This is a genomic window from Bradyrhizobium manausense (genome assembly GCF_018131105.1).
GTDB lineage: Bacteria > Pseudomonadota > Alphaproteobacteria > Rhizobiales > Xanthobacteraceae > Bradyrhizobium > Bradyrhizobium manausense_B.
In genome coordinates this window covers 57,672-220,276 of the sequence record NZ_JAFCJI010000004.1, presented here as the reverse complement: position 1 = coordinate 220,276, position 162,605 = coordinate 57,672, and the positions used below count along the sequence as shown (strand labels likewise).

The 162,605-nt window shown below is 63.9% G+C and carries 145 protein-coding genes, 1 tRNA gene and 1 pseudogene (1 of these 147 only partly in view); 74 read left to right on the top strand and 73 right to left on the bottom strand.

Going from position 1 to position 162,605, the window contains the following annotated elements; genetic code table 11:
• Nucleotides 1–818 precede the first annotated feature (818 nt).
• The 3 genes from JQ631_RS29100 to JQ631_RS29090 all read right to left on the bottom strand — a co-directional run bounded on the left by JQ631_RS29100 (nucleotide 819) and on the right by JQ631_RS29090 (nucleotide 4,504).
• On the bottom strand, nucleotides 819–1,019 hold the full coding sequence (locus tag JQ631_RS29100; RefSeq protein ID WP_212332783.1) for a hypothetical protein: 201 nt from the start codon (nucleotides 1,017–1,019) through the stop codon (nucleotides 819–821).
• Between the two features lie 294 nt (nucleotides 1,020–1,313).
• Nucleotides 1,314–3,455, bottom strand: coding sequence for a flagellar biosynthesis protein FlhA (flhA, locus tag JQ631_RS29095; protein WP_212332781.1), 2,142 nt, complete (start codon nucleotides 3,453–3,455; stop codon nucleotides 1,314–1,316).
• 296 nt (nucleotides 3,456–3,751) lie between these two features.
• On the bottom strand, nucleotides 3,752–4,504 hold the full coding sequence (locus tag JQ631_RS29090; RefSeq protein WP_212332773.1) for a hypothetical protein: 753 nt from the start codon (nucleotides 4,502–4,504) through the stop codon (nucleotides 3,752–3,754).
• 242 nt (nucleotides 4,505–4,746) lie between these two features.
• Between JQ631_RS29090 and JQ631_RS29085 the strand changes: the two genes are divergently transcribed.
• Nucleotides 4,747–6,012 (top strand): MFS transporter, encoded by a 1,266-nt coding sequence (locus JQ631_RS29085; RefSeq protein ID WP_212332771.1) that lies wholly within the window; start codon nucleotides 4,747–4,749, stop codon nucleotides 6,010–6,012.
• Here the strand turns inward: JQ631_RS29085 and JQ631_RS29080 are convergent.
• Together JQ631_RS29080 and JQ631_RS29075 are read right to left on the bottom strand one after the other, a co-directional pair.
• On the bottom strand, nucleotides 6,009–6,416 hold the full coding sequence (locus JQ631_RS29080) for a DUF4864 domain-containing protein (protein WP_212332769.1): 408 nt from the start codon (nucleotides 6,414–6,416) through the stop codon (nucleotides 6,009–6,011). The genes JQ631_RS29085 and JQ631_RS29080 overlap by 4 nt on opposite strands.
• 68 nt (nucleotides 6,417–6,484) lie before the next feature.
• Entirely contained in the window at nucleotides 6,485–7,123 is a 639-nt protein-coding gene (locus tag JQ631_RS29075; protein ID WP_212332767.1) for a TetR/AcrR family transcriptional regulator, read from the bottom strand.
• Nucleotides 7,124–7,375: 252 nt separating this feature from the next.
• Between JQ631_RS29075 and JQ631_RS29070 the strand changes: the two genes are divergently transcribed.
• The 3 genes from JQ631_RS29070 to JQ631_RS29060 are packed head-to-tail and all read left to right on the top strand — an operon-like array spanning nucleotide 7,376 to nucleotide 11,179.
• Nucleotides 7,376–7,873 (top strand): (2Fe-2S)-binding protein, encoded by a 498-nt coding sequence (locus tag JQ631_RS29070; RefSeq protein WP_212332766.1) that lies wholly within the window; start codon nucleotides 7,376–7,378, stop codon nucleotides 7,871–7,873.
• A complete protein-coding gene (locus tag JQ631_RS29065) occupies nucleotides 7,870–8,925 on the top strand; it encodes an FAD binding domain-containing protein (RefSeq protein ID WP_212332765.1) in 1,056 nt (351 codons plus the stop codon). The genes JQ631_RS29070 and JQ631_RS29065 overlap by 4 nt, the downstream gene beginning before the upstream one ends.
• Complete coding sequence (locus tag JQ631_RS29060) at nucleotides 8,918–11,179, top strand: xanthine dehydrogenase family protein molybdopterin-binding subunit (protein ID WP_212332764.1); 2,262 nt, start codon at nucleotides 8,918–8,920, stop codon at nucleotides 11,177–11,179. The genes JQ631_RS29065 and JQ631_RS29060 overlap by 8 nt, the downstream gene beginning before the upstream one ends.
• 5 nt (nucleotides 11,180–11,184) lie before the next feature.
• Here JQ631_RS29060 and JQ631_RS29055 read toward each other — a convergent pair whose 3' ends face one another.
• The 3 genes from JQ631_RS29055 to JQ631_RS29045 form a co-directional block, all read right to left on the bottom strand.
• Nucleotides 11,185–12,753: a caspase family protein gene (locus JQ631_RS29055; protein WP_212332763.1), complete on the bottom strand. Its 1,569-nt coding sequence runs from the start codon at nucleotides 12,751–12,753 to the stop codon at nucleotides 11,185–11,187.
• A gap of 150 nt (nucleotides 12,754–12,903) precedes the next feature.
• Nucleotides 12,904–13,056 carry a hypothetical protein gene (locus JQ631_RS29050; RefSeq protein WP_212332762.1) on the bottom strand — a complete coding sequence of 51 codons (153 nt, stop codon included), beginning with the start codon at nucleotides 13,054–13,056 and terminating at the stop codon, nucleotides 12,904–12,906.
• Nucleotides 13,057–13,194: 138 nt separating this feature from the next.
• A complete protein-coding gene (locus JQ631_RS29045; RefSeq protein ID WP_018646206.1) occupies nucleotides 13,195–13,743 on the bottom strand; it encodes a cupin domain-containing protein in 549 nt (182 codons plus the stop codon).
• Nucleotides 13,744–13,891: 148 nt separating this feature from the next.
• Between JQ631_RS29045 and aptA the strand changes: the two genes are divergently transcribed.
• Together aptA and JQ631_RS29035 are read left to right on the top strand one after the other, a co-directional pair.
• Nucleotides 13,892–15,220, top strand: a complete 1,329-nt coding sequence (gene aptA / locus JQ631_RS29040; RefSeq protein ID WP_212332761.1) for an omega-aminotransferase AptA — start codon at nucleotides 13,892–13,894, stop codon at nucleotides 15,218–15,220.
• 70 nt (nucleotides 15,221–15,290) lie between these two features.
• Nucleotides 15,291–16,556, top strand: a complete 1,266-nt coding sequence (locus JQ631_RS29035; protein ID WP_212332760.1) for a D-amino acid dehydrogenase — start codon at nucleotides 15,291–15,293, stop codon at nucleotides 16,554–16,556.
• Between the two features lie 112 nt (nucleotides 16,557–16,668).
• Here the strand turns inward: JQ631_RS29035 and JQ631_RS29030 are convergent, their stop codons facing one another.
• The gene (locus JQ631_RS29030) at nucleotides 16,669–17,328 is read right to left on the bottom strand and encodes a helix-turn-helix domain-containing protein (protein ID WP_212332758.1); all 660 of its coding nucleotides are present in this window, start codon (nucleotides 17,326–17,328) and stop codon (nucleotides 16,669–16,671) included.
• A 180-nt stretch (nucleotides 17,329–17,508) separates the two neighbouring features.
• On the opposite strand from JQ631_RS29030, the gene JQ631_RS29025 reads away from it, so the two are divergent.
• The 4 genes from JQ631_RS29025 to JQ631_RS29010 are packed head-to-tail and all read left to right on the top strand — an operon-like array spanning nucleotide 17,509 to nucleotide 20,974.
• On the top strand, nucleotides 17,509–18,267 hold the full coding sequence (locus tag JQ631_RS29025; RefSeq protein WP_212332756.1) for an ABC transporter substrate-binding protein: 759 nt from the start codon (nucleotides 17,509–17,511) through the stop codon (nucleotides 18,265–18,267).
• 28 nt (nucleotides 18,268–18,295) lie between these two features.
• Nucleotides 18,296–18,949 (top strand): amino acid ABC transporter permease, encoded by a 654-nt coding sequence (locus JQ631_RS29020; RefSeq protein WP_212332754.1) that lies wholly within the window; start codon nucleotides 18,296–18,298, stop codon nucleotides 18,947–18,949.
• Nucleotides 18,946–19,677: an amino acid ABC transporter ATP-binding protein gene (locus tag JQ631_RS29015; RefSeq protein WP_212332752.1), complete on the top strand. Its 732-nt coding sequence runs from the start codon at nucleotides 18,946–18,948 to the stop codon at nucleotides 19,675–19,677. Before JQ631_RS29020 ends, JQ631_RS29015 begins: the two co-directional genes overlap by 4 nt.
• Nucleotides 19,678–19,690: 13 nt before the next feature.
• Nucleotides 19,691–20,974 (top strand): NAD(P)/FAD-dependent oxidoreductase, encoded by a 1,284-nt coding sequence (locus tag JQ631_RS29010; protein ID WP_249161197.1) that lies wholly within the window; start codon nucleotides 19,691–19,693, stop codon nucleotides 20,972–20,974.
• A 2-nt stretch (nucleotides 20,975–20,976) separates the two neighbouring features.
• Here the strand turns inward: JQ631_RS29010 and JQ631_RS29005 are convergent, their stop codons facing one another.
• A complete protein-coding gene (locus JQ631_RS29005) occupies nucleotides 20,977–22,566 on the bottom strand; it encodes a gamma-glutamyltransferase family protein (RefSeq protein ID WP_212332750.1) in 1,590 nt (529 codons plus the stop codon).
• Nucleotides 22,567–22,678: 112 nt separating this feature from the next.
• On the opposite strand from JQ631_RS29005, the gene JQ631_RS29000 reads away from it, so the two are divergent.
• Nucleotides 22,679–23,452, top strand: coding sequence for an enoyl-CoA hydratase-related protein (locus tag JQ631_RS29000; protein ID WP_212332749.1), 774 nt, complete (start codon nucleotides 22,679–22,681; stop codon nucleotides 23,450–23,452).
• 147 nt (nucleotides 23,453–23,599) lie between these two features.
• On the opposite strand, the gene JQ631_RS28995 is transcribed toward JQ631_RS29000, so the two are convergent.
• Both JQ631_RS28995 and JQ631_RS28990 read right to left on the bottom strand, forming a co-directional pair.
• Nucleotides 23,600–23,776, bottom strand: coding sequence for a hypothetical protein (locus JQ631_RS28995; protein WP_212332748.1), 177 nt, complete (start codon nucleotides 23,774–23,776; stop codon nucleotides 23,600–23,602).
• A gap of 9 nt (nucleotides 23,777–23,785) precedes the next feature.
• The gene (locus JQ631_RS28990; RefSeq protein ID WP_212332747.1) at nucleotides 23,786–24,019 is read right to left on the bottom strand and encodes a DUF6894 family protein; all 234 of its coding nucleotides are present in this window, start codon (nucleotides 24,017–24,019) and stop codon (nucleotides 23,786–23,788) included.
• A gap of 205 nt (nucleotides 24,020–24,224) precedes the next feature.
• Here JQ631_RS28990 and JQ631_RS28985 point away from each other — a divergent pair, with 205 nt between their 5' ends.
• From JQ631_RS28985 to JQ631_RS28975, 3 genes are all read left to right on the top strand, one after another.
• On the top strand, nucleotides 24,225–26,300 hold the full coding sequence (locus JQ631_RS28985; protein ID WP_433995532.1) for a PQQ-dependent sugar dehydrogenase: 2,076 nt from the start codon (nucleotides 24,225–24,227) through the stop codon (nucleotides 26,298–26,300).
• Nucleotides 26,257–27,198, top strand: a complete 942-nt coding sequence (locus JQ631_RS28980; protein ID WP_212332746.1) for an SMP-30/gluconolactonase/LRE family protein — start codon at nucleotides 26,257–26,259, stop codon at nucleotides 27,196–27,198. Before JQ631_RS28985 ends, JQ631_RS28980 begins: the two co-directional genes overlap by 44 nt.
• 116 nt (nucleotides 27,199–27,314) lie before the next feature.
• On the top strand, nucleotides 27,315–28,340 hold the full coding sequence (locus JQ631_RS28975) for a histone deacetylase family protein (protein WP_212332745.1): 1,026 nt from the start codon (nucleotides 27,315–27,317) through the stop codon (nucleotides 28,338–28,340).
• A gap of 27 nt (nucleotides 28,341–28,367) precedes the next feature.
• Here the strand turns inward: JQ631_RS28975 and JQ631_RS28970 are convergent, their stop codons facing one another.
• The 3 genes from JQ631_RS28970 to JQ631_RS28960 form a co-directional block, all read right to left on the bottom strand.
• Complete coding sequence (locus JQ631_RS28970) at nucleotides 28,368–29,348, bottom strand: LLM class flavin-dependent oxidoreductase (RefSeq protein ID WP_212332744.1); 981 nt, start codon at nucleotides 29,346–29,348, stop codon at nucleotides 28,368–28,370.
• Between the two features lie 339 nt (nucleotides 29,349–29,687).
• Entirely contained in the window at nucleotides 29,688–29,855 is a 168-nt protein-coding gene (locus JQ631_RS28965; RefSeq protein ID WP_212332742.1) for a hypothetical protein, read from the bottom strand.
• A 135-nt stretch (nucleotides 29,856–29,990) separates the two neighbouring features.
• A complete protein-coding gene (locus JQ631_RS28960) occupies nucleotides 29,991–36,419 on the bottom strand; it encodes a non-ribosomal peptide synthetase (protein ID WP_212332740.1) in 6,429 nt (2,142 codons plus the stop codon).
• 137 nt (nucleotides 36,420–36,556) lie between these two features.
• Between JQ631_RS28960 and JQ631_RS28955 the strand changes: the two genes are divergently transcribed.
• Both JQ631_RS28955 and JQ631_RS28950 read left to right on the top strand, forming a co-directional pair.
• Entirely contained in the window at nucleotides 36,557–40,015 is a 3,459-nt protein-coding gene (locus JQ631_RS28955; RefSeq protein WP_212332738.1) for an ATP-binding protein, read from the top strand.
• Nucleotides 40,012–40,806 (top strand): protein-L-isoaspartate O-methyltransferase family protein, encoded by a 795-nt coding sequence (locus JQ631_RS28950; RefSeq protein ID WP_212332736.1) that lies wholly within the window; start codon nucleotides 40,012–40,014, stop codon nucleotides 40,804–40,806. Before JQ631_RS28955 ends, JQ631_RS28950 begins: the two co-directional genes overlap by 4 nt.
• 21 nt (nucleotides 40,807–40,827) lie before the next feature.
• On the opposite strand, the gene JQ631_RS28945 is transcribed toward JQ631_RS28950, so the two are convergent.
• Nucleotides 40,828–41,895 carry an endo-1,4-beta-xylanase gene (locus JQ631_RS28945; protein WP_212332734.1) on the bottom strand — a complete coding sequence of 356 codons (1,068 nt, stop codon included), beginning with the start codon at nucleotides 41,893–41,895 and terminating at the stop codon, nucleotides 40,828–40,830.
• Nucleotides 41,896–41,995: 100 nt separating this feature from the next.
• Nucleotides 41,996–43,084 carry a glycosyltransferase gene (locus JQ631_RS28940; protein WP_212332732.1) on the bottom strand — a complete coding sequence of 363 codons (1,089 nt, stop codon included), beginning with the start codon at nucleotides 43,082–43,084 and terminating at the stop codon, nucleotides 41,996–41,998.
• A 278-nt stretch (nucleotides 43,085–43,362) separates the two neighbouring features.
• Between JQ631_RS28940 and JQ631_RS28935 the strand changes: the two genes are divergently transcribed.
• On the top strand, nucleotides 43,363–44,799 hold the full coding sequence (locus JQ631_RS28935; protein ID WP_212332730.1) for an oligosaccharide flippase family protein: 1,437 nt from the start codon (nucleotides 43,363–43,365) through the stop codon (nucleotides 44,797–44,799).
• A 9-nt stretch (nucleotides 44,800–44,808) separates the two neighbouring features.
• On the opposite strand, the gene JQ631_RS28930 is transcribed toward JQ631_RS28935, so the two are convergent.
• Together JQ631_RS28930 and JQ631_RS28925 are read right to left on the bottom strand one after the other, a co-directional pair.
• A complete protein-coding gene (locus JQ631_RS28930) occupies nucleotides 44,809–45,543 on the bottom strand; it encodes an SDR family NAD(P)-dependent oxidoreductase (protein WP_212332728.1) in 735 nt (244 codons plus the stop codon).
• 11 nt (nucleotides 45,544–45,554) lie between these two features.
• The gene (locus JQ631_RS28925) at nucleotides 45,555–46,595 is read right to left on the bottom strand and encodes a LacI family DNA-binding transcriptional regulator (RefSeq protein WP_212332726.1); all 1,041 of its coding nucleotides are present in this window, start codon (nucleotides 46,593–46,595) and stop codon (nucleotides 45,555–45,557) included.
• A gap of 192 nt (nucleotides 46,596–46,787) precedes the next feature.
• Between JQ631_RS28925 and JQ631_RS28920 the strand changes: the two genes are divergently transcribed.
• From JQ631_RS28920 to JQ631_RS28850, 15 genes are all read left to right on the top strand, one after another.
• A complete protein-coding gene (locus JQ631_RS28920; RefSeq protein WP_212332724.1) occupies nucleotides 46,788–48,089 on the top strand; it encodes an ABC transporter substrate-binding protein in 1,302 nt (433 codons plus the stop codon).
• 59 nt (nucleotides 48,090–48,148) lie between these two features.
• The gene (locus tag JQ631_RS28915) at nucleotides 48,149–49,036 is read left to right on the top strand and encodes a carbohydrate ABC transporter permease (RefSeq protein ID WP_212332722.1); all 888 of its coding nucleotides are present in this window, start codon (nucleotides 48,149–48,151) and stop codon (nucleotides 49,034–49,036) included.
• 4 nt (nucleotides 49,037–49,040) lie between these two features.
• The gene (locus tag JQ631_RS28910) at nucleotides 49,041–49,868 is read left to right on the top strand and encodes a carbohydrate ABC transporter permease (RefSeq protein WP_212332720.1); all 828 of its coding nucleotides are present in this window, start codon (nucleotides 49,041–49,043) and stop codon (nucleotides 49,866–49,868) included.
• Between the two features lie 5 nt (nucleotides 49,869–49,873).
• On the top strand, nucleotides 49,874–50,878 hold the full coding sequence (locus JQ631_RS28905) for a zinc-dependent alcohol dehydrogenase family protein (RefSeq protein WP_212332718.1): 1,005 nt from the start codon (nucleotides 49,874–49,876) through the stop codon (nucleotides 50,876–50,878).
• 6 nt (nucleotides 50,879–50,884) lie between these two features.
• Complete coding sequence (locus tag JQ631_RS28900; RefSeq protein WP_212332716.1) at nucleotides 50,885–51,958, top strand: ABC transporter ATP-binding protein; 1,074 nt, start codon at nucleotides 50,885–50,887, stop codon at nucleotides 51,956–51,958.
• Nucleotides 51,955–52,905, top strand: coding sequence for a sugar kinase (locus tag JQ631_RS28895; RefSeq protein ID WP_212332714.1), 951 nt, complete (start codon nucleotides 51,955–51,957; stop codon nucleotides 52,903–52,905). Before JQ631_RS28900 ends, JQ631_RS28895 begins: the two co-directional genes overlap by 4 nt.
• Complete coding sequence (locus JQ631_RS28890; RefSeq protein WP_212332712.1) at nucleotides 52,902–53,939, top strand: tagatose 1,6-diphosphate aldolase; 1,038 nt, start codon at nucleotides 52,902–52,904, stop codon at nucleotides 53,937–53,939. Before JQ631_RS28895 ends, JQ631_RS28890 begins: the two co-directional genes overlap by 4 nt.
• A 39-nt stretch (nucleotides 53,940–53,978) precedes the next feature.
• Nucleotides 53,979–55,103 carry a mandelate racemase/muconate lactonizing enzyme family protein gene (locus JQ631_RS28885; RefSeq protein WP_212332710.1) on the top strand — a complete coding sequence of 375 codons (1,125 nt, stop codon included), beginning with the start codon at nucleotides 53,979–53,981 and terminating at the stop codon, nucleotides 55,101–55,103.
• A 235-nt stretch (nucleotides 55,104–55,338) separates the two neighbouring features.
• Nucleotides 55,339–56,571, top strand: coding sequence for a branched-chain amino acid ABC transporter substrate-binding protein (locus JQ631_RS28880; protein ID WP_212332708.1), 1,233 nt, complete (start codon nucleotides 55,339–55,341; stop codon nucleotides 56,569–56,571).
• Nucleotides 56,572–56,690: 119 nt separating this feature from the next.
• Entirely contained in the window at nucleotides 56,691–57,638 is a 948-nt protein-coding gene (locus JQ631_RS28875) for a branched-chain amino acid ABC transporter permease (RefSeq protein ID WP_212332706.1), read from the top strand.
• Nucleotides 57,635–58,924, top strand: a complete 1,290-nt coding sequence (locus tag JQ631_RS28870) for a branched-chain amino acid ABC transporter permease (RefSeq protein WP_212332705.1) — start codon at nucleotides 57,635–57,637, stop codon at nucleotides 58,922–58,924. The genes JQ631_RS28875 and JQ631_RS28870 overlap by 4 nt, the downstream gene beginning before the upstream one ends.
• On the top strand, nucleotides 58,921–59,673 hold the full coding sequence (locus JQ631_RS28865) for an ABC transporter ATP-binding protein (RefSeq protein ID WP_212332704.1): 753 nt from the start codon (nucleotides 58,921–58,923) through the stop codon (nucleotides 59,671–59,673). Before JQ631_RS28870 ends, JQ631_RS28865 begins: the two co-directional genes overlap by 4 nt.
• Entirely contained in the window at nucleotides 59,673–60,368 is a 696-nt protein-coding gene (locus JQ631_RS28860; protein WP_092233617.1) for an ABC transporter ATP-binding protein, read from the top strand. Before JQ631_RS28865 ends, JQ631_RS28860 begins: the two co-directional genes overlap by 1 nt.
• A 217-nt stretch (nucleotides 60,369–60,585) precedes the next feature.
• Nucleotides 60,586–61,806: an ABC transporter substrate-binding protein gene (locus JQ631_RS28855; RefSeq protein ID WP_212332703.1), complete on the top strand. Its 1,221-nt coding sequence runs from the start codon at nucleotides 60,586–60,588 to the stop codon at nucleotides 61,804–61,806.
• 90 nt (nucleotides 61,807–61,896) lie between these two features.
• Complete coding sequence (locus JQ631_RS28850; protein WP_212332702.1) at nucleotides 61,897–63,087, top strand: CaiB/BaiF CoA transferase family protein; 1,191 nt, start codon at nucleotides 61,897–61,899, stop codon at nucleotides 63,085–63,087.
• A gap of 53 nt (nucleotides 63,088–63,140) precedes the next feature.
• Here JQ631_RS28850 and JQ631_RS28845 read toward each other — a convergent pair whose 3' ends face one another.
• On the bottom strand, nucleotides 63,141–63,317 hold the full coding sequence (locus JQ631_RS28845) for a hypothetical protein (RefSeq protein WP_212332701.1): 177 nt from the start codon (nucleotides 63,315–63,317) through the stop codon (nucleotides 63,141–63,143).
• 331 nt (nucleotides 63,318–63,648) lie between these two features.
• On the opposite strand from JQ631_RS28845, the gene JQ631_RS28840 reads away from it, so the two are divergent.
• Nucleotides 63,649–65,214 carry a L,D-transpeptidase gene (locus tag JQ631_RS28840; RefSeq protein ID WP_212332700.1) on the top strand — a complete coding sequence of 522 codons (1,566 nt, stop codon included), beginning with the start codon at nucleotides 63,649–63,651 and terminating at the stop codon, nucleotides 65,212–65,214.
• A 30-nt stretch (nucleotides 65,215–65,244) separates the two neighbouring features.
• Here the strand turns inward: JQ631_RS28840 and JQ631_RS28835 are convergent, their stop codons facing one another.
• The gene (locus tag JQ631_RS28835) at nucleotides 65,245–66,057 is read right to left on the bottom strand and encodes a class I SAM-dependent methyltransferase (protein WP_212332699.1); all 813 of its coding nucleotides are present in this window, start codon (nucleotides 66,055–66,057) and stop codon (nucleotides 65,245–65,247) included.
• Between the two features lie 215 nt (nucleotides 66,058–66,272).
• Between JQ631_RS28835 and JQ631_RS28830 the strand changes: the two genes are divergently transcribed.
• From JQ631_RS28830 to JQ631_RS28800, 7 genes are all read left to right on the top strand, one after another.
• On the top strand, nucleotides 66,273–67,115 hold the full coding sequence (locus JQ631_RS28830) for a shikimate dehydrogenase (RefSeq protein ID WP_212332696.1): 843 nt from the start codon (nucleotides 66,273–66,275) through the stop codon (nucleotides 67,113–67,115).
• Nucleotides 67,116–67,137: 22 nt separating this feature from the next.
• The gene (locus JQ631_RS28825) at nucleotides 67,138–67,971 is read left to right on the top strand and encodes an amidohydrolase family protein (RefSeq protein WP_212332694.1); all 834 of its coding nucleotides are present in this window, start codon (nucleotides 67,138–67,140) and stop codon (nucleotides 67,969–67,971) included.
• Nucleotides 67,972–67,998: 27 nt separating this feature from the next.
• Nucleotides 67,999–69,153, top strand: coding sequence for an ABC transporter substrate-binding protein (locus tag JQ631_RS28820; protein WP_212332692.1), 1,155 nt, complete (start codon nucleotides 67,999–68,001; stop codon nucleotides 69,151–69,153).
• Between the two features lie 142 nt (nucleotides 69,154–69,295).
• Entirely contained in the window at nucleotides 69,296–69,817 is a 522-nt protein-coding gene (locus tag JQ631_RS28815) for a hypothetical protein (RefSeq protein WP_212332690.1), read from the top strand.
• A gap of 47 nt (nucleotides 69,818–69,864) precedes the next feature.
• Nucleotides 69,865–70,449 carry a HutD/Ves family protein gene (locus JQ631_RS28810; RefSeq protein ID WP_212332688.1) on the top strand — a complete coding sequence of 195 codons (585 nt, stop codon included), beginning with the start codon at nucleotides 69,865–69,867 and terminating at the stop codon, nucleotides 70,447–70,449.
• A gap of 105 nt (nucleotides 70,450–70,554) precedes the next feature.
• A complete protein-coding gene (locus tag JQ631_RS28805; protein WP_212332799.1) occupies nucleotides 70,555–71,760 on the top strand; it encodes an adenylate/guanylate cyclase domain-containing protein in 1,206 nt (401 codons plus the stop codon).
• A gap of 91 nt (nucleotides 71,761–71,851) precedes the next feature.
• Nucleotides 71,852–72,649, top strand: a complete 798-nt coding sequence (locus JQ631_RS28800; RefSeq protein ID WP_212332686.1) for an adenylate/guanylate cyclase domain-containing protein — start codon at nucleotides 71,852–71,854, stop codon at nucleotides 72,647–72,649.
• A gap of 244 nt (nucleotides 72,650–72,893) precedes the next feature.
• Here JQ631_RS28800 and JQ631_RS28795 read toward each other — a convergent pair whose 3' ends face one another.
• Nucleotides 72,894–73,148 (bottom strand): hypothetical protein, encoded by a 255-nt coding sequence (locus JQ631_RS28795; RefSeq protein ID WP_212332684.1) that lies wholly within the window; start codon nucleotides 73,146–73,148, stop codon nucleotides 72,894–72,896.
• Between the two features lie 187 nt (nucleotides 73,149–73,335).
• Here JQ631_RS28795 and JQ631_RS28790 point away from each other — a divergent pair, with 187 nt between their 5' ends.
• Nucleotides 73,336–73,473: a hypothetical protein gene (locus JQ631_RS28790; protein WP_212332682.1), complete on the top strand. Its 138-nt coding sequence runs from the start codon at nucleotides 73,336–73,338 to the stop codon at nucleotides 73,471–73,473.
• 84 nt (nucleotides 73,474–73,557) lie between these two features.
• Here JQ631_RS28790 and JQ631_RS28785 read toward each other — a convergent pair whose 3' ends face one another.
• Nucleotides 73,558–74,301, bottom strand: a complete 744-nt coding sequence (locus JQ631_RS28785) for an outer membrane protein (protein ID WP_212332680.1) — start codon at nucleotides 74,299–74,301, stop codon at nucleotides 73,558–73,560.
• A 288-nt stretch (nucleotides 74,302–74,589) separates the two neighbouring features.
• Here JQ631_RS28785 and JQ631_RS28780 point away from each other — a divergent pair, with 288 nt between their 5' ends.
• On the top strand, nucleotides 74,590–74,874 hold the full coding sequence (locus JQ631_RS28780) for a hypothetical protein (protein ID WP_212332678.1): 285 nt from the start codon (nucleotides 74,590–74,592) through the stop codon (nucleotides 74,872–74,874).
• Between the two features lie 59 nt (nucleotides 74,875–74,933).
• Here JQ631_RS28780 and JQ631_RS28775 read toward each other — a convergent pair whose 3' ends face one another.
• Both JQ631_RS28775 and JQ631_RS28770 read right to left on the bottom strand, forming a co-directional pair.
• Nucleotides 74,934–75,245, bottom strand: a complete 312-nt coding sequence (locus JQ631_RS28775) for a hypothetical protein (RefSeq protein WP_212332676.1) — start codon at nucleotides 75,243–75,245, stop codon at nucleotides 74,934–74,936.
• Nucleotides 75,246–75,433: 188 nt separating this feature from the next.
• Nucleotides 75,434–76,462 (bottom strand): glycosyltransferase family 2 protein, encoded by a 1,029-nt coding sequence (locus tag JQ631_RS28770; RefSeq protein ID WP_212332674.1) that lies wholly within the window; start codon nucleotides 76,460–76,462, stop codon nucleotides 75,434–75,436.
• 576 nt (nucleotides 76,463–77,038) lie between these two features.
• Here JQ631_RS28770 and JQ631_RS28765 point away from each other — a divergent pair.
• Together JQ631_RS28765 and JQ631_RS28760 are read left to right on the top strand one after the other, a co-directional pair.
• Nucleotides 77,039–78,238: an MFS transporter gene (locus JQ631_RS28765; RefSeq protein WP_212332672.1), complete on the top strand. Its 1,200-nt coding sequence runs from the start codon at nucleotides 77,039–77,041 to the stop codon at nucleotides 78,236–78,238.
• A gap of 7 nt (nucleotides 78,239–78,245) precedes the next feature.
• Complete coding sequence (locus JQ631_RS28760) at nucleotides 78,246–78,584, top strand: hypothetical protein (protein ID WP_212332670.1); 339 nt, start codon at nucleotides 78,246–78,248, stop codon at nucleotides 78,582–78,584.
• A 209-nt stretch (nucleotides 78,585–78,793) separates the two neighbouring features.
• Here the strand turns inward: JQ631_RS28760 and JQ631_RS28755 are convergent, their stop codons facing one another.
• The 6 genes from JQ631_RS28755 to JQ631_RS28730 form a co-directional block, all read right to left on the bottom strand.
• A complete protein-coding gene (locus tag JQ631_RS28755) occupies nucleotides 78,794–79,060 on the bottom strand; it encodes a hypothetical protein (RefSeq protein WP_212332668.1) in 267 nt (88 codons plus the stop codon).
• Between the two features lie 232 nt (nucleotides 79,061–79,292).
• A complete protein-coding gene (locus JQ631_RS28750; protein ID WP_212332666.1) occupies nucleotides 79,293–79,580 on the bottom strand; it encodes a hypothetical protein in 288 nt (95 codons plus the stop codon).
• Between the two features lie 449 nt (nucleotides 79,581–80,029).
• Entirely contained in the window at nucleotides 80,030–80,374 is a 345-nt protein-coding gene (locus tag JQ631_RS28745; protein ID WP_212332664.1) for a hypothetical protein, read from the bottom strand.
• An 87-nt stretch (nucleotides 80,375–80,461) separates the two neighbouring features.
• Nucleotides 80,462–81,727, bottom strand: a complete 1,266-nt coding sequence (locus JQ631_RS28740; protein ID WP_212332662.1) for a hypothetical protein — start codon at nucleotides 81,725–81,727, stop codon at nucleotides 80,462–80,464.
• A gap of 113 nt (nucleotides 81,728–81,840) precedes the next feature.
• Nucleotides 81,841–82,785, bottom strand: coding sequence for a 5'-nucleotidase (locus tag JQ631_RS28735; protein ID WP_212332660.1), 945 nt, complete (start codon nucleotides 82,783–82,785; stop codon nucleotides 81,841–81,843).
• An 87-nt stretch (nucleotides 82,786–82,872) separates the two neighbouring features.
• Nucleotides 82,873–83,466 (bottom strand): hypothetical protein, encoded by a 594-nt coding sequence (locus JQ631_RS28730; protein ID WP_212332658.1) that lies wholly within the window; start codon nucleotides 83,464–83,466, stop codon nucleotides 82,873–82,875.
• A 258-nt stretch (nucleotides 83,467–83,724) separates the two neighbouring features.
• Between JQ631_RS28730 and JQ631_RS28725 the strand changes: the two genes are divergently transcribed.
• Entirely contained in the window at nucleotides 83,725–84,234 is a 510-nt protein-coding gene (locus JQ631_RS28725; RefSeq protein WP_212332655.1) for a hypothetical protein, read from the top strand.
• 23 nt (nucleotides 84,235–84,257) lie between these two features.
• On the opposite strand, the gene JQ631_RS32410 is transcribed toward JQ631_RS28725, so the two are convergent.
• From JQ631_RS32410 to JQ631_RS28710, 4 genes are all read right to left on the bottom strand, one after another.
• On the bottom strand, nucleotides 84,258–84,470 hold the full coding sequence (locus tag JQ631_RS32410) for a hypothetical protein (RefSeq protein WP_349645028.1): 213 nt from the start codon (nucleotides 84,468–84,470) through the stop codon (nucleotides 84,258–84,260).
• A 388-nt stretch (nucleotides 84,471–84,858) separates the two neighbouring features.
• A complete protein-coding gene (locus JQ631_RS28720) occupies nucleotides 84,859–85,314 on the bottom strand; it encodes a Mov34/MPN/PAD-1 family protein (protein ID WP_212332653.1) in 456 nt (151 codons plus the stop codon).
• Nucleotides 85,311–87,002, bottom strand: a complete 1,692-nt coding sequence (locus JQ631_RS28715) for a ThiF family adenylyltransferase (RefSeq protein WP_212332650.1) — start codon at nucleotides 87,000–87,002, stop codon at nucleotides 85,311–85,313. The genes JQ631_RS28720 and JQ631_RS28715 overlap by 4 nt, the downstream gene beginning before the upstream one ends.
• Nucleotides 86,995–88,266 carry a CBASS cGAMP synthase gene (locus tag JQ631_RS28710; RefSeq protein WP_283841827.1) on the bottom strand — a complete coding sequence of 424 codons (1,272 nt, stop codon included), beginning with the start codon at nucleotides 88,264–88,266 and terminating at the stop codon, nucleotides 86,995–86,997. The genes JQ631_RS28715 and JQ631_RS28710 overlap by 8 nt, the downstream gene beginning before the upstream one ends.
• Nucleotides 88,267–88,335: 69 nt before the next feature.
• Between JQ631_RS28710 and JQ631_RS28705 the strand changes: the two genes are divergently transcribed.
• Nucleotides 88,336–89,319: a CBASS cGAMP-activated phospholipase gene (locus JQ631_RS28705; RefSeq protein ID WP_212332646.1), complete on the top strand. Its 984-nt coding sequence runs from the start codon at nucleotides 88,336–88,338 to the stop codon at nucleotides 89,317–89,319.
• Here JQ631_RS28705 and JQ631_RS28700 read toward each other — a convergent pair.
• Genes JQ631_RS28700 through JQ631_RS28690 form a run of 3 tightly spaced genes read right to left on the bottom strand, consistent with a single transcriptional unit; the run spans nucleotide 89,307 to nucleotide 90,941 of the window.
• Nucleotides 89,307–90,059: an SOS response-associated peptidase gene (locus JQ631_RS28700; RefSeq protein ID WP_212332644.1), complete on the bottom strand. Its 753-nt coding sequence runs from the start codon at nucleotides 90,057–90,059 to the stop codon at nucleotides 89,307–89,309. The two genes, JQ631_RS28705 and JQ631_RS28700, sit on opposite strands and share 13 nt — an antisense overlap.
• The gene (locus tag JQ631_RS28695; RefSeq protein ID WP_212332642.1) at nucleotides 90,060–90,509 is read right to left on the bottom strand and encodes a hypothetical protein; all 450 of its coding nucleotides are present in this window, start codon (nucleotides 90,507–90,509) and stop codon (nucleotides 90,060–90,062) included. It abuts the gene before it with no gap.
• A 30-nt stretch (nucleotides 90,510–90,539) separates the two neighbouring features.
• Nucleotides 90,540–90,941, bottom strand: coding sequence for a hypothetical protein (locus JQ631_RS28690; protein WP_212332640.1), 402 nt, complete (start codon nucleotides 90,939–90,941; stop codon nucleotides 90,540–90,542).
• Nucleotides 90,942–91,085: 144 nt separating this feature from the next.
• Here JQ631_RS28690 and ku point away from each other — a divergent pair, with 144 nt between their 5' ends.
• The 7 genes from ku to JQ631_RS28655 all read left to right on the top strand — a co-directional run bounded on the left by ku (nucleotide 91,086) and on the right by JQ631_RS28655 (nucleotide 94,379).
• The gene (gene ku, locus JQ631_RS28685) at nucleotides 91,086–92,018 is read left to right on the top strand and encodes a non-homologous end joining protein Ku (RefSeq protein WP_212332639.1); all 933 of its coding nucleotides are present in this window, start codon (nucleotides 91,086–91,088) and stop codon (nucleotides 92,016–92,018) included.
• 19 nt (nucleotides 92,019–92,037) lie between these two features.
• The gene (locus JQ631_RS28680) at nucleotides 92,038–92,274 is read left to right on the top strand and encodes a hypothetical protein (RefSeq protein ID WP_212332638.1); all 237 of its coding nucleotides are present in this window, start codon (nucleotides 92,038–92,040) and stop codon (nucleotides 92,272–92,274) included.
• A 20-nt stretch (nucleotides 92,275–92,294) separates the two neighbouring features.
• The gene (locus JQ631_RS28675) at nucleotides 92,295–92,906 is read left to right on the top strand and encodes a cell envelope biogenesis protein TolA (RefSeq protein WP_212332637.1); all 612 of its coding nucleotides are present in this window, start codon (nucleotides 92,295–92,297) and stop codon (nucleotides 92,904–92,906) included.
• Nucleotides 92,907–93,103: 197 nt separating this feature from the next.
• A complete protein-coding gene (locus tag JQ631_RS28670; protein WP_212332636.1) occupies nucleotides 93,104–93,559 on the top strand; it encodes an Hsp20 family protein in 456 nt (151 codons plus the stop codon).
• A gap of 87 nt (nucleotides 93,560–93,646) precedes the next feature.
• Nucleotides 93,647–93,967 carry a hypothetical protein gene (locus JQ631_RS28665; RefSeq protein ID WP_212332635.1) on the top strand — a complete coding sequence of 107 codons (321 nt, stop codon included), beginning with the start codon at nucleotides 93,647–93,649 and terminating at the stop codon, nucleotides 93,965–93,967.
• 11 nt (nucleotides 93,968–93,978) lie between these two features.
• Nucleotides 93,979–94,203, top strand: coding sequence for a hypothetical protein (locus tag JQ631_RS28660; protein ID WP_212332634.1), 225 nt, complete (start codon nucleotides 93,979–93,981; stop codon nucleotides 94,201–94,203).
• On the top strand, nucleotides 94,200–94,379 hold the full coding sequence (locus JQ631_RS28655) for a hypothetical protein (protein WP_212332633.1): 180 nt from the start codon (nucleotides 94,200–94,202) through the stop codon (nucleotides 94,377–94,379). Before JQ631_RS28660 ends, JQ631_RS28655 begins: the two co-directional genes overlap by 4 nt.
• Before the next feature lie 31 nt (nucleotides 94,380–94,410).
• On the opposite strand, the gene JQ631_RS28650 is transcribed toward JQ631_RS28655, so the two are convergent.
• From JQ631_RS28650 to JQ631_RS28595, 12 genes are all read right to left on the bottom strand, one after another.
• Nucleotides 94,411–94,677, bottom strand: a complete 267-nt coding sequence (locus JQ631_RS28650; protein WP_212332631.1) for a hypothetical protein — start codon at nucleotides 94,675–94,677, stop codon at nucleotides 94,411–94,413.
• Between the two features lie 198 nt (nucleotides 94,678–94,875).
• On the bottom strand, nucleotides 94,876–95,328 hold the full coding sequence (locus JQ631_RS28645; protein WP_212332629.1) for a hypothetical protein: 453 nt from the start codon (nucleotides 95,326–95,328) through the stop codon (nucleotides 94,876–94,878).
• A 28-nt stretch (nucleotides 95,329–95,356) separates the two neighbouring features.
• Nucleotides 95,357–97,696: a hypothetical protein gene (locus JQ631_RS28640; RefSeq protein ID WP_212332626.1), complete on the bottom strand. Its 2,340-nt coding sequence runs from the start codon at nucleotides 97,694–97,696 to the stop codon at nucleotides 95,357–95,359.
• Nucleotides 97,693–98,754, bottom strand: coding sequence for an ATP-binding protein (locus JQ631_RS28635; protein ID WP_212332624.1), 1,062 nt, complete (start codon nucleotides 98,752–98,754; stop codon nucleotides 97,693–97,695). The genes JQ631_RS28640 and JQ631_RS28635 overlap by 4 nt, the downstream gene beginning before the upstream one ends.
• Before the next feature lie 11 nt (nucleotides 98,755–98,765).
• A complete protein-coding gene (locus tag JQ631_RS28630; RefSeq protein WP_212332622.1) occupies nucleotides 98,766–99,164 on the bottom strand; it encodes a hypothetical protein in 399 nt (132 codons plus the stop codon).
• Between the two features lie 21 nt (nucleotides 99,165–99,185).
• Nucleotides 99,186–101,588, bottom strand: a complete 2,403-nt coding sequence (locus JQ631_RS28625; RefSeq protein ID WP_212332620.1) for a TnsB C-terminal domain-containing protein — start codon at nucleotides 101,586–101,588, stop codon at nucleotides 99,186–99,188.
• 7 nt (nucleotides 101,589–101,595) lie between these two features.
• Nucleotides 101,596–102,330: a TnsA endonuclease N-terminal domain-containing protein gene (locus JQ631_RS28620; protein WP_212332618.1), complete on the bottom strand. Its 735-nt coding sequence runs from the start codon at nucleotides 102,328–102,330 to the stop codon at nucleotides 101,596–101,598.
• Between the two features lie 752 nt (nucleotides 102,331–103,082).
• Complete coding sequence (locus tag JQ631_RS28615; RefSeq protein WP_212332616.1) at nucleotides 103,083–105,182, bottom strand: AAA family ATPase; 2,100 nt, start codon at nucleotides 105,180–105,182, stop codon at nucleotides 103,083–103,085.
• Nucleotides 105,183–105,187: 5 nt separating this feature from the next.
• On the bottom strand, nucleotides 105,188–105,784 hold the full coding sequence (locus tag JQ631_RS28610) for a hypothetical protein (protein ID WP_212332614.1): 597 nt from the start codon (nucleotides 105,782–105,784) through the stop codon (nucleotides 105,188–105,190).
• 87 nt (nucleotides 105,785–105,871) lie between these two features.
• The gene (locus tag JQ631_RS28605; protein ID WP_212332613.1) at nucleotides 105,872–106,696 is read right to left on the bottom strand and encodes a metallophosphoesterase; all 825 of its coding nucleotides are present in this window, start codon (nucleotides 106,694–106,696) and stop codon (nucleotides 105,872–105,874) included.
• Nucleotides 106,697–106,698: 2 nt separating this feature from the next.
• On the bottom strand, nucleotides 106,699–106,899 hold the full coding sequence (locus tag JQ631_RS28600) for a hypothetical protein (RefSeq protein WP_212332612.1): 201 nt from the start codon (nucleotides 106,897–106,899) through the stop codon (nucleotides 106,699–106,701).
• Nucleotide 106,900: 1 nt separating this feature from the next.
• Nucleotides 106,901–107,446: a hypothetical protein gene (locus tag JQ631_RS28595; protein WP_212332611.1), complete on the bottom strand. Its 546-nt coding sequence runs from the start codon at nucleotides 107,444–107,446 to the stop codon at nucleotides 106,901–106,903.
• Nucleotides 107,447–107,641: 195 nt separating this feature from the next.
• On the opposite strand from JQ631_RS28595, the gene JQ631_RS28590 reads away from it, so the two are divergent.
• Nucleotides 107,642–107,842 carry a hypothetical protein gene (locus tag JQ631_RS28590; protein ID WP_212332610.1) on the top strand — a complete coding sequence of 67 codons (201 nt, stop codon included), beginning with the start codon at nucleotides 107,642–107,644 and terminating at the stop codon, nucleotides 107,840–107,842.
• A gap of 3 nt (nucleotides 107,843–107,845) precedes the next feature.
• Here the strand turns inward: JQ631_RS28590 and JQ631_RS28585 are convergent, their stop codons facing one another.
• From JQ631_RS28585 to JQ631_RS28545, 9 genes and pseudogenes are all read right to left on the bottom strand, one after another.
• Complete coding sequence (locus JQ631_RS28585; RefSeq protein ID WP_212332609.1) at nucleotides 107,846–108,304, bottom strand: very short patch repair endonuclease; 459 nt, start codon at nucleotides 108,302–108,304, stop codon at nucleotides 107,846–107,848.
• Nucleotides 108,285–109,448, bottom strand: a complete 1,164-nt coding sequence (locus JQ631_RS28580) for a PD-(D/E)XK nuclease family protein (RefSeq protein ID WP_212332608.1) — start codon at nucleotides 109,446–109,448, stop codon at nucleotides 108,285–108,287. The genes JQ631_RS28585 and JQ631_RS28580 overlap by 20 nt, the downstream gene beginning before the upstream one ends.
• A gap of 2 nt (nucleotides 109,449–109,450) precedes the next feature.
• A complete protein-coding gene (locus JQ631_RS28575) occupies nucleotides 109,451–115,105 on the bottom strand; it encodes a DEAD/DEAH box helicase (RefSeq protein WP_212332606.1) in 5,655 nt (1,884 codons plus the stop codon).
• A complete protein-coding gene (locus JQ631_RS28570) occupies nucleotides 115,102–115,971 on the bottom strand; it encodes a hypothetical protein (RefSeq protein ID WP_212332597.1) in 870 nt (289 codons plus the stop codon). Before JQ631_RS28570 ends, JQ631_RS28575 begins: the two co-directional genes overlap by 4 nt.
• Nucleotides 115,968–119,909 (bottom strand): hypothetical protein, encoded by a 3,942-nt coding sequence (locus tag JQ631_RS28565; protein ID WP_212332595.1) that lies wholly within the window; start codon nucleotides 119,907–119,909, stop codon nucleotides 115,968–115,970. Before JQ631_RS28565 ends, JQ631_RS28570 begins: the two co-directional genes overlap by 4 nt.
• A 200-nt stretch (nucleotides 119,910–120,109) precedes the next feature.
• Nucleotides 120,110–121,270, bottom strand: a complete 1,161-nt coding sequence (locus JQ631_RS28560) for a DNA cytosine methyltransferase (RefSeq protein ID WP_212332587.1) — start codon at nucleotides 121,268–121,270, stop codon at nucleotides 120,110–120,112.
• Nucleotides 121,271–121,449: 179 nt separating this feature from the next.
• Entirely contained in the window at nucleotides 121,450–122,394 is a 945-nt protein-coding gene (locus JQ631_RS28555; RefSeq protein WP_212332585.1) for an HNH endonuclease, read from the bottom strand.
• A 196-nt stretch (nucleotides 122,395–122,590) separates the two neighbouring features.
• Nucleotides 122,591–122,666 (bottom strand) — tRNA-Ile (locus JQ631_RS28550).
• 336 nt (nucleotides 122,667–123,002) lie between these two features.
• A pseudogene (locus tag JQ631_RS28545) lies at nucleotides 123,003–123,979 on the bottom strand (Bug family tripartite tricarboxylate transporter substrate binding protein).
• 107 nt (nucleotides 123,980–124,086) lie between these two features.
• Between JQ631_RS28545 and JQ631_RS28540 the strand changes: the two are divergent.
• Nucleotides 124,087–125,052, top strand: a complete 966-nt coding sequence (locus JQ631_RS28540; protein WP_212332581.1) for a TAXI family TRAP transporter solute-binding subunit — start codon at nucleotides 124,087–124,089, stop codon at nucleotides 125,050–125,052.
• 27 nt (nucleotides 125,053–125,079) lie between these two features.
• Here the strand turns inward: JQ631_RS28540 and JQ631_RS28535 are convergent, their stop codons facing one another.
• Together JQ631_RS28535 and JQ631_RS28530 are read right to left on the bottom strand one after the other, a co-directional pair.
• A complete protein-coding gene (locus JQ631_RS28535) occupies nucleotides 125,080–126,294 on the bottom strand; it encodes an ABC transporter substrate-binding protein (RefSeq protein WP_212332579.1) in 1,215 nt (404 codons plus the stop codon).
• Between the two features lie 103 nt (nucleotides 126,295–126,397).
• On the bottom strand, nucleotides 126,398–127,291 hold the full coding sequence (locus tag JQ631_RS28530) for a substrate-binding domain-containing protein (RefSeq protein ID WP_212332577.1): 894 nt from the start codon (nucleotides 127,289–127,291) through the stop codon (nucleotides 126,398–126,400).
• Nucleotides 127,292–127,686: 395 nt separating this feature from the next.
• Here JQ631_RS28530 and JQ631_RS28525 point away from each other — a divergent pair, with 395 nt between their 5' ends.
• The 3 genes from JQ631_RS28525 to JQ631_RS28515 are packed head-to-tail and all read left to right on the top strand — an operon-like array spanning nucleotide 127,687 to nucleotide 131,644.
• On the top strand, nucleotides 127,687–128,520 hold the full coding sequence (locus tag JQ631_RS28525) for an ABC transporter substrate-binding protein (RefSeq protein WP_212332575.1): 834 nt from the start codon (nucleotides 127,687–127,689) through the stop codon (nucleotides 128,518–128,520).
• A 54-nt stretch (nucleotides 128,521–128,574) separates the two neighbouring features.
• Nucleotides 128,575–129,681 carry a molybdopterin-binding protein gene (locus JQ631_RS28520; RefSeq protein WP_212332797.1) on the top strand — a complete coding sequence of 369 codons (1,107 nt, stop codon included), beginning with the start codon at nucleotides 128,575–128,577 and terminating at the stop codon, nucleotides 129,679–129,681.
• A 13-nt stretch (nucleotides 129,682–129,694) separates the two neighbouring features.
• Nucleotides 129,695–131,644, top strand: coding sequence for a molybdopterin biosynthesis protein (locus JQ631_RS28515; protein ID WP_249161189.1), 1,950 nt, complete (start codon nucleotides 129,695–129,697; stop codon nucleotides 131,642–131,644).
• 69 nt (nucleotides 131,645–131,713) lie between these two features.
• On the opposite strand, the gene JQ631_RS28510 is transcribed toward JQ631_RS28515, so the two are convergent.
• The 3 genes from JQ631_RS28510 to fdhD form a co-directional block, all read right to left on the bottom strand.
• The gene (locus JQ631_RS28510; RefSeq protein ID WP_212332570.1) at nucleotides 131,714–131,959 is read right to left on the bottom strand and encodes a hypothetical protein; all 246 of its coding nucleotides are present in this window, start codon (nucleotides 131,957–131,959) and stop codon (nucleotides 131,714–131,716) included.
• 74 nt (nucleotides 131,960–132,033) lie between these two features.
• Nucleotides 132,034–132,711 (bottom strand): molybdenum cofactor guanylyltransferase MobA, encoded by a 678-nt coding sequence (mobA, locus tag JQ631_RS28505; protein ID WP_212332568.1) that lies wholly within the window; start codon nucleotides 132,709–132,711, stop codon nucleotides 132,034–132,036.
• Nucleotides 132,656–133,546: a formate dehydrogenase accessory sulfurtransferase FdhD gene (fdhD, locus tag JQ631_RS28500; protein ID WP_212332565.1), complete on the bottom strand. Its 891-nt coding sequence runs from the start codon at nucleotides 133,544–133,546 to the stop codon at nucleotides 132,656–132,658. Before fdhD ends, mobA begins: the two co-directional genes overlap by 56 nt.
• 207 nt (nucleotides 133,547–133,753) lie before the next feature.
• On the opposite strand from fdhD, the gene mobB reads away from it, so the two are divergent.
• The 9 genes from mobB to JQ631_RS28460 all read left to right on the top strand — a co-directional run bounded on the left by mobB (nucleotide 133,754) and on the right by JQ631_RS28460 (nucleotide 144,111).
• Complete coding sequence (mobB, locus tag JQ631_RS28495) at nucleotides 133,754–134,281, top strand: molybdopterin-guanine dinucleotide biosynthesis protein B (protein WP_212332562.1); 528 nt, start codon at nucleotides 133,754–133,756, stop codon at nucleotides 134,279–134,281.
• A gap of 9 nt (nucleotides 134,282–134,290) precedes the next feature.
• The gene (locus tag JQ631_RS28490) at nucleotides 134,291–135,547 is read left to right on the top strand and encodes a molybdopterin molybdotransferase MoeA (RefSeq protein WP_212332560.1); all 1,257 of its coding nucleotides are present in this window, start codon (nucleotides 134,291–134,293) and stop codon (nucleotides 135,545–135,547) included.
• A gap of 45 nt (nucleotides 135,548–135,592) precedes the next feature.
• Nucleotides 135,593–135,856, top strand: coding sequence for a sulfurtransferase TusA family protein (locus JQ631_RS28485; RefSeq protein WP_212332558.1), 264 nt, complete (start codon nucleotides 135,593–135,595; stop codon nucleotides 135,854–135,856).
• A gap of 383 nt (nucleotides 135,857–136,239) precedes the next feature.
• The gene (locus tag JQ631_RS28480) at nucleotides 136,240–137,589 is read left to right on the top strand and encodes an L-lactate MFS transporter (RefSeq protein WP_433995531.1); all 1,350 of its coding nucleotides are present in this window, start codon (nucleotides 136,240–136,242) and stop codon (nucleotides 137,587–137,589) included.
• An 11-nt stretch (nucleotides 137,590–137,600) separates the two neighbouring features.
• Entirely contained in the window at nucleotides 137,601–137,723 is a 123-nt protein-coding gene (locus tag JQ631_RS32540; protein ID WP_283841826.1) for an MFS transporter small subunit, read from the top strand.
• Nucleotides 137,724–138,061: 338 nt separating this feature from the next.
• Nucleotides 138,062–139,771, top strand: coding sequence for an NADH-ubiquinone oxidoreductase-F iron-sulfur binding region domain-containing protein (locus JQ631_RS28475; RefSeq protein ID WP_212332556.1), 1,710 nt, complete (start codon nucleotides 138,062–138,064; stop codon nucleotides 139,769–139,771).
• Nucleotides 139,768–142,536: a formate dehydrogenase subunit alpha gene (gene fdhF / locus JQ631_RS28470; protein ID WP_212332554.1), complete on the top strand. Its 2,769-nt coding sequence runs from the start codon at nucleotides 139,768–139,770 to the stop codon at nucleotides 142,534–142,536. The genes JQ631_RS28475 and fdhF overlap by 4 nt, the downstream gene beginning before the upstream one ends.
• Before the next feature lie 110 nt (nucleotides 142,537–142,646).
• Entirely contained in the window at nucleotides 142,647–143,120 is a 474-nt protein-coding gene (gene ybaK / locus JQ631_RS28465) for a Cys-tRNA(Pro) deacylase (RefSeq protein ID WP_212332552.1), read from the top strand.
• A gap of 115 nt (nucleotides 143,121–143,235) precedes the next feature.
• Entirely contained in the window at nucleotides 143,236–144,111 is an 876-nt protein-coding gene (locus JQ631_RS28460) for an NAD(P)-dependent oxidoreductase (RefSeq protein ID WP_212332550.1), read from the top strand.
• A gap of 6 nt (nucleotides 144,112–144,117) precedes the next feature.
• Here the strand turns inward: JQ631_RS28460 and JQ631_RS28455 are convergent, their stop codons facing one another.
• Nucleotides 144,118–144,813 (bottom strand): GntR family transcriptional regulator, encoded by a 696-nt coding sequence (locus tag JQ631_RS28455; RefSeq protein WP_212332548.1) that lies wholly within the window; start codon nucleotides 144,811–144,813, stop codon nucleotides 144,118–144,120.
• Between the two features lie 149 nt (nucleotides 144,814–144,962).
• Between JQ631_RS28455 and tcuA the strand changes: the two genes are divergently transcribed.
• Nucleotides 144,963–146,354 (top strand): FAD-dependent tricarballylate dehydrogenase TcuA, encoded by a 1,392-nt coding sequence (tcuA, locus tag JQ631_RS28450; RefSeq protein ID WP_212332546.1) that lies wholly within the window; start codon nucleotides 144,963–144,965, stop codon nucleotides 146,352–146,354.
• Nucleotides 146,341–147,441, top strand: a complete 1,101-nt coding sequence (tcuB, locus tag JQ631_RS28445; protein WP_212332544.1) for a tricarballylate utilization 4Fe-4S protein TcuB — start codon at nucleotides 146,341–146,343, stop codon at nucleotides 147,439–147,441. The genes tcuA and tcuB overlap by 14 nt, the downstream gene beginning before the upstream one ends.
• Nucleotides 147,442–147,444: 3 nt before the next feature.
• Here tcuB and JQ631_RS28440 read toward each other — a convergent pair whose 3' ends face one another.
• A complete protein-coding gene (locus tag JQ631_RS28440; protein WP_212332542.1) occupies nucleotides 147,445–148,113 on the bottom strand; it encodes an esterase/lipase family protein in 669 nt (222 codons plus the stop codon).
• Between the two features lie 5 nt (nucleotides 148,114–148,118).
• Entirely contained in the window at nucleotides 148,119–151,523 is a 3,405-nt protein-coding gene (locus JQ631_RS28435; protein WP_212332541.1) for an acyl-[ACP]--phospholipid O-acyltransferase, read from the bottom strand.
• 675 nt (nucleotides 151,524–152,198) lie between these two features.
• On the opposite strand from JQ631_RS28435, the gene JQ631_RS28430 reads away from it, so the two are divergent.
• Nucleotides 152,199–152,819 carry a TetR/AcrR family transcriptional regulator gene (locus JQ631_RS28430; protein ID WP_212332793.1) on the top strand — a complete coding sequence of 207 codons (621 nt, stop codon included), beginning with the start codon at nucleotides 152,199–152,201 and terminating at the stop codon, nucleotides 152,817–152,819.
• Nucleotides 152,820–152,834: 15 nt separating this feature from the next.
• Here JQ631_RS28430 and JQ631_RS28425 read toward each other — a convergent pair whose 3' ends face one another.
• The 3 genes from JQ631_RS28425 to JQ631_RS28415 form a co-directional block, all read right to left on the bottom strand.
• Complete coding sequence (locus tag JQ631_RS28425; RefSeq protein WP_212332540.1) at nucleotides 152,835–154,142, bottom strand: GGDEF domain-containing protein; 1,308 nt, start codon at nucleotides 154,140–154,142, stop codon at nucleotides 152,835–152,837.
• 247 nt (nucleotides 154,143–154,389) lie between these two features.
• Nucleotides 154,390–155,694, bottom strand: coding sequence for a nicotinate phosphoribosyltransferase (pncB, locus tag JQ631_RS28420; protein ID WP_212332534.1), 1,305 nt, complete (start codon nucleotides 155,692–155,694; stop codon nucleotides 154,390–154,392).
• A 181-nt stretch (nucleotides 155,695–155,875) separates the two neighbouring features.
• On the bottom strand, nucleotides 155,876–156,802 hold the full coding sequence (locus JQ631_RS28415) for a LysR family transcriptional regulator (RefSeq protein WP_212332532.1): 927 nt from the start codon (nucleotides 156,800–156,802) through the stop codon (nucleotides 155,876–155,878).
• A 97-nt stretch (nucleotides 156,803–156,899) separates the two neighbouring features.
• Here JQ631_RS28415 and pcaH point away from each other — a divergent pair, with 97 nt between their 5' ends.
• Nucleotides 156,900–157,682, top strand: coding sequence for a protocatechuate 3,4-dioxygenase subunit beta (pcaH, locus tag JQ631_RS28410; RefSeq protein WP_212332528.1), 783 nt, complete (start codon nucleotides 156,900–156,902; stop codon nucleotides 157,680–157,682).
• Between the two features lie 4 nt (nucleotides 157,683–157,686).
• The gene (gene pcaG / locus JQ631_RS28405) at nucleotides 157,687–158,313 is read left to right on the top strand and encodes a protocatechuate 3,4-dioxygenase subunit alpha (RefSeq protein WP_212332527.1); all 627 of its coding nucleotides are present in this window, start codon (nucleotides 157,687–157,689) and stop codon (nucleotides 158,311–158,313) included.
• A 69-nt stretch (nucleotides 158,314–158,382) separates the two neighbouring features.
• On the opposite strand, the gene JQ631_RS28400 is transcribed toward pcaG, so the two are convergent.
• Entirely contained in the window at nucleotides 158,383–158,772 is a 390-nt protein-coding gene (locus JQ631_RS28400) for a nuclear transport factor 2 family protein (RefSeq protein ID WP_212332526.1), read from the bottom strand.
• 35 nt (nucleotides 158,773–158,807) lie between these two features.
• Nucleotides 158,808–159,521: a DJ-1/PfpI family protein gene (locus JQ631_RS28395; protein ID WP_212332524.1), complete on the bottom strand. Its 714-nt coding sequence runs from the start codon at nucleotides 159,519–159,521 to the stop codon at nucleotides 158,808–158,810.
• Nucleotides 159,522–159,645: 124 nt separating this feature from the next.
• Here JQ631_RS28395 and JQ631_RS28390 point away from each other — a divergent pair, with 124 nt between their 5' ends.
• Nucleotides 159,646–160,596 (top strand): GlxA family transcriptional regulator, encoded by a 951-nt coding sequence (locus JQ631_RS28390; RefSeq protein WP_433995533.1) that lies wholly within the window; start codon nucleotides 159,646–159,648, stop codon nucleotides 160,594–160,596.
• 94 nt (nucleotides 160,597–160,690) lie between these two features.
• Nucleotides 160,691–161,080: an SPW repeat protein gene (locus JQ631_RS28385; protein WP_212332522.1), complete on the top strand. Its 390-nt coding sequence runs from the start codon at nucleotides 160,691–160,693 to the stop codon at nucleotides 161,078–161,080.
• Nucleotides 161,081–161,183: 103 nt separating this feature from the next.
• On the opposite strand, the gene JQ631_RS28380 is transcribed toward JQ631_RS28385, so the two are convergent.
• Nucleotides 161,184–162,605, bottom strand: the 3' portion of a protein-coding gene (locus JQ631_RS28380; protein WP_212332521.1) for an adenylate/guanylate cyclase domain-containing protein. 729 nt of this gene lie beyond the right edge of the window; 1,422 of the gene's 2,151 nt are visible here — the last part of the coding sequence; its start codon lies beyond the right edge, outside the window; its stop codon occupies nucleotides 161,184–161,186.

The window sequence follows — 162,605 nt, the reverse complement described above, 5'->3', positions numbered from 1 at the left end:
TCGGAAACGACGTATGTGTCGCGCAACCCGGCCCATGGAAGAGGGGCGTATCGCGATCGTCACGACGCGGGCCGGACGGCGGTGGGCGTGGCTCACATCGGTGCGAAGGGTTTTGCAGGGCGGGAAACCGTGAGCGAGGCCGTCGCGCGGACGACCGGTGTGATCTCGCGTACGGCAAAATCGTGTGGTCCTGGCGCCCGGAGCCTGTGCGCCAAGTCTTGTGGTGATGTGCGATGTCCAACCGGACGCTCGCATCAGCCATCTGCAAGGTGACGGGGGCAATAGTGCATCGCTCCCCGGGGAGAGCACGACATAAGCCGTCAAACCACTGCGCAGGGAAGGCCGGATGTTGAGGCTTCACCTGTATGCCGCTGTGCAGATCTTCCGACTACAACCCCGCACAGTGGACCGCGGGTGCCAGCCGGCACCCGGTCTTCCCTGCGCCCTCTTTCAGTTGAGGGTGAGGCGACGGAGCAAAGCTCGGGCGAGATGAGCCGCGAGGATGCGGAGGTGTGTCTGCGATGGAGATGCGTGCCATGGAAGCGACGCCAATGCGTCTTGCTCCGTCAGTGCGAGGAGCGAAGCGGCGAGGCAATCCAGACTGCCGCTGCGGATGGGTTCTGGATGACTCCGCTACGCTCGCAATGGCGAACTGGATGGGTTTATGCGCGCCCCGAATAGGACCCCAGACATGAGAAAGCGCCCGTGGGGGGCGGGCGCTTTCTGTAGTCGACTTGGGGTTGGGGTCGTCTACATATCCACGTGGCGACTTTGGGGGGCTGGTAAAGAGCCGCGTGAATTCCTGAAACTCGTGTCTCCTAGCGAACGAGAAGTGTGTTCGCGCTGGTGATGGCAACCGGCTTGCCGGCCTTCATAACGCGGGCGGTCTGGGTGAGGCTGTCATCGGAACCCGTGCGTGCCGTGATGCCGAAGCCAGCAACCGCGATCCCTGCGACCAGGGCCACGACCACAATCTTCAGATGTGTCGAGCGATCTGCGCTGTAAATCGAGTGGTTCATGGAAGGCTCCTGCCGCCACCTACCCGAAGTAGTCGCCGCCCTGTTGAGGCAGGTTCATGCTCCCGGTGCCCAACAACCTAGTATTGGGAGGATTCGTTCCCAAGGGGTCATCACAAGAGCGTGACAGGACGTGAAAGATCGCGATTGAAATCGGTTCTCGATCGTTCGATTTCGCAATTATTTCAAAGCTGTAATCTGCTTGTCAGGCGCCTTGTCAGCCTTTGGTCGACAAGGCGCCAGGAACTCAAAAACCATTTGCCTGTGGCCGAAAAACACACGGCTTCTTAAGACAAATCAGATGCTTCCGACCGTTTTCAGCCTCGCCCTGGGGTGGATTTCGGCCTGCGACAACACTGTCGTCTGGGCACGGAACCGCTCGACCAGGGAGCGAACGAAGGGACGAATTGCCGCAGATGTCACCAGCACCGGAGCCTCGCCTTCGCGGGCGGCGCGCTCGAAGGCCTCGCGCACGCCGGTCATGAACTCCGACAGTTTCGAGGGCTGCATCGCGAGGCTGCGCTCTTCGCCCTGGCCGATGATGGATTCGGCAAAGGCCTGCTCCCATCGCGCCGACAGCGCGATCAGCGGCAGATAGCCGGCATAGGAGGTGTTCTGCGCACAGATCTGCCGTGCCAGCCGTGCGCGGACATGCTCGACCATGCTCGCGGGATTGCGCGAGAAGGCGAGCGAATCGGCGATGCCCTCGAGGATGGTCGAGAGGTCGCGGATCGAGATGCGCTCGGCGAGCAGCAGCTGCAGCACGCGCTGGATACCGGAGACCGTGACCTGTCCGGGCACGATGTCCTTGACCAGCTCGCTCTGCTCCTTCGGCAGCTCCTTGAGCAGCTTCTGCACCTCGCCATAGGAGAGCAGGTCCGACATGTTGGCCTTGAGCAGCTCGGTGAGGTGGGTCGAGAGCACGGTCGCGGCGTCGACGACGGTGTAGCCCTTGAGCGAGGCTTCCTCCTTGAGGCTGGCATCGACCCAGGTCGCGGGCAGGCCGAAGGTCGGCTCGGTGGTGTGGATGCCGGGCACCTGCACCTGGCTGCCGCCGGGATCCATGACCATGAACTGGTTCGGCCAGATCTTGCCGGTGCCGGCGTCGACCTCCTTGATCTTGATGATGTAGGTGTTGGCCTCGAGCTGGACGTTGTCGAGTATGCGTACCGCCGGCATCACGAAGCCCATTTCGATCGCGAGCGAACGGCGCAGCGCCTTGATCTGCTCGGTGAGGCGGTCGGTGCCGTCGGGGCCGTTGACCAGCGGCAAGAGCGCATAGCCAAGCTCGATCTTGAGGTCGTCGATCTTCAGCGCCGCCGAGATCGGCTCCTCCGCCGCCGCAGCTCCTGGCGCGCCGGGCTGACCGGCAGCGGGCGCGGCCTTGGCGGCTTCCGCGGCCTTGACGGCGGTGCGCTTGTGATTGCGCGCATTCCAGGCGAGCGCGCCGGCGCCGGCGCCGAGCGCGAGGAAGGGGATGGTCGGAATGCCGGGCAAGGCCGCCAGCACCAGCATGACCGCCGAGGACATCGCGAGCGCCTGCGGATAGCCGGAGAACTGCTTCATCAGCGCCTTGTCGGCGGCGCCGGAGACGCCGGCCTTGGAAACCAGCAGGCCCGCCGCCGTCGAGACGATCAGCGCGGGCACCTGGGTGACGAGGCCGTCACCCACGGTCAGCAGCGTGTAGCTGCGCCCTGCGTCGGCGAAGGAAAGGCCCTGTTGCGCGACGCCGATGATCATGCCGCCGACGACGTTGATGAAGACGATCAGCAGGCCGGCGACGGCGTCGCCGCGGACGAATTTCGAGGCACCGTCCATGGCGCCGAAGAAGCCGCTCTCGTCCTCCAGCTCCTTGCGCCGCTGCTTGGCGACCGTCTCGTCGATCAGGCCGGCGCCGAGATCGGCGTCGATCGCCATCTGCTTGCCGGGCATGGCATCCAGGTGGAAGCGCGCGGCGACTTCGGCGATGCGGCCCGAACCCTTGGTGATGACGACGAAGTTGACGATGATCAGGATGGCGAAGACGATGATGCCGATGACGAAATTGCCGCCCATCACGAAGCTGCCGAACGCTTCGATGACGTGACCCGCGGCGGCCGTGCCCTCGTGCCCGTGCGACAGGATCAGGCGCGTCGAGGCCATGTTGAGCGACAGGCGCAGCATGGTCGAGATCAGCAGGACGGTCGGAAAGGCCGAGAATTCCAGCGGCGTCTGGATGAACAGGGACGTCATCAGGATCAGGATCGAAAGCGTGATCGAGATCGCCAGGAACAGGTCCAGCACGATCGCGGGCAGCGGCAGGATCAGCACCACCAGGATGGTGAGGATGCCGAGCGCCAGCGCGATGTCGCCGCGCTTGAGGATGGTGACGATCTCGTTCAGCGAGGGGATGCCGGGCTTCGCTGCGCCTACGCCCTGTCCTGCGGTGACGTCGACCATGGTAGCTGCCTCTCCGCGCGACTGCCGTCCGCGCGCCCCAAACGTCTGTGCGGCGGCCGATGGGCCACCGTTCCGAAAGTGAGGCACCGCACTGGCGTCCACGGGAACTCCCGCTCTACGCGTCTGACGACACTCGACTTCACCCGGCAATTTTTGCCCGGTGTATGGTTAGCAAAGGGTTAACAAAGGAGTGGGAGAAGGTCGGGGCAGGGGTATTTCGGGCCCCCGATCCGGCGAAAAATCCCGGCCGCCAGGCAGCGGCCGATCAATAGGGGGGCGGAGCCGCTCGAATCGCCCTACAGCGCCTTCGCGACGTCGGCTGTGCCCATCGGCATTAGGTCGCCCGACTCTTTCCGGATCGCGTCCGCGACGTAACGAAGCTCGAGGTTCTTGATGAACCAATAGGTCGCGAAGGCCCACAGGCCGGACCATTCGACGTACAGGATGTAGGAATCGTTGGCCCGATCCGTGTGCAGGAAATGCATCAGCACCGAGCCTCCCATCGCGAGCAGCATGTAGGTGCCGATCAGGAAGTAGGCCCTCCTGAACCATTTGCGGGCCGCGCCGTCTTTCTTGAGCTTCGACAGCGTCGAGCCCGAGAACCAGAATATGATGATGCCGATACACACGAACGCCAGCACCGCGCTGATGCCGTGCAGCGTGACATTCGGGTAGCCGAAATAGGCGAGGGTGAATGGACTCGTCTTGCCGGAGACGGCCATCGGAAAGATGGCGACGCACAAGGTGAATGCTCCGGTCAGGCTGAGCCAGCGGTCTTCATTTTTCGAGAAGCCCTTGTAGCGGTACAGGAACACGCCGACCGCGAACAGGAGTCCGCAGAACCAAAGCCGGACAGGATAGAGATCCGCCATGCCCGAAGCAGGGTTCTGGGCAAAATAGTAATCGCTCAACGAGGGCTGGAGCTGAATTCCCCAGGCCAGGCCAACCAGGATCACGACGACCGGGAAAGCCGCGGTGAGCAGGCCCATTCGGTTTCGCAATGTCTGGTAGTTCTCGACGATGGCCTTGTCGATATGATCCTGGTCCATGATGCGCTCCCATGGCTGCAATCGGTGTCATTCTTTCATTATTTCAGGTTGTGCAAAAGAGATCGGCTTCACAAAGGGTGTGTCATAAAACGCGACTGCTAGCCTGTGATCGTGCGACAGTTCGCGATGCGCAAGCAGTTGCAAATGAATGCAAACCCAGGCTTCGCCACGCCCGTTACCGCAGTGCACAGCGCATGCCCATTATCGCGGCGCGATGGTTGACCGCACGGCGATCCGCGAACATGGTCCACGCCGTGCACGCGCCAAATCACCCAGAACAGAAACCGGCCTCATTCACCCCTGACTCGCGTCAGGCCTGGGTGCGGCTTTTGCTCGCGCTGGTGATGGGTTCGATCGGCGGCGTCGGCATGTGGGCTGTGGTCGTGGTGATTCCCGTCGTGCAGGCCGAATTCGCCGCCACGCGGGGGTCGGTGTCGCTGGCCTTCACGCTGATGATGTTCGGGTTCGGGCTTGGCGGCGTCATCGCCGGCAAGATCACCGACAAGTTCGGCATTGTGCCGGCCATGGCCATCAGCATCGCCTTCCTCGGCGTCGCCAACATGCTTGCCGGGCTCTCGGCCCATCTCTGGCAATTCGTGGCCGCCTATTTCCTGATCGGGCTCGGCACATCGGCAACCTTCGCGCCGCTGATGGCGGAGGCCTCGCACTGGTTCGAGCGCTATCGCGGGCTCGGCGTGACCATCGTCGCGAGCGGCAATTACGTCGCCGGCACGATCTGGCCGCCGCTCATCAATGCGGGCATGGAGAAGATCGGCTGGCGCTACACTCATTTCGGGATTGCCCTCGTCTGCGTGACCCTGATGACCATGCTGGTGCTGGTCCTGCGCGCGCAGATGGGCGACGACAAGGTCCGCAATCACGCCAATGCGGCGCCTCCGCGCGTCAATCTGAGGCTCTCGACCAACACGCTGACGGTGCTGCTCTCGATCGCCAGCATTTCCTGTTGTGTCGCCATGGCAATGCCTCAGGTGCATATCGTCGCCTATTGCGGCGATCTCGGCTACGGCGTGGCGCGGGGCGCCGAGATGTTGTCGCTGATGATGGCCTGCGGCATCGTCAGCCGTATCGGCTCCGGCTATCTCGCGGACAAGATCGGCGGGATTCCGACGTTACTGATCGGGGCATTGGCGCAGGGCTTCGCGCTGGTGTTCTACCTGTTCTTCGACAGCCTCTCCTCGCTCTACCTGATCTCGGCCATGTTCGGCCTGTTCCAGGGCGGCATCGTGCCGAGCTACGCGATCATCGTGCGCGAGGCGATGCCGGCCAGCGAAGCCGCAACCCGCGTCGGCATCGTGATCTTCGCCTCCGTGTTCGGCATGTCCTTCGGCGGCTGGGTGTCCGGCATCATCTTCGATGCCACCGGCTCCTACGCGGCGGCCTTCGCCAACGGCGTAGCGTGGAATGCCCTCAATGTCGGCATCGTCTTGACGCTGCTGATCCGCTCGCGCATGTCGTCGGTCAAGACAGGACCGAATTTCGCGACCTAGACCGCTTGTCCCGCCTTCAGCAGTGAACAGCCGGTGATCTTGTAGCTTCCGTCGGCCTGCTGTTCGAGCGTGTAGAGCGCTTCCCAGGCCTCGCCATTGGCATCGATGATATGAACGCGCTGGGCAATCGAGCTGCCCTCGCTCTTGCTGTCGCCGAACTCAAAGCTCTTGTGGCGGTAGACCGGCGCGTAGCCGTTCTGCACCATCGACATGAAGATGTCGGGTGCGGGGAAGATCTGCTTGATCGCCGGTGCGGCATAGGAATAGGCCGCTGCCGCATCGTCGTGAACAAAGGCTTGCTCCTGGGCGCGGATCACCCCTTGCGCCGTCGTGACGTCGTCAGCGCGGGCGGCGAGGGGACTGAAGGCCATGATGAGGGCAACGACCAAGGCTGCGATGCGCATGATAGGCTTCCCGCGTTGATATGCCGGCGATGCTGATCCTAGCACGACCTCGGACAAATACGGGCCTGCTACCGCTTCCGTTTCACCGCCGCCTTCGTCGATTTGGCCGCGCGCGCCTTGGCTTTTGCGGCGGGCTGCACGCGCAGACCGTCGACAAACACGTCGAGCATCCGCAGCACCGAGGATTGCCAGCCGGGCTGGTCGTTGATGTAGCACATGCCGACGAGGGTCCTGAGCAGATCCTCCGGGCTGACATCGCCGCGCATCTCGCCGGCCGCGACGGCGCGGTCGAGCAGCGAGCCAATCGCCTTGGTCAGGCGATCCATCGAGAACGCAGCCAGGTCCGACGTGCTCTGGAACGTCAGCGCCAATGCGGCCGACATGCCCTTTTTGGTGGCGACGAATTCGACGTTGGAACGAAGCCAGCGCCTGAGCGCATCGACGGGATCCTTGGCATTCTTCAACTGCTCGGCGAGCTCGCTGAGCTGCTCGACCTCGCGCCGGTAAACCGCCTCGAACAGATCTTCGCGGGTCGGGAAATGCCGATAGAGTGTGCCGATGCCGACGCCCGCGCGTTTGGCCACGGCTTCCAGGCTGGCCTCCGGGCCGCCCGCGTTGAACACAAGCTTGGCCGCCTCGAGCACGCGCTCGCGATTGCGCACGGCGTCGGCGCGGGGCTTACGGGTCTGGTCGGTTTGGTCGTCCATATCAGGCAATGTAGATCACGAATTGGTTAGATTGAACCCTTGCTGAACCCTTGCAGGGCTGCATCGCGTTGTCGGTGCACGGGCTTTTGACGAATTCCAAATATTTTCGGGCGGCCCTTGTTAAACGGAGGCTGCCTCCGTATCTTCGTTGTGCTTGTCCGGACTCAGCTTCCGGGCGGCGCGATATCGACGGCGGCCACGGCGGTGGTGCGCTGCGCGATGAGCCATGTCCAAATCTGATCGGAGCCCTGTATGAACCACTCCATCAGCCTCACCGTGAACGGTGCACGGCGCGACTTCGTCCTCGACGATCCCCGCGTCACGCTGCTCGATCTCCTGCGTGAGCGCCTCCATCTCACCGGAACCAAGAAGGGATGCGACCGCGGCCAATGCGGTGCCTGCACCATTCTCGTCGACGGCAAGCGCATCAATTCCTGCCTCGCGCTCGCCGTCAGCCATGACGGCGCCGACATCCTCACTATCGAGGGAGTTGCCCGTGGCGACCAGCTTCATCCTGTCCAGGCCGCCTTCATCGCCCATGACGGATTCCAGTGCGGCTTCTGCACGCCCGGCCAGATCATGAGCGCCATCGGCATGATGCAGGAAGCCCAGGCCGGGAACGATCCCGAACGCATTCGCGAATGCATGAGTGGCAATCTCTGCCGTTGCGGCGCCTATGCCGGCATCGTCGATGCCGTGCTCGAGGCGCAGGCCGGTGCCGACGAAGCCAACGAGAGGCGCTCCGCATGAAACAGTTTGACTATGTCAAGGCCGCCACGGTCGCTGAAGCCGTTGCCGCCGCCGCACAGCCGGGCGCGACTTATCTTGCCGCCGGCACCAATCTGCTCGATCTGATGAAGGGCAACGTCAGCCGTCCGGATCGCCTGGTCGATGTCACGCATCTCGCTGGGCTCGATCAGGTTGAGCGTCTTGCCGATGGGTCGTTGCGTATCGGTGCGCTCGTGAGCAACGCCGACCTGGCGCATGATGCAGAGTTCGCGAAGTCTTATCCGGCAATTGCCGAGGCGCTGCTTTCCGGCGCATCGGCACAGTTGCGCAATGCCGCGACGGTCGGCGGCAACCTGTTGCAGCGGACCCGTTGCGCGTATTTTTACGACACCGCCAGCCGCTGCAACAAGCGCGAGCCCGGTAGCGGCTGCGACGCCCGCGACGGCGAGAACCGGTCGCATGCGGTGCTCGGCTGGAGCGAGAGCTGTATCGCGACGCACCCCTCAGACTTCTGTGTGCCGTTGGTCGCGCTCGACGCCATCGTCGAGATCGAAGGCAAAAATGGTCGTCGCGAGATCGCGCTCGACGAGTTGCATCGCCTGCCCGGCAATACGCCCGAGCGCGAATCCGCGCTCGAACCCGGCGATCTCATCGTCGCGGTTCGCCTCCCGCCTGCAGCGCGCGGCTTTGCCGCGCATGCGCGCTATCTCAAGGTCCGCGAACGCACGTCCTACGCATTCGCCATCGTCTCGGCTGCGGCGGCGCTGCGGATCGAGAACGGCAAGATCGCGGAAGCGCGGCTTGCGCTTGGCGGTGTCGCCGCAAAGCCGTGGCGTGCCCGTGCAGCGGAAGACGTGCTGAAGGACGTCGCACCGACGGCAGATGCCTTCCAGGAAGCCGCCTGGCGCGCGCTTACCGACGCAAAGCCGTCCGGCGACAACGCCTACAAGATCGAGCTCGCACGCCGCATCGTCGTGCGCGCGCTGACCCTTGCCGCTGCCGGTACGCCCGCGCGTATCCCCGCACTACCGGCTTCCCCCTTTGCCTCGACGTCTGGAGCCATCCATGCCTGAGCTCAATCTCACCAGCGCTCCTGCCCATCTTCGCCACGGCTCGAGCATCGGCCAGCCGCTGACCCGCCGCGACGGCGTGCTCAAGGTCAAGGGACAGGCGACCTATGCCGCCGACAATCATCCGCCCGGCATGTTGTTCGCGGTGATGGCTGTGTCCAGCATCGCGCATGGCCGGGTTACTTCACTCGATATCGCCGCTGCCAAAAATCATCCCGGCGTCGTCGATGTCATGACGTCCGACCACAAGCCGCAGCTTGCGATTGATCCTGAAATCAAGACCAATCCGTTCGTGTTCCGGATGGAGGTGCTGCAGAGCAACGAGGTCCGCTACGCCAACCAGCCGATCGCTGTCGTGATCGCCGAGACGCTCGAAGCAGCGACGGAGGGTGCGGTCCTGTTGTCGCCCCGCTATGAGACGCTGCCAGCGCTCGTTGGGCTCGATGCCGGTAAAAGCTACGTACCGCCCGTCGTCGGTGTCGGCAATCCGTCTGAAAGCCATCGCGGCGACGTCGAGTCGGGCCTTGCCTCGGCTGACAAGCAGATCGATGCGATCTACGAGACGCCGCCGCAATATCACAACGCGATGGAGCCGCACGCGATCGTGGCTCATTGGGACGGCGATAATCTGCAGATCGACATGCCGACCCAGGGCCTCATGCTGTCGCTCGGGCGCGTCGCCGAGCTGTTCGGCATTGCGCCCGAGAAGATTCATATCCGCAGCCCATTCCTCGGCGGAGGATTTGGCTCGAAGGGACTGATGGCCGGTCCGCCGGTCCTCGGCATCATGGCGGCAAAGCTGGTCGGCAAGCCGGTCAAGCTCGTGCTGCGCCGTGAGCAGATGTATGGCCCGGTCGGCCATCGTGCGCCGACGCGTCAGCGCTTGCGCATCGGTGCCGATGCCGAGGGGCGCCTGACCGCGCTCGATCACCATGCGCGGACCGTGTCGAGTACGTTCGACGATTTCTACGAGCCGGCCGCCGATGCCTCGCACACGCTTTACGCGGCGCCCGCGATCCGCACCTCGCATGACGCAGTGCGCGTCAACACCGGCACGCCATTGTTCATGCGCGCGCCCGGTGAGGCGACCGGATCGATTGCGCTGGAAAGCGCGATCGACGAGATGGCCTGGGCCTGCGGTATGGATCCGCTCGCCTTCCGCCTGAAGAATTACGCCGAGGTCGAGCCGATCACGGGAAAACCGTTTTCCTCGAAAGCGCTGCGTGCCTGTTACGATCAGGGCGCGGCGCGTTTCGGCTGGGCGAAGCGCACGCTCCAGCCGCGACAGATGCGCGACGATGCCGGACTGCTGGTCGGCTGGGGAATGGGCACCGCGACGTTCCCCGCGCTCATGTTCCAGGCTGAAGCACGCGCTGCGATCCGCCGTGATGGCAGTGGCGCGATGGAGATCGGCGCGCACGACATGGGGCAGGGTGCCTGGACGGCGCTGGCCCAGATCGCGGCCGATGCCGTCGGCCTCGATATCGACCGCGTCACGTTCAAGGCGGGCACCTCCGATCTGCCTGATGCGGGCATTGCCGGCGGCTCGGCGCATACGGCGACCGCAGGAGCCGCGATCCACAGCGCCGGCGCGGCCGTGATCGCAAAGCTTGCCGATCTCGCCACCAGCGACGAGCGCTCGCCGCTGTTCGGTGCCGGCAATGCCGGCGTGATCGCGCGCGATGGCCGGTTGATCCGTCGCGATGACGAGAGCCGCAGCGAGAGCTACGCCGAGATCCTGGCGCGCGCCGGCGTCGCCGAAATCGAGGCACGCGGCACGGGTGCACCGAATCCGGCAGCGATGGAAGAATATGCCATGCATGCCCATGGCGCGGTGTTCGCCGAGGTGAAGGTCGATCCCGAGCTTGGTCAAGTCCGTGTCACCCGCATGGTCGGCGCCTTCGCCGCGGGACGCATCGTCAACCCGCATTTGGTGAAGAGCCAGCTGTTCGGCGGCATGATCTGGGGCATGTCCTTTGCGCTGCACGAGGAGGCCATCACCGATCGCCGCAGCGGGAGGATCATGAACGCCAATCTCGGCGAGTATCATATCCCCGTGAATGCCGACGTGCCGCCGCTCGACGTCATCACGGTCGAGGAACACGACCCGCACGTCAATGCGCTCGGCATCAAGGGCGTCGGCGAGATCGGCATCACCGGCAGCGCCGGCGCGGTCGCCAATGCCGTCTGGCATGCGACCGGCGTTCGCGTACGCCGCTTCCCGATCAGGATCGAGGAGTTGCTGACATCGCGCTGAAGGGGCTAGCGACGCATGTCGTGCAGGTTCTGCCTGGCAAGGGCATAGCCTTGCGCGGCTGACCGCTCGAACAATTCCCTGGCGAGCCGCGTGTTGCGCGGCACGCCCTGGGCCTCGTTGTACATGGAGCCCAGGCTGTTCAAGGCAGCGTCGTCGTTCAGCGCCGCGCCCTGCTCGAACAGCCGGCGCGCCTCTGCATAGTCGCGCTCGACGCAGCGGCCCCGCACATAGAGCAGGCCGAGATTGTTCATTGCGGCCCCGACGCCGGCCTTGACCGCAGCTTCATTGAGCCTGATCGCTTCAGGGCAATTTCGAGCGGCTCCATCGCTGAAGGCATAGATCCAACCGAGTTCCAGCATCCCGAGCGGATCGCCTGCGTCTGATGCCTTCTTGTACCAGCGTGCGGCTTCGGTCTTGTCTGTCTTGACGCCTTCGCCGGTTGCGTAGAGCACGCCGATATTATGCATCGCCGGCGGGTATCCGGCGGCTGCGGCTTTCTCGAACAGATGAAGCGCATCCGCATAGTCCTTGCGCGCAGTGGCGGCGCGGCCGGCCTCATAGGCGAACCTTGCCACGTCAGGATAACGCTGCATCGCGTCGTTGCAGGCGGCGGTCGCCTCGGCCGGCTTCATCTTCTCGAATGGGGTTGCCGCCACGCCGACTGCGCCGAGCGTGTCATAGGGCATCATTGCCAGGCGGTCGCAATCGGTGATGAGATCGCGGCGCAAGGCCTGTTCGGAAAGCTGCGCGGGCGTCGCGTTGGTCTGCGGCGCAAGTGCGACTTGCGTCGCGCTTGGCGGCACGGTCTTGCCGGCGAAATAGAAGCTGGTGGAAATCGGCGAGGTGGCGACCCACGGCAATTGCTCACCATGCGTGGCCTTCTCGACCGCCAGGCCCATCTCGTTGAACGTCCGGAACAGGCCGTAGCCGGGATGACGCATCGTCTCGGTGAGGGCGCGGGTATAGGGACTATGGCCGCCATCGCCGTCCAGCGCGACGCTGTGCGGCTGGGTCGCAAACGAAATCAGCGTCCCGGGCGGCGCCTGCATCTGCGCGAGCCCATCGGCCGTTGCGGACATCGCGTGACCGCCGAACGGATTGTTGCGGCAGGCATCGAGCAGCATCAGATTGATCCTGGCGCCCGACTTCTCCATCCGATCGAGTATGCCGGCAAGCCCGATCGCCTGCACGAACACGTCGCCTTCATCCGCCGGATGAGCGTCGACAGGCACGATGTAATTCAGGCCATGCGTTTCGACGCCGTGTCCGGCGAAATAGAACAGCGCCACATCAGCGCCGATCAGCTCCTTGTCGAAGGTTTGCAGCGCGCGGTCGAAGCCCGCCTTGTCGAGATCGATCTGCGCGCCGCCGCCGACCACGAAGAAGCCAAGCGAGAGCAGCGTGTCCGCCATGAGCCTTGCGTCATCAGCCGGGTTGGGCAGTTTTGCCACCGTCTGATAGGCCGAGTTGCCGATCACCAGCGCGACGCGCTTTTCGGCCTGCGCCGCGGTGGCGGCGCATGCCAGCAACACCGTGCTGATCAGGCGTGCGATAATGCCGATGCGACTCGCCATGGTGACTCCGCGAGGCGGGACGAGGTTGATCTCGTCCTTGGTCTCGCCCGGGCGACGTCAGGTTCGAACGTGAGCCACCTGGCGGGGTCAAGCCGGTCGGATTGTCGATATCGTCCGAGGATTTAGGTCGCGTTCACGCCGGCAGCCGGATCAGTTCATCATCCGGCGGAGCACCTTGATCTGCGCTCGCTGCTCTTCGATATATTTCTCGATAGTCTCGCGCAGCTCCCGTGAATGGAGCTTTCGCGTGTCGCGCTGAACTTCGTCGAGCACGGCTTCTGCATTGGCGAGGGTGGTTTTCATCGCGAGCTCTGTTACGAAGCAGCTCGGCTGCTTGGCTACGGCTCGCAACATATAGAAGACCGACGCGCGAAAATTGAGGTGCCGCAAGCTCCGTAAGATACCGGTGGCTCCGTAGGATCCCGGATAAACCTGATGCGTTCAGAACGTCGGCGGCGTGCACGCCGAGATCACTTCGCACGGCTTGCCGCCGACGCAGCGAAATCGATGCGGCCGGCGGCTCTCGAAGTAATAGGCATCGCCGGGATTGAGAATGCGTCGCTCGTCCTCGACGGTGACCTCTAACTTGCCCGAGATCACGATGCCGCCTTCCTCGCCGTCATGGACGAGATGCACGCGTCCGGTGTCGCTGCCGGGCTCGTAACGCTCTTTCAAGATCTGCAGGCTGCGGCCGAACAGATTGTCGCCGACCTGCCGATAGGAGATCGGCTTCTTGCCGACCTCGGTCAGCTCCTCCGCACGGTAGAAGATCTTGCGCCGGCTCTCCGGCTCCAGCGCGAAGAACTCGGCGAGCCCCATCGGGATGCCGTCGAGGATGCGCTTGAGCGCGCCGACCGAGGGGTTCATCTGGTTGGATTCGATCAGCGAGATCGTCGAATTGGTGACGCCGGCACGCTTGGCGAGCTCGCGCTGCGATAGCTTGTGGCGCGCCCGGATGAATCGCAGCCGTCCACCGATGTCGACGCTCATGCCCCTGGTCCTGTTTCAGGTGTTGCGGATCGCGCAAATATGGACTGGGAGCCTCAGTTAAATCAATGGCTTGCAGATCGCCAGAAAAGGACTTGTTGCGCTATCGAAGCCGTGGCTCTGCTATGACGTCAGCAAAGGAGCGTGGCCCGTGACCCTTCATCAGATTCCGAACACTATCAAGACCGACTCGTTCTGGATGCCGTTCACGGCCAACCGTCAGTTCAAGAAGGCGCCGCGCCTGTTCTCCTCGGCCGAGGGCATGCACTACACCACCGTCGACGGCCGCAAGGTGATCGACGGCTCCGCCGGTCTCTGGTGCGTCAATGCGGGCCACGGCCGCAAGCAGATCGCCGCTGCGGTCGAGCGGCAGTTGATGACGCTGGATTTCGCGCCGTCCTTCCAGATGGGCCATCCACTGGCATTCGACTTCGCCGAGCGTCTCGCCGAGATCGCGCCGAAGGGCCTCGACCGCGTCTTCTTCACCAATTCCGGCTCAGAGTCGGTCGATACCGCACTGAAGATCGCGCTCGCCTATCACCGCGCCAACGGCCAGGCGAGCCGCACCCGCCTGATTGGCCGTGAGCGCGGCTATCACGGCGTCGGCTTCGGTGGCACCTCGGTCGGCGGCATGGTCGCCAACCGTCGCGCCTTCGCCACCTTGCTGCCGGGCGTCGATCACATCCGCCACACCCATGATCTCTCACGCAATGCCTTCGCCAAGGATCAGCCCGAGCATGGTGCAGAGCTCGCTGACGACCTCGAGCGTCTGGTGGCCTTGCATGGCGCCGAGACGATCGCAGCCGTCATCGTCGAGCCCGTGCCGGGTTCGACCGCCGTGCTGCCGCCGCCGAAGGGTTATCTGCAGCGCCTGCGCGCGATCTGCGACAAGCACGGCATTCTCCTGATCTTCGACGAGGTCATCACCGGCTTCGGCCGCCTCGGCACGCCGTTCGCCGCCGACTTCTTCGGCGTCACGCCGGACCTGATGACGACGGCCAAGGGCATCACCAACGGCACCATCCCCTGCGGCGCCGTATTCGCGAGCCGCAAGGTGCATGACGGCATGATGGTCGGCCCCGAGAACCAGATGGAGCTGTTCCACGGCTACACCTATTCCGCGCATCCGACCGCCTGCGCCGCTGGCATCGCCACGCTCGACATCTACAAGGATGAAGGCCTGCTCACCCGCGGAGCGTCGATTGCCGAGTACTGGCGCGATGCGCTGCATCAGCTGAAGGGTTTGCCGAACGTCGTCGATATCCGCAATTGCGGCCTGATGGGCGCGGTCGAGCTGTCGTCGCGTGACGGCGCGGTCGGCGCGCGCGGTTACGACGTGATGGTCGACTGCTTCAATCGCGGGCTCTACTTCCGCATGAGCGGCGACTCCTTCGCGCTGTCGCCCCCGCTCATCGTCGAGAAGAGCCACATTGACGACATCGTGTCGATCCTGGGCGACGCCATCAAGCGGGTGGCCTGATCATTGCTCTCGCCGCTGGTGAGTTTTATCTTGCAGCGGCGAGCGTGATGCCGCGGGAGTTTGATTAAGCGTGAAAGTTCTGATCTTCGGCAGCGGTGTCATCGGTGTCACCTCTGCCTATTACCTCGCCCGTGCCGGCCACGAGGTGACGGTCGTCGACCGTCAGCCCGAGCCGGCGCTGGAGACGTCTTTTGCCAATGCCGGCGAAGTGTCGCCCGGCTACTCCTCGCCATGGGCTGGTCCCGGTGTGCCGGTGAAGGCGGTCAAGTGGCTGCTGATGAAGCATGGCCCGCTGGTGGTCCGGCCGAAGCTCGACCCCGTCATGTGGATCTGGCTGCTCAAGATGCTGCGCAACTGCACCAGCGCGCGCTACGCGGTCAACAAGAGCCGGATGATCCCGATCGCGGAATACAGCCGCGATTGCCTGCGCGATCTGCGCCGCGACATCGGCATTCAATATGACGAGCGCTCGCAGGGCACGCTGCAACTGTTCCGCTATCAGGCCCAGCTCGATGGCACCGGCGAGGACGTCGCCGTGCTCAAGCAGTACGGCGTGCCTTACGAAACGCTGAACCGCGAGGGCTGCATCGCGGTCGAGCCGGCGCTGGCTGGTGTAAAGGAAAAATTCGTCGGCGGGCTTCGCTTGCCGCAGGACGAGACCGGCGACTGCCACATGTTTACGCAGGCGCTGGCCAGGCATGCGGAAGCGCTCGGCGTGCGCTTCATGTTCAATACCGGCATCGACCGCATCGTCACCGATGGTGCGCGTGTCAGCGGCGTCGCGACCAGCGCCGGCCTATTGCAGGCAGACTCATACGTACTCGCGCTCGGAAGCTATTCGTCGCGGATGGCCGCGCCGCTCGGCATCTCGCTGCCGGTCTATCCGGTGAAGGGCTACTCGATCACGGTGCCGATCAAAGACGCCTCCGGCGCGCCGGAATCGACCGTGATGGACGAGAGCTACAAGGTCGCGATCACGCGCCTGGGGGATCGCATCCGCGTCGGCGGCACGGCCGAGATCTCAGGCTTCTCGACCAAGCTCTACAATGCGCGCCGTGCCACGCTCGACCACTCCCTGACGGATCTGTTCCCGCGTGGCGGCGATCTCTCCAGGGCGACGTTCTGGAGCGGCCTGCGCCCGATGACGCCGGATGGCCCGCCGGTGATCGGCCCGACGCAATACGCCAACCTCCACCTCAACACTGGCCACGGCACGCTCGGCTGGACCATGTCCTGCGGCTCCGGCCGCGTGCTCGCGGACATGCTGTCGGGCAAGAAGCCGGATGTTGATGTGAGTGCGCTGACGGTGGAGCGGTATAGTCACCGGTTCGGGTAGACTCTCTCGCTCGTCATTGCGAGGAGCTCTTGCGACGAAGCCATCCAGACTGCCTCCGCTGTGAGAGCCTGGATTGCTTCGCTTCCGCTCGCAATGACGACGGAGGGAGCAACTACGCCCCTGTCACGCAATTCACCCACAGCACCACGGCCTTTGCGTCCTGCGCCGGATTGGAAAACCGGTGCGGCCTTCGGCTCGCGAACCGAAAGCTGTCGCCGGTCTTCAGCGACCACGTCTCGCTGTCGACCGTCAGCATCATCTCGCCTTCGAGCACGAGGCCGGCTTCCTCGCCGTCATGGGTGTAGAGTTCGTCGCCCGTAGAGCCGCCGGGCTCGAGATGCACCAGAAACAGGTTCAGTCTGTTGTCGGTACTGGCCGGGCTGAGCAATTGCTTCGATACGCCGGTACGCCAGAGCTTCAGCTCGGGCCGCTGCAGCCCGCGCGTCACAACCTGATCGGACGCGCCATCGGCGCTCGGGCTCGCTCCAAACAGCGCGGCGATGCCGACGCCCAGCACGTCGGCGAGCATGGCGAGCACGCGCAATGACGGCGACGAAAGGCCGCGCTCGATCTGGCTGAGGAAGCCGATCGACAAATCCGTGTGCGTAGCGACCATTTCGAGCGAGAACTGTCTGACGCGCCTGAGATCGCGGATGCGGCGGCCGACCGCGACGTCCATTGCCGGCTCCGGCGGCTTCGCGGTGGCCTTCCCGCCGCTCTTGTTGCGGCTTGTGGCCAATTTGGCCGGCTTTGCGGCGGCCGGCTTGCGCATTCTTTTGCCACCGCTCACGTCAAACCGCTTCCTTCATGTGCATGAAAACCGCTTGCATCGCCTGCGAAAGTGTGACCAAATTTTCATATTGGTGAAAATAGGCCGAAACGGCTTGGTCCGCAATGTCTGATCGCGACATGCGCGAGCGCCGTCATCGGCCAAGCCCAAAAGGGGGATGCGATGAAGCGTTATGGTCTGGCCGCAATGGCGGCACTCGCACTGGCAGCGATGGCGCCGGCCTCGGCGCAGCAGGTGTTGAAGGTGGGTTCGACGCCAACGGGCATTCCCTTCACCTTCCTCGACACCAAGACCAACTCCATCCAGGGCATCATGGTCGATCTTGTCACGGAAGTGGGCAAGGATGCCGGCTTCAACGTGCAGATCGAGCCGATGCAGTTCTCGACGCTGATTCCGTCGCTGACCTCGAGCAAGATTGACATCATCGCAGCCGCGATGTTCATCACCGCGCCGCGGAAAGAGGTCGTCGACTTCTCCGACCCGATCTACACCTATGGCGAAGGCCTGGTCGTGCCGAAGAGCGACACCAAGGCCTACGCCACGCAGGACGATCTGAAGGGCGAGACGGTCGGTGCCCAGGTCGGCACCGCCTTCGTCGACGCGTTGAAGAAGACCGGCCTGTTCGCCGAGGTGAAGGCCTACGACACCATTCCCGACATCCTGCGCGACGTGAACACCGGCCGCCTCAAGGCCGGCTACGCCGACTATCCGATCCTCGCCTATAATCTGAAGCAGGGCGGCTTCCCCGAGGTGCGTCTCGTCGACGGCTACAAGCCCGTGACGGTCGGCTCGGTCGGCATCGGCGTGCGCAAGGGAGAGAGCGCGCTGCTCGGCAAGATCAACGCGTCACTCGCCAAGCTCAAGGCCAACGGCACCATCGACAAGATTCTCGGAAAATGGGGCCTGAAGTCTCAGGGCTGATAGGGGTCTGACTGATGAAGGCTTTCCGATGAAAGGCTTCTGGCACGACGCCGCCGAGTTCTTCCCGATCCTGATGAACGGCGTCGCGCTGACGATCATCGTCACGATCGGCTCGCTGCTGCTCTCGACGGTGCTCGGGCTGATCTGGGCGATGATGCGGGTCTCCGGCATCAAGGCGCTGTCGATGCTCAGCGCCAGCCTGATCAACGTGATCCGCGGCATCCCGATCATCGTGCTGCTGTTCTATCTCTACTTCGTGATGCCGGATCTCGGCGTCACGCTGTCGGCTTTGCAGGCCGCGATTCTCGGTCTCGGCATTGCCTATTCGGCCTACCAGGCGGAAAACTTTCGCGCCGGGATCGAGGCGATCGACAAGGGCCAGATCGAGGCGGCGCAATCGATCGGCATGGGCTGGTGGCTCACCATGCGCCGCGTGGTATTGCCGCAGGCGGTGCGCATCGTGCTGCCGCCCTACGGCAATGTCATGATCATGATGTTGAAGGACTCCTCGCAAGCCTCGACCATCACGGTTGCCGAGCTTGCCCTCCAGGGCAAGCTGATCGCGTCCTCGACCTTCAAGAACACCAACGTGTTCACGCTGGTGGCGCTGATGTATCTCACCATGAGCATTCCGCTGATCCTGCTGGTCCGTCACTTCGAGAAGCGGGCCGGCAAGAAATGATCGAGCTCAACGACGTCCACAAGAGCTTTGGCAAGGTCGAGGTGCTCAAGGGCATTACGGCCTCGGTGCAGAAGGGCGAGGTGGTCTGCATCATTGGGCCATCAGGCTCGGGCAAGTCCACTATCCTGCGCTGTATCAACGGGCTCGAAAGCTACGACCGCGGCGAGATCAGCGTCGAGGGCCTGAAGGTCGATCGCGACGCGCCGTCGATCGTCAACATCCGCACCCAGGTGTCGATGGTGTTCCAGCGCTTCAACCTGTTCCCGCATCGCACCGCGCTCGAGAACGTCATCGAGGGACCGCTGTTCGTGAAGAAGGAGCCGCGCGCCCAGGCGTTCGAGCGCGGCCGGGCGCTGCTGACCCGCGTCGGACTGGCCGAGAAGGCCGACGTGCATCCGCCGCAGCTCTCGGGCGGCCAGCAGCAGCGCGTCGCGATCGCGCGGGCCCTCGCCATGCAGCCCAAGGCGATCCTGTTCGACGAGCCGACCTCGGCGCTCGACCCTGAACTCGTCGGCGACGTCCTCGGCGTGATGCGCAAGCTCGCGGACGAGGGCATGACCATGGTCGTCGTCACCCACGAGATGGGTTTTGCCCGCGACGTCGCCGACCGCGTGCTGTTCATCGACGGCGGCGTTATCGTCGAGCAGGGGCCGGCCAAGGCGCTGCTCAACCAGCCCCAGCATCCGCGCACGCAGGATTTTCTGCGCCGCGTGCTGCATCCGCTCTGACCGGATTCTAATAATGACGCGTCTGCCTCTGCCGCCTTCGCTTTATGCCGACACTGCCGTCGCGCCAGTGGTCGCGCCGCCGCTCGATACCGACAAAAGCGCTTCCGTAGCGATCGTTGGCGGCGGCTATACCGGTCTTTCTACGGCGCTGCATCTGGCGGAGCAGGGTGTCGAGGCGCTGGTGCTGGAAGCGCAGGAGCCGGGCTGGGGTGCGTCAGGCAACAATGGCGGCCACACCAATCCCGGCCTGAAGCACGATCCCGATCAGATCGAGGCCGATTTCGGCGCCGAGCTAGGCCGCCGCATGATCGAGTTCTCCTACGGCACCACGAATTTCACTCACGATCTGATCCGCCGCTACCAGATCCCGTGCGAGGCGCGGCAGAACGGCACGCTGCGCGCGGCCTACAACGAAGCCAGCGCCGCCGCGATCGAGAAGACCGCGCAGCAATGCATCCGCCGCGGCATGCCGGTGACGTATCTCAACCGCGAGCAGCTGCGCGAGATGACTGGCACGGACCGCTACATCGGCGCGATGCTGGATGCGCGCGGCGGCGATCTGCATCCGCTCAGCTACGCCCGCGGCCTCGCACGCGCCGCGATCTCGGCGGGCGCGAAGGTGCACGGCGAAACGCCGGCGCTATCGCTGCGCCGCGACGGCGGCCGCTGGCGGATCGAGACGCCGCGTGCGGTCGTGCACGCCGACAAGGTGCTGCTTGCGACCAACGGCTTCACCGACGATCTCTGGCCCGCGCTCCGCCGTACCATCGTGCCGGTGTTTTCGTCGATCGCGGCCACCGCGCCGCTGTCCGACACCGTCGCCCGCTCGATCATGCCGACGCGCCCTGTTCTCTATGAGAGCGGCCATATCACCGTCTACTACCGCATCGACCAGCAGAACCGCCTGCTGATGGGCGGGCGCGGCCCGATGCGCTGGATCAATTCGCCTGATGACGTTGCCTATCTCATCCGCTACGCCGAGCGGCTCTGGCCGCAGCTCAAGGGCGTGGCCTGGACTCATGGCTGGAACAGCCGGCTCGCCATCACCAAGGACCATTATCCGCATGTGCACGAGCCGGCGGAGAACATCCTGATCTCGCTCGGCTGCAATGGCCGCGGCGTCGCGCTCTCGACCGCAATGGGCGCACAGCTCGCGCGCCGGCTGATCGGCGGCGCCAAGGCGGAGATCGACATGCCCGTCACCGGAATCAATCCGATCCCGATGCACGCGTTCTGGCCCGTGGGGGTGACGACGGCGGTGATCGCCGGCCGCGTTCGCGACCGGCTGGGGATCTAGCCTCAGCCCTCCGCTACCGCATCGGCCCAGGGCTGGAAGATATCGACCGCGCCCGAATTGACGTCGCCGTCGCGCATCACGACGCTCGGGCAGGCGAATTTCTGCGGCAGAGCCTGCACCCGGCTTTCCTCAAAGTCGAAGCGCGCCGCGAGCGTCTTGCGTATCTCCGCAGGCAGTCTGCTGTCGCCGATCACAATCGCGCCCTCGCTGGCGTCGATGCGGGGCTGGTGAATGGCGGCGTCGAGGTCCATGCCATAGTCCATCGCGAAAGAGATGAGCTGCATCACCGACGGCAGGATGCGGCGGCCCCCGGAGGCGCCGGCCGCGAGGCGCTTGCCGTCGTTGATCTCTGCGATGACGGGCGTGTAGTTGCAGAGGCAGCGCTTGCCGGGCGCGAGCGAGTTGGTGGTGCCCGGCGTCGGGTCGAACCACATGATGCCGTTGTTCATGGTGATGCCCGTGTGCGGCGTCACGTATTTCGAGCCGAACGACGAGAGCAGCGTCTGCGTCACCGCGGCGATGTTGCCGTGGCGGTCGACCACGGAGAAATGCGTGGTGCAGGCGGGCGCGAGGTATTCGGCGCCGAGCGAGCGCTTGCCGTCCGCATCGCCCATGTCCTTGAGCCGCTCGCGGAAGGCCGCCTGCACGGCGAGCGCATATTCCACATAGGCAGCCGCATCGGGCGTGCTCGCAGGCTTCAGGCTCTGCTGCAACAGGCGCAGCGCATGCGCCATGGTCGGTCCGGCCGTGAGCTCCGGCGTCGCATACACCTTGCCGTCGCGATAGGGGGTCGCCAGCGGCTCGCGCAGGTGCGCGCGGAATGCGGCGAGGTCCTCGACCGCCAGCGAGCCGCCGTCAGTCCTGATGTCGGATGCGATGCTCCTGGCGAGATCGCCCTGGTAGAAATCGCGCGGGCCGGCTTCGGCGAGGTGCGACAGCGTCGCCTTGAGTGCGTCCTGTGGCAGCCGCACTTCGGATTTGATTCCCCATGGCGGGCTCGGCGCCAGCCCGTCCTTCAGGAATGCCGCTGCGCTTGCGGGGTAGCGCCGGAGATCGGCCGCCGAGGCCGTGATTGTCAGCGCGGTCCACCAATCGACCAGCAGGCCTTCGCCGGCGAGCCCGGCTGATGGCGCGACCAGATCCTTCCACGGCATTTTGGCGTAGCGGCGATGCGCCTCCTCCATGCCGGCGACGACGCCGGGCACGGCGATCGCGCCGGGGCCGTGGATGTTGCGGTCGTCCGTCACCCGCGACCAGGGAAACAAATCGGAAGCTGCCCCTTCGCCGCTGAGCGGATAGTCCGATACGCGCAGGCTCCGCGGCGCGCACATGCCGTAGTCGATCACCTCATAGCGATTTTCCTTGGCGCGGTAGAGCACCATCGCGCCGCCGCCGCCGATGCCGCTGTTCCAGGGCTCGAGCACATTCAGCGCAAACGTGGTGGCGACGATCGCGTCGACGCAGTCGCCACCGGCCGCGAGCACCTGCGCTCCCACCTCGGCCGCGCGCCGCGATTGCGAAGCGATGATGCCGCCCTTGGATGTGACGGCGGGTTTGCGGACAGTTTGGTTGAGGCTGAACTGATGAGGCATGATGTCGCTTGTGCTTGTTTTGGCTTCGTTGCGCGGACCCGCCCCGCAATTGGCGGAGTGCGCGAAGAATGGCACATTGCCGTCAACGAGAACATCGAAAGGGAGGCGCGACATGGCAGGTGTGAAACAGGCGCGGGATGGCGCGGTCGGCATTTTGACGCTCGACGAGCCGGAAAGCCTGAATGCGATGACGCCGGACCTGCTCGGCGCGCTCGCAACCGCGGTCGCCGAGATGACGGGAGATGCGGAGGTTCGCGCTCTCATCCTCACCGGCGCCGGACGTGGATTTTGCTCAGGACAGAATTTGAAGGCAGCAGGAGCGCTCGGCGAGGACATCGCGACCGGCGTCATGCGCTTCTATTGGCCCGCCTTCAGGGCGTTGCGTGAATGTCGCGTGCCTGTCGTCGTCGCCGTCAACGGCGTCGCGGCCGGTGGCGGCTTCAGCCTGGCAATGGCCGGCGACATTATTGTTGCGGCGCGGTCGGCGAGTTTCATCCAGGTGTTCAGCCGCATCGCGCTGGTGCCGGATCTCGGCTCGACCTGGCTGTTGCCGAGGCTGATCGGCCGGCAGCGGGCACTTGAACTGATGCTGTTGAACGAGCCGCTGACGGCCGAACGCGCCCGGGAGATCGGCCTGGTGCGGCAGGTCGTCGACGATGCGAAGCTGATGGAGGAGGCCCTTGTGCTGGCACGTCGCCTCGCCGATGGCCCAACCCGCGCTTTGGTCGCGACCCGCGCACTCGTCGAGGAGAGTGAGCATACCAGCTACGAGGCCCAGTTCCGCCGCGAGATCGAGCTTCAGGCCACCATCCGCACGAGCGTTGACGCCGTCGAGGGCCGGAATGCCTTCGTCGAGAAGCGCAAGGCGAAGTTTACGGGTAAGTGAGGTAGGGCACGCTTCCTCGAACTCGTCATGCCCGGGCTTGACCCGGGCATCCACGTCTTGCCGCCCCAAAACTCGAATGGCCGGGGCGAGCCCGGCCATGACGACGAAGAGACGAAGCTCAGCAGGAGAGCGGCGAAGCCGCGGGACTCAGAGCCCGCGGTTCAGCCGGCTGGCCTGATATTTGGCGTGCCATTTCGGGCCGGGGCCGCGCATGTAATGCAGCTCGGGGCGGTAGGGGTTGCCGGCGATTTGCACCAGCTTCTGCCATTTGGTGGCAACGAAGGTGAGGGGCTGGCGGAGCAGGCTCAATGAAGAGAACAGCATGGCATCACCTCAATGGGGCTTGCCGAGCATGGCGGTGAAGGGGAGATCGAAAAGGTCCTCGCCGTCGGAGCCGCTGACATGGATCACCCAGTCGCGCCAGTCTTCAGCGCCGGGCGTCTGAATCATGGAATTCATGATCTGGGCAGCGCGGTCGCGCGCCTCGGTCAGGCTGGCGACTGCGGCCCCATTGCGATCGATCAGCGTTCCGTCGGTGTTCGAACAGTGAAAAAAGACCTGGACCATATGCGCCTCCTGTGGGGCGGTCGGGACGGCAAATAGATACCACCCGAACTATTCGCGAAATATTCGGGACGAGCCCGGTAAGGGAATCTACGGGGATTGGTCGGCACGAAGAGCCCTGCGGGTTTGATCACAGGGGGGTGATGTTCAACTGGACGGCGCCTGCACAGCATGGAACAACCCTCGCCCGAAAGCCGGGGAGGCCGCTGTGAATCATCTCACACTGCAGGATGGACGCCGAAGCCTGTGCGCAGGTTTCGCTGCCTTCGCCGCAGCTCTGCTCGGTATCGTCTCGCTGGCCGCGTCCGAACCGGTGAAGAAAAGCGGCTACACGATAGGGTCCGAAAGCTGCGGCAGCGGCGATCTCGCCTTTCCAAAAGTCCAGATCGACATGAAGGCGGGCTTCTGCGCCGGCCTTGTCGCCAGCGAGGAAGATCATCTGAAATTCCCGCGGTCGATCGTCCAGGTGCCCGGTCGCGATCTGTTCGTCGTGGCCGACATGGGCGGCTGGGGTCACGCCGATGGCCGCCTGCTGCTGCTCGATCCCCACGCCGCCAGTGGCCAGCGCTTGAGAGAACTCCTGACCGGGGTCGAATATCCGTTCGGCCTCGTGATCGGCCCGGACAAGAAGCTCTACGCCTCGACGGCGGAGAGCATCTTCCGCTTCGATCCGCTCGCGGACAATCCGCGCAGCACGGTCGAGACCATCGTCCGTCACATGCCGGGCCGGCGCATCACGCTGCCGGACGGAACGAAGCTCGACGAGGCCGCACATCCGCTGAAGCAGTTTGTGTTCGACAAGAGCGGGCGGCTGTTCGTCAATATCGGCGCCCACAGCGACGACTGCATCTCGCCGGCGCCGATCACAAAACCCTGCGCGCCGGCCGAAGGCGCCTCCGCAATGGCCGCGATCTGGCTGTTCACGCCGCCGTCAGGCGGGGTTTTCCCGGCGCTGACCCCGAAGGATCCCGACCCGCCGCACATCGTCTATGCGCGCGGCCTGCGCAACTCGATGGCGCTGGCGCTGCATCCGAATTTTCCCGATGCCGGCTATGCCTTCCTGCAAGGCGAGAACGGCCGCGATCTGCCCGACATCTTCAAGCCGAACGAGGAGATCAACGCGATCGAGCAGGGCAGGCACTATGGCTGGCCCTATTGTTACGATCTGTCGACGCCGAGCCCCGAGTTCAGGCTCGTGCTGCAATCGGGCGCCTACAAATCGCTTTGCGCGAGCAACGCGCTCTACAAGCCGCCGTTCTCGCTGCTGCCGCCGCACGGTGCGCCGCTCGCGATGCTCTATTATCACGGCGCAAAGTTTCCGGAGCTGGAGGGCAAGCTCCTGGTCGGCTTGCACGGCTATCGCCCGACCGGCAGCCGTGTGCTGATCTACGATGTCGACGATCACGGCTTCCCGAAGCCGGCTCCGCCGCCCGTGCGTTACCACGTCAGTTGCGCGGCCGACCCGAGTCACAATTTTCAGGCTGATGCCGGCGATGTCGCTGCTGCGCCGTTTGATGAGCTGATCGCGGGCTGGCATCGCGTCAATGGTGCGCGGCCGCAAGGCGCGCCGGTCGGCATGACGGTCGCGGAGGACGGTGCGATCTGGCTGGTCGAGGACAAGAACCAGACGATCATCCGAATCGATCGCGCCGCCGGCGATCCACCGCCGCCGCTGCCCTGCGATACGCGCAGTCAGGCGCTGATCGATCAACTGGCCTCCTTCGTCGCCAGGGACGCGCTGAACAAGATCCGGCTCACCACGCTGCGCAAAAATCTCGTCGAAAAGCACTGCGCCGGCTGCCACTCCGATTTTGGCCTGAAGGCAGGACAATCGGACGCCGACAAGGACGCGACCGTGCTGAGGTTCATGCTGTCGCAGGACGGCTGGATTTATCCGGGCGATCCCACCTCCGGCAGGCTGCGCACACGGCTGCGCGGCATTGGTGCCGAAAAGCTGATGCCGCCGGGCGGCGAGGGCCTGCCGAAGGCCGAGCCGGGCTACGCGGCGCTGCTCAATACGGTTGATCTGTTCGTTGCGAAGATGGTTCCGGGCACGCCGATGCGGATCAAGCTTGGTCTGCCGCAGCGCAAGTTCTTCAGCAAGACGAACAAGGAATGCGGCGAAATACCGGCTGCCAAGGTCGTTGTCGTGACACAAAGGAACGCTGTAGACAGGCCGGGCTTCAGCCGATTCTTCCGGCCGGCCGATCCTTATTTGAATGGCGACTGCAGCGACGACGATGGCTATTACATCCGGCAGGAATTTCTGGTGCCTGTGCAGTAGCCTTCTGCTGATCGCCGCGACGCCGCTCCTTGCAGCCGAGACGAAGCTGTTCGAAAGCGTGCAGGTCACGCCCGCCGACGAATATACGCACGGCATCGAAGGGCCGGCCGCCGATCTCGACGGTAATCTCTTCGTCGTCAATTTCGGCAAGCCCGGCACGATCGGCAGGCTGCCCGCGGGAGGGGACGCGTCCGAAGCCTTCACAGCGCTTCCCGAGGGCAGTGTGGGAAATGCCATCCGGTTCGATCGCGGCGGCACGATGTACATCGCCGACTACAAGAAGCATAACATCTTCGCGATTCCGAAAGGCGCAACAGAGCCCAGCGTCTGGTTTCACTCCGACGAGATGAACCAGCCCAACGACATCACCATCGCCCGCGACGGCACGATCTATGCGAGCGATCCGAACTGGAAGGGCCGCGAAGGTCACATCTGGCGGATAGCGAAAGCTGCGGACGGATCGGTGCAGGGACAAATCATGCCGGCACCGCGCGCGATGGGCACCACCAACGGCATCGATCTCAGCCCCGACGGCAAGACGCTCTATGTCGGTGAATCCAGCAACGGCCAGATCTGGTCCTACGCGATCCGCGGCAACGATCTCGCTGACGCAAGGCTAGTCAAGGCGTTCCAGCCCGACACCATCGACGGCCTGCGCACCGACATCGCCGGCCGCCTCTACATCGCACGCATTCTCAAGGGCACGATCGCGCTGATGAAGCCCAATGGCGCAGTCGAGCGCGAGATCGCGTTGAAGGCGAAGGAGCCGACCAACCTCGCCTTCGGCGGCAGCGACGGCAAGACCGTCTTCGTGACCCAGCGCCAGGGCGGCTTCATCGAATCCTTCCGGACCGATCAGCAAGGGCGTGAGCACTGTCTTCAGCGTGGGCGTTGCTGAGCAGGTCAAAGGCGATCTGCCCTCGGCGCAGACAGGCCAGCATTCTTCTTGCTTGCATCCGGACGCGGCAGGGATCAAGAACTCTGTAGCGCTGTTGAAGAGCACGGAGTTTTCGAGTGAAGGCCGTCCATACCGAACTGCACCGCAGCCACGATCCGCAATTCTTTCTGGTTCGCGGCGTCGTCAAGCGTACCACCGAGCAGCCCGAGCGCGCCGATCGCCTGCTCAAGGGGTTGAAGGATGGCAAGCATCATTTGGTCGAGCCGGCCACATTCGGCCAGGGCCCGCGCGCGCGCATTCACAGTCCGGAGTATTTGTCGTTCCTGAGCGAAGCCTGGGATGCCTGGACGGCGCTTGGCGATTCCGGTCCTGAGATGATCGGCAACATCCATCCGGTGCGCCATGCCGCGACCTATCCGACCCACATTGTCGGCAAGCTCGGCTGGCACACTGCCGATACCGCAGCGCCGATTGGTCCCGGCACCTGGGCCGCCGCATGTGCCGCGACCGACGTTGCGGTCACTGCGGCGCAGATGGTGATGGACGGCGAGGACGCGACCTACGCACTCTGCCGCCCGCCCGGCCATCACGCCTACCGCGACATGGCCGGCGGCTTCTGCTTCCTCAACAACAGCGCGATCGCGGCGGCGCATCTGCGGCTCAGGCACGAGCGCGTCGTCATCCTCGACGTCGATGTTCACCACGGCAATGGTACGCAAGGCATCTTCTACGCACGGCCCGATGTCTACACGGTCTCGATCCATGCCGATCCGATGGCCTATTATCCCTACGTGTGGGGCTACGCGCATGAGCGCGGCGAGGGCCCCGGCCTCGGCGCCAATCTCAACATTCCGCTGCCGATCGGAACCGGCGATGACGGCTACATCCAGGCGATGGACGTCGCGCGCAGGGCGATCGAATCCTTTGCGCCCGGTGCGCTCGTGATCGCGCTCGGCCTCGATGCCTCCGAGCACGATCCGCTCAAGGGTCTCGCCGTCACCACGCCCGGCTTCCGCCGCATCGGCCAGGCCATCGCGAAGATGGGCCTGCCGACCGTGTTCGTGCAGGAGGGTGGTTATCTCTCGGATATTCTCGGCGCCAACCTCACTTCTGTGTTGGCAGGATTCGAAGAGGCGCGGTGAAGTAGCTTCACACTTCGTCATTGCGGATCAAAACATCCCGCTTGTTTTCAGCGCCTTGCAGACGTGCTGCATCTCGGTCTCATCCGCGACCATGTCGAGCATGATGGTGGTCAGGCCGTTCGCCGCAAATTCCTTCAGCTTCGTACCGATCTCGGCATAGCTGCCGACGAGATAGGGGCAATCGGCCTGGAAGGTGAGATAGGGCAGCAGCCAATAGCCGTTGGCGGCGAGCTCACCGCTCTGGCCGTCATACAGCCGCCGTTTCCAGACGGAATCCGAGTTCTGCACCGTGAGTGCAAGCAGCTCGCGATCGTCAGGATTATCGCGGAAGCGCGCCTTCGCGGCCCGTCGCGCCTCGTCGCCGCTCTCGCGCGCGAAGATGCCAAAATTCATTCCTGATGCGTTGAGACCGCGATCGAGGTCGGGCGGCAGCATCTGCATCTTGATGCAGCCGGTGTCCTCTGCAACGCGTTGCGCTGCCTCCGACTGGCCCGCAATCAAGAATTCCGGCATCAGCTCGGTCGGCAGCCGCGGCCGGAGTTGCAGATTGCTGGCGCGATAAAACCGGCCCTCGGCATTGACCGGCCGCGGGCTGGCGAGCAATTGGCGCATCAGCGCAACGAATTCGCCGAGCCTGACATAGCGGTCGGCATGCGACTGCTCGTCACCCAAGCCCTGCAAATCGCTGATGGCGGTCCCCGTGATCATGTTGAGATAGATCTTGCGGCCGTAGAGCTGTGCAAAGGACGAGACGAACTTCGCCGCCGTGAACGGATGCATGTAGACCGGATTGACCGCGATCAGCGGCGAGCTTCGCTCGGTCGCCGCCATGATGTGCTGGGCCATGGCCCACGGCTCGACGAAGACGTCGTTGCCTTCAAACAGCAAAATACCTTCGAAGCCCTCGCGGTCGGCGAACTCCGCGACCCGCATCAGTTCGGCGACATATGTCTTTGGATCGCGGTTACGCGAGATCGCAGGAAAGACGCGCAGCCGCGCCGGACTCATTCCGCCGCTTCCTGGAGTGGCCAGGCGTTGCGGGTGGCGCGAAGGGCGCCGGCCGCCGTGTCGATGCTCTCGATCAGTCCGATAAACACTTCAATGCGGTCGTCTGGCATCAAATCGGCCCATTGCGTCAAGGCGGAGACCAAATCCGACCCTGACCGAAAAATCAATCGAGCACAAAGCAACCGAGCGAACCGCTCTTGGCGGTCCACCCGGGCAAATTCTTGTCGAGTGCCGGCCGGTTTGCAGCGACAAGCTTGTGCGAGACCCCAACTCGACAAGCGAGCGGCCCAAATTTCGAAATGAAATGGAAGATTCGCGCGGCGTGTCGGCCGACAAATCTTACTTTTTCTTCTTCTTGGCCTTTTTGCCGCCCAGCATCGAAAGGCTGGTGTCGACGTCCTTGAGTGCCGACTGAAGCTTCTTCTTCTCGTCGGTCAGCAGCTTCTGCAAGGACTTGCGGTCCTTGTCGCTCAGCGAGGTACCCTTGGTAAATTTGATGAAACTCATAACACTCCCCCGGTTGAAATCAGTCCAAATCAAAACGCGAGAATAATCTTGCGCGCTGGCGCCAAATAATCAAGATGCAACTTGTTCATTCACAGCTTTGGCGTGAAATCTTGTTCACCTGGAGTGGACGGCCTTTCATGCCGCCTTGCGCACGAGCAATCGCTCGAGCGTGGTATCGGGTCGGGCAACGGCGACCACCAGCAGTGCGACGAGATCGTCCATCCACGCGCCGACCATGCCGCCGTCGAGCAGGTCGCGTTTGAAATTGCATGAACCGGTGATTCCGGTCGGGCGCTCCTTGAGCATCAGCGACAGCCAGGTCTGGTCGATGGGAAGCACAGGCTGACCCTCGCGCGCGACGTTTCCGATCGATTGCACCGTGACATCAGGCAGGTCGAGCGGCTGGCGCAGCGGATTCTGCAGCGTGAAATAGACCTGGAGCAGCGACGCAGGGTCGATGCCCTCCTGCTCCAGATGGTCGGCCAGGATGTTGAACGGCAGCTCTTGCCGCGCATGGGCGTCGAGCACGCTTTGGCGCACCCGGGCCAAGGCCTCCGTGAACGACAGATCCGGCGTGATTTGGCTGCGGACGATCACGGTGTTCTCGAACGAACCGACGATTCGCTCGGTGTCCGGCTGGGCGCGGTTGGCCATGGCGGTGGCGACCGAAATGTCGGTGCGCCCGGTCCGCGCCAGCAGCAGCGCCTTCAGGCCGGTGAGCAGACACATGAACAGCGTGGCGTTGTGCTGGCGCGCATACGCCGTGAGCCGGGTGACGAGGTCGCGCTCGAGACTGAGCGGATGATGGCCGGTCGACGCGCCCGGCCGTGCTTCACCGTCAAACGAGGGAGTTGCGCCGCGCAAATTCTCGGTCCAGTCGTCAGTCTGACGGCGGGCTGCATCGGTGCCGCACCACCAGCGCTGCCAGCGTGCGACATCCGAGAAAGCGAGCGGCACCTGCAGCAAAGGCGCTGACGGATGGCCCGCCAGCGCCGCGTAGCGGCTCGACAATTCCTCGAACAGCACGCCGATCGACCAGCCATCGGCGATGGCATGATGCAGCGTCAACAGCAGGATGTGATCCTCGGCGTGAAGCCGCAGCAGCCGCGCCCGCAGGAGCGGCGCCCGGGCGGTGTTCACAGGGGTATAGGCCTCCTGCGCGATCAGGAGTTCGATCTTCCTCAGCTCGAGCGCCTTGCGTCGCTTGTTGTCGTGGGGCCGTCCGTCGCCAATGGTCTCGACGGTGAGCACCGGACCGAGCGCGGCGGGCGCGATGACCCGGTTGATCGGCTGGTCACCATCCCAGCCGAACGCCGTCCGCAACGAATCGTGGCGGCGCACGATGTCGTCGATGGCCTGCGCCAGGAGGTGCGGATCAATCCGGCCCTCGAGGTGGAAGGCGAACGGCAGGTTGAACAACGGCAGATCGGGCAGGTTCTGCTCGATCCGCATCATCTGATCCTGTGCGATCGACAGCGTGGGAGGTGCGTTATGGGCAAGGCGGGGTACGCCCGCTGCAGGTTTTTGCGGCTTCGTTGCAACGGCCTCGTCGACCCGGCGGGCGAGTTCCTCGATCGTCGGCGCCTCGAAGATGCTCTTGATCGGCAGCGAGACCCCGAGCGCACGCGCCACGCGCGCCATCGTCTGGCCCGCCAGCAGCGAATGGCCGCCGAGGTCGAAGAAATTGTCGGTGACACCGAGGCTCTCGACCTTCAGCAGGTCGATCCAGATGTCGGACAGAACCTTTTCGGTGAAGCGGCGGGCCGGTACGGTGGCTTCCGTCCCGGCGGCCTCTTGTTGCGCAGGTGCAAGCAGGGCGGAGCGATCGAGCTTGCCATGGGCGTTAAGCGGGATCTGATCCAGGAACAGGAATGCGGAAGGGATCGCATGGCCTGGCAGCCGGTTCTTGAGGAAATCGCGTAGCGCGCTGGCGCTGATCTGGCTGTCTGATTTGGCGACGACATGGGCGATCAGCCTGACATCGCCATTGGCGTCGCGGCGCGGCTCGACGATGCCGGCGCGCACGCTGGCGTGATCGCCAAGTGCTGCCTCGATCTCCTTGAGCTCGATGCGATAACCGCGGACCTTGACCTGAAGGTCGGCGCGGCCGAGGCATTCGATCGTTCCGTCGGCGCGGCGGCGAGCGAGGTCGCCGGTGCGGTACAGCCGGCCACTCTCCTGGCGCGCGAACGGATCGGGGATGAAGCGCTCCCGGCTCTGTGCGGGATCGTTGACATAGCCGCGGCCGACCCCGGCGCCGCCGACGCAGAGCTCGCCGACCACGCCGATCGGCTGCGGCTCCAGATTCGGGTCGAGCACGTAGAGCTGGGTGTTGGGCAGCGGCGCGCCGACCGGAACATTGGTCGTCACCGTGTCGGGTGCCTTGGTCAACCGGTGCAGCGAGACGTCATCCGAACATTCCGAGGCGCCATAGGCGTTGATCAGCGGCACCTTTGGGCAGTGGGCGAACCATGCGCGGCAGAGATCAACCGGCAGCGGCTCACCGGTCGAGATCAGCAGTCGCAGTCTTGAAAAGGCGCGCTGTATCGCGGCCTCGTCCATTCGTTCGAGGATCACCCGCAGCAGCGAAGGAACGATCTCCAGCACAGTGATGCCTTCGCGTTCGATCTCGCGCGCCAGCAGCGCCGGGTCCTGCACGATTGCATGCCCACAGACATGGACCCGCGCGCCCGTCATGGGACCGGCGAGTAACTGCCAGACCGAGATCACAAAACTCTGCGGTGCGGTCTGGGCGATCACGTCTTTGCTTGTGAGGCCCAGCTCGGAGATCAGCGACGCCAGATGGTTCGACAGCCCGCGCTGCTCGATCATGACGCCCTTCGATGCACCGGAAGAGCCTGAAGTATAGATGAGGTAGGCAAGGCTCCTGCTTGTGCGCCGCGCCGGGCGTGCCGGCTTGGTCGAGTTCAGCGCGATCGCGTCCCCGAGCTCCGCCACCCGGATGCGTGCGATCAGAGGTTCGACCAGCGAGTCGACCATGGCGGATTGCGCGCGCCCCGTCAGCAGAACACTTGCGCAGCTTGATCCGAGGATGGTCGCGAGCCGCGCCGGCGGCTGCTCGGGATCGAGGTTCAGGAAGGCCGCGCCCGCGCGCTGCACGCCAATCATCGCGGCGAGCAGGTTGGGCCCACGCGCCGCGAGCAAGGCGACCACGCTCTCGGCGCCGATACCCTCGCGGGTGAGCCAGCGCGCGACAGCCTGGCTGCGGCGGGCCAGCTCGCGATAGCTCAGGGACTGATCTCCATCGGATATCGCTACCGCATTCGGCGTCTTCTTCGCCTGCCGCTCGAAGCGATCGCAGGGATTGCCGCGCGCCGCGAAATTGGCCGTCGTGCCCTTGGTCAGCAACCGGCGGCGTTCCGCGTCCGTCAGCAGTGGCAGGCGCAAGATGCGCTGCTCAGGATTGGCGATCACCGCTTTGAGCAGCGTCTTGAACTGATCCGCCATGCCCTCGATCGTGCCTGCGTCGAACAGATCAGTGGCGTATTCGAAGAAGCCGGTGAAGCGGCCCTCGGCCTCGACCAGTTCGAGTGTGATGTCGAAGCGCGCGACTTCAGGGTCGATTTCCAACCGGCGCGACGACAGGCCCGGGAAGCGCGCGGCCTCGATCGAAGCGTTCTGGAGGATGAACATGATGCGGAACAGCGGATTGCCGTCGCTCCTTCGCGCGATCTGCAACGCACGAAGGACCTCTTCGATCGGAAGGTCCTGGTTGCGATAGGCGTCGAGGGTGACCTGGCGAACCCGCCGCAGCATCTCGCCGAAGGTTGGGTCGCCGCCGAAATCGTTGCGCAGGATCAGTGTGTTGGCAAACAGCCCGATCAGGCGCTCGCTTTCGATCTGGTTGCGATTCGCGATCAGGGAGCCGGTCGCGACATCCTCATGTCCGGTGTGGCGGAACAACAGGCACTGAAACACCGCGAGCAGGGTCATGAAGGGCGTGACGCCCTGGTGCTGGCTCAGCGCGCGAATGTCAGCCGAAAGGCCCTTGGAGAATTCGAAATAATGACGGGCGCCGTGACCGCTCCAGACGTCGGGCCGCGGCCGGTCGGGCCGCAGCGGCAGCGTGGTGATGCCGTCGAGCTGTGTCCGCCAATAATCGAGCTGCTCCTTCGCCGCCGGCGTCTGCGCCCAGTTCTGCTGCCAGCGCGCAAAGTCACGATATTGGAAGCCGGTTGAGGGCAGCGCTGACGTGCCATCCTTGCGCGCGGCGGAATATCCGGCGGCGAGCGCCTCCCAAAACAGCCGCTGCGACCAGCCGTCGGTGACGAGGTGATGGACGTTGACCACCAGCGCATGGCTGGATTTGTCGAACGAGAGCAGTGTGACCTTCAGCGGTGGCTCGCGGGCAAGATCAAACGGATACTGCGCAAGCTTCAGCGCCTCGCGCCTGACGACCGCAGCCCGTCGCTGCGCAGGGCAAGGCTTCAGCTTGATCCGCTCGAACCGCGGTGCCCTTCGAAGCACACGTTGCACGGGCTCGCCTTCGCGTTCGACGAAGACCGAGCGCAGCGCTTCATGGCGCTGGCAAATTGACGCGAGGCTCGTCTGAAGCGCAGCGATGTCGACCCCGCCCTTGAGCAGCGCGACCTCAACGACATTATAATTGTAACGGGTCGGATCGAGCCGCGAGAGGACATACATCCGCTGTTGCTGGAACGACAGCGGCGCGTCTGCTTCGGAAGCCTGCGGGCGCCACGCCGGCATCATCGCATCGCGATGCGCCGTGGTCTCGATCCGGGCCGCAAGGGCGCCGACCGTGGTGCAATCAAAGATGTGCTCAAAGGAGAAGTCGACGTTGAAGCGTTCGCGCAGGCGCGAGCGCATCTGCGTGACCGCGAGCGAATCCGCGCCCAGCGCAAACACGTCCTGATCGATTCCGACCTGTGGCAAATCAAGCAGGCTGGCCCAGATCTCCGCGAGCTGGGTCTCCAGGGCGTTGCGCGGCAGTTGTGTCTCGTCGTCATCATGGGAGGCCGAAATCAGCTCGGCCAGCGCATTGCGCTTGACCTTGCCGCTGGCGCCTTTCGGTAGCGCCGTCACGCTGCGGATCAGGCTCGGCACCTTGTAGGCGGCAAGCCGTTTGCGCACGAACTGGCGCAACTGGTCGGACGTCGCCTCGGAATTGTCCCGCAGCACCACGACGGCGGCGACGTTCTCGCCGAGCTTTGTGTGGGGGACAGCGAAGACGCCTGCCTCCAGCACCGCCGGATGGGCCAGCAACGCCTCCTCCACCTCCAGCGGCGAGACCTTCTGGCCGCCGCGGTTGATGACGTCCTTGATGCGGCCGACGATGAAGAGATAGCCGTCGGCATCGAGATAGCCGAGATCGCCGGTCCTGAACCAGCCGTCGCGGAAGGCGGCCTGTGTCGCCGCTTCGTCATTATAATAGCCGCGACTCATATTCGGTCCGCGCAGCATGATCTCGCCGCGTTTGCCGCTCGCCAGTTTGCGGCCGGTCTCGTCCATGATCGCGATCTCGGGACCGGCGGCGCGGCCGACCGAGCCGATCTTGCGCAATTCGGACGGATTGGCGGCGATCTGCGATGCCGCCTCCGTCATGCCGTAAGTCTCGAGCACTGGCACGCCAAAGGTCGCCTCCAATCCGTTGAGGATGGCGGGCGCGAGCGAGGATGAGGCCGAGCGGATCACACGCAGCGACGACGAGCGGACGAGTTCGGGGCTGGCTTCCGCGGCGGTCAGCAGCGCGCGATGAATGGTCGGCACCGCGGTGTACCAGGTCGGTTGCAGATCCCGCATCCAGCCGAAGAAGGATGGCGCGTCGAAGCCGCCGGTCACAATCACGCTCGAGCCCGCCACGAGCGCTGTCAGCAGACCGGAAATCAGGCCATGGGCGTGAAACAGCGGCAGGGCATTGAGCAGCCGATCCTGCGCAGCGAGCGACAATGCGCGGCCGGCATTTTGCGCGGAGAGACACACATTGCGATGTGTCAGCGGCACCATTTTCGGCCGTGCCGCCGTGCCCGACGTCAGCAGGAGGAACGCATCATCCTCGGCGCGTGCGGCGCCGTTCTTGCAGGCCGGGCCGACCGGCGGGCCGATGAATTCGCAGCCGCCGAGATCCGCTCCCGGTCCGGGCACGAAGTCGATCACCGCGATATCGAGCGCCCTGGCGACGTCACGGCTCGGCGAGTTCATGTCGGCCCGCGTCACGAGTGCGGTCAGCTTCATCTCGCTGAAATAGCGTTGCAGCTCATCCGCCGTCAGATCGGGGTTGAGGGGGACGCAAGCGCAGCTTGACGCCACCGCGATCAGGGCCAGCGCGCTGTCGGCGCCGCGTGGCAGCGCAACAGCAACCCGGTCGGCAGGTGCAATGCCGAGGCCACGCAGCGTGCGGAGCAGGTGCTCGATCGTGGCGCCGAGCGCGCCGTAGGTCAGCGGCGGACGTCCGGGCGCGAGCAGGGCAGGCGCTGCCGGGGTCGTTCGCGCATGAAAGGCGAGCAGGCCGCCGATATCGGCCAAGCCATTGGCGTCTGCGGTAGATATCTCTCCCGCTCCGGATGCAATGCCCGACAATGCCATTCCCTTTTGATCCGATTGGGCTATTCTTCGCTGGAGTTAGGGAACGCGTCCAGTCTGAGGTGAAGTTTAGGTCCCAAAATCTGTGGTTGAGGGACCTTTAAGCCCTTCGGCGGAGGGAGTGTCGGGGTGGAATCACCATGCTGGAGAACGAGCCGGGGACAGACGTCGGGTTGAAGCGCTGGCTCGAAGGCATCGGTCTTGGTCACTACACCGATCTGTTCGCGCAGCACCGGCTCGATCTCGACGTCATGGGTGACCTGACGGAGGCCGACCTTGCCGAGCTCGGGCTGCCGCTCGGCGATCGCAAGCGGCTGCAGCGCGCGACGGCTGCGCTGTTCCCGGCCGAGTCGGCGGAGGCACCGGCTGAGCTCGCGCGACAGCCTGCCCGCACGGAGGTCGGCGCAGAACGGCGTCAGCTCACCACCATGTTCTGTGACATGGTGGATTCCACCGCGCTCTCCGCCCAGTTCGACCCCGAAGACGTGCGCGACATGATCGCGAGCTTCCGCGAGACCTGCGTGCGCGTGGTCAAGCATTACGAAGGCTATGCCGCCCGCTTCGTCGGGGACGGCATTCTGGTCTATTTCGGCTACCCGACCGCGCATGAGGACGATGCCGAGCGCTCGGTGCGCGCCGGTCTCGAGATCGTACGGGTGCTGTCGACCGCGCGCGCGATCGAGCCGCGCGGTGCGCTCAGCCATGCGCCGGCCGTCCGCATCGGCATAGCGACCGGCCTCGTCGTGGTCGGCGACCTCGTCGGCCAGGGCACCGAGGAGCGCGATTCCGCGGTCGGCGAGACTGTCAATCTTGCCGCGCGCCTGCAGGCGCTGGCGCCGCCCAACGGCGTGGTGATCTCCGCCTCGACGCAATCGCTGCTGAAGGGCAAGTTCGATTACCGCAATCTCGGCGCCCAAACGTTGAAGGGCATCTCGGAAAAGACCCAGGCCTGGCACGTCGTGCGCGCGACGCGCGTGGAGACCCGCTTCGCCGCCGCGATGGGCACGCGGCTGACCCCGCTCGTCAACCGCGAGGAGGAGATTGCGCTCCTGATGGGACGCTGGGAGCAGATCAAGGGAGGCGATGGTCAGGTTGTCGTCAAGTTCGGCGAGCCCGGCATCGGCAAGTCGCGCATCATTCAGGAGATTTTTGAGCGGATCTCAGGTGACCGGCACGGACAGGTCTCGTTCCAGTGCTCGCCTTATTACATCTCCACTGCATTCTATCCGTTCGTCGAGCAGCTCAAATTCGCGCTCGGCCTCGACCGCGAGGATGCGTCCGCGCTGTCGTTGACGGACCTGGAGACGGCGATTGCCGCCGCCCACGGTGATGTCGAGCAAGTGGCGCCGCTGTTTGCCGCGCTGTTGTCGATCCCGACCGGAGAGCGCTATCCGCCGCTCGACCTGTCGCCGCAGCAACAGAAGGACGCGACCACCGCGGCGCTGGTCAATCACTTTCTCGGGCTCGCACGCGAGATGCCGCTGGTGATGGTCTTCGAGGATCTGCACTGGATCGATCCGACCTCCCGCGAGGTGGTCGACCTTCTGGTTGACCGGGTGCAAAACCGGCCAATCCTGGCCATCATCACCGCGCGGTCCGAATTCCAGCCGAGCTGGAATGCGCATTCGCACATCACCACGCTGGTGCTGAACCGGTTGAGCCGGCCGCTGCGCACGACGCTGGTCGAGCGCGTCGCGGGGCGCGAGTTGCCGAAGGAGGTCGTCGAGGAGATCATCGTCAAGACCGACGGCGTGCCGCTGTTCCTCGAGGAATTGACCAAGACCGTTCTCGAATCCAACCTCCTGACCGAGCGGCATGGGCGCTACGTGCTGTCGGGCCCGTGGCGGCAGCTCGCGATCCCGGCGACTTTGACGGACTCGCTGATGGCGCGTCTCGATCGGATGGGGCCGTTCAAGCGGATCGCGCAGATCGGCGCCACCATCGGCCGCGAATTCTCCTACGAGACCCTGAACGCGGTCGCAAACACGCCGGCGGAGCAGATCGAGGCGGCGCTGACACATCTGGAAGAGGCCGGTCTGATCATGCGCCGCGGTCATCCGCCCGATGCGCTCTACTCCTTCAAGCACGTGATGATCCAGAACGCGGCGCATGACAGCCTGTTGCATAGCGAGCGGCGCAAGCTGCATGCCAGCATCGCCCAGGTGCTGGCCGAGATGTATCCGGAGAAGACCGAGCGCGAGCCGGAGCTGCTCGCCCATCATCTCACCGAGTCCGGCCAGAGCGAGGGCGCCGCCAGCTTCTGGCTCAAGGCCGGCAAGCAGGCGGCCAAGAGCGGCGCCAATCTCGAGGCGATCGGCCATCTTCGCCGTGGCTTGAGTGTCGTGCAGGCCAACACCCGCATGCAGGGCGCCGACGAAATGGAGCTCGAGCTGCGGATCGCGCTCGGCAACGCGCTGATTGCCGCCAAGGGCTACGCCGTGCAGGAGGTCGAGGAGAACTACATCCGCGCGCTCGAGCTCGGCCAGCAGCTCGATGACGACGAAAAGACCTTTGCCGCCACCCGCGGACTCTGGGTCTGCCATTTCATCCGTGCTGATCTCACCCGCGCGCACGATCTCAGCGTCGAGCTGTTGAAATTCGCCAAGCGCGAGCGGTTGAACGAGGAGGCGGCGCAGCAGACCGGTTATCTGATCGAGGCACACCGCTCGATCGCAATGACCATGCTCTATCGCGGGCGCTTCGCCGCCGCGCAGCATCATCTGCATCGCTGCATCGATCTCTACAGCGCCGATCTGCATTCCGACCTGATGGAGCGCCACGGCACCGATCCCGGCGTCGTCTCGCTGTCCTATCTCGGTTATCTCCTCTGGTTCCTCGGCCAGCCCGACGCGGCGCGCCAGCACAGCGAGCAGGCGATTGCGCTCGCGGAGAAGATCCGCCATCCCTTCTCGCTCGCCTTCGCCCTGGTGTTCGGCGCTTATCTCTGCCAGCATTTGCGTGATATCGAGGGCACGCGGGATCATGCCAACCGCGCCATGATCATCGCCACCGAGCACAATTTCCTGCACTGGAAGCAGCAGGCTGCGATCCTGCGCGGCTGGGCGCTGGCGCAGCTCGGTGAAGCCGATGAAGGCATCAGCCAGATGCGCTTCGGCCTCGACGAGTATGAGGCGATGGATTCCTGGCTCGCCGGTTGCTGGTTCCGATGCCTGCTCGCGGAAGCCTATGCCAAGGTCGGCATGCGCGACGCCGCCTTGCGCGCGCTGGACGGGGCGCTTGCGACCGCAAGACGGACCGGCGATCACTCGTATCTTGCCGAGGTCTATCGCCTGCAGGGCGAGATTACCTTGTCGGACGGCAATCCGGTCTCGGTGCAGGAGGCCGAAGATCTGTTCGGCCTGTCGCTCGAGACGGCACGCAAGCAGGGCGCGTTGTCCTGGGAGCTGAGAACGGCGGTCAGCCTGGCGCGGCTGTCGCACGTATCAGGCAAGCGCGAACATGCGAGCCTTCTGCTCCTGCCGATCGTCGGCAAGTTCAACGAGGGCTTCCTGACGCCGGACCTCAAGCTGGCCATGCAGCTCGTGCACGAGCTCGGGGGCGACACGCCGGCTCGTCCGCAGGCCGATCCGGTGAAATGACCGATCTGTCAGCGGCGCGCGCACGTTACGTTGCGCTGATTGCAAAGCGAGAGCGAATTAGCTCGCCGCGCCTGCTGAAAGCACTCGCGGCGGTGCCGCGCGAAAACTTTCTGGCGAAGGGGCCATGGCGCGTCAAGAGCGAGGCCGCGCGGAGCTACCGCCTGACCCCCGACGCCGATCCCATCCATCTCTACGACAACGTGCTGGTCGCCATCGACGCGCGCCGCAAGCTCGACACGGGTTTGCCGAGCCTGTGGGCGTACTTCATCGATCTGCTTGGCGTCGGTGAAAAGGACCGCGTGGTCCAGATCGGCTGCGGGCTCGGCTATTTCTCGGCGATCCTGTCGGAAATCGTGGGTCCGAAGGGCAGGGTGGAGGCGATCGAATGCGACGCACGTCTTGCATCGCGCGCCGCGACTTATCTCCGCGCCTATTCGAATGTCGAGGTCGTCAACGGCGACGGTTGCCGCGATATCGGCGAGCCGGCCGATGTCATCATCGTGCATGCCGGCTTCCCGCATCCGCATCCGCTCTGGCTCGCTTCGCTCCGCCCGCGCGGCCGCCTGCTGGTGCCGCTGACGCAGCGGGACCGCGAAGGCGCCGCGCTCAAGATCACGCGCAAGGGCAAAGGGTTCGAGGCGGAAGCTGTGCAGCAGATCCGGATCTTTCCCGGTCGTGGTCGTGGCGTAACTGCTCTCGACGATCGCGTTGCCGACTGGTGGCAGCGCGCAGCGTCGCTGGCGCCGCTGCGCTTTCGCGGCATCGCGCAGGGGCTGCCATCGGACGGCTAAATTTCGTAGCCGGTCCGGGCTTCACACGTCCTTCGTGAACTTGCCGATCACGTCCATGAACGGCTTCGGCTTGAACTCGCCGTCGAGTGGCAGCGGACGGTTCGGCTGCTTGTCCGGGCGCTTGACCAGGCCGTTCATCCAGCTGTAGCGGTCGGAAATGCCCCAGGTCAGGATCGAGCGCACCGGTCCGCTGGTCGAAATTGCCGTCAGGAGATCGTCGACGCGCTTGGCGACGATGGCATCGCGCTCCGAAGGACTACCTGTCAGCTTCTCGTCGTTGACGTCGAGCTCGGTGACGAAGACCTCGAGACCCCATGAGCGCACTTCGGTCACGAAGTCGGCGAGCCCGTGGGTATCGATCTCGAGCTCGGCATGCAGATGCGATTGCAGTCCGACCGCATGCAGCGGAACGCCCTGGTCGAGCAGGTCCATGATGAGGTTGCGGTAGGCGGCGCGCTTGGCGATGAACGAATCCTTCGCCGATTCGATGTCGTATTCGTTGATCGCGAGCTTGACGGAGGGATCGGCAGCCGCAGCGGTGCGGTAGGCCAGCGGAATCCAGCGGTCGCCGAGATGCTGGGTCCAGAACGTGTCACGCCGGTCCTTGACGCTCTTGGGATTGTCAGGGATGGGTTCGTTGACGACGTCCCATGAGGTCAGCTTGTCCTTGTAATAGGACACGACGGTGTTGATGTGATCGACATAGGCGCGCTCGACCGCCTTCGAATCCTTGAGCTGTTTGGTCCAGTCGGGAATGTCGTAATACCAGACGAGAGTATGGCCGCGCATGGTCAGGTCGTTCTTCTGAGCGAAATCATGGATGGCATCGGCGTGCTCGAAGGCGAAGGTGTGCGCGTCCGGCCTCAGCATCGGCCATTTCAGCTCCTGCACCGGAACCACCTGGGTGCAATAGGTGCTGATGGCTTCGCCGAGCCGCGGATCGGCCTGCAGGTCCAGGAGCGTGGCGGCGGCACCATAGCCCGGATGGCGCTGGACAAGTTTCGACACCGGCAGTGCTGATGCCGATGTGCCCGCCGCGAGCGTGGCGGCGCTGCCGAGGATAAATTCGCGTCTGTCGAGCTTCATCACGTGGCTGCAGTCCTTCCGGAACCAACGCGCCATCGTACCAAGCGGCACCTTGCCACGCCGTGGTTTCCCGTCGTTGGGTTAACTTTTGCAGACGGTCGCCTCAGCGCGCCTGGCGCTGCATCACCGCTTCAGCGATGCCGTAATAGTGAAGCGCGCCCTTTTCGAGCGTGAGATGCTCCATCACATAATCGCGAGGTGCGAAGTCGCCCGTGCTCACATGCGACCAGAAATCGCTCCAGCCGGAGCTGAAGCCGCCCGCGTCGATGAACGTGCGGCCGCAGCGGTCGTCGAAATAGGGAACCGAGGACACGCCGCCTTCGTATCTCACGCGATCCGGAAAGTACGCCGGATCCTGCCATGGGCCGCCGCGATCCCAGGCGAACACGGGCACGCCGCTGGACAGCGCCTGCTGGCAGGCGATGCCCTGGCTCTCGTGCTCGCACAGGAAGACCATGCTGCGGCAGCGCGCCAGCGCCGCCTTGTAATCATCTTCCCTATAGTGGCCGTAGCGGATCACTTCGACCGAGCGGCCACTTGCTTCGAGATGCCGGCGGATCGGATCGATCAGCTCGCTCTCATAGCGCTCGTGGTCCCAGCGCACCTTGTCGTAGAGCAGCACGTCGACGCTCTTCTGCGCGGCCGGCGCCGGCGTCCACAAATCGGTTTCGATACCGACCGGCCACACCTCGACTCCGGGCCAATATGGCCGGCACATCTCCGCATACCAGTTGCAGGGCACCAGGATGGTTTGGTTGAGTGGATCCTTGTGATGCGCGGGTACGTCCACGGGATGGTTGTACATCACGACGCCGAGCAGGAGCGGGTTCTTCCAAGCGAAGCGATCGAGCACGAACGGGCGCCCGAGGATGCAGGCGAGCTCCTCCGGATGCTTGCGGATGTAGCTGTAGTCGTTGAGGCGATAGGGAATCCCGACCCGTTCGAGCCCGGCACAGAGATTGAGGAACACACGCCGCTGGCCGCTGATCCAGGATTTTCCGAGCAGCATCCGCCGCAGCAGCGGGCGAATGTGGCGGTCGCCGGGAAACCAGCGATCAGCCCGCTCCTCGAAGAATAGATTGAGCGTCATCCGCTCACCCCCATCCGCAGGGGATGCTGGAACCAGGGACGCATCCGTCCCGCCATGGGGCAGCGAGGCGGGATTCTCTCGCAAACGTTCGGCAACGTCCATCTTCGTCACGTCCACGCATTAACCAAAGGTCGGGCGACGACCTGAAATCATGGTTTCTTTTCGGTGATAGCGTCGGCCGGTTCAAGGACAGGGCAAATTTAACGCTAACGCGCGAAACCCGCCGGCCCGCCCCATTCGCGGGCCGATTTGCAGACTTATGTGACACTCTTGGGAGATGCTGCGGCGCAGTCCAATCGCCGAGCTTTTGATCGTCACGCCAAGGTCCAACTGATCAACGGCCACCCGATTTCAATCAAGGCCGCCAGTCCCGTGCACGCATGCTGAACCGCCATTTCTCCATCTATCTCGTCGCCCATATCCTGCCTGCGGCGGTGGGCTTCTTTGCGGTGACCGCCTACACGCGGCTGCTCACGCCGGCGGAGTATGGCGTCTATGTCGTCGGCATGAGCATCGCCGGCATTCTGGGCGCGATCTTCTTCGTCTGGATCAAGTTGTCGGTGTCGCGCTATCAGGCGATGTCGGGTGAGGTGGATTTTCGCGGCACGGCGATGGTCGCTTTTGCGCTCACGGTCGTCGCCATGTGCGCCGCGACCCCGTTGGTGTTCCTGTTCCGCAGCGACGTCAGTGTCGAGCTGGTACTGGCGAGCATGTTCGTCGCCATCATGTCGAATGCGGTTGATGTCGGCCAGGAGTTCGAGCGCGCGAAGCTGCGGCCCTATCGCTTCGCGGCGATTTCGATCGTGCGCAGCGTCTCGAGCGTGGGTTTCGGCCTGCTCGGGATCTGGCTTGGCTGGGGCGGCATGGGCTTGCTCGCGGCGTTCGGCCTCGGCTCGCTCACCGGCATCGTTCTCAATCTCGTCGGCGATCGCACCAGGATCGCGGGCTTTTCGCGCAGCCAGTTCATGCAGCTCGCGCGCTATGGTCTGCCGCTGACGTTGGCGGGGCTCTCGGTTGCGGTCTACTCGGCCAGCGACCGGCTCATCGTTGCCTGGCTGCTCGGCAAGGATTCCGCCGGCATTTTCGGCGTCGCCGCCGAACTGCCGCGCCAGTTCATGGTCATGATCGCCGGCAGCGTTGCAGCGGCCACCGTGCCGCTGGTGTTCCGCTCGCTGTCGGAGAACAGCAACGACGCGACGCGGCAACGGCTGACCGAGAGTCTCGAACTGCTGCTCGTCGTCGTCGCGCCCGTCGCGATCTGGCTTGCGCTCGCCGCCGACCAGGTCGCGGGTACGCTCGTCGGTGTCGATTTCCGCGCCGGCGTGTCCGCGCTGCTGCCGACGCTGGTGCTCGCCCGCTTCTTCGGCATCGCCAATCAATTCTACGTCCAGCTCAGCTTTCAGCTCGCCGAGCGGCCTTTCATGCTGGCGGCGCAGTCGTTCCTCACGCTGGTCGTGAGCGTGGCGCTGATGGTCGCGCTGGTCGCGAGCTACGGCATCTATGGCGCCGCGCTGGCGACGCTCGCAACCGAGGTGATCGGCTTTGTCGTCGCCGTCACGCTGATGCACCGTGCCCATCCGGTGCCGTTCGATGTCGTCAGGCTTGCCGGCGTTGCGGCATCGGCCGCGGCCATGGCGGGAGCGATCTTCGCCGCGCGCTCGCAGGTCAGCGGCACCGGCATCGTGGCGCTGATCATCGTGAGCCTTGCCGGCGGTCTCGCTTACGTTACGGCTGCGTGGCTGCTGAACGTCGCGAACGTGCGGACCCTGTCGCTGCGATTCCTGCGGACCCTCAATCGCAAGGCGCTGGGCGTGTAGGCACGCGCGCTACCCCGCAAGAAATCCACCATCGACCGCGACAACCGTGCCGGTCGCATATTGCGACGCTGGCATGCAGAGGAAGGCAACGGCGCCGGCAATGTCTTCCGGCTGTCCCCAACGCTTGAAGGCGGTGCGGTCCGCGATGCGCTGATAATGCGCAAGATCGGTGCGGCCGGCAGCGTTGATCGCGGTTTCGATATAGCCGGGCGCGACCGCGTTGACGCGGATGCCATCTTCGGCCCACTTCAAGGCCAGTGCCTTGGTCAGCATCACGACACCGCCCTTGCTGGCGCAATAGGCCGGAATCCGCGGCAGCGCCAACGTCGCGTTCATCGAAGCGATGTTGACGATCGAGCCCTGGGTCTCCGCAAGCCGCGGCTGGAATGCCATGCAGCTTCGGAAGGTGCCGGTGAGATTGACGTCGATCACCTTCATGAAGGTCTCGATCTCGAACTCCTTGTCGCGCGCGAGCATGCCGGCGCAATTGACCAGCGCGTCGACGCGTTGGTGCTTCCCGGCGAACGACGTCACGGCCACGTCATCGGTCACATCGAGCGTCGCGAGCGTAAGACCCGCGCGAGGCTTGAGCAGCGTCCGCGCAACATCGGCTTCGTTCGCGCCGGTTGCGGTCACCGTCGCGCCGAGATCGCAGAACTGGTTGCTGATCGCAGCGCCGATGTCACCGGCGCCGCCGATCACGACGGCATGAAAGCCGGGCGCGAGAGAGAAATTCGAACTCATGGGGCAGGGTCTCACTTCAGGGATTTCGGAGGCGGAGCTGTCGACTCGCGGACCACCAGCGAGAAATCGATCTCGCGATGCATGATGGTCTGCTCGCCGGCGAGGCTGCGCACCAGATATTCGCCGGCGCGCTGCCAGGTTTCTCCGGTCGGAACGTGGATCGTGGTCAGGCTCGGCCGCAGATGGCGGCTCCAGTCGAGGTCGTCGAATCCGATCACGGACAGATCGCGCGGCACGGAGAAGCCGTCGCGTTCCGCCTCGAGCAGCACGCCATAGGCGATGACGTCGTTGCCGCACACCACGGCGGTCGGGCGGTCCTTGAGGCTCAGGAGATAGCGCGCGGCCTCGCGCGCGTCGTCCAGCGTATAGGGCACTTCGACATGCCATTGCGCCGGAAGCTCGATGCCGTTCTCGGCCAGCGCGCGGCGAAAGCCGGCCACGCGGGCGCTGGCGCGGTCGTTGTTGCGCTGGAGTGCCGAGACGATTCCGACGCGGCGGTGGCCAAGTTCGATGACATGGGCGGCCGCGCGATGGGCTGCGGCTTCGTTGTTGGTGCCGACGCAAGGATAGGGCCTGTCGGGCTGGTAGATGCCGACATTGATGAACGGCACCACGTTGTCGGCGAGCAGTTTTCGCAAGCCGTCGTGATGGCAGTCGCCGCGCAGCACCAGGCCGTCGACACCGCGGCTGATCAGATTGCGCGCCTGCTGCAATTCGACGTCGAGATCGTAGCCGCTGGTGGTGAGGAACAGCATGTATCCGACCGACGACAGATATTGCTGGAGCGATGCGATGCCGCGCGCGAACATCGTGTTGTCGATCGTCGGCACGATCGCGCCGAGGGTGCGCGAGCGACGCGACGACAGGATGCGCGCCGGCGCATGCGGGATGTAACCCAGCGCGTCGATGGCCTGTTCGATGCGCGCACGCAGGGACGGGCTCACCGCATCGGGATTGTTGAGCGCGCGCGAGACCGATGCGGTTGAAACGCCGGCGCGGGCCGCCACGGCGCGGATGCCCTGTTTCACAGACTTGGCGTTGGTCAGTTTCATGAATGTAACGTTACATGCTCGGCCGCGAGCCATTTAGCAGCGCGAATGACGCAAATCTGCCGCAGATTATGCGGCTTGTCCATCGCTTGACACAGCGAATGTGAGGTCTATTTTGTAACCGTTTTCAGTGGTGCCCAAAACGCGTTCAAGATGGTCCGCCAGCTTAAGGCGGCCAGCCCGGAGGAGAGTTCGATGAAGGCCAGGATGCTCGCGACGCATGTCGCGTTACCCGTTCTTGCGATTGCCAGCGTCAGCGTGCAGGCGCACGCGGCCGATTTCGACTGGATGAAGTTCAAGGGCAAGACCGTCACATTTCTCGCCAACAACAATCCGGTCTCGCAGGCGCTGCTGACCTACAAGGCCGATTTCGAGAAGCTGACCGGCATGACCCTGAAGGTCGACGGCTATCAGGAGCAGCAGATGCGCCAGCGTCTGGTCACGGTCATGAATGCCAACAGCGACGAGGTCGACGTGTTCATGACGCTGCCCTCACGCGAGGGCGAGCAGTTCGCGGCTGCCGGCTGGTATGGCGATCTTACCGCAATGGCCAAGAACGACGTCGCCAAGGACTATGACCCGGCCGGGCTGAGCCAGGCGCTGCTCAAGGCTGCGACCTTCGGCGGCAAGCTCACCAGCATGCCGATGAACATCGAAGGCCCGATCTTCTACTACCGTACCGACATCTTCAAGAAGTGCGGGCTCGAGGCGCCGAAGACCATCAAGGATGTCGAGGCTGCCGCCGAAAAAATCAAGACCTGCGACAGCGCCGTGACCCCGTTCGTCTCGCGCGGCCTCAAGCCCGCGGTCGCCTATACCTTCAGCAACATGCTGCACAATATCGGCGGCAGCTACATTGCGAACGGAAAGTCGAATCTCTGCTCGGCCAAGGGCAAGGAGGCGCTCGACACTTATAGCCGGTTGCTGCGCGACTTCGGTCCGCCCGGCGTCGTCAATTACAGCTTCCAGCAGATTTCGGCGCTGTATCGCGGCGGCCGCGCCGCGATGGCGTTCGAATCCTCGAATGAGCTGCGCACGGTGATGGAAGGCGGTGCGCGTCTGAAGGACACCGGCCTGCTGCCGTTCCCGGCAGGCGATGCCGGCCAGGTGCCGACGACGATCGGTTGGGGCATGGCCGTGTCGTCGCACAGCAAGCAGCCGGATGCAGCCTGGTACTTCGTGCAGTGGGCCACCAGCCCCGAGGTGCAGAAGAAGATGGCGCTCCAGGGCATTGCGCCGCCGCGTCCGTCGGTCGCCAACGATCCTGAATATCGCAAATGGATCGACGAGGAGCCGGTCCGCAAGGAATGGCAGGCTGCGCTCGACGTGCTCGCGACCAAGGGCACCTCCGAGGTCGGCTATCCCATCGTCGCCAACCCGGAATCGCGCGAGTTCATCGGCCAGGCCGTGCAGGATCTGATCCTGAAGCAGAAGCCGATCGACCAGGCCTGCGCCGATGCCGACAAGGCGCTCGATGCGCTGATCGCGAAGAAGTAACAGCCTGACGCCGGCAGGCGTGCTGCCTGCCGGCACCTCATCCTCAAGGACACGCACGGATGTCTGATACGGCTGCGACACTCACGCAGGACCGGCAGAAGCTGGAGATGGCGGCGCTCTCGGCGCCAGCCGTGGTCTTCACGGTCGCGATGATCGCGTTTCCGGTCGTCTATACGATCTGGCTCGGCTTCCAGACGTTCTCTTCGACCGGCAAGCAGTCCTTCGCGGGTCTCGCCAATTATTCGAAGCTGATCTCCGATGTCGAGTTCTGGCACGGGCTGTGGATCACCATCGCGCTGTTCGTGCTGTCGCTCGTGCTGCAGCTCGTCTTCGGCGTCTGGTTGGCGCTGGTGCTGTTCCACGCCAAGCGGCTGCCGGGAATCGTGCGCTCGCTGTTCATCTCGCCCTTCATGATGCCGCCTGTCGTGGCCGGCATGATGTGGCTGGTGATCCTCGATCCCTCGTTGGGCGCGGCCAACTATATCCTGCAGTCTTTAGGCCTGCCGCCTTCGGATTGGCTGGCGTCGCCGACCTGGGTAATTCCGACCGTCGCGCTGATCGACAGCTGGCAGTGGACGCCCTACGTCGCCCTGATCGTGCTGGGCGGCCTGCAATCGCTGCCGCCGAGCGTCTACGAGGCCGCGCAGATCGACGGCGCATCTCCGTTCAAGACGTTCCAGCGCATCACGCTGCCGCTGCTGCTGCCGACCATCGTCACCGCTGCCATCCTGCGCAGCGTCGATTTGCTGCGCTTCTTCGACATCATCTACATCACCACCCAGGGCGGTCCGGGCAACGCCTCGAACACGCTCAACATCTACGGCTTCCGGGTCGGCTTCGAATTCTTCAACATCGGCTATGCCAGCGCCCTGATGCTGACGCTGACGGCGATCGTGTTCGGCGCCGTGCTCGCCTTCAACCGCCTCCGCGGCGCAGTGGCGTGGTGATGTCATGAACGATGCCGCCAACACCGACCGCTGGATCCGCTGGCTCAACACGCTGCAACTCGTCGTCGCCGGCTTGCTCATCATGGCCCCGACGGTCTGGATGGTGCTGTCCTCGTTCAAGCCGTCCTTCGAGGTCACGGCCTATCCGCCGACGCTGGTCTTCTCGCCGACGCTGGAGAACTACGTCGAACTGACCAGGACGACGCCGTTCCTGAGCTACGCGCTCAACAGCCTGATCGTCACGGTCGGTTCGACCGCGCTGGGGCTGCTGTTCGGAATTCCTGCCGCCTTCGCCGTGTCCTGGACGCGGATTACCTGGCCGGCAATCCTGACGCTGGCCGCGCGCATGGCGCCGGGGACGCTATTCCTGCTGCCGTGGTACGTCATGTTCCGGCAAATCGGCATGATCGGCTCCTACACCGCGCTGATCCTCAGCCACGCAGTGATCACACTCCCGATCGTGATCTGGGTTTTGCTGCCGTCCTTCGATGCCATTCCGCGCAGCGTCTTCGAAGCCGCGCAGGTCGACGGATGCAGCGTCTCGCGCATCCTCTGGCGCATCGCGCTGCCGCTGGTGGCATCAGGTATCGCGGTCTCGGCGATCCTCGCCTTCGTGTTTTCGTGGAACTACTTCCTGTTTGCGCTGGTGCTCTCCAATGGCGACACCAAGACGCTGATCGCGGCGGCCTTCAACTTCATCGGCGAGGGCTCGACGCAATGGGGTGCGCTCATGGCGGCTGCGACGCTGATCGCATTGCCGCCGCTGGTGCTGGCGGCCCTGGTTCAGCGCTGGCTGGTGTCCGGACTGACGCTCGGCGCGGTGAAAGGCTAGATGAGATGAACGTATCCCCCCGTCCGAACTCGATCATGCAGGCTGCGGTCTTCCACGGCAATGACCGCATCACCATCGAGCGCGTCGCAATGCCCGACGTGGGCGCCGGCGAAGTGCTGGTGCGCGTCTCGCGCACCGCGCTGTGCGGCTCGGACTTCAAGCTCTGGCACAAGGGCGCCGAGTTCACCGCCGGTCACGAGATCTTCGGTGTCGTCGAGCAGCCCGGCCATCGGCTGCACGGACGCCGCTGCGCCGTCTACATCCCCTTGCATTGCGGCCATTGCGCCGCCTGCAAGCGCGGCGATACCCAGATGTGCCTGGAAGTCTCCAGCCTGATCGGCTGGAACAGGCCGGGCGGCTACGCTGAATACGTGCCGGTGCCGGAGAACTGCCTGCTGCCGGTGCCCGATGACATCGAGGACAGCCTGGCGCCGCTGTTGCTCGACACCATCGGCACGTCGGGCCACGCCGTCAGATTCGTCAGTCGCGTCGTGCCGCCGAGCGAAGCCGGACCAGTCCTCGTGATGGGAGCAGGGCCTGTCGGCCTCGGGGTCGTGCTGGCGCTTCGCGCACTCGGCTATGACGATATTTACGTCGCCGATCCCAATGCGGCGCGCTTGAAGATCGCGCAGTCCTTCGGTGCGAAGGCGCATCCGGTCGGCGATACCTCGAAGCGCTTTGCGCTCATCATGGAATGCTCCGGCGCGCATGCGGCGCGCAATCTCGGCATCGAGCTGGTGCTGCCGCGTGGCGCGCTGGTGCTCGTCGGCGAGAACGCCGCCCCCTGGACCATCGAGGAAGGCAAGGTGTTCCGCCGCAAGGATTTCTACATGATCCGGACCTTCTATTTCCCGGTCTCGGATTTCGAGCCGAATGTCGAGCTGCTGCGCAAGTACAAGGACGAATACCGCGTTCTCGTCGATGGCGAGTTCGGCCTGTCTGCTCTGCCCGAGAATTTCGCCCGCTTCGCCAAGGGCGAGTTGATCAAGCCTGTGCTGGCGCTGGACTGAGCGATCATGGCCTCAATCTCGATCCGCAACCTCACCAAGCGCTACGGCAATTTCACCGTGATTCCCGATCTCAATCTGGAGATCGCGGACCACGAATTCGTCGTGTTCGTCGGTCCGTCCGGCTGCGGCAAGTCGACCTTGCTGCGCATCATCGCGGGCCTCGAGCCGATTTCGTCCGGAGATCTCTATATCGGCGACAAGCGCGTCAACGGTGTGCAGGCTGCGCAGCGCGATATCGCCATGGTGTTCCAGGATTACGCGCTCTATCCGCACATGCGCGTTTACGACAACATGTCCTTCGCGCTCGAATTGCGGGGAACGCCCAAAGCGGAGATCGACACGCGGGTGAAGCGCGCCGCCGCATTGCTGCACATCGAGCCCTACCTCGACCGCAAGCCGAAGGAGCTGTCCGGCGGCCAGCGCCAGCGCGTCGCCATGGGTCGCGCCATCGTGCGCAACCCCAAGGCGTTCCTGTTCGACGAGCCGCTGTCCAATCTCGACGCCAAATTGCGCGGTCAGGTCCGTGCCGAGATCAAGGCGCTGTCGCAGGAGCTGAAGACCACCATGGTCTTCGTCACCCACGACCAGATCGAGGCCATGACCATGGCCGACCGCATCGTCGTGCTCCAGAGCGGCACCATCCAGCAATACGATACGCCGGAGACGGTCTACGAGCGGCCGGCCAACCAGTTCGTTGCCGGTTTCATCGGCTCGCCCGCGATGAATTTCTTCCCGGTCGAATGGCGCCAGGAGCGGCCCGTTCTCTCGCAAGGGGGAACGGTCGTGCCGCTGGACGGCGAGACGGCGAGCCGCCTGAGTCTGGCCGGCAATGCCGTGCTCGGAATTCGTCCGGAGCACTTTGCCGTCGCCGCTGACGGAGCCGATGGGATCGCCATCGACGTCAAGCTGGTCGAGCCGCTCGGCTCGGATACGCTGATTCATTTCGATCTCGCCGGCGGCTCCGCCATCGCGCGGGTCGATCCGGCGTTGCGGCCGAAGGTCGGCGATCGCATCACTCTGCGCGCGCAGCCGGGCAAGACGCATCTGTTCGATGCCGCCAACGGACAGGTTCTGCGGTGAGCTCGTCACACAATATCGGAGATCTCGCGGGCGTTGCCTCCGGCGCAAAGCCCGTGCACGTGATCTGCCTCGGCCTGTCCGCGCTCGACCAGGTCTGGCGCGTCGATCGGCCGTTCGCGGGGGGAAGCGAGAAGATCAAGGCCCTCGCGTACGGCACGCTCGGCGGCGGCATGGCCGCCAATGCCAGTGTCGCGGTGGCCAAGCTCGGCGCGTCCGTCGCGTTCTGGGGGCGGGCAGGGAATGATGCCGCCGGCCATGAGATGAAATCGGCCTTCACGGCTGAAGGCGTCGATGTCGAGAATTTTCGGCTGTTTCCCGAGGGACGCTCGTCGGTATCAGGCGTCATCGTCGACAGCTCCGGCGAGCGGCAGATCGTGAACTTCCGCGGGCTCTATCCTGAAGCCGCTGGCTGGCTTCCGCTCGAAGCGGTCGCGCGCGCATCCTCCGTGCTCGCCGATCCGCGTTGGGTCGAGGGCGCCGCGACGCTGTTCGGCGAAGCGCGGGCGCGCGGCATCCCGACGGTCCTCGATGGCGATGTGGCTGATGCGGAAGTGTTCGAGCGGCTGCTGCCGCTGACCGATCACGCGATCTTCTCCGAACCCGCGCTCACCGCCTTTGCCGGCTCGGCCGATGACAAATCCCTCGGAGCGCTCGCGCGCTTCGGCTGCAGCGTCGTCGCCGTGACGCGCGGGGAGGGTGGCGTCAGCTGGTACGGGAGCGGTCAACTGCACCGGCAGGCCGCCTATGCGGTCGAGGTCGTCGATACCACGGGCGCGGGCGACGTCTTTCACGGCGCCTATGCGCTGGCGATCGGCGCCGGCCTCGACGTGCCCGCCGCCATGGCGTTTTCGGCGGCGACAGCCGCCATGAAATGCCGCCACGCCGGCGGCCGCAACGGAATCCCCACCATCAACGAATGTCTTGTATTCATGAGGACGAAGCCATGAGAACGATTGGAAAGAACCGCGGCCTGGCACGGCTTGCTGACGCGGATGGCCACTTTCGCATGGTCGCGCTGGATCAGCGGCCGCCACTGTTCGATGCCATCGCGAAAGCCAAGGGCATCACGCGCGAGCAGGTCGAATACTCCGACGTCACGGCGGCCAAGCGTCTCCTGGTCGAGAACCTCGCGCCGCATTGCAGCTCGATGCTGTTCGATCCGAATTTCGCGGTGCCCGCGGCGATCGACCTGCTGCCGCCGCGCTGCGGCCTGATCATGACGCTGGAAGAGCACCGCGTCGAGGAAACCGCTGCTGGACGCAAGTCGCGTGCGATCACCAATTGGAGCGTGGACAAGATCCGCGCCATGGGCGGCGACGCCGTCAAGGTGCTGGCCTGGTACCGGCCGGACGCCGATGCCGCCGTGAACGAGCATCAGAAGAAGTTCGTGCGCGAGATCGGCGAGGACTGCGCCCGTCACGATATCCCGTACGTGCTCGAGCTGCTGGTCTATCCGTTCCTCGGCAGTGCCAACCACACCGCCGATTACGTGGAAGCGCCCGGCAAGCTGCCGGGCCTCGTCATCGACAGCGTGCGCGAGTTTGCCAAGCCGGAATACAACGTCGATCTCCTCAAGCTGGAGAGCCCGCTGGCGGCCAACGGCCTGCCGGCCCGCGACGGCAGCGCCGAGGCAAAAGCCGCGCAGAGGGAGTTCGACGCGATCGGCGATATCTGCCGCGCGCGCAACATTCCCTGGGTGCTGCTGTCCGGCGGCGCTGCGCCCGAAAAGTTCGAGCGCGTGCTCGATTACTCCTACGCCGCGGGTGCAAGCGGCTTCCTGGCGGGCCGCACCATCTGGCTCGACGCGGTGCTGAAGCATTTCCCGGACCGCGCGGCGGTCGCGGCCAGCCTGCGCAAGGATGGCCTCAACGTGCTCGAACGGCTCAGCGAACTGACCACGGCCAAGGGCACGCCATGGAAGGCGCGTTATCCTGTCTTCACCGACATCAAGCAGGAAGGTGACTTCGCGCGCGCTTACTGAGATGTTAGTGGTTCCGCGTGGTCTCGCAGGATCTGCAACATGACTGACAGCTTCACCGTCCGCTCGATCGAGGCGTTCTGCTATCGCTATCCGCTGGCAACGCCGGTGGTGACGTCGTTCGGCAAGATGCTGAACCGTCCGGCCGTCTTCGTTCGCGTGACCGACGAAGACGGTGTCGCGGGATGGGGTGAAGCCTGGTCCAACTTTCCGGCACCGGGCGCAGAGCATCGCGCCCGGCTCGTCAATGAAGTGCTTGCGCCTGCGCTCGTCGGGCGCAAGTTCGGCCATCCTGCTCAGGCCTTCGAGGCTTTGACCAAGGGTACCGAGGTCCTCGCACTTCAATGCGGCGAGCCCGGTCCGTTTGCTCAGGCGATCTCAGGGATTGATCTCGCGCTGTGGGATCTGTCCGCCCGGCGGCAGCGCTTGCCGCTGTGGCGCCTGCTCGGCGGCCAGTCGCGCACGATCAAGGTTTATGCCAGCGGCATCAATCCCGCCGGCGCCGCGCAGACGGCGGAAGCCGCGCTCAAGCGCGGCCATCGCGCATTGAAGCTGAAGGTCGGCTTCGGCGTGGAGACCGATCTCGCGAACCTCACTGCGCTGCGTACCATCGTCGGCGCGGGCATGCTCGCCACTGATGCCAATCAGGGCTGGTCGGCGGATCAGGCCCTGGAGATGTTGCCGCGGCTCGCCGCATTCGATCTGCGCTGGCTGGAGGAGCCGATCCGGGCCGACCGGCCGCGCGAGGACTGGCGCAGGCTGCGCGCAGCCGCGAAGATGCCGATTGCCGCGGGCGAGAACATTTCCAGTGTCGAAGCTTTCAAGGACGTTCTGGCGGAGGACGTGCTCGGCGTGGTTCAGCCCGACATCGCGAAATGGGGCGGGCTCAGTGTTTGTGCCGGCCTCGCGCGCGACATACTGAATTCCGGCAAGACATTCTGCCCGCACTATCTCGGTGGCGGCATCGGACTGCTCGCCTCTGCGCATCTGCTCGCGGGCATCGGAGGTGACGGCTGGCTCGAGGTCGACGCCAACGACAATCCGTTGCGCGATCTGTTCTGCGGCCCCGTCGCCCATGTGACGGACGGTACGATCATCCTCGGCGAGGAGCCTGGACTTGGGTTCACGCCTGATCTGTCGGGCATGGCCGACTATCGCAGCCTCTAGCGGGCGCTGACGTGGCGCATGATGCGTCCAAGTTCCCCCTTGCGTTCTATTCCTTGTCACGGAATGCTGTGGGTGAGCCGGGCGGCGGCGCGACATTTCATAGCGGCGGCCCGAGCCATGTCCTGTTGCGCTTGAAAAGCAAAGTTCGTTCTGCTCATTAGGGTTTTGAAATTGCGCTGCAACATGCGCAAAAAGCCCGTCGACGAAAGTCGATAGCCAGCGAGGAAACGAAAGAATGCGCAAACTCACTTTGGCCATTGCCGTGATCGCTCCGATGCTCGGTCATGCAGCGTCGGCCGAGGACACCATCAAGATCGGCTACATCGATCCGCTCTCCGGTGGCGGTGCCAGCGTCGGCGAGGGTGGTCTCAAGACGTTTCAGTATCTGGCTGACGAGCTCAACGCCAAGGGCGGCATCCTCGGCCACAAGATCGAGATCCTGCCGCTGGACAACAAGACCAATCCGCAGGAAAGCCTGGTGCAGGCGCAGAAGGCGATCGACGCCGGCGCCCATTTCATCACGCAGGGCAACGGCTCGTCCGTCGGCGCTGCGCTGGAAGACTTCGTCACCAAGCACAACACGCGCAATCCCGGCAAGGAAGTCCTGTACTTCAACTACGCCGCCGTCGATCCGAGCATGACCAACGACAAGTGCAGCTACTGGCACTTCCGCTGGGACGCGAGCTCCGACATCAAGATGGAAGCGCTCACCAACTACATGAAGGGCGTTCCGTCGATCAAGAAGGTCTACCTGATCAACCAGGACTATTCGTTCGGCCAGTCGGTGCGATCAGATGCGCGCAAGATGCTGGCTGCAAAGCGGCCTGACGTCCAGATCGTCGGCGACGAGCTGCATCCGCTGCTCAAGGTCACCGACTTCTCGCCCTACATCGCCAAGATCAAGGCGTCCGGCGCCGACAGCGTCGTCACCGGCAATTGGGGCCAGGATATCGCGCTGCTGCTCAAGGCCGCCGCCGATGCCGGCCTGAAGGTCAACTGGTACACCTATTATGCTGGCGGCGCCGGTGGCCCGACCGCGATCAAGCAGACCGGCCTCGACCATCAGGTCTTCCAGATCACCGAAGGCTTCGCCAACTCCGGCAACCAGACCGCGATGGATTTCGAGAAGGCGTTCCGCGCCAAGGTCGGCCTGTCGCTCTGGTATCCGCGTGCGGTCAACGAGATGCGCATGTTCAAGGCGGCAGCCGAGAAGGCCAATTCGATCGATCCGGTAAAGGTCGCGGCGGCGCTCGAGGACCTGAAGTTCGAGGTTCTCGACGGCGGCCAGGGCCTCATGCGCAAGGACGACCACCAGTTCTTCCAGCCGATCTACATCTCCTCCTTCGGCAAGCTCGCCGCCAACGAGCCGTTCGACGAGGAGAACACCGGCTGGGGCTGGCATCTGGTCTCCAAGGTCGATACGCCTCAGGCCATGGTCTCCACGACCTGCAAGATGACGCGGCCGTAATCACGTCGTCTGTCGTCGTCCCGCGGTCCTCATGGGGCGCGGGACGACGGCGACCGGACTATTTTTGATCGGGCGATGTTCACCGGGACCATCAGGCCCCGGATAACTATGAGTGCGCTGTGCTTGAACTCATTGTCATTTCGACCTTGAACGGTGTGCTGTTCGGCATGCTGCTCTTCCTGCTGTCGAGCGGGCTCACCGTCATCTTCAGCATGATGGGCGTGCTCAATTTCGCCCATGCCAGCTTCTACATGCTCGGCGCGTTCTTCGGCTTCCAGCTCACGAAGTGGATCGGGTTCTGGCCGGCGCTGGTGCTGGCGCCGCTGCTGGTTGGCGCGATCGGCATGGCCGTGGAGCGCTACGGTCTGCGCAACACTCACAAGCACGGCCACGTCGCCGAGCTCTTGCTGACCTTCGGTCTGGCGTTCGCGATCGAAGAGATCGTGTCGATGATCTGGGGCAAGAGTCCGGTCGACTACCGCGTGCCGGCGCTGCTCGACTTCCCGGCCTTCACGATCTTCTCGACCAACTATCCCGCCTTCAAGATCTTCATGCTGGCCGTCTCGGTCGTGATCTTCGTGGCGCTTCTGATCGTGCTCAAGCGCACCAGGGTCGGCCTCATCGTGCAGGCGGCGCTGACGCATCCGCACATGGTCGGCCATCTCGGCCACAATGTCGGACGCGTGTTCATGGCCGTGTTCGGTGTCGGCAGCGCGCTGGCCGCCCTTGCCGGCGTCATTGCAGGTCCCGCGCTGGTGACGCAGTCGGACATGGCTGCTTCGCTCGGACCCATCCTGTTCGTTGTCATCGTGTTCGGTGGTCTCGGCTCCTTGCCGGGTGCCTTCATCGCCTCGCTCGTCATCGGCCTGGTGCAGACGTTCGCCGTTGCGCTCGATGGATCGCTTGCGAGCGCCTTTGGCCCGCTCGACCCGTCAGCGGGACCATCGGTTCTCACCGATATCTGGAACGTCACGATCGCCCAGGTCGCGCCGATCGTTCCTTATCTGCTGCTGGTGATCATTCTGATCGTACGCCCCATGGGCCTGATGGGGACGCGTGAATCATGAGTGAGGCTGCGACTTCGACCTCCAAGATGGCAGAGCCCGCCGGCGGAAGCCTGCGCTTCTACGGCGTCTGGCTGCTCGGCATCATCGTGCTGATCGTGCTGCCGATGATCTTCTCGTCGGGCGGCTCGCTGACCTCGTTCAGCCTGATCGGCATCGCGATCGTGTTCGCGCTGTCCTACAACATCCTGCTCGGCCAGACCGGTCTGCTGTCGTTCGGCCATGCCGTTCATTACGGCCTCGGCGGCTTCGCGGCCTGCCACATGATGAACGCGGTGGTCTCGCACAAATGGCCGATCCCGCTGCCATTCATTCCGCTGTTCGGCGGGATCGGCGGCCTCCTGTTTGCAATGATCATCGGCTGGGTCATGACCAAGCGCGCCGGCACCGTGTTTGCGATGATCTCGCTCGGCATTGGTGAGCTGGTGGCGTCATCGTCGCTGATCCTGCGATCGGTGTTCGGCGGTGAATCCGGCATCACCACGGACCGCACCGCGCTGCCAAAATTGCTCGGCTGGTCGTTCGGGCCGCAGCTTCAGGTCTATTACCTGATCGCGTTCTGGCTGGTGCTGTCGGCGATCGCGATGTACGCGCTGACCCGCACGCCCCTCGGTCGGATCTGCAATGCGGTCCGCGACAATCCGGAGCGCGTCCAGTTCATCGGCTACGATCCGCACGTCGTCCGCTACATCGCCTTCTGCTTTGCCGGGTTCTTCGCTGGCATCGCCGGTGGTCTCGCCGCGATCAATTTCGAGATCGCGAACTCCGCCTATCTCGGCGCGATCCAGTCCGGCCTCGTGCTGTTCTCGACCTTCATCGGCGGCACCGCCTTCTTCTTCGGCCCGATCCTGGGGGCGATCCTCGTCACCTATCTCCAGCTCGGGCTGACCAACCTCACGACGGCCTGGCAGCTCTATTTCGGCATCATCTTCATCGGCATCGTGATGTATTCGCCGGGCGGCATTGCCGGCCTGTTGATGATGCACCGGCCGCTGATCCGCGCCGGAACGCTGTGGACGGTGATCCCGTCCTATCTCGTCGCTGTTATCCCGACAGTGGCGCTCGCCTGCGGCGTGATCCTGACCATCGAAACCGTCGCGCGTTTCTCCGGCGGCGATCCCATCAATCTGTTCGGCATTGCCTTCAACGCGAATTCGCCGGTGACTTGGTTCACCGCAGCCATTCTCGTTGTCGGCGGCTTCTTCGTCGCGCGGCTGACCTGGCGGCGGATTGCGGAGGCATGGGACCGGGCTGCCACGGTTGCGCGTGACCGGGGGTATCTGGCATGACCACCTCAGCCATCGAAGTTCGTGCCGTCGAAAAGCGCTTCGGCAATGTCGGCATCATCCGGGACCTCAACTTCAGCGTCGCCAAGGGTGAGCGCCACGCCATCATCGGCCCGAACGGCGCCGGCAAGTCGACGACGTTCAACCTGATCAGCGGGCACATCGCGCCGACCTCGGGCGAGGTGAAGCTGAATGGCGATCTGATCTCGGGCCTGCGGCCCTTCGAGATCAACCGCCGCGGCCTGTCGCGCTCGTTCCAGGTCACCAACGTATTCGCGCGCATGACGGTGTGGGAGAACGTGCGCTGCGCTGTGCTCTGGGCCACCGGGCATCGCTACGCGTTCTGGAAGAACGTCGACAGTCTGCCCGAGGTGCGCGATCGCACCGCGCAGATCCTCGACGACATCCATCTGACGCACCGGCGCGACGTGCCGGCGGGTCTCCTGACCTATGCCGAGCAGCGCGAGCTCGAAATCGGCATCACCATCGCGAGCGGTGCCACCGTGGTCATGCTCGACGAGCCGACCGCGGGCATGAGCCACGCCGAAACCGACCGCGCGGTGTCGTTGATCCGCCGGTTGACCGAGGGCAAGACGCTCGTGATCGTCGAGCACGACATGAGCGTCGTGTTCGGCCTTGCCGACCGCATCTCGGTCCTGGTCTATGGCCACATCATTGCCTCGGGCACGCCGGAAGAAATCCGCCGCGACCCGAAGGTCAAGGAAGCCTATCTCGGCGAGGAAGCGCACTGATGCTCGAGGTCAGGGATCTCCACGCCTATTACGGCAAGAGCCACATTCTGCAGGGCGTCGACCTCGATGTCGGCGCGGGCGAAGTGGTGAGCCTGCTTGGCCGTAACGGCGTCGGCCGCTCCACCACGGTCAAGGCGATCATGGGCGAGGTCGCGCCGCAGGGCACGATCCGCTTCAAGGGCAAGGACATCGCCGGTCTTCCCAGCTACAAGATCGCGCGGCTCGGGCTCGGCTACGTGCCGGAGCATCGCGACATCTTTCCGAGCCTCACGGTCCGCCAGAATCTCGTGCTCGGCATCAAGGATACGCGCCGTCCCGGCAAATGGCGGCTGCAGGACATGCTCGACATGTTTCCCAATCTCGCCGCGCGTGCCGATACGGCCGCGGGCGTGCTGTCCGGCGGCGAGAAGCAGATGCTCACGACGTGCCGGACGCTGATGGGCGATCCCGATCTGATCATGATCGACGAGCCCACTGAAGGCCTCGCACCGCTGATCGTCCAGCAGGTCGGCGATCTCATCGCGCGGATCGCGCAGGCCGGCGTCGCCATTCTTCTCGTCGAGCAGAAACTGTCGATCGCGATGCGCATCTCCAAGCGCGTGTACATCATGGGCCACGGCCGCGTCGTGTTCGAGGGAACGCCTGACGAGCTCAAGGCGAATGCCGCCGTGCGGCAGGAATGGCTCGAAGTCTGACGCTCACATTGTCGTGTGACGTACGTGTCATCTGCACGGCTGCAAGCTGTGCATACGCATCTGAATTCTAAGCTACATCTCACGCCTGATAATCAAGGTATCGTCTGCCTCGCCGTCATCGCGAACGATGCGGCCGACGATAACCAAGAACAGAAGTGGAGGACGTTGATCGCGGCCTTGCGAGCCCGCGCGTCGATGCACTCTGCCAGGCAAGGAGATGCCGCAAATGGCCGGCCACAAATTCAAGATCATCGGCGGAGCCGTCGCTCTGCTGACTGTGCTGGGCGCTGCATCAGCAGCTAACGCCGGAAACTACGACACCGGCGCGACCGACACGAGTATCAAGCTCGGACAGACCATGCCGTATTCCGGGCCGGCCTCGGCCTATTCCGCGATCGGCCGCGCCGAGATCGCCTATTTCAAGATGCTCAACGAGAAAGGCGGCATCAACGGTCGCAAGATCGATCTCCTCAGCATGGACGATGCTTATTCGCCGGCGAAGACGGTCGAGCAGACGCGCCGGCTCGTCGAGAGCGACGAAGTCCTGGCGATGTTCTCGATGCTCGGCACCGGCCCGAACATCGCCGCGCAAAAATATCTCAACGCCAAGAAGGTCCCGCAGCTGTTCCCGTCGAGCGGCGCCAGCCGCTGGAATGATCCGAAGCATTTCCCCTGGACCACCGGTTCGCAGCCGACCTACCGGACCGAGGGGCGGATCTACGCCAAGTGGATTCTGGCGAACAAGCCCGACGCCAAGATCGCTGTGATTACGCCGAACGAAGACCCCGGCCGCGACTATCTCGCTGGCTTTAAGGAAGGGCTCGGCGAGCACGTCAACCAGATCGTGTCCGAAGCGGTGTACGAGACAACCGACGCAACGGTCGACTCCCAGATCGTCAAGTTCAAGGCTGCAGGCGCCGACGTTCTCTTCGACGAGTGCACGCCGAAATTCGCGGCGCAGGCGATCAAGAAGGTCGCCGAGCTCGGCTGGAAGCCGCAGATCATCGTTCCCGCCGTCTCCAATTCGGTCGGGTCCGTGTTGGCGCCGGCCGGGCTGGAGAATTCCGTCGGCATCGTCACCGGTGCCTTCCTGAAAGATCCCGGCGATCCCCGCTGGGAGAACGACGCCGGCATGAAAGCCTGGCGCGCATGGATGAAGACCTACAATTCCGGCGCCGATCCCGCCGACATCTTCAATGTCACCGGCTACACCATGGCGATGATGATGGAGATGGTGCTGCAGCGCGCCGGCAACGACCTCACGCGCGCGAACCTGATGAAGCAGGCGCAGTCCCTCAAGGACGTCGAGCTGCCGATGCTGCTGCCAGGCATCAAGCTCAACACCTCGGCCGAGCAGGTGACGCCGATCCGCCAATTGCAGATGGCGCGCTTCAACGGAAAATCCTGGGATCTTTTCGGCGACGTTCTCGGCGAGTAGTCTCGACGTATCCTAGCAGGCGGGCAGGGCGCTGGCCTTGTCCGCCTGTACCTGCCCGCGAATACTTGCTCCAACCACAGTGAAGAAGCGATGGCACCATCAGGCCCCCTCAGCGGTATCCGCGTTCTCGATCTGACCAGCGTGCTGTTCGGGCCCTATGCCGCGCAGATGCTCGGCGATTGGGGCGCGGATGTCATCAAGGTCGAGCCGCCCACCGGCGACACCTGGCGCTACACCGGCCTGTTTCGGAACCGCGGCATGAGCGGCCAGTTCATGGCGGTCAATCGCAACAAGCGCAGCCTCGCGCTGGACCTGAAGCATCCGGACGGCAAGGCGGCGCTTGCAAAACTGATTCCGACGGTTGATGCGCTCGTCACCAATGTGCGCCCCGCAGCGATGGCGCGGCTCGGCTTCGGCTACGGCGATTGCGCAAGGCTCAATCCGCGGCTGATCTATGCCGCCGCGACCGGCTTCGGCCAGGATGGTCCGTGGGCGGCGCGGCCGGCCTTCGACGAGATCATCCAGGCGGCCTCTGGTCTGGCATCGTCGATCGGATCGGACGAGAAGCCGGAATTCGTTCCAAGCCTGATCGGCGACAAGATCTGCGCCATGGCAATGGTCGGCGCGGTGTCGGCGGCGCTGTTCCGGCGCGAGCGCACTGGACAGGGCCAGATGGTCGAGGTGCCGATGCTGGAGACCATCGCGGGCTTCAACAGCATCGAGATGCTGGGCGGCCACGCCTTCGATCCGCCGATCGGCCCGACCGGCTACAAGCGTATGAAGAACCGGCGCCCGGTGAAGACCAGCGATGGCTGGCTGACGATGCTGCCCTATTCCGGGGATAATTGGTGCGCCTTCTTCGAAGCCGTCGGCCGTCCCGAACTGATCGAGGAGCTTGGTGTGCGCGACCCCGTGCTGCGCTCGCAGAACATCGACCAAGTCTACGATCGCATGAGTGAGATCGGACCGACCCGCACCACCGCGGAGTGGGAGGAACTCTTGCTGCGGCTCGACGTGCCGCACACCGCATTTGCCAGGTTGACCGAGATCGGCGAGCAGCCGCATCTTGAGGCCGTCGGCTTGTTTGCGGATATCGATCATCCCACGGAAGGCCGCATCCGGCAGGCACGGCCCGCAACAAGGTTTTCCGAAAGCCCGGCCGGCATCCACCGCATGGCGCCGCGCCTTGGCGAACATTCGCGCGAAGTGTTGCGCGAAGCGGGCTTGGGCGATGCCGAGATCGAAACGCTGGTTGCGAACAAGGCCGTTGGCGCGCCGTAAGGTCGTCGCGCCAATCCGGCTCGTCGCCTGCCTCCAGCCGACCGCCGCCCGAATCACGAGCCCAAATTGCGGGCAGCGCTGATCAGGACGGCCGCGAGGATCGCCAGCGAGGCCGAGACGACCAGGCTTCTTGCCGGGTTGCGGGCGTGGCCCTCGGGAATGAGGAAGGTCGTGGTGACGAGCGCGAGCCCGGCAACCATGGCGGCAATCTGCGAGAGAGCTGAGGACACCTGTTCATCCTCCGATGCGCGGCTTGGCGAATGATCGCCAGCGTTGCCGTGGCTTGGCGTCATTTTCTGTGATTCCGGTCACATCCGGTCCCGGCGGCTTCCATGAGTGGACATTCCGTCGCAGCCCGTCACGCCATCGTCGCCAGCTTCGGGCCAGGCTCGGTCGTGAACCGCCCTTCCGCCCGTACCGACCCTCGTATATGAGAGTTTCATCGTCGGAACGGACCGAATATTGCCAAAGACGGAACGGATGGTGGCTGCGAATTCTTAATCCAAAGATCGCAGTCTGATCGATGATGGACGAAGTGCGGACAGGCAACCGGGGAATGGCATGAAAGACCTGATGACGGCGGCGCAATCCAGGAGTGAGATGCGGCGTTGGGGGGCTCCCGGAATTGTGATGTTCGCGGCGGCACTTGCGCTGGCCGCTCCGAGCCAGGTCCTTGCCGCCAAGCAGCCGCGCCAGACCGCCGAGGCGGTGGCGCCGCGCGAGGCGGGCGAGCCGATCATGGCGATCGTGTCGATCAAGAGCCAGCAGGTCACGTTCTACGATTCCCAGGGCTGGATCCTGCGCGCGCCGGTCTCCACCGGAACGACCGGACGCGAGACGCCCGCCGGCGTTTTCGCCGTCGTCGAGAAGGACAAGGACCACCACTCCTCCATGTACGACGATGCCTGGATGCCGAACATGCAGCGCATCACCTGGAACGGCATCGCGCTGCACGGCGGACCGCTGCCCGGCTACGCCGCCTCGCATGGCTGCGTCCGCATGCCCTTCGGTTTCGCCGAGAACCTGTTCGACAAAACCAACATCGGCATGCGGGTGATCATCGCGCCGAACGACGCCGCGCCGGTCGATTTCGCGCATCCCTCGCTGTTCGTTCCGAGCAAGGAGGCCATTGCGGCAGCTCCGGCACGCGCCGACAAGCTCTCCGCCGAGGCGGAGGTGGCGACGAACGCGGCTGACGACGCCAAGAAGGCGGCGAGTGCGGCGGCGAAGGAGGCTCAGTCGCTCCCGGCTACGCTGCGCAAGCTGGAGCAGCAGAAGGCGCGTGCCGATTCCGAGAACACCCACGCCGACAAGCTGGTTGCGAACGCGAAGACTGATCAGGCCAAGACAAAGGCCGACGAGCTGAAGCAGAAGGCGTCGGTCAAGGCCGCGGATGCCGCGACCCAGCTCGACGCCGCCAAGGCCGCCGCGCAGCCCAAGCGCGACGCGGTCGCCGCAACCAAGGAAGCGGCCAAGGTCGCCGCGGCCAGGAAGGCCGAAGCGGTGAAGGCTGCGACTGACGCCAAACTCGCGCTCGGGCCGGTCTCCGTCTACATCAGCCGCGCGACCCAGAAGCTCTACGTGCGGCGCAACACCCACAAGCCGGCGCCGGATGGCGGCGGCGAGGTGTTCGACACCAGCATCGAGGTTCCCGTCACCATCCGCAATCCCGACCAGCCGCTGGGCACGCACATCTTCACGGCGATGGCGAAGAACGACACGGGCCTGCGCTGGAGCGTTGTCTCCATCGACGACGGCGACAGCGCCAAGGATGCGCTCGACCGCATCACCATCCCGCAGGAAGTGTGGGATCGCATCGGGCCGACCGCCATGCCGCGCTCGTCGATCATCATCTCGGACGAGCCCTTGAGCGCCGAGACCAACTACCGAACCGAATTCGTTGCCGTGCTCAGCAACCACCCGCAAGGCGGCTTCATCACCCGCAAGCCGACCACGCCGTCGATGGAGATGGCCAGCGACGATGGTTGGGGCGGCGGCTACGGCGGCAATGGCTTCTTCTTTTTCGGGCAGCGCGATCCCGCCCCGCAACCGGTCAATCCGCGCCGGCGTGGCGGCCAGTACCAGTACTATCAATCGACGCAGCCGATGCAGCGGAGCTTTTGGTAGGCGCGTGGCGGAGCCTACCGGCTCCGGCCACTACGGCCGTGCCGTAATCATCAGCGCCTGAATCTTGGCCTCGACCGGTCCGGAACCATGGCGTTTCCGGATCGCCTCGGCAACGGCGTCGGTCGCAGCCGCGAGCTTGCTTGCATCCCTGGCCTCGATCTCGCCGCGCAACGGCGTGCCCTGGCAATACGCGATCGCGACATACTCCGCGCTCGGCCCGCGGCTCATCGCCGTCACCGTGTCGATCGAGATGTCCTTGAAGCCCGCGCGTTCCAGATCGGACTTGATGACGGCCTTGTCGTGATAGCCGTGCGGGGTCCGCGCCATGAACAGCGGCGGATCGTCGGGAAACATCTTGCCGAGCGTGACGGTCGCATCATCCGCGAACACGTTGTCCTCGATACGGTCCCACACGCCGAGCAGGTAGGTGCCGCCAGGCTTCAACACCCGCTTCGCCTCGGCATAACCCTTGCTGCGATCCGGAAAGAACATGGCGCCGAACTGGCAGCAGACGACGTCGAACTTGGCATCGTCGAAAGGCAGCGCCAGCGCATCGGCCTGACGCCAGGTAATGCGGGGATCGTCACCCTGACGCTGCTTCGCCACCGCGAGCATGGGCTCGTTCAGGTCGGTCGCGACATAGCGGACGCCCGAAGGCAGCAGCGCCGCCGCAGCGCGCGTCACCGCACCGGTGCCGGTTGCGATCTCCAGCAGGTCGGACGGAGACAGCGCAGCGATGCGCCTGGCAAGGTCATCGGCATAGACGGAGAAGATCAGCGGAACCAGATATTCGTCGTAAAGCCTTGGGACCGAGCCGGCGAAAACCTTGTCGGTGCTGGACATGCTTGCCTCGCGGAAGGTTGAGCTATCCCGGACAGGGTAGCACGGATCTTCTGGCGTGGAGCGCAAGGGAGCCCCGTATGGTCTTGTGACGTCATCCCGCCCCCTAGATTCACATTGCGCCCGCTAGCCATTCCCTCTAGATGTCTTGGACATCTGACCAAATAACATGGTCGCACGCCGAAGGGCGCGGGTCGGGTCGGGACGGGAATCGCGGCATGTCGCAGGCGGATGGGTTTGGGCTGGCGGGGGTCATCGGCATGCCGGTCGCGCACTCGCGCTCGCCGGTCATTCATAATTACTGGCTGAGGGCCCACGGCATCCGCGGCTCCTACGTCCCGCTCGCGGTGCAGCCGGAGCGGCTCGAGGATGCGCTTCGCGGCCTCGTCGCGCTCGGATTCCGCGGCTGCAACGTCACCATGCCGCACAAGCAGACGACGATGCCGCTGCTCGATCGCGTCAACGAGACCGCCAAGCGCATCGGCGCCGTCAACACCATTGTCGTCGAGGCCGACGGCACGCTGTCCGGCTTCAACAATGACGGCAACGGCTTTGTGCAAAGCCTGCGCGACGCTCAACCCGACTGGCGCGGCGATGCCGGGCCGATCCTGCTGCTGGGCGCAGGCGGCGCCTCGCGCGCGGTTGTGGTGGCACTGCTCGAAAACGGCGCGCGCGAGATCCGCATCGCCAACCGTACCGCGGAGAAGGCGCGGGCGATCGCGACCGAATTCGGTTCCGCCGTCAGCACCGTTGCGTGGGATGATCGCGCCGCGGCGCTTGGCGATGTCGCGCTGCTGGTCAATTGCACCGATCGCGGCATGGTCGGCAAGAGCGCGCTCGAGATCGACCTGTCACGGCTCAAGCCCACCACGCTCACCGCCGATCTCATCTACACGCCGCTGGAGACGCCGTTCCTGGCCGAGGCCCGCGCGCGCGGCTGCGTCACCGTGAACGGGCTTGGCCTCCTGATCAATCAGGCCCGGCTCGCCTTCAAGGCCTGGTTCGGCGTGATGCCCGACGTGACGCCCGAGTTGATCAAGGCCATCGAGGCCACGTTCTGAACCGTGCGGGGAGCTTTGCGCCATGACATTGCCGGCGGGCCCCAGGATCGACTGCCACATTCACGCCCTCGATCCCGTCCGATTTCCCTACGGCCCCGATACACCGTATCGCCCGAGCGGCCAGGAGATCGCAACGGCCGCGCAGCTCATCCGCCTGTTCGACGCGTTTGATGTCCAACATGCGCTCGTCGTCGCCACCAACACCGGCTATGGCAGCGACAGCCGCATCCTGCTCGACACGTTGAAGCAGGGCGGCGGCCGCTTCCGAGGCGTCGCCGTGGTCGAGAACGACGTCGACATCCGCGAGCTCGAACGGCTGCAAGCCGCCGGCGTCATCGGCGTCGCTTTCAACGTGCCGTTCCACGGCGCCGACTACTATCGCAACACCGCGCCGCTGCTGGAAAAGCTGACCAGCCTCGGCCTGTTCCTCCAGATCCAGGTCGAGCAGGATCAGTTGCTCGACCTGCTGCCGCTGATCGATAAGTCACCGGTCCGCCTGGTGTTCGATCATTGCGGTCGACCCTCGGTCGGGCAGGGCGTGAGAGGCAAGGCGTTTCAGGCGTTGCTCGCAATCGGTCGCGAGCGCGACGCACATATCAAACTCTCCGGTTCCTATAAATTCTCCGAACTGCCGCATCCCTATGAGGACACCTGGCCGTTCATTGCCGCGCTGGTGGAGGCGTTCACGCTCGACCGCTGCGTCTGGGGCTCGGACTACCCGTTCCTGCGCGCCGCTGAGCGGCTCGATTACGGGCCGTTGCTCGCGGTGCTGACATCGCTGTTTCCGGATCCGGGCGACCAGCAGCGCCTGCTGTGGCGAACGCCGGCGAAACTGCTCGGCTTCGACGGATCATAAAAAGGCAAAGCATAAGGGGAGGACATCATGAGGCATCTTGCAGGCACGCTCGCCATCGCCCTGGCGGCATCGCTTTCGACAGTCGCGGCCCGCGCGCAGAGCACCGTCTACATCCCTGATGTCATCGAGCTCTCCGGCCCCGGCGCTGTCTCCGGCACCAACTGGCGCGACGGCGTCGCGCTCGCAGTCGATGAGATCAACGCCGCCGGCGGCATTTTGGGCCGCAAGATCCAGACCGAGCATCTGGACACCCAGAGCAATCCCGGCATCTCGCGTGCGCAAGTGCAGAAGGTGCTGGACAAGGATCCCTATGTGGTGCTCGGGCCGATCTATTCCGGTTCGGTCAAGGTCAACATGGCGCTGACGCAAGCCGCCGAGATCCCGCAGATCGTCGGTGCCGAAGCCGCCGACATCACGACCCAGGGCAATCCCTGGGTATTCCGCACCGCCTTCGGCCAGCAATTCTCGATGCCGAAGATCGCCAACTATCTGCACGACAAGCTCAAGGTGAAGTCGGTCGCGGTGCTCTGGGTCAACAATGATTTCGGCAAGGGCGGCCACGACAATTTCGTCAAGGAGATGAAGGCGCGCAACATCGAGATCGCGACTGACATCTCCACCGAGCAGGGCCAGGTCGATTTCGGCTCCGACGTCATCAAGCTCAAGGGCGCCAAGGCCGATGCCGCCTTCATCTACACCAACGAGGAGGAGAGCGCCCGCTTCCTGATCGAGGCGAAGCGGCAGGGCCTGTCGACGCCGCTGTTCGGCGAGACCACGCTGCTCAGCCAGAAGGTGGTGGAACTCGCCGGCCCCGCCGCCAACGGCGCGCGCGGCCATGTCGGCCTCAGTGCCGATGCACCCGTGCCTGCAATCCAGGAATTCGCGAAGAAGTTCTCCGCGCGTTTCAAATATCTCCCTGACCACAACGGCATCAAGGGCTACACCGCGGTCTACCTCGTCAAATACGTCACCGAGAAGATCGGCAAGTTCGACAGCAAGGCCTTTGGTGCCGCGATGAAGGGCCTGACGCTGACGCCCGACAAGGCGCCCGGCATGCTGATGGAAGCAAGCTGGGACCAGAACGGCGACATCGACCGCGCGAGCTTCCTCGCCGAAATCGTCGACGGCAAGCAGAAGATCGTGGAGACGCTGCCGAAGCTGAACGGAGGGAAGGGGGAGTAACCGAGATCAAATTGCCGGGCAATTTTTGCAGCGTGGCGCAACGCTAAACAGCATCGCGCGAGAAAGCCGATGAAAATCAACAGCGCCTCGCTGGCACAAATATTGCTAAATGTTTCCCTGCAATGCAGATGGGAATGACCACGTGACCAGCGTCAGCTACACCGTCCCGCCGAACTGGACCGCGGGCTCCGACAAGTCGGGTGCGAGCAAGAACAAGAATCCGAACGATCCGAACATGCTGACGACGGGCGCCTATGGCAGCGCGTTCGAGCTGATGCTCGACAGCCACGCCAACAGCGACGGCACCAGCACGGAGACGCTGACCTACAAGAGCTACAACGGCAAGACCAACGGCACGTTCTCGGCGACCGCCGAGACCGGCACGGGCGGCGACCTCGGTAGTGCCTATCAGTCGCTGCTCGCGACGCTCCAGGCCAATGGCGAGATGGACGACAAGACCGCCGCGCAGCTCAACGACGCCATCGGCAAGCTCGGCACCAAATCGGCCGGCGGCAGCACGGATGCGACCGTTTCCGGCGGGGGCCTGCTGGTGCAGGCCGGAGGCCCCGTCACTTTCAACGGCATCTCGGCCTATCAGAACCAGTTCGTGGATTCGCTCGTCAATGAGCTGAGCACGAGGCTGAACCTCGACGCCAAGGCGTGAGGCGGCTAATGATGCGCAGGTGATCCTCTCCTGGACGCCCGCAACCCATGAAAACCACACTGCTGAAATCCGAAGACTACACCCGTTCGCCCTGGAAGAACGGCGGCGGCATCTTTACCGATATCGCGGATGCGCATCGGCCCGGCACGACCGCGAAGAACTGGGACACTCTGCTGTGGCGCTTCGCGTCCACGCCGATCGTGGCGCCGGGGCCGTTTTCCCACATGCCCGGCATCGACCGCTTGCAGATGGTGATCGGCGGGCGCGGGCTGGTGCTGAAGGCCCCGGGACAGGAGTTCGACGAGCGCGAGCCGTTCACCACCGTTCGCTTTACCGGAGAGATGGAGATCGTGACCGAGCTCGAGGCCGGCCCGGTGGAGGTGGTCAATCTGATGGCGCGGCGCGGTGCGGCGGAGATCGAGCTTGCGGCGATCAGGGAGCCCGGTGAACGGTCATTGCAGGCCGGCACGCATCTGCTCTATGCGGTATCAGGCGATTGCGGCATTCGTCTCAATAGCGAGGCATTCGTCATTCCCGGCGGCAGTACGCTGAAGGTCGAGCTCACTGCGGCGTGCAGGCTGATGCTCGCTTCGGGGCTGGCCGTGCTGGGTTCGATCCGGCTCGCCGGCTAGACCACGATGGTGCAACTGCGCGCAATCCGTGCAACTGGCTAGGTTGACGTCGCCGATCCGGAACACATATTTGCGGAAATGAAGATCGCCGCCGAAGGGCAGGACATGAACGCGCCAGACAGGATTTCCACTGCCACGCAGGTCGATGGCGTCGTCGACTGGCTGACCAACGGCACGCGCGACGAACGCTTCATCGACAACATCTTTGCCGAGATGAGCATCCGCCTCCAGCAGGCCGGCATTCCACTCAAGCGATCCACGCTTCACATCCAGATCCAGCATCCGCAATGGCTGGGGGCCCGTATCATGTGGGCCGACGGCATGCGCGAGGCCGAGATCGGGCGAGTCGACTTCGATGTGAGGGAGCGCTCCGAATATATCGGCAGTCCCGCCAACGAGCTGATCGATGGCGCCACGGAAGTTCGCGAGAACCTCGAGCGCGATCCGGCGCTCGGCCGCAAGCATGCGCTCTATGACGAGATGCGGGCCAAGGGCCTCACCGACTATGTCGCCTGGCCGCTCTACCACACCCTCGGCAAGCGCCATCTCATCACGTTCGCGACCGACCGGCCCGGCGGCTTCGACGATTCGCACCTCGCCGCCCTCAAGAGCGTGCTGCCGGTGCTGGCACTCGTCAGCGAAATTCGCGTCAAGAACCGCCTGGCACGAACGCTGCTCGAGACCTATGTCGGCTCCCACGCCGGCGAGTTGATCCTCGCCGGTGCGACCCGGCGCGGCACCGGCACGACGGTGCGAGCCGCGATCATGATCTGCGACCTCAGGGATTTCACGAAGATCTCCGACAACTGGCCGCGCGACGACGTCATCGATCTCCTCAACGATTATTTCGATGCGATGTCGGACCCGATCGCGCGGCATGGCGGCGAGATCCTGAAGTTCATCGGCGACGGGCTGCTCGCCATCTTCCCGCTCAGCCGGCCCGATGCCTGCGCAAACCTGCTGCGGGCCGTCACCGAGGCCCGGCGGGCGATGGCCGCGCTGAACGAGCGCAACAAGGGCACCGGCCGTGCGCCGCTGAACTACGGCATCGGCGTCCATGTCGGTGACGTCATGTACGGCAATATCGGCTCGACCAGCCGGCTCGACTTCACCGTGATCGGTCCCGCCGTCAACATGGCCTCGCGGCTCGAGGCGCTCACCAAGCAGATCGGCAAGCCGGTGCTGCTGTCGCGCGACTTTGCCGAGCTGGTGACGCCGGAGTTCGAGCTCGAGCGGGTCGGCCAGCACGCCGTGCGCGGCTTCAGCGAGCCGATCGAGCTGTTTGCGTTTGAGGCGGGCGCAGGGATGTAAGGCGCGCGACTCGTTCGCGCTGTTGCCAAGGCGCGAGCGTCCAACTACGCTCCGGGTCAGCTAAAATGGTCCAGCGATTGGCCGCAACCTCATGCCCAAATTTCTTCGGATCGGCCTGCACCAGTCAAACGTGTCGGGATACACGTCGAAGGCCTGGTGCGTGCGGCGAGTCGGTCCGGCAGTGTTCCTGAAGTGGGGCGCAGTCGAAGTCCAGGGCGCCGGGAAGAGCCGCAAGGTCTACTGGACGCATCTGCCGCAGGAGAAGACGATCCGTTGCGGTAGCGCGCAACGCGCCCAAGACTACACCAAGTCCGCGATCGCGCGGCGGCGCAGTCATGACTATGAACCGCTGAGCGGTGCGATTGCGACCCGGAGAAAATCCGCCAATGGCGGCGCCGATCTCAAGCAGGCGCTCGCCACCATCCTGATCGTCGACATCGTCGGCTCCACGGCAAAGGCCGCAAAGCTCGGCGATGCGCGCTGGACCAAGGTGATGGGTCTCTATTACGCCGCGGTCCGCAAGGAGCTGAAGTCGTCGCGCGGCAAGGAAGTCGTGACGACCGGCGACGGCGTGCTGGCGACGTTCAAGGCGCCGGCCGCCGGCATCACCTGCGCGACCGCGATCCGGACGGCCGTGCGCACGCTGGGCCTCGATATCAGGGTCGGCCTGCACGCCGGCGAATACACGATCAGCGGCGGCGAGATGGTCGGTCTCGCCTTCCACATCGGCACCCGCGTTGCCGCCAAGGCGCGCGCGGGCGAAGTCCTGGTCTCGAGCGCGGTCAAGGACCTGCTTGCGGCGCAATCGCAGATCCGCCTCAGGGATCACGGCAGTCATCAGCTCAAGGGCGTGCCGGCGCGGTGGCGGCTGTATCGGGTGGAAGGCTAGGCGCGAAGCTGGTGCCGGTTGTGTTCCGGAAGTCGAGGTGCCGGAAGGAAAGTGGCCCCGCCGATGACGACGGGGCCCTAGTCTCACGTGAGGATCGGGGTCAACCGGTCTCCCCGATGATACGACGCTCGCGGGAGGCGACGACGTCGGTGCGAGCGTCGCGTCGGAAAACAGACGTCGCGCGCTCTTGTGTCTTCAAAAAAGAAAGAGCCGTCGATCGACGGCCCTTTCGATGTGATCGCCTTTACCAGGTGACCCACTTGTCGTCGCGCCAGTATCCGCGGCCTTCGTGCTCACGGAAGCTGAACTTTTCCGTCGGTCCCCATTTCCAGTTATCCTCGTGCACGATGACCTTCGCCGCCGGCGGATAGCTGTAGGCCTCGTGGGCGTGCCAGCACACATTGCCGGTACATGCGATGGCGGCGGACGCACTCACCGCGCCGATGGTCAGAAATCCGAGCCCAACGGCAGCGGCTGCAATCTTGCTTGCGAACTTCATGGCTTCTCTCTCCTCCGGGACATATTCCCGCTCGCCAACGGCAGGGCAGAGCACGGGTTCCTATTTCGGGAAAAATACGCAAATCTCCGGACGCGCCGCCGCACGCGGAAATGTTTCGTCGCGTCCGTCGTTGCAGGGAACACGACGTTCCGAATCGCGTTTTCCCGGAAGAAACGGGAGAGGGACGATGCGCAAGGTGCTGGCGGAGCTGGACGACGAGGAACGATATCATCTGCTCTATCTGGCGGATCTCGGCACGGCGCTCTGTATGTCGGGACTAACCGTGAGCATCCTTCATGCCGTCGGGCGCGTGCTCTATTCGTGACCGTGCAGCTTCCATCGCTGGGTGCGCATCAACAAAAAGCCCCGCAGAGCGGGGCTTTAAGCTGTGAGCGGAATAGATGTTCGCTCAGTACCGGGCGACGACCGGGCCGCCGAACCGATAGTTCAGACGACCAAGGATGAGATCGGTGTCACCGCCGGTGCTGAAGCCGGCCAGAGCGACACCGCCCGGGACGTTGAAGGTCGCTGCGTGACGGCTCTCGAAGATGTGGTCGTACTCGACGCCGAGCGACCAGTTGTGTGCGAACGAGAACTCGAGGCCGGCGCCGACCGTTCCGCCGAGCCGCGTGCTGGAGCCGGTTTCGGCGGTCACAACGCCGGCCGTGAGGAACTGGTAATTGCGATCGGTGATCGCAGCACCGCCCTTCACGTAGAGCAGGACGTTGTTCCAGGCGTAACCCACCTGGCCCGTGAACAGGCCGAACGCGTCCATCTTGGAGCGGACGGTGTCGCCCGGCGGCGGCACCACCAGCGCAGCCGTGCTGCCGGAGATGTCGGCCCAGTTGCCTTGAGCTTCAAGGCCGAACACCCAGCCCGCGCTCTGCCAGCGATAGCCGATCTGACCGCCGACGGTGCCGCCGTTTGCATCGTAGCTGCCGACGAGCGTCGCGGTGGGATCGAACACGCGCCGATCGTGGGACTCACCCCAGCCGCCGTTGATGCCGATGTAGAAGCCGCTCCAGTCGTAGACGGTGGCGATCGCGGCCGGTGGCGCTTTGGTGTAGGGACGCGCGGCGAGATCGGCAGCAGAAGCTGACGTTGCCGCCAGGAGCAATGCGCCGAAAGAGGCTGAAGCCAAAAGCTTGTTCATTCAATTTACCCCAAGTGATCTCGAGAAGTCCCTGCCCTGAAAGATACGTAACCAGTTCAGCACGTATTGGCTGTAACTGCCGCGCCACAGTGATGTCCGCCAAAATCGAAATTCGACTTAACCAATGTTTAGTCGGTTCCATCACGGGACATCGTGGCAAATAGTGGGAACTCACGCGAACGAATTTGAAGTCAGGACGATTTCGAAATCGGGAAATACATGTAGGTTCCCGGAACGTCGGGACGTGGATGTTGTTCTGCACTGGGGCGTTGACGCAAAGGACGAGGCATGAAAATCACGACGATCATTCTTTCCGGCGCACTCGCGTTGAGCTTTGGCTGTGCTGCTTCCGCCCAGTCGGTGAATGGAACGGCGAACGCGACGATCGGCTCGAAGGGCGCCGCGACAGGTACCAACGGCACGCTCCATTCCTCGGCCAATGCAGGCCTGAACGGACGCCACAAGAGCCTGAACGGGACCGCGAACTCGACGGTCGGTTCGGCGGGCGCGCATGCCGGTGTGAACGGAAAGCTTCACTCCTCGACAAACAGGACCTTGAACAGCACGAAATAAATCTGGCGCACGGATGATTCAACGAAAGAGGCCGCCTCGATGGCGGCCTCTTCTCTTTTTCAATAGCGACCGGGGCCTACGCCGACCGTGACACCCGGACCGTCATATCTGCGGTCGTAATAGTCACGATCATAATGGGCGCGGGCCGGCGCCCGATAGTAGCCGTAGCTATCGCGCCACCTCGTGTGGCGGTGGCGACAATTTCCAACGCCGGCCATCAACTGACCGCCGCTCATGGCGGGACCTTCGGCGCCGACGGCCATGTTGCCTGAGCTTGTGCAGGGACCCGGGCCTTGAGCGAAGCTCGGGGACGCTATTGCAGTCACCGCGATCGCCGCGGCGATAATGCCGATGCCAGGAATGATCCTCATGTCTATCCTCCAGTTTCGAGGACCAACCAACGGCGCGCAGCTTTCGACGTTCCTGCGATGCCCGGTTCCAGCCGCATCTGGATCTTGCCGGGCGTCAGTTCGGTGCCGGAGTTCCGCGCTTGTCGCGCTCCGCCGCGCAGATGAGGCGAGCGCGCCGGGACCAACTGCCGCGGCACGAACTGCGGTACTCAGCTCGACATCATTGTACGTGCGGCGCGGGCAAGGCGGCGGCCGACGGTCTTTTGCCGAAGCGCCTCGGTCCAGTCGAACATGCTTGAATTGACGTCATAGTCGCCCCGCTGGGCGTCCGGTATCGCACCGGCCACGATGCGCGCGATCAGCTGCGGCAGTTCCCGATAGAAAGCGTCGGTGCGATACGGCGGGTGCAGCGAGTAGAGCCCAGCGCCCGAACCGAGAAAATCGATGCGTGAAAGCCGCTTGCGCATCATGGCCGCGGAAATGATCTCCTCGGCCGGCATCGTTAGCGGCGACTGGTGAAACAATTTTGCGCGGATCCGGCGCCGGAGATTCGGCCGCACCAGCTCCAGCGCCCCGACCGATGCATCGAACCTGACCTGATCGAGCACGAAGATACGCGTGCTCACGGTGCGAAAGCGGTAGGCCGGGTAGGCGGCGGCGAGCCGCTCGGGCGGCTGGACGCCTGATAGCCCCGGGAAGCCTCCATGCAGATCGCCGAGTGCGCCGTCAGCGCGGGGCGGACCGGGAAGTGGTCCGGCGAACAGCGCATCCGGCGTCGTCTTCAGCCAGCCGATCGCCTCCTCCAGCCAGGCCCGGCTGCCGCCGCCGAACAGCATGTCGCTGTCCATATGCACCACGTAGTCCGCGTTGGTCTTCAGGAGACCGTAGAAATAGGCATGGAACGGCCCGCCATCAAAGGCCTTTTCCGGATAGGCGCGGCTGGTCGAGAAATAGCGCTGCCGCACGGCCTCGAGCGCCGCCGGCGAATAATCCACCTCGGAAATCTCCGCCTTCGGCGACGTCCGCGCGATGGCCTCCAGCAGTGCGAACAGGCGCCGCCGGTTCTCCTCGTAAGCGTTGCCGGTGTAGCGGCCGCTCTTGCTCTGCCTTGTGTCGACGGTGAAGACGATACGATCGACCTGATCGCCCCACACGTCGATCTGGTGCGGCAGCGTATGGACCGCATGGCGCACGTCGAGCGGATGCAAATTGATCTGAAGCGCGGATCTCACCTGCATCTCGTCTCTCCTCGCCGGTGAACGGGTTCATGTCCAACCGTGCGACTGAATTCGCTGTCCAGGGGAAGCGTCCTGTCAGGCGCGTGGCCGGCCTGGATTTGCCCCCGTGCTCGTAGCCGGAATTTATCAAAGATGGCCTTCTTCAGAAGCCAATTCGCGCTGCGTCGTTAATGAACCGCGGTGCGTGAACGAGAGACAAATGCGGCCTGCGATGCGCGATCGGGAGATGCTCGATTAGTAGTTCGAATGCCTGCGCAGTCGCGTGCTTCAGCGCGAAGAGACTACGGCGCGGGGAATCCTGGGAACGTCAATGATTGAGTAACCACTTTTGTTAAGGCAAGCGGGCTGGTGCGAAGGTCTGGTCGAAGGGCACTCCGCTGACGTATCCGGATGCCGGCCGCCTGCCGTGAAGCCCGACGGGCGAACAAATTGCCGAGCACGTGCGAAGCGCCGTCCACGTCTTCCGCAGCGCCTGCGCAGAACGCTTGGGGCCCTTCCCGAAAAGAGCTTGTTTAAGGCCGCAGGCTCCCGATAGTGGAGGCAAAGGGCGAAGAACACCCGCGAGGCAGCCATCCCGTGACCAAATTGCCGTTCCGGCGGATCATCGATGCACCGGACTTCTGGCGTTTGTGGTGGATCGGCCTGATCGTCGCCACCGTACGCTGGGTCGAAACCGTCGCGGTCGGGGTTGTCGTCTACCAGCGCACTGAATCTGCGTTTCTCGTCGCGATGATGACCATGCTCCGTCTGCTTCCGATGGGGCTGTTCGGCGTGTTTCTCGGCGCGCTCGCGGAACGCGTCGACCGTGGCCGAATGCTGTTCGTCGTCGTGCTGATGATGGCCGCTACCTCCGCAGTTCTCGCAATTCTGGATATGACCGGACGGCTCGAGGTCTGGCATCTCGCGTTCGCAAGCTTCGTCAACGGCTGCGGCTGGTGCACCGACAATCCGGTGCGGCGCGTGATGATGGGCGACGCTGTTGGCCGCGATAAAATGAGCCTGGCCATGTCGCTCGACGTGGGCGCCAGCAATGCAAGCCGCATGGTTGGCCCGGTGATCGGCGGCATCCTGCTCGCTGGCGCCGGTCTCCAGGGCGTCCTGTGCCTGAGCACACTGATGTACTGCGCGGCGCTGTTGACTGTTCTGACGGTCCGCGCGCATACCGCTCACACCACGCAGCCGGGGCCCGTGCTGGCGCGCATCGCCGAGGGGATCGCCTGGGCGCACGGCAACAAGCGCGTGCGCGGAGTCCTGATCGTGACCGCGATCTACAATGTCTTCGCCTGGCCGTTCACCAGCATGATCCCGGTCATCGGGCGCGATCGCCTGCATCTGGGCCCGGAGGGTGTCGGCCTGCTGGCGACCATGGACGGGATCGGCGCCTTCGTGGCCGCTCTCGTGCTTGCGCTGTGGCTCACCCCGAACTGGTACGGCCGGGCCTATATTGGCGGCGTCCTCTGTTACATGCTCATGGTCGTGATGTTCGCGCTGACGCAAAGCCCGGTGTTGGCCGGCGCGGCTTTGCTCCTCACAGGCGTGGGCGGCGCCGGCTTCGGGACCATGCAGGCGACGCTGGTTTATCTTGCTTCACCGCCGGACATGCGCTCGCGCCTGCTTGGTGTCCTGACCGTCTGCATCGGCATCGGTCCGATCGGCTTCTTCTGGCTGGGTTGGCTTGCCGACCGGATCGGCTCCCACAACGCCACGGCCGTAACCGGCGCGCTCGGCCTGCTGGCCATGGCCTCAACCTGGCGGTGGTGGAAGGAGATCGGGTGAAAGCCAGGTGGTTGACGCCGCATCTTCCTTCATGGCGCGCGCGATGATCCTTGGCGCGCAGTCTGGAAGCGCCCGCATGTCGACGATGTCGCGCGATGCGGCAGTGCGGGTGCTGGAGTTCGGGACAACAGTCCGTATTCGCTTCCGCTGCGCTCCAGAGGTTATCGACCCAACATCACCGCACGCCCGTGCCTTTGCAACGCTGGCACTTCACCACCTTGTCGCCCTTCTTGAGCAAACCTTTGCCCTCGCAATTCTTGCATTTCTGCTTCTTCTTGATGTTCGGGCCTTTTTCACTGGTCATGAAATTCTCCTGCTGTTCAATAGGGCGCAACTGATGGCGTGAGTCCGGCGGTGGCAATTAGCCGGAACTCGCTGCAACAGTCCGTCTTCGCTTCCGCTTTGCTCCAGCTACGCCGGACACCACGCTTCGCCCTCGTTCTCCGCGTGGCTGCGCCACGCGTAGCCCGAAGTGTGGGGGCACTTTTAGAACGACTCGGCTATCTCGTTGAGATTGCACGACCCCGCATTTTTAGAGCGACTCGATTTTGACTTTTAGAACGACTCGATTTGGCGTTTTTCGTTTTTAGAACGACTCGGTCCTGTAAGTCGCTCAATGAATTCAGGAATCCGGCGTGGTTTTTCGCGAGCCGGCCGCAGCGGATGGTCGGCTCGTTTTTTTTTGGTAGCCCAAATCAGGTAGTAATCCTGCCCCAGCACGAAGCCGGAAAGCTGCACCCCGTTGAGGCCGATGTTTGCTGTGTGCGCCGCATCCCAAACAATGTGCATATTCGTATTTGCGTGTGAGTGACCTCGCTTCATCTGTCCGTCCTTCTTCGGGGCGGACTCTAACTCCTTCTGGAGGAAATACTCAGGGGCAGGTCAGATCCTCCAAGGGCGCGAAATCGCTACCTCGGCGACGGCGACGACTAAACTTCCAACATCGAAGAAAATGCGAAGAGCGTCGCTCTTAAGCTCTTTTGTATTGCGGACCGCCAACCGCAAGCCGACCAGTAGACCTGGCTGCTTGCGGCCGTACAGCGTCGCACAGCTATTATGGCGAGGGAGTTGGCGCGTCTTCGAGCAAAAGACCGCGGTTGGCGAGTCCCGTCAGGACGACGGCCGCGTCATGGCTGGGAGCGTTTATGTCGATGCCTTTGATGAAGGCGCACACCGCGCCGATCTTGAGCAGCTCGAACAGGTTCCAGCCGGTCTCGCTCGCGAGCGCTGCACGGAAATTGGGGTCGTGTTCGGCGAGCTTGTCCTCCATGCCGTTCGCGAGCCGGAGGACGGCCCCGCGTACCTGCGCGAGGGCGACGTTATCCATGATGTAGTCAGTCATCTCTTTCTCCAGGCTGAATGCCTACGGTAACTATCGGCGGGATGCCTGCAAGCCGCAATGCAGCGCTTAATTCTTTCGGTAACAGAAAAACGCGATCTGCTATGTCTGAAGCCTGTGTCTGTCACGTGCGATTATTGTGCTCATCAATGAGTGCCTCCGCTCCTCACGGTTGTTGTTCGCGAAAGGGGCTTTGGGCAGTGTCGTCTCTGCCTTGACGCAAGCTCGGAGGCTATCGCCGGACCTCAACGCGTAAATTCTTGAGCTGATCGATTGCGATTGCGACCAGGAAGAGGACCGGGTCCCATCGGACGTTGCCGATTTCCCGTCGGGAGGGCAGCTATGCGCACGACCGGCTCCACAATGTCCTCGAAAGCAATGCAACCCGAACGGCCCGAGGATTGTGCGGTTCCGTCTTTACCAAATGCGATAATTGACGGTAGCCGGTCGTTTCAGTCCGGAGGCTTAAGACCCAGCGAGGTGAGCCAGTCGTTGATCCTGGCAGCCGTCGCCGCCTGGTGGGCCTTTTCCATCAAGCGCTCGGGTACTTCATGGAGGAGAAGATACGCCAGGCCATAGACGACGAAGCCTCGCGCGCCGGCGCCATCGCCGAGGCTGCCGGCGCCGTGCCTCTGCTGAGCGACCGCGTGCGCGAGAACGAGGTTGTCTAGCCGCAGTTCAAGCTGGTCTTCGACGAGCGGCTTTTCGAGCGGTACGCCGCCCCCTGGTGGTCGGAGTTCGCCCGCATGGATCGGGCCGAATTCGAGAAGCTGGCCACCGACATGGTTGAACAGCAAGGGCGGCTCGCCGTGCTCCGCAGGGTAGCTGCGGCCGCTGGCGCCGTTGCGTAGCGGATTTCCGGCTCGGGACCGGCTCGGGAGCGGTTAAGAACTGCGAGATGTCGGGATTTGTGCGCTCGGAACGTCGACGGCTTTCAGCTCACTCCGGTAGAGCTTCACCACCCTTGCCAGCAAAGTCTTGTTGACCGGATAACTGCCTTGGGGCAGCAACCGTTCGCCGCGTGATCTCCAGATTTCGTTGAGTTTTGCGACCAGTTGCTCGGTGGACGTGACGCCTAGTTCGTCTGCCAGGGGCTGCTCGATGGGAAACGTTCTCATTCCAGCATAGGACAACTCGCCGGACGGTGCCGGCCCCTTTGGCGGTTGGACGACGCTCATCTTGAACGGCCGCTGCGATTGAACTTGAGCTCGTTTGATCAGCGGTGCGTAGTCGGAGATGCTGGCCGGCGGTGCGTAGATGTCCAAATCGACCGCTGTCCGCAGCAGGCCAAACGCTCGCTCGATTTGCGCAGGCGTCAGACGGATGCGTCCGGTCCGGTTAAGAGTCCTTGCCGCCTCGTCGAGATGGAAATGATCGCGCTGAGAGCGATGGCTTGCACAGATCTCCCAAACGCGGTCCGGAGGGTGCCCGGTCGTCGTCTCGAAGGCCTCGAAGAGCGCCTTGGTATGTTGGCGGTGAGCGTCGACGGCGTCGATCACGTCCAGAGCTGGTGCACGCGGGGGGCCATCCGCCGCTATGGCTGGGTAACTTTCGACAGCGACATCGAAGTGGAATGCCAAGCGCAAGACGGCCTTCCAGAATCGCAATACGATCACTTGAGCGTGGAGGCGCCGGATCTCGTCAAGGTCATCGTTCCGGCCGCGCAGCCGAAATCCCCCGCTGAGATCTTTGGTGAGAGCAGTACAGCCTCGGAGGAACAGAAGTTCGTCAGCCGGACGTCCTCGGTAACCGTGTGGCTCGCGGCTAAAGGAATTTTGACGCCATTCTCTTGCCCAGCCCCATTTCCCGCGGCCAAAGTAGCGGTGGGGGACTATTCGAACGGACAGGTCACCGGGCGAGGTCATGCGGGCAGTCACGGTGATCCGCTTTTGGTGTCCTCGCGCGCCGACCTCCGATCGGCGTGCTCGCAAGCCCTTTGCATCGGCGAACGATCGGTCAAAAAGCGAGGCGTATATCGCGGTTTCGAATTCAGTTTCGTCGAGGAGAACCTGCAGCAAGGACTTCGCTTGGCTCGCGTGCTCGTCGGCTGACGCGGCGATGACGCCAAGACGTTCGGCGACTCGATAATGCTCAAGGCGGTTAAGGGTGCCGTGTAGTTGTGGCGGGTCGGGAAGCAGCATCAATGGCATTTACGTCACAACAGGTCTGCCGGGCAAGTGAGAGCGAGATGTCGCCAGCGCCGTCAATCGCCGAACAGTTGTCAGCGAAGGCTTGGTACCTCCGGACCCCGGCTCTTGAGCCGCTAGAGGCCCGCCGGAATGATCGGCTCGTCGGGATCATGCGGCCCGGGAACGTGGCCGGACGGCACGACCCCGGATGCGCTGAGGACGTGCTTGATCTGGTCATCGAAAAAGATATGTGCGCCCAGGGCCTTCAGGATCGGTCCCTTGGGACGCACGCCCACGAAATGCGCTTCGTCGGCCGGCGTCCCCCAGTCGCGCAACGTGTGCACCACGCGGGCGTGGGCGGGCGCATTGCGTGCCGTGACGATGGCAATTCGCACTCTGCTGACGCCGCGGTCGTTCATGAATATCTGACGGAGGATCGAGAGTTTTCGTAGGAATTTGCCGAACGGTCCGCCGGACATCGGCGTTTTCGCGTTCTCCCGCTCGTGTTTCAGAAAGGCCTGCAGTCCTTGATTTTTGAAGAGCTCGTCGGATTCGGCGCTGAACACGACGGCGTCCCCGTCGAAAGCAATACGAACTTCGTCGCTGGGATCCTCTTGGCGCGCCTCGGGAGCCGTGCCCAGCTTCGCTGCTGCGGCCCCGGCCTCGATCGCCGCCTGCACGTCTGCGATTTCGTTGGACAGGAAAAGGTCGAGTTCCCAGGCGGAGATGAAGGGGCCGAGCGACCGGCCGCTGGTGAAGCTGCCGGCCTTTATTCCGAGCCCGTAATGGTCGATGGAGTTGAACGCCCGCAGGGAAAGGTCGGGTGAATTGCGCGAGAGAAGGAAGACCTCGACGTAGGGCTTTTGATCCGGCTCGTTAAGCCGCAGGAGCCGATCCACGACTTCGTATCCGGGTCCTTTCCCGATGAGGGTGTCCTCCCGCTCGAGCTGCAGCTTCGAGTAGGCCTCGACCCCTTGGCTCTCGAACACGGCGTGCTCCTCTTCGAGATTGAAGAGGGCTCGGGTCGAAATTCCGATCCGCAGCGGTTGGGCTCTGAGGGTCTCGCGGATGTCGGTCATGAGCTTCGTCTACCCGACCTGATCTTCCTTTGCACCCCGTTCCACGATCCATCGCGTTCCGTTCGGAAGCTGCGGTCTGCAGAGGGGCTACTCGGCGTTCAGGTTCGTCACCCCAGGAACATCGGCGGAATTCGTGCTGAGCAGGCATTTCATCACGCTTGCCGCCGGCACGAATGCCTCTTTGTACGAAAAGGCATGCCAGTCGATGTTTTCCCGCGCTCCCAGACAATCTTGGTGAAGCTTGTCTCTGACGCTCTTCACGGTCCCGACGTTGGCGTCGAGATCGAATTTCGCTTCTGCGTCGAATTTTCTTTGAAGTGATGATCGCCAATCTTTGATGCCGATCTTATCGGCGTCGGATCCGTCTTTGCCGTTTTCTCTCAGCCAATGCGCCGAGCCCAGACCTTCGCATACCGAAAACACACCGACGCAGAATTCGAAGTTGAGCATGTGGAAGTAGGACTCGAACAGCAGTCTGCCTTGCTTTGCATGGGGAAAAATCAGTCCGGCCTTCATTTCCAGTGCGACGAGAACGTGCTTGATATTGGAAATCAGTCGTCGCTGCACTTCGTTATGGAGACCCGCCGGAAGGCAATTACGGATCCAGATCGGCCAGTCGGAGGCGATCGAGAGGTTGACGTAGCCCGCGGCCTCCTCGGGTAGCTTGATGAGATAGAACAAGATCGACCCCCGGGGCATGTCTCGGTGCGGCGTTGGATTTGGATTGTAGTTGGTCCATGACGTCTCACGCAACCTTCGGGAGAGCGGCTTGGGTCGCGGCCGATCAGCGCCGAGATCGGGCAAGGTCCGGCAATTGGGATTTCCAGGTCGACCTCTTTGCGCTTGAGCGAACGTGTCAGTGCGCTGCTGAACCGACTTAAGCGGCTTCGACTCGGCGACCGACTCGGATAGCGTGGCTTTTTCCACGGATTACGGGCGATGGCCGCCGAACCGAAGCCGACCGGGTCAGCGAAGAAGAAGCGTCGGCGCAAGCCGCGTGAGGAGATCGTCGACTACGTCGTGGCGATCGAGGACTGGGATTGGGGATACTCGTTTTCGCTCAACAGCGAGCGGCAGCCGATCGACCCGTACGACGAATTCCGTCACTTGCAGATCAGGGGCCGGCTCCTGCGGCCGACGGGGCAGAAGACCGATAGGGCGGAGATCTCGCTGCTCCCCTCGTCCGACCTGGAACAGGAGCGGCGCAGGGACTTGCACCCCATCGCCTTGGGGTCGCTCCACGTCACGCAGGACGCGATCTTGGGCAACATCGGAATCCCGTGGGACGCGCTGACGCCGATCCTGCAGATGCTGATCGCCGGCAGGTTCAAGTTCGTCCTGATGCGGGGCAGCCGATTCAGCCATCGCAGCGCCAAGGTGAGCAGTCTGCGCCTCGAAACGAAGCTGACGGAAGACGACGTGGCGCTCGAAGAGGAATCGGCGGCGTGACCGGCGACTCCGCCGCTCGCGTGTCAGGCCTCGCCGGGCCCGGAGAAGATCGAGGTTGGGGGCGTCGTGCGCGGTAGGGGAAGGGGGCGCTCTGGCGGAAAGGCTCGCGACGCCTGGCCGCCCTTCGCATCATACCGCTTCGCCAGGTCCATGAGGCGCCGCCGGGTGAACGGGTCGGCCCTTTCGGCAATGGTCCGGACCCTTTGCGCGAGACCCCGGTAGAATTCCTGCTCCACAGCGCACCCCCAACGACATCGCTCGGTGGAGTTGAGTAGTCCGCGATCGGAGAGTCAAGCGGCGCATGCCGTGACGGCGGCGCTGTAGATTTTCCAGCGTGCGCTTCTGCCGGCGCCTGCGGCAGGCCTAAGCTGCCGGCGGCAGGGAAATTCGAGATGGCATTGCTGCACCCGATCCGGAAGGCGTGTCCGGCCTGCGGAAGGCCGATGAAACTCGTCAAGAGCGAGGGGCGCCCCGGCGGGGAGCGCTATGTCTGTACCGTTTGCGACGACGATCCGTTGCACGACCCCGCCGCTCGCAGGTGGGTGGACAGTCCGCTGAAACCGCCTGCGGATTGAGCTCCCGGATATAGAACGGCCGTTTGATGCGGCCGGAGAAGCGGATGTCCTAATGGCTCACCCTGCCCATGGCGGTCAGCTTTCCGTCGACGCCGAATTCGCAGTAAACCGCCGCGCTGCCGACGATGATGAAGACCAAAGGGTCTCGTTCGGGCCTGGCCATCTGCCTGCGCCACGATCGGCGGTCCACCCACGAAGGCGTCGGATGCCGCTCCGGATGCGTATGCCACTCTCCGACGAAATTGATGGCTCCTCCGCTTGCCTGCCACTCTTTGGTCGCGACATCCTGATGTCCCTTGTCTTGTCGCACGAATCCGAAGCGTGTGCGACGGTCGCTTGGCATCGGGGTCGTGCACCTCAGTATCTCTACGTGCGGCCCGCGATAGTGGCCGAGAAGGATGCCGCCCGCCTCGCGGCTCGATTCCGGCGGGATCGCGAACCGGGTCATTTCCTTCACGACGGCATCGGCCAGCGTCGCGAGCCGGCCTTTCACCAGAAAGATCATGCAGCAGCGCTACCGCAGGCGGGACAATGAAGGATCCGCTTCGGATTGCCGTCCTTGATCTCGTTCGCCCGACGGTGATCCAGAGTGACCGATCGCCAGCAGTGACGCTGGTCGCCGTTCGCCCAGTCAAGAACCATGTCGCAGGCGAGGCCGGCGGCACTCGCCGCGCGCGAGACCGGGAACGGAATGAAGTGCGCATCGCCACAGGCCAGATTGCGGCCGGTCTCGACCACGACGCCATCGCGGAGCAGGCGGAATCTCTTCTCGCCGGCGAGCTCGACCTTCAGGCACTTGAAGCAGGCCAATTCCGGATCGTGCGACATGAAGCCGACGGCGGCAGCGCCGTTTCCCTCAAGCCAGATGTGCAGCATGGGCGGGAAGCCCGGTCGCTTCCTGACCGCATGGTCGTTGAGCGCGATCGACACCGCTTCCTCGCCGGTGGCGTCGATGCAGAGATCGTACCGCCCGAGGATGTCGATCTGCTTCATGATCGAGTTTGAACTGCTTCCGATCTCGAGATGAGGAAGCTGCTGCCGGAGAAAGTCGGCGCAGGCTTCGGCCTTGTTCCACCCGAGGTAGGGTGCTCCCAGGAGATGACGACCCAGATTTGCACCCTTTAGCTCGTCGTTGTCCGCCAACATCAGCTTTCCTCCCTCGGCGCCGGCACCGCTCTGGGCAAGGTGCTGGGCGAGAAATCCGCCGACTGTCCCGCATCCGATCAGCAAAATGCGTCGTCCCGCCAGGTTCTTCATGTGAACAAGATTCCTCGAGAAAACGTAACATTCATCGACCGGTATGCCGACGTAGCCCGAAATGACGACCGCCGTCGGGACCAGCCGAAGCGTCCGCGAGATGCTGGCGCGGCGGTTCTTGAGGATCTCGGGGGTCTGGTATGGCTTCGCGATCTCGGCCGAAACGAAGAACCTGCCGTTCGGCGCAGAAAGGCAGACCCATTGCATGTGCAGATCCTTCGTTCTGGCGAACGCCGCTTCGATGGATCCCAGCGCGTTGGGCGCCATCTTTCTCAGCCATTCGTTGAGCTCCGCGAGATCTTTGGGCGGCCATGGCAGCTGCGGGTCGAAAGAGACCGGCGGCACGACGATCACGGGGCAGAGTATGCCGGCGTCGGGGTCGCGGCCGGTGTTGCGCCTATGAAGCGAAGCGAAACGCGACTTTTCGCGCGCGACGAGGATTGTCTTGTGTTCCGGATTGGCGTCCAATCTGAGAACGTAGATCTTCGCGTCGCCTTCGAAAGTCGACGGCAGATCGACCAGCACTTCGCCGTCGGCCCAGTATGCGCCGAACTCTTCGGCCAAGTCGTCGACCAAGCGGCCCCTCACCGCGTCCCGCAGCACCTCGTCGGCCCGATCGAGGCATTGGATGATGGTCTCGGCGGGGCGGTAGCGGTCGAGCACCACGCTCTTCCTGTCGAGGTAGCAAAAGGTGCCATCCGATCTGAGCACGTGCGGCACCTGCCCTTTCGATCCCGCTTCGGGGTCGGTCAGGCGGATGACGGGCGGATGAATGAAATCGAGATCTCCCACGGATACGACCGCCGGGACCCTGAGGTCGGTCTCGTCAAGGAGGCCCTCGTAGTGAAGCCCGCGACGCGAGAAATCGCGACGAAAACCACGCTGGCGGAAAGCGTCGTGAATGCGTTTGATCGCGTAGTCGCGGCGATCAGGCACTGGTCGATTTGCCGACCATGGGCGCGGAAGTGATCCTGGGGTCATGCGACCGGACCTCGGCGCGCGCGGCCTTGCTCACGTCGACCAGATCGACCCGATCGGGAATGCGGTCGCCGAACAAAGCGGTCAGTCTCTCCACCGCATCATCGGGGTCGAAGCATTTTTCGATGATGGAGGTGAGCTCGACATCGAGCTTCTCGGCCATCTCGATGGCGACACGGCGGCTTGCGTCCGTAAGCCTCGCGTCGACGCGTTCCTCGCGATCGCTCGGGTTATAGACCGGGCCGGCCAGCAGGCGAGGAAGGCGCTCCACGATCCGCAAAAGCGCGAGATCGTCTCGTCCGGGAACATTGGCACGACCGATTTCCTCGAAGGCTTCGAACGCGCACACCATGAGCAGGATCGACGACACATCGTCGAGATGCGGGCGATGGTGATCGCGCCACGCCTTCAGATAACGGCAAGCACGCCTCAAGACCTGGTCGTAGATCTTGATGGCCTCACGGAACCAGTCGTGGATCTTGCGCGGGTCCGACGAGATCCAGTCCTTCTCGCGATGGGCGAGCAGCACGCAGTCCGAAGGCAATTCTTCCCACCGGTCGACGCTGTCCGCGCGCGCCGCGTCGCGGGCCATTCCGTCGAACGTCCGCATCTGTTTTTCAAGCTTCTCGAATTCCGCATCCGGAATCGCGTAAAGCGGTACGTCGACGTGGGCGTTGGACGAGATCACGAGCCTCGCGCAGGTCGGCTTCCTGGCGAATTTCCAGCCTTCCTCTTTAGCCAGCTTCTCCAGCGCCGCGTCGACCACCTTGAAGAACGCGCCCGCCGCGACCGACGGCCGCTGCTCGCCCTTCACGAACGTCATCGGAAGGTACGCGCCGTCGTCCAAATCCATCTGCTGAGGCGGCGTCCAGCACGGATCGTTGATCGTGTGGTAGGCGTAACTGCCCTGTGTGAAGAACCGCGGATGGACCGTCACGCCGAGCTCCTGCTTCGTCAGCGTCGCGAAAGTCCGGCGCAAGCAGTTCCTGATCGTCTCCCGCGCTTCCATGAGGCTGGCGCGATCGGCGGCCGAGATGTTCAGATTCTTCAGGAAGGACGCATCGTCGCCGGACGCGTGAAGCAGTTTCGAGACGTTTGCCAAGACGATCTCCTTATCGAAGCGAGGGAGATCTAGACGGGGACAACGCCTCCAGTCGCACAACCACCGCGTTAAGCGCTCTAGCTTGAGTCGCTGGAGTAATATAGAACATACGACGAACATTTTCTAGTAGACCTGCCTTCAACCGGAAGTCCAGATCGGCCAGGCGCGACCTTTAAGTGGGGTATTACGTTGGCATTCCAGATACTTGCACTAAGCGGCGGCGGCTTCAGGGGGCTGTTTACAAGTTCGATCCTGGCGAGGTTGGAAGAGCAGGCCGGGTGCCCGCTGCACCAATGCTTCGACCTCATCGCCGGCACGTCAGCCGGCGGAATCATCGCCTTGGGCTTGGCGATGGGAAAGAAGGCCGAGACCATCCGGGACATGTTCCTCAAGCACGGCGAGGAGATATTCCCCCGGGGCGAAGTCCCGACGTCCTGGGCCGCCCGGAAACTCGCCTGGTTGTTTGAATGGAGCCATCCCAAGTACGACGGAACGGTGCTTAGAACCAAGATCGAGGGCGTGCTGGGCGCCGACGCCAAGCTCGGCGACGCCAAGACGCGCGTGCTTATCCCGACGGTCAATATGACGAAGGGAAGCGTCCAGATGTTCAAGACTGCGCACAATCCCAAGTTCATGACGGACCACAAACTGAACGCCGTGGACATCGCCATGGCTACGTCGGCGGCACCGCTGTACTTTCCGATGGCCGAAATCGGGAACAGTCACTTCGTCGATGGCGGCGTGGTCGCCAACGCCCCCGACCTTTGCGCGCTGCACGAGGCCATCCAGTTTCTCGACCAGAAGATTGAGGACGTCTCGATACTGAGCATCGGTACGACCACCAGCAAGTTCTCGCTGCCGACATCGGCCGGGCGGGAGTTCGGGCAGAGGGATTGGCTGAAGAACAATCGACTGCCGTCGACGATCATCTCTTCGCAGCAGCAGCTGGTAGACTTCATGCTCAAGCACCAACTGGGCGGTCGCTATCTCAGATTCGACGAAGAGCCGTCCGCCGAGCAGACGTCCGACCTCGGGATGGACCTTGCGACTGAAAGCCGCCGCAAGACCCTGCTAGGTATGGCGGACGGCTGTTACCAAAGGCTCTGCAACGACAGCCGCGTCATCGAAATGTTGGCGCATCGGCCCGCACCCCCTACGTTCTATCGAACATGATGCCCGCGTAATTGCGCTGCGTGTTCGTCGTTCGCGTCCTCCTTGACGCCGCGAGCAACGATTTTTAGCGCTCCGTCCGGAAGCGGCCGCTGCAGCTTGAGTGCCTCGTCGGCCGGCGCTGTCATCCAGGTCTCGACCTCTTCGGGCGTCGTCAGGATCACGGGCATCGCCTTCGGATGGACGCCGCCGACCTCGGCGTTGGGCTCTGTCGTCAGGAATGCGTAGAGATCGTTGGTGGTCTCGCCTTCCTTGACCTTCCGGACCGACGTCCAGTTGGCCCAGATGCCGGCGAAGCAGAGGAGGGGGCGGGTCTCGTCGCGCGCGAACCAGATGTCGCCGCCTTCGGCCTTGTTGAACTCGCTGAACGAATTGAACGGGACCACGCAGCGGTTCTCGATGCCGAGCCAGCGGGTCCAATGCTTCGACTTCACGTTCCGGATGTTGGTGGTGCCGCTGTCCGGCTCCATCCGCAGCAGCTCCTTGAAATCGACGGTCTTGCCCTTGGCCTGCAGCTTCTCGGCGCGCTTCTTCGTCGCGTCCATCAGCGCCTTCGACGACGACGGCATGCCCCAGCGGGCAAGCGCGAGCTCGCGGCCTTCGGCGCCGTTCCGGACGATCGGGGCCTTGTAGTCCGGAAACACGCCGGGCATCGGCGGGAGGTTGCCGACGTACCGGTTGACCACGCGGAACAGGGCGCTGATGGCCGCCTGGTTGGTGGTGATCGAGTAGAGGTTGCACATTCAGGTTTCCGGATCGGGATGGCGGGCTCGCTGCGACAGCTGTAGCAGCGTCGCCGGCGGGCGGCGACCGGCCTTGGCGCACTTGCTGCAGCGGAGGCGGCTCGCCAGGTCGTGGACGAACGTCGTCGGTGGGTGGTGCAGCGCCGCCAGATCGACGTCCCGCTTGGACTTGCAGCGGGAGCACTCGATCTCAAGCCATGGATAGCTGCCGTTGAGAGCCTGGTCGACGGTCGGCGACGGGTCGATCGGGCCGCCGTCGGCCCACATGCGTTCGTTCCAGCTTTCGCACAGGAGCCGGTCGGCTTGCTTGATGAGAGCTTCCCCCTTGGTTCGGGTCTCGGCCGACTGAGCGGCGAGGATCGTGGTCATCGCGCGGGCGCGGCCGAGCTCCTTGGCGAGCGCCTTGCGATCGCCTCCGGAAAGCGGGGTCGGGTGGTGCTTCGGCGCCATGGCAGCATCCAGTCTCTGCGGCGCCCGTGGCTATTCGAACGTCGGCCAGCAGCCGTCTTCCTCATGACGGCCCGTCCTTTGCGTGCAGGTGTTGTCCAGCAATCGTTGGCCGACGGTCTTCCAGAGTGCGTCCGGTCCGTAGAGGCGAGCGGCATCGGCCTTCTGGATCTCGACGGTCCTGCCGCAGCGGCGACACCCGACCCGCAGCAGGTGGCTGGGAATTTGGTCCAGCCGCTGCGCCGCTCCGGAAGGGGCTGGCCGGCTTTCGGCTCGCGGGTCATCCAGCAGGGACTGCCAGTATTCGGGCGGCAGCTCGTCTGCCGGTCCTACGGCCGGCGTGGGCGACCGTTTCCTGCCGGTCGCGGATGAGGAGGCGAGTTTCTGCATCTGCTGCCTGGTGGGGAAGCGCCAACTGGCGGGGTGACTGGACATGAAAACAGAACATAACAAGAACGATTGCAGAGTCGAGTCCCGGTCGGGAATGAATCTCGGGGATCGCCGTCGGTCGTGTCGGAACCGGCCTCCTTCGTTCGTCTTGAATCCAAGCCCTGTGTACCGAGGAGTGTTGCGTCCGCCATGGCCCCCCGAGCGAACTGGAAAGGCTTCCTGCGACTGTCCCTGGTGACCTGTCCGGTCGCGCTCTATCCGGCGACGTCGGAGAGCGAGAAGATCTCGTTCAACCAGCTGAACCGGACGACCGGCCATCGGATCAAGTACCTGAAGGTCGACGCCGACACCGGCGACGAGGTGCCGAACGAGGACATCGTCAAGGGGTACGAGCTCGAGAAGGGCCAGTACATCGAGGTCTCCAAGGAGGAGCTCGACGAGATCGCGCTGGAGTCCACGCGCACCATCGAGATCGACGAGTTCGTCGACAGGACCGACATCGACCCGCGCTACCTGATCCGCCCCTATTACCTACGTCCGGACGGCAAGGTCGGGCACGACGCCTTCGCCGTGATCCGCGAGACCATCCGCGAGATGGACAAGGTCGCGATCGGCCGGGTCGTGCTGACCAACCGCGAGCACATCATCGCCCTCGAAGCGCGCGACAAGGGCCTGATCGGCACGCTGTTGCGGTATCCCTACGAAGTGCGAGACCCAGCCGAGTATTTCGACGACATCCAGGACGTCAAAGTCACGAAGGACATGCTGGACTTGGCCAAACACATCGTGAATCAGAAGGCAGGCAACTTCGAGCCGGACAAATTCGAGGATCACTACGAGACCGCACTGGTGGACCTAATCAACCAGAAGCGGGCCGGCAAGGTCATCCGTCCGAAGGAACGGCCGAAGGGCGAGAACGTCGTCGATCTGATGGACGCGTTGCGCAAGAGCGTGGGCGGCGCGGCGGCCCGGACCGCGGCGTCCGACAAACCTGCCAAGAAGAAAGCAAAAAAGGCGGCGGCCGGGCAAAAGGAAATGCTGATGCCGATTACCGGCAAGAAGCCGGCGAAGGAAGCGTCGGGGAAGAAGCCGGCGGCCAAGCCGCAGCGCAGGTCCGCCTGATCGAGATGAGGAGAGCCGCATGGACATGAAGGAAACATCGGCCATGACCGACGCCTCCGGGCTTGTCGACGACCCTGCCGGCGCGAAGCTGGCGCGCGAAGCGAGAGAGGCCGCTGCGGATGCGACGGCGCGTCGGCAGTCGTCTCCATCGGATGCGGCCGCCTGGGCCGACCGGCTACGCGAGATAACCGTAAAGGCTCCGTTGCAGTCGCTGTTCGTCGCCTTCCTGCTAGGTGTCTGGGTGGCTCGCCGATAGACGGCGAGCTTTGACTGGCCATGCCGCGGAAGCTCAAGACGTTCCAGACCTCGTTGGGCTTCTACGACCTCGCGGTCGCTGCGCCCTCGATGAAGGCGGCTCTGGAAGCTTGGGGTGCCGGCAGCAATCTCTTTCACCAGGGCTTCGCTAAACAGACCGAGGATCCCGACGTGGTCTCGGCGACCATGTCGAAACCGGGCGTGGTGCTCAAGCGTCCGGCCGGGTCGAGCGGGCGTTTTGCGGAGCATTCCGACCTGCCCTCCGATCTCGGCTCGGCCGAAAGTGGCGCCAAACGCGAGAAGCCAAGGTCGAAGCCGGCAAAGAAGGACGGACCGAGGATCGGCGAAGGCGACGCTCGAAAGGCCGCTGCCGCATTCGAGAGGGAGCGGAAGCGTCAAGAGATGCAGCGCCGGCGCGAAGAGGCCGCCCGCGAAAAGCAGCGGGAGCGGCGCGAGACGGCGACGGCGAAAGCGCAGGCTGCCCTTGATGCCGCCGAGCGGGAGCACGAGGACAAGGCGGCTTCCATCAGGTCCGGCATCGAGGCGTTCGAAAAGCAGGCGCAGGCCGAAGACGACCGGTGGGAGAGGGAAAGGGAGCGGCTTAGGGCGGCGCTTCGGAAGGCCCGGGAGTAGGCCAACCCGTCCGCGTTAACCATTGCGATTTCTCGTGCAAAAAATTGTCCGCGGGTCTTGAAACTTTTCTCTGGCTTCCAAATTTTTTCGGCGTCGTCGTACGACGATCGGGATGCCGTTCGGGTCCCGCCACTGAGACGGGCACCGGTCGTGTCCGGTGCCGCTCGTAACCATTTTGCTCCCAGGAGGATCTGGCTATGCGCACTGTTGATTTTTCGCCCCTGTTCCGGTCGGCCATCGGCTTCGACCGCCTCTTCGACCTCGCCGAAGCCGCCCAGCGCGCGGGTGAGGAAGGCTATCCCCCCTACAACATCGAACGCCTCGACGAGAACCGCTTCCAGATCTCGGTCGCGCTCGCCGGTTTTACGCCGGAGGAGGTCGCGCTGACGGTCGAGCAGAACGTGCTGACGCTCGAAGGCCACAAGAGCGAGAAGGACGGCAAGACCTTCCTGCACCGCGGCATCTCGGCCCGCAACTTCAAGCGGCAGTTCACGCTCGCCGACCACGTCGAGGTCAAGGGCGCCAGCTTCGAGAACGGCCTGCTGGTTATCGACCTGCAGCGGGAGATTCCCGAGGCGATGAAGCCGCGTCGCATCGCGATCAACGGTACCGCGCCGAGCAACGTCACGCAGATCGAATCCAGGGCGGCCTGAGGCCCGCGTTCTGCGGATCAACTACCAGCCGCGCGGGCAAGCCCGCGCGGCCATTCCCTTGAACTCGTCTTGGAAATGGAGGACGCCATGCGGCCGACGACCGCTCTTCACGACAACGTTGTCGATCTCGACGCCATCATCCACCCCGGTACGGTGTTCGAACATCCCCGGGACGTGGTCTCCCACCCGGCCCTCGGCTTGTCCGAGAAGCGCGCCATTCTGGCTTCGTGGGCCTCGGACGCCTCCGCGATCGCATCCTGCCCCTCGCTGCGGGCGCCCGAGGGACTGAAAGCGCCGGTCTCCATCGACGACATCCTGGAGGCGCTCTGCGCGCTGGACGACGGCCCCCGGCATCCGCCTGGCGGCAAGCCCATGCGGCTGCGGCCGGTCGATCGCGTGGCGGCCTGAGGGAGGGGAAGATGCTCGACGAGAACCTTGCCCGCATCCGCGCCCACCGCAACAACATCCACCGCTACCGCAGCCTTCTAAAGACGCGGCTCTCGGACATCGAGCGCCAGTTCATCGAGCGCCGCCTGTCGGAAGAGAGCGCGGCGCTGGAAACGTTGACGTCCCAGACGTTTCCCATCGCGCTCACCATGCCCCCGAGGCCGGATCTGTCCGCCACGACGGGGGCCGTGCCATGAGCGGTCTGCGGGAGATGCTGATCCGCGGCAGCGAGAAGGTCATCGCTCATTATCGGCTGCTGCTTGCCGGCGCCAAGACCGAGAAGGAGCGAGAACTGTATCTGAGCAGGATCGAGCGCGAGCAGCGGCTGCTGGAACGGCTTCATGATAGCCTGCCGGGACGGCAAGCGGCATGAAGTTGGACGTCGAAGAAAGGCGCTACCGCGGCTAGGCTTCCGGCGGGCAGTCGGGGCAGGTGTCTCCGATCGAATCCAGCACCTGCCGGACTTCCGCGACGGCCTCGTCCGGAGAAACTCCGGGTGGCGGATCCTGCCTGGCGGTTTCGAATGCGCGCTCGCGGGCATGGGGGTCGGCGCGGTCCTGCGCCCAGCCGTGCTCCTCGCATTCGCGGATGGCGCCGGCCTCGTGAAGTACCGAGATGGCCCACCCGCGCAGTGTCCGGATCGCCGGCCGTCGTTCTTTCGTCATCAGCATCGAAAACGCTCCTGCCTGGACGAATCCTTCCGCCCGCCTGCTCGTTCCGGGCGGTTAGCACGGGTCAGGGATTCGCATTCGGCGGGGCTGACGCTTGTCCACCTGTTCCGAGGGGCCTGTGCACAACGCTGCGGCAGTTCTCTCCGTGGTCGGTCTCAATCGGGGAACGGATCACGGTGGGAGGCTCGCCTCGGCCGCTTAGTGGCGCCGTCCGACAGCGTAGCGTCGACACCAAGTTCGAAGGCCGGCATCGAGCTCATTGAGGCTCGAGAAATGCCAGTGGTAGACGGCCGCGTGGAGGTCTCTGATGATCGGTTCCGACAGCGCCTTCCACCGGAGGGACGGCGGGACGTGAATGACCTCCACGCGGTGCTGCAGGGAGTAGTGTCTGAGCGCCGAGAGGTCGAATCCATGGTCGATCCAAATCTGCCGCGGCGGTTCTGACTGTCCGAAAAGCCGATCTAGCGCAAAGGCGATGTCTTTGGCGGCAGCGGACCGCATCACCTTGACCTGCGGCTGGCGCGTATGAACGTCGATCGCCAGCAGCATGTGCGGGGCTCTGCCTGCTACATCGAGCTTCACGCATTCGACGCTCCAGGCCTGTCTCTCTCGCGTCACCTGTGCAGCGGAAATGTCTTTGTTGAACTTCATTCTGGGAGTCCTTTCCTTGGGTTTGATTCTACTCCGCGGGGCTTGCGGGCGTGTCCCGGCGGCGCCGGCCCGCAATTTGGATTTCGAAGCGCTCGAGCGCGTTCCAGATCGCGGTTGGGCTCGCGCTCACTCCGCGTTCGCCTAGAGCCGCGCCGATCTCCGCGAGCTTGATGGTCGGCCGCTCGGCGACGATCTGACGGAGGAAGGTTTCGTGGTCGTCGAGCTTCGGCACCTTTCCGAACTTGCGGACCGCCACGGCACCGGTCTCGCGCCAGACCTCGAACCAGCGCTTGGCCTTTCGGTAGGGCAGGCCCATCGCCGCCGCGGTTGCCTTCGGTCCGGCGCCGGCGGCGACCGCGGCGATGAACCTGGTGCGGACGGTTTCGGGCGCATCGTTCAGCAGGGTCTTCTTCGCGGCGGTCTCGCCAATCGCTTGCATGAGCAGCGGTTCGACGGCGGAGCGGTCGTACGCGAAATCCCGGTTTTCCTGCAGCGACAGCGCCGGGAGCACATTCTCGGAGCGCAGCCAGGAAACGACCCGCCGCGGATGCATGTCGGCTCGCCGTCCGATCTCGGGCACGAAGATGTACTGGGTGGCGAGGGCCTGCACGTCGTTCGCCAGGTAGGGTGTGTAGCCGGGCCCCCGCTGCGGCAGCAGGTCGGGGCGCAGGTTGGCCAGGCGGGAGAGGAAGGCGACGTTGACCTGAAGGATTTCCGCGGCGGTCGACTGGGCGATCCACTGCGGCAGGGCCGGGGCCGCCGCTCCGCGCAGGTGCTTGTTCACCCCGGCCACGAAGGCGGCGGTGTCCTCGACCGCGAGGCTGAAGCGGACGTTGCGGCGCTTCGCACCGGTGTCGCGGATGGTCACGTCGCCGGCGACGATGGCGGAGATCACGGCAGACCATGGCGTCTCGCCGGGGCCGAGCGAGCGGGCGGCGACGGCGATCGAGCAGCATTTTCCCTGGCTCGGCAGGACCGCCGACCAGATCTTGGCCATGAGCGCTTCGACCGAGCTCTTGGTGTAGCCGCAATAGCCGGGCACGAGCCCGCGGACGGCGCCTTCGAGGCGCTCGATCAGGCCACGGTCGGCGAGGCTCGGCAGCACCGAGAGCGGCAGGCCAAGGATGCCCGCCGCCTCGTTCTCGCCGATGGCGTTCTTCATCTGCTCGATCAGGGGCGCGACGTCCCGCGCGGCCATGCGCACCGGCGATCGGAGCGCCTCATCCGCGCGTGCCACCTGGACAAGCCCGCTCTCGGCGAGCCGCTGCAGGATCGAGCGGCGGACGCCGAAGGTCTTCGCCAAGGCGTCGATCGCGAGCATCGCCTCGTCAGCGTCGGGTCCCTTGCGCAGCGCATAGTCCCGACACGTGGTCTGCATGTTGCTGTCGATCAGGGAGCCGAGCAGATCGCGGATGCCCGGCTCGATGTGTCTGTCGTAGGTGATGTAGGCGAGCGGACCGAGCTCCTTGCGGCGGCCGTAGTGCAATGGACGCCTTTCCATGTCGTCGCGGTAGCGCTGCGCGAGCGCGGCGAATCCGGCGTCGCCGCCGATGATGGCGCGGCCGGCAAGGGCGAGCAGTTCCGGCGTCAGGGCCTCGAACTGTTCGCTGCGGCGGCTGCGGCCCTGGGCGCCCTTGGCCTGCTGCGCGGGATCGAGCGTAAGGCCGCTCGCCAGTGCGACGGCGGTCTCGAACAGGTCGCCGTTGGAGAAGGCGCTCCAGTTCTCCGGCAGCAGGCGGCGCGTGGCTTCCTTCTTGGCGGGATCCGGATCGACCAGGCCGGCGACGAAGGCATAGGCTTCCTCGTCTTCCACCGGCGAGACCGGCTGCGGGAAGTCGCGGAGGTCCTGATCGCACTTGTCGCACCAGGTCGGCACGTCGGCGCGCAGCCAGCCGAGCTTGCGATCGCAAGCCGGGCAGATGCCGAGAAGCTTTTCGCGGGTCTGCGGATCGAACGCGATGGGGCGGAGCTCCCAGACCGCGCGATGATATTGTGCGATCTCGAGCGCCCGCGGCGACACCCGGCGATACCGGGTTTCGCGGAAGTGAAGCCGCACCGGCGTGCCGAAGAAATCGATGGACTCGGAGCCGGAATGCGCGATTTCGCCCGTCTCGTAGGTGCGCGCGCGGATGTCCGCGGGCGTGCAGCCGATCAGCGCCGCGACGCGCTCGATCTCGCTTTCGTCGGTGAGCGTGGTTGCGAGCGCGACCGCGTTCGGCTTGGTGGCATCCGCCAGCTTCAGCAGCGTAGCGACGTTCCGGACGGCCGTGACCGACAGCGCGCGGCCGAGATAGCCGCGCAGGCTTTCGTCGGCGAACGGAGCGCCGACGGTCGCGATGAACTTCCGGAGGGGGCGGACGAGCGTCATGCGGCCTCTCGGCCCTGTCCGGGCGGCTTCTTCTTGGCTTCGGCCTCGATCTTGAGGCGACCCAAGGTCTCCTTGTGCGGGCCTTTGGCGAAGGGGTCGAACAGGGGGTGCTCTTCGGTGGCGTTGAAGGCGCGGAACGCGCTCTCGAAGTCCTCCCAGGCAACCGACGTGCGGCCTTTGCGCAGAGCGCGTTCGAGCGCCATGCGCAGCACCCGGCAGGCGATGCCCGGCACGCCTTCGCTCATGTCGTAGATCTTGGCGCGGTCCTCCAGGCTGGAGACCCAGCCGAGCGGCTCGGCGACGACGCCTCTCTGCACCATTTCGTCCTCGATGCGCTGCAGGAAGCGGAAGAAATACTTGCGATCAGCCTCCTTCTTGATGTCGAACGGGCGCAAGGTCGCGTCCTCGTCGGCGACGGTGCGCGACTTGAGCTCCTTCGAGCGGAAGAGTCGGAGCATCTCGTGGGTGCCGACGAGGATCACAGAAAAGATGCCTTCGTTCACCAGCGTTTTGATCAGCATCGCCATGGAGTGGCCGGTCTTGCCGCCGTCGTGCCGGAGCATCTCGTGCGCCTCGTCGATGACCAGCAGGAGCGTGTGCTTCTCCCGGGCGAGGTGATAGATGCCGCGCGAGACGACCTGCGCGTTGATGGGGCCGGAGCCCGGCAGGACTTCCTTGGCGGCATCTCCGTAGTGCTCGATGACGAGCGAGAGGAACGCACGCGCGTTCTTGACCCCGCGCATGGTCACGAAGAGCACGGGGATGTCGCCTTCCGGGTAGCGCTCGTCGGCGTTGATCTCGTCGACGACCTTGCCGATCGACGTGCTCTTCATCGCGCCGCTAGGGCCGACGATGGGCAGGACCCAGAGTTCACGCTTCTTGAACGGCCGGTTTCTGGAAGCCGCGCGGCGGACCTCGTTGGCCGCGACGACGCTGCCGGTGTTTCCCAGCAGCCACGCAACCTTCTCCCGGATTTTGGCGAGCCGCGGGTGTTCGATGATGATTTCGTCGAAGCGCGCCAGCCGGTCGATGCCGGCCTCGATGTCGGTGTTCTTCATGGCGTCGCCCTTTACTTGCGCTTGGTCTTGGAAACGCGCTTGGCGACCTTCGTGCTGGCGGCCGCGTTGCGCTCCTTCGTGCGCTTCGCTTTCGCGAGCGCAGTCTTGCTCGGCTTGCGGCCGCGCGGGCGCTTTTCACGTCCCGCGAGCGGGAGATCCTTGATCGACGCCCGTTGATCCTGGGTCGTCTTGATGTCGACCGTCGCGAAAGCGGCAGGCTCGGCGAGCTCGGCGCAGTGCTGCTTCAGCAGTTTCCATGCTTCCGACTGCTGAGCTTCCGTGCTGAACGGCATGTTCTCCTCGACGGTGGGGATCGTATCGCCAACAACCGTCTCTTCGGTCGCGTCGCGAGGACCGCGGTTCACGAAGCCGCGCAGGCGCTGGATGATCTTGCTGATGAAGTTACGCATGTACTCAAGTTCCTTCTGCTGTTACCAGCCTTCATCGTCAGCGGAATTGCTGTCGATCTGCTCGTCGCGCGCCGGGGGATCAGCGGGCGCCACGCCCCAGCCCTCGTCGTCGTCGTCATCGATGGGGACGGGGGTGCCGCGGGATTTCGGATCGCCGGTCGGATCACCGCGGACTTTCTTGACGTAGGCCTCGTGTTCGGCCTGCTCCGCCTCGGCGTTCTTACGCTTCTTCGTGCGCTGCGCCTTGGCGGTCGTGATCTTGCTGGGGGTGCGGCCCTTCGGCGGCTCGTTCGCGCGGTCGAGCAGCTCCGCCGCGAGCTGGTCGGGTACCCCTTCCGCTTCCACCTTGTTGAGGCCGGCGGTGGATGCCTCGGCTTCGACGTCGATGATGTCGTCGAGGGTGATCTCGACGGGATCGTTGATCGGGGTGTCGTCGAACTGGCCCTGCGACCAGGCCAGCGTGCGCCTGGCCTGCCGGGATTGGCGCATCGGCATCTCGCCGGCGAGCGTGCGGCAGTAGTTGCGCAGGCGATTATAGGCGTCGAGGCGTTGCTCGACGGTGCTGAACTTCAGATTGCGCTCCTCGGCGAACTCTCGCAGCCGCTCATGATGCCAGAAGGACAGTCCCGGCAGGAATTGCGGATCTGCGTTCGGCAGGGAAACCCAGTAGGGATGTGGCTCGCCGCCGCGATTCCAGACTGAAATCGAGCTGGCGTCGGCCGGATTCCACTTGATCACGACATTCGCCCGCGACTGTCCGTAGGGCACCTTCGGCTGCGTGCGCTTGGTCTCGTAGCGAACGAGATCGTTGAGCAGCATCGTCGTGGTGCTCTCGTCGTGCCATTGCATGTTCTTGAAAGTGATGCCGGCGCCAGAGATCGAAGCCTTCTCGACGCGGCCGAGAACGTGGTCGAGAGCGGAGACGTCCTTGATCCAACGCCGGCGCTGGATGACGAGTCCGTCGTGCCATACGCGCGCCGGCACGGCGTCGATGCCCTTGTGCTTTTCGTAATTGTAGACGTCGATGAATTCGTGCATGCCCTCGTCGAGGTCGGCCAGCGTGACGAGGGCCTCCTTGCTCGGATCGAGGCCGATCTGGCGCATGACGTAGATGTTGTACTGGCTGGAACCCGGAAGCTTTTCGATGAGCTTCGTCTTGATGGTCAGGAAGAGGCGCTCGCAGATCGCCTTGTATTGCGGGGTTTTCGAAGGCGCATAGTGGACCTCGGTGCCCAGATTGCGCATCGAATGCCGGAAGGACGGCGCCTTGTGCGACCAGTCGAGGTCGAGCAGAATCTCCGTCGGCAGCCCCCAGCCGTCCCACGGACGCGTGATCTGGGGGTAAATTCGGGAGACGTACCGCTTGTTCTTGTTGACCCGCTTCAGGCACAGCAGCACCGAGTAGAGCGAGGGCGGCTCGAACGTGATGCAATATCCCAGCACCATGCGGGAATAGACGTCGATGCACACCGTCAGATGCGGGCGTCCGAGCGGAAGCAGCGTCTCCGTGTCCAGGCAGTAGACGTCGAGCGGCGTCGAATCGATGATGACGAGCTCGAGCGGCTTCTTTGCGGAGATGTGCTCGCGATGGCCGTGGATCTTCTGCCAAGCCTCCTTCCGGCTGTACTTGCGGACCATGTTGTCGAACGTCATTGCGCGGTCGATGCGGCGGCGCAGGATCTCCCTGGCCGGCAGGGCGAAGTGGCGGTTTGCCGTGCGTTTGCCGTTGAGCGCCTTGATCAGGCCATCCAGATGCGAGTAGGCGTCTTGGTAACGGTGGGAGCGCTTTTCGTAGTAGTGGGCGACGGCGCTGTCGATTGCCTGATCCACCTGGGGAGGCAGCTTCCGCTTCGTGTGCTTACCCTTGTTCGATCTGAACGCCGCGAGCGGCCGCTCGCCCGGCCTGCCGCACCGCTTGATGCAGTGGCGCAGCCTGGCGACCTGGACGCGGAAGGTCTTCCTCGGCGACTTGCCGCCGTTCGTCTGGGTCGGATCCGGCTCCTTCTCTTCGAAGCCCTTTTGGATTGCGACGGGGCGCCAGAGATTGATGAACTCCTGAAGACCCTTGTCACCCAGGGAGACGCTTCCGGCCTCGTCGGCCTTCTGAACGTAGAACTGCAGCGCGAGCGCCCGGCGCCCCTCTTCGGTGAGCTTCGCCTGTTCGGGGTCGTCCTCTTCGGTCCAGTCCTCGCCGGGGCCGAACTCGCGTAGCTGGATGGGGTTGCCCTCGCCATCCTGCTCGATCAGGCGGAGCCTGCGGCGGCCATGCGTCTCGACGAAATCATGCTCCGGGATCGAAATCTCCTTGCCGCCCTTGAGCGGCTTGAAGACCATGACGTTGTTCTTGTCCCAGCGCAGGAAGCGGATGAGGCCCTTGGCGTCGTGCTGGATCAGAATCCCGGGATCGATGTCGAGAGTGGACATGGCGTGCCTACCTCCCGAGCTCGATGGCGGAGGCTTCGGTCATTTCGACCGGCGTGCGCTGGGTGATGCGCCTGGTGATGTCCACGCGGACGTAGCGGCGGACGATCAGCGCGTGGAGGCGGGCGAGGCCGTCGCGGCTCCAGGGATCGTCCGTGCGGCTGAGGGCGGCAACGGCATCCGCCCAGGTCATCGTGCCCCCGCAGCGGCGGCGGGACGCTTCGCCGAGCCGGATGTAGTCCTCCGCGGTGATGGCGGCGGTTCTGTTCATCCGGATGTGCTGAGCGTTTTCGAGCAGGTGGCCGTCAGCCAGATATTCATCGGCCGTGAGGACGCGGAATTTCCAGCCGCGCTTCTCGCAGACGCGCCTGGCGAGCCACAGTTTGAAGGCATAGTGGGGGTCGCGGCGGGTCTCCGCCTCGGTCTTCTTGATCTCGACGATCTCGATCTCGTCGCCGTCGAGCACCAGTTCGAAGTCCGGAAAGTAGAACAGCGTGGACCCGTCGCTCATGCGGAATTCGAAGCGGAACGGCTGGGACATGTAGGTTTTCACGTCCCAACGGGCCTCGAAGGTCCACACGAAGCGGCGTTCGATGCCCTCCCAGGGAATCGCGCGGCCGGCCTTCAGCGACGGGAAATCGCCGCAGGGCATGCTCTTGGCCGCCTCCACGATGGTGCGGATCGGCCCGCCCCCCTGGGCGCGCACGATGCGGACGGACTCGAGTTGGGGTCGGTTCTGGCTCATGGTGGTCGGCCGCGCCCGGCAAGCCTCCGCCGTTCGCCCGGAACTTGGGTTCCGGGCGTTGACGGTGAATTGCGGGGATCTGGAGGGATTGGCCCGACGCGACTATTGCGCTCCCGAGCCGAAACTGGTCAGCTACGGGGGTTCTGTGGCGGTTGGTCGTGTCGGGTTCGTCCCTCTCGATTTTCCCTCACGAAGGGCGGCGCCGGGCAAACGGCGTCGCCTTTTTCGTTTGGGGGTTCTGTCGCGGTGGCTGCTCCTTTCGCTGGGTCGGGTTCACGGTGGCGATCGCTCTCGAAAGAGTCACGAAGTTTTTCGGGGCGTCACCGGCCGAGGCCGGCGCTGACCGGCTGCATGCGGCGGCGTTTCGTGCCGCCGGCGCCGCGGTTCGTTCGTGATCGAATCCTTGAAAAACTGGCGGAGCGAGTCGGCGAAGCGCGCGAGCGGAATTTTCGTCACGCGGCCGCGTGACGATTTTTGCGTCGTTCGAGTCCTTGAGATCGAGTCCTTGAACTGTTGCGCCCAGCGACGACGCGGTTTCACGCCGCTACGGGCTCTGTGAAGGCGCTGCGGAACCCCGATCAACATGGCGTGATTTTCTGGGGAAAAGCTGTGCGCAACCCGGCTGGGCGGGGCGAATCCTACCGCGCGGACCTCCCGAGGACCGGAGGAAGGGCGGTCAGGGCGCCCCAAAACCATCCCGAGCCCCTCGATGGGCGCCGTCGGACGGCTGGTCCGCTCACGGAGAAAGGTCGTCATGCGGAGACCTTTCTCCGGCCCCGCCGCCGGGGCGAGTTGGCGTCGAAGATCGCGCGGACGGCGTCGCCGGTGAGATACCGCTTGGCGCGCAGCGCTTCCGCGACGGCGAGAACCGCCGCGCGATGTCGCAGGATCAAGGCATCCGCCCGCTTCTGCAAGGTTGCCAAGTCGGCGTCGACGCGGGCCCGCAGCGCATAGTCGAGCCGCAGCGTGTCGATCGCCTCGTTTCGCGGCGTGAGATAGGTCGCGGTGCCTCCGAGACCCCAGGCCGCGTGGATGGAGCAGATGTCGCGGGTGGCCGCGGCCAGGTCGGAGGTCTCGTCGCCACCGCCGCCTGCACACTCGGCGCCGAGGATCGCCCGTTCGGCGGAGCGGCCGGCCAGCAGCATGACCACACGATCCTCGATCATGGCGCGGGTCGGCAGGTCGTCGCCCGTAAAGTCGATCATCGTGCGATTGGGCGACGCGCCGCGGGCTCCGACCACGCAATGAAGCACTTTGCCGTAGGGGATCGCGAGGGCGGCGACGGCATGTCCGGCTTCGTGGACGGAGGTGCGCCAGTCGGCCGAAGGTGGCGTGTCGTCGTCGGTCTGCAGCATCGCCGCGCGCAGGTCGTCGATGCAAAAGGCGTGGCCGGCGTGACGGGCGATGCGGCGGCCCTCGCGGACGAGATGCATGATCTCGGCGGCCGTGGAGCGGACGGCCATCGCGGCGATCTCTGCCAGGTCGGGCTCGCTCAGTTCGCCGGCGTGAAACTTCAGGATGTTCAACGTGCCTGCGAGATCTGGCCGTTCGATCTCGACCGCCACCTCGAAACGCCCGGGCCGCCGCAGGGCGGCGTCGATGGCGCCTAGATTATTGGTGGCGGCGATCAGTATTTGGCCGCGACGGCCGTCGGTCGCATTGTCGCACCTCAGATTCAGCTCTGCTATTACGGGGGTCCAATAGTCGGCGTTCCGCGGATCCAAATTTGCCCGGTTGGGGACGGCATCCAGCTCGTCGATGAAGATGAGGCAAAGCCCCCGGGAGGATGACGAGGTCGAGGCCGACAGCAATGCGGCTCTGTCGAAAACTGCTCGGACTGATTGAAGCACGGCATCCAAATACCCTTTGGGATTGAACCAGTCCGGCACGCTCGTGCTGATGACCGGAAGGCCGCCGCAGGCTTTCGCCAATGACTGAACGAAGAGGGATTTCCCCGTTCCAGGCTCGCCGTGCAGGACAATTCCCTTCTGCATCTCGGCCCAAGGGAGGCGCCCGGCGCGGTAGTCCTCGATGTCGCGAGCCAGTTGAAGTCCCCAGGTCCTCGCTGCGCCATACTCGATGGCGTCTTCCAAGCGCGGCACGCGCTCGCTGCGGACTACGCCGCGTAGTGCGGAAGCGGCCGCCGCCAGGCGATCGGCGATGCGTTGGGGGCCCGAACCCGGACGAAATGCGGCGACGATCTCGTCGAGGTCGAGACCTGTTCCGATTCCGCTATCGATCCTTTCAGGGGCGCGCCCGCCGAACCGGTGGATGGCGTTGCGAAGCGCGGATCCCGAGGGCGTTGCGAGTTCGATGGTGACGTCGACGGCCGCAATCAGCGCTCGCGGCAAGATGTTCGGATCGGCGGCGATGCCGACCACGCAGTGCCCCTGCGACAGCGCTTGCGCGATCTTGCTGGAGCCGATCGTGCTCTGGTGCGCTGTGCGGATGGAGCCGTCGCGGGCTTCATGCACCCAGCGGCTGCCGAACCGTTTGCGGAAATGGGCTGCGACGGGTGCGACCCAAGCCGGCGAGGGGACCTGAACCAGAACGCACAGCGCCTTGGCATGCTGGAGCCGGCGCCGCAACTGCGGCGGCACCGCCGCGTCGAACGCTGCGCCGACCACGGCGGCCAGTGCGGGGGAGCGCCGGACGCGCGGCGGGGGCGCCGGCTCGGGCTCTTCCGCTTCCATGTCGAAATCCGGATCGTCCTCGGCGGCGACGTCCGCGTCCTGATTCGCTTTGTGCTTGTCCATGTAGCTACGCGTCGCTTTTTCGAACGATTGATTGAGGATGATGGGCTCGTTCGGCTGGAGGACGACGAGCCGCTTGGGTACGGGGATGGGCTTCATTCTCTTCACGAGCGCACCCTCACGATGGTCGCCGGCCCGAGCGGCTGGGACACCAGGTCGATCTCGAGAAGGTCGTCGCAGGCGAGGGAGAGTACCGAGGGCGTCGGGTCGGTGTCTGAGCGGACGCTCTCCAGCAGGCGGATGAGCTCCATCGGGCCGTCGTCGCGCAGGATCTGTAGAATACGGATGCGCAGGCCCACCGGCACGAAGCGGCCGCGGTTCGGCCAGACGATGCGGCAGTTGCTGCAGCGGGGCTCGCGATGGAGCTCATCGGCCGTGACGACCAGCGGCTTGAGCTCCAGTTCGCGCAGTGCGATCAGGACCAGCCCCTCGTCGTCGAGATCCCTGACCTGCCTGGCCGGCACCACGTCGAGGTGGAAGCGGCCGTCGTCCTTCGTGAGAACGACGGCGTCGACGTCGACCGGCTCTAGCGGTGCGGACGCAACAGGCGACGACGGAATGTGGCGGATCGACCGGACCGCCGGATCGAGCGACGCCTGGACCAGCGCTTCTCGAAGAGCAGGGTGTCGCGCGGGGATCGGAACGGGCGCTTTTGCGGAAACGAAGAGGTCGGGGCGGGGGCGGGGCTTGGGCCTGAACATGACGAAACACTCGAAACCTGGACGTGGAGGGGCGGGTTGGCTTCGGGGTGCTTCTGATTGTCGATGTCGGTCATGGGCCGGTCCCTTTCAGATCTCGATGATGAGGCGTTCGTCGAAGTGCGGATTGTCCCAGGTGCGCATGGAGGGCGCCCAAGGCCCGTACCCCTTCGCATTCGATACGACCCGGGTCTCGCCGATCACGGCGTCGAAGGACTCGTGGGTGTGGCCGTAGAGCCAGAGGTCGGCGGGGCGCAACGCCCCGCGTCCCTCGTCGGGCGCCGGCACCATCAGTCGCGTCAGATCGCTGCGGTAGGCGGGGTCGAGCGCGTAATCGATGCCCCGACGCGAAGCGGCTGATGACATCTGGCGCACCGGCGCGTGATGCGTGACGACGACCAGGCGGTCCTGGCCGCGCGGCTTACGCATTTCGGCCTCCAAGAACGCCCAGGATTTGACGTGCCGGGTCAGCGCGTGATGCGGCAGGAAGCGCTCCTTGTAGCTGTTGCGTCGGATTTTCTTGAAGTCATTCATGCGGTCGCCTGCGAGGACCATGGCGCCGTGCGGGTCCCCGTGCAGGGCGAAGTCCGTCCACAGCGTCGCGCCCGCGAAAATGACGTTGCCGACGCGCACGGTGTCGTTCTGCAAGACGTGGATGTTCGTGCCGGCTGCCGCGGTTCGGGCTTTCTCAAGATCGATATCGATGTCTTCCCCGTACGGCTCATGATTACCCATGACATAGACAACGGGCCGGCCGGGCACGCGCTCGAGCAGCCAGCCGACGCCGCGCTCGGCGCGCGGGATCAAGTCGCCGGCGACGATCATCACGTCGAAATCCGGACGCGCTTCGGCGGGCGGGAGGTCCCAGCCGCGCGTCAGCTCGAGGTGGATGTCCGACATGACCCAGAGGCGCATGGTCAGTCCTCCTCGCGATCGCGATCGAGGGGTTCGGCCCCGTCGGCGAGTTCGAGGATCGCGTCGATCAGGGGGTCGGGCATCTCGTCGATGCCGATCGCGAACTGCACCTCGCGCGAGCCGCAGCGAGGGCAGGCGTGGCGGGACGCGTCGTAGACGGCGGCGTCTTCCTGGTGGCAGGTCCGGCAGCGGAACGTGGCCATCTCAGTTCTCCTCGATGCCGAGCGAGGTGGGGTCGACGTCCACGAAGGCGTCGTCCTCCCGGTCGTAGCGGCGGCACACGATCCGCCGCTGCGCGCCCAGCCCGTACTGGATGATGTGGATGTTCTCGAAGCCGGGCCGGACTTCGGCGGGGGCGTGTCCCTCCGCATGCAGGTCGCAGCGGGTGGTCAGCCACCCGCCCGTCCGGAGGACGCCCGCCTGGCCGCACACATCGCACGTGCAGGCGCTGCGGGCTTCGGCCAGATCGATCGCCTCCTCGACGTGGGCGCTCGCTTCCGGAGAGAGACGGCCGGTCCAGTACATCCTGATCGTGGCGTACTTCTCTTTCATCTGCGTGAACCGGAAGCTGCCGCTGTCGGCTGCGACCGCCGCCCGGATCCGGACGCAGCAGCGGTCAATGAGGTCGCGCCAGCCGGGGCCGCACTCCGGGTAACCCTCCGCCCCCTCAGGAGCGCCCGCTGGCGAGCGGAAGAGGTCGGAATGGGCTTCGATCAGCCCCAGCCTCCAGTCCTGCAGCACACTCGACATCACGACGCTAACCACTCAACATGAGAACGAAACAAGAACATTAAGAGCAGGAAGGTCAGCTCGAGTCAAGCGGTTAGCGCGTTCTTCTTATATAAGAAGGGACGGGCGTCTTATATAAGACTGGCCGTCGTCTCTGGCGCCCAGGCCAGCCCAGCCTTATGGTTAACGGAGGCTTATTGCGCAGCGGATGGGCGGATGGTTGGGAAGAAGAAGGCGCCGAAAAGGGGCAAGCGGACGCCGATCGGCGACCGTGTGACGTTCCTGGCGATGATGGACAAAGAGGTCATCGCGGACATCAAGCAGGTCGCGATCGAGGAGCATCGGGCCGCTTGGGACGTGATGGAGCAGGCGGCGAGGGAGTTCTTGAAGCGGCGGCAGAACAAGCGAGCGCGCTGAAAGCTATCGCGTAAGAGCGTTCTTGAAGAAGTCGGCGATTTGCGCGGCGGCAATTTCGGGTTTGCGCGATGAGCATTCCCAGATGATCAGCACCCGATAGCCAAGTTCTTTGAGCCTCTCCGCGTGTGCAAGGTCTCGAGCCTTCGTTCTTTCAAGCTTTGGCCGCCAATAGCTACGGTTCGATTTTGGATCCGAAGCAAGCGAACAGCTGTCATGTGAGTGCCAAAAACAGCCATGCACGAAGATTGCGAACTTCCGTCGTTTGTTGGCAAAATCGGGCTTCCCGGGAAGGTCGCGAACGTTCATCCGGTATTTGATGCCGGATTGGGTGAGAAGCCGTCGGACCACGCGCTCCGGCGTCGTACCCGTCGAGCGAATCCGCGACATCGCTTCGCTCCTGCTCAAGGGAGCTCTTTTGCTCCGAGCGAGAAGCTTTCGAAGCTTAGGCAACCTGGACCTCATCCAGCGGACGTGTCGCGTCCGCACGAATGACGATCTCGGGTATCTGGTCTATCGGCATTGGAACGGTCCGCATGCCGGCGACCAGGCGTCCATCGCGGCGAAGTTCGGCGCCCACGATCCTGCATTCAGCGCCGACCGGGTTTTGCGATAGGTCTCCATGTATCGAACGGCGGGTAACTAGACTAGGCGTCGCAATTTGGGGAACGCTGGCAGATGCGCCCTCCAGTGCAACGGTCTGTACGTCGCCATCATTGCCTAGCTGAACGTATTTCAATCGGCCGGTGACGGCGACATTATTCAGAGGCATGCCGGCTGCCTGATGTTGTGCGAGCCACGGCCAGAATGCGGGACACAGAAGCTGAAATTTGCAGTTTTGACATGCTTGCGCCGACGGACTTGCAATATCCGCAGATTGCCGAGCCGACGCCAGTCTTCGATTCCAAGCTTCGAGATCATGCACTGCGCGATCGGCCTCAGCGTCGCACTCTGTCGGATTGAGATCGAACTCGATTAGTTCTCCGGAAGCCGCAGCAAGAATGCCCTTTTCGGGCCAGAAGCCGCAAACTTCGGCGATAATCGCCGCGTAGATTTGAACTTGCCGGCGGTTTCGTCGGAAAATTTCGGATCCGGCGGCCGTTGTCTGGTCGGGCAAGTTTGACTTGTAGTCTGTGACGGCGTGCTTGTTGAAGCGGTCGGGGCGGCCGACCAGCCGGCCCGACCGGGCGACAAGCCTCTTCTCTGTACCGGAAGTCGGCTGCTGTTCGCTCGCTGGACGGGCGTGGGGCGGGGTTGATCTCGCGGCAAGATCGGCCGCTGCGCTGATTGCTCGCTCCTCGGCCAAATAGTAGTTTGGCCAATGAACCGCGCTGGCGAACCTGCGATCGAATTGGTGCAGGCCGGCCTCTTGAGCGAACCGCTCCACGATTTCATTCCAGGCGGCCACGAGAGCGGGTCCGGCCAATCCCCGCCGCGCCTTTTCCATGAGCGAGTGGAAGGCGATCCCCAGCCAGAGGCGGGGATCGTGAAGGACCCACGCATCCGCGTCTCTGCAGGACGAAAGCCCTGCCCGTAAGCCGCAGACCGCCATTTCCGCGGCGGCGGTCGGGCTGGTGCTTGCGAGCGGGGCGATGGAGAGCGGCGCCATGACTATAGTGGCTGCCGGAGCGCTTTGAACACTGAAACGAAGGAAGCCTCCGGATCAATGTGGAGCCCATGCACACGCTCGGCCTCGTTCCATGCGCGGGCAATGTCCCGGCAGGGGTTCACTCCGGGGCCAGTCAGCCACAACGGATGCGTTATGATCTTGACGTCTGTCCCGTTGGCGATCGCCGGAAGGCCCGCGATCGTTAGGCGCCGATGGCCAGGCCGGGCGTTGAGTAGAGTGGTCGCGGCCTTGTCGACAACGCGGCTCCATCTGGGCGAAGACAGCGAGATCGTTACATTCGCGTCTAGAGCCAAAGCAGCGAGATCGGCGGCGAGCCTCCAGTCCAGCAGGTTGTGATATTGCAGATTGCTGTAGCTGCGCAGGCAGTCGGGACACGATGTATCGCAGGCATCCGAATGCGTCCCGTCTTCCAGTCTCTCGAAAAAGTCTTTGTGGCCAGGTTCGCAGATCATCCGAAGCAGCTTTTCTGCCACGGGGGGCTGGCCCAGATACGTCGAGTAGCCCGCACCGTTCTCCAGCGTGTCGCACAAGAAAACCTGCCCGGTAACTTGGGTCGCCACGTCCTCTACGCTGCGGATGCCTGACTTCAATTCGTGGTCCTGGATGTCGAGCAGAACCGCGGCGGCTCTTCGGAGCATGAACGAGAGCGAATACAAGGCGGCTCGGCCCTGCGGGGTCCTGGGATCTGCGCCACGTCCAGTTCCGAAATCCCTGATGCCAAGCAGCATCATGTCGGTCCGGCTTATCGCGGCGAGTGCGCATCTCACAGGCTGCCCGATAGGATTGGGTGCGACCTGTCGGGCTCTTCGATTTTCCGCCGCCGCGCTTTTCTGTTCGGCCGACTGCATGGCTCCTACGTCCACCATGGCGTGCGAATTTTGCGATATTCGCACCAGCTCGTAGAGTCGGCCGCCATTGTCGTTGATGACGTAGAGTCTTCCTTCGTCACCCGACCCGACCTCGAAATTGAGATGGGGGTTGATGGCGAATTGGGGCCGTCCGACCTTGGGACGGGCTGCCCGCGGAACGAATTCGAAAGCGCCGTCGTAATCGCGGGCGCCCGTATAGTAGCTGGTGAAGCCCTTGGGCTGGCGTAGGTCGAGAAGACGATATTGCCGGTCGCCGTCTCCCTCTGGCGCACCGCACGTCGGACACGGGCCACCGGCCAAGTTGACCGTTTCCACGTGCTGACAATTACCGCAGACGCCGACCGTCACGGGCGGTCCGAGAGGGTCCGGATCCTCTTCGACCATCTGGCCTTGCGGGAAGTATCTGACGACACCGATGGACGTGTGAATTGCCCTTTCCTTTACAGTTTCAGCGCCGGGAGCGAACATGCTGACGGCGAGCTCAAGATCACGGTCAACCACATCGCGTGCGGGCCATCTGCGTGGTCTGCTGTGATAGAGATTGCGGGCGCGCGTAGGGAAGCCGAACATCGGAAGCAAACCATGGTTCGCGAGACGTTCGCTTAGGGCGTCTTGGACGAGAGTGATGTCCTGGCTGGCACCGGTGATCCGCTGGACAAGCTGCGTACGCACGAAATCGAGGCTCTCGGTGCGTGAGGCCGGATCGTTGCTCATCACCGTTCCGAGCAGCAGCGTATCGCATGCGTGCTCGACCTCGTTAGGGTGCGTGTCGATCCATTCCTGAATTATTTCTGCCACCGTTGTCCCCGCGTAGCCGGCCGGCTGCTGGTCCGGAGGATTCGTCCACGCGTTGGCCCGTCCGAATTCGCCATGCACGCTGTCGCCATCGGGGGTAGCGAACAGATTGAGTTCGGTGAAGGCCGCTCGGAGCACTTCTTTGTTCAGGACGCGCTGCAGTATCTGCCTTCTGTTCGTGTCGACGTAAGGCGGTGGAGGAGGGTCTGCGGTGATGCGGTCCGGACGCTGGAAGTAGTAGTCATCGTGGCTCCGCCCTCTGCACAAGGTGAGGGCGATCGACACGGCGGCGCCTCGGCGACCCGCCCGGCCGACCCGCTGCTGGTAATTGAACCGCATGGGAGGCATGTTCGCCATCATGGCGGCGAGCAGCGAGCCGATGTCCACGCCGGCTTCCATAGTCGTAGTGACGCTCAGAAGGTCCAGATTGTCGGTAAGGCCGAATTCGTCGCCGATCGGAACGTTCTGAAAGAGACGCTGCCGGTCTTTGGCGACCACCTTGTCGGTTTGTCCCGTCATCTCGGCGCAGTTCAGCCGGAATACGGGTCCGGCCTGCGTCGCCAGCCATGTGTAATAATCTACACCCTCGCGGGCGTCGTCGACGCCGATCCGCAGAGGGGTTCCCAGTGGGGCCGTGCAGTTGCTGCAGACACCACCACTGCGATGGAGATGAACCCGCGAGCAAATGCCGCACTGGAAGTAATTTTCGCCAGGCCTTCTGACGAACAGCCGGTCGAACTCCAAAATGCCCTGGTTGTAGACTCTGGAACGAGTCATAAGTCCGAGCACCTCCTGGAGCAAGGACGTGGCATCCCGGGCGTTGAGATTGGCGACCGATGTGACGTAGTCGCTGATGTATCTCGGAAGGTCGTTGCGGTCGGCAGTGGCCCGGTGGGTGTCGATGCGCCGTCGCTTCCCGAGCAGCCGGATGCAGCTTTCGGCGGTCTGCTGCAGCACATCGTCGTTTGCGGGCCGGAACTGCGGATCGAAGGTAACCACGCCCAGCTTGAGGGACTCGAAATCGCGCCTGCCGCCGGAGAAGATCGACTCGGCAATAGCCTCACGCTCGGCGTTGCCGATCCTCCGCCGATGCTCGATCTCGTCCGGAGTGAGGACCTGCTTGAAGGCAGGGGGATCTAGTTGCCAGTCGAACAGACGGGGCCAGTCGCCGGTTTGGTGATCGAGATCCGTCCAGGTGACGCTTCGATCGACGCCGCCTGGGTTCATGCCGTTCGCGAGGAGTTTGCGCTCCGCCTGATCCTGCATGCTCCGGATGGGGAGCACACCGTCGCGTGCCTCGGCCAGCACTTTGTCCTTGAGGGCTTGGTTCGTATAACCGCCGAGGCGCGAAGGCCGTGCTCCTTGACCAAGTTGGACGGCCATCATTGCGCTGGCCGCTTCCTGTCGGGCGGCGGCAAACGCGTCGGCAAGCCTTTCTTCTTCAGCGGTCAAGGCTTCCATCCGTAGGCGCCGGTCGAAAGCCAAGATGCCACGAGCTTCGTCCGACACTCCTTCGACCAGCACCTGTCGCATGGCGTCGAGCCAGTGGGACTTCGCCACGCCGACCGCTAGTTTCGCGGCATCCTGTCGGCTGTCAGAAAACAGGACGAGCTTGCGCCTGGAATCCTCGACGGCATGATCCGCCCCCTCGGTGACGGGGGCTATCTCTCTCAAAAGCGCGTCGGTCAAAACCTGCGCGGTTTTCTGAAAACCCGTGCGCTGCGTGCGTATCGGAGCAGCGCTCGCGAGTTTGGCCCAATTGGCTTCGCATCGAGGACATACGGCGGGCCGTTCGTTTTGGGCAGACGGGGTAGTTAGTGCAACAACCGCAGCGTTTGGTTCATGGAGACGCTTGACATAGTAGATCCATCCGGTCGCGCTTTGCTGATTTCGCGCGAGTTCGAGTTCGCCTGTGAGGTGGTCGTAGCGCGCCCTATGCCAGCTTCTTCTGACTCCATCTTGATCCCAATGATCCTTCTGAGGCGCTCGGAGGCCTGCCGCCGTTCGAGACGGCCAGTAAACAGCGTAGTTGAAGTATGTGCGGTCGCTGGCCGAGTGATCCGGCGCCTTCTCGATGTTCGGATCGTCAGGAACGAGAGACCAGGCATTGTTGCGAAGGTCGCGCTTGTAGCCGCCCAGGAATACGTCGCCGCACGGCTCGCAATACAGCATTTCCAAGACGCGCGAACCACATTGGCAGGTCGTCACGGCCCGGTCGAATAACTTGCCTACTGGGATGTCCGCTTCGACGCGGGTCACTCCTGTGCAGCCGGGATTTGTGCAGGCCCAAATTCCCTGCACGTTCCGGAAGAATACATGTTCGCGAAGCGGGAGCAGCGGTGCTCCGGCGCCATTGCGGGCTAGGGCCAGCGAAGAGACTATACCCTGCCCGGCCGAGGCTGCGACGTGGGGTTCAGCTTCGGGGAACAAGCGGGCGCCGATGCGCCCCGGGGTGAGGGGCCGCACAACGGGTTGCTCGTCGGACCCGCTATTGCATGCCGCTCTGACGGCATCGGGAATGCCCGCAACCCCCAGCGCCTCGCCCAGCCGGTTTTCCAAAGAGAGTGTTGCTGACGGTCGGGGCGAGCCGGACGCGTCGCTCAGCGAGTCGATGCTATCGTTAATGTCGGCCTCGACGTCTGCCTCTATGGCCTGGCCAAGTTGGGCGAAGGTCCCCGCGAGTCCGCGAAGTCGCCCGATCGCGCCCGCCGGGATAGGCGTTGCGCCTCCGCGCACGAACCCAAAGGCTCGAGAGGTGCCGAAGAACTGGCTCAGATATTCTTGGGCCTTTACGTCGTCGGATCCGAGCGAGGCGCTCGAAGCGAGTATCCGCAGTTGCGGATGATCAGGATGCAGACCGATGCGATCGAGGAGAACGCGGATGATATACGCGACTTCGGTGCCGGGAGTGCCTCGGTAGGAGTGCAGTTCGTCGACAACGAGATGGAAGACGTTTTCGGGGCTGCTCGCGAGCCAGTCGCGCGTGCTCGCAAAGATCGGCGTTTCGACGTCTCGCATCAGCATGATGTTGAGCATGCTGTAGTTCGTCACCAAGATGTCCGGCGGCGCATCCTGCATGTCCCAGCGGCTCCACATCTCGCCGCCATCGAGACGAGGGAAGAACCGTTCGGCGTCGCCGTGCCCCGCTGCTCGCGCTGTTCTCGCCGTCTCGGCGAGCTTCTTCATCGCGTCCCTCAGCCTGTTGACGGCGTCATCGCTAGACGGTCTTCCGGGAACGGGTGTCGAGCCGATGTAGCGGCCGAACCAAAACCGGTTGCCCTTGCGATTGTTTCTCAGCCAATCGCGAACTGCGTTGCTGTCGAGAGACTGCCGCAGGCGCGTCATCTGATCTTCCGCCAAGGCATTGAGCGGATACATCACCAGTGCACGGACGCCGGGAAGCCTCGCACCCTGTTCGTGAGCGCGCTGACCGATCCGGGGATGGCGGGTTCTAGCTCCTTGGCCAGGCTGCGGTGTCATGTCCCACCAGTCGTTCCTGGGGGCCGCAGGCGCCTCGGGCCAGTTCATGGATTCTCGGATGAGGGATGCGAACACCGGAAGGTAGATGGACTCTGTTTTGCCGGATCCGGTGCCCGTCAAGATCACTGCATCCCGGCGCTCTGCCGACGATATTTGCAGCATCTCCACCTGATGACGATACAATTCGATGGGCGCGGCGCCCGTTGTGCTGAACAGGCCCGTTGCAGCGAACTGTCCCAAGTCCGCGATAGCCTGCGGCGACCAGCCAGCTGCGCCGCTGAGGGCGGCCGACGCTGCCGCTACGACGTCATGGCGACTTCCGATGTACGGAGGCTGCGGCTCGATGAGCGGATCACGGTAGAGCACGCCGTCGCGGTCGAGGAGAGCGCGCCGCTCCTCCACGAGTTCATCGAATCTGAGGTCGAACGGGCTGTCGAAGTAGCGGAGATAGGCTTCTTTCAGTCCGCGAAAGACGGCCATTGCGTCGGTCATGCCACCCTCAATCCAAGCACTGCGGTCGCAAGCCGCGCCATTCGGCTGGTCACTCCGCGGAAAACCAGTTCTTTTCGTTCACGCCACACCTCCGGCAATTGGCCCGAACAGAGAGCCAGCGCTCTTGAGATAAGCACCGGTGGACTCAGCGTCCAGGGAATGCGCAGAGATTGGGACTTGAAGTCGATATGAAGCGCCCTCGCGCCTTCAGCCACAGCGAGCCGGCCTGCCGCCAGGTCGATCTCCGATTGGGAATCCGTCGCAGTCTTAAGCAGGGCGATGCTGTCGTAATCCCTCTTGATGAGGAACAGTCCGCGATCCGCTTGCTGGCTTTCCTCCAGAGTAGACGGCACCCATAGCAGTTTCGATTTGGAGAACCGGCGCACGCCTTCGACCCTCCCAGACACCATCTGGCAGTTCCTGCGAGGCCAGGAAGCAATCGTGGGGAGGCTGGCCAAGAGTGTGAACGCAGCGTCCCGCTGCCAATTGAGCGCGGTATCCGCCGCGACGGAGCACAGTTCAGCCGTCGTGGGGGCATTCACCAGGATGCAGTCTGGCCGCCTGTTTTGCGGGATGCGGTTGAGCGTGGCATTGTGCACGGCGCACGCCGTAGTCAGCCTATCGATCAGGCCTCGGGTTCTCGCTCCGCAAAGTACGGCCGATGCATTCTCTTCTGAACCGTCGCCAAGCGACGCGAGCACCGGCGGCGCGACGCGCCAGACGTCGTCATGCTGCTCGATGTGGCCAAGGACGGCCAGGTCGGTGATGACACGATATGGGCGGCTTTCCGGCCTCAGGTGAGAGGGAAGATCGTTCACCTTGCCGCGTCCGCGATAGGAAAGCCATTCGAGGAGACGGTCCGTCATCGGATTCGCCTCCAGCGCCTGGCCTCCTTGGTGATTGAGCGCCACGCAGCCTTGGCGGCAGCCGTTTCCGGCCTGATGGGGACCCGTCGAGCGGCCATGTCCCGGATCGTGGCGACCCAGCGGTCATCGCGCTTTCGCGGCTTGTGGGTAATGGAAGCTCCTGGCGAATCGAGTGCCAAGATCGTGTTGTTGCCTCTCCGTCCGCCGGATGAAAGGACCGCGAATAGCGGATCGAACGAGAGGACGGCCAGTGCCGCCGGCGCATCTTTGCGTCGCGCCAGCGATTGGATTTCGTGCTGCGAACCGAGCGCCGTCACACTCGACGCTGGTTGGGTAGCGAGCACAGTTCGCCCGTCCGGGCAGTAGACCATCGCGCCGCAGACGCCGGCTGAACCGGCCACGATCGGGCTAAGCGCGTCATGGGCTATCCACGGCTCCCAGCCGCCGCCAAGAGCAGGATCGGACAGGATGTTGTAGCTTCGCGAAGACCCGGGAATTACGATGACGCGGTGCTGCCCCGGGGTGTCCCATCCAGGGGCGATCCAGCTTTCGTCATTTTGCTTTTCCGCTTGCGCGTCGTCGATGAACACCTGACAATTTTCAGGCATTCCCGAGATCCGAATGAGAGGTGCACCCCCTTCCGCATAGGTGGCGCTGCGGATTTCGATTCCGTCGGAAAATGTGATGTCGATGCTGGCGCCAGGATCCAGCGGCTTGAGCCACTCAGGTGGATCCGAGAGAGCTTGGACCGGCGAGTAACCTTCGAGGACCACCCACTCGGACGGAATGCCTTCGTAATTCGCCAGTTGGACGAGCCCCGGGGATCCGGTCTGGGCCGCAGTCGTCGTGATCGCTTCGACATCTCTCTCGCGGCAAACAATGACACAGTTGCCGGCCAGCGGCGCCGCCGAAATCGACATCAAATCTGGTTCGCCTGACAGAGCAGTGAAGAGATGGAAGCGTCGCGCACCCCGTATCCACTCGAGTTGCTGCATCTCGTCTTTCAGTCGAAATTCGCAATCTAGCAGTCCATTCGTCCACTGCAGATCGATATCGTCATAGCGCGTGTCGCCGCAGGCCAGCACCGACGATCCTTCAATATTGGCCTCCTCAGGAAATCCTTCCGGCTTGAGGGGCACGACCGCCAGCGCGACGCGCTTTCTTATCGGATCGACGATAAGCCGCAGCCTGGCATCGGTTTGGCGAACGCGAGCGGTTCGGCGTTCGCGGCGCGGCTCGTCTGTGTCTTTTTGGGCGGCCGGCCTTTGAGATCCTCTTCTGTCACGGAAGACGGCTTGAGGTCGCGAGGGCGCCGGTGTTGGCGTTCCGTCGTCGCTTTCGACCTGCGCTTCAGCCTCCACGGCGCCCGCCTTCTCGGTTTGGCGCGCGGGCCCCTCAGCGGAAGCACTCTCGCGCTCGGCGAACTGCTGCGTTTCATCCGGAGAGGTGGCGGGGGTATCATCGGCCGCGTGAGGCAGCGGATCCAGCGGGGTCGTCGCGAGTCGATCGTCCGCCGTTGGAAGGTCCGCTTCAATCGCGCCGGTCACCTCTGGGGCAGCGGCTTCGTTGCCAGTCGAGGCCTGTGTCTCCGGGCCACTGATGGTGGCGGAAGCAGTTGCGTCGTCCGCACGATCCGCACCTGGCCCGCCGCCGGGCGAGGGCGTCGGTTTGAGATCGAATTCTTGAGCGAACTTCCTGAAATGATTTTCCACGCTGGGCCGTGCGCGCGTGGTTAGCAACTGGACAAGTTCTGAGCGGTCTCGTTCCGTCTCATTCCACGCCACGATCGGGTCCCAACCAAGCTCTTTGAGCCGACGGACGACATCAGAGACTGTTTCATCGTGCGAGGACAGAACCGCGCGCTCGTCGACGAGCACGGCAAGGCGCCCGTCTTTCTCCAGAGCGGTCCCCTCGGCCGATGCACGCTCGATTTTCCATCCCAAGGCCTGAGCCGCGTGGACGTCCGCCGATTGCGGCAAGATTGCCGAGGCGGAGGAAGACCGTGCGTCCTTTCGGCATAGCGCGACTACGCCGCGTCCGGCCCGTTCGGCCAAGGCCGCGAGACCGGCATCATCGAGTTCGTCAAACGCCCCGATGACGACGTCCGCCGGCTTATCGCCGAAGGCCGATGCGCCGCATCCTTGTTCGCGCAGCGCCATGGCCAGCAAGCCGGCGCTGGCCGACAAGTCATCTATGGTCAGGTCGTGTTCGGCACGTACCAGGACTCCGAAACCATTAGGTTGTCCCAGCCAGCGGTTCGGTGCGCCAGTCGCTGCGGCAGCGACGTCGGCATCTACTTGCCGGTGCGGAATCTCGAGCGATGTCGTCCCGTCATGCTCGTCCACGCCCAGGCTGTGCACTATCGGTCGGGTCGCCTCGATTTGCCTCAGGAGCTCGGATGGAAAGCTGGACGCATCGTCGATGACTACGACGTCAAACTTGCCGTCTGCGATCGCGGTCCGCGCCTCTTCTGGAGTTTTTGCCAGCGTCACAGCCGATGGCCATTCGGCGCTCCCTTCACGATTGGTAAGCGCTGTCAGGTCGAGCAGCAGGTCCAGTACGCCAGGACTATAGGACGTGCTGCTCGGCGGATCGTCCGCTTGTTTGGGGTCGCCAGAAATCCGTTCGACCTGCTGAACAAAGTCGTCAGGAGCGTTGAACGGATCACCAAAGCCGGTGCTCGTGAAGAGTTCTCGGAGTTGCCTCGCTTCGTCGGCGGCTTTCGAGCGGGGGTCCGGTCCACCAGTCGTGCTCAGGACTGTCGAGGCATCCTCGATCGGAGTGCTGAGAAGCCGTTCAAAAATCGTTTTGGGCAGCGACGCGCGGAGGGTAGCCAGATGGCCGTGCAGGTGCTTGGAGGCATATCGTGCCTCCCGCAGCATCTGAATCAGTTTTCCGACATCCGGACGCGTCCGGCTCTGAGACGCGGGCGAGACGCTGAAGCTGCCGATACGTCGGCTTCCAAACTGAGGCAGAAGTGGCTCGAGCAGGGCGCTGTCGTGGCGGTAGTCTTGCAAGGCGGCTTCGAAAGTCCGAACAGCTGCGCTGGCCGCCTGGTCAGGCCTCATGCGCATGAAGTATTCGATCGCCTTTGAAGCGTCGTTTCCATTGCTTGCTGCGAGGGCCGCCGTCAAGGATCCGTGTCGCCGGATCAGCGAGATAGCCGCGCTAATCGTTCGCGCCATGAAGGCCGCATGTCTCTGATACTCCGCAATGGTCTGGTCGGAGGACCGCGGGCGAAGAAGGCTTGCCACGGATTTCGAGACCGAACTCTCCTCGTCCGCCTCCTGCTGTTCCAATACGATCTTGGCCAGGCCGGCTTCGTAATCCCGGTCGCTGGAGAGGATCAGACCGAGGACCTCATCGTCTGGAGGCACCTCCACCGCTCCGCCCGCTATGACGCTGTCGACATCCTTGAAGGTCCGGCCGGCTCGGGCGTTGCCGGTCCACAATACGTTGGCGAGGCGAGATGCGTCCTGAGCCGCCAAAGAGAGCGTCGTCACTGCACTCGCAGAAGGGCCGCGCCCCGCAGCGGCACTGCCTTCTATCTCGTCGAGCGAAAGGTTGTGCGCCTTTGCGATTTCCTGCGCTTTGCCGAGAATGAGAGCCGCGGCGCGAGCGGCCTCAGGATTTGAGCGAATCCGCGCTTCGACGGCACTGGGCGGAGGCGTTACGGCGCCGGCTGGTCCGTGAGCATAGTCAAGTCGCGTGCGGTCCGAAAGGATTCGATGGATCTCGCGGACGAAACCGAAGCCGAGCGGCCGTTCAAGGATATGGCTTGCCCCGACCAGCAGGCAGCGCTTGCCCGAGCGGGCCGTTTCCGAAGCGATAACGTTTGCGAGCACAGACTTGCCCGTCCCGCCTCGGCCCGTGACCTCGACGGGGCCTGAGAGAGATTTGCGCAGTGCAAGAGCTTGAGCGGGATCGAGGATGATCATTACCCGTCACCGGACCCGCTACTCTGCAGCCTTCAACATTCGCCCCAGCCCCGAAACTCTTTGTTTAGTTGCAATCTAACTTACACACGCGCGGAAACGACCGGCAACTCGGTTTTTGTGATTTGATTCAAAAGTATGAGGACAAAGCCAAGATTCAAGGATTCGCAGCTTTGGGAAAGTCCGTGCTGGCTGCGGCGAACTCACATGGCCCGCAGCAGTTTCTTGGCGGCGGACGCCACGGCGTATCCAAGCAGGGGCGGGACGGCGTTGCCCACCTGCTTCAGCTGCTGGCGCTCGCTACCCAAGAAGACAAACCCATCGTGGAAAGACTGCAGTCTCGCGGCTTCGCGGACGGTGATCCAGCGGTCATGCTTCGGATGGATCCACTCAGAAAGGTCCCGCTGCATGTGCGCCAGGATGGTGTAGGACGGCTCGTCGGGATGAAGTCGGCGCCATTTGTAGGCGCGTGATCCATTCCAGAGCGATTTCGGCAGTGAGTCTCCGTCGGCTCCGGGCTTGAGCGCCTTTACGATGCGCTTTCTGCGGCTTTCGATGCCCTTAGTATGATGGTTCAGCAGGGATCGCTTGCCCTTCAAATTCGCGGACTTCCACGGTTTCGGTACGAGAGGGCTGTCAAAGTCGAGGCGCATGGCGCGCTGGAAATCGGAGGGGTTCTTCAGGCGGAGCTTCGGGTACGGAAGCGGGCCGTCATCCAGGGAAACGGAGCGTGGGAGATCTGAGATGGCCTCGTGGACAGTGATCTCACGTTCGCTGCGGCTGGAATCCAGATAGCGCAGGAATTGTGCGGCCAGATCATCCGACGCTGCCAGATCGTCTCGCGTCCCAACAAAGAACACGCGTCGGCGATGCTGCGGCACGCCGAACTGCGACGCCGTCAAAGGGATCAGTACGGTGTTGCGATACCCAGCGCCCCTCAGAGCCGAAAGTATAAGGTCTCGGAAATGGCCGTTTTTCATTGCGACCATGTTCGGGACGTTTTCCATTACGAAAACCTTCGGCTTGAGTGCCTTCAGCACTCTCGCGAATTCCAGGTAAAGGAGGTTCCGGGGGTCCTTCAGGTCGCGCGGGCCGATCTGGCTGAAGCCCTGGCAGGGCGGACCACCGAAGACCAGGTCGACGTCGCTCTCGATGAGGTCGCGCTTGGAAGGAACGCCTGGCTGGGCGTCAAGCAGAAAGCGCGACACGTCGCCGTTGAACATCGGCACCTTAGGGAAATTGGCGCCATGCGTTTGGACGGCGTATTTGTCCATCTCTACCGCGCATGCCAGCTTGAACCCTGCGAGACGAACGCCCTCGCAGAATCCTCCGGCACCACTAAACAAAGAGACGGCGTTTGGCATATCTCGCTCAGAGTCGCATCTAGGGAAATCGTCGCTCTTCGAATCAAGCTCAGGCGAAAGAGTGTAAGTGTCAACGTGGGGCGAGAGGTTGTGAACGGCTTCCTGCGCTCGTCGCGCAGAGTCATTGTGCCTCAAGATGGTTAATTAACCAGGCGCCGTCAGAGGCTCGAAATGTGCTTTTAGGTAAGAGATGCTCCGAACCGCTCCAGCCTATGCCACCTGAGGTACTTTTCTGCCGGCGCATCGAAGGCGTTCTTCGGCGGGCGAAGCTTCTTCTTAAGATCTAACAGTGCAGCTCGCCACTCTGGTGGGACTCTATTGTGTGCAACGACGATCGATCGGTCATCCGGATCCACGGTGATAAGGCCCCGGTCGAACATCCAATGCACTGTACCTGTGAGTGGGAAGCCATTCTGAACGATGTCAGGACCACCGTACTCGACGGGTTTGATATGGGCAGCGGCGAGTTCGACGCGCCCGCCGCCATTGACGAGACCAGGAAGGTGGCTGATGGCGCAAAAATTATCGTAAGCCCCCAGGACTGCGCCTCGGAATGCAGCGTCGCGCGCGATCCGGGTGGCCTGGAATTGCTGAAAGAACCACTCCCGTTCGTCGGGGAGATCGTTAGGCGGATTTAGGATGTCGGCGGAGGGGGGAATTCCAAGTTTCTTTGCGTTCTGCGGGTTTCGCGTTTCCTTGAAGCCGTCAAACACGATCGCCGCAAAATCCATGTCTGAGATCAGTCGAACCGATCGGCCAACAAGCTCTCGCCCGACTGCGCCAGGACTCGCACTAGCAGGGATGTCGCGCAGCAGCTTCTCGTAATATCCCTCAGGCCCAAGCTGAGGAACGGGCGTGTCGAAGAATTGCTGCTCCGTGAGATGAAGATAGTAGTTTTGGTCGGGACCTTCTTCGAGGCTCGTCACTCGCGCGATGCCCAAGTAGACTTTTCTGCCGTTTCCGTCCTTTCCGCCGGGCTCGTATATTAGCGCCCAAGTGCCGACCATCGCTTTTGCGGCGTCGACGTAGCCTCGGGTTCCGGGCTTTTTCTGAAAATGGTACCGCTCGATCGAATCGCTATAGCCCCCGCGGTCCGGACTGAAGGAAAGAATGCCTCTGCTCATGTGCAATTTGCCCGCGTGAACAATCTTTGACCCCCCTCGGTTTTTTTGAGCGCGGCAATCGACTGAAAAATCGGACCCAAATTCGTCAAACGCAACAGGAAGATATAGAATCGAGTCGTTCTTAAAACGAAATCGAGTCGCTCTAAAACCCCAAATCGAGTCGTTCTAAAAGTGGCCTCACACGAAGGACGAAGCGTGGTGGGCCCGGCAGGACTCGAACCTGCAACCAGACCGTTATGAGCGGCCGGCTCTAACCATTGAGCTACAGGCCCCGCCGCGAGACGGCCCGCGGGAACGCGCGGCCGGCAACGGTGCGCGGTTCGTTTACAGGGACGGAGGCGGGGGTGCAATGCCGGGCCGGGCGCCGCGGAAACGTCGGTGCGGCATCGGCAGTGATTTTTGAATTACCGAATTTTGCGATCATGCCCTTATGCGCCTGTTTTGCCCGACGGGTCAACCGTTTTTCGGGTGTCTTGATTTTCGTGACCGTAACCCGCTGGAATCGCCTGACTTTCTACTGTGCATGGGGTTGTTTTCGCGTTTTGACGGGAGGGGACCCGGAGGTCCCCTTCTGTCTCGCCGGCCGACGGCCGGTGCCGGCCCGCCGCTCAGTCCACCGAGACCCCGGCGAACTCCACAACTTTGCGCCACTTGTCCGTCTCGTCGGAGACGAGCTTGCCGAACTCGGCCGGGGTCATCGGCCTCGGGATGCCGCCATTCTCGGTCAGCCGTGCGATGATCTTCGGGTCCTTCAGCGTCTCGCTGACCGCCTTGTTGAGGATCTCGACCACATCGCTCGGCGTGCCCTTCGGCGCGGAGATGCCGTAGAAGCCGACCGCTTCGAAGCCCGGCACCGTCTCGGCGATCGCGGGCACGTCGGGTACGGCGGGCCAGCGCTGCGGCGAGGTCACGCCGAGGGCGCGGACATTGCCGCCGCGCGACTGCTCGAGCGCGGAAGGCAGGTTGTCGAAGATCAGCTGCACCTTGTTGGAGATGATGTCAGGGAAGGCGATCGCAGAGCCGCGATAGGGCACGTGCACCATGTCGCACTTGGTCATCGCCTTGAACAGCTCCGCCGACATGTGCACCGAGGTGCCGTTGCCGGACGAGGCGAACGAGATCTTGCCGGGGTTCGCCTTGCAATAGTCGATGAACTCCTGGACCGTCTTGGCGGGAAACGCGTTGGAGACGACCAGCATGTTGGTGAGCTGCATGATGCTCGCGACCGGCGTGGTGTCGCGCAGGAAGTCGAACGGCAGCTTCTTGTAGAGCGAGGTCGAGATCGCGTTGTTGGGCGCGACGAACAGCAGCGTGTAGCCGTCGGGGGCTGCGTTGATCGCAGCACCCGCCGCGATGTTGCCGCCGGAGCCGGCGCGGTTCTCGACGATGACTTGCTGGCCGAGACGGTCCGACAGCGACTGCGCCATGATGCGCGCGACGATGTCGACCGGGCCGCCGGCGGCGAAGCCGATCAGCCAGTGCACGGGACGGTCGGGGTAGGCGGCGGAGGCGGGAGGGGAGGCTGTGAAAAGACCAAAACAAAAAACCAGTGTCCGAAAACAGCGCACCGCAAAATTCGCAACATGAAACCTCCCATTGTTCTATTGTCGTTGCGGGGCATGCTTTCACAAAAACCGCCCGCTGCCTACATCGCCTCACGGCGATGTCGACGCGGGCGCAGCCGGAACGACCATGAAATTCGCAGCCAGTATCTTTCTCGGTGCGGCGCTGCTCTCGAGCCCCGCTGCTGCTCAAACCGGAGGCAACGCCATTTCGACCACGACAATCAGTCTGGGCACCGCGACGCCCGGCGGCGGCTTTCCGCTCTATGGCAATGCCTTCGCCGAGGTGATGAATGCGGCTGATAGCGCGCTCACCATCGCCCCGCGCAACACCAGGGGCAGCAACGAAAACATTCCGCTGCTGGAGAAGGGCGCGCTCGATCTCGCACTTGTCGCGGGCGAGCCGGCTTATGAGGCCTTCGCCGGCATCGGCCGCGCGCCCGTGCGATTGAAGATTCTCACCGCGATCTATTCCAACCCCGGCATGTTCGTGGTGCGGGCGGACAGTCCCTACAAGACGATCCACGATCTCGTGGGGCAGCCGATTGCGTTCGGCGCCAAGGGCTCGGGCCTGCCGATCCTGGCGCGCTACGTGCTCGATGGTCTCGGCCTGAAACAGGACGAGGATTTCAAGGCGATCTATCTCGACCGCGCCGGCGACGGCCCCGCGATGGTCGAGGACGGCCGCGTCGCAGCACTCTGGGGTGCCGGCATCGGCTGGCCCGGGTTTGCCGCCGTCGCCTCGAGTGCATCAGGCGCGCGCTTCATCGCGCCCGGCACTGACGAGATCACGCGCATCCGCGCCAGGCATGCGTTCCTGAAACCCCTGACGGTGCCGGCCGGCAGCTACCCGAAACAGAGCGAGCCGATCGCCTCGCTCGGCTCCTGGAGTTTTGTCCTCACGCGCGAAGACCTGCCCGACGATGTCGCCTATCGTCTGGCGAAGACGCTGCACGGCACCGAAGCGACATTCTGCAAGAAGCTCGCGCAGGCTTGCGAGACCACGGCGGCAAACACAGTCGCCGCCGCGCCGAAGCCGGAGCTGATTCATCCGGGCGTGATGAAATATTTCCGCGAGATCCGTGTGGTGAAGTGACGGTCGCCCGGGGCGACCGTCACGCCGTCACTTCTTGATCAGCGGACACGCCGGGTCCGGCGGTCCGAACGCCTTGTCGCCGGAGATCGTCGCGAGGATCTTGTAATAGTCCCACGGATATTTGCTCTCCTCGGGCGTCTTCACCTGAACCAGCCAGAGATCGTGCACCATCAGATTGTCATCGCGCAGCTTACCGTGGCGGGCGAAGAAATCCTCGACCGGTGTCTCGCGCATTTTCGCCGCGACCTTGAGCGGATCGTCGGTACCGGCCGCCTTGATGGCGTTGAGATAGTGCATCACGCTGGAGTACACGCCGGCCTGCCACATCGTCGGCATCTTGTTCATCTTGGCGAAATAGCGCTTCGACCATTCGCGGGTCTTGTCGTCCATGTCCCAATAGAACGAGGTCGTCAGCAGCAGGCCTTGCGCGGCCTGCAAGCCGAGGCCGTGGATGTCGGTGATCAGCGCGAGCAACGCCGCCATCTGCTGGCCGCCCTTGAAGACGCCGAACTCCGAGCCGGTCTTGATCTCGTTCATGTTGTTGGGCGGACCGGCGGCAATGCCGATGATCTTGGCCTTGGACGCCTGCGCCTGCAGCACGAAGGAGGAGAGGTCGGGCGTCGCCAGCGGCGGCTTCACCGATCCCAGCACCTTGCCGCCATTGGCGGTGATGACGGCGGAAGCGTCACGCTCGAGCGAGTGACCGAAGGCGTAGTCGTCGGTGATGAAGAACCAGCTGTCGCCGCCGCGCTTGACCACGGCATCCGCGGTGCCGACCGCGAGCGCGCGGGTGTCGAACACCCACTGCATCGCGTAAGGCGAGCAGAACTTGCCATGGAAGTCCGCGGTGCCGGTGGAGTGGGTGATGAACAGCCGCTTCTTCTCGTTGGCGATGTTCTGCACCGCGAGGCCGACGGCGGAGACCGGAACGTCGACGATCAGGTCGACCTGATCGACATCGTACCAGCGCCGTGCGATCGCAGCGCCGATGTCGGCCTTGAGCTGGTGGTCGCCGACGATGATGCTGATCGGCTTGCCGAGCACCTTGCCGCCGAAATCGTCGATCGCCATCTGCGCCGCGGTGACCGAGCCCTGGCCGGTCGGCGCGGACGCCGGGCCGTTCATGTCGGTGAGCACGCCGATCTTGACGATGTCGTCGGATACCTGTGCCGATGCCGCACCCGACAGCAGTGCCGCCGTCAAGGCGGCCGCAACCGGCAGTCCAAATCTCGCTCGATTCACGCTTGTCCTCCCCTGAACCGGCGCGTTGGCCGGAGTTGCTTGCGCCGGGTACGGCCCGGCTGAATTGGTTTCTTTTGCAACTATTTTGGGGTGGGCGTCAATCTCAGGCGGCGAAGCGGATCTGCCCGGCGGGCGAGGTATCGTAGCCGGTCAGCTCCTCGGCGCGCTGGTGCAGCCGCCGTTCACCGAGGAACCGGACCAGAGCCTGCATGGCGGGACGGAAATAGCTGCGCTGCCGCATCGCGAGATCAAAATTCTCCCAGGCCAGCGGCACGAAATCGAGCCCGGCCGAACGCGCCGCTGCCCGTGTCGCAATGCCGCAATCGGCCTGTCCGGCGCGAACCACTTCCGCGAGATCAGGCCCGGTGAGGGCCGGCGTCTCCAACCGGCGCAAATCGCGCATCGAGGCGCCCGCGCGCCTCAAGAGCACCTCGAGCAGCATCTGCGCGCCGGTGCCTTGCTGTCGCATCGCCATCCGGGCGCCGAGCGCGAGCACGTCGGACAGACCGAGCAGCCGCTTCGGATTGCCCGGCGGCAGCACGAGACCTTGCTCGCGGCGCACGAACGCGACCAGCAGCGCATCATGCAGATCTGGCGCGTCCCGCAGCGCCGTCATGCTGGCGTCGGAAGCGAGATTGCCCTCGGCATCGAGGCTGTGGAAGTGCACGGCGACCGCCATCACCTCGTCGCGTTGCAGCCGTTCGAGCCCGCGCGCACTGCCCTCGGTCATCGATCCCAGGCCCGAGCCGGATTCGCGCAGGCTCCAGTCCAGAAGCTCGTCCTGGCTGCCGCCGACGACCGGCGGCGGCTCCGCGATCAACATGCCGGCCGGACGTGCCATGCCTGACAGCACCCAGAGATCGAGCTCGTGTCGCGGGAAGAGCCATTTGCCGGTCACCTTGGTGCAGGGGATCGCGCCGTTGGTGACGAGTTCGTAGAGCTTGCGTTCGCCGAGACGGAGATAGTCTGCGGCTTCGCTGGTCGTCAGGAATTCCATCCTGCATTCCTATGCAAATTCTTGCTTCTTTTTGGCGTTCAACGCAGGTGGAATTCTGCACTTCGATTTTTATCCGCGCGAACCATGCCCGATGATCTCGTTGCTTTGCAACACATCCTGACACGCGCTTTGATTTTGCTTGACGATCTTGCGAGGCGCTGACGGTGCGGGCCTTGTGGCACGCGCTTGTTCGGGTAAGCGCAATCAACGTGCTGATTGGTTGCCGAAACTTCCCGAATGACTCGCTTCAGTGCGACGGCCGGCGCATCGTGACTTGCCTTTCGGTGGTGACGGAGACCAAACTCTATTTCTTGTTGTCTTCGTGCCTGCATGGTCCGTCACGAGTGCGGCGCAATCGGTCATCATGATCGCGTCGTTTTCAATGGGAACTCGTCATGGCCGTTCGCCGACTGATCGTTGCATTTGCGCTTCTTTGCGGCCTCGCCGTGGGCATCGCGCCGTCGTCCGCCGAGGAGCGCGCGATCGTCCTAGCAACGACGACGGCGACGCAGGAGTCCGGCCTGCTCGACTATCTCTTGCCGATTGTCCGCGACAAGACCGGCATCGAGGTCACCGTCATCGCGCGGCGTGCCGATCAGGTGCTCGACGGTGCGCGAAGGGGTGAAGCCGACGTGGTGCTGATGCATGCCCGTCCGCAGGAGGAGAAATTCGTCGCTGACGGTTTTGCGACCAAGCGCTTCGACGTGATGTACAACGATTTCGTGCTGATCGGGCCGAAGAGCGACCCCGCCGGCGTGAAGGGCAAAGACATCGCGACCGCGCTGAAGGCGATCGAGGCCAAGGATGCCCCGTTCGTCACGCGCGGCGATCGTTCCGGCACCCACGCGGCGGAGCTTGCGCTCTGGATCGTCGCCGGCATCGACATCGCTGGTGCCAAGGGCGCCTGGTATCGAGAGAGCGGGCAGGGCATGACCGCTGCCCTCGACGGCGCGCGCACGGCGAAAGCCTATGTGCTCTCGGACCGCGCCAGCTGGATCGCCTTCAAGGATCGCGGCGATCTCGACATTGTCGTCGAGGGCGACAAGCGGCTTCTCAACCAGTACGGCGTGATGCTGGTGAATCCGGAAAGGCACCCGAACCTCAGGAATGACCTGGGCCGGACCTTCATCGACTGGCTGATTTCGCCGGAGGGGCAGGCGGCGATCGCGGCTTACAAGGTCGACGGGCAGCAAGTGTTCTTTCCGAATGCGGACAAGTCGGGCGGCTGATGGCCGAGGCACGAGCGGTTGCCAAACCGCGCGATGCGTGATCCATCATGCGGCATGACCCAGCGCCTGCCGCCCTCGTTGACGCCGCTCGATACTGCGCTCGCTGCGCTCTTGCGCGGCGTTGATCCGGTCACGCCGATCGAATTGCCGCTGGCTGAAGCGACCGGCTGCATCGCCGCGGGGATGCCGTTGCTGCCGGCCTGTCCGCCGCGCGACATTGCGACCGTGGATGGCTGGGCGCTCCGCGCCAACGATCTCGTCGGCGCGTCCTCTTATTCACCGCTGCCTCTAACCACCCTTCCAACGTGGGTCGAGGCCGGTGACGCGCTGCCGCTGGGTTGCGATTGCGTGCTAGATGTTGACGCGGTGGAGGCGTCGGGCCCGCTCGCCCACGTGCTGGCCGAGGGCGTTCCGGGACAGGGTGTCGCGCGTGCCGGTCGCGACATCGCCGAAAACGCGCCCGCGGCCGCAGCGGGATGTCCTGTTGGTGCGGCGGCTCTGTTGCTCGCGCGTGTCGCGGGGGTAGACAAGTTGAGTGTCAGGCGGCCGCGGCTACGTATCGTCAACGTACCAGACGCAACGGCGACGATGCAGATGATCGCCAGTCTCGCGCGCGCGGCGGGACTCGATGCGAGCGCGCATGAAGCCGTCTCGCGCGATGCGGCATCGATCGCGGAGACGCTGGATCTTCACGCTTGCGATCTCCTGCTGACGATCGGAGGCAGCGGCGTTGGTCGTGCCGATGCCGCCGTCGCGGCGCTGGCCCAGCGCGGAGTGCAGTTCAATCATGGCCTTGCATTTCAGCCCGGACGCACCGCAGCTGCTGGGCGGCTCGGAAACGTTCCTGTCGTCGCCTTGCCCGGGTCGCCGGCTCAGGCGCTGGCGATCTGGCTCGCGCTGGTGCTTCCACTCGTCGATCGATTGTCGGCGCGACAGCCACGTCGGGCGGTGACCTTGCCGCTTGGGCGCAAGATCGCCTCCAGCGTCGGCATCGCCGAGATCGCGCTATTGGCCCAGGAACATGAAACATGGATGCCGCTTGCCGTGGGCGAATGGCCGCTCCAGGCCGTTGCCCGCGCAGATGCATGGCTGCTCATTCCTGCCAGCCACGAGGGATTTGCGGCGGGCGAGCCGGTCGATGCCTATTTGATGCGGGAATGATATGGGTTCCGGCATGACAATGATCCCAAGACCGCCAGACCGCAGTGCGCTCGAGCAGGAGCAGTTTCTTAAAATCCTCTCGCGCGAGGAGGCCCTGGCGCGCTTTGACGCTGCGCTGTTCCCGCGTCCGATCCCGAGTGAGGCGCGCAAGCTTGGTGATGCGCTCGGTGCGGCCCTCGCCGAAGACATCACCGCGCCGATCGACGTGCCGCCGTTCGATCGCTCCAATGTCGACGGCTTTGCCGTGAGCTCGGCCGATCTCTCAGCTGCTGGTGAAGGCGCACCGGTGCTGCTCGCGTTGAACAGCGAGACCATTCATTGCGGCACCGCGCCGGCGTTGCAAGTGGAGACAGGCACCGCCACGCCGATCGCCACCGGCGGCCCGCTGCCGCGTGGGTCCGATGCTGTGGTCATGGTCGAGCATACCCAGCCGGCGGGCACTGATGCGATCGACGTCCGTCGCGCAGTCGCACCGGGACAATTCGTGTCCTACGCCGGCTCCGATATCGCGCGCGGCGAAGCGTTGCTGCGCGCCGGCACGATCATCGGCTCGCGCGAGATCGGCATGCTGGCGGCCTGCGGCATCGCAGAGGTTAAAGTTGCACGGAAGCCGCGTGTGGCGGTGATCTCGACCGGTGACGAACTCGTGCAGCCTGGCGAGGCGCTTGCACCGGCGGCGATCTACGACACCAATGGTGCGATCGTCGCGGCCGCGATCGACGAGAACGGCGGCGAGGCGATCTTCTTCGGCGCCATTCCAGACGACGAAGCCAGGCTTGAGGCAGCCATGCGTGAGGCGTTGGCGGATGCCGACATGCTGGTGCTCTCGGGTGGCACGTCGAAGGGTGCGGGCGACCTGTCCCATCGCATCATCGGGCGGCTCGGCCAACCCGGCATCATCGCGCACGGCGTTGCACTCAAGCCGGGCAAGCCGCTGTGCCTTGCTGTCTGCGACGGCAAGCCGGTGGTGATCCTGCCGGGCTTTCCGACATCGGCGATGTTCACCTTCCACGACATGATCGTGCCGGCGCTGCGCAAGATGGCCGGAATGCCACCGCGCTCCGATGCCAAGGTAAGTGCGATCGTGCCGGTGCGCATTTCCTCCGAGCTTGGCCGCACCGAATTCGTCATGGTTTCGCTGGTCGAGGGCAAGGACGGCCTGATTGCCTATCCCTCCGGCAAGGGCTCCGGCGCAATTACATCCTTCGCGCAAGCCGACGGCTTTTTGCGTATCGACGCGCTCGCCGACCAGATGCCGGCGGGGACCGAGGCCGAGGTGACGTTATTCACACCGCATGTGCGAGTACCAGATCTCGTCATCGTCGGCAGCCATTGCACCGGCCTTGATCTCGTCACCGCGCCGCTTGCGCATGCGGGCCTCACCGTGCGCTCGATTGCCGTCGGCAGTCTCGGCGGGCTCGCGGCGGCCAAGCGCGGTGAATGCGATCTCGCGCCGATCCATCTGTTCGACGACAAGAGCGAGACCTACAACACGCCGTATCTCGTCGAGGGACTCGAGCTCGTGCCGGGCTGGCGACGGATGCAGGGCATCGTCTTCCGCAAGGGCGACAAGCGTTTTGAAGGGCTCGGCGCGAAGGAGGCTGTCGCCGCCGCGCTCGCCGACCCCGCCTGCATCATGGTCAACCGCAACCAGGGCGCCGGCACGCGCATTCTGATCGACCGGCTGCTCGCCGGCGCGCGTCCGGAGGGCTACTGGAATCAGCCGCGTTCGCACAACGCCGTGGCCGCGGCCGTCGCGCAGCATCGCGCGGATTGGGGCATGACCATTGCGCCGGTCGCCGACGCGGTCGGCCTCGGGTTCATTCCATTCGCCGAAGAGCACTATGACTTCGCGCTTGTGACAGCGCGCAAGCAGCGGCCGGCGGTGCAGGCCTTTCTCGATGCGCTCGGCTCGGATGAGACGCATACGCTGCTAGAGCGAGCCGGCTTTCGACCGGCGTAGCGCCGCTGTACTTGCGCAGTTTCGTCGGCTCGGAGCGCGATGGCGATGCGGATACTCCCGGATCGACGGTTACGACGCCTGGTCGATGCCGCTGGCCGCTTGAGCGGCTCGTTCACGGGCGCTTTCCCGCTCTTCGGCTTCTGCGAGCGCACGCTGCGCGGCAGGAGGTAGCGGCTTCGAATCCGGAGGGACCTCAACAATCTTGTCGCTGCCCGTCGCCTGTTGGCTCAGCCGCTTCGTGCGATCGATCGCGATCGAGAGATCGAACACGAAATCCACGACCGTGAAGATGGCATTCAGGAGAGGGTCGATCATGGCTGATCCGGAGGCATGTTCCGATCAGTAGTCGCTGCCGGCCTCCGCCTGGTTCGATGTCCCGTTGAACTCCACTAGGATGCAGCGTCCAGCGCCGCCAGCCGCTCGGCTTCGGTGATGTCCTCGATCGTATTGGCATTGAAGAACGGATCGAGTGGTGTGGCCGGCCATGTCACCGTCGCGAGCGGGTAGCGTGCGGTCCAGCGGTCGATCTTGCGGAGGTCCTCGTCGACCAGCGCGTGACGCAACTCGTTGCGCAAGGCGACGCGCCACAGGCCGATCACCGGATGCGACTGGTCACCTGATGCGGCGACGGCGAGTTGCGCCTTCTCTCGCTCGCGCGCCTCTTGCAGCCGCGCGACGAGGTCGCGTGGCAGGAACGGGCAGTCACCTGCGGCGCTCAGCACCCATTCGATCTCCGGCTTGTTCGCCGCGGTCCAGTCGAGTGCGGCGAGAATGCCGGCGAGCGGGCCGGGGAAGCCGGGGACATCATCGGCGACGATCTGCAATCCGAACGCGGCGAAGCGCGCGGGATCGCCGTTCGCGTTAAGGATCAATCCGTCACACTGGGATGAGAGGCGCGCGATCACACGCTCCAGGATGGTGCGGCCGCCGATGGTGCGCATCGGCTTGTCGCCGCCGCCCATGCGCCGTGCGAGGCCGCCTGCGAGCAGCACGCCTTGCGTTGCCGGAATGCTAGTCGTCACCACCTTCGCCCTTGCGCTTGTGCTTCGCCGATTCTTCCTCGACATATTCGAGGTTCTGGTCGTAGACGATCCGTTCCTCGCCGGCGAGCGCAATGAACCGCTTGCCGCGCGTGCGCCCGACCAGGGTCAGTCCCACCTGTCGTGCGAGATCGACGCCCCAGGCGGTGAAGCCGGATCGCGACACCAGGATTGGAATGCCCATCCGTACCGTCTTGATCACCATTTCCGAAGTGAGGCGTCCGGTGGTGTAGAGGATCTTGTCGGATGCGTCGACGCCGTGGCGGTACATCCAGCCTGCGATCTTGTCGACTGCATTATGGCGGCCGACGTCCTCGGTGTAACACAGCGGTTCACCCTCCTTGCACAGCACGCAGCCGTGGATCGCACCCGCCTCGAGATAGAGCGAGGGCATGGTGTTGACCGTCTGCGTCATCTGGTAGAGCCAGGAGGTGCGCAACTCGGCCTTGGGCAGCGCGACGCTCTCGACCGCCTCCAGCAAATCGCCGAAGGCGGTGCCCTGCGCGCAGCCCGAGGTCTGCGTCCGCTTCTTGAGCTTGGCTTCGAAATTGGTGTGGTGCTCGGTGCGCACGACCACGACCTGGAGGTCGTCGTCGTATTCGACCTCGGTGACCGCGTCATTATATTTCAGCATGTTCTGGTTCAGCAGGTAGCCGAGTGCCAGATATTCCGGATAATCGCCGATCGTCATCATCGTGACGATCTCCTGCGAGTTCAAATAGAGCGTCAGCGGCCGCTCCATCGGCACCTTGATCTCGACCCTGGCGCCGGTCTGGTCGGTCCCAATCACGCTCTGGGTCAGGCGCGGGTCGTCGGGATTGGGGACGATCAGGGGCACCGGGGTTTTGTCGATCTTCATCATGGCGGCGAGGTTAGCATGACATTCGGGTCAAGCCGATATAAGCATGGCCGGGAATAGGCAAAATGCCTCCGCTCGTCAGTGCGAGCGTAGCGAAGCAATCCAGAATCCTTCCGCGGCGACAGTCTGGATTGTTTCGCTAAGCTCGCAATGACGGGAAGGGAACGGTGGTTCCACAGGGACGATGCTGTGCGTGGAGACGGTGCTGGAATGAAAGTCATCGGCCTTGCAGGCTGGAGCGGTGCGGGCAAGACCACGCTGTTGTCGCGGCTGATTCCGCATTTCAATGCGCAGGGCCTGCGCGTCTCCGTCATCAAGCATGCGCATCACCAGTTCGACGTCGATGTGCCCGGCAAGGACTCCTGGCGGCATCGGGAAGCTGGTGCGGCCGAGGTTCTGGTGGCGTCGTCGAACCGCTGGGCGCTGATGCACGAACTGCGCGGTGCGGCCGAGCCGCGGCTGCCGGAACTATTGAGCAAGCTATCGGCCGTCGATCTGGTTGTGGTCGAGGGCTTCAAGCGCGAGCCGCATCGCAAGATCGAGGTGTATCGCGCCGGCAACGGCAAGCCGCTGCTGTTCCCTGACGATTCCGGCATTGTCGGAATTGCAACCGACACCGCGGTTGAAACCAGGCTCCCGACCGTCCATCTCGATGATGTCGAGGCTGCGGCGGCCTTGCTGCTGCGCGCCGCAATGCCGATCGAGGAAGCGGCGGCAAAAAGCGTAGCGACGCGCTGACGAGGCACCATGGCGCAACTGTCGGACGATTGCTTTGCCTTCGGTGGACCGATGATGTCGGTCGACGAGGCCGTGGGCCTGATCACGGCGCGCGTCAGTGCAATTGCCGATCTTGAGACGGTCGCGCTCGTCGACGCCGATGGACGCGTGCTGGCGCGCGATATCGCTGCGCCCCTGCCGCTGCCGCCCTTCACCAATTCCGCTGTCGACGGTTACGCAGTGGGCAATGCTGACCTTCCGCAAAAGGTGGAACAAGCCTTCCCGCTCGACGGTCGAATTCAGGCCGGCGGTTTGGCTCAAGCGCCGATCAAGCCCGGCCACACCGCACGCATCTTTACCGGCGCACCGATGCCGCCGGGGGCCGAAACGGTCTTCATGCAGGAAGATGTCCGCATCGATGTATCAGGAAAGGTCGTATTGCCGCCCGGGTTGAAGCCGGGGGCGAATGTCCGCCCGGCAGGAGAGGACATTCCCGTTGGGCACGCCGCATTGCGCGCCGGTCAGCGGCTGCGGCCCCAGCATGTCGCGCTTGCCGCAGCGTTTGGCCTGACGCAAATCGATGTGGTCAGGCGCATTCGTGTCGCGGTGTTTTCCACCGGCGACGAACTGGCCTCGCCCGGCGAGCCGCGCGCGGCATCGCAGCTGTTCGATTCCAACCGCTTCATGCTGATGGCGATGCTGCGCCGTCTCGGTTGCGAGGTCTCTGACCTCGGCATCCTGCGCGACGAGCGTACCTCGCTCGCGAGTGGATTGAAGCAGGTTGCGGGCCAGCATGATCTGATCCTCACCACCGGCGGGGTCTCGACCGGTGAGGAAGACCACGTCAAGGCGGCGGTCGAGAGCGTTGGTTCGCTCGTGCTTTGGCGGATGGCGATCAAGCCGGGCCGGCCCGTGGCGATGGGCATCATCAACGGCACGCCGTTGATCGGGCTACCCGGCAACCCCGTCGCGAGTTTTGTCACATTTGTCCATGTGGTGCGGCCAACCGTGCTGGCACTTGCCGGAAGTCTACCGGAGCCGCTGTTGCCGATGCCGGTGCGCGCGGCGTTTACCTACAAAAAGAAGCTGGGCCGCCGCGAATATGTGCGCGCCTCCTTGCGGCGCGCAGACGACGGCGCGCTCGAAGCCGTCAAGTTTCCACGCGAGGGCGCCGGCCTGCTGTCGTCGTTGGTGGAGACCGACGGCCTGATTGAGCTCGGCGAAGACATCACGCGCGTCGAGCCGGGTGAGAACGTAGGTTTCCTGTCCTATGCAGTCCTGATCTGAAGCCCCTGCGTTGACGCCCTTGCTCCCTCCCGCCATGTTGCGCTCATGACCAGAACGACGCTCGATCTCACCGGGCTGAAATGCCCGTTGCCGGCCTTGAAAACACGCAAGGCGTTGAAACCATTGCAGCCGGGCGATCAGCTCGAAGTCCACTGCACCGATCCGTTGTCGGTGATTGACATTCCGAATCTGATCCGCGAGACCGGCGACACGGTGGAGATCACCGAGCGCAACGACGCGCGCATCGTGTTCTTGATAGAAAAGGCAAATGGCTCGATAGGCAGCACCAATGCTGCGCTGCGTCCTTGAGCGCGATAGCGCGCGGATACCGACCATTTATCTATCGACATCGATCACGGCTTCTGTCCCAATTGGCTTTCTCCGCGCAAGTGCGGAGGTTGAGTCTCGTCTGCGATACGCGGATCAGCGGGCCACGCACGAAGCCGGCAATTCGTATCGGGCATAGAGCCCCGTCCGAGGGGTTAACTTTCAGACACGCGTGACGGTCTTGGCGCGTGTTGGGTGATTGTGCGGAGCAGCAGGGGCAACGGCTGCACCGCAATGGGCTGAGGAACAAGATCGTAGCGGCAGTCTTGCTCAGAAGGGCAGCTGCAGGGGAGAAACCGACGATGGGAATCTTATCATTTCTTGACCGCGAACATACCGTCGCGAAACCTGGATACAGCCGATGGATGGTGCCGCCGGCGGCACTGTGTGTGCATCTCTGCATCGGCCAGGCCTATGCCTTCAGTGTTTTCAATCTCCCGATGACCAAGTTGATCGGTGTGAGCCAGTCCGCACCTGACGATTGGAAGTTGACCGAACTCGGCTGGATCTTTTCGATCGCCATCTTCTTTCTCGGAGTCTCTTCGGCCGTGTTTGGCCGTTGGGTCGAAGAGGGCGGTCCGCGCCGGGCCATGTTCACCGCCGCATGCTGCTGGGCGGGCGGATTCCTGATATCGGCTCTCGGTGTTTATGCCCATCAGTTGTGGGTTATCTATCTTGGCTACGGCCTGCTCGGCGGCATCGCGCTCGGCATCGGCTATATCTCGCCTGTCTCGACGCTGATCAAATGGTTTCCCGACAGACCCGGCATGGCGACGGGTATGGCAATTATGGGATTTGGTGGCGGCGCATTCATCGCCTCGCCGCTTTCGGTTTGGTTGATGAGCAAGTTTCAGACCGCGACCCATATCGGCGTCGCCGAGACGTTCATTGTGCTCGGTGTGGTCTATTTCGTGTTCATGATCATCGGTTCAATCATCGTGCGCGTGCCGGCGCCGGGTTGGAAGCCGGCGGGCTATGTCGCGCCGACGCAGTCGAAGAAGCTGATTACGCGCAATGACGTGTTCGTCTACGACGCGCTGAAGACACCGCAGTTCTGGCTGATCTGGTGGGTTCTGTGCCTCAACGTGACCGCCGGCATCGGCGTGCTGGGACAGGCCTCGGCCATGAGCCAGGAGATGTTCCCCGGCCATATCACCCCGGTCGCGGCGGCGGGCTTCGTCGGTCTGATGAGCTTGTTCAACATGGGCGGTCGCTTCTGCTGGGCATCGATCTCCGACTATATCGGTCGCCGCAACACCTACTTCGTGTTCATGCTCCTCGGCTTCGCCCTGTATTGTACTGTTCCCTACACGGGGTCGATCGGTAGTGTGGTCGGGTTCGTCGTCTGCTTCCTAATCATCATCAGCATGTACGGTGGTGGCTTCGCCACCGTTCCCGCTTATCTCAAGGATATGTTCGGTACCCGCTATGTCGGTGCCATCCACGGTCTGCTGCTCACGGCATGGTCGATGGCGGGCATCTTCGGACCGGTGCTGGTCAACTACATCCGCGAGTACAATGTTTCGCATGGCGTGCCGAAGGCGCAGGCCTACAACACCACCATGTACATTATGGCCGGCCTGCTGGTGATTGGCTTTATCTGCAATTTCCTCGTCAAGGCCGTGGACGCCCGCTTCCATATGAAGTCGGACGATTCGCGCGGAACTGAACCCCAGGAAGCGAACGCCACGGCTCCGGCCGCGGCTCGGGCATAAGGATATTGATCATGAGCACCGAAGACCAACCGACCACGACGCTGCATTTGGTTCTTGCATGGGGGTTTGTGGGCATCCCGCTCTTGTTTGGGGTGGTGCAAACCCTCGCCAACTCAATGAAGCTGTTCCAGTAGAGCGCTTCTTCTTCGTCTTCTTCCAGGGCGCCCGGTCTCACAGTGAATGAGCGCGGGTTGCCTTGGAGGGTGAAGGAGGGAAGCTCCAGGGTTTTGAGTTCCACAGGACGTTGTGCGGGGGGCATGGCAGGTCGGCTGTCGGCCCCCTAAAGCATTATAGAGTCGTTCTAAATTCTCTCTTGCCTCTGGCATACCAGAGGCTAGAGTCTGTTCGACAAGGCTCGATCCACGGGGCGCGGGAGACGCGGTTCCCGTTGATCGGGTCTGGAAATAAGGGCGGATCGCGATGGCAATCCCGTTCCAGATCATCGCGCTTTTGAGGAGAACGCGACGTTTCCATGAGCAGCAACGACGACGTTCACAAAGTCAGAGAATTCGAGCATCCGGGCGAGGGCCGCCGGCGCGCCAAGGCCACGCCCAAGGGACGGCAGGTCGATCCGACCGCCTTGCATGAGATCGAGCAATTGCTCGGCGACAAGCCGCGGCGGCGCGATCTCCTGATCGAATATCTCCACCTGATCCAGGACACATATCACCAGATCTCGGCGGCGCATCTCGCCGCGCTCGCCGACGAGATGAAGCTTGCCTTCGCGGAAGTGTTCGAGACCGCGACCTTCTACGCGCATTTCGACGTGGTGAAGGAGGGCGAGCCCGACATCGCGCCGCTGACGATCCGCGTCTGCGACTCGCTGACTTGCGCCATGCTCGGCGGCGAAAAGCTGCTCGAGGATTTGCAGAGCGCGAGCGGCCCCGGCATCCGCGTGGTGCGCGCGCCCTGCGTCGGGTTTTGTGACAACGCGCCGGTCGCCGAAGTCGGCCATCGCTATGTGCTGAATGCGACCAAGGCTGAGGTGCTTGATCTCTCAGCGCGCGGTGAGACCGATCCGATCATTCCCGCCTATGTCGATTACGATGCGTATGTAAGGGATGGCGGTTACAAGTTGCTCGGTGACCTTCGCGCCGGCAAGGTCAGCAAGGAGGACATTCTCAAGGTCCTCGACGATTCCAGCCTTCGCGGTCTGGGCGGCGCTGGCTTCCCGACAGGACGCAAATGGCGCTCGGTGCTCGGCGAACCGGGACCACGCCTGATGGTCGTCAATGCCGACGAAGGCGAGCCCGGCACCTTCAAGGATCGCTTCTATCTACTTCGCGACGTGCATCGCTTCCTGGAAGGAACACTCATCGCCGCGCATGTCGTCGATGCAGCCGACGTCTACATCTATCTGCGTGACGAGTACCCGGCGGCCCACAAGCTGCTTCCGCTCGAGATCGCCAAGCTGCCGCCCGGCGGGCCCGCCATCCACCTGCGGCGGGGGGCGGGCGCTTACATCTGCGGCGAAGAATCCGCTCTTCTGGAAAGTATCGAGGGCAAGCGCGGCCTGCCGCGGCACAAGCCGCCCTATCCCTTCCAGGTTGGATTGTTCGGTCTGCCGACCCTGATCAACAATCTCGAAACGCTGTTTTGGGTGCGCGATCTCGTCGAGAAGGGTGCGTCCTGGTGGACGTCGCAAGGGCGCAACGGGCGCCATGGCCTGCGCAGCTATTCGGTCTCCGGCCGCGTCAAGGAGCCGGGCGTCAAGCTCGCCCCCGCGGGGCTGACGATCCGCGAACTGATCGACGAATATTGCGGCGGCATGGCCGATGGCCATCAGTTCTACGCCTATCTGCCGGGCGGCGCGTCCGGCGGCATCCTGCCGGCGTCGATGGACGACATCCCGCTCGATTTCGGCACGCTGGAGAAATACGGCTGCTTCATCGGATCGGCGGCGATCGTGATTCTGTCGCAGAAGGACAGCGTGCGCGCGGCGGCGCTCAACCTGATGAAGTTCTTCGAGGACGAGAGCTGCGGCCAGTGCACGCCCTGCCGCGTCGGAACCCAGAAGGCGGCGCAGCTGATGCAGAAGCCGGTCTGGAACCGCGCATTGCTGGAAGAATTGAGCCAGGCGATGCGCGATGCCTCGATCTGCGGGCTCGGACAGGCGGCATCGAATCCGCTGTCCTCCGTGATCAAATATTTCCCTGACGAGTTCAAGGAAGCGGCCGAATGACGAAGATTACGTTCGAGCTCGACGGCAAGCAGGTCGAAGCCAAACCCGGCGAGACGATCTGGCAAGTCGCAAAACGCCAGGGCCGCGAGATTCCGCACCTGTGCTATTCGCCGGCGCCGGACTACCGCCCCGACGGCAATTGCCGCGCCTGCATGGTGGAGATCGAGGGCGAGCGCGTGCTTGCCGCCTCGTGCAAACGGACGCCATCGGTCGGCATGAAGGTGAAGACCGAATCCACGCGTGCCGTCTCCGCACAGAAGATGGTGATGGAGCTGCTGGTCGCTGACCAGCCGGCGCGCGAGACCTCGCACGATCCGGATTCGAAATTCTGGCATTGGGCTGAAACCACTGGTGTCACCGAGAGCCGCTTCCCCGCGGCCGAGCGCTGGGAGACTGATGCCAGCCATCCAGCGATGCGCGTCAATCTCGATGCCTGCATCCAGTGCGGGCTCTGCGTGCGCGCCTGCCGCGAAGTTCAGGTCAACGACGTCATCGGCATGGCGTACCGCAATCACGGCTCGAAGATCGTGTTCGACTTTGACGATCCCATGGGCGAGTCCACTTGCGTGGCTTGCGGCGAGTGCGTGCAGGCCTGCCCGACCGGTGCGCTGATGCCCGCCGTGATGCTGGACGAGGCGCAGACCCGCGTGACCTACGCGGACAGGAAGGTGGATTCGCTCTGCCCGTTCTGCGGCGTAGGCTGCCAGGTGACCTATGAGGTCAAGGACGAGAAGGTGATTTACGCGGAGGGTCGCGACGGCCCTGCGAACCACAACCGTCTTTGCGTGAAGGGCCGCTTCGGCTTCGACTACATCCACCATCCGCATCGCCTGACCAAGCCGCTGGTGCGGCTGCCGAATGCGAAGAAGGACCCCAACGACCAGGTCGATCCCGCCAACCCGTTCACGCATTTCCGTGAAGCGAGCTGGGAAGAGGCGCTCGACATCGCCGCCAGGGGCCTCGCGAAAATTCGCGACGAGAAGGGCTCCAAGGCGCTCGCCGGCTTCGGTTCGGCCAAGGGCTCGAACGAAGAGGCCTATCTGTTCCAGAAGCTGGTTCGCACCGGCTTTGGTTCGAACAATGTCGATCACTGCACGCGGCTGTGCCACGCCTCGTCGGTGGCGGCGTTATTCGAAGGTCTGAGCTCGGGCGCGGTGTCGGCGCCGTTCGCAGCCGCGATGGACGCCGAGGTCATTATCGTGATCGGCGCCAATCCGACCGTGAACCATCCGGTGGCCGCGACCTTCATCAAGAACGCGGTCAAGCAGAACGGCGCCAAGCTGTTCGTGATGGATCCGCGCCGGCAGACGCTGTCGCGTCATGCGACCAAGCACCTTCAGTTCAAGCCGGGCTCCGATGTCGCCATGCTGAACGCGATGATCCACACGATCATCACGGAAGGCCTGACCGACGACCAGTACATCGCCGGCTATACCGAGGGGTTCGAGGACCTCAAGGAGAAGATCAAGGAGTTCACGCCGGAGAAGATGGAAGCGATCTGCGGCATCCCGGCACAGACGCTGCGTGAAGTGGCGCGCACCTATGCACGCGCGAAATCGTCGATCATCTTCTGGGGCATGGGCATCAGCCAGCACGTCCACGGCACCGACAATGCGCGCTGCCTGATTGCGCTGTCGCTGATCACCGGCCAGGTCGGTCGTCCCGGCACCGGCTTGCATCCGTTGCGCGGCCAGAACAACGTGCAGGGCGCCTCCGACGCCGGCCTGATCCCGATGTTCCTGCCGGACTACCAGCCGGTCGGCCGCGACGACATGCGCGGCGCTTTCGAGAAGTTGTGGGGCCAGGAGCTCGATCCCGTCCGCGGTCTGACCGTGGTCGAGATCATGAACGCGATCCACGCCGGCGAGATCAACGGCATGTATGTCGAGGGCGAGAATCCCGCGATGTCCGACCCGGATTTGCAGCATGCGCGCGGGGCGCTCGCGATGCTCGATCATCTCGTGGTGCAGGATCTCTTCGTCACCGAGACCGCGTTCCACGCTGACGTCATCCTGCCGGCCTCGGCTTTCGCCGAGAAGGACGGATCCTTCACCAACACCGATCGCCGCGTGCAGCTCGCGCGCCAGGTGGTCAAGCCGCCGGGGGATGCGCGGCAGGATCTCTGGATCATCCAGGAGATCGGCAAGCGCATGGGCCTGCCGTGGAATTATTCCGGCCCCGGCGAGGTCTACACCGAGATGGCGGAGCTGATGCCGTCGCTCAAGAACATCAGCTGGGAGCGGCTGGTGCGCGAAGGCGCCGTGACCTATCCGGCCGACGATCCGAACAAGCCCGGCAACGAGATCATCTTCACGACGGGCTTCCCGACTGCGAGCGGCCGCGGCAAGATCGTGCCAGCTCATGTCATTCCGCCGGATGAGCTGCCGGACGCGGAGTATCCGATGGTACTCTCGACAGGTCGCGTGCTGGAGCATTGGCACACTGGCTCGATGACCCGCCGCGCGCAGGTGCTCGACCAGATCGAGCCGGAGGCGGTGGCGTTCATGAGCCCGAAGGACATGCGCAAGAAGAAGCTGGTGCCCGGCGACTTCATTCGCCTGGAGACCCGCCGCGGCGCGGTCGAGGTCAAGGTCCGCTCCGACCGCGACGTACCGGAGAACATGGTGTTCATGCCGTTCTGTTACGCTGAGGCGGCCGCGAACCTGCTGACCAACCCGGCGCTCGATCCGTTCGGCAAGATCCCGGAGTTCAAGTTCTGCGCCGCGCGCGCGGAGCGGGCAGAGATGCGGGACGCGGCGGAGTAGGCCATACCAGTCATTGCGAGCGTAGCGAAGCAATCCAGATTGTCTCCTTGGTGGGATTCTGGATTGCTTCGCCGCTTCGCTCCTCGCAATGACGGTGGTAAACGTGGCGGATGTCCAAAGTCACCCCCGCCACCCGCGCGCTCACAGCGGCCGGCGTCGCCTTCACCGTTTATTCTTACGACTACGATCCTGACGCCGAAAGCATCGGCTTGCAGGCAGCCGCCTCGCTCGGTGAGGACCCGGCGCGCGTTTTGAAGACGCTGATGGCGCTGGTGGATGGCAAGGCGGTCTGTGTGATCGTTCCCTCCGACCAGGAAGTCTCGATGAAGAAGCTCGCCGCTTCCGTCAGCGGCAAGTCGGCGCAGATGATGAAGCCGCCGGAGGCAGAGCGTATCACCGGCTACAAGGTCGGCGGCATCAGCCCGTTCGGGCAGCGCAAGCCGGTCCCGACCGTGATCGAGCAGAGCGCGCTCGCGCATGATCTGGTGTACCTCAATGGCGGTCAGCGCGGCCTGCAGGTGCGCATGAATCCGGCCGATGTGCGTGATGTGGTGAAGGCGGTCGTAGCCGACGTGCTTGCCTGAGGTGAGTGCGAGCCGCAGGGCTGGTCTACGTAGCGTCGCTGGCCACCGGTCTTCCCTGCGTCTATTGCTTTTCCAAACACATGAGCGACGCGTGACGTCGGGGAGGGCGCCTGGGATGACTGACGCTATCGGGTTCATCGGTCTCGGTGTCATGGGCGAGCCCATCTGCCGGAATTTGCTGCGCAAGGGCCGACGCAAGGTGCTGGCATTCGACCTTGCCATGGAGCCGTTGGCACGGATCGTGGCCGATGGGGCGGTCGCGGCAAAATCGGTCGCCGATGTTGTCGGTAGCAGCGACGTCATCTTCCTCTGCCTGCCCAGCGCCAGGCATGTGCTGTCCGCCTTCGAGGGCGGCATCCTGCCGACGGTACGGCGCGACCAGGCCGTCGTCGATCTCGGAACGTCCGAGGTCGCGATGACGCGCGAGTTTGCCCGCCAGCTTGCCGAGAAAGGCGCCCTTTGGATCGACGCGCCGATCGCCCGCACCCGTCAGGCCGCGCAGGACGGCACCCTCAGCGTGATGGTCGGCGCGACGCCCGAACAGTTTGCGCAGGTCGAGCCGCTGATCCGCCATTTCGCCACCGATGTCACTCTTTGTGGCGGCACGGGAGCCGGGCAGATCACAAAAATCCTCAACAACATGGTGCTGTTCGAAACGGTGAACGCACTGGCTGAAGCTGTCGCGGTCGCCAGGCGAAGCGGCGTCGAGCCGCAGCTGTTGCTGGAGACGTTGTCGAAAGGCTCAGCCGACAGCTTCGCACTGCGCAACCACGGCATGAAGGCGATCGTTCCGAACGAGTTTCCATTGCGCGCCTTTTCGACCGAATATGCGATGAAGGATCTGAGCTACGCGCTCGAACTCGGTGAGCAGACCGGCGTCAAGATGCGCGGGGCAGCGCTCATACGCACGATCTTCGAGGAGGCGATCGCAAGCGGAATGGGCGATGCCTACTTCCCGGTCATCGCAAGGTTGCTCGATTCCGGCAAATGATCGCGATTACTGCTTCTGCAGCAGTTTGAGCCGGCAGCGCAGCGCCTCGCGGATGTGGGCGCGCGCAAGCTGCTCGGCCTTGTCGCCATCGCGCGCGGCGATAGCCTCGATGATGGCCTGATGCTCGCCGTGGCTTGTCGAGGGCCGCCCAGTCAGGGTGAAAGTGGTTGGACCGAGCAGGGCGATCCAGTCCTGCAATTCGCCTGACGCATTGTCGAGATAGCGGTTGCGCGCAGCGCGGCAGATCGCTTCGTGGAAGGCGCGGTTAAGCCTTGCTCTTTCCCTTGCCATCTCGGCGGCGTCGGTCTCTGGCGCCTCGACAAAAGCCTGCTCGATATCCCTGAGCGCGTCGATCTCGGGTGCGGAGGCGTGCTCGGCGGCCAGGCGCGCGGCGGCGCCTTCCATGATCTCGCGCATCGCGTAGAGCTCGAGCACTTCCGAGATGTCGAGATTGCGGACAATCAGCCCGCGGCCGCCGGCGGGCTCGACAAAGCCGCGCGCGGCGAGCCGGCCAAGCGCCTCGCGCACCGGCGTCCGGCTGACCTTGAGGCGCTGTGCGACCTCTTCCTCGCGCAGACGATCGCCGGCCCGGTAGCTGCCGGCCTGGAGCGCCTCGCAGAGCGAACGGAATACGGCTTCACCGAGCGCGACGCCACTGCCGCGCATGATCGATCCGCCTGCCTTTGCTGGACGTCTGGCCATGATCCCTCAAGGCGCATCCTGCCCATGCAGAGATGCCGCTTGTGCTGCTTATGTATATCTTTGTATACAAGCGTACGCAATGGCTACAGCCTTGACCTGGTCCGCCGGCGGGCAGAAGGTCTCTCACTTCGTCGCATCGGACAGACGGCATGGGCAGCAAATACGATGTGCTGGTGATCGGCGGCGGCAACGCGGCGCTGTGCGCGGCGATCTCGGCCCGCCGTGGCGGCGCGTCCGTGCTGGTGCTGGAAGGCGCGCCGAAATTCTATCGGGGCGGCAACACCCGTCACACCCGCAACATGCGCTGCGCCCATGACGCCGCGACCGAAATCCTGACCGGGCCCTACACCGAGGAGGAGTTCTGGGAGGATCTGCTACGCGTCACCGGCGGGCAAACCGACGAGGTGCTCGCCCGCCACATGATCCGGGAGTCCAAGGACATCCTGAACTGGATCGTGGAGCAGGGCGTGCGCTGGCAGCCCTCACTCGGCGGCACGCTGAGTCTTGGCCGTACCAACTCGTTCTTCCTCGGCGGCGGCCGCGCGATGCTGAACGCGCTCTATCTCACCGCCGAGCGCCTCGGCGTCGATGTCGAATACGATGCCGAGGTCACCGACCTCGTGATCGAGGACGGCATGTTCCTCGCCGCGCGTCTGAAGCGGCCGATCAAGGGCGAGACCGAGATCCGCGCGACCTCGCTGGTCGCGGCGGCCGGCGGGTTCGAGGCCAACATCGAATGGCTGAAGCAATACTGGGGCGAAGCCGCCGACAATTTCCTGATCCGCGGCACGCCTTATAATCGTGGCTCGATCCTGAAGATGCTACTCGCCAAGGGAGTGCAGGAGGTCGGCGATCCCACCCAGTGCCACGCGGTCGCGATCGATGCCCGCGCGCCCAAATTCGATGGCGGCATTATCACGCGCCATGACTCGGTCGTGTTCGGTATCGTCGTCAACAAGCATTCTCAGCGCTTCTATGACGAGGGTGAGGACATCTGGCCGAAGCGCTACGCGATCTGGGGCCGGCTGGTGGCGGCACAGCCCGACCAGATCGCTTACATCATCTTCGATTCCACCGTCGTTACCTCCTTCATGCCGACTCTATTCCCGCCCATCGCCGGGCAGACGGTCGCCGAGCTTGCCGGCAAGCTCGAACTCGATCCGGCCGCGCTTGAAAAGACCATCACGGAATTCAACGCCGCGGTGCGACCTGGCACCTTTGATCACACCATCCTGGACGATTGCCGTACCGAAGGCATCACTCCGCAAAAGACGCATTGGGCGCGTAAAATCGAGACGCCACCCTATCTTGCCTATCCAGTGCGACCCGGCATCACCTTCACCTACCTCGGGACGCGCGTGAGCAAGGAGGCGCGGATGCTGATGGCTGACGGCAAGCCGTCGGCCAACATGTTCGCGGCCGGTGAGATCATGGCCGGCAACGTGCTGGGTAAAGGCTACGCGGCTGGCATGGGCATGACCATCGGCAGCGTGTTCGGGCGGATCGCGGGACGGGAAGCGGCGAAACATGCACGGAACTAGGATCCTCGACGAAGCCGACCGTCTGATGACGGTCTGCAATTCCTGCCGCTATTGCGAGGGGCTTTGCGCGGTGTTTCCCGCGATGGAGATGCGTCGCGCCTTTTCCGATGGCGACCTCAATTATCTCGCCAACCTCTGCCATTCCTGCGGCGCCTGCTACGTCGACTGCCAGTTCTCGCCGCCTCACGAGTTTAACGTCAACGTCCCGAAGACGCTTGCCGTGGCGCGCGCCGAGTCCTACGCCGCCTATGCCTGGCCGCAGGCGCTGTCCGGTGCGTTTGCGCGCAACGGCCTCGTGATCAGCATCGTCGCTGCGCTCAGCATGGCTGCCTTCATTCTGGGTTTCGCCGCGCTGAACGACCGCAGCGTGCTGTTCGGCGTGAACACCGGGCCCGGCGCGTTCTACAAGCTGATGCCGCACAACGCGATGGCCGCGCTGTTCAGTGCGGCTTTCCTCTATGCGATCCTCGCGCTGGTCATGAGTGTGCGCGCCTTCTGGCGCGATATCGGAACGCCGATCGGTGGCCGGGCCGATGGCGGCTCGATCTTCCAGGCGATCCGCGACGCCGGTGAGCTGCGCTATCTCCATGGCGGCGGTGTCGGCTGCTACAACGAGGACGACAAGCCGACCGACCGACGGAAGCTCTATCACCATCTGACGTTCTACGGCTTCCTGCTGTGCTTCGCCGCGACCTCTGTCGCCACGCTGTATCACTATCTGCTCGGCCGCGAGGCGCCGTATCCGTGGTGGGATCTGCCTGTCGTGCTCGGTACGCTCGGAGGTCTCGGGCTCATCGTCGGTCCCGTCGGGCTGTTCATCGCGAAGTTGCGTCGGGCGCCAGAACTACTCGACGAGGACCGTTACGGCATGGACGTGGGCTTCATCGCCATGCTGTTTCTGACCGGTTTCACCGGCGTGCTGCTTTTGCTTCTGCGCGAAACTGCCGCCATGGGGCCATTGCTGGCGCTGCACCTTGGCGCGGTATTCGCGCTGTTCATCACCATGCCCTATGGCAAGTTCGTGCACGGCATCTATCGCTTCGCGGCGCTGGTGCGTTATGCGCAGGAGCGGCGGACGGCGGCGTAGCGGTCAGGCCGCGTTAAAGCGGCCTTCGTGAAGAAATGCAATCGTCTGCTCGATCGCGACGCCGTTGCGCGGCAGTCCGGTATGCGAGGCCTTGACGACGATATGGTCGGCCATGCCGGCCAGCATCGCGCTCGCAACCGAGACCCTTCCGTCATTCGGCTTTGGCAGAACAAAGAGACCGGCGACGGGATCGATAAAGCGATTTCCTGCGATCACGCCGACGGGATAATTCACGGCGGGCAGGGCATTTGGTCGCCTTGCTGTCGTGAGTTCGAGTCCGGCCGGACCGTAGAATGCGCGGTACAGACGAGATCCGCTCAGGAGGTCGGCAATTTCGCTGCCGCCATTCGGCGTACCAAGCATCACCACACCGCCAAGCCGGTCCGGCCGATGTTTCGCGATATAGGCGCGCGTTAGCAGGCCTCCCATCGAATGTGCGACGAAATGGAGCGGGGCGTCACGGTCGGCGAAGCCGGCGATATCGGGATGGATATCGTCGGCAAGGTCTGCGATCGGCCTGGTGCGACTGGCGTAGTCGATGTTGAGCGTTGCAAAGCCGGCCGCCTGGAGCGCCCGTTCAAGACACCTCAGGGATGCCGAGGTGCGCGCGATACCATGAAGCAGAACCACTCCCGGACATCGCGGGCCGCTGGTTTCAGGCGCCCCGTGCATCGTTCTTACGCGACCTCGCGCTCCGGCGAGCTCGCCTGCTCGCGGGCCATCGTCGTCGCAGTGACATAGTCGGTCTTGCCTGTGCCGAGCAGCGGCACCTTGTCGACCACCATGATCGCCGCGGGCACGGTCAGCTCGGACGCGCCGATCGCCTTGGCCTGGCCCTGCATCGCGCTGCGCTCGGCACTCTTCTCCGTCGTCAGCAGCACGATGCGCTCGCCCTTGCGCTGGTCGGGGATCGACACGGCGACCGATGCGGCCTGCGGCCACAGCGTCGTCGCGATGCTCTCGACTGCCGACAACGAGACCATTTCGCCCGCGATCTTGGCAAAGCGCTTGGCGCGGCCCTTGATGGTGATGAAGCCGGCGGCATCGATCGCCACGATATCGCCGGTGTCGTGCCAGCCCTCGGGGAGCACTTCGAGCACGCCGGGATTTTCGGCCCTGAGGTAACCGAGCATCACATTCGGTCCGCGCACCGAGAGGCGTCCGCCTTCCTCGATGCCGGGGACCGGATCGAGGCGGCTCTCCATCAGCGGCGAGAGGCGACCGACGGTGCCGGGGCGGTTGGCCATCGGTGTATTCATCGCCAGCACCGGCGCCGTCTCGGTGACGCCATAGCCTTCGAGGATGCGGATGCCGTAGCGCTCCATGAACACCTGCCGCGTGCGGTCCTTGACCGCCTCGGCACCGGCGATCACCAGGCGCAGGGTCCGGAAGTCGTAGGCATGCGCGGAGCGCGCATAGCCGGACAGGAACGTGTCGGTCCCGAACAGGATCGTTGCGCCGGTCTGGTAGATCAGTTCGGGCACGATGCGGTAATGCAGCGGCGAGGGGTACATGTAGATCGGGATGCCCGCGAGCATCGGCATCATCATTCCGCCCGTTAGCCCAAACGAGTGGAATACCGGCAGCACGTTGAACACCTTGTCATTGGCGTTGGCATCGACCCGCGCCAGCGCCTGCGCCGCGTTGGCGAGGATGTTGCGGTGGGACAGCACCACGCCCTTGGGCGTGCCTTCCGAGCCCGACGTGAACAGCACCACGGCGGGATCGTTGGCCTGGCGGGCGACGCGCGGCGCGGTGCCGGCGAGCAGGCCCTTGATTTTGTCGGCGGTGCCGATCGAGGCACGGACGTCTTCGAGATAGACGACGCGGGCTTCGGCGGAGATCGCGGCCATCAGCTTGTCGAGCTTGCCTTTCTCGATGAAGGCCTTTGAGGTCAGCACGGTCTTGACTTGTGCAGCCTTCATGGCGGCAAGGACGTTGACCGGGCCGGCCGAGAAATTGAGCATCGCCGGGACGCGGCCGATGCTTTGCAGCGCCATGAAGACGACGGCGACGCCCGCGGAGTTCGGCAGCAGCACGCCGACATTCTCACCGGACGAGGTGCCGGCCTCGAGCTTGCGGCTTAGGACCTGCGCGCCGAGGATCAGCTTGCGGTAGGTCAGTTTGGTGCCGAGCGCATCCTCGATGATCACCTTGCCGGTGTCGCGATCGCGATGGGCGTGTCCGAGCGCTTCGAACAGGGTGTGGTCGAGCATGGCGTTCTTGACCATCGCGTCGATCATGACGTCCTGGAGCGCGGCGCCCGCGGCATTGCGGCGCGCCTTGCCTTTCAGCGCCGGATCGACCGGAAGCTTGATCGGCGGCAGGATCGTCACCGTCACCCGCGGGAACCACGAGCGCTTGATCTGGCTGGAGTTGAGATAGCTGAGATGCGAACGCTGCGCGCCCTCGATGCGAACCGGCACGACCACGGCGTCGGCCTTGTCCGCGATCATCGCAGTGCCGTCATAGACCTTCATCAGCGAGCCCGAGACGGTGATGCGGCCTTCCGGGAAGATCACGACCGGTTCGCCGGCCGCAACGAGCTTGATCAGGTCGCGCGCGGCCAGCGGCTTGGTCGGGTCCATGGTGTAGTGCTTGACCACGCGCAGGAACGGCTTGGCCCACCAGGCCTTGGAGATGCCCGTATCGACCGCGAAGCTCGCATCGATCGGCAGCACGGCGTGCAGCAGCGGGCCGTCGATCAGGCTGACATGGTTGGGCGCGATCAACATGCGCGTCCCGGGAGGCGGCAGGTTTTCCAGACCGCGGACCTCGGTGCGGAACAGCGCGCGGAACAGCAGGGCGCCGAAATCGCGCACGCCTTCCTTGCCCCATTTCGTCAGCACGAACCACACGGCGCCGAAGCTCGCGACGCCGAGGCCGAGGAATATCCAGCCGACATGCAAGCCCGCTGCCTGCAACAGCGCGACGAACAGCGAGCCGACCACCATGAAGGCGGCCTGCAACACGTTGCCGGCGGCGATGATGCGGGCCCGCTCGGTCGGGGCCGACCATGCCTGCACGGCTGCAAAGGACGGAACGACGAACAGGCCGCCGCCGAATGCGAAGGCGACGAAGTCGACCAGCATGCGCAAACCCGAGAACGAGGTTGCGAAGTCGACCGCAGCGATATCGTTACCCTTTACCGTGACGCCGATGGCCCAGGCGAGGTCGATGCCGGCAAATCCCATCATGATGGCGCCGATCGGCACCAGCGCGAGGTTCGGGCGAACGTGGCTCAGGCGGGCTGCAAACAGTGAACCGATGGCAATGCCGATCGCGAAGATCGCAAGACACAGCGTCACCACGCCTTCGCTGCCACCCACGACGTCCTTGACCAGAGCCGGCAACAGCGACAGTACGATCGCGCCGACCAGCCAGAACCAGGAGACGATCACGGTGCCGTCCCACAGCCGGTGGTCGGCATACAGCGTCTTCAACAGGCTGAACGTCGAGGTCCAGGGATTGGCATCGACGGGCAGATCGGGCGCGGAGGGCGTCGTTTGCGGGATGCGGGAAGCAAAAGCCCAGGACAGCAGGGCCAGCACGACGACCGCCGATGCGACCCAGCCCATATGGGCGGAGCCGGCGACGAACTGGCCGCCGGCGACGGTGCCGAGCAGGATCGCCATGAAGGTCGCGCCTTCGACCAGCGCGTTGCCGGTCGCGAGCTCTCCGAGCGCGAGCTGGTCCGGCAACATGGAGTATTTCACGGGACCGAACAGGGCGGCGATGATGCCGAACAATGCAAGCGCCGTGAACAGCAGCGGCACCGAGTGCAGGAAGAAGCCGGCAGCGGCGAAAGCCGCCGCGAAAATCTCGGCAAATTTCAATCGTCTTGCGACGACCGATTTGACGTATTTGTCGGCGAGCTGGCCACCGAGCCCGGACAGGATGAAATAGGGGAAGATGAAGACGGCGCCTGCCACCGTCACCAGGGCATCGCCGTGGCCGGTCGCGGCGCTGTAAAGCAGGATGATGACGAGTGCGTTCTTGAGCACGTTGTCATTGAGCGCCGAGAAGAATTGCGCCCAGAACAGCGGCGCAAAGCGGCGTGACGACATCAAATCCCTGATCATGACTAGTCCTGTTTTGAAAAGGCAGCCTGAGGTTGTTATGTTGCAGGTCGAACGTCACGACCGGAAGGGTATGGGAGGAGTGATTGCAGGGCGACTGTGGTCGCCGGCCTGCCGTGTCCCCTCGGTCCCTCCGATCCTGTTGGTCTCCAAGTGATCTCGTTAGGTTCGCAAATATCGGTCGCGGCCGCGGTTCGGGCGGAAATGCCGCGCCTGTCGCATACCGCGCCGGCCAATAAGGAAAAGCTGAATCGAAGCGTCGATATCGGGCGAACCGGCCGGCTACATCCGGACATAGTGAGTCCTTTGTTGCATCCTGCCCTCGCATTCGAACGGACCAGCATGCGCCGAAGCCTCTGCTCAGGTGAGGTGAGCCAGATGACGAAAGGGGTTGAGGCGGCCGAGAATGCTGAACCGGCGGCCCTCATGGCGGGCACGGGCGCGGCTCGCCCGCCACGTCCGGAAGGTCGCGCGGCGCTCAGTGAGCACACCGGCGATGTCGCAGGCATTTGCGATGCGATCGATCGGGGCCATGACGAACCGCAGCAGGGAGCGGCCAAGGCCGGTCACGAGAGCCGCGGCGTCGTCGACGAAGGTGGAGGCGATATCAACAGCGAGGGTTTGCATTTTGCAGGTCTCCGGGTTAATTTGAACATTGTTCACATGAGTAGCTTGAAAATGAACAATGTTCAAGAAGAATCGGTGCGCGACCAAAAAAAAAGTCGGCGCCGGCTCCAGATCCTGGAAATCGCCCGCGGCATCATCGCGGGTAAGGGATTGAGATCGCTGAAGGTTCGGGATGTGGCCGAGGCCGCCGGCTGCTCCGTCGGCAGTGTCTATAACGAGTTCGGCGACTTCGATGGGGTGATCCTGACCGTCAACCGGGAGACGGTTCAGGCGCTCACGGCGCGGCTGGGCGGCGTTCCGGCCGAGGATCCCGTGCGCCAGCTTTATGGCCTGGCCGAGACCTATCTCGACTTCTTTGCCGAGCACGCCAATCTGCTGCGCTCGCTGTTCGAGCATCGGATGGAGGATGATCGTCCCTATCCCGACGACATCCTTCAGATGGTGATGGATGCCTTTGCGTTGATGCATCCGCCCTTGGTGCGCGTGCTACCGGATGCGGATGATGTGAAGATCGCGCTCTTGTCGCGCACGCTGTTTTCCGCGGTGCACGGGATCATCTCGCTCGGCCTTGAAGAGCGCATGATCGCCGTGCCGCCGCAGATGCTGCGCCAGCAGGTCACGCAGTTCCTGGACGCGCAGCTCCTGGGTCTCGGGATCCTGCCGGCGCGATAATTGCGCCGGCCGTCGTTACGCGCGAACAGCTTCGCGCGATCTTGGGGCGACGACAACGACATCCGGTTTCCCGTTGTCGACCTGAACCCGATTGCGTCCCTTTTCCTTGGCGCGATAGCAGGCGGCGTCGGCCTGACGCATCGCTTCCTCGCGTGTGGTGTTGCCGTCGGCAATGCAGGCAACACCGATGCTGGCGGTCACTGCGAAGCAACGACCGTCCCAGGCGAAGCTGAACAGCTCGAGCGACAGTCGCAGCCGCTCGGCGATGTTGACGGCGTCATAGGGCGCGCATTGCGGCAGGATCAGTGCAAATTCGTCGCCGCCGAGCCGTGCGACCAGATCATCCGGCCGACGCCCCTGCTGCAATAGCTGGGCGACCTGACACAGCAGCCGATCGCCCGCGAGATGGCCGCAGCTGTCGTTGACACTTTTGAACTGGTCGAGGTCGAGCAGAATCAGGCTGAGCGCGCCTTCGCTGCAGCCATCGAGCTCGCTCTGCAGGCGCGCCTCGAAAGCGCGGCGATTGGCGATGCCGGTCAGCCAGTCATGCGAGGCCTGGAAGGCGAGGCGATCCTTCTCGGCACGCAACGCGTCTTCGAAAGCCTGCCGCTGCAGCACCAATCGCCGGGTGTGCCAGATGAGGAGCAGGATCAACGTCATCGCGGTCGTGATGTTCAAGCAGGTCAGCGTCAGCTTGATGGTGCGTGAGCCTTCGCCGAGCACCGTCGAAAACCGTGTGGCATGCCCGGTGAATTGCCTGTTCAGCTCCGAGAGCCGCGACGACAGATATTGCAGGCGGTCGCTATCCCCGATCGGGCCGTTCTTCACTTCGCCCCGGATGACTTCGCCGAAGACACTGAGCTCCAGCAGCATCGGATCCGTGGCCGCCCATTCTCGGATTGCCTCACGGAAGAAGCTGACCTGGTGGAAATAGCGGAACAGCCAGATCAAGCCGGGGACGTCATCGGGATGGTTGCCGCCCTGCAGGAGGCCGATGCGCGCGAGCTCAACGTCGACGGGATCGCGCTCGAGTGCCCATCTCGCGTATTCGTCGCCGATCGGGACGGCGAGCGAGGTCTGGTATTGCGCGAACTGGGCGGGGTCGCCCGAATGCAGATAGAGATTGAGGAAATAGACGGCGTTCTTCTGCGAACGTGACCACATCGCCTCGCCGGCGACATAGGCGCGGACCGAGGACATCACCTCCAGGCTGAACCCCGCGATTGTCGCCTGGAGCACGACGACCATCACGAACGGCGAGACGAGCTTGATGACGTGAAGGAAGCTGCGTTCCTTCGACGACGTTGCTGTTCTGCGAAACACTCTGCGTTCCCCAAATCATTCAACGATCCCAGCGGAGCGTTCCGCTGATAACTCCAATGAGACGGGAACGGTGCTTAACTCGACCTGAAAAAGCCGAGAGACTGTCGCGCAGGGTGAAAGCGTCGTGAAACGGATGCGCGCAGATCGCAGCAAATGCCACGCAGCCGGAACACGTGTCACATCGGCGCACCAATGCTGCGAATCTGGCCTTCGCGATTTACCCGATCGAGAGGATTTCAGCTTGGCGCTACACCAACACCGGCTGGCGCACGCGGCCGGCATTGCCGAACACGCGCAGGTACCGTTCGATCTCTGAGGGCATGCCGGTCGCCTTCTCCGGATTGTCGGAGAGCTTGACGGCCGGACGTCCATCGACCGACGACACCTTGCAGACCAGCGAGATGGGGTCGAGATCGAACGAACCGTCGGGCGCGCAGCCGACGAAATCGTTGGTGAGGTTGGTGCCCCAGCCGAACGAGAGCCGCACGCGGCCGGCGAAGTGGTGATAGGTCTCCTCGATCGAGCCGACATCCATCGCGTCGGAAAACACCAGCAGCTTGTCCTTGGGATTGCGGCCCTTCTTCTCCCACCAGGCGACGATCTCTTCGCCGGCCTGGATCGGCGGCGCGCTGTCGGGGCGGAAGCCGGTCCAGTCGGCGACCCATTCCGGCGCATCGCGCAGAAACGCTTTCGTGCCGAAGGCGTCGGGCAGCGCGATCAGGAGGTTGCCGCCATAGGTCTGGCGCCACTGATCGAGGATGCGATACGGCGCCCAGCGCAATTCCTCGTCGTCCCTGGCGAGCGCGGCTGCGACCATCGGCAGCTCGTGGGCATTGGTGCCGATCGCCTCGAGATCGTTGTCCATCGCCAGCAGGACGTTGGAGGTGCCGATGAAGGCTTGGCCGAGGCCTTCCTTCACGGCCTCGACGCACCAGCGCTGCCACAGGAAGCCATGGCGGCGGCGCGTGCCGAAGTCGGAAAGCTTCAAATTCTCCAGCCCGCGCAACTGCTCGACCTTGGTCCACAGCTTGGCCTTGGCACGGGCGTAGAGCACGTCGAGCTCGAAGCGGCCACGGCCCTTCATCGCCGAGCGCGACCGCAATTCGTTGAGGATGGCGAGCGCCGGAATCTCCCACATCGTGGTGTGGGTCCACGGCCCGTAGAAGTGCAGCTCGTATTGGCCCTCGACCTTGCGCAGCTCGTATTCAGGAAGGCGGAAGTCCGCGAGCCAGCGGATGAAGTCCGCCGAGAACATGTGGGTCTTGCCGTAGAAGGTGTTGCCGGCGAGCCAGATCAACTCCTTCTTGGTGAAGCGGATGGTCCGGGCGTGATCGAGCTGGGCACGCAGCTCCCCCTCGTCGATGATTTCGGCGAGCCGCACATGGCGCGAGCGGTTGATCACCGAGAACGTCACTTGCTGATCCGGGTACGATTCCCGAATCATCTGTAACATCAATAACTTATAGAAATCGGTATCGAGCAGGCTGCGGATGATCGGATCCAGCCGCCAGCTGTGATTGTAGGTTCGGCTCGCAATGTCGGTCACTGTCATGGCCGAATTCTAGCGTGGCCGCCCGCGCGCAACCAGTGGGTTTGGCGAGGGGCAGGCCACCGCCGCGGCAGTCAACGAGCACTATCGTTACCGGCGCTGAAGCAATTCCTTGGCCCAGTGCACGCTCAGCACGTCCTTGCAGATCAGCCAATGAACCTCGGTTCGCGCTCGGCAGGTCAATTCAGGCAGTGGCGGTCGCCGCCACCGATTCCAATTGTGCGCGGACCCAACGATGCGCCGGGTCTTTCTGGTAGCGCTGGTGCCAGACCATGAACATCGGCAGTTCGGCCAGCGTGCGGGTGCGTGAGGGCAGAGGTATCTGCGCATGCGCGAAGCCGTGCATCACGCCGGAGGCGAGCAGGCTCGGCATGCTCGCGAGCATTTGCGAGCCGCGCAGGAACGACGGCACGCCGGAGAAGCTCGGCACCGAGATGGCGATGTCGCGGTGGAAGCCGTTGGCCGCGAGCCGGCGGTCGAAGTCGAGCCGCTCATTGTCGGTATAGACCACGGTGATGTGTCGGGCTGCGAGATAAGCGCCGCGGCCTGATGGTGCGGCACGCACCTTGGGATCGTAGTAGCAGGCGTAATGATCGCTCAGCAGCCGCTTCTGCACGATGTCGACGCCGGACGGCGGCAGTGGGGTAATCAGCAGATCGCAGCGATTCTCGCGCAGCACGGCGGGCGAGGGCGATTGCGAGGGGATCACGCGCAGGCTTAGGCTTTGCACCTGCGAAGCGACATGGTCGAAGAAGTGCGGGAGCAGCAGGTCGCGCTGGAAATCATTGGCGGCGATCGTCAGCGACAGCTGCGCGCTCGCCGGCTCGAAAGTGACGCCGCCGGCGAAGCTGCGCATCTCGTCGATCAGCGCGCGCGCCTTGGCGGCCAGGGCTTGGGCATGGGCGGTCGCGACAATGCCGCGGCCGGACTTTGCGAACAGCGGGTCGCCCGCGATCCGCCGCAGCTTGTTGAGCCCATGACTGACGGCCGATTGCGTCAGGTCAAGGCGTGTTGCGGCCGCTGTGACCGAACCTTCCTCCAGCACTGCCAGGAACAGTTCGAGAGCGTGGCCGTCCAGCGCCAAATGATCGATTTTTCTCATGTAATGCATTATAATCGATCTATTTATTTGTGGAATAGGCTGGCCCATGATCTCGCCAACACGCAGCGCCCGAAACCGGTCGCGGCCACAGGGAGAGACAACGCCGATGAATGTCCAGGCGCCAGCCTTACGGGAGCCCCGCCTCAATCGCCCCGAGCCGTTTACCCCGGGTGACGGCGGGTTTTTTCAGCGCGACCGCACCATCCATCCGCCGGCATATGCGCCTGGTTACAAGTCTTCGGTGCTGCGCTCGCCGCGCCAGGCGCTGCTGTCGCTGGAGAACTCGGTCTCTGAGATCACGGGGCCGGTGTTCGGCCACAACGATCTCGGGCCGCTCGACAACGATCTGATCCGCAACTACGCCAAGGACGGCGATCCCGTCGGCGAGCGCATCATCGTCCATGGCCGCGTGCTGGACGAGAGCGGACGCGGCGTGCCGAACACGCTGGTGGAGTTCTGGCAGGCCAACGCCGGCGGCCGCTACCGGCACAGGAAGGACACGTACCTGGCACCGGTCGATCCCAACTTCGGCGGTTGCGGTCGCGCGATGACCGACGACACCGGCTACTATTATTTCCGCACCGTGAAGCCCGGCCCCTATCCCTGGCGCAACTTCGTCAACAGCTGGCGCCCTGCCCACATCCACTTCTCGGTGTTCGGCTCGGGCTTTGCGCAACGGCTGATCACGCAGATGTATTTCGAAGGCGATCCTTTGATCCCGGTCTGCCCGATTCTCACGACGATTCCGGACAAGGACGCACTCGAACGTCTCGTGGCGCCGCTGGATCTCAACGCCTCGACCCCGCTCGACTCGCTCGCCTACCGCTTCGACATCGTGCTCCGCGGGTCACGCTCCACCTATTTCGAAAACCGCACCGCAGGAAACTGAGCTCATGCCGCAGCAGCTCAACTATCTCAAGGAAACCGCCTCGCAGACCGCCGGGCCCTACGTCCATATCGGCCTGATTCCGGCCATGGCCGGCTTCGACATCTTCGAGAAGAATTTTTCCAACGTTCTGGTGACGCCGAACACACGAGGCGAGCGGATCACGCTTGAAGGCAGGGTGCTCGACGGCGGCGGCTCCCCGCTGCGCGACGTCCTGCTCGAGATCTGGCAGGCCAATGCGGCAGGCCGCTACAATCATCCGGCCGATCGTTCTGCCGGCGCGCTTGACGCGGATTTCCGCGGCTGGGGCCGCGGCGGCTCCGATTTCGAGAGTGGGCTGGTGACCTTCGAGACCATCAAGCCGGGCGCAATCATCGACCGGGCCGGGCGCAAGTGCGCGCCGTACGTCGACATCTGGATCGTCGCGCGTGGCATCAACATCGGTCTCAACACACGGCTCTATTTCTCCGATGAGGAGGCTGCCAACGCTACCGATCCCGTGCTCAACCTGGTCGAGCCGCCGGTGCGTCGCAAGACCTTGATCGCCGCGCGTAGCGAGCGCGAGGGCAAGGTGGCGTATTCCTTCACAATCAATTTGCAGGGTCCGGACGAGACGGTGTTCTTCGACATCTGATTGGTCCCGTTCAAAATGGAGCGGCCCCACCCGGAGGTGGGGCCGCTTTTGTCGTTGCGGTCGGTGAAACTAGAAGCCGGTCGGTCCCACCGCGCCGATCCAGTGCTTCACCTTGGTGCGATCCTTTTCGTCCATATAGAAGAAATGGACCATCGTCGGTCGCACGGGCGCGATGTTGGGATCGTCGAAACGCATCGCGACCTTGCCGTGGAAGATCTTGAGCTCAGGGCTATCCCAGAACTCGACGACGTCGTGGAGCGCTGTAAAGCCGCGGTCGATGAACTGCCGCAAATTGTTGCGGATCGCCTCGCGGCCGTGCCAGTCGGCAACGCCGAGATTGCAGATGGCATCTTCTGCGAAACAGTCAAAGCCCTTGCCGAATGTCTTGTCGTCGATCTCCTTCCACATGGCGAGGAGCCATTCCGGCGGGGCGGTCTTGGTGAAGGTTTTCGTGCTCATGGTCTCTCCCTTTGTTGAGTGTCTGACGTCGCGGATCAGAGATTGGAGGTGGCGATCCCGAGCTTCGCGGCGATGCGCCGGGCGGTCGCCTCGCGTTGCGCGGTGATGTCGGCCACGGCACGCCTCGCCTGATCGAGGATTGCGCCCGGAGCGCGCTCCGGCGTGCCGCTGTCGAAGGGCGGTTCGGGCGCATACTGCATGTAGAGCTGGATCGCACGGGCTACGTCGTCGCCGCGGAGCTCGGCTGCGAGCCGCAGGGCGCCGTCGATGCCGGCGGTCACGCCGGCGGCAAAGATCCAGGTCCCGTCGACCACGACGCGCTCGTTGACCGGAACGGCGCCGAACAGTGGCAGCAGATGAAATGAAGCCCAATGGGTCGTCGCCCGCCGTCCGCGCAAAAGCCCTGCCGCGCCGAGGAGCAGAGCGCCGGTGCAGACTGAAAAGATATTGCTGGCGTCGGTGGCCTGCCGACGGATCCAGGCGAGAACTTCCTCGTCCGCCATCAAGGCCTCCTGGCCAAAACCGCCGGGCACATGAAGCACGTCGAGCCGGGGTGCATCTGCGAGCGTCGCATCCGGTACCAACCGGAGACCCCTGACGTCGCGCACCGATGCGGGCGTCCTGGCGTAGATGCGATAGGTCGCGTTGGGAATGCGCGACAGCACCTCGAACGGGCCGGTCAGATCGATCTGGTCGATACCGTCGAACAGCAGGGATCCGATTTGCAGATGCGTCTCGTGCGGGATCATGGGCGGCTCTCCAATTCGACTGGACAGCAGCAACATAACCAGCCAGGCTTTGGCGCAAATGCCAAAGACCCCTCGCTTTTCGCCAAACCCCACGTCGCGTGCTGCACGGGACCCCGTGCGTATCATCGAAGTACTGGCCTATCCGTCGGTGCAGTTGCTCGACGTCACGGGGCCACTCCAGGTGTTCGCGACCGCCAACGAGCAGATCGTGGAGGCTGGTGGAGCGCCGCCTTACGTCCTTCGCGTGGTGGCGAAAGACCGCGCGCGCGTAACGGCGTCGTCAGGTCTCGAGATCGCAGCAGAGCCCCTCCCGCGCGGCAGCAGTGGGCTGGACACATTGGTGGTCGCTGGCGGTCCGGGTGTCGATCGCGCTGCTTCCGATCCGGCGTTGCTGGACTGGCTGCGGCAACGCGTCAAGAAGGCTCGGCGCGTGGCGTCGGTCTGCACCGGCGCATTTCTGCTCGGTGCATCGGGCACACTCGACGGACGGCGCGCGGTGACTCATTGGTCGTACTGTGCCGAGCTTGCGAGACGCTTCCCGGCCATCCGCGTGGAGCCAGATCCGATCTTCGTGCGCGATGGCGCGATCTGGACCTCGGCAGGCGTGACCGCAGGCATCGATCTGGCATTAGCCCTGGTGGAGGAAGATCTCGGCCGCACCGCGGCCCTGGCAGTCGCGCGCTATCTCGTCGTCTTCCTGAAGCGACCGGGCGGGCAGGCGCAGTTCAGCGAGGCGCTGTCGCTGCAATCGGCCGAGGACGAATTCGGCGCGTTGCACCAATGGATCAGCAAGCATCTTGCCAGCGATTTATCCCTGTCCAGACTGGCGCGCGAGGCCGGCATGAGTGAACGCAGTTTCAGCCGCCACTACGCGAAGGCTACCGGGCTAACGCCGCTTCGGGCCATCGAGCGGCTGCGAGTGGAAGCTGCTCGGCGGATGCTCTCGGAGACGCGCTTGCCGGTGAAGCGGATATCCCAGCGTTGCGGCTTCGGGTCCGAGGAGACCATGCGACGAAGCTTTCTTCGCGTGCTCGCCACGGCGCCGCAGGACTACCGCCGTCGCTTCGGTTCCTGAGTGAGACCAAAGTCTAGGCAGGAGATCACTGCCGGTCGGGAACCAAATCGCCTCCCGATCTTTGCTCTGACAGGTTCCCCGCGGAGTGTTTGCCATGAGCAAGCTGCAAGAGCGCGAAACTGTCCCTGATGTCTACAATCTGTTTCTCGCGGCCGTCCTCTTCATATCGCCTTGGCTGTTCAAGCTGACCAACAGTGAGGGCAAGATCGACCTCTGGGTCACAAGTGCCGTCATTGTCGTGCTCTCGCTGGCGGCTATCATCGCCTACCGGGACTGGGAGGAATGGATCAACGTCCTGATGGGCGTCTGGCTCATCGCGTCGCCCTGGCTGCTCGGATTTCCGCATACGCGGGCGATGCATCTGAGCATCGGCTTCGGCGTGGTCATCGTGTTCCTGGCGCTGCTCGATCTGTTCCTGCACTACGAGAAGCGGCACCCGGAGGAAACTCCAACGGAATCTGTGCGGGAGAGCGCGCACCAGTAAGGCGCGGATCAGCCTTCATCGCCATCGAGCTGCGCGCGAAGGCGCGCGGGGGCTGCAGCGCTTGCCCGCAGAGAAATATGTCGGCTTGCGCTTCTTCGAGCCGCTACTTCCCTTCCAGCTTATTCACCGGCGTCCACTCGGCCGCCGGCGGATTGGCCGCCAGGGCTCGTGCACGCTTGGCGAAATATCCGCACGGCGGATCGTCGCTGGCGGCGCTTTCGAACAGTTCGGCCGCTTTGGTGAAGTCGCGCACGCGCCAGCAAGCAAGGCCCCTGGCATAGGTCGCCGCGCGAATGCCTTGCTCCCGCGTCTCCTGGTTCTTCCCGGCGAGCGGTTCGTACACCCTGATCGGCTCGTCGCGTCCCTGCACCTTGACCATGTCGAGCTCGCGCCAGCTGTAGGCGCTACGGCTCTGGTTCACGGTTGCCTCGGAGGCCATGATCACGGTGCCAAAATATTTGTTGGCGCCTTCGAGACGCGAGGCGAGGTTCACGGTGTCGCTCATGACCGTGTAGTTGAAGCGCCGCCGCGAGCCGATATTGCCGACCACGGCTTCGCCGCTGTTCAGCCCGATTCGATGGGCGAGGCCGCGGCCCCGGAATGCGGGATGGCTGCCGTTGAGCTCCTCCAGGCGATCGCGGCATTGCAGCGCCGCCGCGACCGCGTGCTCCGCATGATCGGGATCGTCCGCCGGCGCACCGAACATGGCGACGATGGAATCGCCGATATATTTGTCGACATAGCCGCCATGGCTTTCGATGATGTCGGTCATGGCCGACAGATAGTCGTTCATCAAAGCGACCAGCTCGTTCGGCGTCATCTTCTCGGCGATCGAGGAGAACCCGCTGAGGTCCGAGAAGAACATGGTGATGTTGCGCATCTCGCCGCCGAGCGCGGGCATCTTGCCGGAGGCGACCATGCCGTCGATCACCTCGGGCGCGAGATAGAACGCAAAACTCTTGCGCAGGAAGCGCTCCTCGCGGTCGGCGATGGCGAAGCGGTAGCCGCCCATCATCGTGAGGGCTGCGAGACCCGAAAACACGGGCTCGGTCAGGGGGAGGGCAAGCGCATGCACGAACGTGCCGACGGCGGCGGCGGTATAGGCCGCGGAGAGTGTGAGCCAAACGATCAGCGCGCCGCTCGGCGCCAGCATGCAGGCTGCGCAGGCAACGATCGCCGCGAACATGATCGCCATCAACGCCCGCAGCGGAAAGCCGAGCTCAGTGACGGCATCGCGTTCGAGCAAGTTTCGGATAGCTGTGGCATGGACGAAGACGCCCGCGACGTCGTTGCGCGCCTTCTGCGCCGCGCGTGCCGGCGCCGGCAGGGCGCACCGCGCAGCTGGCGTCCCGTCATATCCGCCGGCGAGCCGCATTGCCGTGAGCTTGCGGTCCTCGAAATTGAGGATGGTGCCGAGCAGGACGACCTTGCCGTCGAAGGCGCGGTGGAAGAATTCGGTGTCGCCCTTTTCGACGCAGGCGCGCAGGTCGGCGAAGGAATAGGCTGGGATGTCGCGGCCCATGCC

Bases quoted from the DNA above. Each gene is read 5' to 3' on its own strand.
- JQ631_RS28970 (WP_212332744.1), bottom strand. From the start codon at position 29,348: ATGAGTCCGGCGCGGCTGCGCGTCTTTCCTGCGATCTCGCGTAACCGC.
- JQ631_RS28670 (WP_212332636.1), top strand. From the start codon at position 93,104: ATGCGCACTGTTGATTTTTCGCCCCTGTTCCGGTCGGCCATCGGCTTC.
- JQ631_RS29000 (WP_212332749.1), top strand. From the start codon at position 22,679: ATGGCAGGTGTGAAACAGGCGCGGGATGGCGCGGTCGGCATTTTGACG.
- JQ631_RS28855 (WP_212332703.1), top strand. From the start codon at position 60,586: ATGCCGCAAATGGCCGGCCACAAATTCAAGATCATCGGCGGAGCCGTC.
- JQ631_RS28995 (WP_212332748.1), bottom strand. From the start codon at position 23,776: ATGCTGTTCTCTTCATTGAGCCTGCTCCGCCAGCCCCTCACCTTCGTT.
- JQ631_RS28925 (WP_212332726.1), bottom strand. From the start codon at position 46,595: ATGAAACTGACCAACGCCAAGTCTGTGAAACAGGGCATCCGCGCCGTG.
- JQ631_RS28695 (WP_212332642.1), bottom strand. From the start codon at position 90,509: ATGGCGCCGAAGCACCACCCGACCCCGCTTTCCGGAGGCGATCGCAAG.
- JQ631_RS28485 (WP_212332558.1), top strand. From the start codon at position 135,593: ATGACCAGAACGACGCTCGATCTCACCGGGCTGAAATGCCCGTTGCCG.
- ku (WP_212332639.1), top strand. From the start codon at position 91,086: ATGGCCCCCCGAGCGAACTGGAAAGGCTTCCTGCGACTGTCCCTGGTG.
- JQ631_RS28400 (WP_212332526.1), bottom strand. From the start codon at position 158,772: ATGAGCACGAAAACCTTCACCAAGACCGCCCCGCCGGAATGGCTCCTC.
- JQ631_RS28960 (WP_212332740.1), bottom strand. From the start codon at position 36,419: ATGGCATTGTCGGGCATTGCATCCGGAGCGGGAGAGATATCTACCGCA.
- fdhF (WP_212332554.1), top strand. From the start codon at position 139,768: ATGACGAAGATTACGTTCGAGCTCGACGGCAAGCAGGTCGAAGCCAAA.
- JQ631_RS28805 (WP_212332799.1), top strand. From the start codon at position 70,555: ATGAACGCGCCAGACAGGATTTCCACTGCCACGCAGGTCGATGGCGTC.
- JQ631_RS28710 (WP_283841827.1), bottom strand. From the start codon at position 88,266: ATGTTCGTCGTATGTTCTATATTACTCCAGCGACTCAAGCTAGAGCGC.
- JQ631_RS28515 (WP_249161189.1), top strand. From the start codon at position 129,695: ATGACAATGATCCCAAGACCGCCAGACCGCAGTGCGCTCGAGCAGGAG.
- JQ631_RS28640 (WP_212332626.1), bottom strand. From the start codon at position 97,696: ATGACGCTCGTCCGCCCCCTCCGGAAGTTCATCGCGACCGTCGGCGCT.
- JQ631_RS28620 (WP_212332618.1), bottom strand. From the start codon at position 102,330: ATGAGCCAGAACCGACCCCAACTCGAGTCCGTCCGCATCGTGCGCGCC.
- pcaG (WP_212332527.1), top strand. From the start codon at position 157,687: ATGCCGCAGCAGCTCAACTATCTCAAGGAAACCGCCTCGCAGACCGCC.
- JQ631_RS28940 (WP_212332732.1), bottom strand. From the start codon at position 43,084: ATGGACGTTGCCGAACGTTTGCGAGAGAATCCCGCCTCGCTGCCCCAT.
- JQ631_RS28615 (WP_212332616.1), bottom strand. From the start codon at position 105,182: ATGAAGCCCATCCCCGTACCCAAGCGGCTCGTCGTCCTCCAGCCGAAC.
- JQ631_RS28800 (WP_212332686.1), top strand. From the start codon at position 71,852: ATGCCCAAATTTCTTCGGATCGGCCTGCACCAGTCAAACGTGTCGGGA.
- JQ631_RS28700 (WP_212332644.1), bottom strand. From the start codon at position 90,059: ATGTGCAACCTCTACTCGATCACCACCAACCAGGCGGCCATCAGCGCC.
- JQ631_RS28460 (WP_212332550.1), top strand. From the start codon at position 143,236: ATGACTGACGCTATCGGGTTCATCGGTCTCGGTGTCATGGGCGAGCCC.
- JQ631_RS28555 (WP_212332585.1), bottom strand. From the start codon at position 122,394: ATGAGCAGAGGCATTCTTTCCTTCAGTCCGGACCGCGGGGGCTATAGC.
- JQ631_RS28570 (WP_212332597.1), bottom strand. From the start codon at position 115,971: ATGACGGACCGTCTCCTCGAATGGCTTTCCTATCGCGGACGCGGCAAG.
- mobB (WP_212332562.1), top strand. From the start codon at position 133,754: ATGAAAGTCATCGGCCTTGCAGGCTGGAGCGGTGCGGGCAAGACCACG.
- JQ631_RS29065 (WP_212332765.1), top strand. From the start codon at position 7,870: ATGAAACAGTTTGACTATGTCAAGGCCGCCACGGTCGCTGAAGCCGTT.
- JQ631_RS28385 (WP_212332522.1), top strand. From the start codon at position 160,691: ATGAGCAAGCTGCAAGAGCGCGAAACTGTCCCTGATGTCTACAATCTG.
- JQ631_RS29005 (WP_212332750.1), bottom strand. From the start codon at position 22,566: ATGCCTCATCAGTTCAGCCTCAACCAAACTGTCCGCAAACCCGCCGTC.
- JQ631_RS28915 (WP_212332722.1), top strand. From the start codon at position 48,149: ATGTCTGATACGGCTGCGACACTCACGCAGGACCGGCAGAAGCTGGAG.
- JQ631_RS29070 (WP_212332766.1), top strand. From the start codon at position 7,376: ATGAACCACTCCATCAGCCTCACCGTGAACGGTGCACGGCGCGACTTC.
- JQ631_RS28840 (WP_212332700.1), top strand. From the start codon at position 63,649: ATGAAAGACCTGATGACGGCGGCGCAATCCAGGAGTGAGATGCGGCGT.
- JQ631_RS28735 (WP_212332660.1), bottom strand. From the start codon at position 82,785: ATGACCGACATCCGCGAGACCCTCAGAGCCCAACCGCTGCGGATCGGA.
- JQ631_RS28475 (WP_212332556.1), top strand. From the start codon at position 138,062: ATGAGCAGCAACGACGACGTTCACAAAGTCAGAGAATTCGAGCATCCG.
- JQ631_RS28510 (WP_212332570.1), bottom strand. From the start codon at position 131,959: ATGATCGACCCTCTCCTGAATGCCATCTTCACGGTCGTGGATTTCGTG.
- JQ631_RS28520 (WP_212332797.1), top strand. From the start codon at position 128,575: ATGACCCAGCGCCTGCCGCCCTCGTTGACGCCGCTCGATACTGCGCTC.
- JQ631_RS29025 (WP_212332756.1), top strand. From the start codon at position 17,509: ATGAAGCGTTATGGTCTGGCCGCAATGGCGGCACTCGCACTGGCAGCG.
- JQ631_RS29030 (WP_212332758.1), bottom strand. From the start codon at position 17,328: ATGCGCAAGCCGGCCGCCGCAAAGCCGGCCAAATTGGCCACAAGCCGC.
- ybaK (WP_212332552.1), top strand. From the start codon at position 142,647: ATGTCCAAAGTCACCCCCGCCACCCGCGCGCTCACAGCGGCCGGCGTC.
- JQ631_RS29020 (WP_212332754.1), top strand. From the start codon at position 18,296: ATGAAAGGCTTCTGGCACGACGCCGCCGAGTTCTTCCCGATCCTGATG.
- JQ631_RS29055 (WP_212332763.1), bottom strand. From the start codon at position 12,753: ATGGCGAGTCGCATCGGCATTATCGCACGCCTGATCAGCACGGTGTTG.
- JQ631_RS29060 (WP_212332764.1), top strand. From the start codon at position 8,918: ATGCCTGAGCTCAATCTCACCAGCGCTCCTGCCCATCTTCGCCACGGC.
- JQ631_RS29050 (WP_212332762.1), bottom strand. From the start codon at position 13,056: ATGAAAACCACCCTCGCCAATGCAGAAGCCGTGCTCGACGAAGTTCAG.
- JQ631_RS28750 (WP_212332666.1), bottom strand. From the start codon at position 79,580: ATGACTGACTACATCATGGATAACGTCGCCCTCGCGCAGGTACGCGGG.
- JQ631_RS28870 (WP_212332705.1), top strand. From the start codon at position 57,635: ATGAGTGAGGCTGCGACTTCGACCTCCAAGATGGCAGAGCCCGCCGGC.
- JQ631_RS28610 (WP_212332614.1), bottom strand. From the start codon at position 105,784: ATGTTCAGGCCCAAGCCCCGCCCCCGCCCCGACCTCTTCGTTTCCGCA.
- JQ631_RS29045 (WP_018646206.1), bottom strand. From the start codon at position 13,743: ATGAGCGTCGACATCGGTGGACGGCTGCGATTCATCCGGGCGCGCCAC.
- JQ631_RS28795 (WP_212332684.1), bottom strand. From the start codon at position 73,148: ATGAAGTTCGCAAGCAAGATTGCAGCCGCTGCCGTTGGGCTCGGATTT.
- JQ631_RS28655 (WP_212332633.1), top strand. From the start codon at position 94,200: ATGAGCGGTCTGCGGGAGATGCTGATCCGCGGCAGCGAGAAGGTCATC.
- fdhD (WP_212332565.1), bottom strand. From the start codon at position 133,546: ATGATGAAGATCGACAAAACCCCGGTGCCCCTGATCGTCCCCAATCCC.
- JQ631_RS28580 (WP_212332608.1), bottom strand. From the start codon at position 109,448: ATGGCGCCGCTCTCCATCGCCCCGCTCGCAAGCACCAGCCCGACCGCC.
- JQ631_RS28900 (WP_212332716.1), top strand. From the start codon at position 50,885: ATGGCCTCAATCTCGATCCGCAACCTCACCAAGCGCTACGGCAATTTC.
- JQ631_RS28820 (WP_212332692.1), top strand. From the start codon at position 67,999: ATGAGGCATCTTGCAGGCACGCTCGCCATCGCCCTGGCGGCATCGCTT.
- JQ631_RS28755 (WP_212332668.1), bottom strand. From the start codon at position 79,060: ATGAAGCGAGGTCACTCACACGCAAATACGAATATGCACATTGTTTGG.
- JQ631_RS28790 (WP_212332682.1), top strand. From the start codon at position 73,336: ATGCGCAAGGTGCTGGCGGAGCTGGACGACGAGGAACGATATCATCTG.
- JQ631_RS28720 (WP_212332653.1), bottom strand. From the start codon at position 85,314: ATGATCTTTCTGGTGAAAGGCCGGCTCGCGACGCTGGCCGATGCCGTC.
- JQ631_RS28600 (WP_212332612.1), bottom strand. From the start codon at position 106,899: ATGGCCACGTTCCGCTGCCGGACCTGCCACCAGGAAGACGCCGCCGTC.
- JQ631_RS28430 (WP_212332793.1), top strand. From the start codon at position 152,199: ATGAACAATGTTCAAGAAGAATCGGTGCGCGACCAAAAAAAAAGTCGG.
- JQ631_RS28770 (WP_212332674.1), bottom strand. From the start codon at position 76,462: ATGCAGGTGAGATCCGCGCTTCAGATCAATTTGCATCCGCTCGACGTG.
- JQ631_RS28935 (WP_212332730.1), top strand. From the start codon at position 43,363: ATGCTGAACCGCCATTTCTCCATCTATCTCGTCGCCCATATCCTGCCT.
- JQ631_RS28885 (WP_212332710.1), top strand. From the start codon at position 53,979: ATGACTGACAGCTTCACCGTCCGCTCGATCGAGGCGTTCTGCTATCGC.
- JQ631_RS28395 (WP_212332524.1), bottom strand. From the start codon at position 159,521: ATGATCCCGCACGAGACGCATCTGCAAATCGGATCCCTGCTGTTCGAC.
- JQ631_RS28775 (WP_212332676.1), bottom strand. From the start codon at position 75,245: ATGAGGATCATTCCTGGCATCGGCATTATCGCCGCGGCGATCGCGGTG.
- JQ631_RS28530 (WP_212332577.1), bottom strand. From the start codon at position 127,291: ATGGAATTCCTGACGACCAGCGAAGCCGCAGACTATCTCCGTCTCGGC.
- JQ631_RS29075 (WP_212332767.1), bottom strand. From the start codon at position 7,123: ATGGACGACCAAACCGACCAGACCCGTAAGCCCCGCGCCGACGCCGTG.
- JQ631_RS28645 (WP_212332629.1), bottom strand. From the start codon at position 95,328: ATGAAGTTCAACAAAGACATTTCCGCTGCACAGGTGACGCGAGAGAGA.
- mobA (WP_212332568.1), bottom strand. From the start codon at position 132,711: ATGTCGAGGAAGAATCGGCGAAGCACAAGCGCAAGGGCGAAGGTGGTG.
- JQ631_RS28725 (WP_212332655.1), top strand. From the start codon at position 83,725: ATGGCCGCCGAACCGAAGCCGACCGGGTCAGCGAAGAAGAAGCGTCGG.
- JQ631_RS28635 (WP_212332624.1), bottom strand. From the start codon at position 98,754: ATGAAGAACACCGACATCGAGGCCGGCATCGACCGGCTGGCGCGCTTC.
- JQ631_RS28905 (WP_212332718.1), top strand. From the start codon at position 49,874: ATGAACGTATCCCCCCGTCCGAACTCGATCATGCAGGCTGCGGTCTTC.
- JQ631_RS28825 (WP_212332694.1), top strand. From the start codon at position 67,138: ATGACATTGCCGGCGGGCCCCAGGATCGACTGCCACATTCACGCCCTC.
- JQ631_RS28435 (WP_212332541.1), bottom strand. From the start codon at position 151,523: ATGATCAGGGATTTGATGTCGTCACGCCGCTTTGCGCCGCTGTTCTGG.
- JQ631_RS29100 (WP_212332783.1), bottom strand. From the start codon at position 1,019: ATGAACCACTCGATTTACAGCGCAGATCGCTCGACACATCTGAAGATT.
- JQ631_RS28785 (WP_212332680.1), bottom strand. From the start codon at position 74,301: ATGAACAAGCTTTTGGCTTCAGCCTCTTTCGGCGCATTGCTCCTGGCG.
- JQ631_RS28415 (WP_212332532.1), bottom strand. From the start codon at position 156,802: ATGCATTACATGAGAAAAATCGATCATTTGGCGCTGGACGGCCACGCT.
- JQ631_RS29015 (WP_212332752.1), top strand. From the start codon at position 18,946: ATGATCGAGCTCAACGACGTCCACAAGAGCTTTGGCAAGGTCGAGGTG.
- JQ631_RS28810 (WP_212332688.1), top strand. From the start codon at position 69,865: ATGAAAACCACACTGCTGAAATCCGAAGACTACACCCGTTCGCCCTGG.
- JQ631_RS28480 (WP_433995531.1), top strand. From the start codon at position 136,240: ATGGTGCCGCCGGCGGCACTGTGTGTGCATCTCTGCATCGGCCAGGCC.
- JQ631_RS28950 (WP_212332736.1), top strand. From the start codon at position 40,012: ATGACCGATCTGTCAGCGGCGCGCGCACGTTACGTTGCGCTGATTGCA.
- JQ631_RS28585 (WP_212332609.1), bottom strand. From the start codon at position 108,304: ATGAGGTCCAGGTTGCCTAAGCTTCGAAAGCTTCTCGCTCGGAGCAAA.
- pcaH (WP_212332528.1), top strand. From the start codon at position 156,900: ATGAATGTCCAGGCGCCAGCCTTACGGGAGCCCCGCCTCAATCGCCCC.
- JQ631_RS28740 (WP_212332662.1), bottom strand. From the start codon at position 81,727: ATGCCATTGATGCTGCTTCCCGACCCGCCACAACTACACGGCACCCTT.
- JQ631_RS28565 (WP_212332595.1), bottom strand. From the start codon at position 119,909: ATGATCATCCTCGATCCCGCTCAAGCTCTTGCACTGCGCAAATCTCTC.
- tcuA (WP_212332546.1), top strand. From the start codon at position 144,963: ATGGGCAGCAAATACGATGTGCTGGTGATCGGCGGCGGCAACGCGGCG.
- JQ631_RS28440 (WP_212332542.1), bottom strand. From the start codon at position 148,113: ATGCACGGGGCGCCTGAAACCAGCGGCCCGCGATGTCCGGGAGTGGTT.
- JQ631_RS28835 (WP_212332699.1), bottom strand. From the start codon at position 66,057: ATGTCCAGCACCGACAAGGTTTTCGCCGGCTCGGTCCCAAGGCTTTAC.
- JQ631_RS29010 (WP_249161197.1), top strand. From the start codon at position 19,691: ATGACGCGTCTGCCTCTGCCGCCTTCGCTTTATGCCGACACTGCCGTC.
- JQ631_RS28590 (WP_212332610.1), top strand. From the start codon at position 107,642: ATGGTTGGGAAGAAGAAGGCGCCGAAAAGGGGCAAGCGGACGCCGATC.
- JQ631_RS28910 (WP_212332720.1), top strand. From the start codon at position 49,041: ATGAACGATGCCGCCAACACCGACCGCTGGATCCGCTGGCTCAACACG.
- JQ631_RS28675 (WP_212332637.1), top strand. From the start codon at position 92,295: ATGCCGCGGAAGCTCAAGACGTTCCAGACCTCGTTGGGCTTCTACGAC.
- JQ631_RS28665 (WP_212332635.1), top strand. From the start codon at position 93,647: ATGCGGCCGACGACCGCTCTTCACGACAACGTTGTCGATCTCGACGCC.
- JQ631_RS29080 (WP_212332769.1), bottom strand. From the start codon at position 6,416: ATGCGCATCGCAGCCTTGGTCGTTGCCCTCATCATGGCCTTCAGTCCC.
- JQ631_RS28660 (WP_212332634.1), top strand. From the start codon at position 93,979: ATGCTCGACGAGAACCTTGCCCGCATCCGCGCCCACCGCAACAACATC.
- JQ631_RS28540 (WP_212332581.1), top strand. From the start codon at position 124,087: ATGAAATTCGCAGCCAGTATCTTTCTCGGTGCGGCGCTGCTCTCGAGC.
- JQ631_RS28630 (WP_212332622.1), bottom strand. From the start codon at position 99,164: ATGCGTAACTTCATCAGCAAGATCATCCAGCGCCTGCGCGGCTTCGTG.
- JQ631_RS28880 (WP_212332708.1), top strand. From the start codon at position 55,339: ATGCGCAAACTCACTTTGGCCATTGCCGTGATCGCTCCGATGCTCGGT.
- JQ631_RS28990 (WP_212332747.1), bottom strand. From the start codon at position 24,019: ATGGTCCAGGTCTTTTTTCACTGTTCGAACACCGACGGAACGCTGATC.
- JQ631_RS29085 (WP_212332771.1), top strand. From the start codon at position 4,747: ATGGTCCACGCCGTGCACGCGCCAAATCACCCAGAACAGAAACCGGCC.
- JQ631_RS28860 (WP_092233617.1), top strand. From the start codon at position 59,673: ATGCTCGAGGTCAGGGATCTCCACGCCTATTACGGCAAGAGCCACATT.
- JQ631_RS28575 (WP_212332606.1), bottom strand. From the start codon at position 115,105: ATGACCGACGCAATGGCCGTCTTTCGCGGACTGAAAGAAGCCTATCTC.
- JQ631_RS28625 (WP_212332620.1), bottom strand. From the start codon at position 101,588: ATGTCCACTCTCGACATCGATCCCGGGATTCTGATCCAGCACGACGCC.
- JQ631_RS28490 (WP_212332560.1), top strand. From the start codon at position 134,291: ATGGCGCAACTGTCGGACGATTGCTTTGCCTTCGGTGGACCGATGATG.
- JQ631_RS28890 (WP_212332712.1), top strand. From the start codon at position 52,902: ATGAGAACGATTGGAAAGAACCGCGGCCTGGCACGGCTTGCTGACGCG.
- pncB (WP_212332534.1), bottom strand. From the start codon at position 155,694: ATGACAGTGACCGACATTGCGAGCCGAACCTACAATCACAGCTGGCGG.
- JQ631_RS28680 (WP_212332638.1), top strand. From the start codon at position 92,038: ATGGACATGAAGGAAACATCGGCCATGACCGACGCCTCCGGGCTTGTC.
- JQ631_RS28850 (WP_212332702.1), top strand. From the start codon at position 61,897: ATGGCACCATCAGGCCCCCTCAGCGGTATCCGCGTTCTCGATCTGACC.
- JQ631_RS28920 (WP_212332724.1), top strand. From the start codon at position 46,788: ATGAAGGCCAGGATGCTCGCGACGCATGTCGCGTTACCCGTTCTTGCG.
- JQ631_RS28865 (WP_212332704.1), top strand. From the start codon at position 58,921: ATGACCACCTCAGCCATCGAAGTTCGTGCCGTCGAAAAGCGCTTCGGC.
- JQ631_RS29090 (WP_212332773.1), bottom strand. From the start codon at position 4,504: ATGGACCAGGATCATATCGACAAGGCCATCGTCGAGAACTACCAGACA.
- JQ631_RS28930 (WP_212332728.1), bottom strand. From the start codon at position 45,543: ATGAGTTCGAATTTCTCTCTCGCGCCCGGCTTTCATGCCGTCGTGATC.
- JQ631_RS28780 (WP_212332678.1), top strand. From the start codon at position 74,590: ATGAAAATCACGACGATCATTCTTTCCGGCGCACTCGCGTTGAGCTTT.
- flhA (WP_212332781.1), bottom strand. From the start codon at position 3,455: ATGGTCGACGTCACCGCAGGACAGGGCGTAGGCGCAGCGAAGCCCGGC.
- JQ631_RS28455 (WP_212332548.1), bottom strand. From the start codon at position 144,813: ATGGCCAGACGTCCAGCAAAGGCAGGCGGATCGATCATGCGCGGCAGT.
- JQ631_RS28560 (WP_212332587.1), bottom strand. From the start codon at position 121,270: ATGCCAAACGCCGTCTCTTTGTTTAGTGGTGCCGGAGGATTCTGCGAG.
- JQ631_RS28605 (WP_212332613.1), bottom strand. From the start codon at position 106,696: ATGCGCCTCTGGGTCATGTCGGACATCCACCTCGAGCTGACGCGCGGC.
- JQ631_RS28830 (WP_212332696.1), top strand. From the start codon at position 66,273: ATGTCGCAGGCGGATGGGTTTGGGCTGGCGGGGGTCATCGGCATGCCG.
- JQ631_RS28595 (WP_212332611.1), bottom strand. From the start codon at position 107,446: ATGTCGAGTGTGCTGCAGGACTGGAGGCTGGGGCTGATCGAAGCCCAT.
- JQ631_RS28690 (WP_212332640.1), bottom strand. From the start codon at position 90,941: ATGTCCAGTCACCCCGCCAGTTGGCGCTTCCCCACCAGGCAGCAGATG.
- tcuB (WP_212332544.1), top strand. From the start codon at position 146,341: ATGCACGGAACTAGGATCCTCGACGAAGCCGACCGTCTGATGACGGTC.
- JQ631_RS32540 (WP_283841826.1), top strand. From the start codon at position 137,601: ATGAGCACCGAAGACCAACCGACCACGACGCTGCATTTGGTTCTTGCA.
- JQ631_RS28650 (WP_212332631.1), bottom strand. From the start codon at position 94,677: ATGCTGATGACGAAAGAACGACGGCCGGCGATCCGGACACTGCGCGGG.
- JQ631_RS28525 (WP_212332575.1), top strand. From the start codon at position 127,687: ATGGCCGTTCGCCGACTGATCGTTGCATTTGCGCTTCTTTGCGGCCTC.
- JQ631_RS28955 (WP_212332738.1), top strand. From the start codon at position 36,557: ATGCTGGAGAACGAGCCGGGGACAGACGTCGGGTTGAAGCGCTGGCTC.
- JQ631_RS28965 (WP_212332742.1), bottom strand. From the start codon at position 29,855: ATGAGTTTCATCAAATTTACCAAGGGTACCTCGCTGAGCGACAAGGAC.
- JQ631_RS28980 (WP_212332746.1), top strand. From the start codon at position 26,257: ATGGCTATTACATCCGGCAGGAATTTCTGGTGCCTGTGCAGTAGCCTT.